This is a genomic window from Rhodanobacter sp. UC4437_H4 (assembly GCF_052978425.1).
Genome location: NZ_CM129673.1, coordinates 2,827,392 through 3,052,822, shown reverse-complemented (window position 1 = coordinate 3,052,822; position 225,431 = coordinate 2,827,392). Strand labels below are relative to the sequence as shown.

Below are 225,431 nucleotides of genomic sequence, written 5' to 3'. Positions count from 1 at the left end.
GCTATGCGGGCGATCACGTGGAACTGTCCGATCGCGGCGACGACTTCGCCTCCACCGTCGGCATCGGCGCGATTCCCTCCACCAAGTTCACCTGGCCGAAGGACACCGAGCATCCCTCCGAGCCGCTGCCGCCGGGCGGCCTGGTGCTCAACGCGGAGAAGGAAGCGCTGTGGCGCAAGTGGGTGGCCTTGTACAAGCAGCACATGCTGCCCAAGGGCGAATACCTGGGCACGCTGTACGACATCGGCTTCGACAAGCCCGAGGCGCACGCCATCGCCAAGGACGGGGCGATGTACTACGCCTTCTACGCCGACGAGTTCAAGGGCAAGGTGGAACTGCGTGGCCTGGGCGCCGGACGCTACAAGGTGCGCGACCTGTTCAACGAAGTCGACCTTGGCGAGGTGGAGGCCACTGCGGCGAACCTGCCGGTGGCGTTCAGGCACTTCGTGCTGCTGCAGGCCACGCCACTGGGGACGCCGGCATGAGCCTGGCCGCCAGTGCGATCGCCGCGCCGCGCCGTCGCCCCTGGCTGGTTTTCGCCGTCGCCACCGTCGCGCTGTGGGGCGTGTGGGGCGCGCTGTCGCCGCTGTCGGCCGAGCACGGTTTTCCCGAAACGCTGGTGTACTGCGTGTGGGCGCTGACCATGATCCCGCCGGCGCTGTACATCCTGTGGCGCAGCGGCTGGACGCTGGAGCATTCACCGCGCGCGATCGGCTACGGCATGGCCATCGGCCTGCTCGGTGCCGGCGGGCAGATGCTGCTGTTCCACACGCTGACCATCGGGCCGGCGTATTTCGTGTTTCCGATCATCTCGCTGTCGCCGGTGGTGACGATCGCCCTGTCCTTTGCGTTCCTGCGCGAGCGCACCGGCTGGAGCGGCGCGCTGGGCATCGTGCTGGCGCTGGTGGCATTGCCGATGCTGGACCTGTCGTTCGGCCGCAGCGCCGGCGGCGGACTGGGCTGGTTCCTGCAGTCGCTGCTGATCATGCTGGCCTGGGGCGTGCAGGCGTACTTCATGCGCCTGGCCAACCACACCGTGCGCGCCGAGAGCATCTTCTTCTACATGATGCTGGGCGGCCTGCTGCTGGCGCCGGTGGCGCTGGCGATGACCGACTGGTCGCAGCCGATCAACACCGGCATCGACGGCCCGTGGATGACCGCGGCGATCCAGTTGCTCAACGCCATCGGCGCGCTGACCCTGGTCTACGCCTTCCGCCACGGCAAGGCGATCGTGGTGGCGCCGCTGACCAATGCCGGTGCCCCGCTGGTGACCGCCGCGCTGGCGCTGGTGTTCGCCAGCATCGTGCCGGGCCCGCTGAAAATGATCGGCCTGGTGCTGGCCCTGATTGCCTCGTTGCTGCTGGCACTCGAACCCGAGGCCGTGGCCGAAGCCGAGGGCGATCCCGACGTTTCCACCCCCTCCCCCGAATGGACTCCGTCCCCATGCACGTCCTCTCCGAGCTCATCGCCCGTCACAAGCAGGGACACGCCGGTGGCGTGACCTCGATCTGTTCGGCGCATCCCGTCGTGATCGAAGCCGGCCTGCGCCACGCGCAACGCACGGGACAGGCATTCGTGCTGTTCGAGGCCACCTGCAACCAGGTCAACCAGGACGGCGGCTACACCGGGATGAAGCCGGCCGATTTCGTCGCCTTCGTGCACGCGATCGCCGACCGCGTCGGCTTCGACCGCGCGCGCATCGCGCTGGGTGGCGATCACCTGGGGCCCAACCCGTGGACGTCGCTGGACGCGGACGCGGCGATGGACAAGGCCGAGGTGATGGTGGCCGCGTACGTGGCCGCCGGCTTCCGCAAGATCCACCTGGACTGCTCGATGGCCTGCCGCGGCGATCCCGAGCCGCTGCCGGAGGCGGAGATCGTGCGCCGTGCGGTACGCCTGTGCCGGGCCGCCGAGGTCGCTCACGCGCAGGCCGGCGGCGAGGCGCCGGTGTACGTGATCGGCACCGAGGTACCGGTGCCCGGCGGTGCCACCGAGGCCATCGAAGGCCTCGCCGTGACCACGCCGCAAGCCGCGCTGGCCACGATCGAGGCGCATCGCCAGGCCTTCGCCGCCGCGGGACTGGACGCCGCATGGCAACGCGTGATCGCCTCCGTGGTGCAACCGGGCGTGGAGTTCGATCACCACGACGTGGTGGATTACGACCCGTCGAAAGCGCGCGAACTGAGCCACGCCATCACCGGTGTGCCGGGCATGGTGTTCGAGGCGCACTCGACCGACTACCAGACCCGCGACGCGCTGGCGGCGCTGGTACGCGATCATTTCGCCATCCTCAAGGTCGGCCCCGGCCTGACCTTCGCCCTGCGCGAGGCGCTGTGGGCGCTGGACGCGATCGAGCAGGAGTGGATCGGGGATGCGCGTCGGGCACGCCTGCGCGAGGTAACCCTGGCGCGCATGCGCGAGCAGCCCGGTTACTGGCGACGCTACTACCACGGCGAGGGCCACGCGCTGACCATCGACCTGCAATACAGCCTCAGCGACCGCATCCGCTATTACTGGCCGGACCCGGTGATCGAGCAGGCCTGCCAGCGCCTGTTCGACAACCTGCGCGCGACCCCGCCGCCGCTGCCGCTGATCAGCCAGTTCCTGCCGCACGCGCTGCGCGCGCTGCGCACCGGCGGCGCGACCAAGGACCCGCTCTCCCTGACCATGGCACACATCAGTGCCGCACTCGACGACTACCACCATGCCTGCCATGACCATGACATCCACTGAGTACCTGGGCGCGTCCGAGTCCGAGCTGACCGCCGCGGGCGCGCTCTGCACCGCACGCGAGATCGAGCAGCAGCCACGGATGCTGCAGCGGACCCACGCGCTGGTGACCGGGCTGCATGCGCAGATCCGGGCGTTTGCCGGCCCGCTGATCGACGACCCTGCCGCGCGGGTGATCCTGACCGGCGCCGGCAGCTCGTCCTATATCGGCCAGTGCGTGGCGCCGCTGCTGGACCGCCGGCTGGCCGCCCGCGTGGACGCGGTGCCGACCACCGACATCGTGTGCGCCCCGCGCTTGTATCTGGAGCCGGAACAGCCACTGCTGCTGGTCTCCTTCGGCCGTTCCGGCAACAGCCCCGAAAGCCTGGCCGCGGTGGAACTCGCCGAGTCCCTGGTGCGCGACGTGCGCCACCTGGCGATCATCTGCAATGCCGACGGTGCGCTGGGCAAGGCGCCGGTTGCCCGTTCGATGACCCTGCTGCTGCCGGCCGAGACGCACGACGCCGGCTTCGCCATGACTTCCAGCTTCAGCTGCATGATGTACGCGGCCATGGCCGCGTTGTTGCCAACCGGCAGCATGGACGCGCGCATCGACGCCATTGCCGATGCCACCGCGCGGGTCATCGCCGGATCGCTGCCGGCACTGAACGAGCTGGCGCGCGGCCAGTACGACCGCGTCGCCTACCTCGGCAGCGGCGTCTTGCAGGGGCTGGCCCGCGAGGCGGCGCTGAAGCTCGGCGAGCTCACCAATGGCGCGGTGGCGACCTGCTTCGAGTCGCCGCTGGGTTTCCGCCACGGGCCCAAGACCTTCGTCACCGAACACGCCCTGGTGATGGTCTTCGTGTCCAACGACCCGCTGACCCACCGCTACGACCTCGACCTGGTGGACGAGCTGCGTCGCGACGGCCGCGCGGCGCGCATCATCGAGGTGAACGCCCAGCCGCGCGCTGCCGCGGGCGCCGACGGCATCACGGTGCCGGCGATGGCCGATGCCGTCGATGCGGATCTGCTGTGGCCATACCTCGCCATCGCGCAGATCCACGCCTTCCTCCGTTCGCGCGCCATCGGCGTGACGCCCGACAATCCCAACCCCGCGGGCCTGGTGAACCGCGTCGTGCAGGGCGTGCGCCTGTACGCTCTGAGCGCATGAATCGGGTGACTTACCTGGGCGTGGACGGCGGCGGAACGAAAACGCGTTTCGCCCTGATCGACGCTGACGGCCGACTGCTCGGCGAAGCGGAGCTCGGCACGACCTACCATCCCCATGTCGGGCTGGACGGCGTGCGTGCCATCCTGGCCGAGGGCGTGACCGCGGTGCTGGGCACCGCCGGCCGGACCCTGGCCGACATCGGCCATGCCTTCTTCGGGCTGCCCGCCTACGGCGAGGACAGCCGCGCCACCGCGCTGTTGCAGGCGTGCCCCGCGGCGATCCTCGGCCACGACCGCTACACCTGCGACAACGACATGGTGTGTGGCTGGGCCGGCTCGCTGGGCTGCGCCGACGGCATCAACATCGTCGCCGGCACCGGTTCGATCGGCTATGGCCAACGCCAGGGCCTCGCGGCCCGCGCCGGCGGCTGGGGCGAGGCGTTCTCCGATGAAGGCTCGGCCTACTGGATCGCCATGCGCGGACTCAACGCCTACTCGCGCATGAGCGACGGGCGCCTGCCCCGCGGCCCGCTGCACGCGATCCTCAACGCGCACTTTCAGCTCGACAACGACCTGGACATCTGCGCCCATGTCTACGGCGGCAACTCCTACGCCCGCGGCGACCTGGCGCAGCTCTCGCGCCAGGTGGCCGAGGCGGCACGGGCCGGCGACGGCGTGGCCGCCACCATCTTCCGCGACGCCGGCCACGAGCTGGCCGGCATCTGCGACGCACTGCGACTGGCCCTGCACTTCGAAGCCGGCGAAACCGTACCGGTGTCCCATTCCGGCGGCGCCTTCAATGCCGACGAACTGCTGCTGGCACCGCTGCGCGAGGCGCTTGCCGCCGCAAGCACGGATTTCGACCTGCGGCCGCCGTTGCACGCGCCCCATTACGGCGCCGCGCTCTACGCGGCCCGGCTCGCCGGCCACCCGGTGCGGGCGGCAACGCGGGCTGCCGTCGCCCCCTGAGCGAGACTGTCCGGTTCGCCGCGGACTTTTGCCGGGACCGCCCTACAAGCCATTCGCCGCCTGCGCCACCGCGCGGAACAACGCGCGGCCCTTGTTCATCGTCTCCTCCCACTCGGCGGCGGGGTCGGAGTCGAACACGATGCCTGCGCCGGCCTGCACGTGCAGGCGGCCGCCGTGGATCACCGCAGTGCGGATCGCGATGGCGGTGTCGGCGTCGCCCCACCAGCCGATCCAGCCGATCGCGCCGCCGTAGATGTTGCGCTTGTGCGGTTCCAGCTCCTGGATGATCTCCAGCGCGCGTACCTTCGGCGCGCCGGAAAGCGTGCCGGCCGGGAAGGTAGCCTTGAGCACGTCCATGTAGCTCAGGCCTTCGCGCACCGTACCCTGCACCTGCGAGACGATGTGCATCACGTGCGAGTAGCGCTCGATCGCGAACGAGTCGCCCACTTCCACGCTGCCGGTCTCGCTGATGCGGCCGAGGTCGTTGCGGCCGAGGTCGATCAGCATCACGTGTTCGGCGCGCTCCTTCGGATCGGCCAGCAACTCCGCTTCCAGCGCGCGGTCCTCTTCCTCCGTGGCGCCGCGCTTGCGCGTGCCGGCGAGCGGGCGCACCACCACCTTGCCGCCCTTCAACCGCGCCAGGATCTCCGGCGAGGAACCCACGATCTGGGTGTCGCCGAGATCGACGAAGTACATGTAGGGCGAGGGATTCATCGCGCGCAGCGCGCGGTACACGTCCACCGGCCGCGCGTTGAAGCGCACGGAAAGGCGCTGTGACGGCACCACCTGGAAGATGTCGCCGGCGCGAATGTATTCCTTCGCGCGCTCGACCATCGCCTCGAACTCGTCCCTGGTGAACGAGGACTTGAAGTCGCTCTCGTCCAGCGCGACCGACTGGGTCAGCTGCGGATACGAGGCACCGCCCTGGCGCAGCCGATGGACCAGCGCATCGAGCCGTCGCTGCGCCTGCGCGTAGGCGTGCGGCTGCGACGGATCGGCGTGCACGATCAGGTACAGCCGGCCCTTGAGGTTGTCGAATACCGCCACCTCCTCGGCCAGCATCAGCAGCACGTCGGGCGTGCCCAGCTCGTCGAGGCGGTCCCACTGCGCCAGCCGCGGCTCGATGTAGCCGATCGTCTCGAAACCGAAGTAGCCGACCAGGCCGCCGGAGAATGCGGGCAGCTGCGGCAACTGCGGCACGTCGTACTGCGCGCGCAGCTTCTCGATCTCCGCCAGCGGATCGTCGAGATGGCGGCGCTCGGTGATCTCGCCGGAATCCTCCACTTCCAGCTCATGCCCGCGCAGGCGGAACACCCGCTTCGCCGGCAGGCCGATGATCGAATAACGCCCCCAGGTGGCGCCGCCCTCGACCGACTCGAACAGGAAGGTGTACGGACCGTCGGCGAGCTTCAGGTACACCGACAGCGGCGTGTCGAGGTCGGAGAACACCTCGCGCACCAGCGGGATGCGCGTGTGACCGCGGGCGGCCAGCGCGTCGAATTCGTTTCGGCTGATGGGGTCGGGAGAGCTCACGGGTCGCGGTTCCGGGTGGTCACGAAGGGGAAACGACCATTGTAGGCCAAGCGCAGGCGCCGCCGCGGCGCGCTTGATACGCTGGTGGCGGCGGTCTACTCTCGACGGTCGGGCTACAGGGGACCGTGCGTGGATCAGTATTGCGTCGTAGTGTGCGGCTTGCGGGCCGGTGCGTCGGACGAGGCGTCGACGTGGGCGCCGGTGGCGGCCGCGCTGAGGATGGAGCACGACGAATTTTCCCGGCGCGTGGTCGCCGCGCTGCCGCGGATCGTGCGCCAGCAACTGGACCGTTCCAGCGCCGAGCGCATCGCGCAGCTGCTGCAGGGCCTGCACGTCGATGCCCGCGCGCTCCCCGGCGACGAACAACTGGCGTACATCGACCGCGACGGCAGCAGCCGCGGGCCGCTGCCGCGGTCGGCGCTGGACGCGTTCATCGCGCCGGGCGAGTCGTATCGGCTGCACGGCAGCCTGGCATGGCAGATCTGGCCGGAGCCGCTGGAGTACGAGTCCTCGCCCCCGCCGGCACAGGCATTCGACGAGGTGATGGCCGCGCCCGTCGACGAAGCCTTCGCCGCGGCGCCCATCGAGCCGCTCGACGATGAACCGCCTGCGCCCGCGGCCGTGAGCGCGTCGCCCGGCCTGCCGCCGCCATTGCCCACCGCGTCGTCGCCCGCGGCCGTCGAGCCGCCGGTGCCTGGCGACGAGCTGGCGACAGACGATGCCCTGATCAATCCGTCGTCGGACGAGCCCGTCGGCGAAGTCGACGTCGCCGCCCCGCCAGCCGAGACCACAAGCCACCCGCCACGACGCTCGCGGCTGGGTCGCATGTTGCTGCTGCTGGCACTCGTCGGCGTGGCCGCGTGGGCTTATCTGAATTGGGGCGCCGATACGCACGTCGACGATTCCCCGCCGGCGGCAGCCGTCGGCCATGCGCAGCCGGCGAACAGCACCACCGCGGCAGCGGCAGCGGCAGCGGCGACTTCGGCCGCGGCAGCGCCCGCCATGGCCGCGTCCACCCCGACGGCAAGCGCCGGTTCGACGCCCGCGGCGGCGACGTCGGTCCCGGCCTCCGGCGGCACGGCGGCCTTGCCTGCGGCGGCCGCGACCACGGCGGCACCGGCAGCGGCATCCAGCGCGGCGCCCGCTGCATCGGCCAGCGCCGTGCCGGCGCATGCGGCCAGCGCGATGGCCACGCCCACCACGCCCGCGGCGGCGGGCTCGTCAGCGCGGGGCTGAAGCTCAGGCGGTTTCGGTCACCGGCTCCACTGCCGGCGCGGCATCCGCCGCCATGTCTGCCGACGCCTCCGCACCACCGGCGAGCGCGAGCAAGGCCTGGTTCTCGCGCATCACCTCGCGCAAGGCCAGCAGCGCACGCACGTTGCGTTCCAGCTCGGCGATCGAGATCGGGAAGAAACCGTCGTCGCGGTCGCTGACCACCCAGCTGCGCGCACGCGCCAGGTCGACCGGGATCTGCGCGGCATGCAACGCCTCGACCACATCCGCGGGACGCAACTCGGCCAGCTCGCACACCAGTCGCCACAGCCAGTTCATGCGTTGCGGATCGGTGGCACGCAACAGCGGCGGGCGGCGATAGGGTTGCCGGCTGAGATTGGGGACATCCATGGCGACATTTCCGCGGGAAGCCGAGATGTCCGGATAGCGGCACACGGCGGCGAAGCTTTAACCGCCCAGCCGCTGCCGCGGCATGCCGCGCAGGGTGAGGGTGAACGCCACGCCGCTGCCGTCGTCGAGATTGCGCGCGCTGACGCTGCCGCCATGGCGCTCGGCGACCAGGCGCACCACGTACAAGCCCAGGCCCAGGTGCGGCGCCTCGCCGGGCACTGCCTTGTCGCGCAGGCTGACCAGCGAATCGAACAAGCGGCCCTGCATCGCCGCGGGCAGCGGCGGGCCCTGGTTGGCCAGCTCGATCTCGGCGCCACCGTCGAGCGCACGCAGGCTCAGCCGCAGCCAGCCCTGCGCGGGGGTGAACGAGAGGGCGTTGTCGAACAGCTTGTCCAGCGCCTGCGCGATCAGTTCCGGCGCGCCGTGCAGCGGCAGCGGCGCATCCGGCAGGCGGCAATCGAGCCGGCGCGTGCCGACCAGCGGGCGGTAGCCGTCGGCGCAGCCGCGCACCACGTCGCACAGGTCGACATCCTCGGGCTCGGCCGCTTCGATCGAGCGCTCCATCCGGCTCGACTCGCTCATCGCCCGCACCAATGCGCCCAGCCGCGCCACCCCGTCGCGGGCGCGTTCCAGGTAGGGCTTGGCCGGCTCCGGCAGCGCGGCGTGCTGCTGCAGCGCGTGTTCCAGGTTGTCCAGCGAGGACTTCACGATCGCCAGCGGCGTGTTCAACTCGTGCGACAGCTTCGAGGCGAGCGTGCGCAGGTAATCGGTGTAGCTGCCCACGGCCACGAACAGCTTCTCGAAGCTGCGGGCGAGATCGCCGATCTCGTCCGGTGCGTCGATCATCGGGAAGCGGTCCGGATTCAATTGGCCGTCCAGACGTCCATCGTTGCGCTGCGCCCGCTCGACGGCATTGCGCAGCCGCGCCAGGCGCAGGCTGAGCCGGGTGGCGAACGCCAGCAGGATGCCGCCGGCCAGCAGCAGCACGACGAAGCTGGTCAGCAGCACGCCGAACAGCGCGCGGTTGGCCAGCAGCGGCACGGTGCGACTGGACTGCTCCAGCAGCAGCACGCCCTCGACCTGGCCGGCCCGCTCGATCGGCACCGCCGCGGCGAGCACCACGCTGCCGCGCTCCTCGCCGTGGCGCCAGCGGCTGACCGCATGGCCGGCGCGCGCCTGCTCCACTTCGCGGGTATCCAGCCGCGGCACGTCCTGTGCCCACAGGTTGGCGTCGTCCAGGCGAGTGGCCAGCAGCGAGCGATAGACCAGCGAGGCAAACCAGCCCGGGTCGCGCTCGGCCGCGCTGCTGCCATGCAGGCGGCCGCTGCGCGCCAGCAGCCAGCCGGCCGGTGACAGCACGCGCGCTTGCACACCCGTCGGCACCAGCTGCGCCAGCTCGCCGGACAGCACCGCCGAGTAGCGGCGCAATGGGCGCGACTCGACGGCCTGCCGATCGCCGCCGCTGCTGGCGTCATAGGCGCCAATACCCAGGCGGCTCGGCGCCGGTTGCCTCGGCAGGCGCAGCTCGACCTGGTAGCCGCTGCCGTCCTCCTGCCAGCTCGCGCCAAGCTGATCGGGCAGGCCGGGCACCGGCGGGTCCAGCGGCAATGCCTGCAGCGGCCCCGGTGCCGCGCTGGCCAGCAGGTAGCGCCGCTGGCCGGCGGCGTTGCCGAGGGCGAGAATCAGATGGTCGGCCAGCAGCGCGTTCGCGTCTTCGGCATCGGCGCGGGTGCGGTGGGTGTCGGCCACCTGCGCATGCAGGTAAAAGCCGTCCGCATCCTCGGCCAGCAACAGCTGTCCGCGTCGCGCGAACGGCTGGCTCCATGGCGTCAGCGGTGCCCAGTCGTCGCCGTAGCCGTCGACGGTGATCGGCGTGGGCGCCTCCTGCACGTACCAGCTCGGGCCGTCGGCCGGCGGCAACGCACGGGTCACCACCAGGCTGCGCGCCACCACCTGCGCCGAGGCCACCAGGGCCTGGGCCTGGCCGTCGCGCAGCAGCGACTCCATCTGGCGCACGTCGAACCAGCCGGCCACCGGCAGCGCCAGCGTGCACAGCGCCACCAGCAGCAGCTTGCGACGCAGGCTCATGCCGCTCCGGTCCGTCGCTCAGCGGGCATCGGCCGGTGCCGTGGCACGCTGGTAGCGCGAGGCCATCACCACCCGCATGAAGTCATCCAGCAGCGCGCGCCGCGTGGGGTCGCCGTCATCGAAGGCCATCGACCAGCTATAGCGGATGCCGCTGGCCTGGCCCGGGTCGCAGAACACCAGCACGTCGTCCACGTGGTCGCTGCCTTCGTAGACGCTGGCCTCGCAGGACATGTGCGGATGGCGCACGGCGAAGCTGGCGGCCTTGCCGGCGGGGTCGAGCTGGAGATAGCGCGTGCGGTCGGCCTGCACCTCGGCGGCCAGGCTGCTCAGCACGCGCGGCCACACGTTCAGCACCATCACCCGCTGCGGCTTGCCGCTCCACTCGCCCTGGTACAGCACCGCGTTGACGCCGATCGCCTGGGCGTAGGTGCAACAGTCGCGCGTCCAGCCCGGCGGCGATGCCACCGCGATCGTCCAGGCCGGCGCGTTGCCGTCGCGGGCGCCGCGGGCCAGCACGTCGTCGGTGCCGGTCGCCCAGGTCAGCGCCGCGCAGAACAACAGTGCCAGCGCCACGCACAGACGCGCGCTCACGGCTTCCACCGGTAGCCCACGCCATGCACCGTCTCGATCGCGTCGAACTCGGGCGCCACCGCCACGAACTTCTTGCGGATGCGCTTGATGTGCGAGGTGATGGTGGCGTCGTCCACCACCAGCTCCGCCTCGCGCATCAGCTGGTCGCGGTTCTTCACGTGGCCGGGGAAGCGCACCAGCGTGTGCACCATCCAGAACTCGGTGACGGTGAGCGGGATTTCCGCGCCGTTCCAGGTGATGCGCATGCGCTCGGACTCCAGCTTCAGCGGGCCGTGCTCGAGCACCGTCTCGCTGGAGGCGGGCGCCTTCAGCGACTCGATCCGGCGGAACAGCGCGGCAATGCGCGCGGCCAGCTGGTGCAGGCTGGTGTCCTTGCTGAGGTAGTCGTCCGCGCCCAGCCGCAAGCCGGAGATCACGTCGAAATCCGAATCGCGCGCGGTGAGGAAGATCAGCGGCAGCGTCGACGATTTCGCGCGCAGTTCGCGGCACAGGTCGAAGCCGCCCTCCGGTTCGTCGCCCAGGCCGATGTCGATGATGACCAGCTCGGGCAACTTCATCGCGAACGCGCTGGACGCTTCCTGGCGCGAACCGTAGCCGCGCGCGTCGTAGCCGAAACGGTTCAGCGCCTCGACGTAGTTGGCGCGGATCAGCGGTTCGTCCTCGACGATGGCAATGCTGCGGCCCATGGCGCACTCCTTGGATGATGGCTGCAGCGTGCTATGCGCGCCGCGCGGGCGCAAGCGGTCGCAGCGCGCTGCCAGCGATTTGCCACAAGCCGCCGGCAAATCGCCCGGCAGCGGCCGGCGCACGCGCCGCGACGGAGGCTTTGATGTGATCCACGCACTCCATCACGAGGTCACTCATGGACACCCGCCGCAACGAACACGACCCCCGCGCCGAACTGCACGGCTTCGAGCCGCTGCGCACCGGCCTGGCGCTGGGCGCCCTGCTGCTGGGCCTGTTGGTCGGCTTCTTCTGAAGGAGGCGCGCCATGTCCCGTCATCTGTCCAGACTCGATCCGTTTGCCGTGGTGGAAGTCGTCCGCGCACCCGGCGCGAAAGGAATCGCGCCGGGTGCGGCCCGGGACGACACCGATCCCGACTGGCAACCGCTGTAACCGTGGTCCTCCCCCTGGTGGTTGCTTGCCCCTCGCTTGCGAGGGGCTTTTTTCGTGCGCGTGCTGCCCGCCCTTTGCCACGACTGGCCCGAACGCCGCCGCCGGCGCGGCTCCCGCGCGACCTTCACGCGTGCGGCAATGCCATCGTGGCTCGGGCCACAGGAGGACACCGACATGCATGCAGCAATACGGCTTTCGCGCACATGGCGTCACTGGTTGATGGTCGGCAGTCTGATGCTGGCCGCCGGACTGGGCCTCGATGCGGTGTGGCTGCACGCCCGGGTCGCGCTGGCGCAATGGCTGAACATGCGCGCGCAGGCTCGATCCAGCCGGCTGCGGCCGCGATCCGCACAGCGAACCTGAACGACACAGTTGGCAAATTGAGCCTCGCCGCGGGAACCAATCGGCAGGTACCGGGTCGGACCTGATGATTGGCGTGCGTTCCTCTTTGCCGTGGAACCTGCCGGTGCGAGGTTTGCGAGCTCCCTGGCGGACTTTCGCGCCGGCACGCGCCAATCCATGGTGTTTTCCCCCTTGCGTCCCCGACGACGTTTATCCCGGTGCCTCCCTCCTGGCGCCGGGATTTTTTCTTTGTGCCGTCTGGCCAGGCGATCGCCTTGCGCATGGCGGCGGGCATCCTCAACCGATCGCCTTGCGCATGGCGGCGGGCACCCTCACCCGATCGCCTTGCGCATGGCGGCGATCTCGGCCGCGTAATCCTTCGCGTGGAAGATCGCCGAGCCGGCCACGAAGGTGTCGGCGCCGGCGGCGGCGATCGCGCCGATGTTGTCGGCGGTGACGCCGCCGTCGACTTCCAGCCGGATCGCACGGCCGCTGGCTTCGATCCGCTCACGCGCCTGGCGCAGCTTCTCCAGCGTGCCAGGGATGAACTTCTGCCCGCCGAAACCGGGGTTCACCGACATGATGAGGATCATGTCCAGCTTGTCCATCACGTAATCGAGATGGTCCAGCGGCGTGGCCGGGTTGAACACCAGCCCGGCCTGGCAGCCGGATTCCCGGATCAGCCCCAGCGTGCGGTCGACATGCTCGCTCGCTTCCGGATGGAAGCTGATCAGGCTGGCGCCGGCCTTGGCGAAATCCGGCACGATGCGATCGACCGGCTTGACCATCAGGTGCACGTCGATCGGCGCCGTGATGCCGTACTTGCGCAACGAGGCGAGCACCATCGGCCCGATCGTGAGGTTCGGCACGTAGTGGTTGTCCATCACGTCGAAATGCACCCAGTCCGCCCCCGCGGCGAGCGCCGCGGCGGTGTCCTCGCCCAGCCGGGCGAAATCGGCGGCGAGGATGGACGGGGCGATGATGGCGCTTTGCTTGCTCATAAGCCGGGAATCGGGAATCGGGAATCGGGAATCGGGAATCGGGAATCGGGAAGATTATGAAGCCTGACGCGGCAAATGCCACCGCAAAGCCGCTTCTGCCATTCCCCATTCCCTATTCCCCATTCCCGGCCCCATCATTTGAATCCCCGTGCTTCCTTGATGCGGTCGTAGGCGGCGTTGATCTCGCTGGCGCGCGACTCGGCGCGCTTGCGCATGTCTTCGGGCAGGTCGCCGAGGCGGTCGGGGTGGTGCTCGGAGATCAGCTTGCGGTAGGCGCGCTTGATGGCGCGCTCGTCGGCGTTGCGGTCGATGCCCAGCACGGCATAGGGATCGGGCCCTTGCGGCGTGCGTTGCGGCGGCACGTAGCCGCCGCCATTGCCGTACTGCTGGCGGCCGCCGCGCGGGCCGCCCGCGCCCTGGTTCCAGGCGTAGCCCTTCATCGCCATCAGCGCCATCAGCTCCATGTCGCTGACGCGCAGCGCGAAGGCGAGCTGGCGCAGGATCGACATCTTCTCCGGCCCCGGGTTGCCCTCGGACAGTACCGTCTCGATCACCACGTCCAGCACCGGGAACGCGTGGTCGCGGCGCAGGCCGACCCAGCTGCGCAGCTCGGCGATGGTGCGGGTGACGTCGAACTCAGGCTGCTTGCCCGCATTGAAGCTGGCCACGGCCTGCGCGCGCTGCTCGGCGGTCAGGCCCATGCGCGTCATCAGCCGCTCGGCCACCGCGATCTCGGCCTCGGACACGCGACCGTCGGACTTGGCCACCGCGCCAAGCAGGGTGAACAGCGGGCCGACGAAACCGCCGGCCTCGGGCGTGGCCTGGCGGCGCTGGCTGTGGCGCAGGTTGTCGAAGATGAAACCGAGCACCGCGCCCACCACCGCGCCCGGCATGTGGCCGACCAGCAGGCCGAAGATGCCGAACCAGATCGTGTAGGTGAAACTCATGGCTGCACCTGCGCCGGCGCGGCCGCCTGCGCGCTGTACCAGCGTGCCAGCGCATCGAGCTCGGCGGCGTTCAGCGGGCCGATCGCCGCGCGCATCACCGGCACGTCGCGGCGGCCGTCGCGGTACTGCTTGAGCGCATCGCGCAGATAATCCAGCCGCTGCCCGGCCAGGTTCGGCACGCCGGGCATGTGCGCCTGCCCGGTCTCGCCGTGGCAGGCCGCGCAGAGGCCGAGCCGGCCGGGCCGGGAGGCAGATTGGGCAAGGCTGGGCGAGGCGGCCAGGCAAAGCGCCGCGATCAGGAATATTCGCATCGGCAACACATGGGGCCAAAGGATGCCAATTCTAGCAGTGCGCCCGATCGGCCCGGCGGCACGCTCCCGGCGCCGTGCCGGCAGTCGCTACAATAGACATTTGCCGCCTCGTGGAACCCGCCGTGCCCACCACCCTGCCCCAATCGAACCTGCCTGGCCTCGAGCTGATCCATCGCGGCAAGGTGCGCGATGTCTACGCGCTGGATGATCAGCGGCTGCTGATGGTGGCCACCGACCGGTTGTCGGCGTTCGACGTGGTGATGCCCAACCCGATCCCGGGCAAGGGCGAGATGCTCACCCAGATCTCCAACTTCTGGTTCGGCAAGACCGCGCACCTGGTACCGAACCACCTGCTCGACGTGCCGCTGGCCGAGGTGCTGCCGCCCGGCACCGACCTCAAGCTGTACGAGAAGCGCGCGGTGGTGGTGCGGCGGCTGAAACCGGTGCCGGTGGAATGCATCGCCCGCGGCTATCTGATCGGCTCGGGCTGGAAGGATTACCAGGCCAGCGGTGCGCTGTGCGGCATCGCGCTGCCGACCGGCCTGAAGCAGGCGCAGCAGTTGCCCGAACCGATCTTCACGCCCTCGACCAAGGCGGCGGTGGGCGACCACGACCAGAACGTCAGCTTTGACGCCGTGGTGGACGCGGTCGGCGCCGACCTCGCCGGGCAGGTGCGCGACGCCACGCTGGCGATCTACCGCTGGGCCGCCGCCTATGCGGCCGAGCGCGGCATCATCATCGCCGACACCAAGTTCGAGTTCGGCACCGATGCGAGCGGCAAGCTCTACGTGATGGACGAGATGCTCACCCCGGATTCCTCCCGCTTCTGGCCGGCCGACGAATACCGCACCGGCATCAGCCCGCCCAGCTACGACAAGCAGTTCGTGCGCGACTGGCTGGAGACGCAGCACTGGAACAAGACCGCACCCGGCCCGGTGATCCCGGACGAGGTGATCGCACGCACCGCGGCCAAGTATGCCGAGGCGCTGCACAAGCTGGCCGGCATCCGGCTCGACTGAGGTTTCATCGAGGGGGAACGCTCATGCGCACCATGCAGGACTGGCTCGACAGTTACAGCAGCGACCACCAGAACCCGACCAACCAGATGTTCCACTGGTTCTGCGTGCCGCCGATCGTGTGGTCGGTGATCGCGCTGCTGTGGGCGGCCCCGGTGCCGTTCACCGCGCTGCGCCCCGGTTCGTGGGCGGTGCTGGTGATGGTGCTGGCGTTCTACTGGTACTGGAAGCGCTCGCACCGGCTCGCGGCGGGCCTGCTGATCGCGTTCGCCGTGCTGGGCCTGTTCACCAACTTCCTGTACTGGCGGCTGGGCGCGCCGGCGCTGGCGTGGTGGGCGGTCGGCGTGTTCGTGGTGGCCTGGATCGGCCAGTTCATCGGCCACAAGTACGAAGGCCGCAAGCCCAGCTTCCTCACCGATCTGTCCTACCTGCTGGTCGGCCCGGCGTGGCTGATGGCCAAGCTCTATCGCAAACTGGGACTCCGCCAGATCACATGAATACCGCACTTGCCGTGACCAGCACCCTGCTCTGGTGGGTGCTCTACAGCAGCATGGCGGCGCTGGTGTTCGCGCTGATCGGCTGGTCGGTGCTGCGCTGGACCGAGCGCTGCGCGGTGGTGTTCAACCGCGTCTACCTCGCCTGCCTGCTGTGGACGATGCTCGGACTGTTGCTGGTGTTCCTGGTGGCCGTCTACGAAGGCGCGGTGCATCCACCCTACGGCGGCCTGCTGCACTCGGGCCTGCTGCGCGTCGCGCTGGTGCTGGACATGCTGCTCGGCGCGGTCCTGCTGTGGCGGCTGGTGCCGCGCATCGACGCCCGCCGCATCCGCCCCGGCAGCGCCTGTATGGCGGTGGCCGCGAGCATGGCGATCGGCTTCGGCGTGGCCACCACGCTGGTGTGATCCTCGACCCATGGCGGAGGCGGCCGGCGCCCCCGCCATGCATCGAGGCTCAGTGCAGGCCGAACAGCGCCGCGCCAAACACCATCGCGAAGATGAAACCGATGATCAGCGCCAGCACGATGCCGATCACCATGTTGACCAGCTCGACCACGCAGGCCTTGCCGAAGCCGATCTGGCTGCCGTCCGCGGCCAGCAACAGGTAGTTCACCACGACGGCACCGACGAGGAAGGTCACGATCAGCGACAGCACGCTGCTGTGCACCACCATGCCGAGGATCAGTGTCACCACGAACACCCCGACATAGGTCAGCACCACGGCACCCAACGCACGCAGGTAGGACGGCATGAAACCGACCACCAGGCGAAAGGACACGGCCAGCACCAGCGCGCCAAGCGCGATGCCCACGACGATCATGATCAGGATGGCGAACAGGCCCATGCCGGCCAAGGCGGCAAACGTAGAAGTACCCATAAAATCCCCTGGATTGCGATGGAAGGAAACCGCCCGGAGGCATCCCCACGCCTGGCCGGACGGCCACCCCAGCCTAACCGATTCCCAGCGCGGCGGCAGCGCCCGGGTCAGTGGAAATCGCGCGAGCGACTGTCCAGCTCGCCCAGCCACGCACTCATGTCGGTGAGCCGCCGGGCGATCAGGTGGGCCACGCCGTCGACGCATTCCCACTGCCCTTCCACCCCGAGCAGGCGCGCCTCCAGATACGCGCGCCGTTGCCGCTCGGCCACCTGGCTCCACACCACCACGTTGATCGCGCCGTGCTCGTCTTCGATGGTGATGAAGGTGACGCCGCTGGCGGTCTGCGGGCGCTGGCGCTGGGTGACCAGGCCGGCGGCGCGCACCGTGCTCTGGTGCGCTTGGCCGCGCAGGCTGCGCGAGTCGGCGAAACGCGCCGCGCGCAGGCGCGGGCGGATCAGTTGCAGCGGGTGCGGGCCGAGGCTGAGTCCGGTGCGCGCATAGTCCGACTGCAGGTTTTCCGCCACCGACGGCACCGGCAGCACGACAGCCTCTTCCGCCGGACTGGCGCGCCCGAACAACGGCAGCTGCGATTCGACCCCGGCCACCGCCCACTTCGCGCGATGGCGATGACCCGCCAGGCCACGCAAGGCGCCCGCCTCGGCCAGCAGTTCCTGCTGGCGGCGGTCGATGCCGGTGCGCTCGCACAGCTCCGTCACGTCGACGAAGGCACGCACGGCGCGCGCCGCCGAAATCCGCACGGCGACGTCTTCGCGAAAACCGCGCACTTGGCGCAGCCCGAGCCGCAGCGCCGGCTGATCGCGTGCGTCGTCCTCCAGCGTGCAGTCCCACTCGCTGTGGCGCACGTCGACCGGCCGCACCGCGATGCCGTGGCGCTGCGCGTCCTGCACGATCTGGCTGGGCCCGTAGAAACCCATCGGCTGCGCGTTGAGCAGGGCGCACGCGAACGCAGCCGGCTCGTGGCATTTCAGCCAGCAGCTGGCGTAGACGATGCCGGCGAAACTGGCCGCGTGGCTCTCGGGAAAACCGTAGCTGCCGAAGCCCTTGATCTGCTCGAACAGTCGCGCGGCGAACTCGGCGGTATAGCCGCGTTCGAGCATGCCGCGGATGATCCGCTCGCGGTGGTGCTCCATGCCGCCGTGGCGTTTCCACGCCGCCATCGCGCGGCGCAGCTGGTCGGCCTCGCCGGCCGTGTAGCCGGCCGCCACGATCGCCAGCTTCATCACCTGCTCCTGGAACAGCGGCACGCCCAGGGTGCGTTCGAACACCGCCTTCAGATCCTCCGACGGATAGTCCACCGGCTCCTCGCCGCGCCGGCGGCGCAGGTACGGATGCACCATGTCGCCCTGGATCGGGCCGGGCCGCACGATCGCCACCTGGATCACCAGGTCGTAGAAATTTTCCGGGCGATGCCGCGGCAGCATCGCCATCTGCGCGCGACTCTCGATCTGGAACACGCCGACGGTGTCGGCACGCTGGATCATCTCGTACGTTTGCGGGTCTTCGGCCGGCAGCGTCGCCAGGCTGTAATCCTGGCCGCGATGCGCGCGCAGCAGGTCCAGGCAACGGCGCACGCAGCTGAGCATGCCCAGCGCCAGGCAATCGACCTTGAGCAGGCGCATGGTGTCGAGGTCGTCCTTGTCCCACTGGATGATGGTGCGATCGGGCATCGCCGCGTTTTCCACCGGCACCAGCTCGGCCAGCGGTGCGTCGCTGATCACGAAGCCGCCGACGTGCTGGGACAGGTGCCGCGGCATGTCGCGCAACTCGGCGGTGAGTTTCAGCACCCGGCGCAGCACCGCGCCCTGTGGATCGAAACCGTGTTCGCGCAGGCGTTCGTCCAGCGATTGCTCACCGCGCCAGCCGAAGATGCCGCTCAGCTGGTCCACCTGGTCCGGCGGCAGGCCCAGCGCCTTGGCCACGTCGCGCACGGCGCTCCTGCCGCGATAGCAGATCACCGTGGCCGCCAGCGCGGCACGCTCGCGACCGTACTTGGCATAGATGTACTGGATCACTTCCTCGCGCCGCTCGTGCTCGAAATCCACGTCGATGTCGGGCGGCTCGTTGCGCTCCTTGCTGATGAAACGCTCCACCAGCAGGTTCATCCGCGCCGGGTCGACCTCGGTGACGCCGAGCGCGAAACACACGGCGGAGTTGGCCGCCGAGCCGCGGCCTTGGCAGAGGATCTTCCGGCTGCGGGCAAAGTGCACGATGTCGTGCACGGTGAGGAAATAGGACTCGTACTTCAGATATTCGATCAGCCCCAGCTCGTGCTCGATCTGCGCCCGGACTTTCTCCGGCACGCCATCCGGCCAGCGCCAGCGCATGCCTTGTTCGGTGAGATGGCGCAGCCAGCTGCTGGCGCTGTGGCCGGCCGGCACCAGTTCGGCGGGGTAGCGGTATTCCAGTTCGTCGAGGCTGAACGCGCAGCGCGCGGCGATGGCGGTGCTTTCGAGCATCAGCGCGGCAGGGTAGATCGCACCCAGTGCCTCGCGCCGGCGCAGGTGACGTTCGCCGTTGCGGAAGATCAGCGCGCCGGCCTCGGCCAGCGGCACGCGATGGCGGATCGCGGTCAGCGTGTTCTGCAGCGCCAGCCGGCGGCGCACATGCATGTGCACGTCGCCGGCGGCGACCAGTGGCAGGCCGAGGCCGTGCCCGAGTTGCCGCAGCTCGCGCAGGCGTTGCGCATCGTCCGGCCCGTGATGCAGTTCCACCGCCAGCCACGCCCGCTCGGCGAAGGTGTCGCGCATCCAGCGACCGTGCGCGACATCGGGCTCGCGCCCGGGCAGCCACAGCGCAAAGGTGCCCGGCACGCCATCGGCGAGATCGGCGCGCTGCAACCGGTACGTGCCCTTGGCCGAGGCGCGGCGGCCGCGGGTGATCAGCCCGCACAGCGCGGTATAGCCGGCTTTCGTTTCGCACAACAGCACCAGCTTCGGCCCATCGTCGAGCTGGAATTCGGCGCCCACGATCAGCTTCATGCCGGTGGCGCGCGAGGCTTCCAGCGCGCGCACGATGCCGGCCAGCGAGCACTCGTCGGTGATCGCCAGCGCCTCGTAGCCGCAGGCCTTCGCGCGCTCGAACAGTTCGCGCGCGCTGGATGCGCCGCGGCCGAACGAGAAGTTCGACAGGCAATGCAGCTCGGCATACGCGTTCATGCGAACCAGCCGTGCAGCATCCAGCCGTCGCGCTCGCCCGGCGTGCAGAACGCCCAGCCGCGCTGGCCTTGCGCGGTCTCCACCACGTAGTAGTCGCGGCACACCTCGCCGCCATCCCACCAGCCGGTTTCCAGCCGCTCGGGGCCGGCCAGGATCTGCGGGGCGGGACCACGCAGGGGAATCGGCCGCTCGAACAGCCAAGTCGGTCGCGGCGAGGGTTCCTGCCAGCCGTCATCGTGGGCCTTCACTTTCTGCGCCAGCTCGGGCCGCGGATCGGTGGTGCTGCCCAGCCGATGCACGGCGCGATCGCCCAGCCGCGCGCGCAGGCGTTCGCGCAACTGTTCGATCGGCAACGCATTGGCGGGGCGTTCGTCGAACAGGTCGCGGCCGGCCGGCACGAACGCAGGCAGGTCGCGCGCGATCAGGCGCATGGCCAGCACCGGCTGCGGCAATTGCACCTGCTCCAGTCGTCCGCGTGCCAGTTCGAACAGCATGCCGGCCTCGCGCTCGGGTGCGAGCAGGCCCACCTTCACCTCGGTGTGTCCCTCGCGATGTTCCAGCTGCAACGTGAAACGCTGCACGCCGCCGTCGCGACCGGCCAGGTAGGCGGACAGGTCGGCCGTCATCCGACGCAGCGGAAACACCAGCGCGCCGATGGCTTCGACTTCATGCGTGAGTTCGATGCGCAGGTCGAAGCGGTCGGGTGGCCGATACGCTTCCAGGCCGGCCGGGGCCGCGCCGGTCAGCCGATCCAGCGCCAGCAGCAACTCCGCACCGAAGCGCCGGCGCAGGCCGTCGCGCGGCAGCGCCAGCAACTGGCCCAGCGTGCGGATGCCCATGCCCGGCAAGGCGTCGGCCGCCGCCGCAGGCAGGCGACTCTGCGACAGCGGGATGCGCTGCAGCGCGTGGCGCAGTTGCTCGTCGGTGAGCACCGCCTGGCCGTCGGCGACACCGGTCAGCACGTGTGCCGCATGCGGCGTGGGCGCGGCGCTGATCCGGTGGCGGAAACCCAGCGCGTCGAGATCGGCGCGCAGCAGGCTTTCCAGCCGCGGCCACGAACCGAACAGGTTCAGGCTGCGGCTGACCTCCAGCACGATCGCGTGCGGCAACAGGCTCACCTCGGCGCTGTAGCGATAGGCCACCGCGGCCAAGAACCGATGCCAGTGGTCGACCCGCTCAGGCTGGTACGGCAGCGCCTCGAATTGCGCCAGCAGCGCCTGCGCCACGCTCAGCCGCTGGCCCACGCGCAGGCCGGCCTCGCGCGCGGCCGCGTTCGCCGCCACGATGCTGCGCGCATGCCCGGTGCCGGCCACCAGCACCAGCGGGCCCGCGTCCGGGCGGCGGCGGAGGACACCGTCCAGTGCCAGCTGCGGCAACAAGATGCAAGCCCACAACATGCGCGGCCACCATCAATGCAGCGCCGCGGTGGGCAGCGGCAGCGGTTGCGCCGGCACCGCGCCGCCCCGGCATTTGCGCACCCATACCCGCGCCTGCGGCCGTGCCTCCAGCTCCAGCCGCAACGCCGCCGGCGAGGCATTGGAGAGATGCCGGCGATCACGGAACGCGAAGGCCAGCGCGCGGCCGCCGTCGGCCGCCACCTGCAGGCGCCGCAGCGCGCGATCGTCCGCCTGCCGCGGCCACGCCAGCACCGCCGCGCAGCTGCCCGAGCGCAGGCATTGCTCCGTCGCCCACAGCACGTCGGCCTCGGTCGCGTTGACGATCTCGACCCGACGCATGTCCACGCCGTGCTGGCGCCAACCGGCCACGCAGGGCAGATACGGCGGCGCCACCAGCACCACCGGCCGCGCACCCTGGCTGAGGCGCGCCAGCGTGGGCAGCACCAGTTGCAGTTCGCCCACGCCATCCAGCGGCAGCAGGATTTCCGACAGCGCCGCCGCCGGCCAGCCGCCGCTGGGCAGTACCGCATCCAGCGCGGCCCAGCCGGTCGGCTGCTCGCCGGCCGGCGGCGGCTCGGCCCGGCCGCGCCAGACCCGGCGCGCATCGAGCAGGTTCGACAGTGGCACCACGGCCGCCATCAGCCGCCCCTCAGCAGGCCGGCGAACAGGCCTTCGATGGCGAAATCCTCGGTGGGGTCGGGATCGATCGGCTGGTAACCGGGGCTGTTCGGCAGCAGCCGGATCACCTCGCCCTGCCAGTACAGCCGCTTGATCGTGAAGCGGTCGCCGCCGACGCGCGCCGCCACCACCTGGCCGTGCCGCGCCACCGGCGTGGCGTGCACGCCGACCAGGTCTTGGTCGAGGATGCCCTCGTCGCGCATCGAGTCGCCGACCACCCGCACCAGATAATCCGGCGTGAGCCGGAACAGCCAGCGCGACACGCGCAGGCTGCGCTCGATCCGCGACTCGGAGAACAGCGGCTCGCCGGCGGCGATGCGGCCGACCAGCGGCAGCTCCAGGGTATCGGCATCCAGCGCGTCGGGCGCCTCCACCAGGCGGATGCCGCGCGAACGGTTCGGTTCGATCGCCAGCCGCCCCTTGGCCTCCAGCGAGCGCACATGCTTGAGCACCGCGCTGACGTGGGGCAGGCCCATCGCCCGGCCGATCTCCTCCAGCGTGGGCGGCTGCCCATCCCGCGCCACGCGGGCGCGGATGAACTCGAGGATGTTGGACTGGCGGCTGGTCAGGTGCAGGCTCATGGTTTCGGCATTTTCACCTCAAAAGGTGAAAATTGAAAGTGCCCGGAAATCATCCCCGCCGACCTCAATTGCGCAGCGGCACCCGCGCGCGGTGGTCCGCGTCGGCGTTGCGGCCGAGCACGTCGGCACGTTGCAGGGCCCGCCGCGCGTGGCGCTCCTCGCCCAGTTGCCGATAGACCCGGGCCAGCCCGAGGTAGAAACGCGGGTCGCCGTGGTACAGCCGGATGGCGCGCCGGTAGTGCTGCACCGCGCCGGCGTAGTCGCCCCGTTTTTCGTCGTCCATGGCCAGCAGGAACTGGAAGTACGGATCCTTCTGCTGCACCTTTTCCAGTCGCTGCTGGAAGCGGGCGCGGCGCGCCTCATCGCCCTGGCTGCGATACAGCGTGACCAGGTTGAACAGCGCGCCTGCATGCGTCGGGTCCAGCGCCAGCGCCTGCAGATAGTTGCGCTCGGCGCCGCGCAGGTCCCCCAGGCGCAGCCGCAACACGCCGGCATTGGCCCGACCGCTGGCATAGCGCGGCGCCAGCTGCAGCGTCATCGCCATGTAGGGGGCGGCGACCTTCGGGTCGTCGTCGGCCAGCAATTCGGCGGCGCGGTTGTTGTAGTAGAGCGCCAGCAGGCGCTGGTCGGGAATCGGCTCGGGCTGGTGCCGCGCCAGCACCTCGTCGCGGGCCACGTCGACGGTGTAGCGCATGCGGCCGATGGCGACTTGCGCATTGACGTGGTTGAAGCGGTAGACCACGTTGTCCTGCACGCGCCAGGCCACGACGTCGTCGATCTCCTGCGCGCGGGCCTCCAGCCCGGCCTCGCGCGCCAGCGCCACGGTGAGCAGGGTGAAGGTGAGGCAGTTGGCCTGGCGCAGCCGGTACGCCTGCGCCACCGTCAAGGTGGCGTCGGCGGCGTAGGTCATGCCCAGGCCGGAAGGATCGAACAGGAACGCCACCAGGCGCTGCAGCCGCTGCCGCTCCGACCCGCCACCGCCGGTGACCTGCTGCTGCAGTTGCGCGCGCAAGGCCGGCGGAATCGCCATGACCTGTTCGGGAGGCGGCATCGGCTCCGGCGGCGGCATGGCCGGGGCGGGCGCGGTGGCCACCGACCACGCCAGGATCGCCGCATGCATCCAGGCCACCATGCCGGAACCCTCCACGCACAAGGCGGGAACGTTTGACGCGGTCAGTCTAGACCTTTTCGCACGCACCGAACGGCGCGGTGAATCAGGCCTTGCGCAGCAGCCGGTACGCGGCGGTCTCCAGTGCGCTCACCCCTTCGGCGGCGAAGCCCGGCTGCTCGGCCAGGATGTCGCGGCGCTCCAGCAACTCCACCACCCAGTCGCGGCCGTAACGCTCGCGCACCTCGGCCTCGGACACGGCAAACGGCGGGCCCTGCTTTTCGTGCGGCGGATAGTCGAGCGTGATCAGCAGGCCGCGGCAGCCGGCAGGCAGCCTTGCGTGCAGTTCGTCCACGTAGCGACGACGCAGCTCCGGCGGCAGCGCGATCAGCGCGGCGCGGTCGTACACCGCCGAGCAATCGGCGAGGAGGTCGGCATCGAGCCCGAACACGTCGCCGCAGATCAGCTCGATGTTGCCGGCCACGTGGCGACGGCCACAGGCCGAGGCGGACACCTGCGGCGTCAGTTCGTGTTCGGCGAAGAACTGCTCCACTGCCAGCGGCGACAGCTCCACGCCCAGCACGCGATGCCCCTGCGCGGCCAGCCAGACCATGTCCAGCGACTTGCCGGCCAGCGGCACCAGCACGCGGGTGTCCGGCGCCAGTGCCAGCGCCGACCAGTGCGCGAGCAGCAACGGCGTGGGTCGATCCTGATGAAAGCCGGTGCGACCCTCGCGCCAGCGCCGATGCCAGAATTCGGGTTCCATGGCCTGTCTCCGGTGAACATGCCCGCGCACGGTAACAGGGTGTGCGTGACGCTTCAGCCGTGCCGGACCAGCCAGCGCAGATAGCCCAGATACAGCACGGTGGCCACCAGCGGCAGCGCATGCCAGGCGTATGCACCGGCGCCGCCACCGCACACTTGCAGGCCCAGCACGATGAGCGCGCTGCACAGGCAGGCACCGGGCAGCACGAAGATCGACAGGTTCAGCACCCGCAACTGGCGCGGGCGCAGCGAACGCCCGCTGGCCATGCCGCCGCCGGAAAATGCCACCAGCATGAACAGCAGATACGCCAGCAGCAGCTGGCCGAACACTCCCAGCAAGGTCCATCCCCACGACATGCCGTTTCCCCCTTGCGCGCCACGCCGGCGAAGTATCGCAGGCCTTCCCCGACAGGTGCTGGCGACCGGAAACCGGCGGCAGCAATCGAGCAACTGAAAGATTGCATATCAGGCGCGGCGCGTGCATCATGCAACCTCAAGGTTGCCATTGAGGATGACCCATGAGTTCGTCGACCGATCGCATCGAACAACACATCCTGCTCCGTGCACCGCTCGAACGGGTGTGGCACGCATTGACCGACGCCCGCGCATTCGGCGCCTGGTTCGGCATGGCGCTGGACGGCCCCTTCGTCGCCGGGCAGCCGATCACCGGCACGATCCAGCCCACCCAGGTCGACGCCGACGTCGCAAAGTTGCAGGCGCCGCATGCCGGCACGCCGTTCACGCTGTACGTCGAGCGCATCGAACCGATGCGCGTGTTCGCCTGGCGCTGGCACCCCTACGCGATCGAGGCGGGGATGGACTACGACAAGGAGCCGACCACCCTGGTCACCTTCGAACTCGAAGCGTTGGCCGAAGGCATCATGCTGCGGCTCACCGAGTCCGGCTTCGACCGGTTGCCGGCCGCGCGCCGCGACGCCGCACTGCGCGCCAACGCCGGTGGCTGGGCCATGCAGATGGGCAACATCGAGAAATATGTCGCCGCGCACTGAACGCTCCCGACGCAAGGCCGCCGCGTTGTCCGCCAGCGCGCCGGTGTTCGCGGCGCTGGGCGATGCCACCCGGCTGCGGCTGGTCGTCGCGCTGTGTGCCGGCGGCGCGCTGTCGATTGCCCAGCTCACCGCGGGTACCACCATCACCCGCCAGGCCGTCACCAAGCATTTGCAGGTGCTTGCCGATGCCGGCCTGGTGCAGGACTTGCGCCAGGGCCGCGAGCGGCTGTGGGAGTTCACGCCGGCGCGGCTGGACGAGGCGCGCCAGGCGCTGGACGCGATCAGCGCGCAGTGGGGCGAGGCGCTGGCGCGGCTACAGCGTTTTGTCGAATCGTGATGGCGGCGGGCTGCCGGGGTGCCGCGGTGGATGCAACGGCGGCGTGATGCGCCGAAGCCGGGGCGCCTATGGCGCGCGACAGCTCGACGGCAGATAGGTGGCCTTGAGCGTGGTGCGGTTGGTGCCGATGGCCGACATGCCCTCCGGTGCCGGCGACTCGCCGCAGGCCCAGGCGATCGGACTGTGCGGGCTGCCCTTGACCACCAGCGGCCGCAGGCTCAGCACCTGGCCTTGCAGGGCGCTGTTGATGTTCTTGTCGCGGAAACGGATATTGATGACGCCGTCGTCGACGGTCACCGCGCCCACGTAGTGGCCGATGATCGACCCCGCCGACGGTACGCCGCTGGCGCGGTTGTCCGCGGGGAAATGGCCGAACTGGCGGTAGTAGTCGACGATCTTCGGCTGCACGAACGAGCCCAGCGAGAACGCCTCGGTGGTCTGCGCGCGAATGACGTAACTCTGGTAAGCCGGGATCGCGATCGCCGCGAGGACGCCGATGATGGCCACGACGATCATCAGTTCGATAAGCGTGAATCCGCGTTTGCGTGTCATCCTCAATGCACTCCCACCATGCTGGCGACCGAAAAAATCGGGATGTAAAGCACCGTGACCATGACGCCGATCAGGATGTAGAACAGCACGCGCGAGGCCAGGATCAGGCGGTCGCGCGACGATTCGAGTTGGGCCTGGGCGGTGGTCCAGTGCAGGCGGCGCTGCCATTCCAGTTCCACGCCGAACGTGCCCAGGCGCTCGGCCTGCGCGAGCTTTTCGCCCAGTTCGCCGGCGAGCGGCGTCCCCGCTGGCCAGCCGGCCACCCGCAGGGCCGGCTCCAGCACCGCCGCATCCGTCACCCCTGCCGCCTTGAGCGCAGCGGCAAACTCCAGGCAGCGCAGCACCTGGTAGGCGGCCGCGCCCTTGCCATCCAGCCAGCCGGCACGGGCGCGCCCCAGCGGTTGCAGCTGCGCCATGCGACGACGCATGCGCAGCCATCGCGTCGCCAGCAGCACCAGCACGATGGCCATCACCAGCAGCGGCGCGAACAGGCGGATGGCGCCGTTCGCGGCGATCCAGTCGGCGGCGCCGTGCACGCCCAGCGTGCGGTCGAGGTGACTGAAGGCCGGCAGCACGTAGGTCGCGTAGATGAGCGCGATCACCAGCGCCAGGCCCAGCAGGAACAGCACGTACGAAAGAAAGGTGCGCACCGGCCGCCACCAGTCCAGCGCGAACAGCCGCGCCTCGGCCAGCGAGTGGATGAACGCGGCTTGCACGCCGGCCGCGCTGCCGCCAAGTTCGTTCGCTGCCGCAGCCAGGCGCGGGCCCAAGCCGGCATCGGCGAAGCGGGCCGGGCCGTCCGCCGCATCGCCGCCACCGAGCAGCGCCACGGCATCCGCGCCCAGCACCTCGCGCAACCGCGCATGCGCCGCCGGCTCGTCCAGGCCGCTGGCGAGCAGATGCGCGTACTGGCGCGTCACGAAATCGCGGGAGTCATCCAGCTTCAAGGCATCCATTCGCAATCACCGGCAAGAGGGCGGGAGGTAGTCCACGGGGAGGGTGGTCCGGTTCGCGGCCGTGGCCTCGACCGTTCCGGACACTGGCGTGGCGTAACCGCACAGGAAGGAAACCGTCGGCTCCTCGGCCGACCCCATCAGCTCGGGGCGGAACGACAGCCGCCCCCGCACACCGCCTGTCGCCACCGCGCCGCTGCGGTTGCCGGCCGGCAGCGACTGGCCCAGCACTACCTGCGCCGTGATGACGCCACCCTCCGCCAGTGAGAGGTTCTCCACGTGCGACCCCGCGCGCGCGTCGCCGAGGATGTTCGGGTCGCCCGCCGAGGGCCATCGACCATGTTCGGCGCGATAGACCCGGGCGTTGACTTGCGGGGCCCACGCCAGCGAGACCGCGTCCAGGGTCTGCGCCATGAGCATCACGCGGCTGCCGAAACCCGTGGCGACCGCCACCACGGCCGCCACGATCGCGCCAGCGGCAATGAGTTCCAGCGCGTCGGGCCCCCGCACTTCACGCGTGCGGCCGATCGCTGTCCGATGCAGTCTTGCTCCCATCGTTCGAGCCTAGCACAGCGTCCTGCGGCGCCGGAACGACTGCCTGGCGGCCCTCCTGCGAAGTGCGCGGTGGAAAGTTGCCGCCGCCACGATCACGCGGGTGGCGGCCCCTCGACGCCATGACGCGGCGATGATCCATCGACGACCGGGCATTCACCCGCCCGGACCTGGCGCAGGACGTCCATCTGGCTCTGGAGCACTCCCATGTCCAAGGGCGACAAATCCTCGTACACCGCCAAGCAGAAGCGCGAAGCATCCCACATCGAGGAAAGCGAAAAGAAAAAGGGCAAGTCGGAGAAGACGGCCGAGCGCATCGCCTGGGCCACCGTGAACAAGCGCGATGGTGGCGGCAAGAAGAAGTCGTGAGGGCAGCGGCTACCGACCCCGGTTCCCCACGCATCTGCCGGCAACGCCCGACCCCGCGCGCACCCCACCGGGCTGCCCCGCTATATTGCGTGGCAGGCACAACGGGGAACAATCGATGTCCGATGGCGATGACGAAGACACAGACGGCGGCGAGTTCGGCATGTCCGTCGGCGAGGACGGCGAGGTCACCTTCGTCGGTCGCCCGCCCTGGGGCACCAAGGCCGCCAAGATCCCGGTCAACTCGAAGGCAAGCAAGGGGCCGGTGGAGGACCGCCGCCACATCCTGCACTGGGGCGAGCAACTGCGGCCGATCCTGGCCTCCGTCATGACGGCCATGTTCCAGCTGCACGGCCGCAGCGGGCCGGCGATCGAGAAGGCGCTGCGCGACCCGCTGAAGGGCCGGGTGCAGCGCATCGTCGGCACCGATGCCCACGCGATCGCCGAGCGGGTGGCGAAGGAGATCAACGGTGCCGTGATCAACCTCGTCGCCGATCGCGCCGACATCAACAAGGCCATCGAACACGTTCGCGCCCGCGTGCGCAACCTGACCCGCCGATTGACCGACGACCCCGCGCTCACCGCCAAGGTCGCGAAGGCCATGCGGGAGCCCTTCCCCAACGACGCGATCATGGACGTCTACCTGGACGAGGCGGCGCAGGAACTGCTGGGCGGGACCAGCGACAGCACCGCGATCAAGTCGCAGGTCCAGGACATCGGCTTCCAGATCGTCGGCCTGGTGCAGTCCTGCCGCGCGCCGTGCGATTTCGTGATGATGCTGCACCACGTGGCCGATTCGGTCACCTTCGACCTGTCGCAGAAAGCGGAGCGCGAACAGACTCGCCGCACGCTGGAATGGCTGCGCCGGATGGAAGCCAACGTGCGCGAACCCGCCGACATCCGCTACGAAGCACTGCTGACGCTGCTGGACTGACCGGCGACTCCCGCGCGGTACGGCGGCGAGGAAAACCGGGGGCATACACCACCCGCCGGTCGGCCGTGAGCGCCCAGGGCACGTAACTCTCCGCCGAAGTTCGCGGCAGCACGCCTTCCGGAAAATTCTGCGGAACGAAGCTGCGCGGGTCGCCAAAGCTGCGGATGAGGAGCACGGACATCGACTTGCTCCAGGACAGGAACCACCAGTGGAGACGAGCGGCACGACGCCCGCGGTGGCGCAGTTGGCCGGAATCAAGGCCGCAGAGACAGGCGACGTTACTCGCCAAGCAGCGTCACAGTCACCTCGCGGGACGCATCACGCCGCCCTGGCTTCGTCTCTCTACGGAAAGTTGCTCCCGACGCATTTCCGATTTAATTAGCCACGCCCCCTTTAATTGAAATTAATTAGGCACGTCCCCTTTAAGGATGCTCTGATCAATTACCTTCGAAATGGCCTTCCAGACGGCCATGCAAAAAAGCGTAACCTGCTACGATGAAAAGGTGGTTTTTGGAGTGATCCGTTGCCTTCGCGGCGCCGATTTGCCTCGAACCGCCTCGTTTCCCGCCTCACGGGCGCACCTCCCCTGCGGATGCCAGCAACGTTCGTCGCGCCATCCACAGATTCGATAGCGCGAACAGCGTCAGTATCTGCGCGGTGTTCTTGAGCAGGCCCTTGAAGCGCACCTTCTGGTAGCCGAACTGCTGCTTCACCACGCGAAACGGGTGCTCCACCTTCGACCGCACCGCCGCCTTCATGTGTTCCGTGTGCTTCACCGCTTCCTTCAGCTCACCCTCGGGCATCGCCTTGACACTGCCGCGTTTGGCGGCGATATGCCACGTGCGACCACGCTTGGGTGCGCGCTTCTGCGCCCCTTGATAGCCAGCGTCGGCGTAGACGGTTTTCTCCTTGCCGTGTAGCAGCTTGCTTACTTCAGTCACGTCACCCACGTTGGCGGGCGTCGTGGTCACCGTGTGTACCAGGCCCGACTCCACGTCTACCCCGATATGCGCCTTCATGCCGAAGTACCACTGCTGGCCCTTCTTGGTCTGATGCATCTCCGGGTCGCGTTGCTTGTCCTTGTTCTTCGTCGACGACGGCGCTTGGATGATGGTGGCATCCACGATGGTCCCCTGGCGCAACAGCAGGCCTTTACCGCTCAGGTGCGCATTGACGGCTTCGAGGATCTTCACCGCCAACCCGTGCTGTTCCAGAAAGCGGCGGAACTTCAGGATCGTCGTCTCGTCCGGAATCGCATCCTCGTTCAGCTCCAGTCCCGCGAACCGGCGCATCGACTCGATCTCGTACAAGGCGTCTTCCATCGCCGGATCGCTCAGCGCATACCACTGCTGCATGAAGTGGATGCGCAGCATCGTTGCGGCGGGCATCGGCGGGCGACCGCGGCGACCGGACGTCGGATAGCTGGGCTCAATCAGCGCCAGTAGCGCCTCCCACGGCACCACCTTGTCCATCTCGCCAAGGAACTTCTCTCGGCGGGTCGGCTTCTTCTTGGCGTCGAAACTCAACGACGCGAACGAACGCTGCTTCATCGGGGATGTGCTTCCTGGGACTCGTCGCTATGATGCCGCAGACGGGGAATAAATCAGAGCATCCTTAATTCGCTAACACTTGAGTTAAGCGGCGCCCAGGTTTTCGCACGTCCGCTTGGACGAATAGTTAGATGAAGCTACGCCAAATGCGCCACACAAAAAACCAAGAACGCACAAACCCACACACAACCGTTGGCGCCAGAAACCACACCCACACTCGGTTTGATGCCTTTGCAAATTGTTGGAGTGAGTTCTGAAACTGAGCCAAAAACAAAGGGGTCAGGTTCATTTACTCCACTCGGATTAATGAACTTGGCCCCTTATTTTTGACCGCTACCCCTCCCAAAATAGCCCTATAGTTCAGGAGGCCATGAACGAAACCAGCTTGTCGTCATTGATAATCTTGCCAATCAAATTGGAGAGTGCCCCATTAATGTATTCGCTATTCTGCCCCGCGGTGGGCACCCAGAACTTTGACTGTTTCGAATCGACGCGATAGAAATTTTCATACGTACGCCCATTCTTCACTACAGTCAGTTGCGCCGCACCGTTGGCTTCCTGATGACCGGTCCAGAAACCTTGGTGTAGTTCAGTCTCTAAGGCACGAACGCGTACAGTGACCACTTCTTCCGAACTATCAGCCGAATCTACCACTTTGAATCCTCGATGAGTAAAGCCCTCGACGAGGTGCTGCTTTACAACCGAAGCGATATCAGAATCACTCGTTATCGTTGCTGCCGAAGCCACTCCGTTTCCCCTATGCCCAAGGTCTTGGGTTGGCCTTTCATCTTTGACAATAATGGTGATCGGCAGTCCACGCCCTTCATTGCTGTCGACGTATTGAACTTGAGGCTGAAGATGCACGGTTTGCGCATGGAACATGCACCCACTCAGTGTAGATGCGGCGATCAGAGAAAGACCGGCCAGTTTATAAATTTTGCTCATGTTTCCCCCTTTTTTGTGGAACCACCGATTACAGCACCCGCAAAGAAGTAGGCCACTTTATCCCCCGCAGGACAATAAGCCAGACCCCTTATCTCAAAAAAACCGTCCAAACCTGAACCGCAAAAACGGGGTCAGGTTCATTTCCGAGAGCTAGAAAGTGAACCTGACCCCGTTATCCGCATTTCCAGCCGTAACGCCCCACTTCAAGAAAAATGCAAAGAACGGATCTGTAACGTGACAAGCTTGCACAGATTGTCAGTGACAGAAGCCAGTTTCTTTTCAAGATCTAATTCTAAGCGCGATACGTAGGTGTGCTGAGGCATCCCGCCAGGAACAAAGACCTTGCTTGCCCTAAAGATCGCCAAAAAATCTTCCTCCGTGAGAAATCGAGTCGTTTCCTAAATACGTGGCCGCTATGCGGCCGATTCCAGGAATCGGTACACCAACAAGCAACGGCCCTGCGTTGTTGTGTATCCAACGCTGAGGTAATCACCCACACTTCGAATACCCGCAATTCAAACAAGTCTGGCAGTTGTCCATCAACACCAGCGCCTTGGTATTGCACTTGTCGCACATCATCGAGCCGGGCGGAAAGGTCAGCGTCTCGGTGCCGGTCGACTCGGCAGTCACGCCCGCATCAGCGTTTTTTTTTGAGTCCAGCGCCTCGTAGGCGGCGCGCTTCTCGGCGATCAGCTTGCGCGTGGCCTCGTCCATTTCCGGATCGTGGATCAGCCCGATGTTCTTCATGTGCTGTTCCACCACCGAGCCGATCTCGGCGACGATGCTGGGCATGTAGACGCCGCCGGCCTTGAAGTAGCCGCCGCGGGGGTCGAATACGGCTTTCAGCTCTTCCACGATGAAGGTGACGTCGCCGCCCTTGCGGAACACGGCGGAGAGGATGCGGGTGAGCGCCACGATCCACTGGAAGTGATCCATGTTCTTCGAGTTGATGAAGATCTCGAAGGGGCGGCGCTGCTCGTACTTGGTGCCGGCGTTGAGCACGATGTCGTTGATGGTGACGTACAGGGCGTGCTCGAACAGCGGCGACTTGACCTTGAAGGTGGAGCCGACCAGGGTTTCCGGCCGCTCGACACTCTCGTGCATCTGGATCACTTCGGCCTGCTTGGGCGCGGCAGGGGTGGCCTGCTTTGCGCTGCCGGCCGCATCGGCAACCTTGTCCTCGGGCTTGACCACGTTGTAACCGGTGATCTTCTTGTCGATCTTGATTGCCATGGGATTCGCTTCTTTGCTGGGGCGCGCCGCAATGGCGGCGACGTGTGACATGAAAAACCATCCGGCCCGGCGCGACGCCGGGCCGGATGGAGGTACGGCTTACTTCTTCTTGCTGGCAGTGGACCTCTTGGCTGCCTTGGGGGCGGCCTTCTTCTTGCTGGCGGACTTCTTTGCCGCCGCCTTCTTCGGGGCCGCCTTGCGGGCGACCGACTTCTTGCCTGCCGCCTTGCGGGCGGGCTTGGCGCGCTTGACGGCGGCTTTCTTGACCGCCTTCTTCGCCACTTTCTTCGCGCTCTTGCGCACAGCCTTCTTCGGGGCCGCCTTCTTCACCGACTTCCTTGCCGCTTTCTTGGCGGCAGCCTTCTTCGGCGCGGCCTTCCTGGCTGCAGCCTTTTTCTTGGGAGCCGCTTTCTTCGCGGCGGCCTTCTTCTTAGGCGCAGCCTTCTTGGTCGCGGCCTTCTTCTTCGGAGCCGCCTTCTTCGCGGCCGCCTTTTTCTTCGGCGCCGCCTTCTTCGGCGCGGCCTTCTTCACTGCGGCCTTGCGGCGTGCCGGGGCCTTCTTCGCCGGGGCCGCGGCGGGTGCGGCCGGCGCTACCTCGGGCAACACGGGCAGCACGACGGCGGGTGCCTCGGCGGCCGCTGGGTTGTTGTTTGACTCAAGCTCGTTGTCGATGGACATAACTGGTGTTCCCCTCCGATGAATGTCAGTACGTGCCGTGGCCCTCGGGAAACTGCGCGCTGTTCAGAACTTGCCGTAGTAACCCTCCTTCAAGGCATCGAAGAGGTTGGCGGCCGAATGCATCTCGCCGTCGTATTCCACCTGCTCATTGCCTTTCAGTTCGACAACACTACCGTCCTCCAGCTCGAAGCGGTAGAGGGTGTTTTCAAGGTCCGATTCCTTGACCAGCACACCCTGGAAAGCGGCGGGGTTGAAGCGGAACGTGGTGCATCCCTTGAGCCCCTGCTTGTAGGCGTAGAAGTAGATGTCCTTGAAGTCTTCGTACGGGTAATCGGTGGGCACATTCGCGGTCTTGGAGATCGACGAATCGATCCATTTCTGCGAGGCGGCCTGGATGTCCACGTGCTGCTTCGGGCCGATGTCGTCGGCGGAGACGAAGTAGTCGGGCAGCTTGTGCGCGGCGTCGTCGGTGAACGGCCTGGCCTCGGCGTTGATCAGCGCGCGGTAGGCGAGCAGCTCGAAGCTGAGCACCTCGACCTTCTCCTTGGATTTCTTGCCTTCGCGGATCACGTTGCGCGAGTAGCTGTGCGCGAAGCTCGGCTCGATGCCGTTGCTGGCGTTGTTGGCCAGGCTGAGCGAGATGGTGCCGGTGGGCGCAATCGAGGTGTGGTGGGTGAAACGCGCGCCGGTCTCGGCGAGTTGCTCGACCAGCTCCGGCGCCACCGTGGCGATGCGCTGCATGTAGCGGCTGTATTTCGCGTGCAGCACGCGGCCGGGGATGGTGTCGCCGATCTTGTAGCCGTCGGCCGCCATTTCCGGGCGCTTGCGCAGCATGTCGCCGGTGACGGTGTAGTCGCGCAGCAGCACCGGCGCGGCGCCCTTCTCTTTCGCCAGCTCCAGCGCCACTTCCCAGCCGGCCAGCGCCATTTCGCGCGAGACGTCCTCGGTGAACGCCACCGCCTCGGCGCTGCCGTAACTCTGCTTGAGCATGGTCACGGTGGAGCCCAGGCCCAGGAAGCCCATGCCGTGGCGGCGCTTGCCCATGATCTCGTTGCGCTGCTGCTCCAGCGGCAGGCCGTTGATCTCGACCACGTTGTCGAGCATGCGGGTGAACACCTTGACCACCTCGCGGTATTCCTCCCAGTCGAAACGCGCCTTGGGCCCGAACGGGTCGCGCACGAACTTGGTCAGGTTGACCGAGCCGAGCAGGCACGAGCCGTAGGGCGGCAACGGCTGTTCGCCGCAGTTGTGCGCGTGCAGGCCGTTGCCGTCGAAGGTGTTGATGCCGGGTACCTGCACGTCGTAGACGTCCTCGACGCCATCGGCCTGCAGCGATTGCACGGTGGCGACAAAGCGCTCGCGGTTGAGGTGACGCTTGTAGCCCGACAAGGCGGCCTTCAGACGCGCGGCCTTGTCGCTGTCGGCAAAGCCGATCAATTCGGCGAAACGCGGCAGCGACTCGCCGGCAATCACCAGCTCGTGCTGGGCCCGGGTGGCATAGGCATGCCTGCCGCCATGACCATCGGGCAACAGGCTTTCACCTGCGACACGGCGGTCGCGATAGATCCGTGACGGTATGCCCAGGCGCAGCAGCATGCGCTGTACCGCTTCCAACCGCGGCAGGTCCGACTGCGCCAGGCACACGGACACGCCCTTGGCCTGGCTGCCCTGCACCGAACCGTCGGCGTCGAAGAAGCCGCGCAGGAAGCCGCGATAGGCCTCGCTCGACGCCTGCTCCAGCGCCGGCGTGATCGCCTTGTCGCCCGGATTCATGCCGAACTCGAACGCAAGGTCACGCAGCGCGGCGGACTTCATGCGGAACTCGCCGCGGCCGGCCACTTCCGACCAGCCGGTGAAATCGGCACGGTGCGGCAGCGTCCGGGCGCAGCGCAGGGCTTCGGCCATCAGCGCACGGGTACCGCCATCCACCGAGCCGTTCATCACGGCGGCCTGCGGCCACACCGACAACACCGCGGCCTCGTGCTTGAGCGTGCCGTCACCGACCAGCAGGCCGAGCAGGTAGCCCTGCTCCCCGGTCAGCGCACCGGGCCACTGCGCGTTGGCGCGGTGATCGTTGAGCAGCACGCGGTCGCCAGGCTGCAGCGCGCCGGCGGCGCACCACTCGGTGTCCACGCTCCAGCGGGTCAGGCGCGACACGCGGCGCACGCGGTGGTCCTCGGTCAGGCGCAGGCGGTGGCCTTCCTCGGTCTGCAGCGCCAGCACCGGCTTGGTCGCGGTGCGGAAGAAACCCTCGGCGCCGGTGGCGTGATCGTTGCCGTCCACGCGGGCCATGAAGCCTCGACCGAGCAGGTCACTGACCTGGCGCGGGCCTTCGGCGGTCTGCACCCAAGTGTCGGCCGTGACGCAGGGGTTGGTCGCGCGGATGTGCTCGCACCACCAGTTGTTGTTCATCTCGTTGACCTTGTCGATCAGGATGAACCCGGGCTCGGCGTAGTCGTACGTCGAGACCATGATCATGTCCCACAGGTGCCGCGCGCGGATGTGACTGTAGATCTTGCAGGCGACCAGGCCGTCTTCGCGGTCGACGTAGTTCTCGTGGGTCGGCCATTCGCGCCAGACGACCTTGCTCGGGTCGTTGACGTCGATCTCGTCCTTCTCCTTGACGTGCACCGGGAATACCAGCGGCCAGTCCTGGTCGTTTTCCACCGCGTCCATGAAGCCGTCGGTGATCAGCAGGCTGAGGTTGAACTGGCGCAGGCGGCCGTCCTCGCGCTTGGCGCGGATGAACTCCTTGGCGTCCGGATGGCTGATGTCGAAGGTGCCCATCTGCGCGCCACGGCGGCCGCCGGCGCTGGAGACGGTGAAGCACATCTTGTCGTAGATGTCCATGAACGACAGCGGGCCGCTGGTGTACGCGCCGGCGCCGGAGACATAGGCGTTGCGCGGACGCAGGGTGCTGAACTCGTAGCCGATGCCGCAACCGGCCTTCAGGGTGAGGCCGGCCTCGTGCACCTTCTCCAGGATGTCGTCCATCGAATCGTGGATGGTGCCCGAAACGGTGCAGTTGATCGTGCTGGTGGCCGGCTTGTGCGCCAGCGCGCCGGCGTTGGAGGTGATGCGGCCGGCGGGGATGGCCCCGCGGCGCAGCGCCCACAGGAAACGCTCGTACCAGTGGCCGCGCAGCTCGTCGGTGGCTTCCACGTCGGACAGCGCGCGCGCCACGCGCTGGTAGGTCTCGTCGATGCTGCCGTCGACCGGCTCGCCGGTCTTGGTCTTCAGGCGATACTTCTTGTCCCAGATGTCCCACGAGGCGGGTTGCAGCGGGATGTCCACGGCAGCATCGCGGCCGGTGGCGGGGTGGTTGGCTGGCGCACGCATTGTGCTCATCGTTTTGCTGACCTCTCGGTGTGGCCTCGCGGCCCCCGTTGATTTTTATTGGGATGTAAGGGTGTCGCTCGCGACGCGACGGCGACGAAGATCACGGGCGGGAACGACCTCCCGGCCTGCCCGCCCCCTGGCTTTCCGACAACAGTGGCTCCTCCCCAAGAACGCCGCGGTTGGCACCAGTGCTAGTCTCGGCATTGGCGCTTCAACACAAGATGTTGTGGTTGTTACCAAGGGAGGAAGTTAACCCTGCCGCTCCGGGAAGTAAAGTCCTGCGAGCGGCATCGGCCGGCGGGAACCCGCACGCCGCCGATCGGTCGAACCAGCGCCGAACTCACCCCCGCCAAGGAGCCCCTCATGTCGCCTCGCCATCCCTCCGTGCCGTCGTGGTTGACCGGCTTGCTGGCCGCGCTGGTGATCGCGTTCGGCACGCTGCCGGGCGCCGGCCGCGCCGCCACCTTGCCGGCGGCGATCGACGGCCAGCCGATGCCGTCGCTGGCGCCGATGCTGACCAGGGTGACGCCGGCGGTGGTGAACATTTCCAGTACCACCCACGTGCCGGTGCGCGATGCGTATTTCGACGACCCGATGGTGCGCCAGTTCTTCGGCCTGCCGCCCACGCCGCGCGAGCGCGTGGAGCAGAGCCTGGGTTCGGGCGTGATCGTGGACGCCGCCAGGGGCTACATCCTGACCAACAACCACGTGGTCGCCGGCGCCGACGACATCAGCGTGACGCTGCAGGACGGGCGCAGCTTCAAGGGCAAGCTGATCGGCACCGACCCGGCCACCGACGTGGCGGTGGTGCAGATCCGGGCCAGCGACCTGCACGCGCTGCCGATGGCCGACTCCTCCACCCTGCGCGTGGGCGACTACGTGGTGGCGGTGGGCGAACCGTTCGGCCTGGGCCAGACGGTGACCGCCGGCATCGTCTCGGCGCTGGGGCGCTCGGGCCTGGGCGATTCGAGCTACCAGAACTTCATCCAGACCGACGCCTCGATCAACCCGGGCAACTCCGGCGGCCCGCTGGTGAACCTGCGCGGCGAGCTGGTCGGCATCAACACGATGATCTTCTCGCCCTCGGGCGGCAACGTGGGCATCGGCTTCGCGATCCCCAGCAACCTCACCGCCGAGGTGATGAAGCAGCTGATCGCGCATGGCAAGGTCGAGCGCGGCAGCCTGGGCCTGCAGGCGCAGGCGATCACCCCGCGCATCGCCCAGGCGCTGGGGCTGAAGGAGAGCAAGGGCGTGGTGGTGACCGGCGTCGGCGACGGTTCGGCCGCCGCGCGCGCCGGGCTGCAGCCGGGCGACGTGCTGACCTCGCTCAACGGCAAGCCGCTGCAGAGCGTGCAGCAGCTGCGCAACACCGAAGGCCTGCTGCCGCTGGGCAGCAGCCTGCAATTGGGCATCGTGCGCGACGGCCAGCCGCGCCAGGTCAATGCGACGCTGAGCGCCGAGAAGCTGGCCAGCCTCGACGGCGGCCAGCTCGACCCGCGCCTGGCCGGCGTGCGTTTCAGCGAGCTGAGCCAGAGCCAGCGCGACCAGGGTTGGTACGGCGCCGCCGTCAGTACGGTGCAGCCGGGCAGCCGCGCCGCCCAGGCGGGACTGCGTGCGGGCGACGTGGTGGTCGGCATCGGCAACCAGCGCCTCACCAGCCTGCGCATGCTGCGCGGGCTGGCCGGTGTGCGCCTGCGCCAGTTGGTGCTGGTGGTGGCCGATGCGGACGGCAGCCACTACGTACTGATCAACTGACGACGCGGCAAAGCGACCGCGCGAAAAACCGGACGTGGGTCGCGTGAACGGCGTGTTCGCGCGCACGCTCTGTGACGCATCGTCACGCAAACGCCAGAAATCGCTTGATATTGTGGGTTCAGGCCGATCCAATATCCTGACGGCTTGTCGAACGCGCCGCGCGTCGGCTGCATATCCGCTTTCGATCACGCACCTTCGTCAAGTCGCCAGACGGGTGGGCCGGCCCGATCGGCCAGCTCACCCGCCCATGTCATGAGTTCATCACGCCGGGGTTTCGCATCATCATGTCCGTACGCTTTGCTCGCCTGTTCTGCCTCGCCCTGATCGGCGCCTGTTTCTCCACCGCGGCAACCGCGGCCACCAAGTCCGGCAGCCTGGTCTGGCGCGGCGACGACGCCACCGCCAACGCGGTGATGAACGAGGTGGGCAAGGCATGGACGAAGACCGGCCACGGCCGCATCGAGCTGCAGCCGTTCAACACCGCCTCGGGCCTCGACGCGGTGAGCAACGGCACCGCCGACCTCGCCGGCAGCGCGCGCCCCTCCGACGGCAGCGCGCAGAACGACCGCCTGACCTTCACCCCGGTGGCGTGGAGCGGCCTGGTGATCATCACCCAGGCATCCAATCCGATCGGCAGCCTCACGCTGAAGCAGGTGCACGACATCTACTACGGCAAGATCCACAACTGGAGCGAAGTCGGCGGCCGCAACGCGCCGATCGACGTCTACGCGGTGGCCAGCCCCGGCGATGGCGTGGAGTACAGCCTGCGCAGCCTGCTGTTCGGCCGCGGCAACCAGCCGGTCGCCGCGCCGCGGCTGTACGTCAACACGCGCAAGCTGGAAGAAGGCATCGCGCTGAACCCGAACGGCCTGGGCGTGGCCATGCTGGCCGGCATCAGTGACAACCCCAAGCTGAAGGCGATCCCGATCAACGGCCGCACGGCGACCACGGCGAACATCGCCAACGGCAGCTACCCGCTGTTCATCCCGCTGTACCTGGTCACCAACCCGCACAGCGCCAAGGCCGAGCAGGCGCAGGATTTCGTGGACTTCCTCAAGACCGAGCCGGCCAAGGCTGCGCTGCGTCGCCACGGCGTGCTGCCCTACGACGACGGCGCGCGGCTGGCGGCGATGGATGCCGAGCGCCGCAGCACGATCCTGGCCGAAGTCGGCGCGCGCGCGCGGTCGCAGGGCACGCCGATCTCGGCGCCCGGCGCCACCTACGCGTCCCGCGCCGCCATCGCGCCCACGTCGGAGCGCACGGTGCAGGCCCGCAACGCGCTGGAAGCGCGCCGCGAGCGCGCGGCGAACGATGCACGGCTGGAGCGCGTCAGCGGCAGCGTCAGCAACGTCGCCGTGACCGGCGTCGAGCGCGCCAGCGGCTCGGCCACCACGGTGAGCCAGGCCAACGGCAAGAATTTCCGCAGCGTCAGCGCCGACGCCACGCAGACCCATTCGACGTACAAGGTGGTGCGCGGCGACACGCTGTCCTCGATCGCCAAGGCACATTCGGTCGAGGTGGCGCAATTGCGCGCGTGGAACCAGCTCAAGAGCGACCACCTGCAACAGGGCCAGGTGTTGCGCGTCAGCAAGCGATAACCGGGTGAGCCGCGCCGCAGAGGCGGGCGCCGGCAGGGTCCAGCGTCCGCTGGCGCTGACGCTGGATCTGGACGACACGCTGTGGCCGGTGCTGCCCGCGCTGGAACGGGCCGACCGGGCCGTCGACGCCTGGCTGCAGCAGCACCATCCGGAGGTTGCGCGTGCGTGGCCGATCACCGCGATGCGGCAACTGCGCGCCAAAGTGGCCGCCGAGCGGTTCGACCTGGCGCACGATTTCACCACCCAGCGCCAGCTGACCCTGCGCCATGTGTTCGAGGCCAGCGGCATCGCCGATGCGCCGGTGGACGCGTTGTGGGAAATCTATTTCGCCGCGCGCAACCAGGTGGAACTGTTCCCCGATTGCCCAAGCGCACTGGAACGCATCGCCGCACGCTGGCCGCTGGCGAGCCTGACCAACGGCAACGCCGACCTGCGCCGCATCGGCATCGAGCGGCATTTCCGCCATCACGTCTGCGCCCGCGACCATGGCGTGGGCAAGCCCGACCGCGCCATCTTCCTTGCCGCAGCCGCGCTGCTCGGCGTCGAACCGGGACAGGTGCTGCACGTGGGCGACGACCCCGCGCTGGACGTGGCCGGCGCCCGCGACGCCGGCTTGCGCACGGCGTGGATCAATCGCCAGGGCGAACCGTGGCCACCCGGCATGGGCCCGCCGCCGGATCTCGACCTGCCCGACCTGGCGGCGCTGGCCGACTGGCTGGAAGCCTCTTCCCGCCGCGACTGACGCCGTTGCGATTGTTCTTCGACGCGGGCATGTCCATCATGGGCCATTTCCCCGCAAGGATTTGCCCATGTCCGCCCTGATCGAACGCCGCCCTGGCCAGCGCCATGGCATCCCCGTCGAGACCACCGACGCCGCGCACCTGGCGGCCAGTCGCCGCCGGCTCGATGCGACGCAGCGGCGCTGGCTCGGCGACAGCGGCTTCGACGCGGCGCCCGGCACGTTCGCTCTGGTGCCCGACGCAGCCGGCAAGCTGGCGCGCGTGCTGGTCGGCGTGGCGCCGGCCGATCCGCTGGCCGCGCTGGCCGGCCTGCCCTGCCACCTGCCCGAAGCCACCTACGAACTGGCCGCCGAAGGCGTGCTCGCCGACACCGCGCTGGCCACGCTGGGCTGGGCGCTGGGCGCCTACCAGTTCACCCGCTACCGCGCAGCCAAACGCGCCCCGGCGCGGCTGATCGTGGCGGCCGAGGAACTGGCCCGGCTGGCCCCGCTGGTGGAGGCCACCTCGCGCGTGCGCGACCTGGTCAACACGCCCACGCAGGACATGGGCCCGGAGCAACTCGGCGAGGCGATAAAGACCCTGGCCAAGGCACACAAGGCGAAGCTGCGCGACTGGGTCGGCGACGAACTGCTCAAGGCGAACTTCCCCACCATCCACGCCGTGGGCCGCGCCAGCCATCGCGCGCCGCGGCTGGTCGAACTGAGCTGGGGCAAGCCCGACCATCCCAGGCTGGTGATCGTCGGCAAGGGCGTGTGCTTCGACACCGGCGGCCTGAACCTCAAGGGCGGCGAAGGCATGCGCTGGATGAAGAAGGACATGGGCGGCGCCGCGCACGCGATCGCGCTGGCCGGGCTGGTGATGCAGGCCAACCTGCCGGTGCGGCTGACCCTGCTGGTGCCGGCGGTGGAGAACGCCGTGGCCGGCAACGCGATGCGCCCGGGCGAGGTGATCACCACCCGCGCCGGCCATACCGTGGAAGTGGACAACACCGACGCCGAGGGCCGGCTGATCCTGTGCGACGCGCTGGCCTACGCCGGCGAACAGCAACCGGCGCTGATCATCGACTTCGCCACCCTCACCGGCGCCGCCCGCGTGGCGCTGGGCCCGGATCTGCCGGCCCTGTTCGCCAACGATGACGCGCTGGCCGACGCGGTGCTGCAGGCCGGCAACGCCGTGGCCGACCCGCTGTGGCGGCTGCCGCTGTGGCGTCCATACCGGCGCATGCTGGACTCCCACCTGGCGGACTTCGCCAACTCCAGCGCCTCGCGCCACGCCGGCGCGATCACCGCCGCGCTCTATCTCGAACGCTTCGTCCCCGACGGCACGCCGTGGCTGCACCTGGATACCTACGCCTGGAACGACGCCGACCGCCCCGGCCGCCCCCGCGGCGGCGAGGCAATGGGCCTGCGCGCGGTGTTCGCGTTCCTGCAGGAGCGTTACGGGCACTGAGCCGCACCCGCCGACCTCGACGCCCGACACCCCCTTCCGCCCGGCGCCGTGTGCAGTGGTGCGAGGAAGCCCCGGGGGAGTAACCTCTCGAACGTTGGGCGTGGTCCGAAACTGGTTGCGACATTGCCTGAGGGGGGACAAGGGGCACCAGTGGACGCGCTCGACATTACAGGGCCGAGCCATCACCACTGGGGAAAGAAACCACATGAAATACGACTTGAATCACCTGTCACTGGCTGTGCGTCTCGCATTGACCGCCGGGATGCTCTCGGTCGCCGGCGGGCTGCAGGCCCAGACGACGACCACCAATCCGCCCACGACGGATCAGGCCACGCCGGCCTCCAAGGACAAAGCCAAGACGCTGAACGCCGTGGTGGTCACCGGCTCGCTGATCCGCCGCGTGGACGTGGAAACCGCCAGCCCGGTGGTGACCATCGACCGCGAGGCCATCACCAACTCCGGCAAGCCCACCCTGGGCTACGTGCTGCAGGACATGCCGGCGATCTCCGGCAACGCCACCAACCCCTCCAACAACAGCAACGGCGGCGGCGTAGCCAGCCCGCTGCTGGAAGCCGGCGGCGGCGCCTCGCGCGTCTCGCTGCGCGGCCTGGGCATCAACCGCACGCTGGTGCTGGTGGACGGCCAGCGCATGGTCAACTCGGACATCAACATGCTGCCGCCGGACATGATCGACCGCGTCGACGTGCTGGCCGAAGGCGCCTCCACCGTGTACGGCTCCGACGCCATCGGCGGCGTGGTCAACTTCATCCTGCGCAAGGATTTCCAGGGCGTCCAGTTCAGCCTGAACGACGGCATCTCCAGCCACGGCGATTCGCAGCGTCGCGGCTTCAACCTGACCGGCGGCATGTCCGGCGACAACTACAGCATCGTCGGCGGCCTCGACTACAACAAGTACGACGCCACGCTGGCCTCGCAACGCGACTTCTCGCGGCAGCAGCTGTACCTGTCCAGCGGCACCATCATCGCCGCCGGCTCCAGCTCGATCCCGACCGGCCGCATCCAGCTGCCGGCCTCGATCGCCAGCCAGTACGGCTGCGCGATCAACTCGTCCGGCACCGCCAACGTGACGCTTGCCACGGGCGACGGCTCGAACCTCGGCGACTACCGGTGCCGGCTCGGTTCGGACACCTACAACTATGCCGCGCTCAACTACATGCAGACCGCGCAGAAGCGCACCAACGGCTTCGTGCTGGGCAGCTACGACCTGACGCCCAACCTCAAGGCCTACGTCAACGCGTTCTACAACCGCACCGAATCCAGCGGCCAGGACGCCCCCTCGCCGGTCGGTACCGGTGACGGCCTGATCATCTCCTCCAGCAACCCGATCAACCCGTTCGGCGTCACCTTCAGCCAGAACGCGGTGCCGGGCGACCCGAACAGCGGCTACAACTTCCAGACCCGCCTGACCGGCGCCGGCACCCGCGTGCACAGCTACAAGACCGACAACGCGCAGATCAACACCGGCCTGCGCGGCAACTTCGGCCAGGACAGCAGCTGGATCTGGGACGCGTCGATCAACTACAGCCACAGCAAGCGCGACCAGCGCGACACCAACGAGGTGGACATCCCCGCCCTGCAGGCGGCGGTCGATGCCGGCGCCAACATCTTCAACCAGGCCGACCCGGCGGTGGGCAAGCTGCTGAGCGCCGGCGTGAAGACGCCGATCTATGTCATGACCAACTCGACCAAGCAGGCGCAGTTCGACGCCAGCGGCGACCTGTGGGACCTGCCCGCCGGCGCCATGCAGCTGTCGGTCGGCGCGCTGTACCGCAAGCAGACGATGAAGTACACGGTGAGCCCGTTCGCGGTGCTCGACCCGGTCACCACCCAGTGCCAGATCCTGCAGGAAGCATGCGGCTCGCCCGCCAGCGGCAGCTACAACGTCAAGGAGATCTACGCGGAAACCCTGATCCCGCTGCTCGCCGATGCGCCCGGGGCGCAGTCACTGAACATCGACCTGGGCGTGCGCTCCTCCAACTACAGCACCAGCGGCAGCACCACCAACGGCAAGGTCGCGATCGAATGGAAGCCGGTGGCCGATCTGCTGGTCCGCGGTACCGTCTCGCAGGTGTTCCGCGCGCCGAACCTCAACGAGCTCTACGACGGCCGCACCCTGGTGCAGCCCACCCTGAACGACCCCTGCGTCAACCTCAGCGCGGCCGATCTGGCCCAGCATGCCGCGGCCTGCCAGTACGTGCCGGTCAACTGGGGCGGCAACTCGCCGGCGCAGGTCAACACGTTCTATTCCGGTGCCGCCACCGTGGGCAACTCGCTGAAGCCGGAAAAGGGCAAATCCATCGACCTCGGCCTGGTCTACTCGCCGGAGTGGCTGCCCGGCTTCTCCACCAGCCTCGACTTCTGGCACATCTACCTGTCCGACACGTTGACCGCGATCACCGGCGACCTGGTGGTCAGTTCGTGCTTCAACAACAGTGCCAGCCCGTACTGCGGGCTGATCCATCGCGAGGACACCACCAGCCGCCAGCCGGGCCAGGTGTTCCTGATCAACACGCCGGTGGTCAACCTTGGCACGCTGAATACGTCGGGTGTCGACTTCACCTTGCGCTACAAGGTGCCCCACTTCAACATGGGCAGCGTGGACCCGGGCGACTTCCAGGTGGGCCTCAACAGCAGCTACACCTCCACCTACAGGAACAACGCCACCCCCGGCGAGCCGGGCGCACAGGCCATCGACTACGCCGGCACCTACAGCCAGCAGTTCGGCAACATCTCGCGGCTGCGCGGCACGGTCACGCTGAACTGGAGCAAGGGCAACTGGAACGCCCAGTGGCAGTCGCGCTACATCAACAGCCTGACCGCGCTCAACACGGATGCGGCCATTCCCGGCGTGAACATTCCGATCGCCTCGGTGACCTACCACTCGATCCAGCTCGGCTACGCGGTGCCGTCGATCCACACCCGCTTCGACGTCGGCGTGGACAACATCGCCGACAAGGCACCGCCGCTGATGTATCAGAACGGTTCCAACTACAACGTGGACGTCTCCACCTACGACGTGCTCGGTCGCTACTACTGGGCCCGCGCCACCGTGAAGTTCTGATGTCCTAGCTCCATCGCAGTCGTTGCAAACCCCCAGGAGGGCCGCGGGCAAACCGCGGCCCTCTTGCATAATGGGCGCCGGACACCACCCCACCGAGGCCGCATGCCCCCGCCCCCGCCCGCCGCCGATCCGCCCAGCACTCCGGCCAGCACGCTGGCCGCCGCCATGGCCAGCGCGTGGAATGCAGGCGACGCAGAGCGCGTCATCGAACTGGCGGCGCAGGCGGCGGATGCCGCCGGCGACGACGAAGGCGTGCTCGTCCTGCTCGGCGTGGCGCAACAGGCCACCGGCCGGCACGCACGGGCGGCCGCCACGTTCAACCGCCTGTGCCAGTTGCGACCGGCCGTCTCGGCCTACTGGAACAACCTCGGCGTGGCCTCTCGCCTGGCCGGCGACCTCGCCGCGTCCGGACAGGCCTTGCGTCAGGCCCGGCAGCTCGCGCCGGGCGATGCGGAGGTGCACTACAACCTCGGCCTGCTGTACACCCAGCAACGCGATTGGCCGGCGGCACGGCAGGCGCTGCTGGAAGCGGCCAGTCTCGCCCCGTCATTCATCGAGGCCCGCCTGCAGGCGGCCTACGCCTGCTACGTCTGCGGCGACAACGCGGCACAGGAGGAAATGCTCGACGGCGCCGGCGAGTGGCCGCCGCAACCCGCCGAACAGGCGCTGATCCTGGCCGCCATGTTGTCGGTGCAGGGCGCTTCCGAGGCGGCCCTGCGCACGCTCGCGCGCGCGCAGTTGCCGCCGACGGAGGCCGCGGCCGCTCCGCTGCGCCTGCGCATCGCCGCCCAGCGCTTGGTGTTGCACGAGCGCAGCAACCAGGTCGAACGCGCGCAGCAGGACCTGCAGCAACTGCCGCTGGCCGCGATCGACGCCCTGCCGCCGGACGCCGTGCAAGCGCGCGCCGACGGCTGGCGCGCGCACGCCGCGATGGCCTCACGCAACGGCGCGCACGCCGAGGCAGCGGCGCTGTACCGGCGCGTGCTGGCGCAGCCGCTCGACGACGAGAGCCGGGCCAGCGTCGGTTTCGGCCTCGCCATCGCCTGCGACCGGCTGGGCCGCCACGCCGAGGCATGGGACGCGTTGCAGGCGGCGCACGCGGCGCAACTGGAGATCGCCCGCCAGGTCGTGCCGGAGCGACTGGCGGCGGACAGCCAGCCGCTGCCGCTGGCGGACTGCGTGGTCGAACCGCACGACTACGCCCGCTGGACCGAGCTGCGCGCCCCCGGCTCCATGGAGAGCCCGGTCTTCGTGGTCGGCTTTCCGCGCTCGGGTACCACCTTGCTGGAACAGATGCTCGACGCCCACCCGGATTTCCGGTCCATGGACGAGCGTGCCTACATCCATGAGCTGATCGAAAGCATGGAACGCGTCGGCCAGCGCTATCCCGCCGATCTCGCCTCACTGAGCCAGGACGATGCCGATGCCCTGCGCCGCAGCTATCGCCGACGGGTCGCGCAGGTGCGCCCCGACCTCGGGCCGCGCCGGCTGGTCGACAAGAACCCGCTGAACATGCAGTGCCTGCCGATGATCATGCGGCTGTTTCCGCAGGCACGGATCATTCTCTGCCTGCGCCATCCCTGCGACGTGTTGCTCAGCTGCAGCATGCAATCGTTCCGCTCGCCGGCGTTCATGGTGCTGTGCTCCTCCCTGCCGCGCCTGGCGCAGGGCTACGCGCGCGCCTTCACCCAATGGCAGCGCGATGTCGAGGTGTTCGCCCCGCAGGTGCTGGAGTGGCGCTACGAATCCGTGGTGGAGCAGTTCGGCGACCAGGCGACACGACTGGCGCGGTTCCTGGACCTGGCCGATGCCTCGCCCCTGCAGCGCTTCGCCGAGCATGCGCGCGAGAAGCACATCAGCACGCCCAGCTACGCGCAGGTCACCCGCGGCGTCTATCGCAAGGCGGTGGGCCGCTGGCGCGACTACCGCGAGCATTTCGAACCGGTGTTGCCCGTGCTGCAACCGTGGCTCGAACGCTTCGGCTACGACGGGTAGGAGACGGCCCGCGGGACAAGCGCCTGCGGGCCGCAGGCTCCCGCACGCACGACGACAGGCAGTGCCGCCTTGTCGTCGTGCGCAGCGGGATACTCAGTGCGCCGGGCTGCTCGCGGACGGCGCGGGGGTGGTTACGCTGGCCAGTGCGTGCGGCGAGAACTTGCCGCCGTAAGGCAGCACTTCGCTGGCCAGTTTCGGGTCGGCCTTGATCATGCCGATCGCGTCGAACAGGATGTGCGCGGTCTCCTGGAGCTGCGGGTCCTTGGCGTTCTTGGCGTCCTTCTCTTCCTTCAGCTCGCTCTTGATGCTGCGCTCGTTCGGGTTGAGGCCGTCGTCCAGCGTGCTGCCCGCCTCCGGCAGGGCCGCGTCGCTGCCGTCGATGGCGACGTGCCGCGCGCGGAAGGCGGCCTGCATCTGCTCCTGCTGCTTGCGTTCGGCTTCGCGGGTGGCCAGGTTCAGCGAGATCGTGGTCATGTCGCGCATTTTCTTGTACTGCGCCAGCTCGTCCAGCATCAGCTTCCACGCCGGCGATTGCGCCGCACGCTGGTCGTGCTGCTTGAGCAGCTGCGGCAGGTAGGCGGAGAGGTTCGCCACCGGCTGGTAGTCGGCCGGCGGAATCTGCGTCCACGGCAGCGCGTTGTCGTAGGTCGATTCGCCGAAGTCCTTCTCGTCGCCGTTCTTCGGGAACTCGATGTCCGGGGTGACGCCCTTGAGCTGGGTGGAACCGCCGTTGATGCGGAAGAACTCCTGGATCGTCATCTTCAGTTCGCCCAGCTGCGGCTTCTCGCTGTCGCCGGAGGCGAACTTGTCCAGGTCCACCAGGGTCTGCACGGTGCCCTTGCCGAAGGTCGGCTCGCCGATGACCAGGCCGCGGTGATAATCCTGGATCGCCGCGGAGAAGATCTCCGAGGCCGAAGCCGTGCCGCGGTTGACCAGCACCGCCAGCGGACCGCTCCAGGCCATGCCTGCATCGTCGTCGCCCTGCACCTGGACTTCGCCGTGCGAGCCGCGCACCTGCACCACCGGGCCCTTGTCGATGAACAGGCCGGTCATCGAATCCGCCTCGGCCAGCGAGCCGCCGCCGTTGTTGCGCAGGTCCACCACGATGCCCTGCACGCCTTCCTGCTTGAGCTCGGCGATCAGCTTGGCCACGTCGCGGGTGGTGCTGCGGTAATCCTTGTCGCCGGCGCTGCGCGCGCCGAAATCGGAGTAGAACGAGGGCAGGTCGATCACGCCGATCTTGCGGGTGACAGCGCCGTCCTTGATCTCGATGACCTTCTTGCTGGCCGCGGCATCCTCCAGGTTGATCTTGTCGCGCACCAGGGTGATCAGCTCGTGCTTGCCGTCCGGGCCGACATCGGCGGGCAGCACTTCCAGCCGCACCACCGTTCCCTTCTTGCCGCGGATCAGCGCGGTGACGTCGTCGATGCGCCAACCGACCACGTCCACCATTGCGCCCTTGTCGCCCTGGCCCACCGCCACGATGCGGTCGCCCGGCTTGAACTTGTGCGACTTCATCGCCGGGCCGCCGGGGATCAGCTTGACGATCATGGTGTAGTCGTCGCGCGACTGCAGCTGCGCGCCGATGCCCTGCAGCGACAGGCTCATCGCGATGTCGAAGTTGGCCGCCGCCTCCGGGCCGAGGTAGTCGGTGTGCGGGTCGGTGGATTCGGCGTAGGCGTTCATGAAGGTCTGGAACGCGTCGGCGCTGTTGATCTGCCGGATGCGGTCGATGTAGCCGCTGTAGCGCTTGTCCAGCGTCTTGCGGATGTCCGCGTCGTCCTTGCCGGCCAGCTTCAGACGCAGCCAGTCGTTCTTGGTGCGCTTGCGCCAAAGGTCCTGCGCGGCGGCCTCGTCCTTCGGCCAGGCGGCGTCCTTGCGGTCGACCTCGTAGCTCTCGTCGCGGCTGAGGTCGAAGCCGTTCTTCAGCAGCTCGCGGGCGTAGCTCATGCGCTGCACGGCGCGCTGCAGGTACAGGTTGAAGATGGCGAACGGCGCGGAGAGGTCGCTGTTCCAGATCGCGTCGTCGAACTTGCTCTTCAGTGGCGCGAACTTGTCCATGTCGGCCTGGGTGAAGAACACCTTGTCGCCGTCGAGCATCTTGAAATATGCCTTGTAGATGCGCGCGGACATCGCGTCATCCAGCGGCTGGGCGTCGTAGTGGAAGCGGGTCAGGAAGCGCGCGGACAGTTGCGCGGCCTGGGCCTGTTCGGCCGTGGGCTCCAGCGGCCAGGTGGCCGCCTTGCGCGGCTGGGGGCCGGCACCCAGGTCGGCCGCTGACTGCGCAAAGGCGCAGCTGGCGGAGAGAACGAACAGCAGGACCAGCGCGGGGCGAAGTTTCATGGGTGCTCTCAGGCGGATTCGGTGACGCCGGCGGCATGCGCCTGCAGGTCGGCGTGGTAGGACGATCGCACCAGCGGGCCGGAGGCGACGTGATGAAAGCCCATGGCTTCGCCGGCTTCGCGCAGCGCGTGGAATTCCTCGGGCGTCCAGTAGCGCAGCACCGGGTGGTGGTGCGGCGTGGGCTGCAGGTACTGGCCGATGGTGATCATCTCCACATCGTGGTCGCGCAGGTCGCGCAGCGTCTGCAGCACCTGCTCGCGGGTCTCGCCCAGGCCGAGCATGATGCCGGACTTGGTCGGCACCTGCGGGTGCTGCGCCTTGAAGCGCTTGAGCAGGTCCAGCGACCACTGGTAATCGGCGCCGGGGCGCACCTCGCGGTACAGATGCGGCACGGTTTCCAGGTTGTGGTTGAACACGTCCGGCGGGAATGCCTTGAGCACCTCCAGCGCCCGTTCCATGCGGCCCTTGCCGCGGAAATCGGGGGTGAGGATCTCGATGCGGATGGCCGGGCTGGCATGGCGCACCGCGCGGATGCAGCTGGCGAAGTGCGCCGCGCCGCCGTCGCGCAGGTCGTCGCGGTCGACCGAGGTGATCACCACGTACTTCAGCCGCATGTCGGCGATGGTCTGCGCCAGGCGCGCCGGCTCCAGTTCATCCGGCGGCTGCGGCCGGCCATGCGCCACGTCGCAGAACGAGCAGCGCCGCGTGCACACCTCGCCGAGAATCATGAAGGTGGCGGTGCCGTGGCTGAAGCATTCGTGGATGTTGGGGCAGGAGGCTTCCTCGCATACGGTCACCAGCGCGTTCTCGCGCAGGCGGGCCTTCAGCTGCTGCACCGCGTTGCCCTGCGGCAGGCGCACGCGGATCCAGTTGGGCTTGCGCAGGGTCGGCACGCTGGTGTCGAAACCGGCGCGGTTCAGCGCGATCTTGTCGCTGCCGAGCTGTTTCTCCACCGTGCCGGTGCCGGCCACGACCTGGATCGGAATGGATTTGGACAAGGGGGCGCTGGTTTCGCTCATGGGAGAGGAGTTCAGACCGCGGCGCGCGCGGGGAGTTCGGGAATCAGGGGGGCAGCGGGCGCGGCGACGAAGCCGAACTGGCGGCAGAACTCGTCGGCCAGCACCGTCTCGACGTCCGCCAGCTGCGACGGACCGCCCAAGTCTACCAGTTGCGTGACCGCCAAACCCTTGTAGCCGCAGGGGTTGATGCGTTCGAACGGCTCCAGGTCCATGGCCACGTTGAAGGCCAGCCCGTGGAAACTGCAGCCGCGACGCACGCGCAGGCCGAGCGCGGCGATCTTGGCCTCGCCCACGTACACGCCGGGGGCGCCTTCGCGGCGCGCCGCCGCCACCTGCCAGTGCGCCAGCGTGTCGATCAGCGCCTGCTCGATCCGCCGCACCAGCTCGCGCACGCCCACGCCGATGCGGCGCAAGTCGATCAGCGGGTAGCCGACGATCTGGCCGGGCCCGTGGTAGGTCACCTGCCCGCCGCGGTCGACCGGGATCACCGGGATGTCGCCCGGCGCCAGCACGTGCTCCATCTTGCCGGCCTGGCCCAGGGTGAACACCGGGTCGTGCTCCAGCAGCCACAGCTCGTCCGGCGTGTCGGCGGTGCGGTTGTCGGTGAACGCGCTCATCGCCTGCCAGGTCGCCGCGTAGGGCTGGCGGCCGAGGCGGCGGATGACCAGGGGCCGGAATTCGGGAGGGGGGGTTCGGGATTCGTGGTTCACGACGAGCTTGTGGCCTTGCAATTCTTCTGGTTCAAGAGCCGCCGAACCCATGCGACGCGGAGGCTCGGGACGCGGCTCTTGCGAATCCCCCATCCCGAATCCCGGCCTCACAACGTATACCGGACATCCGCATCGGCGCGCAGTGCGTGATGCGCTGCTTCGTACTGCTCGCGGTTGTCGCAGCGGAAGGTGACCGTGACCGAGACGAAATTGCCGGCGCCGGAATGGCGGTGACGCACGGTTTCGTGCAGCACGTGCAGACCGGCGCGTTCGAGCAGTTGCGGCACGTGGCGGGGCAGGTCGGCGCTGGCGCTGCCCACGGCGGTGATCTCGAACTCGCCGGGGAACTGGAAGCCCCGGCCTTGCCGCTTCGCCTTGTCGAAGTCGATCGGTTGCATCACTTGGCGCTCGGCGCCTGCTCGGTGTTGCCGGTGTCCTTGTGGAACCAGAGCAGGATGCTGTCCCACAGGCGCGAGAAGAAGCCACCCTGCGGCGCGTCGGCCAGTGCGACCAGCGGCACCGTCTGCAGCGCCTGGCCATCCAGGCTGATGCGCAGGCTGCCGATCTGCTGGCCCTTCTTGAACGGCGCGATCAGGGTCGAGGGGATGTCCATCACCGCCTTGAGCTTGTCGTACTGGCCGGTCTTGACAGTGACCAGCACGTCGCTGGCCACGCCGATCGGCAAGGTGTCCGCCTCGCCCTTCCACAACCGCAGCGTCGCCAGCGGCTTGCTGGTGTCGTACAGCTTGTGCGTCTCGTAGAAGCGGAAGCCGTAGTTGAGCAGGGCCATCGCCGAATCGGCGCGCGCCTTGTTGGAGCTGGCGCCCATCACCACCGCGATCATGCGCTCGTCGCCATGCTTGGCGGACGCCGCCAGGCAGAAGCCCGCGTCGGCGGTGTGCCCGGTCTTGATGCCGTCCACGGCCGGATCGCGCCAGAGCAGCTCGTTGCGGTTCTGCTGCTTGATGCCGTTCCACTCGTACGACTTGATCGCCGAGATGGCGTAGTCGTCGGGGAAGTTGTGGATCAGCGCGCGCGACAGGATCGCGACGTCGCGCGCGGAGCTGTAGTGGTTCTGCACCGGATAGCCGGAGGCGTTGGAGAAGTGCGAGTTGGCCATGCCCAACTGCTTGGCGTAGGCGTTCATCAGGTTGGCGAAGGCATCCTCCGAACCGGCGGTGTGCTCGGCCAGCGCGATTGCCGCGTCGTTGCCGGACTGCACGATCATGCCCTTGAGCAGGTCCATCAGCGGCACCTGGCTGCCCAGCTTGAGGAAACTGGTGGAGCCGTCGGTGCCGGCACCGCCGCCGCGCCACGCATGCTCGCTGATGGTGATCATGTCGCTGTTGTGGATGCGGCCGTTGGCGAGCTCGGCCGACACCACGTAGTCGGTCATCACCTTGGTCAGCGAGGCCGGCGCGCGACGCGCATCGGGATCCTTCGAGGCAAGTATCTGGCCGGTGGCGTAGTCCATCAGCACCCAGCTGGCGCCATCGACGTCCGGCGGCGGCGGCACCGGTGCGGCCGGCATGGCCGGGCGCGGCACGGGCGACGGATGGGGCGGGGTCTGCGCCATCGCGGCGCCGACCAGCAGGACGGCAACGGCGGCAAACGGCATCAGGGTGCGTCGAAGAAAGTTCATCGTGTTTTCGAGTCCGGTTTTTCGAGGATCGGCGTTGCGCGCGCCGAAGTGGCAAGGAAGCCTGCGCAAATCCTGCTCAGTCTACCGCGACCTGCGGCGAGGGCAGACCCATGCGTTCGATCCGGCGACTGACTTCGTCGGCGCGATCCACGCTGTCGAGCGGGCCGACCCGCACGCGGCGCAGGCGCTGGCCATGCGCCACGCCGTCGATCACCTGCACCGTGCCGAGGTCGGCCGCACGCAGGCGCCGGGCCAGGCGGTCGGCATTGGACGCGTCGGCGAACGCACCCACCTGCAGGTAGATTCCCGGGTGCCTGCCTGAGACCGCCTCCGGCGGCGGCAGTTCCTGCGCCGGATGCGCCGGGTCGATGCCGCGCACCTCGACCAGGCCGGTGCCCTTGGGCCAGATGCCGATCTTCACTGCCGCGGCATAGGACAGGTCGATCAGCCGGTTGTCGTGGAACGGTCCGCGGTCGTTGACCCGCACGACCACGCTCTTGCCGTTCTCCAGGTTGGTGACGCGCGCGTAGCTGGGCAGCGGCAGCGTGGTGCTGGCTGCGCTGAACGCGTACATGTCGTAGGTTTCGAGGTTGGAGGTCTTGTAGCCGTGGAACTTGTTGCCGTAGAACGAGGCGATGCCGCGCTCGTCGTAGCCGCGCGCCGTGGACAGCACGCGATAGGTCTTGCCGCGCACGCTGTAGGGCGACTTGTTGCCGTAGCGCGAGCGCGGCTCGGCCTTCGGCACCGGCTCGGACAGCTTGCTGACGTCGATCGGCGGCGGCACGCTGTCGCGGCCGTCGCGGTAGCGGCTCGATTGCGGCCGACTGAGGTCGTCGTGGATGCCACCTTCACCCGCGGGCGATGCCGTGCCGGACACGCCGCGATGGCCCGCGCCGGACGACGGCGACGGCCGGCTGCGCGGCCCGCTGCACGCGGCAAGCAGCGCGCTGGCCGCGAGCACGGCGGCGACCGCGGCGAACCTCACCGCGCCGCGTCCGCCTGCGCCACGCCGGCGGCGATCGCCTGCGCCAGCTGTTCGACGGCCATCGCGTACAACGGGCTGCGGTTGTAGCGGGTGATCACGTAGAAATTCTGGAAGGTGAACCAGTACTCCGGCCCGGCCGGGCCTTCGAGCTGCTGCAGGCTGGCGAGCCGGCCGGGGTCGATCCGCTGCAGCGGCGCGTAGCCCCAGGCCTCGAACTGTTCCAGCGGATGCTTCGGCATGAGCTCGTTGAGGTCGCTCGCGTGCGCCTTGGCATCGGGCTGCGCCCGCGCCGCCACCGGGGCATCGCGCTCCCAGCCGTACCCGTGCAGGTAGTTGGCGACGCTGGCCACGATGTCGTCGGCCGAATCGTGCAGGTCGATGCGACCGTCGTGATCCTCGTCAACCGCGTAGTCGCGGATGCTCGAAGGCATGAACTGGCCCCAGCCCTGCGCGCCGGCATAGGAACCGACCAGCGAGTCCAGCGGACCGGCCAGCTTGCTGGCGGGAAGCTCCAGCAGGGTCTTCAGCTCGTCGCGGAAAAAAGGCGCGCGCGGCGGGTAGTAGAAGGCCAGCGTCACCAGCGCATCGAGCACCTTGTAGCGGCCCACGATGCGGCCGTAATTGGTCTCCACGCCGATGATCGCCACCACGTATTGCGGCGCCACGCCGTACTCGGTCGCGATCCGGTCGAGCAGTGCGCGATGCTGCTGGTAGAACGCGATGCCGCCGTCGATGCGGGCATCGGTGAGGAAGATCGGGCGATAATCCTTCCACGGCTTGGCCTCGGCCGGGCGGCTGATCGCGTCGAGGATCGACTGCTGTTTGGTGGCGCCGTCGAGCAGCGCATTGAGCGCGGCCGGGCTCTGGCCGGTGTCGTGCGCCACCTCCTGCACCAGTTTCGCCTGCCCCGGATGGGCGGCCAGCGCGGTGTCCGTTCCAGCCACCCACGACAGCAGGACCAGCAGGCAACAGCACACACGGGACACGGGATGCACGGACATGCAAGGCCTTCGCAAAGGGAAAATCGAGGTCAGCGAGAGCCTACCATGCAAGCCGCGGCGACTTCGGCCCCACGCATGGCGCGCGCGGGGCGCGATTCAGATGTGGCTCTTGCGATTGGCATGGATCGACATCAGCACGCCGAAACCGGTCAACAGCGACACCGCCGACGTGCCGCCGTAACTGATCATCGGCATCGGCACGCCGACCACCGGCAGCATGCCGGCCACCATGCCGCCGTTGACGAACACGTAGACGAAGAAGCTCATGCCGATCGCGCCGGCGAGCAGGCGCGAATACGTATCGCGCGCCTCCATCGCGATCCACAGGCAGCGGCCGATGATGAACGCGTACAGCGCGATCAGCGCGCACACGCCGACCAGGCCGAACTCCTCGGAGAACACCGCGAAGATGAAATCGGTGGTGTGCTCGGGCAGGAAATCCAGCCGCGACTGCGTGCTGTGCAGCCAGCCTTTGCCGAACACGCCGCCGGAGCCCACCGCGATCTGCGACTGGATGATGTGCCAGCCATTGCCCAGCGGATCGGATTCGGGATTGAGCAGGGTCAGCACGCGATCGCGCTGGTACTGGTGCAGGAAGTGCCAGCCGATCGGGATCATGCCCACCACCGCGCCCACCAGCAATCCGATGCGCCACCACGCCATGCCGGAGAGGAACAGCGCGAACGCGCCGGCCGTGGCCACCAGCACCGCCGTGCCCAGGTCCGGCTGTTCGGCGATCAAGGCGGCAGGAATGGCGATCAGGATGCCGACCACCGCGATGTCCTTCCAGCCCGGCGGCAGCTGCCGCGGGTGGAGGTACCAGGCCACCATCATCGGCGTGGTGAGCTTGAGCAGTTCGGACGGCTGGAAACGCATCACGCCCAGATCCAGCCAGCGCATCGAACCGCGCCCTTCACCGAGGATCGCCACCACCACCAGCAAGGCGACGCTGACGGCGTAGAGGCCCGGCGTCCAGCTGCGCAGCACCGGGGGTGGAATGCGCGAGACCAGCAGCAGCAAGGCGCCGCCCAGCACGAAGCGCGCGGCCTGGCCGCCGACCAGGGCAAAACTTCGGTCGCCCGCGCTGTACAGCGTGGACAGGCCGATCAGGGCCAGCACGAACAGGCCGGCGGCCAGCGGCAGGTCGATCCGGCGCCGGGTCATCACCCGGTGCGCGAAGCGGCGCATGCGCGCGCGCAGCACGCCGATCATGGTTGCACCTCGCTGCTGGCGGACACGGGCACGTCCTCGACGACCGAGCCGGCCGGTGCCGGCGCGGCGGATGGGAGCGGTGCGGCATCCGGCAATCGCTCGGCGCCGGGCAGCACGCCCTGGTGGGTGGCCAGCCACGCATCGAGAATCTTGCGCACGATCGGCCCCGCCGCCGAAGCGCCCCAGGCGCCCTGCTCCAGCACCACGGCTACGGCGATCTGCGGGTGGTCGGCCGGCGCGTAGGCGATGAACCAGGCGCGATGGCGGGTGGCCAGATACGCGGTGTTGCGATTGGTGTCGTACGCGTCGCTGGTGCGCGAGTAGCGCTCGGCGGTGCCACTCTTGCCGGCGATCGCGTAGGGGAAGCCGTCGTTCAGGCCCTTGCCGGTGCCTTCGGTGATCACCGCGCGCATGCCCGCGTTGATCACCGCCCAGTCGCCGCGCTGGCGGATCAACGTGGCGCCCGGCGGATTGGGCAGCGGCTGGCGCTGCGCCTCGCCGACCGTGCTGGTGGCCATGCCCAGCCGCGGCAGGTACGGCACGCCACCGCCGGCCAGGGTCGCCACCGCATGCGCCAGTTGCAGCGGGGTAACCGCCCAGTAACCCTGGCCGATGCCGGCGATCACCGTTTCGCCGGGATACCAGGGCTGCTTGCTGTTGGCCGCCTTCCACTGGCGCGAGGGCAGGATGCCGTCGGATTCGCCGATCAGGTCGATGCCGGTCTCGCGGCCGAAGCCGAAGCGACTCATCCACTGGCTCAGCCGGTCGATGCCCATGTCCAGCGCCAGCTTGTAGAAATACGTGTTGGTCGACTTCTCGATCGCGGTGACCATGTCCACCGTGCCGTCGCCGCCGCGCTTGTCGTCGCGGTAGCAGCGCGTCTGCCCCGGCAGGCAGAACTGACCGTTGGAGAACACCGTGTCCGACGGCTTGCGCAGGCCCAGCTCCAGCCCGCCGAGTGCAAGGAACGGTTTCACCGTCGAGCCCGGCGGATAGACGCCCCGCAGCGCGCGGTTGTACAGCGGCTTGTCCGGGTCGGTGGTCAGCGCGCGGTAGTCGGCCTGGCTGATGCCGTTGACGAACAGGTTGGGATCGAACGTGGGCACGCTGACCATCGCCAGCACCTGGCCGTTGCGCGGATCGATCGCCACCGCCGCGCCGGGACGGCCCTCGAATGCCGCCTCGGCCGCCTTCTGGATGCGCGCGTCGATGCTCAGGTAGAGGCTGCGGCCGGGCGTGGGCGCATGGGTTTCCAGCACGTGCTGGGTGCGGCCATCGGCGTTGACCTCCAGCAATTCGTAGCCGGGCTTGCCGTGCAACACGTCCTCGTAGGAACGCTCCACGCCGCTGCGCCCGACATGGCTGGTGCCCTGGTAGCGATCCGCGTCCAGCCGCTGCAGGTCGTCGGCGTCGATGCGCCCGACGTAGCCGACCACGTGGGCGAACAACGGGCCGAACGGATAATGCCGGGTCAGGTAGGGCACCACGTCGACGTTGGGAAAGCGCCAGCGATTGACCGCGAAACGATCGATCTCGTCTTCGGTCAGGTGCATCTTCAGCGGCACGCTGTCGAAACGCCGGCTCTGCCGCAACTGCTTGTTGAACGCGTCGATGTCGTCCTGGTCCAGCGGCACCACCTGGCCCAGCCGCGCCAGCAGAGCGGGCATGTCCTTGACCTGCTCGGGCACCACTTCCAGCCGGAACGCCGGCACGTTGTCGGCCAGCACCACGCCGTTGCGGTCGTAGATCAGGCCGCGCGCCGGCGGGATCGCGCGCGGCTTGACCCGGTTGTTGGTCGAGCGGGTGGCGAACTCGTCGTGTCGCGCGACCTGCAGCACCACGTAACGCCCGACCAGCCCGCCCAGCCCCAGCAGGATCAGCACGAAACCCACCAGCGCGCGTCGACGGAACAGCGCGGTCTCGTCACGGACGTTCTTGAGCGCGCGGCGACTCTTCATCTCACCGGCTCATGCTTCATTGGATCCGCAGCCGCGCGCGCAGGTCGTCGAGCAACAGGAACAGGAACGGCCACAACGCCGCGCCGACGAAGGGGGAAATCCACCAGCTCGCCGGCGGCAGCGAAGCGCCGGCCAGCATGCGCACCAGCAGCAGCAGGAAGCGATCGTTGAGCAGCAAGGCCAGCACCGCCAGCGCCTGCTGCCACATCGGGAAGAAGCGCAATCGCGAACGGAATCGCACGGTGATGAAGACCAGCGCGCACAGCCGCAGCGCCTGCTCGCCGAGCAGCACGCCGTCGAGCAGGTCCGCAAGCAATCCCACGCCGAAGGCAAGGCCCAGGCTCACCCGGTCTTCCGCTTCCAGCGCCCAGTACAGCAACACCAGCGCCGGCCAATACGGCTTGAACGGCTCCAGCACGCCTGGCAGCGGCACCAGCATCAGCAGCAGCGCCGCGGCCAGCGTGCCGACGAACCACCACTGGCTCAGCCGCGCGCGACTCATCGCGGTACCCCGCCGGCCTGACCCGGGCGCACCGCCGGCGCGGCCACGCTGGCGGAAGCGGCCGGCGCCAGGACCTGCGGCGGACCTGCCGGAACGGGCAGGTCGGGCGGCCCCTTGGGTTCGGCCTGGTCGTGCAGCAGCAGTACATCGGTGCTGCGATCGAGGTCCGCCGCCGGCGTGGCCAGGGCGACCTGGAACATGCCGGTCGGCGCCGGCGCCACGCTGTCGATCCGGCCCACCGGGAACCCCGGCGGAAAACGGCCGCCGATGCCCGAGGTGAGCAGCTTGTCGCCAGCGCGCACGTCAGCCGCCAGCGGCAGGTTGGGCAGGCTCAGCTGGTCGCCGTCGCGCGAACCGTAGGCCACCGTGCGCAAGCCGGTACGCGCGATCGTCACCGGGATCGCATGCGAGGGGTCGGTGATCAGCATCACCACGGCAGTGTGCGGCAGCACGGCCTTCACCTGGCCCATCACGCCGTGGGCATCGATCACCGGCTGTCCGGGCTCGACGCCGTCGCGCGAGCCCATGTTCAAGGTCAGCTCATAACGGTACGCGCCGAGATCCACGCCGATGACCCGCGCCAGTTGCACGTTGAGCTTCAGGCTGTGCTGGGTATCGAGCAGCCGCCGCAGCCGTTCGTTCTGCTCGGCGACCGCGGCCATGCGGTTCAACTTGGCGTTGGCCAGCAGCAGGTCTTCGCGCAGGCGCTGGTTCTGCGAGGTCAGCAGCTGGCGATCGGCAAACGCGACGCCGAGGGTGTGCACCCCGGCCGCAGGCAGGCCGGCCAGCCGATAGACCGGCTCGACCACCGCCGAGGCGGCCGAGCGCAGCTGCCACAGCCAGCCATTGCGCTGGTCAAGCACCATCAGCACCACCGCCAGCGCCAGATAGACGATCAGCCGCAGCGTGCCGGCCGCGTTGCCGGCAAACAGGGGGGAAGAACCTTCGCGTGCGCGCGCCATCGCGGCCCCCGTTGCCGCGCGCTATTCGGGCGAGAAGAAGTCGCTGCCATGCTGATCGATCAGCTCCAGCGCCTTGCCGCCGCCGCGCGCCACGCAGGTCAGCGGGTCGTCGGCCACCTGCACGTGCAGGCCGGTTTCCTCGGAGATCAGCCGGTCCAGGTCGCGCAGCAGCGCGCCGCCGCCGGTGAGCACGATGCCGCGCTCGGCGACGTCGGAGCACAGTTCCGGCGGAGTCTGTTCCAGCGCCGACTTAACCGCCGCCACGATGCCGGCCAGCGGCTCGTGCAGCGCCTCGAGGATTTCGTTGGAGTTGATCGTGAACATGCGCGGCACGCCCTCGGCAAGGTTGCGCCCGGAGATCTCGATCTCCTTGACGTCGTCCTGCGGGAACGCGCAGCCGATCTGCAGCTTGATCCGCTCGGCGGTGGATTCGCCGATCAGGGTGCCGTGGTTGCGGCGCACGTAGTTGATGATCGCCTCGTCGAAACGATCGCCGCCGACGCGGGCGGACTGCGAGTAGACGATGCCGTTGAGCGAGATCACCGCCACCTCGGAGGTGCCGCCGCCGATGTCCAGCACCATCGCGCCGCGCGCCTCGTGCACCGGAATGCCGGCGCCGATCGCCGCAGCCATCGGCTCTTCGATCAGGAACACGTCGCGGGCACCGGCGCCTTCGGCCGATTCCTTGATGGCGCGGCGCTCGACCTGGGTCGAGCCGCACGGCACGCACACCAGCACGCGCGGGCTCGGCCGCAGGAAGCGCGACTTGTGCACCTGCTTGATGAAGTGCTGCAGCATCGCCTCGGTCATGGTGAAGTCGGCGATCACGCCGTCCTTCATCGGGCGCACCGTGGCGATGTTGCCCGGCGTGCGGCCCAGCATGCGCTTGGCGTCGCCACCCACCGCCGCGATCGTGCGCGGACCACCGGGGCCGCGGTCCTGGCGAATCGCCACCACCGAAGGCTCGTTCAACACGATGCCCTGACCACGCACGTAGATCAGCGTGTTGGCCGTGCCGAGGTCGATGGAGATGTCGTTGGAAAAGATGCCGCGGAACTTCTTGAACATGGGTCCGCCGTGGGTCGGCCAGGCTAAACAGACAAGCTCGCCAGTCTAGTCAGGCCCACCGTTCCACGCAAGGAAAAACACGTTAAGAAACCCTTGTGCAACACGGCCATAAGCGATTTTCCTGTGCCGTGGACTGAACTGCGAAGCAGGTCGCGAAGTCGCCAGCGCGGACGGATGGCGGTACGATGGCGGCCTTTGGCTGCAGGGACCGATTCTGCCCGTCCGGGCACGCGCCCGCAGCCTCCCATCTCAAATCGGGGTTTTCTCGCATCATGCCTGCCGTCATCTGCGGATCGCTCGCCTACGACACCATCATGGTGTTCCAGGATCAGTTCAAGAACCACATCCTGCCCGACCAGATGCACATCCTGAACGTGTCGTTCCTGGTGCCGGCCATGCGGCGCGAGTTCGGCGGCTGCGCCGGCAACATCGCCTACAACCTCAAGCTGCTGGGCGGCGACCCGCTGCCGGTGGCGGCGGTGGGCCAGGATTTCGCGCCCTACCGGCAGCACATGCAGGACTGCGGCATCCGGCTCGATGGCGTGCGCGTGTTCGAGGAGCAGTTCACCCCGCAGTGCTTCATCACCACGGACCTGGACAACAACCAGATCACCGCCTTCCACCCCGGCGCGATGTCCAGTGCGCAGGAGAACCACGTCCGCGACATCCCGCAGATCGACTTCGCGATCGTGGCGCCCGATGGCCGCGAGGCGATGCTGCAACACGTCGACGAATTCGCCGCGCGCGGCGTGCCGTTCATCTTCGATCCCGGCCAGGCGATGCCGTTGTTCAACGGCGACGAGTTCCGCTCGATGATCGCCAAATCGACTTACGTGATCGTCAACGACTACGAATCCCAGTTGCTGCAGACTCGCACCGGCTGGAGTGCGGCGGAGATCGCCAGCCATGTCACCGCCTACATCGTGACCCAGGGTCCACGCGGTTCGGTGATCCACGTGGGCGAGGAGAGCCACCACATTCCGCCGGCGCGCGAGCGCGTCATCGTCGATCCGACCGGCTGCGGCGACGCCTACCGGGCCGGCCTGATGTTCGGCATCATGCATGGCAAGGACTGGCCCACCACCGGCCGGATCGCCTCGCTGATGGGTGCGCTGAAGGTCGAGCACCCCGGCACCCAGAACCAGCGTTTCAACTACGCCGAGTTTGCCGCGGAGTTCGCCGACCAGTTCGGATACGCACTGGACTGAGTGGAAGTCAGCTCGCGGGAAAGCCCATCGTGGCCTGCACCGCCGCTTGCCAGCCGCTGTAGAGGCGCTCGCGACGGGATGCCTCCATCGCGGGATCGAAGCGGCGATCCTGCTGCCACAACCGCGCGATCTGCTCGCGGCTGTCCCAGACGCCGACCGCCAGGCCGGCCAGATAGGCGGCGCCCAGCGCGGTGGTTTCGGTAATCCGGGGCCGCAGCAGCGGCACGCCGAGCATGTCGCTCTGGAACTGGGCCAGGAAATCGTTGCCGATGGCGCCGCCGTCGGCGCGCAACTCCTTCAGCGCGATGCCGGCGTCGGCCTCCATCGCGGCCAGCACGTCGCGCGTCTGGTAGGCCATCGACTCCAGCGCCGCGCGTATCAGGTGCTCGCGGCTCGTGCCGCGCGACAGGCCGAAGATGGCGCCACGCACGTCGGCGTGCCAGTACGGTGCCCCCAGCCCGGCGAAGGCGGGCACCAGATACACACCTTCGGTGGAATCCACGCTGTCGGCGCAGGCTTGCGATTGCTCGGCCCGGTCCAGCAGGTGCAGGCCGTCGCGCAACCATTGCACCACCGAACCGGCCACGAAGATGCTTCCTTCGAGCGCGTACTCCACCTTGTCGCCCAGCTTCCAGGCCAGCGTGGTCAGCAGGCCATGCTGCGACGGCACCGCGGAGTGGCCGGTGTTCATCAGCATGAAGCAGCCGGTGCCATAGGTATTCTTGGCCATGCCCGGCTCGAAGCATGCCTGGCCGAACAGGGCGGCCTGCTGGTCGCCTGCGATGCCGCAGATCGGCACGTCGCGACCGAAAAAATACTTCGGCTCGATGCGCCCGTAGATCTCGCTGCAGCCGCGCACCTGCGGCAGCATCGAGGCGGGCACGCCGAACAGGGCCAACAGGTCGTCGTCCCAGCATTGCCGATGGATGTCGTACAGCAGCGTGCGCGAGGCATTGGTCACGTCGGTGACGTGGGTGCGACCGCCGGTGAGGTTCCACACCAGCCAGCTGTCGATCGTGCCGAACAGCAGTTCACCGCGCTGCGCCCGTTCGCGCACCCCGCTGACGTGCTCGAACAGCCATTTCAGCTTGGTCGCGGAAAAATAGGCGTCCAGCAGCAGACCGGTGCGCTCGCGCACCAGCGCGTCGACGGCCTCGCTGCGCATGGACTCGCACAGTTTCGCCGAATGCCTCGACTGCCACACCAGCGCGTTGTACACCGGCTCGCCGGTAGCACGATCCCAGACCACGGTGGTTTCGCGCTGGTTGGTGATGCCGATACCGGCCACCGCCGACGCCTCGATCCCGGCCTTGTGCATCGCTTCCGTCAGGGTGACCTGGACGCTGGTGAGAATGTCGCGCGGGCGATGCTCGACCCAGCCTGAGCGCGGAAAGATCTGCTCGAACTCGCGCTGTGCCGAAGACACCACGCAACCTTGCGCGTCGAAGACCATCGCGCGTGAACTGGTGGTGCCCTGGTCGATGGCGACGACGAAGTGTGCTTTCCCGCTCATGCCGATTGTGCCTCTGCTCTCTCCGCGGTTGCACCCACCAGCATCGGAACCATCCGCGCCACGTAAGCGTGCACCCGGTGGTGTTCCACCGGACTCAGGCGCAACCCGAGCTTGGTACGGCGCCACAGCACGTCGTCGCCGCTGCGCGCCCATTCCGCGCGGATGAGATAATCCAGTTCGAGCTGGTAGAGGTCGGCGCCGAAGTGCTCACCCAGATCGCCCATGGCGCACGCTTCGCCGAGCAGGGTTTCGGTGCAGGTGCCGTAGTGCCGGAACCAGCGATGCGCGAGCGAGGAAGGCAGCCAGGGCCAACGCTGCGACCAGGCCGCGAGCAGCCGTTCGGCATCGGCAAAATCGCCGCCTGGCAAGGGATCGCCTTGGGCAGTCCATGCCGACCGCTCGGGCCACAAGACCTCAGCCAATTGATCCACCGCTTCCTCGGCAAGTCGCCGGTAGGTGGTGATCTTGCCGCCGAAGACATTCAGCAGCGGGGCGCCCTGTTCGTGGTCCAGCGTGATGCGATAGTCCCGGCTGACCGTGCTGGCGTTGCCATCCTCATCCAGCAGCGGCCGCACGCCGCTGTAACTCCACACGACATCCTTCGGCTGCACCGGCGTGCGGAAGTAGCGATTGACGGCGTCGCACAGGTAGCGAACCTCGCCAGCGTCGATCACGACGTTCGCGGGGTCGGCGGCATAGTCGAGATCGGTGGTGCCCACCAGGGTGTAGTCGTCCTCGTAGGGGATCGCGAACACGATGCGTCGATCGGGCTGCTGGAAGATGTAAGCGTGGTCGTGTTCGAACAGCCGCGGCAGCACGATGTGGCTGCCCTTCACCAGCCGCACGCGTGGATGCCGATCGCGGCCCAGCACGTCACCCAGGAAGCGCCCGGCCCACGGGCCGCACGCATTGACCAGCACCTTCGCACGGCAGCTGTCCATCAGCCCGTCGGGGCCAAGCAGCTGAGCCTGCCACACGCCATCCTCGACGTGCGCGGAGACGCAGCGCGTGCGCACCCGGACATCGGCCCCGAGCCGGTGCGCATCCATCGCGTTGAGCACGACCAGGCGCGCGTCCTGCACCCAGCCATCGGAGTACACGAAACCGCGTGTGTACGTGTTTTTCAACGGCGCGCCGCTGACATGGCTGCGCAGATCCACCGCGCGCGAATCGGCCAGCGTCCGATGGCCGGCACCCAGGCTGTCATACAGCAACAGGCCGAGCCGGATCATCCAGGCCGGGCGCAGGTGCGATTCGTGCGGCAGGACAAACAACAGCGGCCAGGCAATGTGCGGTGCCAGCCGCATGACCACCTCGCGCTCGGCCAGCGCCTTCGCCACCAGCCGGAATTCGTGCTGTTCCAGGTAACGCAAGCCGCCATGGATCAGCTTGGTGCTTGCACTGGAGGTGTGCCCGGCCAGGTCGTCCTGCTCGCAAAGCGTCACCGAAAGTCCGCGGCCTGCCGCATCACGTGCCATTCCCGCCCCATTGATGCCGCCACCGACTATCAGGATGTTCGTGTCATGCCCCGCCATCATCGCCCTCGCCTGCGCCGAGCCGGCAACCCCACGACACGCTAACACGCCGCCCCTGCAACCAGTCGGCCCGTGTCATGGAACGGCCTTCCCGGCACAGCTTTGCTCCTGTTTTGCCAGGAACGTAGCGGGTTGATCGCGGGATGGGCGGCGCTTGCCACCCGAGCGCAGGTCCACCTCGAGAACGAACTCCCTGGCGGTGACCTGTTGCAGGTTGCGGGCGGCGGTGGCGGCGGCAGAAAAGAAAAACCCCCACCGTTGCCGGTGAGGGTGTTTCGGGATAAAGCCCCTGGCGGTGACCTACTCTTGCATGGCAAAGCCACACTACCATCGGCGCATGCGCGTTTCACTTCTGAGTTCGGGATGGGATCAGGTGGGACCACGCCGCTATGGCCGCCAGGGAAGGGGTGGGAGCAGCGCGCGTGCGCCAGCTCCACGTTTCTGAAGAGGCGGCCCTGACGGACGGCTCTTCCGCGAAAGATCCCTCGAGGTGTTGAAGAGTCCGCCATGGATGGCGGGGTGTTGACTCTTCTTTCCGTGAGAGGGATCTCACGTGAGATAAATCGTAAACGAGTGACAAGCGTCGAGGTGAAATTCAACCGTTTCGAGACAGTGCTCGAGGCGGCTCCTTTGAAGAGTCCGGCCAGGGATGGCCGGTGGCTCCGCAGAGGGACCTGCGTCAAACAAAGCCACTTGGGGTTATATGGTCAAGCCGCACGGCTCATTAGTACAGGTAAGCTCAACGCATTGCTGCGCTTCCACATCCTGCCTATCAACCACCTGGTCTTGATGGTGCCTTCAGGAGAGTCAAGCTCTCGGGAGATCTCATCTTGGGGCGTGCTTCCCGCTTAGATGCTTTCAGCGGTTATCACTTCCGTTCATAGCTACCGGGCAATGCCATTGGCATGACAACCCGAACACCAGCGGAACGTCCACTCCGGTCCTCTCGTACTAGGAGCAGCCCCCCTCAAATCTCCAACGCCCACGACAGATAGGGACCGAACTGTCTCACGACGTTCTGAACCCAGCTCGCGTACCACTTTAAATGGCGAACAGCCATACCCTTGGGACCGGCTACAGCCCCAGGATGTGATGAGCCGACATCGAGGTGCCAAACACCGCCGTCGATATGAACTCTTGGGCGGTATCAGCCTGTTATCCCCGGAGTACCTTTTATCCGTTGAGCGATGGCCCTTCCATACAGAACCACCGGATCACTAAGACCTACTTTCGTACCTGCTTGATCCGTCGATCTCGCAGTCAAGCACGCTTATGCCTTTGCACACAGTGCGCGATGTCCGACCGCGCTGAGCGTACCTTCGTGCTCCTCCGTTACTCTTTGGGAGGAGACCGCCCCAGTCAAACTACCCACCATACACGGTCCCTGATCCGGATTACGGATCGAGGTTAGAACGTCAAGCACTTCAGGGTGGTATTTCAAGGATGGCTCCACCAGAACTGGCGTCCTGGTTTCAAAGCCTCCCACCTATCCTACACAGAAGAACTCAACGTTCAGTGTAAAGCTATAGTAAAGGTTCACGGGGTCTTTCCGTCTTGCCGCGGGAACGCTGCATCTTCACAGCGAATTCAATTTCACTGAGTCTCGGGTGGAGACAGCGCCGCTGTCGTTACGCCATTCGTGCAGGTCGGAACTTACCCGACAAGGAATTTCGCTACCTTAGGACCGTTATAGTTACGGCCGCCGTTTACTGGGGCTTCGATCAAGAGCTTCGCCTTGCGGCTGACCCCATCAATTAACCTTCCAGCACCGGGCAGGCGTCACACCCTATACGTCCACTTTCGTGTTTGCAGAGTGCTGTGTTTTTGATAAACAGTCGCAGCGGCCAGGTTACTGCGACCCATCGGTGCTCAGCTACGCATGTAGCCACACTGATGGGCGCACCTTCTCCCGAAGTTACGGTGCCATTTTGCCTAGTTCCTTCACCCGAGTTCTCTCAAGCGCCTTGGGATTCTCACCCTGCCTACCAGTGTCGGTTTACGGTACGGTTCTTCTACAGCTGAAGCTTAGTGGCTTTTCCTGGAAGCGTAGTATCAGTCACTTCGCCCAAAAGGGCTCGTCATAAGTGCTCGGCATAAAGGATCCCGGATTTGCCAAAGATCCATGCCTACCTCCTTTCCCCGGGACAACCAACGCCCGGTAGACCTAACTTTCTCCGTCCCCACATCGCACTGTAGAAAAGTGCGGGAATATTAACCCGCTTCCCATCGACTACGCATTTCTGCCTCGCCTTAGGGGCCGACTCACCCTGCGCCGATGAACGTTGCGCGAGGAAACCTTGGGCTTTCGGCGGGGGGGCTTTTCACCCCCCTTATCGTTACTCATGTCAGCATTCGCACTTCCGATACCTCCAGCAGACTTTACAATCCACCTTCACAGGCTTACGGAACGCTCCTCTACCGCGCACATTGCTGTGCACCCCGAGCTTCGGTGTCTAGCTTAGCCCCGTTAAATCTTCCGCGCAGACCGACTCGACCAGTGAGCTATTACGCTTTCTTTAAAGGATGGCTGCTTCTAAGCCAACCTCCTGGCTGTCTATGCCTTTCCACATCGTTTTCCACTTAGCTAGAACTTGGGGACCTTAGCTGCGGGTCTGGGTTGTTTCCCTTTTCACGACGGACGTTAGCACCCGCCGTGTGTCTCCCGGATAGTCTGTCCTGGTATTCGGAGTTTGCCATGGTTTGCTAAGTCGCGATGACCCGCTAGCCATAACAGTGCTCTACCCCCAGGAAGATTCGTCCGAGGCGCTACCTAAATAGCTTTCGAGGAGAACCAGCTATCTCCGAGTTTGTTTAGCCTTTCACTCCTATCCTCAGCTCATCCCCATCTATTGCAACAGATGTGGGTTCGGTCCTCCAGTGCGTGTTACCGCACCTTCAACCTGGCCAAGGATAGATCACTCGGTTTCGGGTCTACTGCCTGAGACTATGCGCCCTATTCAGACTCGATTTCTCTTCGCCTCCCCTATACGGTTAAGCTTGCCACAGACAGTAAGTCGCTGACCCATTATACAAAAGGTACGCAGTCACCCTTGCGGGCTTCCACTGCTTGTACGTATACGGTTTCAGGGTCTATTTCACTCCCCTCTCCGGGGTTCTTTTCGCCTTTCCCTCACGGTACTAGTTCGCTATCGGTCAGTCAGGAGTATTTAGCCTTGGAGGATGGTCCCCCCATGTTCAGACAAGGTTTCACGTGCCCCGCCTTACTCAATTTCATATCAAGTGCCCTTTCGTCGACTGGGCTATCACCATCTATGGCCGGCCTTTCCATGCCGTTTGACTAAAACACAAGATACTTTTGGGCTAGTCCGCGTTCGCTCGTCGCTACTGACGGAATCTCGGTTGATTTCTTTTCCTCCGGGTACTTAGATATTTCAGTTCCCCGGGTTCGCCTTGCATGACTATGTATTCATCATGCAATACCGCTTGCGCGGTGGGTTTCCCCATTCGGACATTGCCGGATCAAAGCTTGTTGCCAGCTCCCCGACACTTTTCGCAGGCTGCCACGTCCTTCATCGCCTCTGACTGCCAAGGCATCCACCGTATACGCTTAGTCGCTTGACCATATAACCCCAAGTCGCCTCGGGGCACGCCCCCTCCTCAGGGGCAGCCAAGTTACTTCGTTTCGTGCCTTAACACTTGCCTCGGTTCGGTTCGAACCAAGACGCTTGTCACTCGTTTACGTGTTTTCAAAGAACATCGTGCCGGCCTCAATGCCGGTCGATTTCAAATCTTTTGTGTGCTGATATTTTACGCAGCGACATCCTGGTGGAGCCTATCGGGATCGAACCGATGACCCCCTGCTTGCAAAGCAGGTGCTCTCCCAGCTGAGCTAAGGCCCCGTCGAAGGGATATCCGGATTGTTCCGAACCTCGGAACAATGGTGGGTCTGGGTGGACTCGAACCACCGGCCTCACCCTTATCAGGGGTGCGCTCTAACCACCTGAGCTACAGACCCAGAGATCGAGCCCCAGAACCTACACCAGCCTCTCTCGAACTTCCGTTCGGAGCAGCTTTTGTTGAAGAGTCCGGCCACGGATGGCCGGTCTTGATGTTCGCTCTTCGCAAAAGGGACTTTGCGTAAAATACAGGTGTCTTGTGTGGACGTCTTGCACCGATTGGTGCGACGTGTCGTTCTCGAAAGGAGGTGATCCAGCCGCACCTTCCGATACGGCTACCTTGTTACGACTTCACCCCAGTCATGAACCACTCCGTGGGCGTCGTCCTCCTTGCGGTTAGACTAACGCCTTCTGGAGCAACCCACTCCCATGGTGTGACGGGCGGTGTGTACAAGGCCCGGGAACGTATTCACCGCGGCATAGCTGATCCGCGATTACTAGCGATTCCGACTTCATGGAGTCGAGTTGCAGACTCCAATCCGGACTGGGATCGGCTTTCTGGGATTGGCTCCACCTCGCGGTATTGCAACCCTCTGTACCGACCATTGTAGTACGTGTGTAGCCCTGGCCGTAAGGGCCATGAGGACTTGACGTCATCCCCACCTTCCTCCGGTTTGTCACCGGCAGTCTCCTTAGAGTTCCCGACATTACTCGCTGGCAACTAAGGACAAGGGTTGCGCTCGTTGCGGGACTTAACCCAACATCTCACGACACGAGCTGACGACAGCCATGCAGCACCTGTGTTCCGATTCCCGAAGGCACTCCCGCATCTCTGCAGGATTCCGGACATGTCAAGGCCAGGTAAGGTTCTTCGCGTTGCATCGAATTAAACCACATACTCCACCGCTTGTGCGGGCCCCCGTCAATTCCTTTGAGTTTCAGTCTTGCGACCGTACTCCCCAGGCGGCGAACTTAACGCGTTAGCTTCGACACTGATCTCCGAGTTGAGACCAACATCCAGTTCGCATCGTTTAGGGCGTGGACTACCAGGGTATCTAATCCTGTTTGCTCCCCACGCTTTCGTGCTTCAGCGTCAGTGTTGTCCCAGATGGCCGCCTTCGCCACTGATGTTCCTCCCGATCTCTACGCATTTCACCGCTACACCGGGAATTCCACCATCCTCTGACACACTCTAGCTCGCCAGTATCCATCGCCATTCCCAGGTTGAGCCCGGGGATTTCACGACAGACTTAACGAACCGCCTACGCACCCTTTACGCCCAGTAATTCCGATTAACGCTTGCACCCTTCGTATTACCGCGGCTGCTGGCACGAAGTTAGCCGGTGCTTATTCCTCAGGTACCGTCAGACTGCACACGTATTAAGCATGCAGATTTCGCTCCTGATAAAAGTGCTTTACAACCCGAAGGCCTTCTTCACACACGCGGCATTGCTGGATCAGGCTTGCGCCCATTGTCCAATATTCCCCACTGCTGCCTCCCGTAGGAGTCTGGGCCGTGTCTCAGTCCCAGTGTGGCTGATCATCCTCTCAGACCAGCTAGCGATCGTCGCCTTGGTGGGCCATTACCCCGCCAACTAGCTAATCGCACATCGGTTCGTCCTGCCGCGCGAGGCCTAAAAGGTCCCCCGCTTTCTCCCGTAGGACGTATGCGGTATTAGTCCCGGTTTCCCGAGGTTATCCCCCACGTCAGGGTAGATCCCGATGCATTACTCACCCGTCCGCCACTCGCCACCCAAGGAGCAAGCTCCTCTGTGCTGCCGTTCGACTTGCATGTGTTAGGCATGCCGCCAGCGTTCAATCTGAGCCAGGATCAAACTCTTCACTTAAGTTTTCGATGACCGAAGCCATCTATCTTTCCGAAGCGTATGTTCCCAACCAATCAAAACTCATTACTGACTTTTTACTTGGTGGGACGCTTGCATTGCTTGGACAGGTCACGACCCATCAACGCAAGACGTCCACACAATTCACCTGCGCACACTGTCAAAGATCTTCGCTGCCCGACCGCCTTTCGGTGATCGCCCCGTGACCTTTCGTCCCGGGTGAGCCGCCCATTCTACATCGCTTTCCGAGACCGTCAACACCCTCGATGGAAAAATTTCGACGGTGTTTTGTTGCGGAATCTTCGCCGACAGGGCCTGTCGTCGAAGGGGCGAGCATGATAGCGCCCCGCGGCGTTCGTGGGAAGGGTCTGCGTACAGTTTCTTCCAGGCAATGGAGCGCCGAGGGCCGTGGAACGGCCTCGCCGCACCATCGCGCAGAGGGTTGGCCTGCATCAGGATCCCGCAGCGCCACGCGAAAACAGCGGCCGCGCCGGACAGGTCTCCTGCGACAGCGCCACGGCGCGCGTGGGCGGAGTCGCGAGCGCCGGTTCAGGCAGCAAGCCGACTCGATAGGGGATGAAATCTTCCGGGCGCATGCGTTCGAACGCGTCCCAGTCATCTTCGAAGGGAATGAACCGCAGCATGGGATGCTCCTGATCCGGCGCGCACCATCCGTGCGCGAGTTCATCAGAGCAGTCGGCGCGGCCAGTTCGCCGGCAGGGTCTGGCCGTTTGCGGGCGCAACGCTGCGCTTAGTCGATCTCGATCATCTCGAAGTCGTCCTTGGTCGTGCCGCAATCCGGGCAGGTCCAGGTCTCGGGTACGTCTTCCCAGCGCGTGCCTGCCGGGATGCCCTCGTCGGGGACGCCCTGCGATTCATCGTAGATGTAGCCGCATACGACGCACATCCATTTGCGCGTGGCAGCGGCACCGGGGGAACTCTGGCTCATGGTCGGGCTTCTTCGGATGACTGGGAATAGGACATTCTCGCAACTCGACCGACAATGCGAAAGCACGACAATGATCCGGCCATCTTCACGCCACTCGGAAATCCGCCCATGAAACACCCCACTACGCTCGCACAACGTGGCCTGTACGCGATCACCAACGGACCGCGCCCCGACCTGCTCGACGTGGTGGCACAGGCGCTGGCCGGCGGCGCACGGCTGCTGCAATATCTGGACGAGGAGCCCGGCGATGTGCGCCGCCACGCCGAGGCCACGGCGATCGCGCAATTGTGCCGGCGGCATGCTGTGCCGCTGATCATCCACGAGGACGCGGCGCTGGCGCAGGCCGTCGGTGCCGATGGCGTGCATCTGGCGCACTCGGTCGACACAATCCGCACGGCCCGCGAACGCCTTGGCCCAACCGCCATCATCGGCGTCGCCTGTCGCGACTCGCTCGCCGACGCGCGCAGCGCGGCACAGGCCGGCGCCAGTTACGTATCGTTCGGTGCGATGTATCCGTCGCCGACCAAGCCGCAGGCAACGATCGCCCCGGTGGATCTGCTGAGGCAAAGCGCCGCGCTGGGCGTGGCACGGGTGGCGATCGGCGGCATCACGCCGGACAATGCTGCCTTGCTGATCGAGGCCGGCGCCGATTACGTGGCTTCGATTTCCTCCCTGTTCGCTGCGCCCGACGTGCGCGACGCGGCTCAGCGTTTCGCCCGGCTGTTTCCCTCGCCCAATCCTTGAGAATCCGATGACGACCAACCACGAACTGTTCCAGCGCGCCCTTCCGTTGTTGCCCGGCGGCGTGAATTCGCCGGTGCGCGCATTCAAGTCGGTCGGCGGCGAACCGTTCTTTACCGCCCGCGCCGATGGCGCGTATCTGTGGGATGTCGAAGGGACGCGCTACATCGACTATGTCGGCTCGTGGGGCCCGATGATCGTCGGCCACAACCATCCCGCCGTGCGCGAGGCGGTGGAACGCGCGGTGCGTGACGGCCTTTCCTTCGGCACGCCGTGCGCAGCCGAAGTGGTGATGGCCGAAACGATCACGCGGTTGATCCCGTCGATCGAGATGGTGCGCATGGTCAATTCCGGCACCGAGGCGACCATGTCGGCGATCCGGCTCGCCCGCGGCGCCACCGGCCGCAGCAAGATCGTGAAGTTCGAGGGCTGCTACCACGGCCACGGCGACAGCTTCCTGGTCAAGGCCGGCTCCGGTGCGCTGACCTTCGGCGTGCCGACCTCGCCGGGCGTGCCGAAGGCAAATGCGGATCTCACGCTCACCCTGCCGTACAACGACCTCGCTGCCGCGCAGGCGCTGTTCGCCGAACTGGGCGACGAGATCGCCGGGCTGATCATCGAGCCGGTTGCCGGCAACATGAACTGCATCCCGCCGGTGGACGGCTATCTGCAAGGCCTGCGCGAACTGTGCACACGACATGGTGCCGTGCTGATCTTCGACGAGGTGATGACCGGTTTCCGGGTGGCGCTGGGCGGCGCGCAGGCGCATTACGGCGTCACGCCGGACCTGACCACGTTCGGCAAGATCATCGGCGGCGGCATGCCGGTCGGCGCCTACGGCGGCCGCAGGGACCTGATGGAGCAGATTGCTCCGTCGGGCCCGATCTACCAGGCCGGCACGCTCAGCGGCAATCCGGTGGCGATGGCCGCGGGCCTGGCGATGCTGGAGCTGATCCAGGCGCCCGGCTTCCATGATCGTCTGGCCGCGCGCACGCGTCTGCTCTGCGACGGCCTGCAATCGGTCGCCGACGGCGAGGGCGTGGCGTTCAGCACGAACCGCGTGGGCGGCATGTTCGGCCTGTTCTTCAGCGCCGGGCGAGTGAACAGCTACGCGCAGGCCACGGCCGCCGACGTTACGCTGTTCAATCGCTTTTTCCACGGCATGCTGAAGCGCGGCGTGTATCTGGCGCCTTCCGCTTTCGAGGCGGGGTTCATGTCCAGCGCACACAGCGACCAGGACATCGCCGATACCCTGGAGGCTGCACGCGGCGCCCTGCGCGACGCGCGCGGCTGATTCACCAGCTGCCGGTGTTGGGCATGGACGCCCACGGTTCGCGCGGCGGCAAGTGGCCTTCCTGCAGCAGTTCGACGGAAACCAGGTCGGGCGAACGCACGAACGCCATGTGGCCGTCGCGCGGCGGGCGATGGATGGTGTAACCCATGTCCAGCAACCGCTGGCAGGTGGCGTAGATGTCCTCCACCCGGAAGGCGAGGTGGCCGAAGTTGCGCGCGCTGCCGTAATCCTCGGTGGAACCCCAGTTGTACGTCAGCTCGATTTCCGCCTCGGGGCTGTCCGGCGCAGCCAGGAATACCAGGGTGAACTGGCCCTGGGCGTTTTCCATGCGGCGCACTTCACGCAGACCCAGACCTTCGCAGTAGAAGCGCAGCGAGGCATCGATGTCGCGCACGCGCACCATGGTGTGCAGATATTTCATGGTCCACTCCTGTCTGTCGCGGGTTTCCCGCCTGCGACGAAATCGTTCAACGCGTGGTGCAGGCGGGAAAGGCCTTCGGCCAGTTCCTCGTCGGTGATGGACAACGGCGGCACGAAGCGCAGCACGTCCGCGCCGGCCTGCAACAGCAGCAAGCCGCGAGCCGCGGCGTGGTCGAGGATGTCGCCGGCCCTGCCCTTGTAAGCATCCGCCAGCACGGCACCGATCATCAGGCCACGCCCGCGCACTTCGTCGAACAGTGCCAGTTGCTGGTTGATCCGGGCCAGGCCCGCGCGCAAATCGTTGGCCTGGCGCTCGACGTTGGCAAGGATCGCCGGCGAGGCCAGCTTGGCCAGCGCCACGCGCGCCACCGCGGCGGCCATCGGATTGCCGCCGAAGGTGGTGCCGTGCGACCCGTACTGCATCGTGTCGGCCACTTTCGGTCCCGCCAGCATGGCGCCGATGGGGAAACCGCAGCCCAGGGCCTTGGCCAGGGTGATGATGTCCGGCTTGACCTGGCCGTGCGCGAACAGCTCGCCGGTGCGGCCCATGCCGCACTGGATTTCGTCCAGCACGAGCAAGGCGTCGTGCTCGTCGCACAGCTCGCGCACGCGTTCGAGGAAACCCGGCGCCGCCGGCACCACACCGCCTTCGCCCTGGATGGGCTCCAGCATCACGGCGGCAATGCCGCCGGCCTCGAAGGCCAGTTCCAGCGCTGCCGTGTCGTTGTAGTCGAGGTAGCGAAAGCCGGCAGGCAACGGCTCGTATCCGGCCTGGTATTTCGGCTGCGCCGTCGCGGTCACCGTGGCCAGCGTGCGACCGTGGAAGGAACCCTTGAAGGTGACGATGATGCGTCGCTCCACCGGGCGCCCCTGCGCAGCCGCCCAGCGGCGCACCAGCTTGATCGCCGCCTCGTTCGCCTCCGCACCGGAGTTGCACAGGAATACGCGCTCGGCGAAACCCGAAGCCACGACCAGTTCCTCGGCCAGGCGCAGCGGCGGCTCGGTGTAGAACACGTTGCTGGCGTGCCACAGCTTGTGCGCCTGAGTGGCCAGCGCAGCGAGCAGATCCGGGTCCTGGTGTCCCAGCGAGTTCACCGCGATGCCGGCGCCGAAGTCGATGTAGTCGCGGCCCTGCGTGTCCCACACGCGCGACCCGCGACCGTGATCGAGCACCAGCTCGCGCGGCTTGTAGACCGGCAGCCAGTAACGCTTGCCGAGGTCCAGCAGTTCCTGTTCGGGCGAGCTCATGAGCGCTCCAGGAACAGGTCCGGCAACAGCTCGGCGCCGGGCTCGACGGCGTACTGGTCGAAATCGGTCACGCCGGTTTCGCGCAGCACTTCGTCGTCGATCGCGAAATGGCCGGTGTAGTCGCGGGCCGGCCGGGTCAGGATGGCGTGGGCGGCATCGGCCACGATCTCCGGACGGCGGCACTGCCCGGCGGTGACGCCGTCGATCATCGCAATCGCGGCGGTGGCGATTACCGTGCGCGGCCACAGCGCGTTGACCGCGATGCCGAGCGGGGCGAACTCGGCGCTCATGCCCAGCACGCACAGGCTCATGCCCATCTTGGCGATGGTGTAGGCGACATGCGGGGCGAACCATTTCGGATCGAGGCTGGGCGGCGGCGACAGCATCAGCACATGCGGGTTGGTCGCTTTCTTCAGGTACGGCAGGCAGGCCTGGGTGACCAGGAAGGTGCCGCGGGTGTTGACCTGGTGCATCAGGTCGAAGCGCTTCATCGGCGTGCCTTCGGTGCCGGCCAGCCAGATCGCGCTGGCGTTGTTGACCACGATGTCGATGCCGCCGAAATGCTCCGCCGCCCGCGCCGCCGCGGCGACCACCTCGGCCTCCTCGCGGATGTCCACCTGCAGCGCCAGCGCACGACCGCCCGCCGCTTCGATGTCGGCCGCAGCGGTGTGGATGGTGCCGGGCAGCTTGGGATTGGGCACCGCGCTCTTGGCCGCGATCACGATGTTGGCGCCGTCGCGTGCGGCCCGGCGCGCAATCGCCAGGCCGATGCCGCGCGAGGCGCCGGTGATGAACAAGGTCTTGCCAGCGAGCGAACTCATGCGAATCGACTCCATGGGATGAACGTCCAGTGTAGCCGGGCCGCTCACGCCTTCTGGAAGCGCGGCAGGATGTCGCGCAGCTCGGCCAGGCGCTGCAACGGATCGGTCAACTCCAGCATGCGCTGTTGTTCGCCGGTGTCCAGCGGCAGCAGCTCGGCCAGGCGAAAACCCAGCCAACTGGCATCTTCGTAGTCGCTGCGCGCGGCATGCCGCCAATGCGGCGCCATCGTCTCGATCAGTCGTTCGAGGATGCTCTGCAGCAGGGCGAACTCCACCGGCACCTCCTGCACCGGCTCGCCGGGCCAGCGTTCGGCGTTGCCGCGCAACTGGCCATCGGCGCGCGCGCGGCTGCGCGAAACGCGAAAGCGCGCACCCCCTTCGGCCACGATGCCGAGCAGGCCGTTCTCGTCGCGCTGGAAATCGCTGATGCGCGCCAACGTGCCGATCGCCGCCGGCACGGCCGGCTCGCCAGTCTCGCGCCCGGCCAGGATCAGGCACACGCCGAACGGGCTGCCGTCACGGCAGCATTCGCGCACCAGATCCAGATAACGCGGCTCGAAGATGCGCAGGTGCAGCCGCCCACCGGGAAACAGCACGGAGGAGAGCGGGAACAGCGGGATGTCGAGCAGCTCGGATTTGACGGCCATCGGCCGAGTGTACCCAGTGCCCACCACGCCGGTCTGCGCGCAGCGTCAGGCGCCGCGCAAACGTTCGACGAAGCGCCGCGGCGCAGCCTCGAAACCGCCGTTGGACATGAACACCACCTGGTCGCCCGGCCGCACCTGCCGACCCAACTCGGCGATCAGCGCGTCGACGGTCGGCACCGCGGCGCCGCGGCCGCCGAGGGCTGCCGTCACCGCACCGGCGTCCCACGGCAACTCGGCACGCTGGAGGATCAACACGCCATCGGCGTCGGCCAGCGACGGCGCCAGCGCCTCCGCATGCGCGCCCTGCCGCATCGAGTTGGAACGCGGCTCCAGCGCCACCAGAATGCGCGCGTCGCCGACCTTCGCGCGCAGCCCGGCCAGGGTGGTGGCGATCGCGGTGGGGTGATGGGCAAAGTCGTCGTACACGCGCACGCCATTCACTTCGCCGACCAGTTCCATCCGTCGCTTCACGCTCTCGAAGTTGGCGAACGCCGGCAGCAGCGCACGCGGATCGGCGCCGGCGGCCGTCGCCGCGGCCAGCGCGGCCAGCGCGTTCATCACGCTGTGCTGGCCCAGCAGCGGCCAGCGCACCTCGCCGAGCCGCTCGCCGCCGCGGTGCACCGCGAACGCCGAGCCGTCCGCCTCGATCAGCGTGGCCTGCCAGTCGCCGCGGCCGATGCCGAAGGTTTCCACCGGCGTCCAGCAGCCCATCGTCAGCACCTCGGCGAGGCGCTCGTCGTGCGCATTGACGATCAGCCGGCCGTTGCCCGGCACGGTGCGCACCAGGTGATGGAACTGGCGCTGGATCGCGGCCACGTCGGGGAAGATGTCCGCGTGGTCGTACTCGAGGTTGTTGAGGATGGCGATGCGCGGGCGGTAGTGCACGAACTTCGAGCGCTTGTCGAAGAACGCGGTGTCGTACTCGTCCGCTTCAATCACAAATGGCGCCGCCACCGGCGGCACGACACTCCCTTCTCCCGCCGGCGACCCTTGGGGAGTCCCCTCGCGGGTGAGAAGGTGGCGCGCAGCGCCGGATGAGGGTCCGGGGCTTGCGTGTCCCGATGTGCTCCCCAGCCTCGCCGACACCCCGAAATTCCCCGGCACGCCGCCGACCAGAAACCCCGGCGCCATCCCCGCACTCTCCAGCAAATGCGCCAGCAGGCTGGTGGTGGTGGTCTTGCCGTGGGTGCCGGCCACCGCCAGCACGTCGCGCTCGGCCAGCACCGTCTCGCCCAGCCACTGCGGGCCGGAGACGTAGCGCAGGCGCGCATCGAGCAGGTACTCGACGGCCGGATTGCCGCGCGTCATCGCATTGCCGACCACCACCAGGTCGGGCCTGGCGTGATCGGGCCCGGGCTGCAGGTGTTCGGCGGCGTAGCCGCTCATCAGGCCGATGCCGAGCGCCTCCAGCTGGGTGCTCATCGGCGGATAGACGTTCGCGTCGGAACCTTCGACCGTGTGGCCCAGTTCGCGCGCGAGCGCGGCGACGCCGCCCATGAAGGTGCCGCAGATGCCGAGGATGTGCAGACGCATGCCGAGCGACTCCGTGAAATCCGCTCCGCCGGAGCGGGAAGCGCTCAGCCGTTCGCGGCGGCAGCTTCGTTCTGCAGCGCGCGCTCGATCCGCGCGGTGACCTCGGCCAGCTCGCCGACGCCGTCCACCACCTGCAGCTTGCCGCGGCCGGCGTAGAAATCCGCCACCGGCGCGGTCTGCTCGGCATAGATGGCCAGGCGCTTGCGCACGGTGTCCGGGTTGTCGTCGGCGCGGCCCTCCGCCTTGAAGCGGATTTCGCAGCGGCCGATGATCGCCTGGTTCGGCACCTCCAGCTTCACCACCGCGTCCAGCGGCTGGCCGAGCTTGGCCAGCAGGTGGTCGAGCGCGTCGGCCTGGGCCAGGTTGCGCGGGTAGCCGTCGAGGATGAAGCCGGCCTTCGCGTCGGCCTGGGCCAGGCGCTCTTCCAGCATGCCGAGCAGGATGTCGTCGGAGACCAGCTGGCCGGCGTCCATCACCGCCTTGGCCTTGAGCCCCATCGCGGTGCCCGCGGCGACGGCGGCGCGCAGCATGTCGCCGGTCGAGATATGCGGAACGCCCAGCGCCGTTTTCAGCCGGGCCGCCTGCGTACCTTTGCCCGAACCGGGCGCGCCAAGTAGGACGAGTCGCATAATGCTCCACGAGTTCGGCGGGTCGCCGCACGCTGCAGCAGCCCGCCCGATGCACGAAATTGCCGTCAAATTAGCCGCTGCACCGGGTGCCGTCAAACAGCGACCTTCGTCGCATCCGGCCAAGTATTTGTTGCATAAAAAGATTTGCCGGCACCGTTGCCACGCTTCCACTGCCCTATCGAGGATCCCATGAGCCCGAGCCGCCGTTCCCCCGCCGTCACCGGCAACCTGCTGTACGCCCAGTCCGGCGGCGTCACCGCGGTGATCAACGCCACCGCCGCCGGCGTGATCGAGGCCGCCCGCGGCAAGGGCGTGAAGGTGTACGCCGCGCGCAACGGCATCCTTGGCGCGCTGCGCGAGGAGCTGATCGACACTTCGAAGGAATCGGCCGCCGCGATCGCCGCGCTGCGCCACACCCCCGGCGGCGCGTTCGGTTCGTGCCGCTACAAGCTGAAATCGCTGGAGGACAACCGCGGCGAATACGAGCGGCTGATCGAGGTGTTCCGCGCCCACGACATCCGCTGGTTCCTCTACAACGGCGGCAACGATTCGGCCGACACCGCGCTGAAACTCTCGCAGATCGGCAAGACGCTCGGCTACGACATCCGCTGCATCGGCGTGCCGAAGACGGTGGACAACGACCTCGCCGTCACCGACTGCTGCCCGGGCTTCGGCTCGGTGGCGAAGTACACCGCGATCTCCACGCTGGAGGCCAGCCTCGACGTGGCCTCGATGGCCGAGACCTCGACCAAGGTGTTCATCCTCGAGGTGATGGGCCGCCACGCCGGCTGGATCGCCGCCGCGGCGGGCCTCGCCGGCGACGATGCGGACGCGGCACCTCACCTCATCCTGTTCCCCGAGAACGCGTTCGACGAGGCGGCGTTCCTGGCGAAAGTGAAGGCCACGGTAGAGCGCGTGGGCTGGTGCACCGTGGTCGCCTCCGAAGGCGTGCGCAACGCGGCCGGCCAGTTCCTCGCCGAGGCCGGCACGCGCGACGCGTTCGGCCACAGCCAGCTCGGCGGCGTGGCGCCGGTGCTGGCCGCGCTGGTGAAGGAAAATCTCGGCTACAAATACCACTGGGCGCTGCCGGACTACCTGCAGCGCTCGGCGCGGCATGCCGCCTCGCAGGTCGACGCCGAGCAGGCGTACGCCGTGGGCAAGGCCGCGGTCGACTACGCGTTGGCCGGGATGAACGCGGTGATGCCGGTGATCGTGCGCACGTCCGACGCGCCGTACCGCTGGAAGATCGCGCCCGCGCCGCTGGCGAAGATCGCCAACCGCGAGAAGAAGATGCCGAAGAACTTCATCAGCCGCGACGGCTTCGGCATCACCGCCGCCGCCCGCCGCTACCTCGCCCCGCTGATCCGCGGCGAGGCGCCGTTGCCCTACGGCAAGGATGGCCTGCCGCGCTACGTGCGGCTGAAGAACACGGCGGTGACGAAGAAGCTGGCGGCATTCGGGCGCTGAACTCCACGGCTTCCGTGACCGGCGTCACCGTGCTGAGCGCCACCTGAAAACCGGGGCGCCCGCATAGGCTTGCGTTCAGCCGCAGCTTCTTACGCTCCATCCTGCCCGGGTCGATCGCCGTGCCGTTGCGGCCACGACCCTCCACGGGAGGAGACTTGAGATGAAACTCATCCACCGCCTGCTCATCGCCCTCGCCCTGCTCGGCACCGGCAGCATCGCGCTGGCCGCTCCCGGCCCCGGTCCGGGCGACCACGGCCGATACGACCACGACCGGGGTCACGACCGTGGCCACGACCGCCGCCATGACGACCGCCGCTGGCACGACGACCGCCGCCACGGCGACTGGCGCCGGCATGATGACCGCCGCTATGGCTACGGACACCGCGATTACCGCTACGCCGGCCCGCGCTATTACCCGGTGCGCCACCATCGCTGGGAACGCGGCCACCGCTACTACGGTCCGACCTACGTCGTGCGCGATTACCGCTACTACCGCCTGCGCCCGCCGCCGCGCGGCTACCACTGGGTGCGCGCGGACAACGACTACCTGCTGGTCGCGATCGCCACCGGCATCATCCTGGACTACGCCCTGCGCTGAGTCCGCACCAGGCTGACCGATCCGGGGGCCGCGCATCCGTGCACGGCCCTTTTCGCTGATGGACGGCGCTGCGCCGCACAACGGCCTGCGCCGTCGCCTCTGCCTATACTCCCCGGGACCGCCCGTTCCGGACGGCCACTTACAACCCATGGGGAGGCTCCGATGCTGCAGCAGTATGGCTGGTGGATCGTCGTTGCGTGTGCGGTGGTGGCGGTTCTGTATGGCGCGCTGTCCGCGCGCTGGATCCTGGCGAAATCGCCGGGCAACGAACGGATGCAGGAGATCGCCGCGGCCATCCAGGAAGGCGCACGCGCCTACCTCAACCGCCAGTACACCACCATCGGCCTGGTCGGCGTGGTGTTGCTGCTGCTGATCGGTTTCTTCCTCAACTGGCCGACCGCGATCGGCTTCCTGCTCGGCGCGATCCTGTCCGGGGCGGCCGGCTACATCGGCATGAACGTCTCGGTGCGCGCCAACGTGCGCACCGCCGAGGCGGCGCGCAGCGGACTCGGTGCGGCGATGGACGTGGCGTTCCGCGGCGGCGCGATCACCGGCATGCTGGTGGTTGGCCTGGCCCTGCTCGGCGTGGCCGGCTACTGGCTGGTGCTCGGCCACTTCGGCGTCACCGGCGAGACCGCGCTGCACGCGCTGGTCGGACTGGCCTTCGGCAGCTCGCTGATCTCGATCTTCGCGCGCCTGGGTGGCGGCATCTTCACCAAGGGCGCGGACGTCGGCGCCGACCTGGTCGGCAAGGTGGAGGCCGGCATCCCCGAGGACGACCCGCGCAACCCGGCGGTGATCGCCGACAACGTGGGCGACAACGTGGGCGACTGCGCCGGCATGGCGGCCGACCTGTTCGAGACCTACGCGGTGACGGTGATCGCCACCATGCTGCTGGCCGGTCTCACCTTCGCCGACAACCTCGCTGCCGTGCTGTACCCGCTGCTGCTCGGCGGCGTGTCGATCATCGCCTCGATCATCGCCACCTTCTTCGTCCGGGTGAAGGCCGGTGGCTCGATCATGGGCGCGCTGTACAAGGGCGTGATCGTGTCGGCGGTGCTCTCGGCGGTCGCGTTCTGGTTCGTCACCGGCAGCCTGCTGCCGCAGGGCCTGGCCGCCGGCGACGGCAGCGTCATTTCCAGCCACGCGTTGTTCCACTGCGCGCTGATCGGGCTGGTGCTGACCGGCCTGATCGTGTGGATCACCGAGTACTACACCGGCACGCAGTACAAGCCGGTGCAGCACATCGCGGCGGCCTCGACCACCGGCCACGGCACCAACATCATCGCCGGCCTCGGCGTGTCGATGAAAGCGACCGCGATGCCGGTGATCGTGATCTGCGCGGCGATCTGGGGTGCCTACAGCCAGGGTGGCCTGTACGGCATCGCGATCGCCGCCACCGCCATGCTGTCGATGGCCGGCATGATCGTGGCGCTGGATGCCTACGGCCCGATCACCGACAACGCCGGCGGCATCGCCGAGATGGCCGACCTGCCGCCGGAAGTGCGCGGCGTCACCGACCCGCTGGACGCGGTGGGCAACACCACCAAGGCGGTGACCAAGGGCTATGCGATCGGCTCGGCCGCGCTGGCCGCGCTGGTGCTGTTCGCCGACTACACGCACAACCTCGACGTCGCCGCCCAGGCCAAGGCATTGGCCGCGGGCACGGCGTATTCCCCGCTGACCTTCGACCTGTCCGACCACATGGTGATCATCGGCCTGCTGATCGGCGGCCTGATCCCCTACCTGTTCGGCGCGATGGCGATGGAGGCCGTCGGCCGCGCCGCCGGCGCGGTGGTGGAGGAAGTGCGCCGCCAGTTCCGCGACATCCCCGGCATCATGCAGGGCACCGGCAAGCCGGAGTACTCGCGCGCGGTGGACATGCTGACCAAGTCGGCGATCCGCGAGATGATCGTGCCGTCGCTGCTGCCGGTGGCGGTGCCGATCGTGGTCGGCCTGCTGCTGGGGCCGAAGGCGCTCGGCGGCGTGCTGATCGGCACCATCGTCACCGGCCTGTTCGTGGCCATCTCGATGACCACCGGCGGCGGCGCCTGGGACAACGCCAAGAAGTACATCGAGGACGGCCACCACGGCGGCAAGGGCTCCGAGGCGCACAAGGCCGCGGTCACCGGCGACACCGTGGGCGACCCGTACAAGGACACCGCCGGCCCGGCGGTGAACCCGCTGATCAAGATCATCAACATCGTGGCGCTGCTGATGATCCCGCTGCTGTAACCGAAGCCATCCCATCCGGCTCGACGAAAATCCCGCTGCGGCGGGATTTTCGTTCGCCGCCACCGGCGCCCGACGGCCAGCGGCCGCATGGGATCCGCTCGATCGCCGGCAATTCCGCGCTCGCCCCCAAAGGAGAAACCTCATGCGACTGGTCTGGCTCACCCTGGCACTCGGCGTCACACTGGCGGGCATGAATCCTGCCGACGCCAGCGATACCCCAACCGCGAAAACCCCTGCCGACCAGGCCGCCACCGACGATCCCTGGCTGTGGCTCGAAGACATCCACGGCACCCGCTCGATGGAATGGGTGAAACAGGAGAACGCGCGTACGCAGGCGCGCTTCGCCAGCGACGCCAGCTTCGACAAGACACGCGACGCGATCCTGCAGGTACTCGACTCGGACGCACGCATTCCCTACGTCAACCGCATGGGCGGCGAGCTGTACAACTTCTGGCGCGACAAGACCCATCCGCGCGGCGTCTGGCGCCGCACCACCCTGGCCGAATACCGCAAGGCCGAGCCGAAATGGGAGGTGCTGCTGGACATCGACGCGCTGAACAAGGCCGAGGGCAAGCGCTGGGTGTTCAAGGGCGTGCAATGCCTCAAGCCGGCGTTCGAACGCTGCCTGGTGTCGCTGTCGCCCGACGGCGGCGACGCGGTGGCGGTGCGCGAGTTCAGCATCCCGAAGAAGGCCTTCGTGAAGGGCGGCTTCGAGCTGCCGGTGGCCAAGAGCGATGTCGGCTGGATCGACGAGGACACCATTTACGTGGGCACCGACTTCGGCCCCGGTTCGATGACCGCCTCCAGCTATCCGCGCATCGTCAAGGAGTGGAAGCGCGGCACGCCGCTGTCGGCCGCCGCGACCGTGCACGAGGGCAAGCACGACGACCTCGCGGTCAGTGCGTTCCACGACCGCACGCCGGGTTACGAGCGCGACTTCGTGTCGGTGGCCAAGGATTTCTTCCACAGCGAGCTGTTCCTGCGCCACGGCGGCAAACTGACACGCCTCGACGTGCCCACCGACGCCGATGCCAACGCCCACCGCGAATGGCTGCTGGTGCAGACGCGCTCACCATGGACGGTCGGCGGCGCCACCTATCCCTCAGGAGCGCTGCTGGCCATCCGCTTCGACGACTTCATCGCCGGCAAGCGCGAGTTCACCGTGCTGTTCAAGCCCGACCAGCACACCGCGCTGTCCAGCTACGCCTGGACCCGCAACCACCTGATCCTCGACGTGCTGGATGACGTCAAGAGTCGGCTGGAAGTGCTCACTCCGCCGCGGATGGCGGGCGCCGACGACGGCTGGCATCCCGAGGTGCTGCCGGGTGCACCGGCGCTCAGCACGGTCAGCGTGGTCGACACCGACCCCGACCACAGCGACGAGTACTGGCTCGACGTGGCCGGCTTCCTCACCCCCGCATCGCTCGAACGCGGCGTGCTGGGCAGCACGCCGGCGGAAACGATCAAGCAGGAGCCGGCGTTCTTCGACGCGTCGAAGTTCACCGTCAGCCAGCACTTCGTGACCTCGAAGGACGGTACCCGCGTACCGTATTTCGAGATCGCGCCCAAGGGCATCAAGCTGGATGGCGCCAACCGCACCCTGCTGTACGGCTATGGCGGCTTCGAAGTGTCGATGCTGCCGCACTACAGCGGCAGCATCGGCCGCGCCTGGCTCGATCGCGGCGGCGTCTACGTGGTAGCCAACATCCGCGGCGGCGGCGAGTACGGCCCGCGCTGGCACAAGGCGGCGCTGAAGGCGAACCGCCCGCGCGCGTACGAGGATTTCGCCGCCGTCGCGCAGGACCTGATCAAGCGCGGCGTCACCTCGCCCGGGCACCTGGGCGCCGAAGGCGGCAGCAACGGTGGCCTGCTGATGGGCAACATGCTCACCATGTATCCGCAGTTGTTCGGCGCGATCGCCTGCGAAGTGCCGCTGCTGGACATGAAGCGCTATTCGCACCTCTCCGCCGGCGCGTCGTGGATGGCCGAATACGGCAACCCGGACACCGCCGACTGGAACTTCATCAAGACCTTCTCGCCGTACCAGAACGTGAAAAAAGACGGCCACTATCCGCCGGTGCTGTTCTACACCGCCACCAGCGACGACCGCGTGGGTCCGGTGCAGGCGCGCAAGATGGCCGCGAAGATGCAGGCGCAAGGCCACCCCGACGTGTGGTTCTACGAGAACCTCGAAGGCGGCCACGGCGCCGGCGCGGACAACCAGCAGTCCGCCCACATGCACGCGATGGCCTACGACTTCCTGTGGGATCAGCTGAAGTAGCGGTGACCGCCGCACGCTCGCGCGGGCGTGCGGCGAAACTGGTCGCTGAAGTATGCTGACACGCCGATCGCAAGCCTTTCCGCCATGCCGTCACGCACCGCCATCAGCCATGAATTGCGCGAGTGGATCCTCGCCACCACACGGGCCGGCCACGGCGTGCCGGACGTGCTCAAGCTGATGAAGGACAACGGCTACGACCCGCGCCAGAGCCGCAGCATCGTCGCCGAAGTGCTGAAGCTGCCGCTGGCCGCGCTCAACGCCGGCACCACTTCGCCCGCACCGCGCGGCCTGCGCACCAGACACCCGGAGGCGCCGGCGGTCTGCGTCGACGGCCACGCCATAGGCGTGTCGCTGAGCGTCGACGAACCGCCGCTGCGCGTGCTGGAAAACATCCTGGACGACGCCGAATGCGCCGAACTGATCGAGCTGGCGCGGCCGCAGCTGGCGCGCGCGCTGACCGTCGACGACGACGGCAAACAGCAGGTGGACCAGCGCCGCACCAGCGAAGGCATGTTCTTTTCTATCGGCGAACGGCCGCTGATCGCGCGCATCGAGCAGCGCCTGGCCGGCCTGCTCGGCCTGCCGGTCAACCACGGCGAAGGGCTGCAGATCCTGCATTACCGCCCGGGCCAGGAGTACGAGCCGCATTTCGACTGGTTCGACCCCGCCTTGCCCGGCTACGACGCCATCACCCGTTCCGGTGGCCAGCGCATCGCCAGCGTGGTGATGTACCTCAACACGCCCGAACTGGGCGGCGGCACCGCCTTCCCCGAGCTGGGCCTGACCGTCACCGCGCGCCGCGGTTCGGCCGTCTATTTCGCCTACGAAGGCGGCGACCCCCGCTCGCTGCACGCCGGCCTGCCGGTGATCTGCGGTGAAAAATGGATCGCCACCAAGTGGCTGCGCGAGCGGCCCTACCGCCAGGGCGGTCGCGGCTGACAAGCGGTGCTGCGATGCAGCAGCGTTTGGCGTATCCTAGCGGACTGTTTTTCCCCCGCTTGAGGATTCCCATGGGTCTGCATCTTGTCCCCGCCGGTCGCGACGTGCCAAACGAAATCAACGTCATCATCGAGATCCCCAAGGACGCCGAGCCGGTCAAGTACGAGGTGGACAAGGAATCGGGCGCGATCTTCGTCGACCGCATCCTGTCCACGCCGATGCGCTACCCGTGCAACTACGGCTACGTGCCGGGCACCCTGGGCGGCGACGGCGACCCGCTGGACGCGGTGGTGATCCTGCCGTTGTCACTGGCCGTGGGCTCGGTGATCCGCTGCCACCCGGTCGGCATGCTGCAGATGACCGACGAGGCCGGCGCCGACGAGAAGCTGGTGGTGATTCCCTCGCCCAAGGTGTTCCCGGGCTACGCCCACATCAACGACATGAAGGGCGTCTCGCCGCACTGGCTGCAGCGCATCGGCCACTTCTTCGAACATTACAAGGATCTGGAGCAGGGCAAGTGGGTCAAGGTCGAGGGCTGGGTCGGTGCCGAAGAGGCCAAGGCCGAAATCCTGGCCGGCATCGCCCGCTACAAGGCCGAGCACGGCTCCAAGGCCTGAGCCCGAAGGCGATGCAATGCAAGAGCCCCGCCCGTGCGGGGCTCTTGCGTTGGGGCCGCATCAGCCGCGCTTGAGCAACTCGCGCAGGTCGATCAGCGCCGCATTGGCGCGCGACACGTAGTTCGCCATCACCAGAGAATGGTTGGCGAAGAAACCGAACGGCGAACCGTTCAGCACCATCGGACTGTGCAGCGGGCGCTGCGCCTCCTCCAGCTCGCGGATCACCTGTTCCAGGCTCACGTCGGCGTGCTTGGAGCGCAGGATCGGGCCGAAATCGCGCTGGATCGCCTTGAGCTGTTCCAGCAGCGTCCAGGTGTAGCCGCGTGCTTCGTAGAAGTTGTCGTCGATCTGCGTCCACGGGGTCTTGACCAGCCGGCCGCCGCCGGGCGCGGCCACGGTGGATGCGCTGACCGGATCGGAGGCGTCCACGTCGCCGATGCGGATCTGGCCCACGCTGGCGGACAGCCGCTGCGACAACGAGCCCAGCCGCGACGACACCAGCTGCAGGTAATCGGCCAGGTTGTCGGCGCGCGCGTAGAAGTGCGCATTGCTGTCGTCGGCATCGCCGAGCCGCGCCAGATAGCCGTCCAGATACTTGATCGCCTTGCGGTACTGACTCTCCGAGCTGGGCAGCAGCCAGCGGTCGTTCGGGCTGTTGAGCAGCGGGTCGGCCCCGGCCAGGTCCTTGTCCTCGGTCGACTGCGTCTGCGAGCGGCTGAAGTCGTTGCGCAGCGCGCGCACCAGGTCGCGCGAGGCGGTCAGCGAGCCGAATTCCCAGTTGGGGATGTTGTCCAGCAGTACGCCCGGCGGCAGCTTGTCGTTGCTGAGGTAGCCGCCGCGCTTGTCGAGCAGGGTGCGCACCGAGGCGATCAGGGTGACCGTGGTGGTGGCGCCGGTACTCACCGGCCGCTTCAATTCCTGCATCCGGGCCTGGGTGGCCGCCACCGGATCGAACAGCGCCGGCTCGGTATCCCACCACCACATCGACGCCGCGATCAGCAGCACCAGCACGGCGACCACGGCCAGGATCGCCCGGCGCAGGCCGCGGCGCGGCGCGGGGGAAGTGTCAGGGGTCAACATCGGACGGCTCCTGCGGAGGTGGCGAGCGGAGTCCGCAGCTTACAACGCGACCACCCCGGCGCTGTCGGGCGCATCTCGCTCGCGGCGGCGAGGTTCCGCCGCACAGGCTTTGCCGCGAGGCCGTGCCATCGCCGTATGCTTGCCATCGCCCGACGGCGCATCGCGCAGCGCGTTCGCTCACCGATGTTTACCCGCCGCCCCGGAGACATCCACATGAAAGCCGTCGCCCTCACCCGCTACCTGCCGATCGACGATCCGCAATCGCTGTTCGACGTGGAACTGCCCACACCCGCGCCGGGCGGGCGCGACCTGCTGGTGCGCGTCGAGGCCGTGTCGGTGAATCCGGTCGATACCAAGCTGCGCGCACCGAAGCCACACGTGGAAGCACAACCGAAAGTGCTGGGCTACGACGCCGCCGGCACGGTGGAAGCCGTTGGCAGCGCGGTGGCAGGTTTCAAGCCGGGCGATCGCGTGTATTACGCGGGCGACGTCACCCGCCCGGGCAGCAATGCGCAGTTCCAGTTGGTGGACGCGCAGTTGGCCGCGGCGATGCCGCACAGCCTGGATTTCGCCGACGCCGCAGCGCTGCCGCTGGTGGCGATCACCGCGTGGGAGTTGCTGTTCCAGCGCATGCCGTTCGACAGCGAGCACGGCGGCGAGGGCCAGTCGTTGCTGGTCATTGGCGGCGCCGGCGGCGTCGGCTCGATCGCGATCCAGCTGGCGCGGCGCGCGGGGTTCACCGTGATCGCCACCGCCTCGCGTGCCGACAGTACCGACTGGTGCCGCGCGATGGGCGCGCAGCACGTGGTGAACCATCGACAGCCGCTGGCGCCACAACTCGCCGCGCTGGGTTTCGCGACCGTCGACGCCGCACTCAATCTCGCCGACACGGATGCCTACTGGGACGAACTCGGCGCGCTGCTGGCGCCGCAAGGCCACGTCGGCCTGATCGTGGAACCGCATGGCGCGCTGCGCATCGGCGATCCGTACAAGGCCAAATGCATCGGCATCCACTGGGAGTTCATGTTCGCCCGCGCGCGCTTCCACACGGCGGACATGGCCGAGCAGGGGCGCATTCTCGCCCGCGTGGCAGAGCGGGTGGATGCCGGCGAGTTGAGGGGCATCCGGCGCGAGACGCTGAACCCGATCAACGCGGCGAATCTGCGCGAGGCACATCGCCGGCTGGAATCGGGCAGCAGCATCGGCAAGCTGGTGCTGGCCGGCTGGTAGGCCGCCCGATCGACGGTGCCATCAGCGGCGCTTGCGGACCACCGCTTTCCCGCCGCTGGCCCTGGTCGAGGGTGCCGGCTTGGCAGGCTCGCCCTTCTTGCCGAGCTGCTCCAGCAAGGTGTTCATGTCCTCGGCGTGCTCTTCCTCCATCGCCAGGATGCTTTCCAGCACACGGCGGGTGGTGGGGTCGGCGGTGCCCACGTAGTCGATCATCTCGCGGTAGCTGTCGATGGCGATGCGCTCGGCGACCAGGTCCTCCTTGATCATGTCGACGATGTCCTCGCCTTCGACGTAGTCGGAGTGGCTGCGCGTGAGCAGGCCCTCGGGCGACAGGTTCGGTTTGCCGTCGAGCTGGGTGATGCGCTCGGCGAGCAGGTCGGCGTGTCCCTGTTCCTCGTTGGCGTGCTGCAGGAACTCTTCCTTGATCGCCTGCGAGTGGATGCCCGAGGCCATGTAGTAGTGGTACTTGTAGCGCAGCACGCAGACGATCTCGGTGGCCAGGGCGTGATTGAGCAGGGTCACCACGGTGGCGCGGTCGGCCTTGTAGCCGGCGGTCATCGCGCCCTTGTCGATGTCCTGGCGGGCGCGTTTGCGGATGTTCTCGATGTCGCTGACGAACGGCTTGGTCTTGGCCATGGCTTGCTCCTGCGGACGGGTGGCGCCGGCTGCGATGAGCTTTCCGGCGCACGGATATCGGCAGAGCATGGGCACCGGCCCGAGAAAGCCGGGTGAAGAACTTGGCGTGGTCAGCGCGGCAGGAAGGCGCGCAGGAAGGTGTCCACGCCCGCGCGCGCGGTCGTCTCGATTTCCTGCAGGTAGCTTTCCGGGCAATTCGTGCAGCCGAACATCTGCCGCATCATCAGGTTGCCCTTGATCAGGGTGAGGAACTGCATGCTGGCCCGGCGCACGTCGTCGATGTCGAGCTTGCCGGCGTCAACCGCCTGCTGCAGCAGGCGTTCCATCAGGCCATGGGTGCGCGTGGCGCCTTCTTCCCAGATCAGCTTGCCGTAGCGCGGGTTGCCCTGGCGGCAGTCGCTGAGGATGGCGCGGAAGGTGCCCACGGTTTCGGCGTTGCAGTCCAGGTGGGCATGGGTCAGCGCCACCCGCAGCAAGGTCTCGCGGATGTCCGCCTGCGGGTCGAAGCGGTAGGTTTCCTCCGGCAGCAGGTCCTGGATGCGCGAGCGGATGACTTCGCGGAACAGGTTGTCCTTGTCGCCGAAATGGCTGTAGACGGTGAGTTTGGACACGCCGGCGTCGGCGGCGATGGCATCCATGCTGGTGCCACTGAAAGCGTTGCTGATGAACAACGCCTTGGCCGCTGCCAGGATGGCCGCACGCTTCTCCATGTCCTTCGGGCGACCGGGTCCCTGGGCTCTGATGGGCGCGCTGGTACTCATGTCCTCCACCTTCAAATACAAATGATCAGCCTTTAGTATACGCTTCGGTTTATTTATTTGCCACGCGGCGGCAATCCGGCCATGGGCGGCGGTCGATCCGATGCGCACGGCGGGGTGACGGACGTCACGCAGCGCCGATGACTTCCGGCACTTCGTGCACCGTGGCGCAGCCGTCAGGCTAGGTGCCAAGCGGCGCCGCCATTGTCGCGGCAGGTGGCAGAGCTTATCCTTCCGGGTTCTTCCGGGACAGCGCAGGCATGCACAGATGGCGATGAATTTCGAACAGGCACGCACGAACATGGTGGAGAACCAGGTGCGTCCGTGGGAGGTACTCGACGGCCGCGTGCTCGACGTCATCAGCCGCGTGCGCCGCGAGGATTTCGTCGCCGCCGAACACCGGCAGCTGGCCTTCGCCGATCTGTGCCTGCCGCTGGGCCATGGCGAGGTGATGATGAAGCCGGTGGTCGAGGGCCGCGTGTTGCAGGCGCTGGACGTGCAGGCCACCGACCGCGTGCTGGAAATCGGCACCGGCTCGGGCTATCTCAGCGCGTGCCTCGCCACCCTGTCGGCACAACTGGTCAGCGTGGACATCCATGCCGATTTCACCGCCGCCGCGAGCGAGCGGCTGCGTCACGCCGGCATCGGCAATGCCAGCCTGGTCACCGGCGAGGCGGTGCGCGCGTGGCAGCCGGATGGCTTGTTCGACGTGCTGGTGGTCACCGGCGCCGTGGCGGAAGTTCCGTCGCGCTGGCGCGCGTGGCTCAAGCCCGGTGGCCGCGCGTTCGTGGTGAGCGGACAGTCGCCGGTGCAGCGCGCCAACCTGCTGGTTCTCGAAGCGACCGGCGAACTGCGCGCGCAAGGCCTGTTCGAGACCGACCTGCCGTATCTGGTGCATGCCGAGCCGGCGCCGCGATTCGTTCTGTAGACCCCCTCCCCGACGTCCCCGATCGACACGAGGCATTCCATGCAATTGAAGCTGCTCACCCTGGCCCTGGCGCTGGCCGCCGTCTCGCTGCCCAGCCATGGCGAGGATCTGCTCGATGCCTATCGCGACGCGCGCGCCAATGACCCGGTACTGGCCCAGGCCGACGCGACGCGGCTGGCCACCGGCGAAGGCGTGCCGCAGGCGCGTGCCGGGCTGCTGCCGCAGATCGACGGTTCGCTCACCCTGCAACAGGCCAACGGCGGCCAGGGCAGCAACAGCCTGGACTTCGGTACCGGCGCCAACAGCTTCCTGTGCAGCGGCATCGCCGCCGGCAGCGGCAACTACACCTGTACCGGCCCGCTGGCGTCCAACGGCACCGCCTCCGACGGCGGCCACCTGCGCACGCGCAGCCTCAATGCCACGCTGACCCAGACCGTTTTCGACTTCAGCAAGTACGCCAACCTCAAGGCCGCGCACTCCGCCAAGGATGCGCAGGACGCGACCTACCAGGCCGCAGCGCAGGACCTGCTGGTGCGCGTCACCGCGGCGTACTTCACCGTGCTCAACGACGAGGATCAGCTGACCTTCGCCAAGGCCAACGAGGACGCGTTCAAGCGCCAGTACGACCAGGCCGACCAGCAGTACAAGGTGGGTCTGTCGGCGATCACCAACGTGTACCAGGCCAAGGCCTATTACGAGAACGCCAAGACCCAGACCATCGCGGCGCAGAACACGCTCGACAACGACCGCGAAGCCTTGCGCGTCATCACCGGCAAGCCGGTGGGCGAACTCAAGAAGCTGCGCGACGACCTACCGATGGACGCGCCCGCGCCGAGCGATCCGCAGGCCTGGGTGAAGCAGGCGCTGGAGAACAACCCGACCTTGCAGGCGCAGCAGGACAACGTGCGGACCGCCGAGCACAACATCACCGCGGCACGCTCGGGCCACCTGCCCACGATCAGCGCCAGCGTGAACTACGGCAAGAGCAGCAGTTGGTACCAGGACCCCGCCCGCATCGGTTCGGAGCGGCCGGCCTCGACCACCATCGGGCTGACCCTGAACGTGCCGATCTTTTCCGGCGGTTACACCCAGTCGCGCGTGCGCCAGTCGATCTACCAGCGCGATGCCGCCAACGACGCACTGGAACTGCAGCGCCGCCAGGTGATCCAGAACACGCTCAACTACTACCGCTCGGTGCTCGCCGGCATTTCGCAGGTGGAGTCGGGCAAGGCCTCGGTGGAGTCCGGCCAGAAGGCGCTGGAAGCCACCCGTGCGGGCTTCGAGGTCGGCACGCAGACCTTCACCGACGTGCTGCTGGCGATCCAGACCCTGACCCAGTCCGAAAGCGCCTATTCGCAGGCGCGCCACCAGTTCATCCTGAACAAGCTGCTGTTGCAGCAGGCCGCCGGCACGGCCGACTTCAAGGACATCCAGGGCATCAACGCTCTGCTGCAGTGAGGCGCTGACCGCCTACTCCTGCAGCAGCGCGTCGACCAGCTGCATGACGCGCCGCACTGCCCCGCGCTCGCGCTCGAATACCTGTCGCGCCGCCTCGCCCATCTGTCCGCGGCGCGGCGCGTCGAGCAGCAGCCGCAGCACGTGCGGGCCGAGTTGCTCGGCGGCAGCCACGCGCTCGGCGCCGCCGTCCTCGATCAGGCTGCGGATGATCTCTTCCGAATTGAAGGTGTGCGGCCCCACCAGCACCGGCACCGAGAGCGCCGCCGGCTCCAGCACGTTGTGGCCGCCGACCGGCACCAGGCTGCCGCCGATGAAGGCCAGGTCCGAAGCCGCGAAGAACGGGATCAATTGCCCCATGGCGTCGATCACGAAGACCTGATGCGCGGTCGCCGGCACGCCTTCCAGGCTGCGCGTGGCGACCGTGAAACCGAGGCTGCGCACGGTGTGCTCCACCAGCCGGAAACGCTCGGGGTGGCGCGGCGCCAGCAGCAGCAGCGCATCGGGCAGGCGCTGCAGCACTTTCAGATGCGCCTCCAGCACCGCCAGTTCCTCGCCGTCGTGCGTGCTGGCCGCCATCCACACCGGCCGCCGGGGCCCCCAGTGCGCGCGCATCGCGGCGCCGGCCGCCACCGCGCCGTCCGGGATCGGCACGTCGAACTTCATGTTGCCGCTGACCAGCACCGACTGCGGATCGGCGCCCAGGAGGCGATAGCGCGCGGCATCGGTGCGCGACTGTGCGGCGATCACGCTCACGCAGCGCAGCGCCGAAGCGATCAGCGGACGCAGCGGCTTGTAGCCGCGCATCGAGCGCTCGGACAATCGTGCATTGACGACCATCAGCGGGATGCCGCGGCGGCGGCAGGCGAAGTAGAGGTTGGGCCAGATCTCGGTTTCCACGATCACCGCCAGACGCGGCCGCACGCGCTTCATGAAGCGGCGCACCGCGAACGGCAGGTCGTAGGGCAAGTACACGTGGAACACGCTGTCGCCGAACAGCTGCTGCACGCGCGCGGCGCCGGTGGGGGTGACCGTGCTGACCACCAGCGGCGCGTGGGCGTAGCTGCGCTGCAGTGCCTTGACCAGCGGCTCGGCGGCGTTGACCTCGCCCACCGATACCGCGTGAATCCACAGGCTGCCGCTGAAGCCGGGCGCGTCGAACGAGCCGAAGCGCTCCAGCCAGCGCCGGTGGTGGTGCGGCGGCGAGCGCAAGCCCCGCACCAGCAGGCGCAGCACCAGCACCGGCGTGACCAGGAACATCGCGAGGGTGTACAGGAAGCGCAACGGCCGATCCTTGCAATCAACGCGCGAGTATAGCGACAGCGCCTGAAGCAGGTTCGCGCGCGGATGGCCCGGTACAATGCCGACGATGCCCGGCATGCCCCGCCCCGAATTCACCCGATCGCTGCTCGCTCCCCGCCACTGGCCGGCATGGCTGGGGGTGGCGGCGGTGTGGCTGATCGCGCATCTGCCACAGGCGACACTGCCGTGGCTGGGGCGCCGACTCGGCGCGCTGGTGGCGCGCATTCCGTCGGCGCGACGGCGCATCGCGGCCGCCAACATCGCGCTGTGTTTCCCCGCGCTCGATCCCGCGCAGCGCGCGACACTGGTCGACGCCAACCTGCGCGACATCGGCATGATGCTGGTGGAGTTCGCGCTCGGCTGGCTGGGCAGCGACCGGCGCATGGCCGCGCTGCCGACCGCCATCGAAGGGCTGGAACACCTGGAGGCGGCGCGCGCGCGCGGCAAGGGCGTGCTGCTGGTCGGCGGCCACTTCTCGCACCTGGAGCTGTGCGCGCGGCTGGTGTCGCAGCGCATCCGCATTGCCGGCATGTACCGGCGCATGGATTCGACCGTGTTCGAATGGGTGGTGCTGCGCGCGCGGCTGCGCTACGCCGCGGCGATGTTCGACAAGGACGACATCCGCGGCACGGTGAAGTACCTGCGCGCCGGCGGCACGCTGTGGTACGCGCCGGACCAGGACATGCGCAGCAAGGACACCGTGTTCGTGCCGTTCTTCGGCGTGCCGGCGGCGACCATCACCGCCACCCACCACCTGGCGCGGCTGTCCGGCGCGGTGGTCATCCCGTTCTTCCACCGCCGCCTGCCCGACGGGTCGGGTTACGTCCTGCGCCTGGGTGCGCCGCTGGAGGATTTCCCCGGCGCGGACGTGCTGGAGGACACCGCCCGCGTCAACGCCTGCATCGAGCAGATGGTGCGCGAGGCGCCGGAGCAGTACCTGTGGGTGCACAAGCGCTTCAAGACCCGCCCTCCGGGCGCCGCCGCCATCTACTGATCCGTTCGGCAGCCGGATGCCCGGCGGCGCTCGACCAGGTACAGCCGCATGCCTGCGTCCCGAGCGGCGATCGAGCTGGCCGGATCAGTCCCGCGGCCGCCGTTGCTCGTACAGCTTGGCGTACTTCAGGAACGCGTAGAACGCGTGGATGCGCGCGGCGATGAAGCCGGCCCAGCCGGAGCGCCAGTGTCCACGCAGCACGTAATAACGAAGAAACGCCACCGTCGGATACGCCACCATGCGCAAGCGCAGCCAGCTCACCCGTCGCCCGGCCAGATCGGCCTGTTGCAGGCTGGAGTAGCGGTTCGCCTTGACCACGCGGCCGGCGATGTCGGGCTCGCCATGGTGATCGATGACCGCGTCGAGCACGCCCACCGGGCCGTCCACCTGCACTTCCTCGTGCACCTCGTGGCCGCTCATGCGCGCACGCTGCCGGTCGAACAGGCGCACGTAGTGGTTGAGCCGGCCGCGCCGCGACTGCCAGCGCCAGAACTGCCACTCGCGCCGCCACAACTGGTAACCCGCATGGGCCGGCTCGCACAGCGCCTGCTGCAGGCATGCAGCGGCATCCGCATCCAGCGATTCATCCGAGTCCAGCAGGAGCACCCAGCGATGGCTGGCGAGGTCGATCGCCGCCTGCTTCTGGGCGCTGTAGCCGGCGAACGGCTGCGCGTGGATGCGCGCGCCGTAGTGCGCGGCGATCGCCGTGGTGGCATCGCTCGAGCCCGAGTCCAGCACCACGATCTCGTCGGCCCAGCTCACCCCGCGCAGGCAGGCGTCGAGCGTGTCGGCGCTGTTGAACGTGGTCACCACCACCGACAGCGGCTCACGCCCCATCGGGCGTCCCCTGAGGGGGTTCTGCGTTTAGGAGTCCGGCACGGATGCCGGGCTCTTCGTTGCCGGCAGGGATGCCGGCAACGAACAAACTGGCGCACCACAGCCCGAGCAGCCAGGCGAACAGCAGCCCCCACCAGGCCGAGTAGAACGCCAGGTGCGAGTTCAGCGGAAACAGCATCACGCCCAGCGCCAGGCTGGCGGGGAACGCGCGTGCGCGCGCCGCCGCGCCCACCCGCCGCCATGCCCGCCACGCCAGACCCGCCGCGGCCAGCCACAGCGCCAGCCCGAGCAGGCCGGTATTGGTGAGGATCTCCAGCAGCAGCTGGTGCGGATGGCAGGCGCCTTCGCCGACGCCGCACGCTTCGGCCGACACCACGAAGTGGTCGTCGGCCGGCGCGAACTGCGGATAGGCGTAGCGGAATCCGCGCACGCCCACGCCGTTGACCGGATGCGCCGCGGTCATCGCCACGCCGACCTGCCAGATATCGAGCCGGCCGCTGAGCGCGGTGTCCACCGACTGATCGGTACCCTGCAACACCAGCAGGCTGCGCGCCATCCGGTCATGGAAGCGCGCCGAGGTATTCCATGCCACCACGCCAGCCAGTGCCAGCAGCAGCGCCGCCGCCCCGCACCACAACGAGAAGCGCCACAGCGTGCGCGCCTCCTGCCAGGCGAAACCCGCCAGCACCAGCACGTAGCACAGCCACGCCGAGCGCGAGCCGGCCAGCAGCACCGGGCCGAGCACCAGCACCGCGGCCAGCACCAACCCCGGCCGCCCCCAGCGCTGCCGCGCCGCCCACAATGCGAACGGCGAGAGCACCGCCAGGCTCGGGCCCAGTTTCAGGTTGTCGGCGCCGAAAATGCCCGAGACCCGAAAAGCTTCGGGATGGCCGCCCAGACTCCAGCCGGTGAACGCCTGCACCCACGCATCCGCACACCACAGCGCCAGCACCGCGGCGACCGCCGTGTACAAAGCGTGCAGTTTGGCCTCGCGACGGATCGCGAAGCACGCGTACAGGCCCAGCGGAACGTAACGCAGCGTGGCGGCCACCGTGCTCCAGCTCTTGCCGGGACGAATCGCGTCCAGCGCGGAAAACAACGCCGCCGCCACATACGCTCCCAGCAGCCACAGCAGCAGCTGCGCGCCGGGGTGCTGGCGCAGTGCGGCCGGGTCGCGTGCAAACAGCATGATCACGCCGAGCAGGCACAGCAGCGTGCCCAGCTCCGAACTGCGGCCGAACGGCAGCAACGCAATCACCAGCCAGAACGGCAGCAAGGGGGAACGCAGCGCGGCCTTGAGTGAACTGCCGAAGGTCGTCATGGGTGGGCCAGGCGGGAACCAGCCCGCATTGTAGGCGCGCCGCGACGCCTGGCGCGTCAGCCCTGCGGCTGGCTCACTTCGTCGTACAACGCCAGCGTGGATTGCTGCATGTCGCTTAGCCGGTAGCTCTGCAGCGGCGAGATCGGAGGCGCCACCCGCAGCAATTCGGCCGCGCGTTCGACCAGCCGCTCGCGATCGCCCAGCGGCACGCGGCCGGCAGGGTACAGCTCGGCCAGCAATTCGCCGACGCCGCCATGGGCGTAGCCGAGCACCGGCCGGCACAGCGACAGCGCCTCGATCACCGTGCGCCCGAAGGTCTCGGGCTTGTTCGACAACTGCAGCACCAGCGCCGACAGCGCGTAGATGTCGCGGATGTCATCGCGCGGCGGCGACAGCACCACCTGCGAGGTCACCCCGCGCAAGCGGATCAGCTCCTGCAGCTCGGCCACGTAGGCCTCGCGGCCCGGCTCGACCACGCCCAGCAGCAGCAGCCGCGCCTCGATGCCGCGACGCTTGAGGTCGGCCAGCAATTCGATCGCGTCGTGGTGGCCCTTCAACCGCGTGCCGCGCGCCGGCATGGTCAGCAGCGGGGCGCCGGCGAGCGCGGGGAACTCCGCGAAGAAGGCCTTGTGCCACGCATCGTCCGGCCGGTGCCCGTAGGGAAACGCCTCCTGGTCGATGCCGCGCGGGATCACCCGCACCCGGCCCGGCTCCAGCCAGCGATAGTGGCTGAGCACGTAGTCGCGCAAGGTCTGCGACACCACGATGACGCGCTCGCCGCGCAGCAGGATCGAGCTGTAGCGGCCGGGCGAATTGAAGCCATGCACAGTGGTGACGAAATGCGGCCGCGGGGAAACGCCGCGCAGCGCCCACCAGCCCACCCACGCCGGCAGCCGCGAGCGTGCATGCACGATGTCCGGCTTCAGCTCGCGCAGCAGGCGTCGCAGCGCGCCGATGCGGCCCAGCGTGCTCAGCGACTTGCGCCCCAGGTCGAGGGTGACGTGCTCGCTGCCCTCGGCCTGCAGCTGCTCGACCAGCCGTCCGCCGGCGGAAACCACCACCGAGCGATGGCCGGCCCGCACCAGCGCGCGCGCGATCTCCAGCGCCGAGCGCTCCGCGCCGCCGGAATGCAGCGCGGGGATCAGCTGGACCACGGTCAGCAGCTTGGCGGGCACGGCGATGCTGGGCATGAGCTCAGGGCTGGCGGCTTTCATGGCAAAAAAGAAGCAAAAAAAATGCCATGGCGAACCGCCGATCGGGTCGCGGGATCAGTCGCGCAGCACGTAATGCGCGCCACAGTAGGCGCAGGTTGATTCCCCGCCATCGTCGACGATCGGCAGATAAACCTTCGGGTGGGAGTTCCACAGCACCATGCCCGGCATCGGGCACGACAGCGGGAGGTCCCGCCGCGTCACTTCGTAACGATTTTCGGCATTTGCCGGCACCAGGGGCACCGTCGCGACAGCGGGGGAAGACATCAGCGGACTCCGGACTGGACAGCAGGCTGCAAATGGTAGCAGGCTGGCGTTTGCTGCCGGGGCGCTTATCCGCCACGGCGCGGCCGGAAGGGGTTTCCGCCGCGCGACGGCAGCAAGCGGTGCGACGCACCAAAGGGGAAATCAACGACGTCCCGGCGCCCCGCGCCGGATTCGGGCATCTGATCGGGAGCAGACCATGGATTCCGCAAAGCTCATCGCGCGCGCAAAGAACATCCTGACCACACCCAGGACCGAGTGGCCGGTGGCGGCAGCCGAACCGGCCACGGTCAACGGCCTGTACACGGGCTACATCGCCATCATCGCGGCCTTGCCGGTGATCGCGCAGTTCATCAAGAGCAGTCTGATCGGCACCAGTTTCCTGGGCGTCACCGTGCGCGCGGGCATCGGCGCGGGCATCGGCCGGATGATCCTGGGCTACATCCTGTCGCTGGTGCTGGTCTACGTGATGGCGCTGATCATCAACGCGCTGGCCGGCACCTTCGGCGCCAGGCCGAACCTGATCCAGGCGCTGAAGACGGTGGCCTACGCGTGGACCGCGTGGTGGATCGCCGGCATCGGCGTGATCGTGCCATGGCTTGGCCTGCTGATCCTGCTCGCTGGCGGCATCTACAGCATCTACCTGCTGTACCTGGGCCTGCCGCACACCATGCAGTGCCCGGCGGAAAAGGCCGGCGGCTACACCGCCGTGAGCGTGATCATCGCGATCGTGCTGGGCTGGATCGTCAGCCTGATCCTGGGCCTGATCTTCGTCGGCGCGCTGGGCGGCGCGGCGATGGGCAGCATGCACGTGACCGGCAGCAACGGCGACACCGTCACCATCGACGGCAACAGCGCGCTGGGCAAGCTGGCGGCGATGGGCCAGCGCGCCGAACAGGCAAGCAAGGAGCTGGAAGCGGCGCAGAAATCCGGCGACAGCGCCGCGCAATCGGCCGCGATGGGCAAGATGATGGGCGCGATGTCCGGCAGCAACGGGCCGGTAGAGGCGCTGGCGCCGGATCAGATCAAGGCGTTCCTGCCTGCTGCCGTGGGCAACCTCAAGCGCACCGCCATCTCCGCTGAACGCAACGGCGCGATGGGCATGCAGGTGTCCGAGGCGAGTGCCGAATACAGCGGCGACGACAACCAGCACATCACCCTGGAAGTGACCGACACCGGTGGCGCCAAGGGCTTCATCGCGATGGCCAGCGCGATGGCGCCGGAGGAGGAGAAGGAAACCGAAACCGGCTACGAGAAGACCTACAGCGACAATGGCAACCTCATCCACGAGGAGTGGGACCACCAGTCCAAGTCCGGCGAGTACAGCGTGATCGTCGGCAAGCGCTTCACGGTCAAGGCGAACGGCAACGCCGACAGCATCGACGAGCTGAAGGCGGCGGTGGGCAGCGTCGACCTGGGCAAGCTGGAGTCGATGAAGGACAGCGGCGTGAAATCCGAATAACCAGCGGTCGCCGGCACAAAAAAACCGCGCCGATGACGGCGCGGTTTTTTTGTGCGAGTGCGCCAGACCGGCGCGACGATCACTTCGCCGCGACTTCCTTCGGCACCGAACCTTCGGTGGTGATGCGCACGTGCACCTCGTCGCTGACGTTGGGCACGTAGGCGCCCACGCCGAACTCCGAGCGCTTCAGCGTGGCGGTGGCGTCGAAACCGATCGACTGCGCCTTGCCCATCGGATGCGGGCCCACCCGGTTCAGCGTGGCGTCGAGCACCACCGGCCGGGTCACGCCATGCACGGTGAGGGCACCGGTGACCCTGAACTTGTTGTCGCCCAGCGGCTCGACCTTGCTGCTCTTGAAGGTCACCACCGGATACTTGGCCGCATCGAAGAAATCGGCCTTCTTAAGATGCTCGTCCAGCGCCGCCACGTGGGTATCCAGCCGCGCCAGCGGCAGGGTCACTTCGACGCTGGACTGCGCCGGATGCTGCTCGTCGAACACGATCGTGCCCTCGCCCAGACCGAGGTCGGCGGTGGGGTTGGAGTAGCCGAAGTGGTTCCAGCTGAACAGCACCATCGTGTGGTTGGGGTCGAGCTGGTAGGTCACCGGCGCCGCCTGCGCGGAAACCGCCGCACTCAGCAGACCGGCGAGAAAGAGATATTTCAGTGGGGACATGCGAAGACTCCATGGGGCAAGGACGAAAGGCTGTTTCGGGCTGTCGCACGGTATCCTTCGCGAGAGCCGCACCGGCACGCTGGCCAGAAATTCCAGTGTACAGACCGGGCGCCGGCGGTCGACGCCCGGCGGAGAAACGCATCGTGTTGATTCGGGAAACAATCCTGCGGCGAACCCGGCCATGCTGACGCTGCACGGCGAGTGCTGGGTGATCACCGATTCGGCCGCCGGCAACCAGCGCCAGGCGCTGGCGCTGGCCGAGCATCTGCAACTGCCGCGCCGCCATTTGCTGCTGGAGCCGCGCGCGCCATGGTCATGGCTGGCGCCGCGCCTGATCGCGGGCGGACGCCTCGCCCTGCCGGCCAGCCAGCGGGCGTGGTTTGCGCCGCCCTGGCCGGCAGTCGCAATCGGCTGTGGCCGCGCGGCCGCGTTGTTCACCCGTATGCTGCGGCCGCTCGGCGAGGGCCGTTGCCACACCGTGCAGATCCTCGACCCGCGCATCGAGCCGACGCAGTGGGACACCGTGGTGGTGCCGCGCCACGATGAGCTGCACGGCGCCAACGTGCTGACCACGCTGGGCTCGCTCAACACCGTCGACGACGAATGGCTGGCCGATGGTCGCGACGCCTGCCCGCAGTTCGAGGCCTTGCCGCGGCCCCGCGTGGGCGTGCTGCTGGGCGGGCCGCGCCGCGGCATTGCACTGGACGCCGACTACGCCAGCGCGCTGATCCGGCAGCTGCTGGCGCGCCAGCGCGCCGAAGGCGGCAGCCTGCTGGTGCTCGGCTCGCGGCGCACGCCGGCGGCACTGATCGAAACGCTGCGGCCGCTGCTGGCCGAGGTGCCGGGCCTGCTCTGGGCTGGCCGCGACGACGGCCGCAACCCCTACCCCGGCGTGCTCGGCTGGGCCGACCGGCTGGTGGTCACGCCCGATTCGGTGAACATGTTGTCCGAAGCCTGCGCCGTCGGCTGCCCGGTGCTCACCTTCATCCGCGCACCGCTGCCGCCGAAGATCGCGCGCTTCCACCAGACCCTGCGCGATGCCGGCCTGCTGCACGACCTCGACGCTCCGGGCACCGCCGCGCAACGCCCGCTGCGCGAAACCGCACGCGTGGCCGCGCTGGTGCGCGAGCGCATCGAGGCGACCCGGGGCGGGTTGCGTGGCGGAAATACCGGCGGATTCCCGCTTTCGCGGGAATGACGGCGCGGGGTGCTCGAGCGCGGCGGGCAGGGCTTCGCCCGAATCGCCGGCGCAATGATCGAAGGCGCCCGCTCAGTTCGTCGGACGCACCCATTTCAGCTGGCCGGCGGCCAGCAGCGCGTCCAGTTGCGGTGCCAGCGGATCGCGCAGGATTGCCGCCGGCAACGGCGCGGCGGCCAGCAGGCCGACGCACTGGTCGCGGCCGAGGTACTTGGCGCGATACAGCGCCAGGTCGGCCAGCTCCACCGCCGCATCGAAGGTTGCCGCGTCGCTGTGGGCGGCCAGCGGATGCATGCTGAAACCGATCGAGCAGGTCAGCCGCAGCACGCCGCCGCGACCATCCGCGAATGCCTTGGCGGCAATGTCGTGGCGCAGGCGCTGAGCGATGCGCAGCACGTCGGCCTGGTCGACGTCGCGCAGCAACAGCAGGAACTCCTCGCCGCCCCAGCGCACGGTGATGTCGCTGTCGCGGCGCAACTCGGCGAGCCTGCCGCCCAGCTCGCGCAGCACCGCATCGCCCACTGCATGGCCGCGGGCGTCGTTGATGTGCTTGAAGTGGTCGATGTCGATCTGTATCACGCCGACGCTGCTGCCTTCGGCCAGCAGCGCGGGCAGTTGCGCCAGCAGGTAGCGCCGGTTGTGCAGCGCGGTCAGCGTGTCGGTATGGCTCTCCTCGGCCAGCGCGAGATTGGTGACGCGCAGGCGCTCCAGCGCGCGCGACAACTCGCCGGTACGGCGTTCGACCTGTTCCTCCAGCCACGCGTTGCGGCGGCGCTGCCGGCGCATGCTCCAGCGCGTCAGCACGAACAGCAGCACGACCAGCGCGGCCGCGGCGGCGAGCCGCACCAGCAGGTTTTCGTACCAGTACGGGGCGACTTCGACGGCAATCGCGGCCTCGGGCCCGTAGCCGGCGGCACCCGGCAGCGTGGCGGCGACGCGAAAGCGGTAGTTGCCCGCCGGCAGGTGGGTGTAGAACGCCTCGCGGCGCACGCCCGCGTGCTGCCAATCCTTGTCGTAGCCGTCCAGCCGGTAGCGGAAGTGCAAGGTCCCCACCTGCAGGTAGGGCGCGGTGTAGTGCACGGTCAGGTCGCGGCTGCCCTGGTCGAGGGTGAACGCGCCGCCCGTGTATTGCCGGTCGTCATGCTCGACCGACACCACTGCCGCACGCGGCGCCGAAGGCCGCTCGCCGAGTGCGCGCGTGTTCACGCCGAGGATGCCGTCGGTGGTGGCGTACCAGATGACGTCGCCGACGATGGCGCTGCGCGCGCGGGCGCCGCCATTGCAGCAATGCAGGTTGCTCACCGTGGTGGAACGCTGCTCGCCGGCCAGCTGCTGCGGCGAGACCGTGCGCGGCGGCGAGCCGGGCAGCGGCAGTTGCGAGAGCGGCAGGCGCCAGGCGCCTTCCGTCGAGCTGGCGTAGAGCTGCCCGTCGAGCAGGTCGAACGTCCACACGTTGTCGCTGGGCAAGCCTTCGCTCTGGCCGGTCATGCGCAGGCGGCCGTCTGCCATCAGGCCAATGCCGGCGTCGCTGGTGGCCACCGCGAGCAAGTCCGGCTTGAGCAGCGCCAGCCGCGTCACGAAGTGGCTGCGCAGGGGCTCGGCCCACGCCGGCCGTGTCCAGTGACCGTCGCGCCACTCGCGCACGCCGTCGCGGGTGCCGACGTACCAGCGCCCCGGCGCCAGCGGCAGCACCGAGCGGATGATGGCCTCGGCGGCGGTAGCCTGCGGATCGAGCCGGCTCAACGCGCCCTGCCGCCAGCGATAAAGCCCGGCGGAAGTGCCAAACAGGAAATCGTCGTCGCCGAGCTCGTGGATGTCGTTGATCTGCAGGTTGCGCAGGCCTTGCAGCGCGGACGGGGTGACGTCCACCCCGCGGTCGAACACCGCGATGCCGCCGCGCGTGCCCACCCACAAGCGCTGGCGACGGTCGTAGTACAGCTCGTAGGCAGACGGGTTGGGCAGCGCGCTGCCGGGAATCAGCGTGCGCACCTGCTTGCCGTCGAAGACCTCCACGTCGGAATTGGTGCCGAACACGATCGAGCCGTCGGGCGCGCGCAGCACGCTCCACACCAGCGGGTCGCGCACGCCGTCGTCCAGCGACAGACGCCGGGTCCAGCCATTCCAGATGCGGTACAGGCCCCGCGTGTAGGTGCCCAGCCACAGGTTGCCGTCGCGGTCCTCCAGCATGCGGTGCACCCACGGCCGGCGCTGGACATCGATCTCTTCGCGCTCCAGTTCGCCGCTCGGCAGACGGCGATACAGCGCTTTGGCGGTGGCGATCCAGAGCGAACCGACGCGGTCGGTGAGCAGGCTCTCGATCGGCGCCGCATCGATCCCGTCGCCCAGTCCCGCCGCGACCCACTGCCCATCCACGATCCGCATCAAGCCGGCCGACGTGCCCAGCCACAACTGGCCGCCCTGCAGCGCCAGATGATTGACCACCACGTGCCGCCATGCCGCCGGCCCGGCCGCGATGCAGCTTTCCGTGGCCGGTGCGGCGCTGTCGGCGCGGCGGCAGACGCGGCCGATGCCGCCGATCCAGAGATGGCCGTCGCCACGCAGCAGGCTGAAGGCCGGCCCGCCGCTGCCGCCGGTCGACACCATCCGGCCTTCGTGCAGCCGCTGCACGCCGTCGGCGGTGGCCAGCAGCGGCGTGCCGTCACCGGCGTCGATGATCGCGTTGACCGCAGCCCCGCCCAGCGCCTTGAACTGCCCGTCGCGCTGCTCGATCAGGCCGCGCGCGCCGCCGAACCATACGCCGCCGTGCGGGTCGGCCCATGCAGCGTTGAGCATGCTGGTATCCACGCCGGTGCTGGCACGGTCGTAGCGCACGAAGCGGGCGCCGTCGAAACGCGCCACGGCCGTTTGCGTGTTGACCCACAGGAATCCGGCGCGATCCTCGGCCATTCCCAGCACGGTGATTTGCGGCAGGCCCTGTTCCACGCCCCAGTGGTCGAGCACAAAGGAATGGAACGGCTGCTGCGGGTCCATCGCCCGCGCGGGCGACATGACAACCAGCCAGCCGGTCGACATCAGCAGGAGTGCAAGCAGCACTCGCGGTCCCACTCCCCCTGTCACGCGTCCCCTCATCCCGCCCCTGCCGCCAGCCCGTGGCCATGGTCGATCTTGCCTGCCGGGATGGGTCCAGACAAGCGCCATGCGTTGACGGCACTCTTCACGTCCGTGAAGCGAAGGGCTCTCCGCGAACACTCCCCGGATCGCGCGCAAGAAGCATGCGCGCGATTCCTCTCAACCCTGCGGCGGCGGCTCCGCGTCGGTGGCGAAGGCGAAGCCCAGCGCGTCGGTGACCCCACGCACGCCGGCGCGCAACTGCTCCAGCGCGGCGTCGCGCGGCGCGATGCGCGAGCGCAGGTCGAGCGTGCAGGCCAGCGCGCGTTGCAGCAGGCCAGCGTGCGCGGCCGCCAGGGTCGCCGCCTGATCGTCGTCGAGCACGCCGGCGACGCGGCAGGCCTCGATCAACCCGGCGTTGGCGGTGACGCCGAGCAGCGCCGGCTGCCGCGCCGCGTGCGCCAGCACCAGTCCCTGCAGCGCGAACTCGATGTCGAGCAGGCCGCCGAGGCCCTGCTTCAGGTCGAACTGCTGCTCGTCGGAACGGTCACGCTCGGCGCGCCAGCGCTGACGCATGCTGGCCACTTCCGCGCGCACGGCGGCCGGGTCGCGCGGCACGGCGAGGACGTCGCGGCGTACTGTCGCCAGCTCGGCGTTGAGCGCCGCGTCGCCAGCCACCGGCCGCGCGCGCAACAGCGCCTGGTGCTCCCATGTCCACGCACGGCTTCGCTGGTAGGCCACGAACGCATCGAGGCTGCTTACCAGCAGGCCCTTGGAACCATCCGGACGCAGCCGCGTGTCCACCTCGTACAGACGGCCGGCGCGGGTCAGCACGGTCAGCCAGTTCATCACCCGCTGGGCCAGCCGCTGGTACCAGCGATAGCCTTCCAGCGGACGCTCGCCGTCGCTCATCGCCTGCGCGCGCTGGCCGTCGAACACGAACACCAGGTCCAGGTCCGAGGCGAAGCCGAGTTCCTCGCCGCCGAGACTGCCGTAACCGAGCACGGCGAAGCCCGACCCCACGCCCGGCAGGCGGCCATGCCGCGCCACCAGATCGCGCTCGGCCAGCGCCAGCACCGCGCCCACCACCGACTCCGCCAGCGCGGCCAGCCGGCGTGCGGTGGCTTCGGCGTCGACGCGACCGTCGTTGAAGGCCAGCCCCAACCGGAACGCGGTGGACGAACGGAACTCGGTGATCCGCTCCAACTCGGTCTCCGCGTCGCGCTCATCCAGCGTGCCGAGCACGCGGGTGATCTCGGCGGCGATGTCGGCGCGGCGCAGCGGCAGCTGGTCGATGCGCGGATCGAGCACGTCGTCCAGCAGCAGCGGCTGGGCGATCACCCGTTCGGCGAGAAAGGCGCTGTCGGCGAACAGCCGCACCAGCCGGCGCCGCGCCGCGGGCTGCTCGTCCAGCAGCGCGAGATAGGCCGAGCGCCGCGCCACCGCCTGCATCAGCCGGCACAGCCGCAGCAGCGCGGGCACCGGCGCCGGAGTGTTGCGCGCGGCGCCGAGCAGCTGCGGCAGCAAGCGGTCGAGCCGCTCGCGCGAACGCGGCGACATCGCGCGCACCGAGGCGGCTTGCGGCAACTTCAGCAAGGCGTCGGCCAGTTCCGCCGCGGGCGCGAAACCGGAAGCCTCCAGCGTGGCCGCATCCAGCGTTTCGTCGCAGGCGCGCTCCCACAGCCGCACGTCGGCGACCGGTGCGGCGGCGACCTGGCCATGCGCAGGCATCAGCACGGCGGCGAACTCCTCGCTGACGATCGCGCGATGGGTCGCCAGCGCCGCGCGCAAGGTTTCCCAGTCGGGGTAGTCGAGGCTGAGCGCGATGCGTTCGCGGCTCAGTGCATCGTCGGGGATGTCGTGGGTTTGCGTGTCGCGCAGCATCTGCACGCGGTTTTCGGCCCGACGCAGCAGCGCGTAGGCCTCGCGCAAGCGCCGCGCGCGCTGCGCGCCGATGTGGCCACGCGCCTCGCAGGCGGCCAGCGCGCCGAGCAGGCCGTGCACGCGCAGGGAAGGTTCGCGTCCGCCGCGGATCAGCTGCACCAGCTGCACGATGAACTCGATCTCGCGGATGCCGCCGGGGCCGAGCTTGAGGTTGTCGGCCAGATCCTTGCGCGCCACCTCGGCGTCGATCAGCGCCTTCATCTCGCGCAGCCCGGCGAACGCGGTGTAGTCGAGATACTTGCGGTAGACGAACGGGCGCAGCATCTCCTGCAGTTGCTTGCCGTCGGCGCGGTCGCCGGCCACCGCGCGCGCCTTGATCCACGCGTAGCGCTCCCAGTCGCGCCCCTCGCTCTGGTAGTACTGCTCCATCGCGGCGAACGACAGCGCCAGCCGGCCGGCCTTGCCGAACGGGCGCAGGCGCATGTCGACGCGCGCGCAGATGCCGTCCATGGTCGGTTCGCCGAGCAGGCGCACCAGCTGGCGGCCGAGCCGCACGAAGTATTCGCTGTTGTCCAGCGGCCGCGCGCCGTCGCTCTGGCCGCCGTGCGGGTAGGCAAACAGCAGGTCGATGTCGGAGGAGAAGTTGAGCTCGCTGCCGCCGAGCTTGCCGAAGCCCACCACCAGCAGGTGCTGCAACACGCCTTGCGCATCGCGGCTGTGGCCGTAGCGCGCGGCCATTGCCGCGGTGGCCCACGCCAGCGCCTTGCCCAGCAGCGCCTCGTACAGGACGCTGGTGGCGGACAGGGTTTCCGGCAACTCGTCCAGCCCGTTGACGTCGCGGAACACCAGCCGCAACGCCTCGGCATGGCGAAAGCGGCGCAGCGCGGCCATGCAGCCGGCTTCGTCCTCCGGCAGTGGCAGCGCGTCGATGCGGGCTCCGGCGTCGGCGCCGGAGCGCAGGCGATCCAGCCCCTGCGGGGCGAGCAGCTGCGGCTGGCGACACCAGGTATCGAACGCGAAATCGCTGGCCAGCAAGGTGCGACGGATGCGTTCAGCGACGCCGGCATCGTCATGCAGGTGCACGCCGGCGGCGCGGCAACGGCGCTCCAGCTCGCGGTAGCGATCATCGATCAGCGCGCGCAGCGCGGCGGATTCGGGCGGGTTCATCGGCCCATTGTGCCGCAGCGCGGCGGCGACGCCGCGCATCGCCGTGCACGGCCGACCCGTTCGTGCGTTGCGCATGCCTGCGGCAGGCCCGACACTTGTCGTTTTGCGCGCCACCCGCCGTTCATCGAGTCCTGTTTACATTCTGGAGACCACCCATGACGACCCCGGCAGTCGCCACATGCCCCTGACCTCTCCCGACATCCGCAGCGCCCGGTATCCGCTGGGCGCGCGCATCGCGCTGGTGCTGGCACTGGCGCTGGCGTTCGTGCTGCTGACTGGGCTGGTCGACGGCGGCGTGGGGGTGACCACGGCGCAGTTGCTCAAGCAGCCGCGGTTCCCGCTGGCCAATGCGCTGCCCGGCCTGCTGCTGGCCGGCGCGCTGCTGGCGTGGACCCGCCGTGCCTGGCTGTCGTTCGGCCTGGCGTTCACGCTGCAAGGGCTGGTCTACGGCGTCAACGTGCTGAAGGTGGCCAACCTCGGCACGCCGCTGCTGCCGGACGATTTCCGCATGATCGGCCAATTGCGCAAGGGCGGCATGCACCTGCTGGCCGGCTACCTGCCGCACAGCCCGTGGCCGTACCTCGCGTTGCTGGCGGCGCTGGCGCTGGTGGTGCTGGCGTGGCGTTACGAGCCGCCGGTGGTACCGCGGCATACCGGCGGCAAGCGCCTCGCCGCCTGCGGCCTGCTGGCCGCGGCGTTCGTCAGCATGCTGGTGGGCCTGTCCGCCTGGGGCAGGATCTACAACGCGCGCGTGCTGTGGCTGGAGCCGTGGTCGGCCCGGGTCACCACCAACCATTCGGGCCTGATCAGCTCGCTGATGCTGTTCCACCTGCAATACGGCGGTGGCCACCACAAGCCCGACCGCGCCGCGGCCGAGCAGCTGATTGCGCAATCCGCGCCGGCGTTGCAACAGGTGTTGCGGCAGCCGGCGGCAACCGGTGAGCTGCCCGACATCGTGGTGGTGCAGAGCGAATCGTTCTTCGACCCGTCGATCATGCACGGCTACGAGCACAGCAACTTCGCGCCCAACCTGCGCCGGCTCGCGCGGCACGGCAGCAGCGGCAAACTGCACGTGCCCACCTTCGGCGGCGGCACCATCCGCACCGAGTTCGAGTTCCTCACCGGCCTGTCGCTGCGCTACTTCGACAACCTGCAGTTCCCCTATCTGCAGATGAGCCACAAGTCGCTGCCCAGCCTGGTGCGCACGCTGGCGTCGCACGGCTACAGCACGCTTGCGCTGCATGGCAACGACCCGGCGTTCTGGAACCGCACCACCGCGTTCCAGGCAATCGGCTTCGACCGGTTCGTGTCGCAATCCTCGTTTCCGCCCGGCGCGCCGAATGACGGCAAGTACATGGCCGACAGCGCGATGACCGACGAGATCATGACCCAGCTCAAGGACAGCGGCCCGCCGCAGTTCATCTTCGCCATCAGCATCGAGGCGCACGGCCCCTACGACATCGAGCCCGCGCACGTCGCCGAACGCGACGCGATCCCGGTGCCCGACGGCATCACCGGCCGCGACAAGCTGGAGCTGCAGACCTACCTCTACCACCTCAAACATGCCGACGCCGAACTCGGCCGGCTGGTGAAGCTGCTCGCCAAACGCGACCGGCCCAGCGTGGTGCTGTTCTACGGCGACCACCTGCCCGCCCTCAGCAACAGCTACCACATCACCGGTTTCGTCGACGGCAGCGACATGCTGAGCCAGGCCGGCGTGTGGCTGCTGGTCGACCCGAAACGGCCGTCCAAACCGCTGCAGGCCGACACCGCCTCCTGGCTGCTGCCGGGCAAACTGCTGGCCCACCTCGGCATCCACGACGACCCCTACTTCGCACTGACCGAACTGGTCGGCCCGCAGATCGCCGCCCTCACCGCCGCCCCCGGCGCCCCGCCGCGCCCGCAGAGCGACGAGCAGCGGCAACTTGACAAGGCCATGGCCGGCGTCGACCAGCTGCGCATGGGCGGCAAGCTGGATTCGATGCTGGCCAAGGCGCTGGACGCCACCGCCGCGATGACGCAAATGGTCCACGCCACCGCGACGCCTCCGGCGGTCGAGGAACAGCCCGCAACGGCGCATTGATCCGGCATGCGGTGACGGCGTCGGCGCAAAGTGCCAGGATGCACGTTCGCCGCCATGGAAGCCGCCATGCCCGCCACCGACCCGCATCCGCCCGCATCATTTCCCGGCAGCGGCAACTGGAGCCACGCCCAGCTCAAGCTCGCCTTCGCCTTCTACTGCCAGACGCCGTTCGGCAAGCTGCACAGCCGGAACCCCGCGATCGTGGAACTGGCCCAGCTGATCGGGCGTACGCCGAGCGCGTTGGCGATGAAGCTGGTCAACTTCGCCAGCCTCGATCCTTCGATTACAGGCACGGGTCGCAAGGGGTTGAGCGGCGCTTCATCCCGGGACCGGGAGATCTGGGAGGCGTTCCACGCCGATTGGGAAGGCCTTGCCGTCGAGTGCGAACAACTGCGCGAGCAACTGCAGCACGAGCACGGCCTGAAGGCCACGGCAGTGCGCGCGGTGCGCGACGACCCGGCGCTCGCCGACTACACCGGCGAAATGCGCCAAGCCATCGTGCTACAGCGCATCAAGCAAGACTTCTTCCGCCGCGCCGTGCTGGCCAGCTATCGCGGACGCTGCTGTATCTCCGGCGTCAGCGACGCGCGCCTGCTGGTCGCCAGCCACATCGTGCCGTGGCGCGAGGACAAGGCCAATCGCCTGAACCCAAGCAACGGACTATGTCTTTCGGCGATCCACGACAAGGCTTTCGACCAGCATCTGTTCACGCTCAGCGACGAGCATCGCATCGTGCTGTCCGACCAGCTCAAGGCAAGCAAGGATGCCTTCATCCACGAGGTGTTCTGGCCCACCGAAGGTCAGCCCATCGAACTGCCCGAGCGCTTCGCGCCCAGCCATGACTTTCTTGCACGACACCGCGAAGCCACCTTCGCAACGATGGGCGATCCGCAATGAGCACCAAGGCACGCAGCGTGTTTGTGTACATGTATCGGGATGCCGCGAACTACAAGGCAGGTGGTCAGCTCCTGCTCGAGGGCGAGTGTTCCGAGGCTGCGGAAACCACCATCCGCGAGTGCTGCGATTCGTGGAATCACTTCGTCGCCGAGCAGGTCGACGTGCCGGTTCTGTACGCCGAGCTGTATCAGTTCAGCAACGGCCCCACCGTCGATGACATCGCCTTTCACGAATTTGAACGTCTGCGTGCGGCAACGGCGGAAGATGTAGCTTCGACCCAATCATGGGGAACGCTCGACGACCTCATCGCCCGCTTTCGGGCCGTGGAGTATTGGGATTGCACGTTGTCACCGCACTGCCAGTGAGCGCTCCTGCATCACTCGCGTAGCCAAAACGTGTTTCCCGCCAATCGCGCCCGGGTTTGCCACTCACGCCGCCCGCACCGCGAGCTCGATCCGGTAGCCCACTGCGTTGAGGGCCGCCTCGACTTGTTCCAGCTTGGAGCGGTGGCGCAGGTCGAGCAGGCGGTCAACTTGCGGCATGTGCACGCCGAGCAACCGCGCGAGTCGGCCTTGCGCATGCTGGTGACTACCCTTGCCCGACTCGAAACTCACGCCTTGACGCCTGAGCCATCGCTGGAACTCGCTGTATTTCATCGACCCATCCTTGTTCCGTCCACCGGCCAGCACAGCAACATTTCTGTTGCATGCAAAAGCAAACCATTTGCGAGGAATCGGTCCACCGGCAAACGGAGGCTTTCGCGTTGCGTGCCCTTCGACTTCGCCGCTGCGCGGCTACGCTCAGGGTGATCGGGTCGGGGCGGCTGTGCGCAGGGCAAGCGGATTGAATCGACTGTGCTCAGCGAGGACGGCTTGGGCGGGTGACTTGCATGCGCAAAGAAAAACCCCGCCGAAGCGGGGTTTTTCGTATTGTCGCCGGATTTCCGGTGCGTTGAGCGGCAGCCCTGCCGCTCGAACGCACCGAGTTGATCCGTCGCCGCGTCGCGGCGGGGGACAACTCAGAAATCCATACCGCCCATGCCGCCCATGCCACCGCCCATGCCGCCGGCGCCGTGGCTGTGCTCTTCCTTCTTCGGCAGCTCGGCGACGATCGCCTCGGTGGTGATCGCCAGGCCGGCGACCGACGCGGCGTGCTGCAGGGCCGAGCGGGTGACCTTGGTCGGGTCCAGGATGCCCATCGCCACCATGTCACCGAACTCGCCGGTGGCCGCGTTGTAGCCGAAGTTGCCCTTGCCTTCCTTGACCTTGTTGAGGATCACGGACGGCTCTTCGCCGGCATTGGCGACGATCGCGCGCAGCGGTGCTTCCAGCGCGCGGCGGGTGATCGCGATGCCCAGGTCCTGGTCGGCGTTGTCGCCCTTCAGGCCCTCGACCGCTTTCAGCGCGCGGATCAGCGCCACGCCGCCGCCGGGGACCACGCCCTCTTCCACCGCAGCGCGGGTGGCGTGCAGGGCGTCTTCGACGCGGGCCTTCTTTTCCTTCATCTCGATCTCGGTGCCGGCACCGACCTTGATCACGGCAACACCGCCGGCCAGCTTGGCCACGCGCTCCTGCAGCTTCTCGCGGTCGTAGTCGGAGGAGGTCTCCTCGATCTGCGCCTTGATCTGGCCGATGCGCGACTGGATCTTCTCCGCGTCGCCGGCACCGTCGATGATCGTGGTGTTTTCCTTGGTGATCACCACGCGCTTGGCGCGGCCGAGGTCGTTGATGGTGGTCTTCTCCAGCGACAGGCCCACTTCCTCGGACACGACCTGGCCGTTCGTCAGCACGGCGATGTCTTCCAGGATGGCCTTGCGACGGTCACCGAAGCCCGGCGCCTTGACGGCGGCGACCTTGACGATGCCGCGGATGGTGTTGACCACCAGCGTGGCCAGCGCCTCGCCCTCGACTTCCTCGGCGACGATCACCAGCGGCTTGCCGGCCTTGGCGACGGCTTCCAGCACGGGCAGCAGCTCGCGCACGTTGGAGATCTTCTTGTCGTGGATGAGGATGTACGGGTCATCCATCTCGACCTGCTGCGAGGTCTGGTTGTTGATGAAGTACGGGCTCAGGTAGCCGCGGTCGAACTGCATGCCCTCGACCACGTCCAGCTCGTTGTCCAGGCCGGAACCTTCCTCGACCGTGATCACGCCTTCCTTGCCGACCTTCTTCATCGCGTTGGCGATGATGTCGCCGATGTCGGTGTCGGAGTTGGCCGAAATCGTGCCGACCTGGGCGATTTCCTTGTCGTTGGCGGTGGGGTTGGAGAACTTCTTCAGCTCGCCGACGGCGGCGGTCACCGCCTTGTCGATGCCGCGCTTGAGGTCCATCGGGTTGATGCCGGCGGCCACGGCCTTGAGGCCTTCCTGGATGAACGCCTGCGCCAGCACGGTGGCGGTGGTGGTGCCGTCACCGGCCACGTCGGAGGTCTTGGAAGCGGCTTCCTTGACGATCTGCGCGCCGAGGTTCTCGTACTTGTCGGCCAGCTCGATCTCCTTGGCGACGGACACGCCGTCCTTGGTGATCGTGGGCGCGCCGAAGCTCTTCTCGAGCACCACGTTGCGACCCTTCGGGCCGAGGGTGACCTTGACCGCATTGGCCAGGGTGTTCACGCCCTTGAGCAGGCGGGCGCGGGCGTCTTCGCCGAAACGGACTTCTTTGGCTGCCATGATTTTTTTGCCTCAAAAAAATTGAATAAGAATGGGAAACGTCACGAAAGAGCTGCAAGAAGGAGCCGCAGGCGACTGGCGTGCGCGCTTTTGACTTTCGTCGCGCTCAACCGGCCATCGGCCCCGAGCCCATCACCCCTCGATCACCGCCACGATGTCGTCTTCCTTCAGGAACACGAGCTCTTCGCCGTCGATCTTGATTTCCTGGCCGGCATACTTGCCGAACAGCACCGTGTCGCCTTCCTTCAGCGACATCGGGCGAACCTTGCCGTCGGCCATGATCAGGCCGGTGCCGGCGGCGACGACCTTGCCGCGGGTGGGCTTCTCGGTGGCGCTGTCGGGGATGACGATGCCGCCGGCGGAAACGCGCTCTTCTTCGAGACGCTTGACGATGACGCGGTCATGCAACGGACGCAGTTTGCTCATGGAAGGACTCCGATGTCGTTTGAGGTGGAACAAGGCTTTCAAGACCCCGATCCGGCGATCTTGTTAGCACTCGTGGTAGATGAGTGCCAATTCTAGCGACACAAACTGCCGCTGCAAGACGTTCGGACCGGGAACGTACAGCTAATTGGGTGGATGGGTGCAGGTTTCAAGGGGCGGGCGTCGAGCCCGAGGCAGGGGTGCGCGCGGCGGCTGCGCCGGTTAGGCTGGCCGGCATGCCTGACACCGTCCTGCTCTGCTATTGCACCTGCCCGGACCGCGACAGCGCCGGGCGCATCGCCCGGGCGCTGGTCGACGAGCGGCTGGCCGCCTGCGTCAGCGGGATCGCTGCGGTGCGTTCCACCTACCGCTGGCAGGAAGCGGTGCACACCGACACCGAGGAACTGCTGCTGATCAAGACCACCGCCGCCCGCCTGCCGGCGCTGGAACGTCGCGTGCTGGAACTGCATCCTTACGAGGTGCCGGAGTTGATCGCGGTGCCGGTGGCCGATGGCCATGCCGCCTACCTCGACTGGGTGCGCGAGCACAGCCGGGACTGAAGTCCGGCGCGACCAAATGAAGCACGCCGCGGCGCAGCGAACCGGCTGCGCCATAATGAACCGCTGCCCGCGCGCGGGCCCCATGTTTTCCGGAGTCATGATGCGATCGTTGTCCGCCGGCCCGATGTTTGCCCGCCTCCTGCTGGGCGTGGGCCTGCTGCTGGCCGCCCTGCCCGCGCTGGCGCAGGACACCGACGCTCTGCTGCCGGTGACCGAGGCCTACCAGCTCAGCACCGACGCCGGCACTCCCGGCGTGCTCAAGCTGCACTGGAAGGTCGCGCCGGACTACTACCTCTATCGCGGCCGCATGAAGTTCAAGGCCGGCGACGGCGTCACCCTGGGCCAGGCGCAACTGCCCGAGGGCAGGAAATACCACGATGAATACCTGGGCGACGTGGAGACCTACCACCACGACATCGACGCCAGCATTCCCTACACCGTCGCCACAGGTACCACGCGGCTGAAGCTCAGCGTGCAGTACCAGGGCTGCCACGAGGTCGACCCGAAGATCTGCTACCCGCCGCATACCGAACAACTGGACCTGGCGCTGCCGACCGCCACCGCACCGACCGCACCCGCGGGCTCGCTGGGCGCGGCCCTGGACCAGCTCGGCCGCGGCGGACAGAGCGCCGCCACCGGCGTGACGCGGGCGCCGCTGCCGCCCGAGCAGGCGTTCCGCTTCGAGGCACTGGCGCAGAGCCCGCAGCAACTGCTGCTGCGCTGGACCATGCCGGCGGGCTATTACCTGTATCGCGACCACACCACGCTCAAGCTGAGGAAGGCCGACGGCGCGCGGTTGGGGACGCCCGCGTGGCCGGCCGGCGTGCGGCATCAGGACCCGCAGTTCGGCGAGGTCACGGTGTACTTCGACCAGGTCGAAGTGCCGGTGGCGCTCGAAGGCGTACCCGCCAGGTCCGGACCGCTGACGCTGGAGGCGACCTTCCAGGGTTGTCAGGACGGCGGCCTGTGCTACCCGTTGATGACGCGCACGGTGCAACTCGACCCGGGCAGCGGCACGGTCGCCACCGGCATGCCGACCAGCGCCGCCAGGGAGCTGCCGCCGGCCACCAACGGCGGCCCGCTGCGCACCAGCCTGTTCGCCGCACTGGCGTTGGCGCTGGGCGGCGGGCTGATCCTCAACCTGATGCCGTGCGTGTTGCCGGTATTGTCGATCAAGGCGGTCGGCGTGCTGGAGAGCGGCGAAAACCCCGCCACGCGGCGCAGCCATGCCTTGTTCTATACCGCCGGCGTGCTGTGCAGTTTCGCCGCGCTGGGGTTGGGCATCCTCGCCCTGCGCAGCGCCGGTCACGCACTGGGCTGGGGTACGCAGCTGCAGCAGCCGGTGGTGGTCGGCGTGCTGGCCTGCGTGATGCTGGCGGTGGGCCTGTCGATGTCCGGCGTGGTGCAGTTCGGCGCCTCGCTGGGCAATACCGGCGCCGGGCTGGCGCGGCGCGCCGGTCCGGCCGGCGACTTCTTCACCGGCGTGCTGGCGGTGGTGGTGGCCAGCCCCTGCACCGCGCCCTTCATGGGCGGCGCGCTGGCCTATGCGTTCACCGCGCCGATGCTGTCGGCGCTGCTGGTGTTCCTGATGCTGGGCATCGGCCTGGCGTTGCCGTTCCTGGCCATCGGCTTCGTGCCCGCGGTGGCGCGATGGTTGCCGAAGCCCGGGCGCTGGATGGAAACGCTGAAGCAGGTGCTGGCCTTCCCGATGTACCTCACCGCCGCCTGGCTGGTCTGGGTGCTGGCCAACCAGCGCGGCGCCGACGCGGTGGGCCTGGTGCTGGTGGCGATGGTGCTGCTGGCGATGACCTTGTGGTGGTTCGAGCGCAGCCGTTCGCGCGGCGTGGTCAGCAAGCTGGCGGTGGCCGTGCTGGCGGTCGCCACGCTGGTGCCGATGAGCCTGCTCAGCCAGGTGCCGCCGCCAACCGCAGCCCGCATGGCCGACGGCGTGGTGCCCTATTCCGCGGAGAAGCTGGCCGCGCTGCGCGAAGCGGGCACGCCGGTGTTCGTGGACATGACCGCCGACTGGTGCGTGACCTGCAAGGCCAACGAGCACACGGTGCTCGACACCGCACGCTTCCGCGACCTGCTGCAGCGCACCGGCGCGGTCTACATGAAGGGCGACTGGACCGACGTGAACCCGGCGATCAGCGCCTTCCTGGCCGAGTACCACTCGCCGGGCGTGCCGCTGTACGTGGTGTTCCCGAAGGATGGCGGTCCCGGCCGGCAGCTGTCGACCGTGCTGACCGCCTCGATGGTCGAACGGGCGTTGACCGACGCGGCGCGCTGATGCTCGACCGCACCTCCGGCCTGATCCTGCTGCTGGCCGCGCTGGCCGCCCTGCTCGGCGGCGGGCTGGCCCAATACCGACACCATCGCGCGACAGCCTCCGTTCCGGTCGCCGCGCCGGCCGTGTCGGCGATGGTCGGCAAGCCGCTGCCGGCGCTGACGCTGGCGGATCTGGACGGGCGCATGCACGCGCTGACGGCGTACCGCGGGCGCCGCCTGCTCATCAATTTCTGGGCCAGCTGGTGCGACCCGTGTCTGCAGGAAATGCCCGCGCTCGACGAAGCCCAACGCAAGTTCGCCGATAATGGGGTGATCGTGCTGGGAATCGCCATGGATCAGCCCGACCACGTTCGTGCTTTTCTGGCCAGGCAGCCGGTGAGTTACCCGATCTTGCTGGGCAATCTGGAGACACCGAGCACATCCCTGCAATTGGGCGATGAGGCTGAAATCTTGCCATTCAGCGTGCTGATCGGTGCCGATGGACACATTATCGCGACTCACGCCGGCATTCTTTCGCCGCAGCTGCTGACCCAGTGGTTGGCGCCGCAGCAAGGTGCTCCCTGAGTTCGGCCAAACATACGCCAGCGCAGGGCAATCCCTGCGGGTTCTCCGTTGAACATCGCCGATCTGCCGCGAACTGGACAACATCGCCCGACGCGCGCACACTGCGCCGGGTTCCGGGGCCTCCGGACGCAAGCTGGGTGGTTTCGTGGCGAAGATCCTGGTCCTGCACGGACCCAACCTCAACCTGCTGGGTGCACGCGAGCCGCAGATCTACGGCCGCGAAACGCTGGCCGGGATCAACCAGAGCCTGGCCGATCGGGCGCAGGCGGCCGGCCACGAATTGCAGTGGTTCCAGTCCAATGCCGAGCATGAGCTGATTGCGCGCGTGCACCAGGCGCGCGACGACCGCACCGCCCTGATCCTGTGCAATGCCGGCGCCTTCACCCATACCAGCATCGCGCTGCGCGACGCGTTTGCGGCGGTGGCCATCCCGTTCATCGAAGTGCACCTGTCCAACGTGTTCGCGCGCGAGCCGTTCCGCCACCACTCGTATCTGTCGGATCTGGCGCTCGGCGTGATCTGCGGCTTCGGCAGCGCCAGCTACGCACTGGCGCTGGACGCGGCGATCCAGCGGCTGCAGGCGCCGCCTGCCGCCGACGCCTGACCGGCGGCACCCTCTTTCCCCTTCCAGCCGCCTCCACGGCGGCATGACTGACCAAAGGCTGATCCGATGGATTTGCGCAAAATCAAGAAGCTGATCGACTTGCTCGAGGAATCCAACCTCGCCGAACTGGAGATCAAGGAGGGCGAGGAAGTCGTGCGTCTGTCGCGCGTGCCCAAGGGCGCCGCACCGGTCGCGGCCGCCGCCCCGGTGGCCGCCGCCGCGCCTGCCGTGGCAGCCGCCCCGGTGGCCGCTGCGCCCGCCGCCGCTTCCGAAGCGCCGCCCGCCGACGCCCTGCCGGCCGGCCACGTGGTCAAGGCGCCGATGGTCGGCACCTTCTACGCCTCCGCCTCGCCCGGCGCCCCCGCCTTCGTCAAGGTCGGCCAGCAGGTCAAGGCCGGCGACACCCTGGGCGTGATCGAGGCGATGAAGATGTTCAACCAGATCGAAGCCGAAGTCGCCGGCACCGTACAGGCCATCCTGATCGAGAACGGCCAGCCCGTGGAATTCGACGAACCGATGTTCGTGATTGCCTGAAAAGCAGGGAATAGGGAATCGTGAATAGGGAATTGTCAAAGCGGCCGCACGAAGACTTGTCGGTCTGGAAGCGAGCAATGTCGCTGGTGGAGCAAGTCTATGCCTGCTCTTCGGCATTCCCCGACAGCGAACGCTTCGGGCTGACCGCCCAGCTCAGGCGCGCTGCCGTCAGCGTCCCGTCTAACATCGCCGAGGGCGCCGCTCGTCGCTCGACTCCCGAATACCTGCGCTTTTTGTCGATCGCTCGTGGATCGCTATCAGAGCTGGACACTCAGCTGCAGATCGCCGCACGGCTTGGTTACGGGACTATTCCGGTTGACACCAAGATTTCCATAGATGAGGTGTTTGCCATGCTGACTGGTCTGATGAACACACTGCGAACAAGAGAGGCGATTCGATGATCTCCCTATTCCCTATTCCCCATTCCCTATTCCCTTTCACATTCCCATGCTAGAAAAAGTCGTCATCGCCAATCGCGGCGAAATCGCCCTGCGCGTGCTGCGCGCGTGCCACAGCCTTGGCATCAAGACGGTCGCGGTGCACTCCACCGTGGACCGCAACCTGAAACACGTCGGCCTGGCCGACGAGGCGATCTGCATCGGCCCGGGGCCGTCGGCGGACAGCTACCTCAACATCCCGCGCATCATCGCCGCGGCGGAGATCACCGACGCCCAGGCCATCCATCCGGGCTACGGCTTCCTCTCCGAGCGCGCCGACTTCGCCGAGCAGGTGGAGCAGTCCGGCTTCATCTTCATCGGACCGACCGCCGACGTGATCCGCCTGATGGGCGACAAGGTCGAGGCGATCCGCGCGATGAAGGCGGCCGGCGTGCCCTGCGTGCCCGGCTCCGGTGGTCCGCTGACCGAGGATGTCGACGCCAGCATCAAGATCGCGCGCGAGATCGGCTACCCGGTGATCATCAAGGCCGCCGGCGGCGGCGGCGGCCGCGGCATGCGCGTGGTGCGCACCGAGGCGCACCTGGGCAACTCCATCGTGATGACCAAGCAGGAGGCCAAGGCGGCCTTCGGCAACGATCAGGTCTACATGGAGAAGTTCCTGGAGAACCCGCGCCACGTGGAGATCCAGGTGCTGGCCGATGGCCAGGGCCACGCCATCTATCTCGGCGAACGCGACTGCTCGATGCAGCGCCGCCACCAGAAGGTGGTCGAGGAAGCGCCGGCGCCGGGCATCACGCCCGAGCTGCGCGCGCAGATCGGCAAGGTCTGCGTCGACGCCTGCCTGCGCATCGGCTACCGCGGCGCCGGCACGTTCGAGTTCCTGTTCGAGAACGGCCGCTTCTACTTCATCGAGATGAACACCCGCATCCAGGTCGAGCACCCGGTGACCGAATTCATCACCGGCGTGGACCTGGTGCGCGAGCAGCTGCTGATCGCCGGCGGCCAGCCGTTGTCGATCCGGCAGGAAGACGTGCACATCACCGGCCACGCCATCGAGTGCCGCATCAACGCCGAGGACCCGGACACCTTCATGCCCAGCCCCGGCACGGTGAAGCGCTTCGAGGCGCCGGGCGGCCCCGGCGTGCGCGTGGACACCCACCTCTACGACGGCTACAGGATCCCGCCGAACTACGATTCGATGATCGGCAAGCTGATCGTCCACGGCCCGGATCGCAAGACCGCCATCGCGCGCATGCAGCTGGCGCTGGCCGAAACGGTCATCGAAGGCGTCAAGTGCAACATCCCGCTGCAGCAGCGGATCATGGCCGACGTCGGCTTCCAGCACGGCAGCCAGAATATCCATTACCTGGAAAAGCGCATGGCCGAACAGAAGGAAAAGGCTGCCGCCGGTGCGGCAGAGAAGTGAGTGAAGAGGAGTTGAGGAGTGAGAGAAGGCCGGCGCGCCCGTGCTTCTCTCCACCTTTGACACACTCGCCAAGCCTCGCCCTTCTCTCGTTCCTCACTCCTCTTCACCCACTCCTCGCCTCATGCCCTTCCTCGAACTCTCCCTGATCATCCGCACCGAACAGCAGCCGCGCGTGGAAGAGGCGCTGGAGGATCTGGGCGCGTTGTCGATCACCCTGCGCGATGCCGACGCCGAGACGCCGGACGAGCAGGCGATCTTCGAGCCGGGCGTGGGCGAGTTGCCGCTGTGGCCGACGATCACGCTGGATGCGCTGTTCGACGAGCACGCCGACCGGCGCGGCATTGCCGCGGCACTGGGCGACCTGTTGCCATGGCTGGAACCGGATCAGCTGAGCTTCCGCGACGTCGCCGACCAGGACTGGGAGCGCGCGTGGATGGACCAGTTCAAGCCGATGGCGTTCGGCCACCGATTGTGGATCTATCCGTGGAACATCGAGCCGCCCGTCGATGACGGCAACATCGGCCGCTCCGATGCCTCCACGCGCGTCGTCGTGCGGCTCGACCCGGGCCTCGCCTTCGGCAGCGGCACCCACCCAACCACCGCGCTGTGCCTGGAATGGCTGGACGGGCTCGACCTGCACGGCAGGACGATCACCGATTACGGCTGCGGCTCCGGCATCCTGGCCATCGCTGCGCTGAAGCTCGGCGCCGCTGCCGCAATCGGCATCGACAACGATCCGCAGGCACTCACGGCCTCGGCCGACAACGCCGCGCGCAACGGCGTGGCCGATCGCCTGACGCTGTTCCTGCCGGAAGATCACCCCGACGGCGCCACCGACGTGTTCGTCGCCAATATCCTCGCCGGGCCGCTCGATACGCTGGCGCCGACCTTCGCGGCCGCGGCAAAACCCGGCGCGCCATTCGCGATCTCCGGCATCCTCGCCGGCCAGCAGGACGAGTTGCTGGCGCGCTACGCGGAATGGTTCGAGGACTTGCGCGCAGACCTTCGCGACGACTGGGTGCGCATCAGCGGGCGGCGTCGCCGCTGACGCCGCCGCTGCATCCGCATGCTCCGGACAGCCTGTTAAGCTTGGGCGATACCGGTTGAAGCGGCGACGCATGTATACCCAATGCCCCGAATGCCTGTCCGTGTTTTCGCTGGATGCACAGACACTGGCGAAGGCTCACGGTCACGTGGTGTGCGGGCATTGCAACGCCAGCTTCGGCAGCCTGGCCACGCTCACCGAGCAATTGCCGCCCGAGCCGTTCGTCGAACTGGCCGTCAACGAGCCCGCGCTGGAACCGCCGCTGCTGGACCTGGTGGTCTATCGGCCGCAACCCGAGCCGGTGGTGGTGGCGACCGAACAGCCGGCCAGCGCGCCGCCCGAGGATTTTTCGCAACTGGTGTTCACGCCGCGCTTCGCCCGCCAGTCGCGCGGCCGCGCGGGCAAGCGCACGCGCGGGAAAGCCCATCGCCTGCGCGCCGCCTCGGGCGAGCGCAACTGGCCGTGGATACTTGCCTGCGGCGTGCTGACACTGCTGTTGCTCGCGCAACTGGGGTGGGCCAAGCGCGACGCCCTGATCCGCGATCCCACCGTAGGCGGCTGGTTGCGCAGCAGTTGTGCCGTGCTGCACTGCCGGCTGCCGCTGGTGGCCGCGCCGGCACGCCTGCGCCTGCTCGCCAGCAACGTGCAGGCGCACCCCAGCGTGCCGAACGCGCTGATGATCAGCGCCAGCGTGCGCAACGACGCCAGCTTCGCGCAACCCTATCCGGTGGTGACGGTGACGCTGTCCGACGCGCAAGGCCAGCGACTGGCCATGCGCCGGCTGCAGCCGACGGAGTACCTCGACGACCCTGCGACCTTGCGTCGCGGCCTGGCGCCCGGTGCCGTGGCGGTGTTGCTGCTGGAGGTCAAGGACCCCGGCGACCAGGCCGTCGCGTTCGAGTTCGGCTTCGAGTGAAGCGTGCCGCGCCCCATGGGCAACGACGCCTCGGCTGAACGGATCAGGGTCTCCCGCGCTTGTCGAGGGACTTAAAATCGACCGCGCACAAGGGTAGACTCAAGCGCTCGCACCGAGTGCCCGCCGGCACTCGATCCATGCTGCGAATGCACCAACCGACACCAGAGAACGCAGCGGCCCTCGCAGCCGCCGCACCGCATGCGAGGGAAAGTATCCGTGAATGCCGCCAGACTGCCTGCCGCCGAGGCTGCCGTATCGACCTCGTCGCAAGCTGCGCTTGCGCACGGCTCCGGCAGCGCACTGAGTGAGTGCGTCAGCCGCACGGTGCGACGCTATCTGGCCGACATCGGCGACACCGAATGTGCCGAGGGCCTGCACGCGCTGGTGCTGCACGAAGTCGAAGTGCCGCTGCTGCGCGAGGTGCTGGCCTTCCACGGCGGCAACCAGAGCCGCGCCGCCGTGGCGCTGGGCATCAATCGCGCCACGCTGCGCAAGAAGCTGGCGGCGCACGGGTTGCTTTGAGGCCGCTGACGCGGGATGGGGGATTGGCAACAGCCCAGATCACCGCCCGGCCCGCCACTGCAACCACGAATTTTCCATCCCTGATCCCGGAGCCATCATGTCCGTCCCTGCCGTCGTTCCCGTTCGCCGCGCGCTGCTCAGCGTTTCCGACAAGACGGGGTTGGTCGAGTTGGCGCGGCGGCTGGCGGCGAAGGGGGTGGAACTGCTTTCCACCGGCGGCTCGGCGCGCACGCTGCGCGAGGCGGGCATCGCGGTTACCGAGGTCAGCGACATCACCGGCTTCCCCGAGATCATGGACGGCCGCGTGAAGACGCTGCACCCGAAGGTGCACGGCGCACTGCTCGGCCGGCGCGGCACCGACGACGCGGTGATGGCCGAACTCGGCATCGCGCCGATCGACCTGCTGGTGCTGAACCTCTACCCGTTCGAGGCCACGGTGGCGAAGCCCGACTGCACGCTGGAGCAGGCGATCGAGAACATCGACATCGGCGGTCCGGCGATGCTGCGCTCGGCGGCGAAGAACTGGAACGACGTGGCCGTGCTGACCTCGCCCGCGCAGTACGACGCGGCGCTGGAGGAGATCGAGGCGCAAGGCGGCCTGACTCGCGCGACGCGCTTCAAGCTGGCGGTGGCCGCGTTCAATGACGTGTCCAGCTATGACGGCGCGATCAGCGATTATCTGTCCGCGCTGCAACTCAACGACGCCCAGGACGCCATCGCCGGCCACGACATGTTCCCCGGCCAGGTCAACGGCCGCTTCGTCAAACTGATGGACCTGCGCTACGGCGAGAACCCGCACCAGAGCGCCGCGTTCTACCGCGACCTGTATCCGGCGCCGGGCACGCTGGCCACCTTCCGCCAGCTGCAGGGCAAGGAGTTGTCGTTCAACAACATCGCCGACGCCGACGCCGCGTGGGAATGCGTGCGCAGCTTCGTCAAGCCGGCCTGCGTGATCGTCAAGCACGCCAACCCCTGCGGCGTGGCGGTGAGCCTGGACGGCATCGGCAAGGCGTATGACCTGGCCTTCCAGACCGATCCCACCTCGGCCTTCGGCGGCATCATCGCGTTCAACCGCGAAGTCGACGGCGCTACCGCGAAGGCGATCGTCGAGCGCCAGTTCGTCGAGGTGGTGCTGGCGCCGGCTTACGCGGATGACGCGCTGAAGGCATTCCACAAGAAAGGCAACGTGCGCGTGCTGGTGATCCCGCTGCCGACGCACGGCGAACTGCGTGATGCCCACCCCGGCATGCACTCCAAGCGCGTCGGTTCGGGCCTGCTGCTGCAGAGCGCCGACACCGGCATGATCACCGCGGCGGACCTGAAAGTGGTCACCCGCAAGGCGCCCACCGAAGCGCAGATCCACGACCTCATCTTCGCCTGGAAGGTGGCCAAGTTCGTCAAGTCCAACGCCATCGTCTATGCGAAGAATCGCCAGACCATCGGCGTCGGTGCCGGCCAGATGAGCCGCGTCTACAGTGCGAAGATCGCCGGCATCAAGGCCGCCGACGAGAAGCTCGAAGTGCGCGGCTCGGTGATGGCCAGCGACGCGTTCTTCCCGTTCCGCGACGGCATCGACGCGGCGGCCGAGGCGGGCATCGCCGCGGTGATCCAGCCCGGCGGCTCGATGCGCGATGGCGAAGTGATCGCCGCCGCCGACGAACACGACATCGCGATGGTGTTCACCGGCATGCGCCATTTCCGCCACTGAGCGCACGCCCCGCGGGAGCCCGCTCGCGGGCGATGCTTTTCCCGGGGATTCGCAAAGGCAGGAGCATAGCCCGCGAGCGGGCTCCTGCACGTCGCGTAGTAATGTCACGCCGCAGCATCGGATATCCCGCTGCGGAGGCTGCCATGCGCTACGAACTGTATTACTGGAGCGGCATCCAGGGCCGCGGTGAATTCGTGCGGTTGGCGCTGGAGGATGCCGGCGCCGATTACGTCGACGTGGCGCGCGAGGAAGGCGACGATGCGATCGTGCGCTACCTCGACGGCGCGCACGAAGGCGCGTTGCCGTTCGCGCCGCCGTTTCTCAAGGCCGGTCGGCTGGTGATCGCGCAGACCGCGAACATCCTGCAATACCTGGGCCCGCCACTGTCGCTGCTGCCGCAAGGCACCAGCGTGCGGCGCTACGCCCACCAGCTGCAATTGACCATCGCCGACCTCGTGGCAGAAGTGCACGACGCGCACCACCCCATCGCCAGCGGCCTTTACTACGAAGACCAGCGCGAGGAAGCCCGCCGCAGGGCCGGCGACCTGCGCACGCAGCGGCTGCCGAAGTTTCTCCACTACTTCGAGCAGGTGCTGGAGCGCGGCGGTGGCCGCCACGCCCTGCGCCGGCACTCCTGCGTCGACCTGTCGCTGTTCCAGCTGATGAGCGGCCTGAACTATGCGTTTCCCCGCACGATGCAACGCCTGCACGCCGGCCTGCCGTTGCTGCACGCGCTGCACGCCAACGTGACCCAGCGCCCGCGTATCGCGGCCTACCTGGCGTCCACGCGGCGCGTACCGTTCAATGAAAGCGGCATCTTCCGCCACTACCCGGAGCTGGACGACCCGGCCTGAGCGGCCGCGCCGTCATCGAGGTTCAGCGACTGCTGCTGGAAGCCGGCGCGCCGGTGTCGTCGGACGACTCGGCCGGCGGGCGGCTCTTGCCCCATTCCAGCACCTTGTACAGCGCGGGCGTGGCGCGTCGCTGGCCGTGTTCGTCCACCAGCCGGCCCTGCGGGTCGACCATGTAGGTCTGCTGCAGGCCGTGCCTGGGCGTGACCACCACCATGTAGACGCGACCGTTGCGGCTGTATTCCTGCACCGTGTTTTCGCCCTGCTGACGGATCTGCACTTCGGGCTCGTCGGCGGGACGGCCCATGCGGCTGTCGCCGCTCTTCATCGCCGGCAGGGTGAGCGGACGCAGATCGGGTTTCGGCGCGCTCGCGGGCGGTGCCGCGGACGTGGCCGGCGGCGGGTTTGCCTGCACGCCGGGATCGTTCATGCCGGGCGGCGGCAAGGCCGGACCGGGGGCAGCCGTCTGGGCGTGCACTGCCGCGGCGAACAGCGCGGTCGACAGCAAGGTGGCGACAACAACCGGCACGGCAGGGATTTTCATGGTGGCAACCTCGATGGGGAGGGCAGCATAGCAGCGCACCCGCGGCGCTTCCGTGAAACGCGACATTTCGCCGTGCATGCGAGAATCGCGCCCATGCCCAAGCTCATCCTCATCGACGGTTCGTCCTATCTCTACCGCGCGTTCCACGCGTTGCCGCCGCTTTCCAACGCGCGCGGCGAGCCCACCGGTGCGCTGTTCGGCGTGGTCAACATGCTGCGCGCCACGCTGAAGGCAAAGCCCGATTACCTGGCCTTCGTCAGCGACGCGCCCGGGCCGACCTTCCGCGATGCGTTGTACGACCAGTACAAGGCGAACCGGCCGCCGATGCCGGACGACCTGCGCGCGCAGGTTGCGCCGATGCTGGCCATCGTCGCTGCGCTGGGCTTTCCGATCCTGCGCGTGGACGGCGTCGAGGCCGACGACGTGATCGGCACGCTGGCGGTGCAGGCGCGCGCGCTCGGCATCGAGGTGGAAGTGTCCACCAGCGACAAGGACATGGCGCAGCTGGTCGGACCGCAGGTCACCCTGGTCAACACCATGACCGGCACGGTGATGGACGATGCCGGCGTGATGGCCAAGTTCGGCGTGCGGCCGGACCAGATCATCGACTTTCTCACGCTCACCGGCGACGCCATCGACAACATTCCCGGCGTGCCCAAGTGCGGGCCCAAGACCGCCGCCAAATGGCTGGCCGAGTTCGATTCGCTGGATGGCGTGATGGCCAATGCCGACAAGGTCGGCGGCAAGATCGGCGAGAGCCTGCGCGCCACGCTGCCGCAACTGCCGCTGTCGCGCGAACTGGTGACGATCAAGACCGACGTGGCACTGGAGTTCGGCCCCACCGACCTGGCGCAGCGCGAGCCCAATGTCGAACAGTTGCGCGAGCTGTACACGCGCTACGAGTTCAAGGCGGCGTTGAAGGAGCTGGATGGAGCGGCGGAACCTGCAGGAGCGCACCCCGTGCGCGAAGCTCCTCCGGCGCGGGACGAAGGGCATCGCGCACAGGGTGCGCTCCTGCAAGGGCCGGGCGAATACGAACTGGTCATCACCCGGCCGGCCTTCGATGCGTGGCTGGAAAAGCTTCGCAGCGCCGAACTGATCGCCTTCGATACGGAAACCACCAGCATCGACGCGATGCGTGCGGACATCGTCGGCATCAGTTTCGCGGTGGAGCCGGGCAAGGCCTGCTACATCCCGCTCGGCCACGACTATCCGGGCGCGCCGCCGCAGCTCGATCGTGGCGAGGTGCTGCGCGCGCTCAAGCCGATCTTCGAGGATGCCGCGCGGCCCAAGCTCGGCCAGCACGCGAAGTACGACATCAACATCCTGTCGCATTACGGCATCACGGTGCAGGGCGTGAAGCACGATTCGATGCTTGAATCCTACGTGTGGAACGCCACCGCCACACGCCACGACATGGATTCGCTGGCGAAGAAATACCTCGGCTACGAGACCGTGAAATACGAGCAAGTCGCCGGCAAGGGGGCCAAGCAGATTTCCTTCTCGCAGGTGGACCTGGACACTGCCTGCCGCTACGCCGCCGAGGATGCCGACATCACCCTGCGCCTGCACCATGCGCTATGGCCCAGGCTGCAGGGCGTGCCCTCGCTGCAACGCGTGTACGAGGAGATCGAGATTCCGCTGGTGCCGGTGCTGGCCGGGATGGAGCGCCGCGGCGTCCTGATCGACGGCGACGCGCTGCGCGCGCAGAGCCAGCAGCTGGGCAAGCGCATGCTCGAGCTGCAGCAGCAATCGCACGCGCTGGCCGGGCGCGAGTTCAATCTCGATTCACCCAGGCAGCTGCAGGCGGTGCTGTTCGACGAACTGGGCCTGGAAGCGAAACTGAAGACGCCCACCGGCCAGCCCTCGACCAACGAGGAAGCGCTGGAGGCGATTGCCGAGACGCACGAACTGCCGCGGTTGATCCTGGACTACCGCGGCCTGGCCAAGCTGCGCAGCACCTACACCGACAAGCTGTCCGGCATCGTCAACCCGCGCACCGGCCGCGTGCACACCAGCTACCACCAGGGCTCGGTGGCGACCGGGCGGATCTCCTCCTCCGACCCCAACCTGCAGAACATCCCGGTGCGCACCGAGGAAGGCCGGCGCATCCGCCAGGCCTTCATCGCGCCGCCGGGGTGGAAGGTGATGGCGGCGGACTACTCGCAGATCGAACTGCGCATCATGGCCCACCTGTCCGGCGACGAAGGCCTGCTGCGCGCGTTCCACTCCGGTGGCGACGTGCATCGCGCCACCGCGGCCGAAGTGTTCGGCGTGGCGCCGGAAGACATCACCACCAACCAGCGCCGCGCGGCCAAGGCGATCAATTTCGGCCTGATGTACGGCATGAGCGCGTTCGGCCTGGCCCGCCAGCTCGGCGTGGACCGCGGCGAGGCCAGCGACTACATGGGCCGCTATTTCTCGCGCTACCCCGGCGTGCGCGCTTTCATGGAAGCCACCCGCGAGCGGGCCCACCGCGACGGCTACGTGGAGACCCTGTTCGGCCGCCGGCTGTACCTGGAAAACCTCACCGCACGCAACGCCGGCCTGCGCCAGGGCGCCGAACGCGCCGCGGTGAACGCGCCGATGCAGGGCACCGCGGCGGACATCATCAAGCGCGCGATGATCACCGTGGCGGCGTGGCTGGCCGAACGCGACGACGCCCACATGCTGATGCAGGTGCACGACGAACTGGTGTTCGAGGTGCGCGCCGACGCCGTCGAGGAGGTCCGCCGCGCGGTGTCGGAGCGGATGTCCGGCGCGGCGGAACTGTCCGTGCCGCTGCTGGTCGATGTCGGCGTGGGCGCCAACTGGGACGAGGCACACTGACGCCGGCCGGAGGTTAATTTTCCATGAGAATGAATCGCAGTTGAATTTCTGCGCGAGCCTTGCAACTTTCCCGGCGCGGCCGCATCCAATCCTTCGGATGCACGCAACGGCATCCGCGGCCAGCCCACCTCCCTGGGCGGCCACAGTCGCGAACCTCTCCCCTGGGTTTTCGCGTCTGCCCCGGCCCCGAAGGTTCCCCCTAACCTTCGGGGCCTTTTTTTGCCTCGCCGGCGTGTACATTCCGTGCACGAACGATTGCGGCATACTCGATCCACCATCATCACGGGGAATACCATGCGTGCAGGCTTGATCGTCATTGGCATCATTCTCGTCGCCGCGGGCATCTGGGTGGTCGCCGGACATGCCTTCTACCAGGACACCGACACGCTGGTGCAGGTCGGCTCGGCCAAGCTCACCGCCACGCACGACAAGGGCGTGCCGCAGTGGATCGGCATCGTCGGTATCGTCGGCGGCGGCCTGCTCGCCCTCGGCGGCTTCATGCAGAAGCGCTGAAGCGCATCGACCCGCCAACGAAAACCGCCGCGCTTCGCGGCGGTTTTCGTTGGCGGCCACTACAATGGGCGAGATGGATGTCTCGTACCTGATCGATCCGCTGAACGAAGCCCAGCGCGAAGCCGTCTGCGCCCCACCCGGGCACTACCTCGTGCTGGCCGGCGCCGGCTCCGGCAAGACCCGCGTGCTGACCCACCGCATCGGCTGGCTGATGCAGGCCGAAGGCGTGCCGCCGTGGGCAATCCTCGCCGTCACCTTCACCAACAAGGCCGCCGGCGAAATGCGCGCGCGGCTGGCCTCGCTGATCCCCGGTGGCACCCAGGGGCTGACCGTGGGCACCTTCCATGGCATCGCCCACCGCCTGCTGCGCCGGCACTGGCGCGAGGCGGGCCTCCCCGAGACGTTCCAGATCCTGGATTCCGACGACCAGCAGCGGCTGGTCAAGCGCGTGGTGGCCGGGCTGGGGCTGGACGAGGCGAAGTTCCCGCCGCGCCAGGCCTGCTGGCAGATCAACCAGTGGAAGGACGAGGGCAAGCGGCCGGACAGCATCGAGCATCGCGACCACCCGGTAACGCGCGCTTTCGTCAACATCTACACGGCCTATGAGGAAGCCTGTCGTCGCGCCGGCCTGGTGGACTTCGCCGAACTGCTGCTGCGCGCGCACGAACTGTGGCTGAAAAACCCCGCCGTGCTGGAGCACTACCAGCAACGCTGGCGCCATCTGCTGATCGACGAGTTCCAGGACACCAACACGCTGCAGTATGCGTGGGTGCGCGTCCTGTCGGGTGCGAACCAAGGAATCGGGAATAGGGAATCGGGAATAGGGAGAGCTGACGGCGCCGCGGCGACCGGGGATGCTCCTATTCCCTATTCCCCATTCCCTATTCCCGCGAAAACCGGTCAGGTTTTCGCAGTAGGCGACGACGACCAGTCCATCTACGGCTGGCGCGGTGCCAAGGTCGAGAACATGCAGCAGTTCCTGCGCGATTTTCCCGGTGCGCGCACGATCAAGCTGGAACAGAACTACCGCTCCACCTCGACCATCCTGCAGGCGGCCAACCACATCATCCAGCGCAACGGCAGCCGCCTCGGCAAGCAGCTGTGGACGGCCGGCGAGGACGGCGAGCGCATCGCGCTGTATGCCGCCTACAACGAGCAGGACGAGGCGCGCTTCGTGGTCGAGCGCATCCGCGAGTACATCGACGAGCACGGCAGTGCGCAGGATTGCGCGATCCTCTATCGCTCCAACGCACAGTCGCGCAACTTCGAGGAGCAGCTCGTCCAGCGCCGCATCGGCTATCGCGTCTACGGCGGCCAGCGCTTCTTCGACCGCGCCGAAGTGAAGGACGCGCTGGCCTACCTGCGCCTCAGCGCCAACCGCCACGACGATGCCGCGTTCGAGCGCGCGGTGAACACCCCGCCGCGCGGCATCGGCGAGCGCACGCTCGACGTGCTGCGCCGGCGCGCGCGGCGCGACAACGTCTCGATGTGGGAAGCGGCGCTGATCGAACTGGGCAGCGGCAACGAGCTGGCCGGCCGCGCGAAGAATGCGGTGAAGGCATTCCTGGCCTTGATCGACCAGATGGCGCACGACTTTCAGGGTACGAGATCACCGGAAGGCGCCGCTCCGCCCGTACCCCCACCCCCGGCCCCTCTCCCGGAGGGAGAGGGGAACCATTCCCTGTCCCTGGCCGAACAGATCGACCACGCCATCACCCACACCGGCCTGCGCGACTATTACGAGAAGGACAGCCGCGGCAACGCCGAGGCGCGGGTGGAGAACCTGGACGAGCTGATCAATGTGGCCAGCCGCTTCGAGCGCTCGGCGGAGGATATCGACGCGGGCCTGAGCGAGCTCAACGCGTTCCTCTCCAACGCCGCGCTGGAGGCCGGCGAAAGCCAGGGTGCCGAAGGCGAGGACTGCGTGCAGCTGATGACCCTGCATTCGGCCAAGGGGCTGGAGTTCCCGGTGGTGTTCCTGGTCGGCATGGAAGAAGGCCTGTTCCCCAGCCAGCGCTCGGTGAACGACGAGGGCCGGCTGGAGGAAGAGCGCCGGCTCGCCTACGTCGGCATCACCCGTGCGCGCCAGCGGCTGATCGTCAGCCACGCCGAGTCGCGCCGCATGCACGGTGCCGAGATGCTGACCCGCCCGTCGCGCTTCCTCGCCGAAATGCCGGCCGAACTGATCGACGAAGTGCGCCCGCGCGTGCACGTGACCCGGCCGCTGTACACCGGTCGCGCGCGCGAGACGTCGCCCTCCCTGGACGAGTCGCTGCCGGTGAAACTCGGCCAGCGCGTGAGCCATCCCAGCTTCGGCGAAGGCGTGGTGCTCAGCGCCGAGGGCAGCGGCGCGCACACCCGCCTGCAGGTCAACTTCGAAGATGTGGGCAGCAAGTGGCTGGTGGCGGCCTACGCCAATCTCACCGCGCTGTAACCGCGTACGGGGCAGGAGCCGCAAGGCAAGCCGCGCGATGCAATTGCCGCGGCGGCATGCCACTATCTGCAGCGGGGCCGCGTCCGCGAGCATTCACGGGGGATACTCGGATGGCCGCCCGCAGCCAGGGAAATCCATGTCCAGTTCGCAAGGCGTGAGCCGCCGAATCGGCGGCAAGGGAAGGAACTTCGCGCGGTGGGCGCTGTGCATCGGCATCGGTTGGGGCGGCTTCACCGGCAGCCACGCCGCGACGCTCGATCCGGCCATGCTGCCCCGCATCGAAGCGGCCACGTTCGAGGTCGTGCAGGCCAAGCCCGTCGACGATCCGCTGAGTTACGAGAAGCCGTTGCCGCTGGACCTGCTGCCGTTCCAGGAACGCACCGACAAGTACCACTCGATCGGCACGGCGTTCGCGATCGGCCCCAACCGCTATGTCACCGCCGGCCACGTGCTGCTGGCCGGCGCGGGCAGCCTGTGGGGCGCACCTGAATTGCGCGATTCGCAAGGCCATGTCTACGCCATCGACAAGATCGAGCAGTACTCGCTGCGCAAGGACTTCGTGGTGTTCTCGCTGGCCTCGCCGCCGTCGGTCAAGCCGCTGCCGGTGGACACCCGACCGGCACTGAACCAGGTCGTGTATGCGGTGGGCAACGCGCTGGGCACCGGCATCGTGATCCGCGACGGCCTGTACACCTCCAACACGCCGGAACAGCAGGACGGCAGCTGGAACTGGATGCGCTTTTCCGCCGCCGCCTCACCGGGCAACAGCGGCGGCCCGCTGCTGGACAGGAACGGCAAGCTCATCGGCGTGGTGCTGGCGAAATCGGCGAACGAGAACCTCAACTACGCGCTGCCGATCAGCGAGGTGCTGAACGCCCCGGCGCACCAGGCGATCATCGACTCGCGCCTGGTCTATCAGCTGGACATCTTCCAGGCCGTCGAGAACGGCACGTTCAAGGCGCAGTTCGCGCTGCCGCTGGGCCTGGACGCGTTCTACCGCGCCTTCCTCGATCGCGCGAACGCCAACGCCGACACAATGCTGAAAACCCTGCTCGCCAGGGAATCCGCCAACCTGTTTCCCGATGGCCCGGGCTCGCTGCGCCTGCTGCACCAGCGCACCAAACTCAACGCGTTCCCGTCGTTGATCATGCGCGGTGCGGAAGGCGAATGGAGCCGCGTGGGCGAGGCTTCCAGTCATTACACGCTGAGCGGCAACGGCTACGTGGACGCCGGCGCGATCGGTCGCAACGGCCTGTTTCATCTGCGCCGCCCCGACGGTTTCGACGCGGAAACCTATTACCGCGATGCACGTGCGCGCATGGACCTGCTGGCGCAGACCGGCATGTTCCGGCGCGCGGTGGCCGGCGAGAACATCAAGATCACCTCCTTCGGCAAGCCCGTGCAGGAATCGGTGCACGAGGATCGCTGGGGCCGGCCGTGGCATGTGTCGGTATGGGCGTTGCCATATGCCAACGCGCTGGGCGTGGTGTATTCGCTGCCGGTGCCTGACGGCAGCGTGATGCTGACCCGGATGACGTCGCCGGCAAGCCTGCACGACACCCGGCTGGACATGGACCAGCTCAGCGGCTTCATCCACGCGACCTACGAGGGCACGCTTGCGCAGTGGACCGGCTACCTGAAGAACGCGAAGCTGAAACCGGCCGTCTTCAAGGACATCCGCATCGACTTCGACTACGGCCACCGCTTCAGTTATGCGTCGCCGCGGGTGGCTTTCTCCTACGGCCCCGAGGTGCAGGAGATCACCCCCGACAACATGCTGTGGCTTGGCTTCCGCTTCTTTCTTTCCGACGGCAAGCCGGTATGGGACGTGGGCATCGTCAATGTGTGGAAGGACTCCACCTCCGACAACCAGGAAAACGTCGACATCCAGCGCTACATGGCACCGCCACCGAACCTGGACAAGGACATGAGCAGCCGCTGGCAGCAACTGGTGCAGCGCCAGTTTCCGTTCAACGCGGTGGCGCGCCCCGAGAACGGCCTGATGAAGATCGACGCCGTGGCCGCGCCAGCGCCGGGCGAGGGCAAACCGTCGGTGCTGTACACCGCTTTCTACGGCGTCGCCGGCACTTCTTCGCAGGCCCGCATGAAACACCAGCTCGACCTGCTGATGAAGAACCTGCGCATCAAGGAACGCTGAGGCTGCCCGCGCGCGTCGCGCGGGTCAGCGCCTGGCCGGGGCCGGTTCGCGCAGCAGCTCCATGACCGCATCGGCCACCGCCTGCGGCTGATCCATCTCGATGTCGTGCGAGCTGTCGGCCACCTGGCGCAGCGTGCCGCGGGTGGAGCTGGCCGTGATGCGCTGCTGCGTCGCCTCGCGCGCGGCCTCCAGCGGCTTGCGCATGGCTTCCGGCGCATCCGCGTAGGTGCCCGAAGCCTGCAGCACCAGCAGCGGCATGTCGCCGTGCGATTCGCTTGCCGGCACCGGCGCGGCGAACACCGACGCGTTCTGCGCCAGCTCCGAGCGCAAGGTATGCCAGAACGCCGGACGCAGCTTGCGCGCACGGTCGGCGGCCGCCACCGCCGCGCTCTGCCACGGCAGCGGTCCGCCGACGCACTGCGCCAGCGCCGGCGGCGGCTGGCCCAGCACGCCACGCTCGGCGCCCAGCTCGCAGCTGGCGATGAAGGCGTCGCGCTGCGTCGTCAGCGCGGCTTCGTCCTTCGTCCAGGATGCCGGCAGGAAACGCGCCTGGTCCTGTGCCGGCGGATCGACCAGCACCATCCCGGCAACGTCGTCCGGATGCTCGCTGGCATAGCGGCGCACGATGTTGCTGCCCAGCGAATGACCCACCAGCAGCAGCGGTGTGTGCAGGCCGGCGGCGCGGATCAGCGCATGCAGGTCGGCGACGTCGGCGGCAAGATCGCGCGGCAACGGGCCCTCGTCGCTGAAGCCGTAGCCGGCGCGGTCATAGGCACACACGCGCGCATGCGTTTCCAGCAACGGCTGCACGCGGAACCAGCTCTGCGAATCGGCATGCGCCCCGGCCTCCAGCAATACGGTCACCGGCCCGCTGCCGCTGCAGCGCAGGTTGAGGCTGCGCCCGTGATCGATGGCGATGCGCTGGCCGGGCCTGGCGTAGCTGTCCGGCGTGGTCGCTGGCGCCGGCGGAGCCGCCGTCGCGGCGGCTGCAATGAACAGTCCGCTGCAGGCCAGGCCAAGAAGTCCCGCGTGTCGATGTTTCATGTGCTGATCCGGTTCGAGATCAGGCATGGGACCGGGGCGACGAAAGGAAGTTCGCGTGTGGAAATCGGGAGGCCGGGGACGACCTGAGCGGGCCACTGGCCGAGGTTCAGCTGCGCAACCTCGGCACGCCGTGCTGGTCGCGCTCCTCCACCGCAATGACGGTGGTGTCGATGGCGCCGCCGGTGCGGCTGCGGGTGTCGCGCACGGCTTCGCCGCGGGTCATCGCCAGTGCGTTGCGATAACAGCGCTGCGCTTCGGCGGCGTCGCCCTGACCGGCGAACGTGTCGCCGAGGGCTTCCCACGCGCCGGCGACGGGCTCCAGCGCCAGCGAGCGTTCGAGGTATTGGCGGGCCTTGCCCCACAGTTTCAGGCGCACGCACATGCGGCCCAGGGCGAGCAGCAGGTGGGCGTCGTTCGGGTGGACGTCGAGCCAGGCTTCGGCGCGGCGCAGGCGCGATTCGAGATCGTCGCCGGCAAGCAGGCCCCAGGTCTCGATCAGGCGCGGCGACCATTCACGGCGCAGTGCCGACTCCAGTTCGTCCATCGCCGGCAGCATCAGTCCGAAGAACGCGGCGCGGCGCGCATAGGCGTCGACCACGGTCGGCGGGCGGCGCTGCGCTTTCGGCAACTGCGACCACAGCGTGTTCAGCGCGGCGCCGTCCGGCGCGGCCTGCAAGGTATCGGCCAGGATCTGCGTTTCCAGTGCCGCGTACGCGCGACTGCCGAGCGCGCCGCTCTTCTGCAGCGGCTCCAGCGCGGTGCGCGCGCGGCGCAGATCGCCGCTTTCGCGAGCCGCCTGCGCCAGCTCGCGCCAACCGCCGGGAGTGAGCGTGCCCTTGTCCGCTTCCGGCGCCAGCAGCGCCAGCGCTTCGGCCGGCTTGCCCTCGCGCCGCAGCAGGCGGGCGCGCAACACGCGGGCCGCCTGCGGAACGTATTGCGAAGCCCGATCGAGCGACTCCAGCGCGCGGGCGGACTCGCCGCGGCGCGATGCGGCTTCGGCGGCGGCGAGCAGGGCCGGGCCGCGCAGGCTTTCCAGCCGCGAGGCGCGATTGAGGTCGCGCTCGGCGTCGCCGTGGCGGCCTTCGATCAGTGCCACCAGACCTTCGCCCAGGCGCTGCTGGCTGAGCCGGCGATGGCGCCGCGAGAGTGCGCCGAACGGCCAGCGCAGCAGGCTCCACGCCAGGCTGAGCACGGCCCACGCGAGCAGCCACAGCACCACCGCGGCAATCACCGTGGTCTCGACGCGCCAGCCGCGCATGCGCAGCAGGACGTAGCCCGGGTCTTCGGCCACCCAGTGCCAGCCGAACGCGGCCACGGCCGCCACGATGACCAGCAGCAACAGCCAGCGCCACAGCCTCATGGCTGCACTCCACCCCGGCGTGCCGCCGGAACGGCAGGCTTCGCCGCGGACTGGGCCGGCGCGGGCGCAAGCGCGTGCACCGCGCGCAGGTTGCGCAACTCGCGCAAGGCCGCACCCAGTTCCACCGCGCTGTCGGCAGGTCGTTGCTCCTGCAGCTTCTTCAGCGCGGCGCGGGCTTGCTGCACCGAATTCGCGTCGCCATCGAACTGGCTCGTCAGGCTGGCCTGCACCCGCTGCAATGCCGCGGCATAGGCGATGCCGTCGTGGGCGAGCAGATCGGCCTGCGCCTGCGCCAGGTCGAGCGCGGCCAGCTCGCGCGCGAAGCGGGCATCAGCCACCGCCAGCGGCGCACCGTTGTCGCGACGCACGCTGACCACGCTGCCGAGCGCGCGGCGGATGCGCGACCAGACGTCGGTGGCCTGCGCGGCGGCGGGGGTGTCGAGTGGCTTCAGCGGCAGTTCGCCGATCGTGCCGCGCAGCGCCTGCAACTGCTGCAGCAGCCCGGCCTGGTCGGTCGGCTGGCTCTTCAGCAGGGCTTCGCGCTCGGCCTGGATATCCTGGCGCACGCCACTGAAGGCGCCGTCATTGACCGCCGCCAGGGTCTGGTCGGCCAGCTCGTAGGCGGCAGCGGCCGCTGGTGCGTCGTGGAACAGGCGATAGCGCTCGGCGCCCATGCGCAGCAGCGAGTCGGTTTCGTCCAGCAGCATGGCGTCGTGGCCGGAGAGGCTCTTCTCCGCCAGCTTGGCCACGGCATCTTCCAGGTTGCGGATGCGCTCGCTCTGGCCCAGCAATTCTTCGCGCAGCGACCGGTTGACTGCCGCCGCGTCGTCCACGCGCTGATCGAGGCTGGCACGCTGGTCGGCCAGCGCACCCACGCGTGATTCGATGCCCTCTGCGCGCTGCTGCAAGGCCGCCACGCCCTGGCGGTCGGCGTTGCTGCCGCGCTGCTGTTGCCATTGCTGCCAGCCGACCCATGCGGCGGCGGCCAGCGCCAGCAGCGACAGGATCAGGGCGAATGCCAAGGTGCCGCCACCACGTGACTGCGGCGCGCGGCCGGCGGGCGCCGGGCGCGAGCGCGGCGGGTCGACGATCACCGGATCGGGCTGCACGTCCCGCGACGAGGCCGGGGTCCTGGCTGCCGCGGCGAGCGGCTCGGTGGGTTCATCTGGCTGGCTCATGGCTCGCATGCTAGCAGGCCATACGCCTGCGTTCGTAGCGCCTGCGCGTGAAGAGCGCCTCAACGCGCGGCAGCGGCCAGCATGTCGTCGGCCAGCGCCGAGGCCGCCTGCACGACGCGACGAAACCCGGCCGCACGCGCGGCCGCGGCCAGCCGTTCGCTGCTCACCACGGCGGTGGCGGCACACAGGCGCTGCCGCGCCGGCGGGGGCAGCAAGCTGCAGAGGTTGTGCAGCGCCTCCTGGCTGGACAGCAGCACGCGCGCCGAACGCGGCAGTACCTGCAGCGCCGCGGTGTGGCGGCGATCGAGCCGCGGCGGCACGCGACGATAGACCTGCACTTCGCGCAGGCATGCACCGCGTGCGGCGAGTTCGCGACGCAGCACGCCGCGGCCACCCGGCGCGCCGATCAGCGCCACGCGGCGATCGCGCAATGCCTGCAATGCCGGATGCGCGAGCAGGCCTTCGCTGTCCTGCTGGTCAGGACACAGCGGCTGCTTCACCCCATGCCGGCGCAGCGCACGCGCAGTGCCCTGCCCCACCGCCAGCACGGTCGACCGCGTGCGCAGCGCAACGAGCGCCGCTGCGTGATGCACGGCCGCGGGGCTGGTGAAGATCACCAGTTCGTCGGCGAGCGCCTCGCGCAGCTGCGCACGCACGGCCGCCGGATCGTCCGCTGCGCGCAGCGCCAGGCCGGGCAGCGACAACGGCACGCCACCGAGCGCGCGCACGCGACGCGACAAGGCCGCAGCGGTGCCCACCGGGCGGGTGATGACGAGCACCCGGGCGCGCAAGGCGCCGACTCTCGTCAGTGCCTGCGGGTGCGTTCGCGTGTCGGGTCGATGGTCCGGCATGGCTGCAGTGTAGCGGCGGCCCTACACTGTGGAGTTTTCCCCCACCTCATCGAGCCACGTGGATACCCTTTCCGACAACGATGACGCGCAGCGCCTGATCCGGTTCATCCGCGACGAAATCCCGCTGGCCCGCGCAATGGACCTGCGATTGCAGCACCACGACGCCGACATGCTGAGTCTGTGCGCGCCGTTGCCGCCGAACGTCAACGACAAGGGCTGCGCGTTCGGCGGCAGCCTGGTCAGCCTGATGACGCTGAGCGGCTGGGCACTGGTTGAACTGGCGCTGCGCCGGCGCGGCATCGACTGCGACGTGTTCGTCGCCGAATCCGGCGTGCGCTACCTCGCGCCGCTGTGGCAGGACTTCTGCAGCGAGGCGCGGCTCGCGCCCGACGCACGGTGGGACACCTTCTTCGACACGCTGGCCGCGCGCGGACGCGCCCGCATCGCGGTCGAATGCATCGTTCCCGGCACCGACGGCCAGCCCGCGGCCACACTGGCGGCGCGTTTCGTGGCCAAGCGGCGCGAGCCGACCCTGCCGGCTTGAATGAGGCAGAATGGCCCGGCCACCGCCAAGGAGAACCACCCATGCGCCGTATCCCGCAGCTCCTGCTGGTGTTGTCGCTCCTGCTGCTGGCCGCCTGCGCCACGCAGGAACGCAGCCGCTCGCTGACCACCACCTTGTCGGCCTATGCCGGCACGCTGCGCTGGGGCGATTTCGCCAGCGCCGCGCAATTCATCGACCCGAAGATCCGTGCCGAACACCCGCTGAGCGAACTGGACCGCGCGCGCTACAAGCAGGTGCGCGTCACCGAGTACGACGACGGCAGCGGCCCGGTGCCGCTCGGCCCGACCGAGGTGCAGCAGACGGTGCGGATCAGCGTGGTCAACATCCACACCCAGGCCGAGCGCAGCGTGATCGACCGCCAGACCTGGCGTTACGACGAGCAGACCAGGCATTGGTGGCTGACCAGCGGGCTGCCGGACATCACCCGCGAATGAGCGCAGGCGCCGGCTGCCGCACGCAACCCGTATAATCGCGGGTTTACCCGAACCGGCGCCGCGCGGCGCGCCGATGGACTGACGATGAACGATTTCCTGCACCAGCTGCCTGCCTTTGTCGGCAACCATGTCGCCCTGTCGGTGCTGTTCGTGATCCTGCTGGTGGCCTTGCTGGTCATCCAGGCGCGGATCATGTTCAGCAAGATCAAGGAACTGAGCCCGGCCGCGCTCACCGGCCTGATCAACCGCGAGAATCCGCTGCTGATCGACCTGTCCGCGCTGGCGGACTTCGAGAAGATGCACGTGCCCGGTGCGAAGCACGTGGCGATGAGCCAGTTCGACCCGGAAAAGAAGGATCTCGCCGCCGCGAAGTCCCTGCCGGTCGTGCTGATGGACAAGGACGGTCGCGGCAATGCGGCCAAGGCCGCGCAGCGCCTGCTCAAGGCCGGCTTCGAGCACGTGCACACCCTCGGCGGCGGCGTGCTGGCCTGGCACGCGGCGCAGCTGCCGGTGGCCAAAGGCAACAAGTAGCAGGAGCAAGTGGAGAGGAGTGAGAAGTGAGAGAAAGCGGGGTTGTCCTCTCTTTTCTCACTCCTCTTCACCCGCTTCTAGCCATCATGGATGCCGGCGCGGCTGGCGATGATCTGCGCCAGCACGTCGGGCGCGTATTCGAACGAGTCGTAGTAGAGCCGATCCTCCGGCAGGCCGGCGGCGAGGAAGCTCGGGTGCGCAGCGTCGATCATCGCCGGCGGGCCGCTCATGTAGAGGTCGTGACCCGACAGGTCGGGCCAGTCGGCCAGCACTGCCTCATGCACGAGGCCCGTGTGCAGGCCGTCGGCGCGCGCGGCGTCGGACACCACCGGATGGAAGTCGAGGCCGGGCACCTCGCGCGCCCACTGCGCGGCCAGCTCGCGCAGGTACAACTCGTCGGCGCTGCGTGCGCCCCAGTAGAGTCGGATCGGGCGGCGCGTGCCCAGCGCGATGAAGTGCTCGATGATCGCCTTGACCGGCGCGAAGCCGGTACCGCCGGCCATGAAGATCATCGGCCGTTCGGAATCCTCGCGCGGCACGAAGGTACCCAGCGGCCCCTCCACGCGCAGGCGGTCGCCGACCTGCAGGGCATCGTTGACCCATGAAGTGAAGCCACCGCCGGCGACGTGACGAACGTGCAGTTCGAGGCTGCCGTCCGGCTGCGGCCGGTTGGCGATCGAGAACGGCCGATGCCGGCCGTCTTCAAGCACCACGTCCAAATACTGGCCGGGCAGCCGGCGCAGGCGCCGTTCGCCGCGTTCGGGGCGCAGGCGCACGCCGATCACGTCGGGGGCCAGGCGCCACTTGTCGACCACTTCCACCCCCAGCTGGCGCCGCACGATGTCCTCCACCGAGGGCACTTCGCGCGCTTCCAGCAGCAGGTCGGTGACCGGCACGGCCTGGCACAAGAGCACCGCGTGATGGGCCACCGCATCGGCGCTCAGCGCCAGCGGCGGGTTGCGCGGGTATTCGCAGCGCCCCTGCAGCACGGTGGCCTTGCAACTGCCGCAGACGCCGGCGCGGCAGGAATACGGCAACGCCACGCCCGCGCGCTGCGCCGCTTCCAGCACGGTCTCGCCGATGGCCACGGGGAACTGCCGGCCGGAGGATTTCAGGGTAACGATGGGCACCGGCAGCATTGTCGCCGTGAACGCGACAGACAACAATGCGGGCTCGCCGCACGGGAATCGACGATGAGCCTCTGGAAACAATCCACCGACCTGGCCCGCCTCAACAGCTGGAGCGCCAACACGATGATGGAGACGCTGGGCATCCGCATCACCGCGGTCGGCGACGACTGGCTGCAAGGCACCATGCCGGTCGACGCGCGCACCCACCAGCCCTACGGCCTGCTGCACGGCGGCGCCTCGGTGGCGCTGGCCGAGACCCTGGGCAGCACCGCGGCGATGCTTACCCTGGACCCGGACCAGGAGCTGGCGGTGGGCCTGGACATCAACGCCAACCACATCCGCGGCGTGCGCTCGGGCACCGTCACCGGCACCGCCAGGATGCTGCACATCGGCCGCACCACCCAGGTGTGGGAGATCCGCATCGAGGACGAGGACGGCGCGCTGGTGTGCATCTCGCGCATCACCATGGCGGTGATCGCCGCGCGTGGCATGGGCACCAGATAATGCGACCTGCTCTCGATGACTCTCATTGGAGCATCGTCATTCCCGCGAGAGCGGGAGGCGTTTTTTCAACAGACGAATGTCTGGTCATCCGCTGTCTTTTACCTCGTGAACCCATGGATTCCCGCTTTCGCGGGAATGACGACCGGTGCGCACCGGTGAGATCGGCACTCCCGCCGACATGACCGCCGACGCGCCCTACGCCAGCCTCACCCCCGACCTGGTGCTCGATGCCGTGAGCGCCTGCGGGTTGTGGCCGGACGGACGCCTGCTGGCGCTGAACAGTTACGAGAACCGGGTCTGGCAGGTGGGCCTGGAAGACTCGCCGCCGGTGATCGCGAAGTTCTACCGGCCCGGCCGCTGGAACGATGCGGCGATCATCGAGGAGCACACGTTCGCGCAGGAGCTGGCCGAGGCCGAATTGCCGGTGGTCGCGCCGCAGGCATTCGACGGCCGCACCCTGCTGCTGCACGGCGGCTTCCGTTACGCGCTGACGCCGCGCCGTGGCGGCCGCGCCCCCGAACTGGAAGCCGTCGACCAGCTGCAGTGGCTGGGCCGGTTGATCGCGCGCATGCACGTGGTCGGCGCGCGTGCGCCGTTCGTCCACCGCGGTCGGCTCGATCGCGACACCATGGTGCAGCAGCCGCTGTGCGCGGTGCTCGACTCGTCGCTGCTGCCGACGTCGCTGCAGGGGAACTACCGCGCGGCAGCGACTCGCCTGGATGCCGCCATCGCCGCGCGCCTGGAGGCGGTCGGTCCGGTGCGCCAGCTGCGCCTGCACGGCGACTGCCACCCCGGCAACGTGCTGTGGACCGACGCCGGACCGCATTTCGTCGACCTCGACGACGCCCGCACCGGCCCGGCGGTGCAGGACTTGTGGATGCTGGCCAACGACGAGCGCGCGATGGATGCCGTGCTCGAAGGCTACCGCCAGTTCCGCGATTTCGACGACGGCGAACTGGCGCTGATCCCGGCACTGCGCGCGATGCGCCAGCTGCACTACGCCGGCTGGATCGCCGCACGCTGGCACGATCCGGCGTTTCCTGCCGCGTTCCCCTTCGTCGCCGAATCGCGCTGGTGGGACCAGCACGTCGCCGACCTGCATGAACTGGCCGACGAGCTCGGCGCCCCCTCGTAGGCGCCCGCTCGCGGGCGATGCGGTTCCCGGATTCGGGATGCAGCAGGAACATCGCCCGCGAGCGGGCTCCTACAATCCACCGACTTGCTTTCAGGAGTTTCTTGCATGCGCACCACCTTGTTCCGCCTGATCGGCGTCCTCGAAATCGCCGGCGGCCTGTACGGCGTGGCGGCGATGCTGCGGCGGCTGTTGCCGTTCGGCGCGCATGACGGCGTGATCGCCCTGATCGGCCTGGTGCTGTACGGTTTCGTGCTCGCCGCCGGCGTCCAGCTGGTGGCCGGCACCGAGCATGGCGTGCGGCTGTCGCGCTGGGCGCAGTTGCTGCAATTGCCGCTGATCGCCCTGCCGGTGTTCAGCTACGGCCTGCACTGCGGCGCCTTCATCAACGTGTTTGCCACCCTGCAGGCCGCGCCGCGGCTGGGACTGGACTGGCACCTCGGCAGCCAGGGTTTCGTGCTCGCGGTCGCCGGCCCGTCGGTGTCGCGCCTGGGCATCAACCTGCTCGCCCTGCTCTCCTGGCTGGTGCTGCGCCTGCGCTGACGCACGGGAGTAGGGCGGGCACCGCCCGCCGGTCTTTCCCCCAAAGCGGCGGGCAGTGCCCGCCCTACGCTCCGAAGAGGGACCCGGCCAGCCGCTATCATGCGCGGATGAATACGCCCGCAGCGCTTCCCGTCATCCGCCTGAAATCCGATCGTGCTCCCGGTCACCCATGGGTGTGGTCGGCGCAGCTGCACAAGCCCGAGGCAAAGCTGCCGCCGGGCAGCGTGGTCGAGGTGCAGGATGCGAAGGGACGCTTCGTCGGCCGCGCATTCTGGAACGGCCATGCGCGCATCGCGCTGCGGCTGCTGGACACGCATCCCGACGCCAGCATCGACGCCGACTGGATCGCCGCACGCATCGCCCGCGCGGTGCAGTTGCGCCGCGACTGGCTGCAACTCGACCAGGTCAGCGATGCCTGGCGCGTGGTGCACAGCGAAGGCGACGACCTTTCCGGCCTGATCGTCGATCGCTACGCCAACGTCATCGTCATCGAATACTTCGCTGCCGGCATGTGGCGTTTTCGCGAAGCGATCCACGCCGCCCTGCTCACCCACTTCCCCGGCGCGCAGCTGTACTGGTTCGCCGAGTCGCACGTGCAGAAGCAGGAGTCGTTCGACTGTCGCAGCCCCGAGGTGCCGGCGCCGTTCGAGGTGCACGAACACGGCCTGCGCTTCCACGCCGCGCCGGGGCTCGGCCACAAGACCGGCTTCTTCGCCGACCAGCGCGACAACCGCAAGCGCTTCGCCGAGCTGGCGAAAGGCCGCCGCGTGCTCGACCTGTGCTGCAACGCCGGCGGCTTCGCCGTGCACGCGATGGCCTGCGGTGCGCGCGAGGCGGTCGGCGTGGATCTGGACGCGGGCATCCTGGAAGTCGCCCGCACGAATGCGGAAGCGAACCAGGTCGCGGTGACGTTCGAGCAATCCGACATCTTCGACTGGGTGCGCGCCGCCGTCGCGCGCGGCGAGAAGTACGACGCGGTGATCCTCGACCCGGCCAAGCTCACCCGCGACCGCAGCAAGGTGATGGACGCGCTGAAGAAGTACTTCGCGATGAACCGCATGGCGCTGGACATCATCCCGTCCGGCGGCCTGCTGCTGACCTGCTCGTGCACCGGCCTGGTCGGCGAAGGCGAGTTCCTGGAGATGCTGCGCCGGGTGGCGCTCAACGCCGGCCGCACGATCCAGGTGCTGGAAGTGCGCGGCGCCGGCGCCGACCACCCGTTCCGCACCGACGTGCCGGAAGGGCGCTACCTGAAGGCGGTGTTCTGCCGGGTGGATTGAAACAGCCCGAGCTGCGTAGGGCGGGCACTGCCCGCCAGCTCTTCCGCGGCATACCGATGGCGGGCTTTGCCCGCCCTACATTTCGCTTCGCCTCCGCGGGAGCGGCATCGGTCAGGCCTTTTGCGGCAACCGGCCACGCAGCGAGGCGGCGTCGAACGGGCCCGGCTCGGCGATCAGCGCACGCGCGGCATCGACCTGGTCCCAGGTGTTCCACAGCAGCACGCCGCGCACGCGGCCGCCGTCGAGGTAGTACACCACGCCCTCGCGGTTGGGCTCGCGCCAGTCCTCGACCACCTCCAGCCGCGTATCGAGCAGGCCCACGGCTTCGTAGCCCAGGTCGAACAGGTCGGAGTAGAAGAACGGCTGGGTGACGTACTCATCCGCGATCCCGGCCATCGCGCGGCCGGCGAGCCGGCCCATGCCGACGGCGGCGTCCTCGTGCTCCACGCGCATCCGGCGATCCAGGCTCACGCTGTGGAAATTGGCCACGTCGCCGGCGGCCCAGATGTCCGGATCGCTGGTGCGCAGCTGCGCATCGACCAGGATGCCGTTGTCCACCGCCAGCCCCGCCTGTTCGGCCAGCGCGACGTTCGGCGTCACGCCGATGCCGGCCACGGCGGCCTCCACGCGCAGCAACGTGCCGTCGGACAGGCTCAGCTCCACGCCGCCATCCGTGGGATTGCTGCCGGTGACCTGCGCGCCGGGTCGCACGTCCACGCCATGGCGCGCAAAGTAGTCGGTGATGAAACGCGCCAGTCCCTCGGGATAACGTCCTGCCCCCAGCAGCTCGCCGGGAAACAGCAGGCTGACCTTGCAACCCAGCGCGGCCAGCGAGGCAGCCAGTTCGCAGCCGATGAAGCCGCCGCCGATCACCGCGATGTACGCGCCGGGCTGCGCGAAACCGTGCAGCGCCTGGTAATCCGCCAGCGTGCGGTAATGGATCAGCCGCTTGCCGCCCTCGAACGGCAGCTGCCGCGGCGTGGCACCGGTGGCCAGCAGCAGGCGGCGATAGCGGTAGGTGTCGCCGCGGTCGTCGCGCGCGACGCGGGTGGCGCGGTCGAGCGATTCGATCCGCCGGCCGAGATGCAGGGTGGCGCCGCTGGCCGCGGTGGCCAGGTCGACGTCGGCGGGCGACTTGTCGCCCTTCCACAGCCCCTTGCTGAGCGGCGGGCGCTGGTACGGCGCAGAGGTCTCGTCGCCGACCAGGCCGACGTCGGCCGCCGGATCGACCTCGCGGATCGCCTTGGCGGCCGCATCGGCGGCCATGCCTGCGCCGATGATCAGGTAATCGTGGACATGTTCCATGACCTTCTCCTTGAACAAGCACTCCGCCCATCATGCACCACGCCCGCCATTCCAGCGTGAAACGCCGGCGCAGGCCATGAGACGGCTCGACGTACACTGGATGCATCGAACCCGGGAAACGTTCCATGCCACTCAACGAGATCCTGCAGATCGTCCTCGTCATCCTGCTTGTGCTGGTGCTGCTGTTGCAGCTCGTCACGGTACTGCGCGGCCGCGACGGCGCGGGCGTGAGCGCCAAACTGGATGCGCTGAAGGACGACAGTGCCCGGGTCGAGCGCACCCTGCGCGAGGAGCAACGCGCCGGTCGGGAGGAGTTGCAACAGGGTTTCGACCGTTTCCGCGGCCATGTGGGGGAGCAGCTCGGCGGCATGTCGCAGCAGCAGGCCGAGCGCATCGAGGGCTTCGGCCAGCGCCTGGCTGCGCTCACCGACGGCACCAGCCAGGGTCTGCAGACCCTGGCGCAGCAACTCGCGGAGGACGCGCGCAAGAGCCGCGCGGAGACCACGCTCGCGCTCAACCGCTTCGGCGAACAGCAGCAGCAGCGCCTCGCCGCACTCAGCGCCGAACACGAGAAGCGCATGGGCGAGGTGCGCGCCACGCTGGAGGCCAAGCTCGGCGCGATCCAGCAGGACAACGCGGCCAAGCTGGAGCAGATGCGCGCCACCGTGGACGAGAAGCTGCACGCCACGCTGGAAAATCGCCTCGGCGAATCGTTCAAGCTGGTCTCCGAACGACTGGAGGCCGTGCAGCGCGGCCTTGGCGAGATGCAGGGCCTGGCCGTCGGCGTGGGCGACCTCAAGCGCGTGCTGGGCAACGTGAAGACCCGCGGCGTGCTGGGCGAGACCCAGCTCGGCGCGCTGCTCGAACAGCTGCTGACGCCCGACCAGTACGCGGTCAACGTGGCCGTCGCACCCAACTCCGACGCGCGGGTGGAGTACGCCATCCACATGCCCAACGGCGTCGATGGCGCCGCGCTGTGGTTGCCGATCGACGCGAAGTTTCCGCTCGAGGACTACCAGCGCCTGCAGGAAGCCCACGAGAACGCCAATGCCGCGGCCGCCGCCGATGCCGCCAACGCGCTGGAACGGCGCGTGCGCGAGGAGGCCAAGCGCATCCGCAGCAAATACGTGGTGCCGCCGCATACGGTGGATTTCGCCATCCTGTTCCTGCCGACCGAAGGCCTGTTCGCCGAAGTGCTGCGGCGGCCGGGCCTGTTCGAGTCGCTGCAGCGCGAACACCACATCACCGTGGCCGGACCGACCACGCTGGCGGCGATCCTGACCAGCCTCAAGGCCGGTTTCCGCACGCTGGCGATCGAGAAGCGCAGCAGCGAGGTTTGGCAGCTGCTGGGTGCGGTCAAGACCGAGTTCGGCAAGTTCGGTGCCGTGCTGGACAAGGTCAAGAAGAATCTGGACCAGGCCAGCAACCAGATCGATGCGACCGGCGTGCGCACGCGCGCGATCGAACGCAGGCTGCGCGGCGTCGAAACACTGCCCGGCGAAGTCAGCCAGCAACTTCTCGATACCGCCCCCGCCACGGAGGACGGCGACGAACCGACGGCCGACTGAACCTCAGCGTCGCCAGCGGAACACGTCCTCCACCCCCACGCCGAACGCATGGGCAATACGGAAGGCCAGCTCCAGCGACGGCGCGTATTTGCCGCCTTCCAGCGCGATCACCGTCTGCCGCGTGATCCCGCAGGCATCGGCCAGCGCCTGCTGGGTCATTTCGCCATGCTCGAAGCGCAGCTTGCGGATGCTGTTGTCGATCGGCGTGCCGCTCATGCGCTGCGCCGGTCGTGCCAGTAGGCCATGCCGGTAGCCAGGTATTCCAGCAGGCACGACGCCATCAGGCCGACGATCAGCACGTTGGCGACCGCCATCGGCCGGGCCCAGGCGAGGCGTTCCAGCGGCGAGAACGCGAACATCACGGCCAGGCCGATCACGAACACCGACAAGCCGACCCGCGCCCAACCGCAGGCGCGCGCCTCGATCTGGCGATCGCGCTCGTCCTGTTCCACCGTGTCGCGCCAGCGATGCCGCAGCAACTGCATCACCACCAGCCAGCCGACCACCAGCATGCCGATGTGCCGGCCGATCGCCGAGGCCTCCGGCGCCATCGACCCATCCGCAGCCACCATCTGCGAACCGCGCAGGAGGTAGTAGGCGCCGATGGCCGCGGTGAAGACCAGGCCGATCCAGGCCCGCTGCTCGCCCGGCGACACCGGTGCCGCCGACTCGTCCCGGGCCGCCATCGCGGCGGATTCCTGGAGCGTGGCCCAGAGCAGGTACCAGACCAGCCAGGCGCCACCAAGCACGGCCAGCCCGCCGGGCCAGCCCAGATCCACGTCGGGCAGCACGAACAGCACGTAGAACGCCGCCACGGACAGCGGAACCAGGACGAAGTAGCGCAGGTTGCGCGACATGGTGTCATCTCCATCGGATGTTATGTACGCTATACATTACATCATGTCTTGTCAGGCGGACAATGGCCTCCCCGCGCGGGAACCCCGGCGACACAGACGTCATCAGGGTGGGAACGTTAAACTGGCAAATCAGCCATCCCGAGGCCCCCGCATGAACGAAGAGCATCATTCCCAGGAAGTCAGTCAGCAGCAGGCCGAGGACGCGGTGCGTATCCTGCTGCGCTGGGCCGGCGACGACCCCACGCGGGAGGGCCTGCTGGACACGCCCAAGCGGGTGACCAAGGCCTACCGGGACTGGTTCTCGGGCTACGAATCGGACCCGGCGGAGTTCCTGCGGCGCACCTTCGAGGAAGTGGCCGGCTACGACCAGATGGTGGTGCTGCGCGACATCCAGTTCGAGAGCCATTGCGAGCACCACCTGGCGCCGATCATCGGCCGCGCCCACGTCGGCTACATGCCGACCAACCGCGTGGTCGGCATCAGCAAGCTGGCCCGCGTGGTCGACGGCTTCGCACGCCGCCTGCAGGTGCAGGAGAAACTGACCGCGCAGATCGCCCATTGCATCCAGGAAACCCTGCAGCCCAGCGGCGTGGCGGTGGTGATCGACGCCAGCCACCAGTGCATGACCACCCGCGGCGTGCACAAGCGCGGCGTGTCGATGGTGACCAGCCAGATGCTGGGCAGCTTCCGCGACGATGTGCGCACGCGCAACGAGTTCCTGCAGTTCATCGGCATCCACGGCAGCGCCCGCTGAACATGCGCCCCTGCTGGTGCGCCGTGCCGCTGCTGTGGCTGGCAGCCCTTGCGCACGCGCAGGATTCACGCGTCGCCTACCTGGGGTTCTTCGATCGCGACGGCGACGGCAAGGTCAGCGTCGCCGAATACGTCCAGTACATGAGCCGCGGCTTCGCGCAGATGGATGCCAACGGCGACGGCGTGCTGGAAACCGACGAGTTGCCGGGCCGCCGCGGCGAGCCGATTTCGCTCCCGGCATTCCAGGACAACCTGCGCCGCCAGTTCCATCGGCTGGACCGCAACCATGACGGCAGCCTGGATGCGCGCGAGTTGACCGCGCCGCCGCGCTAGGTCGGCCGGCGCCCCCGACCCTGCCCGGCGACATCCACGCCAGGCAGGAAGATCGACTCGATCGGCCGCCCGAACAGGCGCGCAATCCGGAACGCCAGCGGCAGGCCGGGATCGTACTTGCCGGTCTCGATCGCGTTCACCGTTTGCCGCGACACGGCCAGGCGCTCGGCCAGCTCGGCCTGCGACCATGCCTGTTCGCCGCGCAACTCGCGCAGGCAGTTGTTCATCGGCGGGACTCCGATGTCGATCGGCCCTGCTGCGGGGCGGGCTTGTTGCCCGGCATTTTTCGCAAAGAGGCGAGGCGCCTGCTCACGACGAAGCGGGCCGTCGGATCAACCGCGAGAAAAGGCAAGGCGGATGCCGGCGTGACCGGTTTACGGGCTGTTCGCAGCCGCGGGCGCAACGGCGAGAGAGGGATTCGCCGCTGGCGAAAGGGGTTCACGGCGGGCTCCGGACGCGCGGGCAATCTTCCCGCCGCGAAGCTATCGGGCCGGCCCAGTAGTGTCAAGTTTACTTGACCAAAGCTAAGCAATCAGACGAGGTGCGGTTGCTCAAGCTTCATATATCAGTACAATTTGTGACGCAGTTCGCACTTTATGTGACGCAATCTGTAGGGGAACGCCGACAAACGCTGCCAATTTTTTGCCCCACGGCAGAAAAACCACATGGCAGGTCGTGGCGGCGAGGGGGAATCCGGACGATCAGGATGATTGGCATGCCGGTTGCTTTAGCCACCGCAAGCCACGGTAGATCGTGGTCTGCATTTCATCCGGGGGGAATGAATTTAGCCAGAACCCGCCGGTTTACCAGATGCCTTGCCGCCAACGGGCCTTTCCTCGTGCGGCGATGCCGAGATCCCGAAACCATCCATCCAACGAGGAACACCATGAACAAGACTCTGCTTTCCACCGCACTGGTCGCCGTGATCGCCGCCACCGCCTTCGCGCCGACCGCCCAGGCAGCCAACACCGGCACCATCACCATCTCCGGCAAGGTTCTGTCCGACACCTGCACCGTCGCCGTCAATGGCGGCGCCACCGTGGCGCTGCCCACCGTGATGACCGCCAGCCTGGGCACCGTGGGCGCCACCGCCGGCACCACGCCGTTTACCGTTGCGCTGACCGGCTGCGACACCAACACCACCACCGCCGCGATGAGCTTCAGCGGCAGCAACATCGACGCCGGCACCGGCAACCTGAAGAACACCGTCGTCGGCGGCTCCAACGTGCAGATCCAGTTGCTCAATGGCGCCTCCCTGATCAACGCATCCAGCGGCGCCAATGCTCCGGTGATCAACGTCACCAGCGGCAGCGGCAGCGTGGCCATGAACGCCCGCTACGTCGCCGCCAGCGCCGCGGCCACCGCCGGCCTGGTCGCCTCGACCGTCAACTTCACCCTGAGCTACCAGTAAGCGCGACATCGGCGCGCCGCAGTCGCCATGGCGGCTGCAGCGCGCCGTTTTTTTGCCAGCCGCCACTACCGCTCCACCGTCCCGGGAATCCTCCGATGAAGAACCTGCTCGCCCTTGGCGCCATGCTGATCGCCCTGACGGCTGTCAGTGGCGCGGCCGACGCCAGCGTCGTGATCGGCGGCACCCGCGTGGTGTTCCCGGCCGCCAGTGGCGAAGTCACCGTGCGCCTGAACAACAACGGCCAGCAACCAGCCCTGGTCGAAGCCTGGATCGACGCCGGCAATCCCGATTCCACCCCCGATACCGCGCGCGTGCCGTTCCTGATCACGCCGCCGCTGTTCCGCATGAACGCCGGCAAGGGCCAGAGCCTGCGCATCGTCTACACCGGCCAGCCGCTGCCGACGGATCGCGAGTCGCTGTTCTGGCTGAACGTGCTCGAGATCCCGCCCAAACCCGGCACCGTCAATGGCGAGACGCAGAACACCTTGCAGTTCGCCGTGCGGTCGCGGCTGAAGCTGTTCTTCCGCCCGGCCGGCCTGGTCGGCAACCCGCTGACCGCCGCCTCGCAGATCACCTGGTCGGTGGCCAGCGACGGCCATGCGCTGGTGGCGCACAACCCGACGCCTTACCACGTCACGTTCAGCAAGGTGTCGCTGAGTGCCGGCAAGGCGGCGTTGGCGACCGACGCGGGCATGGTCGCGCCGCTGTCGACCTTGCGCCTGCCGCTTGCCGAAGGCGCACCGGCCCCTGCCGCCGGCACCGCCGTCGCGTTCACCACGATCAACGACTTCGGCGCCGCCGACGCCAACCAGGGCACGATCACGCCGTGAAGCGCGCACGCGCCCGCGCATCGACGCCCTGCGCGCGCGCAGTCGCCAGCCGTCGGCTGGCGTTGTCGATCCTGCTGGCGCTGGCCACCGCCGCCGGTGCCGCCCACGCTGCCGCGGCCAACGCCGACGCCGGCGCCGCGGCCGACGCGGCGGATGCCAACTTCGACCGCAGCATGCTCGCCGGCGCGGGCCAGAACACCACCGACCTGTCGCGCTTCGAACGCGGCAATTTCGTGCCTGCCGGAAACTACAGCGTCGACATCTACCTCAACGACGCGCCGGTCGGCCGCCGCGACGTGCGCCTGGCCGCGCCCTCGCCCGACGCCAGCGCCACGCCCTGCGTGACCCCGGCGCTGCTGGACACCCTGGGCCTGCACCCGGCCGATCTCTCCGACGCGCTGCTTGCGGAAATGGCCGACCCTGCCGCCTGCGTCGACATCACGCGCGTGATCCCGGGCGCCAGCCTCGGCTTCGACCTCGGCGACCTGCGACTGGACGCCAGCGTGCCGCAGGCGTTCCTGGGCCGCGTGGCGCGCGGTTATGTCGACCCGCAATACTGGGATGAGGGCGTGACCGCGGGCCTGCTCAACTACAACTTGAACAGCTACCGCACCGGCGCCGGCGGCCTGCACCAGACCTCGACCTACCTGGGCCTGGATGCCGGCATCAACCTCGGCGCCTGGCGGGTCCGCCACGACTCGACGCTGGACTGGCAATCGGGCACGGCCGGCGCTGGTTCCTCGCACCACTGGCAGAACATCGCCACCTACGCCCAACGCGACCTGACCGCACTGCGCGCGCAGCTGACCGTGGGCGACTCCTGGACCAGCGGGGAGATCTTCGACAGCTTCGGCCTGCGCGGCGTGCAGATCGCCACCGACGACCGCATGCAACCGCAGTCGCTGCGCGGCTACGCACCCACCGTGCGCGGCGTGGCCGACAGCAACGCCAAGGTGGTGGTGCGCCAGAACGGCATGCTGATCTACCAGACCACGGTCGCGCCCGGCCCGTTCGTGATCGACGACCTCTATGCGACCGGCTACGGCGGCGATCTCGAAGTCAGCGTGACCGAAGCCAGCGGCCGCGTGCACAGCTTCTCGGTGCCCTACGCCTCGGTGCCGCAGCTGCTGCGCCCCGGCGTCAACCGCTTCAGCATCGCGGCGGGGCAGATGCGCGAGCAGACCATCGAGGACGAGCCGAACGTGGTGCAGGCCACCCTGCAGCACGGCTTCACCAACCTGCTCACCGGCTATGCCGGCGTGGTGGGCTCGGAAGGTTACGGCGCCATGCTGCTGGGCAGCGCGCTCAACACCCGCTACGGCGCGTTCGCGATGGACATCACCGGCGCGCGCACGCGCATCCCCGGCCTCGACACCATGTCCGGCCAGAGCGTACGGCTGAGCTACAGCAAGATCATGGCGCCCACCGGCACCTCGCTGTCGGTGGCGGCCTATCGCTATTCCACCAGCGGCTACCTGACTTTGCGCGATGCGGCGCGCGCGCGCGACTACGCGCAACGCGGCCTGCCGGTGTTCGCCAGCGGCCCGGCCCGGCCGATCCTGATCAACGGCGTGCCGGTGGCCGGCCTGCTCACCCCGCAGCAGCAGGCGGCGCTGGCCGGCATCAACTACACCGGCGCGCTGGACACCGTGGGCGTCGATCGCCAGCGCAACAATTTCAGCATCAACCTCAGCCAGCGCCTGGGCGCGACCGGCGGCTCGCTGTACGTCACCGGTTCGGCGCGCGACTACTGGAACCGCGGTGGCACCGACACCCAATTCCAGGTCGGCTACAACAACTCGGTGGGCCGGCTGAACTACAACGTCTCGGCCAGCCGCGAGCGCAACCTGTTCGGGCGCAGCGAAAACCGCTTCATGCTCAACCTCACGATCCCGCTGGGCAACGGCGCGCATGCGCCGATCCTCACCGGCGCGCTGAGCCGCACCGGCAGCGACGCCACGCAGGAGCAGGCCACCGTCAGCGGCACCGCCGGCAGCAACGACCAGTTCAACTACGGCGTCACCGCCACCCACGACAACGGTCGCGACAGCGGCTCGGTGGGCACCAGCGGCAGCGTCAACGCCGGCTATCGCGGCAGCCACGTGCAGGTCAACGTCGGCGTCGGCGCGGGCAGCGGCTATTCGCAGGCCTCGTTCAACCTGGCCGGCGGCATCGTCGCGCATCCCGGCGGCGTCACCTTCGGCCAGCCGCTGGGCGACACCGTGGGCCTCGTCGAGGCACGGGACGCCGCCGGCGCGCGGGTCATCAACGCCGCGGGCGTGAGGATCGGGCACAACGGCTATGCGCTGATCCCGTACCTCACCCCGTACCAGCTCAACCGCATCGACATCGACCCCACCGGCCTGTCGCTGGACGTGCAGTTGGACAACACCAGCGCGCAGATCGCGCCGCGCGCCGGCGCGGTGGTGCTGATCAAGTTCAAGAGCGAAAGCGGCCGCTTCGTGCTGATCCAGACCCGCCTGGCCGACGGCAACACGCTGCCGTTCGGTGCCGAAGTGGATGACGCGCGCGGCACGCTGGTGGGCGTGGTCGGCCAGGCCGGGCAGATCATGGCGCGATTGCCGAACGACAGCGGCTCGCTGCGGGTGAACTGGCAAACGGATGATGGCGCATCGCAGTCGTGCACCCTCCCCTATGACCTCGCAAAGTCGAACGGCACGGCTGCGGGAATCCGGCGGATCGAGGCCACCTGCGTCGCACCCGACCTTCGAGCAAAGCTTGCAGAGGCCCGCCCATGAGCAACGGTCCCATCACCTCCATCCCGCGGGCATTCCGATTGCCGAACCGGTGGCTCCTGCTGCTGGCTTGCACCCTGCTGGCAGCAACGCCCGTCGCGCATGCCGGCTGCTCCTTCAGCCGTGGCGACTCAACAGGCACGTATTCCGTTGGCGTCCCGGCGACCATCGTCAACGATCCCGGCATCCCGGTGGGCGCCACGCTCTACACCTCCGGCCTGACCGGAATCAGCCAACCGGTGAGTTTCAAGTGCAACGGCAACCAGAACTACTGGGGCCTGACGAACCGTGCCGGCGCGACTCCCGCTGCCGGGCAATACCTGTTCCCGATCGGCACCACCGGCATCAGCTTCCGGATCACCCAGACTTCGGGCAGTTACCCCGGACTCATCGGCCCCTGGCCGTTCCAGAGCCTGGACGGCAGCTCCACCTGGACTGAAGCGGACCCCGTCACGGTCGAGCTGGTGAAGACCGGCAATATCGCCGACGGCACGGTGGTGTCCGGCGCGCTCGCCGACTTTCAGGCCGGCACCGTCAGCAACAACATTGTCGACGCATCCATCGTGCTGGCCGGATCGCTGACTTTCGTGGCCCCGGCCTGCAGCGTGCCGTCAAGCCTGACCGTGCCGCTGCCGACGGTCACCACCAGCGCTCTCGCCGGCGGGACCGGCGTGACCACGGGTGACAAGCCTTTCGCGATCCCGCTGACCTGCTCGGCAAACGCCAAGCTGGCGATCACGCTGGACTCGACCAACCCGGTCAACCGACCCAACGGCGTGTTGTCGAACAGCGGGACGGCAACGGGAGTCGGTATCCAGATCGTCTGGAACGGCGCGCCGGGAACCAGCGGCAATCCGGTCGCGCTGGGCACGGCCGTCACCTTCAACGCGGCCAGTGGTGCGTCGCAAATCCCGCTGGTCGCACGCTACTACCGGACCACGGGAGCGCTTGCATCGGGGTCGGTCACGGCGACAGCCACCTATACGTTGACCTACCCCTGAAGGACGCGCGACAACGCCGGATGGCGGGCCCGACCCCTCCTCACTCGTAGGTGTGCACGACAAGCTTCGCGGCGGTTGCGCCATGCTGATTGCGGGTGAAATAGGTCAGCAGGCGATCGCCGGCGACACGCGTCGCATCCAGATCCAGCACCACGCGCGAATACGGCCGCCCTGGATCGGTCGCGGTCTGGCCGCAGGCGAGTCGCAGCGGCGCGCGGGCGTCGACGGCCGGGGCGGCGATGCTGGCGGCAAGGTAGTGGGCCGGCACGGTACAGGTCGGTTCGACCACCGCGCCGGAAAACGAGATGCGCCCACTGGCGGCCTTGGCCACCGAGAAGGCGCCCAGCAGAGCCAGCGCCATCCATGCGCCTCCGACCACGTTGCTGCTCCACGAACTCCTCATGCCCTGCACCTCTTGCGCAAACCCGCCTGTGACGGGGCGACTCAAGTGGCTTTTCGGCAGCGCTTGTGCGGGCTTTAGCGGCGGAGCCGGCGCGCATCGCAAACTGTGATGTGTGTCACGTTTCAGCCGGGCAAGAACGCCATGCCGCTTCCATGTCCGCCTGCATACCGCCCCGCGCGTGATGCGCGCGTGGAAGAGGCGTGAACCGGGAAGGTCGGCGACGTCAGCGCGAGGAGATGTACTTCTCGCGGCGGATCTGTTTCACCGGCAGGCCGAACTCCTGCAGGGCGGCGTAGGCGGCATCGACCATGTTGGGGTTGCCGCAGAGGTAGGCGATGTCGCGTTCGGCGCTGGGCCCGAGTTCGGCCAGCACGTGCTGCACGTGGCCGGCGCGATCGCCGGGGCGCGGCACGGCGCGGGCCTCGCGGCTGAGGCAGCCGTGGAACAGGAAGCCGGGGTGGCGCTGCGCGAACGCCTCGAACTCCTCGCCGTAGAGCAGTTCGGTTTCGTTGCGGGCGCCGTACAGCAGCACCACTTCGCGATTGCCGCCCGCCAGCAGTTTCTCGATCTGCGGCAGCATCGCGCGGTACGGGGTGACCCCGGTGCCGGTGGCCAGCAGCAGGTAGCGCGGGCGGGTGTCGGCCTCCTGCAGGCAGAAGCGGCCGTACGGGCCACTGGCGTCGATCACGCCGCCGACCGGCAGCTCGCCGAGCAGCTTCGTCGCGGCGCCGCCTTCGACGTAGCTCACCGCGATCTCGATGTGCGGCACGGGCGAGGAGCCGTCGCCCACGCTGCCCACCGAATAACTGCGCTTGGTCGGCGTGCCGTCGTCGTAGTGGAAATGCACCTGCAGGAACTGGCCCGGCTGGAACGCCAGCGGTTGCCCGTCGACACGCTCGAACACCAGGTGGCGCACCGTCGGTGCGAGCATGCGGGCGTCGACGAGACGGAGCTGGAAGGATTCGGCCATGGTTTTCCCGAAACAGTGTGTGCGTCGGGCGGGCCCGGACGGTGATGGTCAGCCCCGTATAATAAGCGGCTTGTCCCCCTTGGCGCAGCCCATGTCCTTCACCCAAAACGATTCGCCCCCCGCGCTGGTCGTCGACAACCTGCGCAAGGTCTACCGCAACGGCGTGGAAGCGCTCAAGGGCGTCAGCCTCACCGTGCAGCAGGGCGACTTTTTCGCCCTGCTCGGCCCCAATGGCGCGGGCAAGTCGACCCTGATCGGCATCCTCTCCTCGCTGGTCAACGCCAGCAGCGGCGATGCATTGGTGTTCGGCCGTTCGGTCATGCGCGAGCGCAGTGCGGCGATGCAGCTGATCGGGCTGGTGCCGCAGGAGATCAACTTCAACCAGTTCGAGAAGCCGTTCGACATCTGCGTCAACGAGGCTGGCTTCTACGGTATCCCGCGCAAGCCCGCCGCCGAACGCGCCGAGAAATACCTCAAGGAGCTGCGCCTGTGGGACAAGGCGTTCCACCAGGCGCGCGAGATGTCCGGCGGCATGAAGCGCCGCCTGATGATCGCCCGCGCGATGATGAACGAGCCCAAGCTGCTGATCCTGGACGAGCCCACCGCCGGCGTGGACATCGAGATCCGCCGTTCGATGTGGCACTTCGTCAGCGCCATCAACGCGGCCGGCACCACGGTGATCCTGACCACGCATTACCTGGAGGAAGCCGAGTCGCTGTGCCGCAACATCGCGATCATCGACCACGGCACCATCATCGAGAACACCAGCATGAAGCGCCTGCTGGCGACGCTGGACGTGGAGACTTTCGTGCTCGACCTGGCCGAACCGCCGGGCGAGCTGCCGACCGTGGCCGGCATCGCTCTGCGCCGCATCGACGAGCGCACCCTGGAGGCCGAGATGGCCCGCAAGCAGGATCTCAACACGCTGTTCAGCGCACTCACCCACCACGGCATCACGGTGCATTCGATGCGCACCAAGACCAATCGGCTGGAGGAACTGTTCGTGCGGCTGGTCGAACAAGGCCGCACCCCGGAGCGGGAGAAGGCGGCATGAGCAGTTCCACCAACCTGGTCGCGCTGTACACCGTCGCGCGGCGCGAAATCGTGCGCATCCTGCGCATCTGGACCCAGACGCTGATCCCGCCCGTCATCACGATGACGCTGTACTTCATCATCTTCGGCAAGCTGATCGGCAGCCGCATCGGCACGGTCGACGGCTTCCCGTACATGCAATACATCGTGCCCGGCCTGGTGATGATGTCGATTATCAACAACAGCTACATGAACATCTCCAGCTCGTTCTACGGCGCGAAGTTCCAGCGCTCGGTGGAGGAGATGCTGGTGGCCCCGATGGCCAACTGGGCGATCCTCTGCGGTTACGTGATCGGCGCGGTCGCACGCGCCCTGGTGGTCGGCGCGCTGGTGCTGGTGGTCGCGCTGTTCTTCACGTCGCTGCACGTGGCGCACCCGCTGACCGCGCTGGCCGCGGTGCTGCTGGGTGCGGTGATCTTCGCTCTGGCCGGGTTCATCAACGCGGTGTTCGCCAGCAAGTTCGACGACATCGCCCTGGTGCCCACCTTCGTGATCACGCCGCTGACCTACCTGGGCGGTGTGTTCTACTCGATCAACATGCTGGGCGAGCCGTGGCGCGCCATTTCCCACGCCAATCCGATCCTGTACATGGTCAACGCGTTCCGCTACGGCGTGCTCGGCATCAGCGACGTATCGGTGGGCTGGGCCTTCGCGGTGATGCTGGGGTTCATCGCCGGGCTGTCGATCGCGGCGCTGCAACTGCTCAGGCGCGGCGTGGGGCTGAGGAGCTGAGAATCGGGAATAGGGAATCGAGAATAGGTAAAAGCTGCAGAACGTGAGCCACGCGCCTCGCCCAATGCCCGAAAACCATACGAAATCCGATCAGAGCGACCTCACCCAACCTCACCGATTCCCGATTCCCGATTCCCCATTCCCGATTCCCGGCCTTATGCGCGTAAACAAGTACATCAGCGAAGCCGGCCTGTGTTCGCGCCGCGAAGCCGACGAGTGGCTGCTCGCCGGGCGCGTCAGCATCAACGGCGAGGTGGTCGGCACCGGCGCCAAGGCACTGGACGGCGACGAGGTGCGCGTGGATGGCGAGATCGTCCGGGCGCGCGGGCTGGCCGCCACGCCGGCGGCGAAGAAGGCGGTCTACATCGCGCTGAACAAGCCGGTCGGCATCACCTGCACCACCGACCAGAGCGTGGCCGGCAACATCGTGGATTTCGTCGACCACCCGCAGCGGATCTTCCCGATCGGCCGGCTGGACAAGGATTCCGAAGGGTTGATCCTGCTCACCAGCAATGGCGACATCGTCAACGAGATCCTGCGCGCGGAAAACCACCACGAGAAGGAATACCTGGTCGGCGTGAACAAGGCGGTCACCGACGAGTTCATCGCCGGCATGAGCAAGGGCGTGCGCATCCACGGTCAGCTGACCCAGCGCTGCCGCGTGCGCCGGATCGCGAAGTTCGGCTTCGCCATCGTGCTGACCCAGGGCCTGAACCGGCAGATCCGCCTGATGGCGGCGGCGTTCGGCTATCGCGTGACCCAATTGCGCCGCGTGCGCATCGACAACGTGAAGCTGGCCCACCTGAAACCCGGCCAGTGGCGCAACCTCACCGACGCGGAGCTGAAGGGCTTGCTGCCCGGGCGCACGCAATGGTGAGCGCGTAACCGCTTTGTAGGGCGGGCACTGCCCGCCGGCTTTTCGACGTACCAAGACCAGGAGCGGCGGGCGGTGCCCGCCCTACGGCAGCTCAGGCAGCCGGCAGCGTCTGCAGGTCCCAGCGCGGGCGCACCTGCACGGTTTCGTCCTGCTGCTGGCCGCTGGCCAGCCGGATCGCGCCGGCCAGGGCGATCATCGCGCCGTTGTCGGTGCAGAACTGCAGGCGGGGGAAGTACGTGCGGAAGCCGTCCTTCTCGCCTGCCGCCGCCAGATCCGCACGCAGCCTGCGGTTGGCGCCCACCCCGCCGGCGATCACCAGCCGGCGGGTGCCGGTGGCCTCCAGTGCGCGGCGGCACTTGATCAGCAGCGTCTCCACGATCGCCTCCTCGAAGGCGCGGGCCACGTCGGCGCGGGTCTGCTCGCTCTGGTCCGATTTCTGCCAGGCCAGCAGCACCTGGGTCTTCAGGCCGGAGAAGCTGAAATCCAGCCCGGGCCGGTCGGTCATCGGCCGCGAGAAGCGGAACACCCCCGGCCGGCCCTGTTCGGCCAGTTTCGCCAGCGCCGGTCCGCCCGGGTAGGGCAGGCCCATCAGCTTGGCGGTCTTGTCGAAGGCCTCGCCGGCGGCGTCGTCCAGGGTGTCGCCCAAGATGGTGTACTGGCCGATCGCCTTGACCTCGACCAGCAGCGAATGGCCGCCGGACACCAGCAAGGCCACGAACGGCGGCTGCGGCGGGTCCTGCTCCAGCAGCGGGGCCAGCAGGTGGCCTTCCATGTGGTGGACGGCGACGGCCGGCACGTCCAGCGCCCAGGCCAGCGCGCGGCCCACCGACGCCCCCACCAGCAGCGCGCCGACCAGGCCGGGACCGGCCGTGTAGGCCACCCCGCCGAGGTCGCGCACGCCCAGTCCGGCCTGCGCCAGCGCCTCGCGGATCAGCGGCAGCAGCTTGCGCACGTGGTCGCGGCTGGCCAGCTCGGGCACCACGCCGCCGTAATCGGCGTGCAACTTGATCTGGCTGTACAGGGTATGGGCCAGCAGGCCCGCCCCCGGGGCATCCGGCTGCCAGCGCAGGATGGCTACGCCGGTCTCGTCGCAGGAGCTCTCGATGCCCAGCACCGGCCGGTGGGCCGGCTTTGAAAAATCTTTGTTATCCACGGTATAATTCGCGGCTCACCACTTTCCACTGTCCCGCACAGGCGGGCAGATTACCACCTGGAGTTTCCATGCCCAACGTAAAAGTTCGCGAGAACGAGCCGTTCGAGATCGCACTGCGTCGTTTCAAGCGTACCTGCGAGAAGGCCGGCGTGCTGGCCGAGACGCGCAAGCGCGAGTTCTACGAGAAGCCGACCCAGGAGCGCAAGCGCAAGCGCGCTGCCGCCGTCAAGCGCCACCTGCGTCGCCTCTCGCGCGACGTTTCGCGCAAGGTCCGCCTGTACTGAGCGCCCTCCCCGCCGCGCGTCGGCGGGTCGAGCGGCAACAGTCATGCGGCAGGCGCGGGTTCTCGCTGCCGCCGCAAGCATCCGGATAGGCCATGGCCGGCGTTGTTCCCAGGGACAACGCCGGCTTTGCCGTTTCCGACGAATCCGGATTCCACCCAACGAGGCATCGCCATGACGCTCAAGCAGCAGCTCACCGAGGACATGAAGACCGCCATGCGCGGCGGCGACAAGCCGCGGCTGGGCGTGATCCGGCTGATGCTCGCGGCGATCAAGCAGCGCGAGGTGGATGAGCGCATCGAGCTGGACGATGGCCAGGTGCTCGCCGTACTGGAAAAGATGATGAAGCAGCGCAAGGACTCGGTCAGCCAGTACGTCGCTGCCCAGCGCGAAGACCTGGCCGAGGTGGAGCGCGCCGAGATGGCCGTCATCGAAACCTACCTGCCCGCCAAGCTGGGCGAAGCCGAGATCGACGCGCTGATCGCCGCCGCGATCGCCGACACCGGCGCCAGCTCGCCGCGGGACATGGGCAAGGTGGTGGCCGCGGTGAAGGACAAGGCCGCCGGCCGCGCCGACATGGGCGTGGTGTCCGCACGCATCAAGGCCCGCCTGGCCGGCTGACGCGCCGCCCGGTCGGCGATGCGCCGCCTTCACGCCGATCCCGCTACAACCTCCGGAAACCCCATCGCCTTCCGGAGGACCGCATGCTGAAGTGGGCCATCATCTTCGCCATCATTTCGCTGATCACCGGCTGGCTCGGCTTCGGCGGCGTATCCGGCGCCACCGCGACCATCGCCAAGGTGCTGTTCGCGTGCTTCGTGATCCTGTTCCTGCTCGCGGTGCTGGCCCTGGTCGGCGTGATCAGCCTGTTCTAGCCGGCCCGACCACGCGCCGGCGCCAGGTCGCCTCGCGGTATGCCACCGGTCGGCGCCAGTGCGCCTCCCCGGCGGCGACCGACTAGACTAGGCGGTCTATGCGCGGCCTGATCCCCGACAGCTTCATCGATGAACTGCTCGCCCGCGTCGACATCGTCGACGTGATCGAGCGGCGCGTGCCGTTGAAGAAGGCCGGCCGCGAGTGGACCGCCTGCTGCCCGTTCCACAACGAGCGCACGCCGTCGTTCTACGTCAGCCCGGCCAAGCAGTTCTTCCACTGCTTCGGCTGCGGCGTGCACGGCAGCGCGATCAAGTTCCTGATGGACTACGACCGGCTGGAGTTCCCCGACGCGGTGGAGGAACTGGCGCAGTCCGTGGGCCTCACCGTACCGCGCGAAGGCGGCCGCGACGAGCGCCCGCGCGAGGACAAGACCGATCTCTACGCCCTGCTCGACGCCAGCGCCAGCTGGTACCAGCAGCAGCTGCCGGGCAGCGTCGAGGCGAAGGCGTATTGCACGAAGCGTGGCCTTGACGCCGATACCATCGCGCGCTTCCGCCTCGGCTGGGCGCCGGCCGGCTACGACGGCGTGAGCAAGGCGCTGGGCAGCAGCCCGCGCCGCATGGAACTGCTCGAGGAGGCCGGCATGGTTTCCACCGGCGAACGCGGCAGCAAGTACGACCGCTTCCGCGAACGGCTGATGTTCCCGATCCTCGACCGGCGCGGGCGCGTGATCGCCTTCGGCGGGAGGGTGCTCAGCTCGGAGCAATCCCCCAAGTACCTCAATTCGCCGGAGACCACGCTGTTCCACAAGGGCCGCGAGCTGTTCGCGCTGTGGCAGGTGAAGCAGGCCAACACGAACCTGACCCGCATCGTGGTGGTCGAGGGCTACATGGACGTGATCGCGCTGCACCAGGCCGGCCTGCCGATCGCGGTGGCCACGCTGGGCACGGCGACCACGCCCGAGCACACCGAATTGCTGTTCCGCGCCGCGCCCGACGTGGTGTTCTGCTTCGATGGCGACCGCGCCGGCCGCGCCGCGGCGTGGAAGGCGCTGGAATCCGCGCTGCCGCGGCTGCGCGACGGCCGCCAGGCGTATTTCCTGTTTCTGCCCGACGGCGAGGACCCCGATTCGCTGGTGCGCAAGGAAGGCAAGGCCGGCTTCGAACGGCGCATCAAGGAAGCGATGCCGCTGTCGGACTATTTCTTCAACGAGCTGTCGCGCGATGTCGACATGGCCAGCCTCGACGGGCGCGCGCGGCTCGCCGAGCGCGCGCGGCCGCTGATCGCGAAGCTGCCTGACGGCGCCTTCCGCGACCTGATGGCGCAGGAGCTGGAAAAACGCAGCGGCGCCCGCGCGATGCTGCAGGCCGACCCCGCCGCCCATCGCGCGGTGCAGCGTCCGATGGCGGTGCAGCGCAGCCTGGTGCGCAGCGCCATCTCGCTGCTGCTGACTCAGCCGGGGATGGCCGACCGGGTGGAGAAACCCTACCGCTTCCTGCGCCTGGACAAGCCCGGCGTGGAGCTCCTGGCCGAACTGCTCGACCTGGCGCGCGCGCGTCCCGGCATCAACCCGGCGATGCTGGTGGAGCATTTCGCCGAGCGGCCGGAATACCCGGCGCTGCAGAAACTGATGGCCGCCACCGTGGTGGGCGAAGCGGAGGCGCAGGCCGCCGAGTTCTTCGACGCCCTGCGGCGGATGGAGGAAGAATCCGTCCGCCAGCGCCGCGACGCGCTCACCGCCAAGAGCCGCGAAGGCGCGCTGGACAGCGCCGAAAAGGCCGAGCTGCGCGAACTGCTGGCCGCCCGCGTGGCCCCGCCGACGGCGCCGGCATGAACGCCGCCGCGCTGCCGGAGGCCGCACGCGCCGTGCGGCATGCTGTCCCGGCGCGCCGCAAGGGCGCCACGGCTGTGGGATCATGCACGGCTGCGACCGGAGCGCGGCGGCAGAAGGCACGAAAACACTGATGGATCTGCTGCAGCAGCTGGTCACGATCTTTGCCGAGAACGGCTACCTGGCGGTCTTCATCGCGCTGATGATCTGCGGCGCCGGCTTGCCGCTGCCGGAAGACATCACCCTGGTTGCCGGCGGCGTGATCGCCGGTCTGGGCTATGCCAACGTGCACGCGATGGTCGCGCTGGCGATGTTCGGCGTGCTGCTGGGCGACTGCGCGATCTTCCTGCTCGGCTACCGCCACGGCGCGCGCATCCTGCAATGGCGCTTCGTGGCGCGCATCCTCACCCCGGCGCGCTACGCCAAGGTGCAGGAGAAGTTCCACCGCTACGGCAACCGCGTGCTGTTCATCGCGCGCTTCCTGCCCGGCATGCGCACCACGATCTATCTCACCGCCGGCATGACCCACCGGGTCTCGTTCCTGCGCTTCCTGCTGCTCGACGGCAGCGCCGCGCTGATCAGCGTGCCGTTCTGGGTCTACCTGGGCTTCGTCGGCGCGGACAACCACCAGTGGTTGCTGACGTGGATGCATCGCGGCCAGGCCAGCCTGTGGGTGCTGCTGGGCATCCTGCTGCTAGTGCTGCTGGTCTCCTGGTGGCGGCACCGCCGCCGCGCCCGCTGCACGCTGGACTGAACCGCCTGCATGGTCAGGAGCGTGGGCGGTAGAAATCTTCCGGGCTGCAAAAGCGCCTGCGTGGTCCATATTCCCGCCGCTTCTTGGCCCATAGAACCACTATGGGCCAGCGAATCGTCATGAATCTGTTCTCACGCAGCCACTTTTTCGCCTCGAAAGTTTCTACCGCCCACGCTCCTGGGCGTCGCGCGGTTCCCGACAACTTCACGCTGGCCCTGCTCGGCACGGTGCTGCTGGCCTCGCTGCTGCCCTGCGAAGGCGAGGTCGCGCGCGTGTTCGACCTCGTCACCGATGCGGCCATCGCGCTGCTGTTCTTCCTGCACGGCGCCAAGCTGCCGCGCCAAGCGATCGTGCAGGGCATGACGCACTGGCGGTTGCACCTGACCGTGCTGGCCAGCACCTTCGTGCTGTTTCCGTTGCTCGGCCTGGCGCTGCGCCCGCTCGGCGACGCCGTGCTGACGCCAGAGCTGAGCCTGGGCCTGCTGTTCGTGTGCCTGCTGCCGTCGACCGTGCAATCGTCGATCGCGTTCACCTCGATCGCCGGCGGCAACGTGCCGGCCGCGGTGGTCAGCGCGTCGACGTCCAACCTCCTCGGCATCGTGCTGACCCCGTTGCTGGCGGGATTGCTGCTGGAAAGCCACGGCAGCGGCGTCTCCTGGCATGGCGTACTGGACATCGTGCTGCTGCTGTTGCTGCCGTTCGCGCTCGGCCACTTCGCCCGACGCTGGATCGGCACTTTCGTGGACCGCCACAAGCCGCTGCTTGGCTTCACCGACCAGGCCACCATCCTGCTGGTGGTCTACACCGCCTTCAGCGCTGCGGTGGTCGAAGGCCTGTGGCACGACACGCCGCCGTCTTCCCTGCTCGCCATCCTGGCCGCCTGCGCGCTGCTGCTGGCGGTGGTGATGCCGACCGTCACCTGGGCCGCGCGCCGGCTGGGCTTTTCGCGCGAGGACGAGATCACCATCGTGTTCTGCGGCTCCAAGAAGAGCATGGCCAGCGGCATCCCGATGGCGAAGATCCTCTTCGCCGGCCAGGCCGGCGGCCTCGGCGCGCTGGTGCTGCCGCTGATGGTCTTCCATCAATTGCAGTTGATGGTGTGCGCGGTGGTGGCGCGGCGTTACGCGGCGCGGGGCGTGCATTCGATGGTCGGGGATGATCGCGAGGCGGACTGATGGTTGGGGCAGTCGCGAGGACCGCATGGACGACCAGCCCCTGCAGGGGACGACAGCGGCGGCTGACGAGTTCCGCTCCCCTGCACATTTCGGGCGAATTTCGAAGTTGCACGAATCCGTCGTTTCCTCAGAGTGATGGCGATTTCACTTCCTTTGTCTGATCCACCCTCGCAGGCCTCTGCGCGCGGTACCGCTTCGACAGCGCGACCCGCAGCGCCCAGAAGACAAGCAGGCCGATCACCAGAAGCTCCGGCAGTTGGAGCAGGAACGAGCCCTGCAAGGTCTCCGGGAAGAGGTCCTGTTGCCCGGTGAAAAACGAGCTGGCCGCGATATAGAGCGCCACGGACATTCGCCAGAGGTGCTGCAGGATTCGGGATCGGCGTTTCAGGCCGCCACGCGCGAGCGTCCATGCATCGCTGACGGCACCGAAGGCGGCGATCCCGGAAAACACGAAGTAGATCGCCGCGGGAACGACGAACGTGCCGTCGAGCACGTCTGCGCGGCCGCTCCGGGCCTCGATGCCAAGATGCAGGCCATAGGCGGCAACCGAAACCCCGACGGCCAGTACAAGCCATTCCAGGATGCCGGCCTCGCCGTCGGCGCGCCGGGCGGCGAGCCGGCCCGAACTGACCAGATAGGCCGTCAGTGCCGCCGCCAATACCGAGACACGCACGCCCGCCAGGACGGCGATATATCCACCCATGACCGCCATCACCAGCATCGAGGCAAAGAGGACGCGACCCGCCATGCGATGGGGCAGACTGCCCTTCGCCGCGATCATGGCCGCGGCTCCGGACAACAGACCCAGGGCTCCGCCAACGATATGCACCATCAACTGCCACGTCATGTCCCACCCCTCTCCCGTGCCGGATTTCGCGAGCGAAACGTTGACCGCGGGAAGGCGCGAAAGCGAGCCGTTTGCGATGGACGACGGCCTGGGCGGGTCGGCTGACGATCGTCGCGGACGAACGGCGGCGATGGGCTGCGCAGCCGGGTCGCACAGTGCGAATCCGCCCGCACCCTACTTTATAGTTGGTCCATGGCGACCACGGCTCCCGCGCTAGAACCACGAGGTCTGCACCCCCGCCTGCTGGGCTGGCGACGCGTGCGGCTCGTACTGATGACGAGCCTGGTGCTGAGCGTTCTCCTGCTGCCGAGTTGGGAGGGTCCGTGGGTCGTGCTGTTTGTCCGCATGATGTTCCTGGGCCTGTTCCAGCTGATGGTCTTCGGACTGTTCGAGCGCTGGCCCAGGCGCCTGCCGCGCTGGATGGCGCGCTGGGTGCTGCAGGTCGCAGGCGTGGCGATTGCGGTGCCGTTCGCCGTGGCGATCGCCTATTCGCTGACCACGTTTGGCGACGCAGTGCCCTGGCCGCGCAATGCAGACCGGCTGTCCGGCTTCGCGATGATCACCGGGCTGGGCCTCCTGCTGACGCCATGGATCGCCATGACGGCGTTGTACCGGCACATCAACGGCCACGCGCAGCGCCAGGCGCTGGCCTTCGAGCTGGAACGCAGCGAGTACGAGCGCAATGCCGCGCAAACCCGTCTGCGGCTGTTGCAGGCGCAGGTCGAGCCGCATTTCCTGTTCAACACGCTGGCCAACGTGCGCGAGCTGGTCGATTCCGGCTCGCCGCAGGCCTCCGCGGTGCTCGGCAGCCTGATCGCGTACCTGCGTGCGGCGGTCCCGCGCCTGCACGAGCCGATGACCACACTTGCACAGGAAATCGAGCTGGTGCGCGCGTATCTGGAAGTGATGCACATGCGCATGCCCGACCGCCTGCAGTTCACGCTGCACGCCGATGAAGCGGCCCTGGCATCGCATCTTCCGGCGATGACGTTGCTGACTCTGGTCGAGAACGCCGTACGGCATGGCATCGACCCGAGCGAGGAAGGCGGCCGGATCGATGTGCGCGTGCGCGTAAGGGACGGGCGCTGCCGCGCTGAAGTCATCGACACCGGCGTCGGCCTGGGGCGGGCCGGCGATGGGCTGGGCACCGGACTTTCGAACCTGCGCGAGCGCCTGCAGCTGGCTTTCGGCGGCGATACGCAGTTGCGGTTGCTGCCGCTCGAACCGAAGGGCGTCTGCGCCGAACTCGAGTTTCCTGCGCGGGAGAGGCCGGCATGAGCAGTTCGCGCCCCACTGCATTGATCGCCGATGACGAGCCACTGTTGCGCAAGCAGCTGATGCGGCTGCTTGCGCAGGCCTGGCCCGAACTGCATGTTGTCGCCCAGGCGCGCAATGGCCGCGAGGCGGTCGAGCAGTTCGAGGCGCTGCGGCCCGACATCTGCTTTCTCGATGTGCATATGCCGGCCCTGTCCGGCGTGGAGGTGGCGCGCTTCATCGATCGCCGTGCACATCTCGTCTTCGTCACCGCGTTCGACCAGTACGCTGTGCAGGGCTTCGAACAGGGTGCGCTTGACTACCTGGTGAAGCCGGTGGAATTGACGCGCCTGAGCGACACGGTGGCGCGTCTGCAGGAACGATTGCGCGCCGCGCAACCGGTACCCGACACCCGCACGCTTCTGGAGCAACTGGAAGCGCACCTTTGCAAGAAGGCGGCACTGACGCCGCTGCGCTGGATCCGCGTTTCGGTCGGGCAGGCGCTGCGCCTGGTTTCGGTCGACCAGATCGACTTCCTGCGCTCTGACGAGAAGTACACCCTGGTTGCATGGCGCGGCGACGACGGCAAGACAGCCGGGGGATTGATCCGGACGCCGCTGAAGGAACTGGTGGCGCAACTGGATGCTGCGCATTTCGTGCAGGTGCACCGTTCCGTGGTGGTGAATCTCCGCGCGATCAGCCATGTCTTGCGTGGCGAAAACGAGACCGCGGACATCCACCTGAAGGGCCGCGCGGAGGTGCTGCCCGTGAGCCGCACGTATCTGCACCTGTTCCGCCAGATGTGACCCGCGCCGATCGGCGCAATCACCCGGTGTGCGGAATCAGATGACGCGGATGGCGATCAGAGCCAACGCCCGTACCTGCGGATGTAGATGACCTTCACCAGCTGGGTCAGCACGCAGTAGCTGGCCAGGGTCAGCGCCAGCCAGGCGAAGTACATCGGTGGCAGCGGCACCATGCCGATCTTGCCGCCGAGCGTGCTGAACGGGATCAGCATGCCGAGCACGATGATCGCGAGGGTCAAGCCGAGCACCGGCGCGGAGGCCACGCTCTGCAGGAACGGGATGCGCCGGGTGCGGATCATGTGCACGATCAGGGTCTGCGAGAGCAGGCCCTCGATGAACCAGCCGGACTGGAACAGCGACTGGTGCGCCGGCGAGTTGGCGCCGAAGTAGTGCCACATCAGCCAGAACGTGGTGATGTCGAAGATCGAACTGACCGGGCCGATCCACGCCATGAAACGGCCGATGTCGCCGGCATCCCACTTGCGCGGCTTGCTCAGGTATTCCTCGTCCATGCGATCGAACGGGATCGACAGCTGCGAGATGTCGTACAAGAGGTTCTGCACCAGGATCTGCAACGGCAGCATCGGCAGGAACGGCAGGAACGCACTGGCTACCAGCACGCTGAACACGTTGCCGAAGTTCGAGCTGGCGGTCATCTTGATGTACTTCATGATGTTGCCGAAGGTGACGCGGCCTTCGAGCACGCCCTCCTCCAGCACCATCAGGTTCTTCTCCAGCAGGATGATGTCGGCCGACTCCTTGGCGATGTCGGTGGCGGTGTCGACCGAGATGCCGACGTCGGCATCGTGCAGCGCCGGCGCGTCGTTGATGCCGTCGCCGAGGAAGCCCACCGTGTGGCCGAGCCGCTGCAGCGAGCGCACCACGCGCGCCTTCTGCAGCGGCGACATCTTGGCGAACACGGTGACGCGCGCGACCAGCGCATCGAGCGCAGCGTCATCGAGCGATTCGATGTCGCGGCCCTGCACCGATTCGCCGACGTCGAGCCCGACCTCGCGGCAGATCTTGCGGGTCACCGCCTCGTTGTCGCCGGTGATCACCTTTACCGCCACGCCGTGCTGGTGCAGCGCGCGGATCGCCGTGGCGGCGGAGTCCTTCGGCGGGTCGAGGAAGGCCAGGCAGCCGACCGCCACCAGTCCTTCCTCGTCGGCCACGCCATAGGCATGCGCCTGCGCCGGTTGTCGCCGCACGGCCACCACCAGCACGCGCAGGCCGTCCTCGTTGAGGCTGTGCGTCATCGCCTTGATCGCGCAGCGGCGTTCCCCGGTCATCGGCTCGATCACGCCGCCGGTCTGCGCCCAGGCACAGATCGACAACATCTCCTCGACCGCGCCCTTGCAGATCAGCAGGTGCTCGCCCGCACCGTCGGCCAGCACCACCGACATGCGCCGGCGCTGAAAGTCGAACGGGATCTCGTCGACCACGCGATAGCGCGTCGCCGCCGCCTCCAGGTCGCGATGCGCCAGCACCGCCTTGTCGAGCAGGTTCTTCAGGCCGGTCTGGAACCGGCTGTTGAGGTAGCCGTATTCCAGCGCCTGGTCGGAGGCTTCGCCGTCGAGGTCGAGATGGCGCTCCAGCACGATCCGGTCCAGCGTCAACGTGCCGGTCTTGTCGGTGCACAGCACGTCCATCGCGCCGAAGTTCTGGATCGCGTTGAGCCGCTTGACCACCACCTTGCGCCGCGACATCGCCAGCGCGCCCTTGGACAGGTTGGCGGTGACGATCAGCGGCAGCATCTCCGGGGTCAGCCCCACCGCGATCGACAGCGCGAACAGGAACGCCTCGCCCCAGTCGTGCTTGTCCAGCCCGTTGATCACGAACACCACCGGCACCATCACCGCCATGAAGCGGATCAGCAGCCAGCTCACCGAGCGGATGCCGCGATCGAAACTGGTCTGCACGCGCGCACCGGCCATGCTGTGCGCCAGCGAGCCGAGATAGCTGCGCGCCCCGGTGGCCAGCACCACCGCGCTGGCCGTGCCGCTGACCACGTTGGTGCCCATGTAGCAGACGCTGGCCAGTTCCAGCGGGTCGTCGACGACGCCGGGCACCGTCGCCGCGGGCGCCGCCTTTTCCACCGGCACCGACTCGCCGGTGAGGATCGCCTGGCTGATGAACAGGTCCTTGGCGCCGAGCAGGCGCAGGTCCGCCGGCACCATGTCGCCGGCGGCCAGCTGCACGATGTCGCCCACCACCAGTTCGCGCACCGGCACCTCGATCTGCTCGCTGTGGCCGTCCGAGGCGCGGCGCCGCACGGTGGCGGTGTTGCGCACCATCGCCTTGAGCTGCTCGGCGGCGCGCGAGGAGCGGTACTCCTGGGTGAAACTCAGCAACACGCTGATGCCCACCATCACCGCGATGATGAGCGGCCCGGTGAGATCGTTACCGTCGGTGGCGAGCTGCACGCCGGCGAGCACCAGCAGCACCACGATGAACGGGTTGCGGAACGCGCGCAGCAACTGCAGCGACCAGTGCGGCGGTTTCTCGCGCGAGACCTCGTTCAGGCCGTCACGCTGCAGGCACGCGCGGATCTGTACGGCGTCGAGCCCGCCGGGGTTGCTCTGCAACGCGTCCAGCAGCGCCTCGGGGCTGCGAAACGCATGCCCGAGCGTGGCCGCAAGGGCGGGCGGCGGCGCACCGGCGGCACCGCGGCCGCGCGTCGGGAATGGCTTGCTCATCGGGTGCGTCCGGGTAACGCGTGGCCGGGAAAGACGCGCGTGGCGTCAGCGAATGCGCAGGGCGCGGACGGACTGCCCGGGGCAGCGTCCGCAGCGGTGGATCATCGGTGCGCGCGGCCCAGCCGCCGGCGACGCGGCGAGCGCAGGAACGAGGCCGGCTCGCGTCGTCCGTTGCGCGAGGGTTCCAGGGTTTGCGGCGAAGGGCTCGCCGACCCGGCCAACGGGGCCGGCACGGTCACGCTGAAATCACGCGGCAACGCCGCCGGCTGGGACGCCACGGCACGGACGCCGGCAAACGGCCAGCGGAAGAAATCGTGAAGGAGCTTCATCGGCTCATCTCCTGGTAACGACGCCGTCGGCGTCCTCAGGAGTGGGCCGGACTTTCCCTAGTGGAAAGCACCAGCCGACCGCAGGCGGTCGCCGCAGGCGTTCAACTTGTTGTTGTGCGGCGCCGGCACCCGAAGCGAGCGGATGTCGACGTTGCGACTAGGGTAAACGTCCATATGCCTTGGTTTGTCAGGACTGGAAGCCGTGCGGCGCAGCGCGCCGCAGGGCGCGCGCATTGTCGTGCCGCAGTGCAAAACTGTCAATCGCCGGGCCGCGCGTGACCTCGGAAAATGGATAGAAAACCTTCATGCCACCGGCGCGGGAAACGAACGCCACGACGGCGCGCGCTGCCCGATCCCACTATGCTTGCCCCCGACTCCCGGCACCGCTTGCGGCACCAAAGATGGTCCGCGGCCTCGATTGCGTCGGGAGCCGATGGACGCAGGGAGACATTCTTGACAGCGCAAGACAGATCCAGCCGACTCTCGCCCGAATGCGACGGACACGACGCGCTGCTGCGCAGCGCACGCTGGCTGGAAGTGGGCGATGATGACCCACGAGTGCCCCCGGCCTTCGTGATCGAGTTCTCTTCCGCGGCGTTCGCCCTGCCTGCCTTCGAGCAGCATGGCGTGCCGCTTCCGGCTGCACTGCAGAGGGCCGTGCCCAAACGGCAGGCCGAGTTTCTGGCGGGCCGGATCGCGGCCCGCCACGCGATCGAGCGCCTCGGCGTCGTTGCGTCGATTCCTGGCATCGGATCATCGAGGGAACCACGGTGGCAGGCGGGCGTGACGGGAAGCATCACGCACACGCGCGACCTCGCTGGCGCAATCGCCGTCGAGGCGTCGGCCGTGAGGGGCATCGGCATCGACTTCGAGGAGGTCATCGAGGCCGCCGCCCGCGACGCGGTGCGGGAACTCGCCTTCACGCCGGGCGAACTCGCCTTGCTGGAGAAGCAGCACGGTCACTTGTCCGACGACATGCTCCTCACGATCGCGTTCTCCGCCAAGGAGAGCCTTTTCAAGGGCGCGCACGCGGCAGCGGGCCGCTACTTCGATTTCAGCGCCGCGCGGGTTTCCGCCTTGGACACAGATGCCCGCCGCCTGACCCTGACGCTGGCGGAAACGCTCTGCCCCGACCTGCCGGAAGGCAGCTGCCACCCCGTCTGCTTCAGGATGCTCCGCCCCGACACGGTCGCGACCAGCTTCGTCTGGTGAAGGCGGCGACACCGCGCTCGCCTTCCGTCGCCGCCGACAACTCATCCGAAAATCCCCCGCCGAAGCCCCCCAACGACGCGCGCACAGCCCGCGCCACCGTTCAACCGATCTGCTGCAGCATCGCCCCATGCTGCAGCAGCGGGTCGACCAGCCAGTGGTCGAGCAGCAGGAAGGCGAACAAGGCCATCAGGTACACGATGGAGTACTTGAATACTTTCATCGGGTACAGCTCGTCGGGCGGGTTGAGCAGGCGGATCGCGTAGTAGAGGAAGCCCGCGTCGAGCACGATCGCACCAGCCAGGTAGAGCAACCCGCTCATGCCGGTGATCGCCGGCAGCAGGGTCACCAGCACCAGCAGGATGGTGTAGAACAGCACCTGCCAGCGGGTGTAGACCACGCCGTGGGTGACCGGCAGCATCGGCACGCCGGCGCGCGCGTAATCCTCGCGGCGGAAAATCGCCAGCGCCCAGAAGTGCGGCGGCGTCCACACGAAGATGATCAGGCACAGCTGCAGCGCGAATGCGTGCAACTCGCCGGTGACCGCGGTCCAGCCCAGCACCGGCGGGATCGCGCCGGCGAGGCCGCCGATCACGATGTTCTGCGGCGTGGCGCGCTTCAGGTAGCGGGTGTAGACCAGCGCGTAGCCGATCAATCCGCCGAAGGTCAGCAGTGCGGTCAGCGTGTTGACCAGCAGCGCCAGCACCAGCATCGAGGCGATGCCCAGCAGTACCGCGAACGCCAGCGCCTGGTGCGCGGTGAGTTTGCCGGTGGCCAGCGGGCGGCGGGCGGTGCGCACCATCAGTTTGTCGATCCGCTCGTCGATCAGGTGGTTGAACGCCGCCGCCGAACCGGACGCCATCCAGATGCCCAGCGTGCCGAACACCAGCCCGCGCCACGGCGGCAGGCCGGGCACGGCGAGGAACATGCCGATCACGGCGCAGAACACCAGCAAGGCGACGACGCGCGGCTTGGTCAGCTGCAGATATTCGCGGATCAACTCCATCTCGCTCACGACTCCTCTGATATCGGCACGGCCGCCTGCGTGCGCGCCAACGTGGCCAGCAGGGCAAACAACAGCAAGGCCGCCACGCCATTGTGCGCGGTGGCCACCGGCAGCGGCAGGCCGAAATACACGTTGCTGATGCCCAGCGTCACCTGGGCCAGCAGGATCAGCGCGATCGCCAGCGCGTGCGCCCGCAAACCCCGGCGCGCCGCTTTGAACGCCAGCCAGCCGAGGTAGCAGAACACCACCAGCGCGCCGATCCGGTGCGCGATCTGGATCGCGCTGCGCGCGGCCATGTCCAGCACGCCGCCTTCGTAGTTGACGCCGATGCCGCGCCACAGGATGAAGCCTTCGCGGAAATCCGTCGGCGGCGCCCACTGGCCCAGGCACTGCGGGAACGAGCCCGGGCCGTAGCCGCAGGCCAGCGCCGCGTAGTTGGACGAGGTCCAGCCGCCCAGCGCGATCTGGCACGCCAGCAGCACCACGCCCGCCACCACCAGGCTGCGCAGCGCGGCCAGGCGCTGGTCCGGCGCGGCGACGCCGGCGAAACGCAGCGCCACGTACGAGAGCAGGCCGAAGGTGAGCATGCCGCCGAGCAGGTGGCTGGTGACCACCACCGGTTTCAGCAGCAAGGTGACCGTCCACATGCCGAGCATCGCCTGGAACACGATCACCGCGAACACCAGCACGCTGATCCGCCGCGCGCCGCCACCACCGAGTCGCCACGCGCCGAACAGCGGCGCGGCGATCGCCACGCCCGCCAGCACCGACGAGAACACATGCTCGCCGCGCATGTACATGGTCACGCCGATCGCCGCGCATATCGCGCCGACCACCACCATCGCGCGCACGCGCCGGTCCCGCCACGCGGCGGCCAGCGCCAGCACCAGCACCATCACGCCCAGCGTGCCGGCGAGGAAGCGATGCACCTGCTCGCGCCAAGCCTTGTGCGCCTCGTACGGACGGTCCGGGAACGCCGCGTCGGCGTGCGCCACCGCCTGCGCGTGCTGCGGCCAGGTGACCTGGCCGTAGCAGGTGGGCCAGTCCGGACAGGACAGCCCGGCGTTGGACAGCCGCACGAAGGCGCCGAACATCACCAGGCCGAAGGCGAACAGCGCCGCCAGCAGCGACAAGCCGCGCAGAAACTTCCGCTGACGCGCCGACATCACTTGATCACCTTGCGCATGTCGCGCAGCAGGCCGGCGGCATCGAAGCCGGGCGGATAGAACGACAGCGCGGTGCCGTTGGATTCCACCAGCAGCGCGCCGACGCTGTCGGGCGTGGCGGGTCGATAGCCGTCGAGCTTGCCGTCGACATCGCGGCCGGTTTGCCAGTACGTCGACATCGCCTCGCGTGCCGCCGCATCGGCAGGCGGCGTGCCCAGGTAGAGCAGGCGCAGGCGATCCTGCTTGTGGTTCAGCATCACCCGCGCCTTGGCCATGGCGGTGAGCGTGGCCAGGCATTGCGTGGCGCAATCCGGGCCGGCCAGCGCCACCAGGGTCATCCGCGGCTCGCTGTCGCGCCAGGCGTAATCGCCGCCATCGGCCAGCACGACGCGCAGGTGCTCGTCGAGGAAATTGCGCTGCGGCACGATCGGCTGGCCGTTGCCCTTGGTGCCCGGCTGCCAGCCGGCAAAGGTGAGCACGCCGGCGGCGATCATGGGCGCCAGGAACACCAGTGCGATCAGCAACAGGTGGATGCGGCTCTTGCGCGTGCGGTTGGGGTCAGCGGTGTTCATCGTGGACATTCATCACAGGACATCGGTGGGGTCATCATCGCCCGCGCGGAGGGCGCTTGCGATGCAGCACCAGCAGGATCACCACCGCGGCGACGGCGAAGGCAAACCACTGGAACGCATAGGCGCGGTGTCGCGCCGGCGGCATCGAGAGGTCGAGCGTGTGCTGGCGCACGTAGATCGAGGAGGCGTCCGCATCCAGCGCCAGCACGCGCGGGTACAAGGGCCGGCCGAGGTCGGCGGCCACCTGGCCCATCGCCAGGTAGATGCTCTGCTTCGGCCAGCGGGTCTGCCGCGCCAGCGCATTGCCGCCCATCTCGAAACCGGTCGGCGGCGGCGGCACGTACAAGCCGCGCAGCTCGACCGGCGTGGCCGGCAACGGCGGCAGTTGCGGCGCCTTGCCGTTGCCGCTGCCGGGCAGGAAACCCAGGTCGACCAGCAGCAGCGGCGCGTGCCCGGCCAGTTCGAACGGCGCAAACACCTCCACGCCGCCGCGCTCGTCATGCTTGGGGTTGTCCAGCAGGTAGAGCCGGTCGGCAAGGTAACGGCCGTGCACCTGCACGCGCGGAAAGCTGCCCGCCGGCGGCGTGGCGGCCACCATGGCGAAGTCCTGCGATGGCGCGGTTTCCGCTGCGGCATAGCGCCGCAGCAGCGATTCCTTGAAGTCGGCGCGATGCAGTTGCCACACGCCCAGGCGCAGGAACAGCAAGGCGCCGGCCGCCGTCAGCAGCAACGCCCACCACGACGGACGGCGAAAGCCGTTCACGCGGTGCGGCTGCCGCGGGTGGCTATACTGCCGCTGTCGAAATCGCTCGGACCGATCACGTGGAAACCATCTACAAAGTCGCGCTGGTGGTGGTACTGCTGGTGGTGATCTTCAATCTCGGCCAGGCGCTGTTCTTCATGATGAAGGACAAGGACGACGACCGACGAACGGTGTGGGCGCTGACCCGCCGCATCGGCCTGTCGCTGGTGCTGATCGGCATGGTCGTGCTGGGCATCTGGATGGGCTGGCTGCACCCGCACGGCGTCAGCCCGTAATTGTAGCGGTTGTGCCGCCCCGGCGTTGCCGCGGCGCGCGCCACGTCGATCAGGCTTGCCCGCCGACCCGGTAATAGTCGCGATACCAGCGCACGAAATTCGCCACGCCCTCCTCCACGCCCACCCGCGGCCGGTAGCCGACCGAGGCGATCAGGTCGGAGATGTCGGCCTCGGTGTCCGGCACGTCGCCGGCCTGCAGCGGCAGCATCTCCATCTGCGCCTTGCGACCCAGGCACTGTTCGAGCACCTCGATGTAGCGCAGCAGCTCCACCGGCTGCTCGTTGCCGATGTTGTAGATGCGGTACGGCGCCACCCCGCTGCTGGCCGGGTCGGGTGCGTTGCCGTCCCAGCCGCGGTCCTTGCCGGGGATCTTGTCCAGCGTGCGCACGACGCCCTCGACGATGTCGTCGACGTAGGTGAAGCTGCGCTTGTGGTGGCCGTGGTTGAACACCTTGATCGGCTCGCCCGCCAGGATCGCGCGGGTGAACAGGAACAACGCCATGTCCGGCCGGCCCCACGGCCCGTAGACGGTGAAGAAGCGCAGCCCCGTGCACGGCAGGCCGTACAGGTGCGCGTAGCTGTGCGCCATCATCTCGTTGGCCTTCTTCGAGGCCGCGTACAGCGTCAGCGGATGCTCGGTCGACTGGTGCTCGGAGAACGGCATGCTGGTGTCGGCGCCATACACCGAACTGGTCGAGGCATAGACCAGGTGCTCGACGTCGTGATGGCGGCAGCCCTCGATGACGTGCAGGAAACCGGTGACGTTGGTCGACACGTAGATGTGCGGGTTCTGCGCCGCGTAGCGCACGCCGGCCTGCGCGGCCAGGTTGATCACCCGCTGCGGCCGGTGCCGCGCGAACACCGCCTCGATCGCCGCGCGATCGGCAAGGTCGACCGGTTCGTGGCGGTAGCCCGGGCGATCGGCGAAGCGCGCCAGCCGCGCCTTCTTCAGCTCCACGTCGTAGTAGTCGCTGAGGTTGTCGATGCCGATCACCTCGTCGCCGCGCTCGAGCAGGTGCATGGCGACGTGGGAACCGATGAAGCCGGCGGTGCCGGTGACGAGGACTTTCATGCGGAAGCAGCCTGCGGCGGTGAAAACCCGCCCATGATACGCAGTCGCAAGGTGCAGCGCAGGTCTACAACCGGCCGTCGACCTCGGCGCGCGGCAGCACGTACTTGACGTCGTACAGCACGCTGGACGGCTTGCCGAACGCACGGATGCCGGCGCTGCCCAGCGCGGCGAACTGTCGATGGCCCACCGCCACGATGATCGCGTCGTAGGCGCCCGCGGCGGGAGCGTCGACCAGCTCCAGGCCGTATTCGTGCCTGGCCTCCGCCGCGTCGACCCATGGATCGAACACGTCCACCTCGGTGTTGTAGCAGCGCAGCGCGTGCACGATGTCCACCACGCGGGTGTTGCGCAGGTCCGGGCAGTTCTCCTTGAACGCCAGCCCCAGCACCAGGATGCGCGCGTGCACCGGATTGATGCTCTTGCGCACCATCAGCCGCACCACCTGGCCGGCGATGTACTCGCCCATGCTGTCGTTGGTGCGCCGGCCGGCCAGGATCACGTCCGGGTGATGGCCCACTTCCTGCGCCTTGTGGGTGAGGTAATACGGATCGACGCTGATGCAGTGGCCGCCGACCAGACCCGGCCGGAACGGCAGGAAGTTCCACTTGGTGCCGGCCGCCTCGAGCACTTCCAGGGTGTCGATGCCCAGCGTGTTGAACAGCTTGGCGAGGTCGTTGACCAGCGCGATGTTGAGGTCGCGCTGGGTGTTCTCGATCACCTTGGCGGCCTCGGCCACCTTGATGCAGCTGGCCTGGTGAGTGCCGGCGGTGATGATCGAGCCGTACAGCCGGTTGACGAAGTCGGCTACCTCGGGGGTGGAGCCGGAGGTGACCTTGAGGATGCTGGTGACCCGGTGCTGCTTGTCGCCCGGGTTGATCCGCTCCGGGCTGTAGCCGGCGAAGAAGTCGCGGTTGAAGACCAGCCCCGAGACGCGCTCCAGGATCGGGATGCAGACCTCCTCGGTGCAGCCGGGGTAGACGGTGGATTCGTACACCACGATGTCGCCACGCTCCAGCACCTGACCCAGGCTTTCGCTGGCCTTGACCAGCGGGGTCAGGTCGGGGCGCTTGGCCGCGTCGATCGGGGTGGGCACGGTGACGATGTAGACGTTGCACCCGCGGATGCCCTCCAGCTCGGCGCTGAAGCGCAGGCGGGTGGCCGCCGCCAGCTCGGCCGCATCGACCTCCAGCGTGTGGTCGTGGCCGGCGCGCAGCTCGTCCACCCGTGCGGCGCGGATGTCGAATCCGACCGTGTCGTAGCGCCGGCCGAACTCCACCGCCAACGGCAGGCCGACATAGCCCAGCCCGACGATGGCGACCCTGGTGTTTTCCAGCTGCTGCATAGGTAACTGTCCCGTGATTTCCTTGATGGGGCGCGGCGCGAAGCGGGCCGACGGCCGGTCCGGCGCAGTCCGCGCGCCGTGTCCGCATATCCGGTTGTCGACGTTCCTGCCGTGATATTCTGCACATTCTGAAAGACAATCAGGAGGATTGCCATGAAATCGTTGTGCCAACTGCTCATGCTCGGCCTGTTGCTCGTGCTTGCCGGCTGTGCCACCGGTCCCGGCTCGACGCAGGCACCTTCGGTGAACCCCGAAGCCCAGGCGGTCGCCGTCTACCATATCGGTGTGGACGATCAATTGCAGGTGTCGGTGTGGCACAACCCCGACCTGAGCGTCAGCGTACCCGTGCGCCCGGACGGCATGATCACGGTGCCGCTGATCGGCGACGTGCAGGCCGGCGGCCGCACGCCCGAACAGGTCGCCGCGGAGATCAAGGAAAAGCTCCAGGCCTACGTGCGCGACCCGCAGGTGGCGGTGATCCTCACCTCGCTGCGCAGCCATGAATACCTTTCGCGCGTGCGCGTGACCGGCGCGGTGCGCACGCCGGTGTCGATCCCCTACCGCCAGGGCATGACCGTGCTCGACGCGGTGCTCGCCGCCGGCGGCACCACCGAATTCGCCGCGCCCGACCGCACCGAGCTGTACCGCAAATCGGGCGACGCCACGCAGTCGTACGCGATCCGGCTGGACAGCATCCTGCAGAAGGGCAACCTGACGACCAACTACCCGGTGCAGCCGGGTGACGTCATCACCGTGCCGCAGCGGGCGTTCTGAGCTGCCGGCACAGGCACGCGAGTCGACCCGTCCATGAACGAAGAACCCAATCCCCTGCTGGCACTGCTCCCGGTGCTGTGGACCGAGGCCAAGCGACGACGCGTGTCGCTGGCGGTCATCTTTGCCTCGATCGCGATGCTGGCGCTGATCGCCGGCATCAACTGGCCGCAGCGCTACGACGCCTCGGTCACCATCCTGGCGCAGAAGAGCAGCATCATCACGCCGCTGATGGAAGGCGCCGCCGCCGCCACCGGCAACACCAACCGCGCCGGCATCGCCAAGGCGGTGATCTTCAGCCGCAAGGTCATGGACCAGGTGCTGGTGGCCGGCGGCTGGATGGCGCACAAACCCTCCCCGGTCGACCAGGACAAGCTGATCCAGGAGATCAAGGCGCGCACCCTGGTCACGATCTCGCGCGACAACCTCATCACCATCAGCTACCACGACAGCGACGCGCGGCGCGCCTTCGACGTGACGCGCACGTTCGGCCAGCTGTTCATCAGCGAAAGCGTGGCCTCGAAGATGAAGGAGAGCCGCGACGCCTTCGACTTCATCGACAGCCAGGTCGAGGCCTACCGCAAGAAACTGACCGACGCGGAGAACAAGCTCAAGGACTACCGCAACGCCAACGCCGACGCGCGCCCGGGCAGCGAGGCCGACACCAACGCCAGCATCAGCCAGTTGCGCAACCAGATCGAGACGGCGCAGATGGACCTGATGGAGAAGCGCTCGCAGGCCGGCTCGCTGGAGCGCCAGCTCTCCGGCGAGTCGGAGGTCAACGCGGTGCAGACCTCCAACGGCATCTACGAAAGCCAGCTCGCCGAACTGCAGTCGAAACTGGACAAGCTGCGCCTGACCTACACCGACGAATATCCCGACGTGGTGCGTACCCGCCACCAGATCGAGGACCTGCGCCGCCTGCTGGCCAGCGCCGACCAGCAATCGGCCAAGGCGCCGCGGGCGATCGGCGACACCGGCACCAACGGCAGCGCCGTGCAGTTCAACCCGCTCTACCAGCAGATGCGCAGCCAGCTCGCCACCTTGCGCTCGGACATCGCCGCCACCACCGCGCGGCTGGGCGCGGCGCAGGCGCGGCTCGACTCCGAGCTTGACCGCAGCAAGCGCATCGCCAACTCCGAGGCGGTCACCGCCGAGCTGACCCGCGACTACACGGTCAACCGCGACGTCTACCAGGACCTGCTCAAGCGCCGCGAAAGCGCGCGGGTGTCGATGAACCTCGACTCCGACCAGGATGGCGCCTCGTTCGTGGTGCAGAACCCCGCGGTGATGCCGCTGGTGCCCTCGGGACTGCGCTTCATGCACTTCGGCATCGCCGGCATCCTCGCCGGCCTGGCGGTCCCGTTCGGCGTGCTGTTCGGCTTCGCCCGCTTCGATCCGCGCGTGCGCTCGGCGGAGCAACTGGAACAGGCGACCGGCCTGCCGGTACTGGCGACCGTTCCATTTTACCCGACACCGGGCGACCATCAGCGCGAGCGGCGGCGCAACCTGGCGCTGGTGGCGATCGTGCTGTGCGTGGTGCTGGCCTATGCGCTGCTGTTCTGGTTGAAGCTGAAGGGACTGGCATGAACGCTCGGGACGATGACAAGTCGGTAATCAACCTGCTCTCGCGCGAGCCCGAGGCCCGCGAACGGGCCGCGGCCGCCGGCGACGAGACCAAGGCTGCGCCGGGCCATTCGATCGCGCTGATGTCGGAAACCGGTGCACTGGTGCCGCGGCAGCTGGAGGAGCGCCGGCTGATCCACCGCGACGAGTCGGTGCGAACGCAGTCCGATGCCTTCCGCGAGATCCGCACGCGCCTGCTGTGGCTCGGCGGCGAGCGCAACTTCGTGACCATGGTGGTGCCGGTCAGCCCCAAGTCGGGCGGCAGCTTCGTGGCGCGCAACCTGGCCCTCGCGTTCGCCTTCGACGAAGCCAAGACCAGCCTGCTGATCGACTGCAACCTGCGCTACCCGACCCAGCACGAGGCGCTGGGGGTGTCGCGCGGCAGCGAGGGCCTGATCAACTTCCTCGAACAGCCGTCGATCGGCATCAAGTCGATCATCTACCCGACCGGCATCCCGCGCCTGCGCCTGATCCCGGCCGGTTCCACGCGCGAGAACAGCGGCGAGTATTTCTCCTCGTTCCGCATGCGCGCGGTGGTCGATTCGCTGCGTTGCCGCTACCCGGACCGCTACCTGTTCCTGGACGGGCCGGCGATCAAGGGCTCGCCCGACGCGCGCATCCTCTCCGAGCTGGCCGACCAGGTGGTGGTGGTGGCCGGCTACGGCCGCGACACGCCGGCGGCGATCAGCCAGGCGGTGGCCAGTTTCGATGCGAACAAGGTGGCCGGAGTGGTGTTCAACCACGCACCGTGAGGCCGTCCGGCGGGGCGTTGCGACACTCCGCCCGACCGCACGGTTCCGCGCGGATCTGCCAGACTCGCAGCGCCAGGGGCAAGCCATCGGATGCGGTTTCCGCAGGTTCAGGGCTCGACGATCATGGACAAGACAAGGGGGCACGCACACATGTCGACATATCGCACCCGCAATTGCGTACTGGGGTCGATGCTGGTCATTGCCTCGACCGGCGCATCGGCGGCGCAGTTCGACTACGGCTGGCGCGTCGGCGTGGGCCACAGCGACAACATCGGCCTGACCGAAACCGACCCGATCAGCCAGAACATGCTGATCCCGGGCTTCGACTTCAGCTATCAGCAGGAAGGCTCCACCTTCCAGGCCGACGTGGTCGGCAACCTGGAGTACCGCGACTACCTGGCGCACGCCTTCGATAACCAGACGCTGGCCCAGCTCGCCGGCCAGGCGAACTGGACGGTGCTGCCCGAGCGACTGGATTTCACCGTGCGCGACGTGGCCAGCGTGCAGCCGCTGTCGACCTTCTCCAGCAATGCGCCAGACAACCAGCAGCAGACCAACGTGCTGACGCTGGGCCCGACCCTGCGTTTCCGGCTCAACCCGACCGTGCGCGGCCAGGCCGAACTGCGCTACATCGACAGCCGCGCGTCCAAGACCAACGAGTTCGATTCCTCGCGCGGCCTGCTGGCCTTGCGCCTGTTCAAGGATCTCAGCCCCACCGCATCGCTGTCGGCCAACGCGGAAACCGAGCGGGTGACCTTCGACCACGCCGACGCCGGTCCGGCCTACAACCGCACCCAGCTGTTCGTCAGTTCGGTCAGCCGCCTCAGCCAGTTCGACGTCAATGCCTCGGTGGGCTGGTCACGGCTCTCGTTCGACCAGGCGCAGTCGATCAACACGCCGCTGGCGCGGCTGAGTGTGGCCTGGCGCATGACCCCCAACAGCACCCTGCTGCTGCGCGGTGCGCGCCAGTACGGCGACGCGGCGGAAGACCTGATCAACCAGCTCGACCAGAACCCCGGCGAATCGGCGCCGGCACCGTCGAACATCAACACCGGTGCCACCGTGATCAGCTCGCAGGTCTATACCGAGCGGCGCTACGAGGTGGTCTACACCTACGTCGGCACGCGCTGGAACCTGCGCATCGCGCCGCTGTACCGCAACTTCGATTACGTCAACGACCCCACCGACAGCCAGCGCGGCCGCGGCGGCACCCTCGGCCTCGACTACCGACTGCACCCGCGCACCACGCTGTCGCTGTTCGGCAACACCGAGTCGATGGAATACAACACGATGGCGCGCACCGACCGCACCACCAACTTCGGCCTGATCCTTGCCACCCAGCGCACCGAGCACTGGAGCTGGAACGCGTCGTTCACCCGTCGCGTGCGTCACAGCGACACCGTCGGCGCCAGCTACCATGCCAACGAGATCTATCTCGGCGTGGCCTACCGGAGGTGACGGATGCGCGTCGAACCGGCACAACCGTGCCAATTCGGTAGCGGGGAGAGTCTGTTCGGTCTCTATCATCCGGTCGCCGGGCCGGCGCGCACGGCCATGCTGCTGTGCCCGCCGCTGGGCCAGGACATGATCCGCAGCCATCGCGTGTACCGCCAGCTCGCCGATGCACTGGCGCTGCAAGGCGTCGCCGCGCTGCGCTTCGACTATTTCGGCACCGGCGACTCGGCCGGCCCCAGCGATACCTGCGACTGGACCCGCTGCGTGGCCGACACGGTTGCCGCGGCGGCTGAACTGCGTGCACGCTCCGGCTGCAGCCGGGTGATCGGCTTCGGCGCACGACTGGGCGGCGCCATCGCGCTGGAAGCGGCCGCGGCCGGCCGCCTGGCGGAACTCCTGCTGTGGGACCCGCTGCTGGACGGCCACGAATCCGTGACCCGGCTGGACGCGGCGCAGGAGGCCCTGCGCGCGGACCCGATGCGCTTCCCCGCGCCGCGCAGCCGCGAGGACGCGGCCGATCAATGGCTGGGCTTTCCGGTCGGCGCCGACCTGCGCCGGCAGCTCGACGGCTGGCGCGCGACGCCGGCGACGATTCCCGTGCGCGTGTTCGCATCGCAGCCCGCCGCCACGCATGCGGACTGGCCCGCGCAGCTCGGCGCCGGCAGCGCGGTCGTCGCGCTGTCGTCCACGGCCAGTTGGGATGTGCTGGATCGGCTGGAGCACGCCATCCTCGCCCCCGACCTGATCCGCGCCGTCGGCGACCACCTGCGAGCGGCGGCATGAGCACGGAACGCGCCTTCCGCTTCGGCCGCGCGCAGCACCTGGTCGGCGTGGCCGGGCTGCCCGATGCGGCGACACCTGCCGCGCCGGTCGGCGTGATCGTGCTGAATGCCGGCATGGTGCATCGGGTCGGGCCGTTCCGGCTGCACGTGGAACTCACCCGGCGGCTGAACGCCGACGGCTATCCCACCCTGCGCTTCGACCTTTCCTCGCTCGGCGACAGCAGCGCCGCCGACGAAGCGGGCTCGCAAGCGCAGCAGGTGAAGGCGGACGTCGCCGACGCGATGAGCCTGCTCGCCAGTCACGCCGGCTGCAGCCGCTTCGTGCTGCTCGGCCTGTGTTCCGGCGCGCAGAACGCGCACGGCGTGGCGCTCGACGAGCCGCGCGTGGCCGGCGCCGTCTTCCTCGATGGCTACGCCTACCGCACGCTGGGCTTTCGCCTGCGCCACTACCTGCCGCGGCTGTGGAGCGGCTCGCGCTGGCAACGCTTCATCAGCCGCAGCCTGCAGGCGCGCGCCAGCCAGGGCGACGACGTCTTCGCGGTACGTTTCCCGCCGCGCGAGCAGGTGCAACGGGAACTGGCCACCATGCTCGACCGCGGTCTCAGGCTGCACTTCATCTACAGCGGGGGGGTGACCCGCTACTTCAACCATCCGCGCCAGTTCCGCGAGTGCTTCGGGCGCCTGGCCGACCGCCCGCAGATCAGCGCGCGCCTGTTCGCCGGCAGCGACCACACCTACGCCCTGCAGGTGGATCGCCAGCGCCTTCTGGACGACATCGCGACGTGGTTGCGGGACAATTTTCCGATTTCCGGCGGGAGCAATCCATGAGCACGATCCTGGTCACCGGCGGCGCCGGCTACATCGGCAGCCACGTGGTGCAGCAGCTGAGCGAACGCGGCGAGCGGGTGGTGGTGCTGGACAACCTCGTCAGCGGCTTCGCCGACGCCGTGCGCGGCGCCGAGCTGGTGGTGGGCAACGTGGGCGATCAGCCGCTGGTGTCACGCGTGCTGGCCGAGCACAAGGTGGATGCGGTGATGCATTTCGCCGCGCACACGGTAGTGCCCGAATCGGTGCGCGACCCGCTGAAGTACTACGGCAACAACACCTGCAACACGCGCAACCTGCTCGCCTGCTGCGTCGAGGCCGGCGTGGACCGTTTCATCTTTTCCTCGACCGCGGCGGTGTACGGCACGCCGGCCAGCGGCGTGGCCGACGAGGACACGCCGCTGCAGCCGATCAATCCGTACGGCAGCTCCAAGCTGATGTCCGAGATGATGCTGCGCGATCTGGGCACCGCCGGCGCGATGCGCTACGTGATCCTGCGCTACTTCAACGTCGCCGGCTGCGACCCGCTCGGCCGCATCGGGCAATCCACGCCCAACGCCACCCTGCTGCTCAAGGTCGCCTGCGAGCATGCGGTGGGCAAGCGCCCGGGCCTGGCCATCTTCGGCACCGACTACGACACTCCCGACGGCACCGGCATCCGCGACTACATCCATGTCGAGGACCTGGCCGCGGCGCACCTGCGCGCGCTCGACCACCTGCGCACGGGCGGCGAGTCGCTGACGCTGAACTGCGGCTACGGCCACGGCTACAGCGTGCGAGAGGTGATCGAGACGGTGCGCCGGGTCAGCGGCGCGACCCTGCAGGTGACCGAGCAGCCGCGCCGCGCGGGCGATCCGCCGATGCTGATCGCCCGCGCCGACCGCCTGCGCCAGCGCCTGGGCTGGGCGCCGCGCCACGACGACCTGGAGTTCATCGTGCGCACCGCGCTCGCGTGGGAACGCCAGCTGGCGGCACGGGACGCGGCCCGGTGACACGCGCAGCGCGCGGCTTCGTCCGGCGGCTGGGCGCACTGTTCGCCGGCCTCGGCCTGCTGCTCGCGACCGCGCACGCGCAAGGCGCCAGCGCGCCGCCACCGATCGCCAGGCTGGCGCCGACCGGCATCGGCGCGCAGTGGCAGACGATCACCCTGCATCGCCACGGCGCCGTCGGCGATCGGGTGGCGGTGACTGTCGGCATCCCGTTCCCGCCCGGCATGCTGGACGACGCGCGACGGGTGCGCATCGAGGACGCGCGCGGCCAGCCCGTGCCGGCGCATGTCGAGGCCACGTTGCGCTGGCATTTCGACGGCGGCGGCATCCGCGCCGTGCGCGCGCAGTTCCACGCCACGCTGGCCGGCGACAGCGCGCAGCTGCGTTTCGCCCTCGCGCCGGTCGGCGCCACCGCGACCGCCGCGCCGGGCTGGGCCTACGCCGACGAGCTGGTGGACGGTGCCGACGGCGTGCGCGTGCCGGGCGTATTGGCCACGCTCAGCCCGCAATGGATGACCGCTTCCCTGATCGCCGGCCCGCAAGTGCCGGCGGTACCCCCCGGCGCCTACGACCGCTACTTCGAAACCCAGTTCGCCTGGGCGCGCAAACTTCCGCGCAGCGACGGCTCGGCGTGGCTGTTCGATCGCCCCACCGCGCTGTTCCAGCAGTACGTGCGCACCGGCCGCGTCGATTACCTCGCCGCCGCGGTCCAGAGCTACCACTTCTACATGGCGCACATCCGCCGCTTCGGCGCACCGGGCTGGCCGCTGTGCGGCGGCGGTTTCAAGCTGGGCGAGGTGAACCCCTGCGACCCGAAGTACGTCTACATCCAGCCGACCCTGCTCGCGCTCGGCCTCACCGGCGACGACAGCCAGGACGACACGGCACTGGTCGAACGCATGGTGGGAGCGTGGGATACCGGCGGCTGGACCATTCCCGCCGGCCCCTACACCGGGCTCACCCAGAAGTTCTTCACCGAACGGCAGGCCGGGTTGGGCCTGCTGCAGATCGTCAGCGCGTGGGAACTCACCGGCAAGCGCGAATACCTGCAAGACATCGGCGATCGCGTGGGCTGGCTGTACCAGCACCAGCAGCACAATCCCGACGGCCGGGGCAATGACGGCTCCTGGCGCAGCAGCTGGGACATGCACGAAGGCAACCCGTACGACGCGGCCACCGACGTGCCGGGCAGCTCGCCGTGGATGACGCAGAACATCATCGACGGCCTGTGGCATGCCTGGCTGGCCACCGGGGACGCGCGCATCCCGCCGATGATCACCGCGTTCGGCCGCTACCTCGAGCGCTACGGCTGGATCGACGCCAAAACCGTGGCCACGGTCGGCAAGGACTGGCGCGACCCGTGCAGCGGACCTAGCGGCCAGATCAGCTGGTACTGGTCGTCGGCCCACGTCGACCGGGCCAGGCTGGTCGCCATCGAGAACTCCGACGGCTGGTACAGCGATTCGCACAACGTGGAGCTGACCCTGCCGGTGGCCGCCGCCCGCTATTTCAGCACCGACCCGCAGCTGCAGCATGCGCTGGACCGGCGCATGCATGCGCTGGCGTCGTCGTACGCCGTCGCCTGCGCGCGCAACGCCAGCACCGCGCGACGCTTCAACTGGAACCACCGCGGCACCGGCGTGGTGCAGTGGCTGATGCGCCAGGACGCGGGCAGCGGCGCCGCCCCGGCGCGCCCCTGACGCGCGTCGGTCAGGGCGATCGGCGCGGTCGCCTGCGCTTGGCGAAGGCGTGCCACACGTAGCGCAGCATGCACAGCGAGGCGCGCAGCAAGCCGAGCTTCTCGACCTGGCGATAGATCGTCCACTGCCAGCGCGCCGCGCGCAGCTTGTTGGCCGACAGCGACGACTCGCGCACCAGATACCAGGCCAGCGGTTCGGCGCTGTCCGCGCGCACCGCCGCGCCGGCGCGGCGAACCTGCTCCAGCCAGAACGCATAGTCCTCGTGGCCGATCCGACGAAACGGCACGTCGCCCAGCTCGCGCGCGTACAGGCCGGTGAGGTTGCCGATGAAATTGCTGGCCAGCATGTCGCGATGCTCCAGCCGCGCGGGCGGGTCCACCCGGCTGAGCACCCGGCCGTCTTCCGCCACCCGCCAGTACGCCGCGTAGCTGATGCGCTCGCCACTGGCGCGCAGGCTGGCCAGTTGCCGCTCCAGCTTGGCCGGGTGCCACCAGTCGTCGGCGTCGAGGAAGGCGACATAGTTGCCGCGGGCGACAGCCAGCGCGGCGTTGCGTGCAGCGGCCACGCCGCCGTTCGCCGGCTGGCGCTGCACGCGCACGCGCGCGTCGGCCTGCGCAAAGCCCTGCAGGATCGCCAGCGAATCGTCGTGCGAACCATCGTCCACCGCGACCAGCTCCAGGTTGCGATGGCTCTGCGCCAGCACCGACTCCACCGCCCGCGGCAACCACGCCGCGGCGTTGTACACCGGCATCACCACGCTGACCAGATCGCCGCCCAGCGCGGGCGTCGGGACAGCGGTCGTCGTCGGCGCGGCCGTCACGCGAACAGCTGCGGCAAGGTCACGAGGGAGCGGAACCAGTCGGTGTCCAGCTCCGTCTCCACCGCCACGCGAGGGATGTCGTAGGCGTCCCAGCGATCGTAGCGGGCGTGCCCGCCGTAGTAGCTGAAGGCATGCTCCACGCCCGCTTCGCGCAGGCAGTCGCGGGTGATCTGGTCGAACGCGCCCCGGTTGCCGACCGGATAGCTGAAGCAGCGCATCGGCGCACCCAGTTCCTCGGCGAGCCGGCGCGCGCAACCCTGGATCTCGTCGCGCTGACCCTGCGCCGACATGCGCGACAACACCGGGTGATGCACCGTGTGCCCGCCGATGGTCATGCCCGCTGCCTGCATATCGCGCAGCATGTCCCAGTCCATCCACAGCGCATCGCCGGCGCGGGTATCGGCACGGCCGGTGCCTGCGGCGTCCGCCACGGCATCGAGATACGCGACCGTGTCCTGCGCCGGCATCTCCTTGTACCTGCGCAGCAGCCGACGCACCGCCGCTTCCCGTTCCGGCTCGTCGAAGTGGATCGGCGCATCGAACCACGCCGGCAACTGCAGCGCTTCGCGCCGGCTGGTGCGCGCCATCCAGGCGATCTCGTCCCACCACGGCAGGCTGGGCGCGTCAATGAAACCGGTAGCGACGAAGAAGGTGGCGGTCACGCCTTCGCCACGCAGGATCGGCAACGCCGTCTCGTAGTTGTCGCGGTAGCCGTCGTCGAACGTGATCATGGCGTAGCGGCCGCGCCGGGCGGCGAGTACCCGCGGCAGGTCGGCCGGGCCGATGATCTCCAGCTGTGCCTTGCAGAAACGGACCTGCTCGGCAAACGCCTCCGCGCTGGCGCTCCAAAGGCCGCGATCGAACGGCGTACCCAGCGCATCACCGATGCGATGGTAGTTGAGCGCGAGCACGCCGGACCAGCGCACGGTCCGGTGCAGCAACCGGCGCAAACCGCTGCGGCAGAGCAGGTGTGACGCGATGGCCTTTTTCATTGGAGCACCCCGCGCTCAGCCCGGCGAAACCAGCTTGATGAAGCGGCGGATTGCGCGTACGCACAGCTGACGCAGGCGGTCGAGCAGTGCGCGCGCCGTATGCCTGCGGCACGTCGCGCAAAACAGCTGGCGTTGTTCAGTGGCCAGCGATTTCTTGTACGTGCTGACGCCCCGCAGGAAATCGTAGTGGGAGATGCCGCCCTGTGCCAGCTGCCGCATCAGCAGCAGGTTCGCCGCGGTACCCGAGCTGCGGACCACACCGGGATCCAGCGGCGCCACGCCAAACTGGTACAGGTCGAACTTGCGCCCGGTCACGAAACCGTAGAGCACGGCAAAGATCCTTCCCTGGTGCGAGAACCGCGCCAGCACCACGCGCCCGCTTGCCGTCCACCGCCTCACCAGGCCGCGATGGAACTCGGTGAAACGTGGCGCCGAGAAGCAACCCGGTTCACCGGCCGCCACCCAGCGCTCCTGGTGGACGCGCACGAGATCGTCGAAATGACGGTCGGCCGTGGCGGCATCGGCCAGCTCCGCCACGATGCCGGCACGCTCGGTGTCGCGCAGGTACTGGCGGGCGTGCTTGCGCGTCTTGGGCGACAGGCTGTCCAGGTAAGCCTCGAAGCCGTCGCCAAGCCAGGCGATCGGGCAGGCCCCGCGCGACGACAGTTGCAGGCGGGCGTGGCGAGGGAAGTCGCTGCGCCAGCGCAACAGGGCCGCATGTTCGGAGAGATCGAGCAGCTCCAGGGTATCCCAGGCCATGGCGTCGATCGCCCGCCACGCGGCTTGCGCACAGGCCCGGTCCTCGCCGGGCAGGTGCAGCAGGTCCAGATAGTCGGCGCAGACCTCCTCGAACTCCTCTTCCCCGGTGGAGAGGAAGCGCAGGCAGCGCACCCCGAGCCAGCCGCCGCGACCCACGTCGAGGTACAGCGGCAGCGCGCCGACCAGGCGCGACCCCCGCCACAACGTGATGATGCGCAGACCGCCCTGGCCATATACGGGGCCGTAAACGTCCCACCAATGGCGCAACCAGGCAAAGTCCAGCGGGGTCGAGGCCGTGGGGCTGGCCTGGTGCAGTGCATCCCAGGCCGCGCGGATCGCGTCCCAGGCGGCGACGTCCCCGATGATGCGCAGCGTCGGTGCCGGGCCGTGCGAATCGTCAGTCACCGCGGGCTCCGGTGTACCCGGCGCCACCGGGGGCAGGGTCATGGCGAGGCAACCGTGCGCTGGCGCAGATGCCGGCGATGCGCCCGGAGCCAGCCGCGCAGCACCGCCGGCAGGTAGCAGCACACGAACAGCTCCCAGGCACGCCGCTGCCACCAGCGATGGCGGATGCTCGCAAACAGGTGGGATCGCGCCGCCGCCATGTCATTCGCCTCGAACTGCAGCTCCCCGATCCACTCGTGGGCATCGGCCAGGGCGCCTTCGATCATCCGCCGGGGCAGGTGGATCTCGCTGCGCGCGGACTCGATGAAGGGAGTGATCGTGCGCAGGAAATTGGTGGCGGTATGGATGCGGTATTCGGAACGGGTCAGGCGGTCGGGCATGCCGCGCTGGTACTGGATGGTGGGCAGGTCGAGGAAACCTACCGGCCCGTGGCGGCAGGTACGCAGGTGGAAATCGAAGTCTTCGCCGGAATAGCGCAGGGTCTCGTCGAAGGCCACCACCTTTTCCAGCCGCTCGCGGCGGATCAGCACGGTGGAGGTGTGCACCAGGTTGCCCATGATCATCTGCGAAAAGATCATGCCCATGCGCAAGGATGCCGCGCCGACCACCGCCTCCATCGACGGCGCGACCGAACGCAGCGGCACGCTCTGCGGAAACAGCCGATCCTGGGGAAACAGTGCGTAGGTGCTGTACATGCTGCGGATGTACGCGTGGTTGAACACGCGCCCGTTCGGGTCGATCGCCTCCATGTCGGTCCAGACCATGCCGAGCTCGGGAAACTGCCGCAGGCAGCGCAGCTGCAGCTCGAGCTTCCACGGTTGCCAGACGTCGTCCGAGTCGAGCAACGCCAGGAACTCGCCGCGTGCAAGCCGGATGCCGTGGTTGCGCGCCGCTGCGACCCCCGCGTTCGCCTGCGCGATGTAGTGGACGCGACGCTCGGTGCCATAGCGCCGGCGCACGAGTTCGGGCGTCTCGTCGGTGGAGCCGTCATCGACGAGCAGGATCTCGAGTTCGGCATGCGTCTGCGCGAGCACGCTGTCCAGCGTGCGCGCCAGGCAATAGGCCCGGTTGAAAGTGGGGATGACTACGCTGACCAGTGCCATGGGTACCCGACCGCTCCTGCATCCAGTGACCACTTGAAGCTTCGACTCGCCGCCACCCCACGCTTGCCGCGCGGATCACGCAGCCGCGGCGCGCTGTCTGCCTGATCCGTCCGGCTGCCCGAGGCGTCGCAGCTTCCGCGGCCGCACTCCTGGCGCCGGAAGTAGCGTCATTGTATGCGTTTTCCGCATCGCCAGACATGGCGTTTCACGCTTTCCCCGGGCGGATCGGAAGGCCTGCCGGGCGCCCGGCAGGCGGCCTTCACGGACCCGCTCAGGCGGCGGGTTTGCGCGCGATGAAGTCGATCGAGGTGATGCACAGGCGTTCGGCCGGGATCGACGCGAACTGCGGGGCGATGTTCAGTTCCGCCAGCTCGCGCAGGCGCCTGGCGGGGGGCGAGCTCACCCGGGTCACGATGGCGAAACCGGCCGCCTCGGCCTGCTCGACAAAGACGTCGGCGCGCAGCCGGTTTTGGTACAGGAACGCATTGTTCCAGCGCTGCCACTGCGCATCGGTGTATTGCAGGTAATTGAGCTGGGTGATGCGGGAGTCGACATAGGCGTAGTGATCACCGCAGTTGACCGAGTGGAACATGATCCCGCCGGGGCGCAGGATGCGCCTGGCCTCGCGGAAGATGCCGCCGATGGCTTCCGGCGCCACATGCTCCAGCACGCTGTTGGAGAACACGCAGTCGATCCGGTCCGGCGGCAGCCCGGTGCGGGCAGCGTCCGCCGGCGCCCGATAGTCCACCACGCCCGCGGTGGCCACGGCCAGATCGGCTGACCTCTCCAGTGCGCCGGCCAGCTGCTGCTGGCGCTGCCGGACCTCGGCCACGGGGACGCCGGCCACCTCGGCGATCAGGGCGACATGCCGCTCCAGGCCCCGGGCGCAGGCGCGCACCAGATCCCGGCGCTGGTGCCGGTTGAGGTCGACGGTGACGACGCGCCGCGCGCCCGCCAGGAAACAGCACAACGGAAAAGTCGGATACCAGCCGCTGCCGATCTCGAACAGCCGCGCGCCCGCCATCGGCACACCGACTTCGCGCAGCTGGTTGGCCATCAGCCGCCAGTCGTCGATCTTGATGTCGAACTCGCGATCGAAGTCGCGCAGCCCGCCGAACCGCCGCTGCAGCTGGTAGTGGACCGCGGCGCCGCCCGGCATCACGCCGAGCACCTTCTGCAGCATTCCCTTCGTGCGCCAGTCCATCTGTTTCCTCCTTCGAGGACGGAGATGATGCCGGGACCACGCCGCGGTGATCCGCGCGAGCGCGGCGCCGCTACGCCCCGGCAAGCCGATGCGGTGGCGGCGGCAGCAGGAAATCGCGGAACGCATGCGGGTCGCCGCGATGCCCGGCCTCGGCAGCCTTGATGATGTTGTAGGTCTCGCGCGCCGTCACGTAGTGCAGCACGTAGCGCTTGCCGTCGTTGTAGGTGCGCTCCAGGTGCTGGTGCATGCGCTGCGCGGCGTCGCCGAGCAGGGTGTCCATGTCGCGCTCCTGGGTGCCGTGCGTGTGGACCTTGACGAACACCCACTCCGGCCGCCCCTCGACGTGGATGCCGGTTTTCACCCACGCGTCGACCCGCTCGGGCGTGGGCGGGCAGCCGCGGCGCACGTCCGCGTTCTCGATCCGCGGCAGCACGCCGAACTTGCGCTCGCGCCAGTTCAGCCCCAGCGGCCCCTGCACGATCATCAGGTCGCCGCTGGGCGTGCCGCCCACGCGCACCGGGACGCCGCTGTCGTGCGACTTGGGCCGCAGCGGGTCGTCGGTGGCGTAGTAGATCGCGTTGCTGGTTTTCGTCTGCGTGTCGCTGGGCGCCGACGGCAGGGTGAAGTCGGCGTAGCAGCCGAGTTCGCGCAGCAGGATCAGCTCGTTGTTGATGCCGCACCAGCGGCCGTCGGCGCGCGAGTTGTCCAGGCTCCAGTTGCCGTGGATGAAGGCGAAACGCAGCTGGCCGCTGGCCGGGTCGCGTGGCAGCGCGCCGTGGCGCTCGTGCAGCAGCGCGTTGAAGCGCTCGATGGTCTGGCGGAAGTTCGCCTCGTTGTCGTTGTCGTGGTGCAGGTGGATCTCGATCTCGCCGTAGCCCTCGGCGCACAGCGCGGCGATCTTGTCCAGGTGTTCTTCCAGGTATTCCTCTTCCGGATAGAAGAACGTGTGCTGCGGCATCCGCCCGTCGGCGTCGCGGTGCATCGCGGCGAGGGCGCGGTAGTCACGGCACCAGCGGTCGACGCGCGCGCGCTGGGTGGCCAGGTCGACCTTGCCCCAGGCCGGCTCGAAATGGTCGACGAAGCAGAACATCACGTGGATCGGCCCGTCGACCGCCGGCGGACGCCGGCGGCGCAGGTAGCCGCCCAGCCAGTACTGCATGTTGCGCGCGCGGATCGCCACGGTGACGGCGATCGCGCACAGCGCCAGCAAACCCGCGATCAGCCAAGCGACGATCATGCGTGCACTCCTTCAGCCGTTGCGCCCAGGTCGGCGCCGGTGGGCAGCGGGCGGAACTCGAAACCCTCGGAACGCCACTGCGGCAGCAGCGTCTCCAGCATGCGGGTGCAGCAGTCGCTGTCGTCGTGCATCAGCAGCACGTCGCCCGGCCGCGGCGGTTGCGCGCGCATCGCCGCCACCAGTTCTGCCGGCGGCCGGTGCTGGTAGTCGAGGCTGTCGTAGGACCAGTACAGCAGGCGTCGCCGCTCGCGCGCGAGGCGCAGCGTGAGCGCCAGCGAGAACGCGCCGCTGGGCGGGCGCACGCCGTGGTGGCGCACGCCATCGAACGCCTGCAGCACCCGGTCGGTGCGGTCGATCTCGTCCATCATCCCGGCCAGCGACAGCCGGTTGAAATCCGGATGGCTCCAGGAGTGGTTGCCCAGCCGGTGCCCCTCGTCCAGCATGCGCCGTACCAGCTGCGGGTGGCGCTCGGCCTTGCTGCCGATCAGGAAGAACGTGGCGCGCACCTGGTGCTGCCGCAGCAGGTCGAGCAGGGCCGGCGTGTATTGCGGGTCGGGGCCGTCATCGAAGCTGAGGTACAGCTCGCGGGCGCCGCCGGGAGGCATGGCGGTGAGTACCACCGCAGCGGGCAGGCAACGCAGCAACCGCATGCGCTTCAACCAGCCGATCATGGCGACCATCCGTCGCTGCCGCGCACGCTGTGCCGGCACCGGCAGAAATCCTTGCTTGCAGGCATAATCCACCCTTGTCGTCGATGGCGTGCGCAGGGGCTGCTGCCGCCATCCGAATCCGACGCACAGGATATCTTCATTCGGCACTAAGCCGGGCGATTTTCGCATGTCCGCCGTCCTTCGGGCGGCCGCGCGGGGATTACGGCGCCGGCCCACACACCCACGTTTGCGATCCGCGGAGAGACGCGTGCTGCAGGGATATGGCCTGATCTACTTCGGCAACGACTGGTACGCGGAAAACCGTACCAGCAGCCATCACGTGGCCGAACGCCTGGCCCATGCCGCACCGCTGCTGTACGTCGACTCGCCCGGCATGCGCGCGCCGCAGGCCAGCGGGCGCGACCTGCGCCGCGCCTGGCGCAAGCTGCGCGCGGCCCTGCGCGCGCCGGTGCCGGTGCGCCCCAACCTGTGGCATTGCACCGTGCCGCAATTGCCGTTTCGGCGGGTGCCGGGGGTCGACTGGCTGAACCGCGTGTTCGGCCGCTGGGCGGTGCGCCGCGCCATGCGCGTGCTGGGCGACGTCACGCCGATCTCCTGGTTCGCGGTGCCGCACCCGGGTTTCCTGGCGCAGCAACTGGGCGAGCGCCTGTGCGTGTACTACTGCATCGACGACTACGCGGCGCACCCGGGCGTGGACAGCGAACTGATCGCCGCACGCGACCTCGATCTGACCCGCCGTGCCGACCTCGTCTTCGTCGCCCCGCCGGCGCTGCTGGAGGCCAAGCGCGCCATCAACCCAGCCACCCGCTTCTCGCCCCATGGCGTCGACACGGCCCTGTTCGGCCAGGCGCGCGACCCCGCCACGGCGGTGCCGGCCGCGGCGCGGGAGCTCGTCCACCCGGTGGTGGGCTATTTCGGCTCCCTTCACGAATGGATCGACCTGGAACTGATCGAATGGCTGGCGCGCGAGCGCCCGCAGTGGAGCTTCCTGCTGGTCGGCCACGCCGCCGTGGACGTGTCGCGCCTGCGCGCGCTGGACAACGTGCGGCTGGTCGGCGCGCAGCCGTACCGCGAGCTGCCGCGCTGGGCCAAGGCATTCGACGTGGCGATCATCCCGTACCGGCACAACCGCCAGGTCGCGAACGCCAATCCGCTGAAGGTGCGCGAGTACCTGGCCACCGGCAAGCCGGTGGTCAGCGTGAGCCAGCCGGAGATCGACAAGTTCGCGCGCTGGGTCGAGATCGCGGCGGACCGGGACGGCTTCCTGCACGGTCTGGATCGGGCGCTGCGGGACGACACGCCGGCGGCAGCCGACGCGCGCGTGGCCGCGGTGGCCGGACAAACGTGGGACAACCGCGTGGACGAGGTGTTGCGCGAAGTATCATCGGCGCTTGCACGCAAGCAGGCATGAATCAGTGGAAACGACAGGGGACAGGATGAACGCGGGAATCGAAGGGAAGCTGCGCATCGCCATCGTGGGTGCCGGCTACGTGGCGCGCCACCACATCGCCGCGCTGCGCCGGCTCGAGTTCGTCGAGATCGTGGGCATCTGCGACATCGACACCAAGGCCGCGCAGGCGCTGGCCACCAGCTTCGGGATCGAGTTCGTCACCGGCGACTTCACCCGGCTCGCCGAGCGCCACCCGCATGCGGTGTACGTGCTCACGCCGCCGTCCAGCCACGCGCCGCTGACCCTGCAGGCGCTGGACATGGGCTGCCACGTGTTCGTGGAGAAGCCGATGGCCGACTCCGTCGCCGAGTGCGATGCGATGATCGCCAAGGCGCGCGACAAGGGCCTGTTGCTGTCGGTCGACCATTCCGACCATTTCGATCCGGTGGTGATGCAGGCGCAGGCCTGGGTCAAGGCCGGGCGCATCGGCGAGGTGCTGAGCTTCGACGTGCTGCGCAGCTCGGACTATCCGCCGTACGCGGGCGGCCCGCTGCCGGGCATGGTCAAGCAGGGCTCGTATCCGTTCCGCGACCTCGGCGTGCACGGCCTGTACGTGCTCGAATCCTTCCTCGGCCCGATCGGCGAGCTGGACGTGCGCTATCGCTCCAGCGGCCGCAGCACCAACCTGAAGTTCGACGAATGGGATGCCCGCGCACAATGCGCGGACGGCGTCGGCCGGCTGCTGCTGTCGTGGAACATCCGCCCGATGCAGAACCGCATCATCGTGCAGGGCACGCGCGGCATCATCGAGGCCGACCGTTTCCTGCAGATCTGCCGGATCAAGCGCGTGCTGCCCGGCCCGAAGTTCATCGGCATCGTGCTCACCGCCTTCACCAACGCCCTGCGCGACGTGGTGCGCGTGCCGTGGAACGTGCTGCGCTTCGCCACCGGCCGGCTGCGCCCCTCGCCCGGCATCCAGCACGGCGCGCAGGCATTTGCGCAGGCGCTGCATGAGGGCACCACGCCGCCGATCAGCGCGGAGGAAGGCCGCCGCCATGTCGCGCTGATGGAAACGGTGTGCGCGCAGGCGGATCGCGAACGGCGCGACGAACTGGCCGCGCGCATCGTGCCGCTGGCGCCGGTCGACGCGCTGGTGACGGGCGCCGCCGGTTTCCTCGGCCGCGCGCTGGTCGCCGCGCTGCGTGCAGGCGGGCAATCGGTGCGCGTGCTGGTGCGCCGGGCCGACCCGGCCGCCGAGAGCGCCGGCATCCAGGTGGTGGTGGGCGATCTGGGCGATCCGGCGATCGTCGACCATGCCGTGCAGGGCGCGCGCGTGGTCTACCACGTCGGCGCGGCGATGCGCGGCGGCCCCGGCGACTTCGAGGCGGGCACCGTGTGGGGCACCCGCAATGTGGTCGACGCCTGCGCCAGGCATGCGGTGGAGCGGCTGGTCTACGTCAGCTCGCTCAGCGTGCTCGACCACGCCGGCCGCGATCCGGCGGTGGCCGTCACCGAAAACTCGGCGTTCGAGCCCTGGCCCGACCGCCGCGGCGCCTATACCCAGACCAAGCTCACCGCCGAAGGAATCGTCAGCGACGCGATCCGCGAGCGCGCGCTGCCGGCGGTGATCGTGCGCCCGGGCCAGATCGTGGGGCCGGGGGCCGAGCGCGTGACCCCGAACGGCACGCTGGCGCTGGCCGGGCGCTGGATCGCGGTCGGCCCGGCGCAGCAGACTCTGCCGCTGGTCTACGTCGACGATGTCGTCGACGCGCTGCTGCTGGCCGCGCAGGCACCCGCCGCGACGGGCCGGATCTTCAACGTGGTCGACCCGCAGATCGTCACCCAGGGCGATTACCTGGCCAGGGTGAAGGGCAAGCTGGGCGACGAGCTGAAGCTGCTGCGCGTGCCCACCGGCGTGTTCATGGCGCTGGCTGCCGGTGTGGAACTGCTCGGCAAGCTGCTTCACCGCAGCGTGCCGCTGACCCGCTACCGGGTCCGCTCGCTGCGCCCGCTGGCCAACTTCGACATCAGTGCGGCACGCAGCGGACTGGGCTGGGAACCGCGCATCGGCTTGCAGAAGGGTTTCGAGCGGATGTTCGCGACGAACGCGCAAACAGACAACGCGCCAGCGACAAAAGCCGACGACGCCTGACCGACCCGCCCCGCGGGTCACGAGTGACCGGCAGCGACCTCGCACAACACCCGCTCCAGCCGGTCGACGTTGTCGTCCCAGCGAAAGCCCCGCGCGTGTTCGACGATGCGCTCGCCCTGCCATGCCCGGCCGGTGGCTTCCAGCAAGGCGGCGGACAACGCTGCCGGATCACGCACCGGCACCAGCATGCCGGCAAACTCCGGCAGCACTTCGGGGATGCCGCCGACCCGGCTGGCCACCACCGGGATGCCGCAGGACATCGCCTCCAGCACCACATTCGGCACCCCTTCGTTGTGGCTGGGCAGGCACAGCAGGTCAGCGGCGCGGAACCAGTCGCCCAGTTGCGCATGCGGCACGGCACCGACCAGGCTGACGCGTTCGGCGCAGCCCAGGGCGGCGGCCCGCGCGAGCAGTTCGTCGCGGCAGGCGCCGGCGCCGGCGTAGACCAGGGCCGCCTGCGGCCGCTGCGCCAGCACGGCGGGAAACGCCTCCAGCAAGTCCAGACAACCCTTCGTCGATTTCAGATTGCCGACGTAGAGCAGCAACGGCTGCTCGGCGCCCAGGCCCAGACGTTGTCGCGCCGCCTCGCGCGAACCGGGCGAGAACCGCTGCGCATCGACGCCGTTGTAGATCGTGTGCACCCGCGTCGGGTCCGCGCCCAGCGCCACCGCCTTGTCGGCCAGTGCCTGGCTCACCGCCACCACTGCGCCCGCACGGCGCAACGCCGCGCCGATCTGCGGCCGGCGCAACGCACCCTCGGCCATCACGTTCAGGTCGCTGCCGTGCACCTTGACCACGTAGGGAACGCCCAGCCGGCGCGCCAGCCAGCCCGAGGCCACCGCGTCGGGATAGGCCCAGCTGGCCAGGATCGCGTCGTACTTCTCCGCGCGCAGGCGCCGGCCGTGCTGCAGCCAAAGCGAAGCGAACCAGCACCCGGCATGCAGCGAGCGCAGTCCCGGCGGAAACACGAAAGTGAAGTGGTCACGACGCAGGCCGGGCACGTCGACCGTGCCGCGCACGCCGCCCAGCCGCTCGCGAAAATCCACCGCGGTCAGCACGTGCACCTCGTGGCGCTGGCCCAGGCGCTCGAACTGCTGCCGGTTGAACGCGCCGCGCAGCGGGTCCCACGGCGTGGGAAACAGGTTGGTGGTGATCAGCAGTTTCATGCGCCGGCCGGCTCCCGCTCGCCGCGATAGAGCGATTCGTAGCGCGCGGCCATGCGCTCCAGCGAGCCTTCCGCCTCGACCCATGCGCGCCCGTGCGCGCCGAGTTCCTGCGCGGTCGCGGGCGCCTCCAGCAGCGCGATCATCGCCGCGGCCAGCGCCTCCGCGTCGGCGGCCGGCACCAGCTTGCCATTCACGCCCTCGCGCACAATCTCGCCGTTGCCGCCCACCGCGGTGGCGACGATGGGCAGGGCGCTGGCGCAGGCTTCCAGCAAGGCCATCGAATAACCCTCGCTGAGCGAGGACAGCGCGAACAGGTCGAGCCCGGGGAGCAGTTCGCGCACGTCGCTGCGATCGCCGAGAAAGCGCACGCTCCCGCCCGGCATCGTCGCAGCGGCAAGCTGCTCCAGCTCGGCGCGCAGTTCGCCGTCGCCGATCAGCAGCAGCACGACATCGGCCACGCGCTGGCGCACCACGGCGAAGGCGCGGATCAGGTTGGCCTGATCCTTGGTCCAGTTGAGCCGGCCCACGCTGCCGATCAGCCGCGCCTGCGGCGGCAGCGCCAGCCTCTCGCGCAGGCGCGCACGATGGTCGGAAGAAGCGGACAGAAACTGTTCCACGCGGATGCCGTTCGGCACCACGCAGGCCTTGCCCGGCGGCACGATGCCGCGGCGCACGGCGTCGTCGCGCGCGGCCGCGCACACCAGCGCCACCGCATCGGTGCGCGCCAGCGCGCGTCGATACAGGCCCTCGCGCCGGCGCGAGTTGCGGTTGGCGCCCATGCCGTGGCGCGTGTTGACGACACGGCCGATGCCCAGCCCGGTGCTGGCCCAGACCGCGTGGTAGTGCGCCACCGCGTTGTGGGTGTGCAGCACTTCGGTGGCGGGTGTCGCCAGGGCGCGGCGCAGGCGCAGCAGGGCGCGCAGATCCGGCCCGCGGCGCTTGCCGCAGGCGTGCACGGGAATGCCCTGGGCGTCCAGCTCGTGCGCCAGCGCGCCGGCTTCGAACAGGCAGACCACGCGGCAGCGGTGACCCTGCCGCTGCTGCATGGTCACCAGGTCGATGACCATGCGTTCCAGGCCGCCGCGGTTGAGGTTCTCGACGACGTGGACGATGTTCATGCCGCGGGCGCGGCCGGCAGTTCGGAGATGCACACGCGCCACTTGCCGCTGGGCGTGAGCGGGATGTCGTCGACGAAATGGACGTTCAATTGCAGGCTGTCGCCGACCACCTTGGCCAGCTCGCGGCGGATGTAGGCGAGCGAGGCTTCGTCGAAGCCGGGACCACGCACCAGCGACAGTTCGAGCTGGTCGAGCCGGCGCTGCACCACCTGGAAGCGCACCAGCCCCGGCACGTCCTTGAGCATGTGCGGGAAGAACTCGCCGGGCAGCAGGTGGCCGGCCGGGGTGCGGATCGCGTCGAGCAGGCGGCCATCCACGCGCTGCAGCAGCGGCAAGCCGCGACCGCAACTGCAGACGTGGTCGCTCGCGGTGGCGACGTCTCCGTTGAGGTAGCGCACGAACGGCATGCCGTAGTTGAACAGGTCGGTGATCACCACCTCGCCCGGTTCGGTGACGGGCGCACCGGGGTGCCGCTGCAACTCCACCACCAGGTGATCGGCGTTGACGTGCAGGCCTTCGCGACGCTCGCATTCGGAGGCTATCAGCATGAACTCGCGGCAGCCGTAGGTGTTGTACGCCGGGCAGCCGAATGCACGCTCGATGATCTCGCGCTGGAACTCGTGCAGCGACTCCGCGGCGCCGATGATGCTCCGCGGCGCGGCCACGCGGCGACCGGTGTCGAGCAGCCATTGCGCCAGCCGCACCAGCGGGCCGACGTAGCCGACGATGACCTGCGGGCGGTAGTCGTCGATCGCGTCGGCGTAGCCGGCCATGTTGGCCTCGGTCATGCCGAAGCTGTTGAGCACGCGCCGGGCGAACGCCGCGTTGTACACGCGATCCTTGAACTGCTGGACGCGGTTCGGCGTGCCCACGGCCCCGCCCCACACGAACAAGGTGCGCCGGCCCATGCGCGAGCCGGCCCAGTCGTAGCCGCGCCACATCACTGCGGTGCGCCGCTCGTAGCTCTCGCGGGTGTAGCCGAAACGCAGCGGGTCACCAGTGGAGCCGCCGGTGGCCTTGGTCAGCACGCGGTCGTGCCAGCCCTCGGCCTGCAACGCGTCGAAGTGCTGGCGGATGTCGGCCTTGGTCAGCACCGGCAGCTGCGCGTAGTCATCCAGGTTGCGGATGTCGGCGACGGCGATGCCGGCCTCGCGCCAGCGCTGCCGGTAATACGGAACCTTCTGCTCGCAGTGCTCCAGCAACCGCTTCAGGCGTTGCCACTGCAGCGCGGCGATCTGCTCCGGCGCCAGCCACTGGTCGCGCTGGTAGTCGGCCAGGTAGGCCAGCGTGTGCCGCCGCCGCAGGCCGCTCTCCCACAGCGGGTAGAGCACGCGGGAAAACGCCTTCTCGTACCACGATGTCTTCATGGATCCCCCCAGGCGCGCGCACCGGCCCACGCCAGCAGACGGCCGAGCGGACGCGGTCGACCGGCGGCGTAGCGCTGGTGCAGGCTCTGCAATTGGGCAATGTCGGCGCGACTCCAGCACTGCAACAACAGGGTCAGCAGCGCGTAGGACGCGGTCAGCACGAACGCGCCCAGCAGCAGGGTCGGGATCGGCCCCAGCTGCGCCGCGTGGACCAGCGAGGCGAGCCCGGCGGCCAGCGCCGCGGCCAGCACGATGCGCAGCAGCCGCAGCCACTCCAACTGCACGCCGCTGATGCGGATGCCGATGGTCAGGTAGGAGGCGGCGATGACGAACAACAGGATCACGATGGCCGCCACCGAACCGTACAGACCGAACCGCGCGATCAGCACGTAATCAAGCAGCATCTTCAGCACGCCAAGAATGATGGTGAGGATCAGCACCACGTTCTGCCGATCCGCACTGACCAGCAGGCTGGTGGCGCCCTGGGTCACCGTGCCCATGGCGCAGGCGAACAGGCACCAGCCGAACACCGGCGCCGCGGCGGCATAGGTCGCGCCATACAGCAGGCCGATCACCGCGCCGGCGAAGGTGCCGCCGAAGGCCACCACCGGCGCCGCCAGCAGGGCGAGATAGCTGGTCACGGCGACGAAGCGCCGGCCGCCGGCCTCGCGCCCCTGGCTCTGCGCCTTGGCCATCATCGGCAGCAGTACCGCCCCGAACACGCCCGGCACCAGCAGCATGATCCCGGTCGCCAGCTGGTAGGCGACCTTGAAATAGCCCGCCGAAGCGGCGCTGTCGAACAGGTTGAGGAACAGGATCTCCACGTCGCTGGCGATCAGGAAGCCCAGGATGATGGTGACCGAGACGATGCGCAGGTGCCGGCGCACCCGCTGCTGCAACACCTCGGGCACCGCCCCCGCGCCGGCATGCCGCGCCAGCAGGCGCCGCGCCTGGTGGCGCGAGGTGAGCAGGAACACCGCGCCGGAGATCAGGTAGACCACCAGGAACCAGAAGATCGACGCCCCCATCAGCATCGCCGCCGCCACCATCAGTAGGTTCAGCGGCGCGGAGATCAGGCTGACCTTGGCGGTGGCGTCGAACGCCTCGAAACCCTTGGCGACGGCGATGTTGAACATGTACGGCGCGCGCAACGCCACGGCGGCGGCAAGCATGACGAACTCGGTCACGCGCAGGTCGGCGGCGAAACGTGCGCCGAACAGCAGGTACAGCGCCAGCGCCAGCGCCATCACCGCGAGCAGGTGCCACATCTGCATGCGGCGCAGGTAACGCACCACCGGCACGATCAGCTCGTGCTGGTCGGCGCCGCGCAGCTCGGCGACGAACTTGATCACGCCGGTAGTGATGCCCGAGTTGGTCGCCACCACGCCGATCGCGGCAAACCAGATGAACAGGCCGTAGATGCCGTAATGCTGCGGTCCCAGCTGGCGCGCGATCAGGATCGCCGCCAGCATCCCCAGCGAGTACTCGACGTAGATGCCGATCGAGGAAAACAGGGTGTTGCGCAAGGCGCCGCTGCGAATGCTCATGAGCCGATCAGCAAGATGGTGGTGATGACGTACAACGCCACGATGGTGGCCACCGACACGGCCAGCCAGCGCATCCAGTGATCGGTCAGGCGCAGCAGCGGCACGCCCGGCCAGCGCTGGCGCGCGCCCATGTAATGGCCCACCACCAGCGCGACCAGCAGGTACATCACCACGGTGTAGCTGCGGCTGAGGAAGAACGCCGCGGAGAACAGCCCGTACAGCGACAACAGCAGGGTGAACGCGATCGCCCGCTCGCCCTGCCACGTGCCGGCCTGCGCCGACTCGACGGCCGTTTCGGGCTGGTGGCGCATCACGGTCATCATCATCCAGAAGCCGTAGGTGGTGAATGCCAGCCACAGGGTGTAGCCCAGAAACCCGGTTTCGGCCAGCACCAGTACCCAGGAGTTGTGCGCGGTGAGCTGATTGTAGTCGGTGAAGTTGCCGGGGCCGACGCCGAGCAGCGGGTTGGAGAAGAACATGTGCATGCCCTCGTACCAGGCATCCACCCGACCAAACGCCGATGACTCGTCCGGGTCCAGCTCCTGCATGCGCGAGGACAGCAGGCGCATCACCAGCAAACCCAGCACGCCCAGCACGCCGGCGGTGAACATGCCGCGGCGTCGCCACACGAAGATGCCGCCGACCACCAGCACCGCGAGCATGGCGCCGCGCGAATTGGTCAGGTAGATGCCGTACAGCAGCAGGCCCGCGGCGGCCAGCCACCAGATCCGGCGCAGGAAACCGCCCCCGCTGCTGAGGAAGAACGCCATCGGCAGCGTGGCGGCAAACAGCAGGCCCACGTCGTTGGGGTCGTTGAAGATGCCCACGTAGCGCACGCGCCCGTCCTCACCCAGCGGTACGCCGGTCCAGCCCATGCCGGTGTTCGCCTGCACGATGCTGTGCTGGGCCAGCACGCAGGCGCACAGCACGAACACCGCCATCGCGATGGTCACCCGGCGCTGCGTGGTGCAGGCGGAGGCGAAGACGAAGAACGCGATCACGATGGGGCCGAAACTCTCCAGCAGCGCAAGCGCGCCGCCGAACCAGTGGTTGGCGACCATCGACACCATGCCTACCAGCAGGAACACCGGCAACAGCAGGAACTGCGGCGCGTCGAAATTCTTGCCGGCACGGATCATCCACGCCGCGAAAGCCAGCAGCAGCACCACCGGCAACAGCGGAATGCCCTCCAGCGCGGGCAAGAAATCCTGTGGCCGGACGATGGTGAGCGCGAGGTAGAGAAGGCTTAATGTGAACATGCGGCGTGATCAGGATCGAGCGCGTGACTCGGGGTGAAGAAACGACTGAGCCAGGCCATCACGATCGGTGCCGCGCCCCATGGACGGATGCACGCGTGCATTCGCTCGCCAACCCGCCCCGCACCGTCGGCGGGGCTGACACGATGGTAGCAGTCGCCGCGGGCGACAGGCTGGCACGGTGCACGTTCCGCGCACGCCCCTCGTCGAGCCCGCACCTCAGCCCCCTCCGAGGCGCTTGCGCAGACGCGACCACAGGGAACCTTCCGCCGGTCGCGGCGAACCCGCGCCGGCTTCGGGCAGCTCGGCGGCCAGCGATGCCAGCGTGCCGGTGACCACGTTCAGCAGGCGCAGGCTCACGCCGGTCTCCTTGCGCACCCGGCTGGCGAACTCCACCGCCAGCATCGAGTGCCCGCCGAGGTCGAGGAAGTTGTCGTTGCGGCGAATCTCCTCGACGCCGATCAGCTCGCGCCAGAGGCCGGCGAGATACAGTTCGCGCGCATCGCTCATCGCGTCGGTCGCGGGCCCGGCCTGCCGGCCGGGACGCTGCTGCGCCACGACCGCCGCGGCGACGGGCTCGGGCAGTTGCTTGCGATCGATCTTGCCGTTGGGCGTCTTCGGCAGCTGCGCCAGGGTCTCGATGTGCTGCGGCAGCATGTAGCCGGGCAGGCGCTGGCGCAGGTGCTCGCGCAGCTCGCGGGCACCCGCCTCGACGTCGCCGTCCATCACCACGTACAGCACCATGCGCAGGTCGTTGTCGCCGAAGCGGCGCACCCCCGCCACGGATTCGTGCACCGCCGGGTGGCTGTCGGCGGCGGCCTCGATGTCGCCCAGCTCGATGCGGAAACCGCGAAGCTTGACCTGGTGGTCGACGCGCCCGTGGAAATGCAGCACGCCATGGCGCCAGGCACCCAGGTCGCCGCTGCGATACATGCGCGCGGTGCCGCCGACGAAGGGATCGTCGACGAAGCGCTCGGCGGTCAGCTCGGGCTGGAACAGGTAGCCGGCGGCCACGCCATCGCCGCCGATCCAGATCTCGCCGATGACGCCCGGCGGCAATGGCCTACCCTGCGCGTCCAGCACGTAGATCCGCGTGTTGGCGATCGGCTTGCCCAGCGGGGCCGTATCGAGATCCGGGCGGATTCGCGCCACGCTGGACCAGATCGTGGTCTCGGTGGGGCCGTACAGATTCCAGAGCTCGCGGCAGCGCCCCGCCATGTTGCGCGCCAGTGCCGACGGCAGCGCTTCGCCGCCGACGAACAGGCGCAGCTGATCCAGCGCGCGATCCCGCCCGGCATCCTGCAACAGGCGCAGCACCGAGGGGGTCACCTGCAGCACGTTGCAGCCGCTGCGCTCGATCAGGTCCCACATCCGGTTCGGATCGTGCTGCTCCTCGTCGGTGGCGATCACCACGCGCCCGCCCACGGTCAGCGGCAGGTACAGCTCCAGCCCGGCAATGTCGAACGACAGCGTGGTGGCCGCGCACACGGTGTCGTCCCGGGTGAAACCCGGCTCGCGCGCCATCGCCAGCAGGAAGTTGACCAGGTTGCGGTGAAGCACGGCGACACCCTTGGGCTTGCCGGTGGAGCCGGAGGTGTACAGCACGTAGGCGGTGTCGTCGCCGTGCACCGGCGGCAAGTTGCCCTCGCCCGCCGGCTGCGCGGCCAGTGCGTCGACGTCGAGCAGTTCGCGACCTTCGGCGACCGCCGCCGGCAGCAGTGCCGCGTCGGTGACCAGCACATGGCGCAGCTGCGCATGCTCGGCCATGTAGTGCAGGCGATCCGGCGGGAAGGTGGGGTCCAGCGGCACGTAGGCGGCGCCACTGCGCAACACGCCGAGCACCGCCACCAGCATCGACAGGCTGCGCGGCACGCAGATGCCCACGCGGTCGCCGCGACCGAGGCCGTGACGACCCAGCGCCAGCGCGAGGTTGCGGCTGGCCTGGTCGAGCCACGCATAGTCGACGCGCTCGCCACCGCACTCGGCAGCGATGCGTTGCGGCGCGGCGCGCATCTGCGCCTCGATCAGCGCGGGCAGGCCCAGCGTGCGGTCGTAGTCCACCGCGGTCGCATTCCACTCCACGAGCACTTGCGTTCGTTCCGCCGCGTCCATCAGCTCGATGTCGCCCAGCGCGCGCTGCGGCGAGGCCACCGCCTGCGCCAGGATCTGCCGCAGGTAATCGATCCAGCGCGCCACGCTGGCGGCGTCGAAGATGTCGGTGTTGTAGGTGAGGCCGCCGGAAAGTCCCTGCGCGTGCTCGATGAACCACAGCCCGACGTCGTCGGCCGCGCCGTGCTGGAATACCGGGATGTTCTGGTGTTCCAGCTCGCCCCAGCGGCCCGGGCGCAGGCGCACGTCCTGGAACGAGAACATCGCCTGGCTCAGCGGCGGGCGGCTGTCGTCGCGGCGCAGGTCGAGGTCGATCACCAGTTGCTCGAACGGCACGTCGGCGCAGGCAAACGCATCGAGCACCACGCCACGCACCGCCTGCAGCGCGTCCAGGAACGAGGCGCCGTCTTCCAGCTGCACGCGCAGCGGCAGCGCGTTGACGAAGAAGCCCATCACCCGTTCCAGCTCGGGCGTGTCGCGACCGCGCACGGGCGTGTTCACGATCACCTCGCCCTGCCCGCTGAGCCGATGCAGCAGCACGCACCAGGCGGTCAGCAACACCATGAACAGCGTGCCCTGGCCCTGCTGGCCGAGCTGGCGCATGCCCGCCGCCTGGTCCGCCGGCAGATGGATCCACTCGGTGGCACCGGCGCCGCTCATGCGCGGCGGACGCGGGCGATCGACCGGCAACGCCAGCGGCTCCAGCGTGCCGGCCAGGCGCTTGCGCCAATGCGCCAGCTGGCGCTTCAGCTCGTCGCCACGCATCCATTGCGCATGCCACGCGGCGAAATCGGCGTACTCGACCGCCAGCGGCGGCAATGCAGGTTCCCGGCCGGCGGCACGCGCGGCGTACAGCGCCGACATCTCCTCGTACAGCAGGTCGAACGACCAGCCATCCCAGATCACGTGATGCGGCATGAAGAAGAACACGTGTTCGTCCGCAGCGAGCCGGAACAGCCGCACCCGGAACAGCGGCGGCGTGCCCAGGTCGAACGGCTCGGCGATCAGCTCCTCCAGCCGCCGGGCCAGCACGGCCTCGCGCCCGGCCGCGTCCACGCCGGAAAGATCCTCCAGCGGCAACGCGATCTCGAGCTCGGCATGGATGCGCTGGACCGCGGTCTTGTCGTCCAGCTCGATCGCCGTGCGCAAGGTCGGCTGGCGCCGCACCATGTCGCGCAGCGCCTGTTCGAAGGCCGCCACGTTCATCGGCCCGCGCAGGCGATGCGCGGACGGCGCGTGGTAGACCACCTGGCCGGGATTGAGCTGCTCCAGGTACCAGACGCGTTGCTGCATCAGCGAGAGCGGCGCGGTGCCGCGATCGGCGAGCCGCGGGATCGACGGCGGCGCCGGGCGGGCCTGGGCCGGATCGGCGCCCAGCGCGCGGATCGCCGCCGCCATCGCGGCCACGCTGGGGGCGTCGAACGCGGCACGCAACGACAGGGTCAACCCCAGTTCGCGATTGAGCCGGGCGATCCAGCGCGAGGCCAGCAGCGAATGGCCGCCCAGGTCGAAGAAGTTGTCGTCCACGCCCGGCGCGTCCACGCCGAGCGTCGCGGCCATCGCTGCGGCCACGCGCTGTTCGAGTTCATCGCGTGGCGCCTGCTGTTCGCGTGCTCCGCTGCCCGCCGCCGTGTCGGGTGCCGGCAATCGCGTGCGATCGACCTTGCCGTTGGGCGACAGCGGGATTGCCGCCAGCATCACGTAATGCGCCGGCACCATGTACTCGGGCAGGCTCGCGCGCAGGTGCGCGGACAGCGCCGCCGGATCGGCGCTGGCGCCAGCCGCGCCGGCAATGTACGCAACCAGGCGCATGTCGCCGGGGCGATCCTCGCGCGCCAGCACCACCGCCTGCGCCACCGCCGGGTGCGTGGCGAGGCGGTGTTCGATCTCGCCCAGCTCGATGCGGAAACCGCGCAGCTTCACCTGGAAATCGTTGCGGCCGAGGTATTCGATGTTGCCGTCCGCGCGCCAGCGACCGAGGTCGCCGGTCTTGTACATGCGCGCGTCGGCGTCATGGGCGAACGGATCTGGCACGAAGCGCTCGGCGGTCAGCGTCTCGCGGTTGAGGTAACCGCGACCGACCTGTACGCCGCCGATGAAGATCTCGCCGGCCACGCCCACCGGCACCGGCTGGCCGTAGCCATCGAGGATGTAGATGCGCGTGTTCGCCACCGGGCGGCCGATCGGAATGCTCGATGCGTCATCACCGGCTACGCACGCCCACGCGGTGACATCCACCGCCGCCTCGGTCGGGCCGTACAGGTTGTGCAGGCCGACGTCGGGCAACTGGCGGAAGAACGCCGCGGCCAGCGTCGCCGGCAGCGCCTCGCCGCTGCAGATCACCTGCTTGAGGCCGGCGCACGCCGCGGTATCGCCGTGGTCGAGGAAGGCATGCAGCATCGAAGGCACGAAATGGATCGTGCTGACCTGCTCGCGCCGGATGGTGTCGGCCAGGTAGGCCGGATCGCGATGGCCGCCGGGACGCGCCATCACCAGCCGCGCGCCGCTCATCAGCGGCAGGAAGAACTCCCACACCGAGACGTCGAAACTGCACGGCGTCTTCTGCAGCACCACGTCGCGTGCATCGACGGCGAACATCTCCTGCATCCAGCGCAGCCGGTTGACCACGCCGCGATGCTCGTTCATCGCACCCTTCGGCAGGCCGGTGGAGCCGGAGGTGTAGATCACGTAGGCGAGGTGGCGGTCGTGCAGGCCGTTTGCCGCCGCGAGCGGGTTGGACGCCTCGCACTCGGCCCATGCCGGCGCGGCCTGGTCCAGCGCCAACGGCGGCACGGCCGGCGCCAGCGGCGCCAACCGCGGCGCCAGCGCCTGCTGGGTCAGCAGCATTGCCGGCGCGCAGTCCTGCAGCATCCAGGCCAGGCGCTCGGGTGGATATTCCGGGTCGAGCGGCACGTACGCCGCGCCGGCCTTCAATATGGCCAGCAGGCCGACCACCAGCTCCAGCGAGCGCTCGGCGCAGATCGCCACGCGCTGGTCGGGGCGCACGCCGGACGCGCGCAGGTGATGGGCGAGCCGATTGGCCCGCTCGTTCAACCCGGCGTAGCTCAGCGTTGCGCCTTCATGGCTGACGGCAATCGCCTGCGGCGTGCGCGCCACCTGCGCCTCGATCAGTTCATGGATGCACTGCCCGGCCGGATAGTCGACGTGGGTGGCATTGAACTTCTCCAGCACCTTGCGCTGCTCGATGTCGGCCAGCAGCGGCAGCCGACCGAACGCCGTGTCGTCGTCGGCGGCCATCGCCTGCAGCAGGGTCTGGTAGTGCCCCAGCCACTGGCGGATCGTGGCACCGTCGAACAACTCGCGGTTGTACTGGCATTCCAGGCGCAGCTCGCCATGGCTTTGCACCGCGTTGATCGCCAGCTCGAAGTTCTCGTAGCGGCGCGGATTGCTGGCGAATTCCAGCTGCAGGCCGGGGAACGCCGAGTCCTCGTGGTCCAGCGCCTGGTCGATGTTGAACATCACGCTGACCAGCGGCAGGCGCGAAGGGTCGCGGCCGATGCGCAGCTTGCGCAGCAGGCTGCCGAAGGTGAGGCGCTGGTGTTCCAGCGCGTCGAGCAAGGTGGTTTGCGCCTGCTCGATGGCCAGCGCGGCGGGCCGGTCCAGGTCCGGCTCGAACAGCAGCGGCAAGGTGTTGACGCAGTGGCCGACCAGGGCGTCGTGGCCGTCGATCGCCTGCCCGGCGGTGGGGATGCCGATCACCACCCGCGACTGGTGTGCCAGCCGGATCAGCAAGGCGGCGAAACTGCCCAGCAAGGTGGCGAACAGGCTGGCGCCCTGGCGCGCGCCGAGGCGGCGGATCGCCGCGACCAGTTCCGCATCCAGCGTCCAGTCCTCGCGAGCGGAGCCGAAGCTGCGGCGGGCCGGGCGCGGGCGATCGGTGGGCAGGTCGAGCACCGGGATCTCGCCGGCGAAGCGCGCCAGCCAGTACTGCTCGTCCTGCGCGTATGCGGCATCCGGCTGGCAGGCCTGGGCCAGCGCGTAGTCGGCGAACGCTTCGGCCGGCGGCAGCGCCTCCACCGCGTGGCCGAGCCGCTGCGCGTACAGCGTGCCCAGCTCGCGCACCAGCACCCACCACGACCAGCCGTCGCAGACGATGTGATGGGCGGTGAGGATGAGCACGTGCTCGTCGTGCGCCAGGCGGAGCAACTCGCCGCGCAGCAGGTGATCGCGGCCCAGCGCGAACGGGGTTTCCACCACCGCGGCGCGACGCTCGGCCACGGCCTGCTCGCGCCGCGCCGGATCGGCGGCCGACAGGTCGAGCAACGGCAGCTCGAAGCTCACCTGCTCGCGTATGCACAGGGCTTCGCCATCCGGGCCGAAGCTGGCGCGCAGCGCATCGTGCCGATCCAGCAGCGACTGCAACGCCGCGTGCAGCGCGGCCGCATCGAGCACGCCGCGCAAGTGCAGCGAGACCGATTCGTTGTAGGCCAGCGAAGCCTCGGCGCCGAGCTGGTCGGCCAGCCAGATTTCGCGCTGCGGCTCGGTGCTGGGCACCACGCGCGACAGCGTGCCGTCGGCGAAGGGGTCGTAGTCGACGGCGAGCGCCGCGTCCCTGGCTGGGGTTCCGATGCTCATCGCGATCAACTTGCCTTGGTGTAGCTGCCCGGTTGCCCGGGAACCTGCACGAACCACGCCGGACGCCCGTCCGGTTCGCGGCCGATGCGCGCGCCGGGCAGCGGCGGCTGGCGCGCGTCCATCACGGTGCGGGCAGTGGCGGTGCGCCGCGGCAGGAAGTCGGCCTCCTGCAGTTCGATCACCGAATCCTTCCAGGCCTGCGTGATCTGCCGGAAATCCGCCTCGCTGTGCGCGGAGGTGAAGAAGCAGGGGAAGTTGTCCAGGATGTGCACGCCGCGGCTGCGCATCATCGCGAACAGCAGATCCTGCAAGGGATGCTCTTCCAGGAACTGGGTCCTCCAGAACGACGCGAAGTGCTTGACCGCGATCGGCGCGCCGACTTCGTCGCAGAACGCGTTGAGCTCGGCGGCCATCGCCGTGGTGCGCGCGTTGAGCCGCTCCTGCAGGCCGGCGCCCTGCTCCTTGATGTGTTCGAGCACCGCCTGCGCCGCCGCCAGCGCCAGCGGGTGGCGCACGAAGGTGCCGGCGAAATAGGTCACGCCCACGGTCGGCACCGAGTCGTCGCCGAACTGCCAGCTGCCGCCGTCGAGCGCATCCATGAACTCGCGCTTGCCGGCGATTACGCCGATCGGATAACCGCCGCCGACCACCTTGCCGTAGGTGGCAAGGTCCGCCTGGATGCCGAACAGCGCCTGGGTGCCGCCGGGATGGGCGCGGAAGCCGGTGACGATCTCGTCGAAGATGCACAGCGTGCCGGACGCGGCGGTGATCTTGCGCACCTCGCGCAGGAAATCGACCGGCTGGAAGTCGGGCCGCCGGCTCTGCACCGGCTCGATCAGCACGGCGGCCAGCTCGTGCGCGCGCGCGCGGATGATCTCCAGCGATTCCGGCGTGCCGTAGTCCAGCACGATCACGTTCTCCGCCGTGTTGCGCATGATCCCGGGCGCGGCCGGCACCGCACGCAGCTTCTTCGTGCCGCGCACGATCACCTCGTCGATGATGCCGTGGTAGGAGCCGCTGAACAGCACCACGGTGCTGCGCCCGGTGACCGTGCGCGCGACCCGCAGCGCACCCAGCACGGCTTCCGAACCGGTGTTGCACAGGGCGGCGCGGTCGTGTCCGGTGACCTCGCACACCAGTCGCGCCACGTCGCCGGCGAGCGGATGCTGCGGGCCGATCTCGTAGCCGAGGTCGAGCTGGCGGCGGATGGCCTCCAGCACGAAATCCGGCTGCCAGCCGAACAGGCTCATGCCGAAGCCGTTCAGCGCATCCACGTATTCGTTGCCGTCCAGGTCCCACAGGCGCGAGCCCTTGGAGCGCTCGACCACCAGCGGGTAGACGATCTCCTTGGTCAGCGGGCGGAAGCCGTTCACCACGCGCGGGTCGGCCATGTGCGGGCGCTGCGCCTCGGTGTACTGCTTGGACTTGCGCGACCGCGCGACGTAGCGCTCGATGAAACGATCGAGCCGCTCGCGCTGGTGGCGGGACAGTTCCAGCTGGCCGTTGTCGATGCGCGCGATCGCGCCGAACGCCTTCTTGACGTCGTAGCGGGTGTGCGCCAGCGCCGCTTCCTCGTCGCGATCCGCGCTGGTCGACACGGGTGCTGCCGCCGGTGGCGTCGCCACGCTGGCCGGTGGTGCTGCTTGCTGTGCGGGCGCGACGGGTGCGGCGGCGCTCGCCGTTCCCCCGAGCAAGGCCAGCTGCTGTGCCATCAGTTGCATCTGCTGGTCGATCACGTGACGCACGTAGTCGTTGCCGCCCGCTCCCGCCGTCGGCAGCGCCGGCACGGCAAGCGTTGGCGCGGCGAGCGTCGGCGCAGCCACGGGGGCGGCGACCGGCGCGGCAACTGGCGCCGCCGTCGGCGCGTCCGGCGGCATCTGCTCGTCCAGCAACGCCGCCAGCCGGTCCAGGCTGGCGTGGTCGACCATCAACTGGCGGAACGTCACCTTGACCGGGAACACGCGCGACAGGTGCAGCGCGACCTGGGTCAGCATCAGGCTGTCCAGCCCGAGCTCGATGAAGTTGCTGGTGCTGTCGGCGTCGTCCAGTTCGATCCCGGTGATGTCCTCGAACACCGCCTTGAGCTGGTTCACCAGCCGGGGGCGGCGATCGGCGGGCATGGCGACTTGCGGCATGGGGGCTTCCTCGGCCGCGGGCGCGGCGGCGACGGGTGTCGGTTCAGCGAACGATGGCGCGGGCGCCGTGGCGGGTGCGGCATCCAGCCAGCAGCGCTGGCGTTCGAACGGATAGGTGGGCAGGCGCACGCGGCGGCGGCGCGCGCGATGGTCGAGTCGTGCCGGATCAAGCGCCACGCCGCGGCACCAGAGTTGGCCCGCGGCCTGCAGCAGCGCCGTGCGCTCCACGTCCGCCGCATCGGCCAGGCTGGGCACGGCGACGATGCGTTCGCGCGCGGTACCGAGTTGCTGTCGGGCGAGCGTGGTCAGCGTGTGGCGCGGCCCCACTTCCAGCAGCACGCGCGATGGCGCGTCGAGCACCCGCGCCAGCGCGCCGGAGAAGCGCACCGGCACGCGCAGGTGCTGCGTCCAGTAATCGATCGAGCCGGCCTGCGCGGGGTCGAGCCAGTCGCCCAGCGCGGTCGACACCAGGGGCAGCTGCGGGCGGCCCAGTTCGACGGCGGCAAGCGCCTCGCGGAACGGTGCCAGCACCGGCTCCATCATCGCCGAATGGAAGGCGTGCGAGGTCTGCAGCAGGCGCGCGGCGATGCCGTCCGCTTCGAGCGCCGCCCGGAAAGCCTCGACCGTCTCGGCCGGCCCGGCCACCACGCAGGCGCCAGGCGCGTTCTCCGCTGCCAGCGCCAGATCCGCCGGCAGGCGTGCCTGCAATGCATCCAGCGGCAGCCGCACCGACAGCATCGCGCCCGGTGGCTGCGCCTGCATCAGCTCGCCGCGCCGCGCCACCAGCGCGATCGCGTCGCGCAGGCTGAACACGCCGGCCAGCGTGGCTGCCACGAACTCGCCCACGCTGTGGCCGATCATCGCTGCCGGCACGAGGCCCAGGCTCATCCACCACTGCGCCAGCGCGTATTCGATGGCGAACGTCGCCGGCTGCATCACCGCCGTGGGCAGCAGCGCGGCCGGGTCGTCGGCGAACACGCACGCGGCGAGATCGAAACCGCCCTGCTCGCGCAAGGCGCTGGCGCAGGCGTCGAAGGCATCGCGGAACACCGGCTCGCTGGCATGCAGCGCGCGACCCATGCCGGCGTACTGGGCGCCCTGGCCCGGGAACAGGAAGACCACGTCGCTCGCCCGCGCCGGCGTGCTGCGCGTCGCCGCCGCGGCGATTTCCGCGCTGGCCAGCTGCGCGCTGGCGCTGGTGGCGGACTCGGTGACCACGGCCAGCCGATGGGCGAAGGCCTTGCGTCCGACCGCCAGCGTCCACGCCACGTCGGCAAGCTCGACTTCCGGAGAGTCCGCCAGGTGTGTGCCCAGCCGCGTGGCCGCCGTACCCAGTGCAGTGGCCGTGCGCGCCGACAGCAAAAGCAGTTGCGGCCCGGCGGTCGCCTCGCTCGGCGTCGGTGCGGGTGCTTCCTCCAGCACCACGTGCGCATTGGTGCCGCCCACGCCGAACGAACTCACGCCCGCGCGGCGCGGTACGCCGGGCGCGCTGGTCCAGTCGTGCAGGCGATCGTTGACCACGAACGGCGAGCGGGCGAAGTCGATCGCCGGGTTGGCCGCGGCGTAATGCAGGCTCGGCGGAATCCGCCGCTCGGCCAGCGCCAGCGCAGTCTTGATCACGCCGGTCGCACCGGCGGCGATCACCAGGTGGCCGACGTTGCTCTTGACCGAACCGAGGCGGCAGAAGCCGGTATCCGGCGTATCGCGCCGGAACGCCTTGACCAGGCCCTCCACCTCGATCGGATCGCCGATCGGCGTGGCCGTGCCGTGCGCTTCCACGTAGGAGATGCTGCGCGCGTCGACGCCGGCGTTGCGCTGCGCCATCGCGACCACCGCGGCCTGGCCCTCGCTGCTGGGCGCCATGAAGCTGGCCTTGGTGCCGCCGTCGTTGTTGATCGCGCCACCGCGGATCACCGCGATGACCGGGTCGCCATCGGCCTGCGCGTCGGCCAGCCGCTTCAACAGCACCACCGCCGCACCGTCGCTGAACACCGTGCCCCGCGCCTCGGCGTCGAAGCTTCGCGTGTGACCGTCCGGCGACAGCATCGCGCCGTCCTGGAACAGGTAGCCGCTGCGCGGCGGACAGGTGATCGAGGCACCGCCGGCCAGCGCCATCTCGCACTGGCCGCTGCGCAGGCTCTCCATCGCCTGGCAGATCGCCACCAGCGAGGTGGAACAGGCGGTGTGCACGCTCACCGCGGGACCGGTGAGGTCCAGCTTGTGTGCCACCCGCGGCGCGATGAAATCCTTCTCGTTGTCCAGCATCACCTGGAACGCGCCGAGCTTCCCGACCTGGTCGGGATGCGCGCTGACGTGGTGCTGGAAATAGGTCGCGTTGTACATGCCGGCGAACACGCCGACCGGGCCGTCCTGCGCGCCGGGTGCATGGCCGGCGCGTTCCAGGCACTCCCAGCACAGCTCCAGGAACAGCCGCTGCTGCGGGTCCATCAACTCCGCCTCGCGCGGGCTGATGCCGAAGAACGCGGCGTCGAACAGCTCCACGCCGTCGATCACGCCGCGCGCGGGCACGTAGGCCGGATCGTCGCGCAGGCTCGCCGGGATCGACGGGTCGAGCTCGCCCGGCGCGAAGCGGGTGATCGACTCGCGCCCCTCGCACAGGTTCTGCCAGAAGCTCTCGATGTCCGCGGCGCCGGGGAAGCGGCCGCTCATGCCGATGATCGCGATCGGCTCGGCACCGGCTTGCGCGCCGGCGGCACGCGGGCGGGCGAGGCGCGCCGGTTCGATGCCGTCGGCGCCGGCGTGATCGCGGTGGCGGGCCAGCGCCAGCGGCGTGGGATCGCGGAAGAAGGTCAGCACGTCCAGCGCGGCATCGCCGTCGCGGCGCAAGCGATCGATCAGCCGCACCGCCAGCAGCGAGCTGCCGCCCAGCTCGAAGAAGTTGTCGTGGCGGCCCACCTTGTCCAGCGCGAGGCTGGTGGCGAAGGCGGCGCACAGGCGCGTCTCGGCTTCGCCCACCGGGGCTTCGTAGGTCGTGGCCAGTTCCGGCCGTGCGCTGCCCGGCGCCGGCAGTGCGGCGCGGTCGAGCTTGCCGTTGGTGGTGACCGGCAGCGCGTCCAGCACCACCCACGCGGCCGGCAGCATGAACTCCGGCAGTTCGGCAGCCAAGCCGCGGCGCAGCGCCGGCTGGTCGGGGCGGGTGGCGGCGGGGACCACGTAGGCGACCAGGCGCTTGCCCAGCGGCGGGTCATCGCGCAGCACGACGGCGCAGGCGCGCACGCCGGGCTGGCGCAGCAGCGCTGCCTCGATCTCGCCGGTCTCGATGCGGTAGCCGCGGATCTTGACCTGGCCGTCGCGCCGGCCGACGAACTCCAGCACGCCGTCGTCGCGCCAGCGCACCAGGTCGCCGGTGCGATACAGGCGACCATCGGCTGCGCCGAACGGATCGGCCACGAAACGCTCGGCGGTCAGCTGCGCCCGTCCGAGGTAACCGCGCGCCACGCCGTCGCCACCCACGTGCAGCTCGCCGACCACGCCCGTCGGCACCAGCTCGCCGGCGCGATTGAGCACGTACACGCGGGTGTCGGCGATCGGCCGGCCGATCGGCACCGAGCGCGCGTCGGCCGGCAGGTCCCGCGGGATCGGCCAGGTGCAGGTGAACGTGGTGCACTCGGTCGGGCCGTAGCCGTTGATGATCTCCACGCCGGGCAAGGCCGCCAGCGCGCGGCGCACATGGTCGACCGACAGCGCCTCGCCACCGATCAGCAGCTGGCGCAACCCCTCCAGCCGACGCGGCGCCTCGTCGACCACGGCGTTGAACAGCGACGAGGTCAGCCACGCCGTGCCGACCCCTTCGCCGGCAATGGTTGCGGCCAGGCCGGCAGCGGTGGGGATCGTTTCGGGATGGACCACCACGCGACCGCCGTTCAGCAGCGCGCCCCAGATTTCCAGGGTCGACGCATCGAAGCCCAGCGGCGCGGCGTGCAACATGCGGGTGTCGGCGTCCAGCCGCACGTAATCCACGCCGCACACCAGCCGGATGATCGAACGATGGGCGATCGCTACGCCCTTGGGGGTGCCGGTGGAGCCGGAGGTGTACATCACGTAGGCGAGCGCATCGCCGTCGACCACGGGCAGCGGCGCGTCGTGCGGCACGGGTGCGGACTCGACGACATCCAGCGCAAGGCACGCCACTCCATCGGGCAACGGCAGCGTAGCCGCGACCGATGCGACCAGCACCATCCGCGCACCCGCATCGGCCAGCGCAAACGCCAACCGCTCCGGCGGGTGGCTGCGATCGAGCGGCAGGTAGGCCGCGCCGGCCTTGAGCACGCCGAGGATTGCCACCAGCGCCCCCGCCGAACGCTCCAGCGCGACGCCGACGATGTCGCCCGGCACGACGCCGGCATCGAGCAGATGCCGGGCCAAGGTGCTGGACCGCTCATCGAGTCGGGCATAGCTCAGGGCGTGCCCGCCCTCAACCACCGCCGGTGCATCCGCATGCGCGGCGGCGGTGCGGGAGAACAGCGCGGACACGCTGTCGCCGCGGTGTCGCGGCACCGCGGTGTCATTCCACTGCACCAGCAAGCGCTGGCGTTCGGCCGGAGCGAGGAGATCCGGCTCGGCGTCAGCTTCGTCGAGCAGGCCCGCCCAGGCGCGCTGCACGCAACCGGCCAGCAGCTCCACGCTCGCTGCCGTCAGCGGGCTGCGCCAGCGCAGTTCGAGGGCGATCGCGTCGCTGAAATCGAGGCGCCAGGTGGAGAGCGCGGCGGCGGCGTCCGGCAACGCTGCCTCCTGCAGCACCATCCACGCCACCGTGACCGGGGCGGCCGACCCGCGCGCTGCGGACAGCACGCCCTCCAGCCATGCCTTGCGTGGCGCGTCGCGGGGCACCGGCACGGTCAGCTGGCGGGTGCATCCGGCCTGGTGCAGCGTTGCCACGGCGGACTCGGCGCCGGTCAGCTGCGCCTCGACCCGCGCCAACGCGGCCAGCAGGGTCAGCGCCGCGCGCTCGGGATCGGCCGCGTGCAGCGCCGCCACGCAAGTGGCCAATGCGCCGTCGAGCGGCACGCGGCGGCTTTGCCAGGTTTCGTCATCGGCAGGCGCGATGCCCGGCAGCACGTCCAGCAACGACATGCCGTCGTCAATTGACACTGGATTGGATGCCGCGCCCACCACCCCTCCTGGTCGGGCGGCGATGACCGCCACGACACGCGCCGATCTCCCTCGGGCAGGATGCGCGCGATTCGCGAGGCACCGCGGATCGGCCGGCATCTGCCCAGCGAAGCCGCCTGGGAGCACCCGCTCATCGCGTCGTCTGCCAAACCAGCCTCTGGACGACAAGATTAGCGCAGAACCGCGTCGAACTGTGCAATGGGGCACGCCATTCAGACTGACTGCGTGCTACGCGGATGGACTATGGCGCGGCGGACTGGAACGCGAACAGCCACAGGATCGCCCGCTGGCGCGGGCTGCCGCTCCAGCTCACCCGGTAGGTACCGGCACGGTCGACCTGGCGGTAAGCCACCGCGCACTGCACGCCGCTTATCGGCGGCAGTTGCAGATAGCTGTCGATCACGGTGAAACCGTTGTCCGGCACGGCGCTCATCCGGCGTACATTGCCGTCACCCCACCACACCGCGATCAACGTGGCCGGCCCGGTCGTGGTGACCTCGCCGCTGGTCACGCTGAAGCGGTCGGCCGGATCGGAGAGCATGCCCTCCACCGTACGCTTGAGCTTGCCCGCGATGCGCTGGACCAGATTGGGCGCGGGGTAATTCTGGGCGAAATCCTGCAGCACGCCGGCATGGCGGATTTCCACGAAGGGGATGGTGATCTCGCGCTCCGGCTCACCCGGCTTGTCGATGCTGACCGTATGGTGCCGGCCGCCCGGGCCGGCCAGCGACACGTAGGCCTTCACGTCGAAACGGCCCTGGTAGCCGTCGTAGACGGCGGTCGGACCCACCTGGGTCCAGTGCCGCCCATAACTGTCGGTCGGCGCCGCCGCGTTGCTGGCGAAGCCGCCATTGAGCACCAGCAACGCACTGCCCGCCGGCGCGGTGTCGAGCGGCGCGGTCACGGCGGGGCTGCGGCCGCGATGATCGGCCTGCGCCAGCAAGGTGTGGGCGCCGAGCGTAGGCGGCGCGGGAGGAGCTGGCCGGTCGACGCCGGCTGCGGTCAGCGGAATGCAGGCCAGCATGAGCACGCGCCAGGCCCGGCGACCGCCGCGTCGCCGGCCGGACATCACGAGTCGCCAACCTTGGCGTACGGTGCGGCGTCCGAATCGACGGACGCGCCGGCCAGTCGCCGCGCCAGCCGCTTGCTGCCGATGTAGAGCCCGCCGGCCGCCAGCGTGGCGGCGTCGAACAACGGGAAGCGATCCACCGCCGGCGGCACCCAGCCCAGCCGGCGCAGCATGTCGTGGGTGCGATGCAGGAGGGAGTTGCGCCGGGTCGCGCGGGTGTAATAGGTGAAGCTCATGGTGATCGACGGGCCATCGCCGTTCTCGACCATGTGCGGACTGGTCGAGGGCATGTACGCGCCCATCCCGGGTTCCAGCTCGAACACCTGCGCACGCTCGCGATACTCCTCGCGCCACTGCAGCAGCTCGCGCGAATGGGTGCGATGGAAGCGATCGCGCGCATGCTCGCTGACCACCTGCGTGTCGCGATGGTCCCAGACGTAGATCCGCTTGCGGCCGTGCACCTGCAGGATGAAGTTGTGTTCCTTGTCCATGTGGAACGGCGTCACCGCCCCGGGCGAAGTGAGGAAGATCCAGCCGGCGCGATAGCACATGCCCGGGTCGACCGCCTCCACCTGCGGCCGGACCGAGTCGAGTACCTCGTCGACGACGGCGCGGTACTGCGGATCGGATTGCACGTTGAGCAGCGAAGTCCACGCCGCGGCATGCTCGATGTCGCTCAGCGTCGCCTCGACACCCTTGGCGTTGGGATGCAACCGGGGTGCTTCGTTGAACGACGTGCCCGCAGTGGCATCGCCGCTGTGCGAGCGCACGCGGCCACGCGCTTCCAGCCGCTTGCCCAGCTCGACCAGGGCCGGCAACTGCAGCGCGGGGTGCGTCGCCAGATGATGCCGCACGCCCTGTATCCGCCAGGGATCGAACTGATCCCAGGCGACTTCCAGCCACTTGGACGATGGACCCGACATGCCCCCTCCCGCGACCCGCCGGCCGCAAGCTGCGCCACGGAATCGAAGCGGCAGTGTGCCCCGCGCCCCGGCGCCCCGCAAGCTCAGTCGCGACGGAAGCAGAAGCCGTGGTAGCGGTCGACCGAGCAGGCCGGCTCGAACGGAATGCGCATGTGGCGCTCGGTCGTCGACCAGTGGTCGACCACGCTGTAGCCGGCTTTTGTGAACTCGTCGACGAAGGCGCCCACCGCGGAAACCCGGTACGGGCAATTGGCGATGCCGACCCGGCGCCGGGTGACGCGCTGCAGGGTCACGAAGCTGCGCTCGGGGTGCAGCGGCGTCACGTTGACCAATACGTGGCGCGGCGGCGCGCGCAATGGTTGCAGCAACTGCGGCAGCGAGTAGTCGAGGTACTGCAGCACGCCGCTGCAGAGCAGCACGTCGCAACCGTCGGCGTCCTGCGGAGAGTCGGTGAAGCCGAGCTTGCCGGCGCCATCCTCGCGCTCGGCCAGCGCGCGCCCGGCCGCGACCACGGCGGGCACGTCGTGCACCAGCCAGCGCAGGTCATCGGGATACGGCAGGTGGTGGCGGAAACCGAAATAGCTGGTGCCCACGTTGCCGCCCAGGTCGAACAATTTCCGCGCGTCGCCGGCAAACAGTCGCGAGAGCCAGAACAGCACCGGGTAATCCACGATCTGCACACGCTCCAGCCGGTCGGCGTAGAGCTCGCCCGACTGCGGCTGGTCGTAGCTGGTCGGCAACGATGCCGGTGCCCCGGCACGCGCCGCCTCGACACTGGCAAACACGCCGCCGTAGGCATTGCCGGGCAACACGTCGCGGGCAAACAGGTGGCGATAGACCGGCCGCGCGAGCAGACGCACCCCCGGCAATTCCGCCACGCCCAACGCCACACCCCGCAAGCTTGCAGTCAGGCCCCTGGCCATCGTCGCCTCCCGCCGTTTTCGGTGCGTCACGCTAGCACGAGGCAGCGAGGGTGCGCCGCGGCCGCGGCGTCCAGCAGGTATAGTTCCGCACGGCAGCCGGTGCACGGATGGTGCGCGGCACATGGCCCGGCTTGCGGCATTCAAGGGGAAGCACGACGTGGCGCGCGAGACCGATTTTCTCGACCTCTACCGCTTGCTCGGTCTCGAACCGGGTTGTGGCCTGGACGAATTCAAGCACGCGTACCGGCGCCGGGTGTCGGTGCTGCACCCGGACCGTCGCGACGAGGATTCGCGCGGCGTCGCCGCGCAGCGGCTGCAGCAGCTCACCGCGATGTACGGCATGGCGATGGAGTTCCACCGCACGCATGGCCGCCTGCCCGGCGCCGCGGGCGTGCGGCCGTCCCAGCCGCCGAGGGGCGAAGCCGGGTCGGCCGCGGCGACGCAGCGGGTACTCGCGACACGGCGGCGTTCCCGTCGCTGGTTGTTGCTGCCGGCCGCTGCCATTGCGGCGTGGTGGCTGTGGCCGGGCGAACCGCCCGCGCCGCCCGCGGCCCCGCCCGCCGAAACCGTGCAGCCGCCGACGCATCGCGCCACGGCGACAGCGCCGGCGGAACGGCCGGCGTGGGGCCTGGGCATGGATGCCGCCAGCGTGCGCAGCATCGAAGGCGAACCCACGCTGATGGCCAGCGACCAGCGCTGGGAGTACGGCCCATCATGGGTGCGCTTCGAGAACGGCAAGGTGGTCGACTGGTACAGCTCACCGCTGTACCCGCTGCATGTGGCCGCGCACAGCAGCCCGCCGCAGGGCCAGTGAACGCGCGACACGCCGCACTCGCCCTGATCGACCGCGACCACCGCCCGGAGGTGCGTCTGCCGCGACCGGTGCGAACGCCGGTCGCGGTCCGGTTCAACCGCCGGGCTTGTACGGTGCCGGAAAGCCGGGAACCGGCAGCGCGCTGATCGGCACCGGGACGTAAACCGGCGTCGGCGGTGGCGGCGGGTTGCCCTGCACCGTGCCGTCGGTCGTCACGTAGAAGCTGAGTACACCCTTGTGGCTGCTCATGGTGGTGCCGCCCACGCTGATGTTGACGTTGCGCAACCCGGCGTTGGCCGAGGTGGTCACCGTGTAGCCGGTGTCCGGGAGCAGGTCGGTGACCACGTGGTAGGCCGACAACGGCTGCACTCCGTAGACGAGGTTGCCGCTGAGCGCGGTGCCGGGGGCGCCGCTGCTGCTCACCACCACGGCGTTGCCGTCGCTGGCGAGCAGTTCCACGCCGACGATGCCGCCCTGGCCCACCGTCACCGGGCTGGTCGTGGCGACCTTGGCGGCGGTGCCGGACAGGTCGAACACGGTCAGCCATCGCTGGCTGGCGCTGGTGTCGGGCGGGCGCACCTGCACCTGCCACGCCTTGATCGGGTTGTCGCCCGGATACATGCCGACCGTCGTGGTCTTGTTGCCGGTCGGCAGCACGGTGGTCATCGCGCCCACGTACTGGCCGTTGTAGCTGACGTCGAAGCGGTGCTGTCCCGCCGGCGCGCTGCCCGCGGCCGGGTTGGCCGGGAAATGCCAGGCCAGGTACTGGTCGTAGCCAGTGCTGCCTTCGGTGGTGCGGTCGTAGACGACGAAACGGTTCGGACGCAGGTAGACGACTTGCCGCGACCATGCCGACACCGCCGGCCCGGCGGAGAAGGTGCGATACATGTCCTCCAGGTGGGTAGCCAGCATGTAGACGTAGCCGTTGCCGTCCTCGTAGGCCGACACCGCGGTGCGCACGCCATCGTCCTCGGTGGTATTGGCCTCCTGGCCGAAACGCTGCGCCACCGAGCTGCCGCTCATGCTGCGCACGTAGAAGATGTTGTACAGCTGCCGGTTGCCGCTGTACTGGGTACCGTCGAGGTCGCCGTAGTTGTCGTTGAAGATCTTCGTCTCGTCGGCGTTGCCGCCAGGCTCGTGCACCAGCCAGCCGCCGGCATTGACCAGCAGCGGCGAGCCGCCGCGCACCAGCGCGAGGCTGCCCTGGTCGAAGAACTCGTGCCCGGCGGCGGGGTTGTTGGTGTAGGGGCCGGCGCGGAACGACATCCAGCTGGCGGCGGTGGTCCAGTCCGAGCGTGCCGCGACGGCGTTCATGCCCGGCGCGAAATAGGACAGCGGCAAGGTGCTCAGCGCCGCCTTCGGCGCATTCGGATCGATCGCCAGGAACTGCAGCCAGGCCGGCGCATCACTGTACCCGCCGGTGGCCTGGTCGACCGCCGCGAGGTACTGGTTGAACACCGCGACCTTGGGCGATTGCCAGTAGCTCAACGCACCGATGATCTGCTGGAACATGCCGACCGGGGTCGTGCCCGGCGGCGGCGAGGAGGGATCGCCGTTGGAGTGGTTGTCGTCACGGTCGTCGAAGTAGACCAGCGACGGCCAGGTGAAATGCATCGAGTAGTCGGCACTGTCCACCGGGAAGGTATACGGCGCGCTGGCATGCAGCAGGTCCTGCCCGGTGGCGGTCTTCACTTCGCGCGCGGGCAAGCTCATGTTGAGGATGCTCAGCGGCGCGTAGTTGCCGTAACCCTCCGGCCAGCCGCCACCGAGCATGTGCAGGCGATAGTACGGCTGCACCCGCGCGCCGAACTGGTTGCCCAGCCAGTCGGTCCACTGCGCCGGCGCGCTGGGATTTTCGCCGTAGGTGGCCAGCGAGATCACCGCCTTGGCGTGGAAGTAACCGGCGTAGTAGTTGCCGATGGGATTGCCATCGTAGGCAAACGAAGCACACCCGCCGGACTTTTCCCACGCGGCGATCCACGCGTTCGCGGTGGTGTAGATTTGCGTGCGCTGGGACGC

Annotated in this window: 194 protein-coding genes, 2 tRNA genes and 3 rRNA genes (2 of these 199 cut by a window edge); 94 read left to right on the top strand and 105 right to left on the bottom strand. The window is 68.5% G+C overall.

Features of this window, described 5'->3' with window-relative positions:
- The 5 genes in view from ACVCL3_RS13830 to ACVCL3_RS13810 are tightly spaced (each overlapping or abutting the next) and all read left to right on the top strand, a layout consistent with a single transcriptional unit that may run on beyond the window.
- On the top strand, nt 1-485 hold the 3' portion of the coding sequence (locus ACVCL3_RS13830; RefSeq protein WP_447099691.1) for a glycoside hydrolase family 36 protein. 1,633 nt of this gene lie to the left of the window's left edge; only the last 485 of its 2,118 coding nucleotides appear in the window; its start codon lies beyond the left edge, outside the window; it ends in the stop codon at nt 483-485.
- A complete protein-coding gene (locus ACVCL3_RS13825) occupies nt 482-1,501 on the top strand; it encodes an EamA family transporter (RefSeq protein WP_447098060.1) in 1,020 nt (339 codons plus the stop codon). Before ACVCL3_RS13830 ends, ACVCL3_RS13825 begins: the two co-directional genes overlap by 4 nt.
- Nucleotides 1,444-2,733 (top strand): D-tagatose-bisphosphate aldolase, class II, non-catalytic subunit, encoded by a 1,290-nt coding sequence (locus ACVCL3_RS13820; protein ID WP_447099690.1) that lies wholly within the window; start codon nt 1,444-1,446, stop codon nt 2,731-2,733. The genes ACVCL3_RS13825 and ACVCL3_RS13820 overlap by 58 nt, the downstream gene beginning before the upstream one ends.
- Nucleotides 2,705-3,880, top strand: coding sequence for an SIS domain-containing protein (locus tag ACVCL3_RS13815; protein WP_447107236.1), 1,176 nt, complete (start codon nt 2,705-2,707; stop codon nt 3,878-3,880). The genes ACVCL3_RS13820 and ACVCL3_RS13815 overlap by 29 nt, the downstream gene beginning before the upstream one ends.
- On the top strand, nt 3,877-4,848 hold the full coding sequence (locus ACVCL3_RS13810; RefSeq protein ID WP_447099688.1) for an N-acetylglucosamine kinase: 972 nt from the start codon (nt 3,877-3,879) through the stop codon (nt 4,846-4,848). Before ACVCL3_RS13815 ends, ACVCL3_RS13810 begins: the two co-directional genes overlap by 4 nt.
- 42 nt (nt 4,849-4,890) lie before the next feature.
- Here the strand turns inward: ACVCL3_RS13810 and trpE are convergent, their stop codons facing one another.
- Nucleotides 4,891-6,381, bottom strand: coding sequence for an anthranilate synthase component I (trpE, locus tag ACVCL3_RS13805; protein ID WP_447099687.1), 1,491 nt, complete (start codon nt 6,379-6,381; stop codon nt 4,891-4,893).
- A gap of 219 nt (nt 6,382-6,600) precedes the next feature.
- Here trpE and ACVCL3_RS13800 point away from each other — a divergent pair, with 219 nt between their 5' ends.
- Entirely contained in the window at nt 6,601-7,617 is a 1,017-nt protein-coding gene (locus tag ACVCL3_RS13800) for a hypothetical protein (protein ID WP_447099686.1), read from the top strand.
- A gap of 3 nt (nt 7,618-7,620) precedes the next feature.
- Here ACVCL3_RS13800 and ACVCL3_RS13795 read toward each other — a convergent pair whose 3' ends face one another.
- The 4 genes from ACVCL3_RS13795 to pdsR are packed head-to-tail and all read right to left on the bottom strand — an operon-like array spanning nt 7,621 to nt 11,369.
- Entirely contained in the window at nt 7,621-8,004 is a 384-nt protein-coding gene (locus ACVCL3_RS13795; protein WP_447098055.1) for a hypothetical protein, read from the bottom strand.
- Between the two features lie 57 nt (nt 8,005-8,061).
- Entirely contained in the window at nt 8,062-10,092 is a 2,031-nt protein-coding gene (locus tag ACVCL3_RS13790; protein ID WP_447099685.1) for an ATP-binding protein, read from the bottom strand.
- A gap of 18 nt (nt 10,093-10,110) precedes the next feature.
- Nucleotides 10,111-10,692 carry a hypothetical protein gene (locus ACVCL3_RS13785; RefSeq protein WP_447099684.1) on the bottom strand — a complete coding sequence of 194 codons (582 nt, stop codon included), beginning with the start codon at nt 10,690-10,692 and terminating at the stop codon, nt 10,111-10,113.
- Entirely contained in the window at nt 10,680-11,369 is a 690-nt protein-coding gene (gene pdsR / locus ACVCL3_RS13780) for a proteobacterial dedicated sortase system response regulator (protein ID WP_447098052.1), read from the bottom strand. The genes ACVCL3_RS13785 and pdsR overlap by 13 nt, the downstream gene beginning before the upstream one ends.
- A 305-nt stretch (nt 11,370-11,674) precedes the next feature.
- Here pdsR and ACVCL3_RS13775 point away from each other — a divergent pair, with 305 nt between their 5' ends.
- Both ACVCL3_RS13775 and ACVCL3_RS13770 read left to right on the top strand, forming a co-directional pair.
- The gene (locus tag ACVCL3_RS13775; protein WP_447098051.1) at nt 11,675-11,800 is read left to right on the top strand and encodes a hypothetical protein; all 126 of its coding nucleotides are present in this window, start codon (nt 11,675-11,677) and stop codon (nt 11,798-11,800) included.
- Between the two features lie 54 nt (nt 11,801-11,854).
- Nucleotides 11,855-12,163 (top strand): hypothetical protein, encoded by a 309-nt coding sequence (locus ACVCL3_RS13770; protein WP_447099683.1) that lies wholly within the window; start codon nt 11,855-11,857, stop codon nt 12,161-12,163.
- 311 nt (nt 12,164-12,474) lie between these two features.
- On the opposite strand, the gene rpe is transcribed toward ACVCL3_RS13770, so the two are convergent.
- The 3 genes from rpe to ACVCL3_RS13755 all read right to left on the bottom strand — a co-directional run bounded on the left by rpe (nt 12,475) and on the right by ACVCL3_RS13755 (nt 14,401).
- The gene (rpe, locus tag ACVCL3_RS13765) at nt 12,475-13,143 is read right to left on the bottom strand and encodes a ribulose-phosphate 3-epimerase (protein ID WP_447098049.1); all 669 of its coding nucleotides are present in this window, start codon (nt 13,141-13,143) and stop codon (nt 12,475-12,477) included.
- Between the two features lie 134 nt (nt 13,144-13,277).
- Nucleotides 13,278-14,090 carry a co-chaperone DjlA gene (djlA, locus tag ACVCL3_RS13760; RefSeq protein WP_395120200.1) on the bottom strand — a complete coding sequence of 271 codons (813 nt, stop codon included), beginning with the start codon at nt 14,088-14,090 and terminating at the stop codon, nt 13,278-13,280.
- Nucleotides 14,087-14,401, bottom strand: a complete 315-nt coding sequence (locus ACVCL3_RS13755; RefSeq protein ID WP_447099682.1) for a c-type cytochrome — start codon at nt 14,399-14,401, stop codon at nt 14,087-14,089. Before ACVCL3_RS13755 ends, djlA begins: the two co-directional genes overlap by 4 nt.
- Nucleotides 14,402-14,523: 122 nt before the next feature.
- On the opposite strand from ACVCL3_RS13755, the gene ACVCL3_RS13750 reads away from it, so the two are divergent.
- Genes ACVCL3_RS13750 through ACVCL3_RS13740 form a run of 3 tightly spaced genes read left to right on the top strand, consistent with a single transcriptional unit; the run spans nt 14,524 to nt 16,318 of the window.
- On the top strand, nt 14,524-15,420 hold the full coding sequence (locus tag ACVCL3_RS13750) for a phosphoribosylaminoimidazolesuccinocarboxamide synthase (RefSeq protein ID WP_395120202.1): 897 nt from the start codon (nt 14,524-14,526) through the stop codon (nt 15,418-15,420).
- Between the two features lie 23 nt (nt 15,421-15,443).
- Nucleotides 15,444-15,914, top strand: coding sequence for an Mpo1 family 2-hydroxy fatty acid dioxygenase (locus tag ACVCL3_RS13745; protein ID WP_395120203.1), 471 nt, complete (start codon nt 15,444-15,446; stop codon nt 15,912-15,914).
- The gene (locus tag ACVCL3_RS13740) at nt 15,911-16,318 is read left to right on the top strand and encodes a hypothetical protein (protein WP_395120204.1); all 408 of its coding nucleotides are present in this window, start codon (nt 15,911-15,913) and stop codon (nt 16,316-16,318) included. Before ACVCL3_RS13745 ends, ACVCL3_RS13740 begins: the two co-directional genes overlap by 4 nt.
- Nucleotides 16,319-16,367: 49 nt before the next feature.
- On the opposite strand, the gene ACVCL3_RS13735 is transcribed toward ACVCL3_RS13740, so the two are convergent.
- The 8 genes from ACVCL3_RS13735 to ACVCL3_RS13700 all read right to left on the bottom strand — a co-directional run bounded on the left by ACVCL3_RS13735 (nt 16,368) and on the right by ACVCL3_RS13700 (nt 24,852).
- Complete coding sequence (locus ACVCL3_RS13735) at nt 16,368-16,790, bottom strand: hypothetical protein (RefSeq protein WP_447098046.1); 423 nt, start codon at nt 16,788-16,790, stop codon at nt 16,368-16,370.
- A 107-nt stretch (nt 16,791-16,897) separates the two neighbouring features.
- On the bottom strand, nt 16,898-19,966 hold the full coding sequence (locus ACVCL3_RS13730) for an error-prone DNA polymerase (protein ID WP_447099681.1): 3,069 nt from the start codon (nt 19,964-19,966) through the stop codon (nt 16,898-16,900).
- A complete protein-coding gene (locus tag ACVCL3_RS13725) occupies nt 19,963-21,363 on the bottom strand; it encodes a Y-family DNA polymerase (protein ID WP_447099680.1) in 1,401 nt (466 codons plus the stop codon). Before ACVCL3_RS13725 ends, ACVCL3_RS13730 begins: the two co-directional genes overlap by 4 nt.
- A 12-nt stretch (nt 21,364-21,375) precedes the next feature.
- Nucleotides 21,376-22,002, bottom strand: coding sequence for a translesion DNA synthesis-associated protein ImuA (gene imuA / locus ACVCL3_RS13720; RefSeq protein WP_447098043.1), 627 nt, complete (start codon nt 22,000-22,002; stop codon nt 21,376-21,378).
- Complete coding sequence (gene lexA, locus ACVCL3_RS13715; protein WP_447099679.1) at nt 22,002-22,622, bottom strand: transcriptional repressor LexA; 621 nt, start codon at nt 22,620-22,622, stop codon at nt 22,002-22,004. The genes imuA and lexA overlap by 1 nt, the downstream gene beginning before the upstream one ends.
- 64 nt (nt 22,623-22,686) lie before the next feature.
- Complete coding sequence (locus ACVCL3_RS13710; protein WP_395120210.1) at nt 22,687-23,754, bottom strand: tetratricopeptide repeat protein; 1,068 nt, start codon at nt 23,752-23,754, stop codon at nt 22,687-22,689.
- A gap of 82 nt (nt 23,755-23,836) precedes the next feature.
- Nucleotides 23,837-24,496 carry a thiopurine S-methyltransferase gene (locus tag ACVCL3_RS13705; RefSeq protein WP_447099678.1) on the bottom strand — a complete coding sequence of 220 codons (660 nt, stop codon included), beginning with the start codon at nt 24,494-24,496 and terminating at the stop codon, nt 23,837-23,839.
- A 53-nt stretch (nt 24,497-24,549) separates the two neighbouring features.
- Entirely contained in the window at nt 24,550-24,852 is a 303-nt protein-coding gene (locus ACVCL3_RS13700; protein ID WP_447099677.1) for a hypothetical protein, read from the bottom strand.
- Nucleotides 24,853-25,013: 161 nt separating this feature from the next.
- Between ACVCL3_RS13700 and ACVCL3_RS13695 the strand changes: the two genes are divergently transcribed.
- On the top strand, nt 25,014-25,505 hold the full coding sequence (locus ACVCL3_RS13695; protein WP_447098039.1) for an SRPBCC family protein: 492 nt from the start codon (nt 25,014-25,016) through the stop codon (nt 25,503-25,505).
- On the top strand, nt 25,489-25,842 hold the full coding sequence (locus tag ACVCL3_RS13690) for an ArsR/SmtB family transcription factor (RefSeq protein WP_447099676.1): 354 nt from the start codon (nt 25,489-25,491) through the stop codon (nt 25,840-25,842). Before ACVCL3_RS13695 ends, ACVCL3_RS13690 begins: the two co-directional genes overlap by 17 nt.
- Nucleotides 25,843-25,908: 66 nt before the next feature.
- Here the strand turns inward: ACVCL3_RS13690 and ACVCL3_RS13685 are convergent, their stop codons facing one another.
- From ACVCL3_RS13685 to ACVCL3_RS13675, 3 genes are read right to left on the bottom strand one after another with little or no spacing between them, the layout of a single operon-like run.
- Entirely contained in the window at nt 25,909-26,394 is a 486-nt protein-coding gene (locus ACVCL3_RS13685; protein ID WP_447099675.1) for a pilin, read from the bottom strand.
- 2 nt (nt 26,395-26,396) lie between these two features.
- Nucleotides 26,397-27,350, bottom strand: coding sequence for a hypothetical protein (locus ACVCL3_RS13680; protein WP_447099674.1), 954 nt, complete (start codon nt 27,348-27,350; stop codon nt 26,397-26,399).
- A gap of 6 nt (nt 27,351-27,356) precedes the next feature.
- Nucleotides 27,357-27,902 carry a hypothetical protein gene (locus ACVCL3_RS13675; RefSeq protein WP_395120217.1) on the bottom strand — a complete coding sequence of 182 codons (546 nt, stop codon included), beginning with the start codon at nt 27,900-27,902 and terminating at the stop codon, nt 27,357-27,359.
- A gap of 204 nt (nt 27,903-28,106) precedes the next feature.
- Here ACVCL3_RS13675 and ACVCL3_RS13670 point away from each other — a divergent pair, with 204 nt between their 5' ends.
- Both ACVCL3_RS13670 and ACVCL3_RS13665 read left to right on the top strand, forming a co-directional pair.
- Nucleotides 28,107-28,268: a hypothetical protein gene (locus ACVCL3_RS13670; protein ID WP_447098036.1), complete on the top strand. Its 162-nt coding sequence runs from the start codon at nt 28,107-28,109 to the stop codon at nt 28,266-28,268.
- 115 nt (nt 28,269-28,383) lie between these two features.
- Nucleotides 28,384-29,199: a hypothetical protein gene (locus ACVCL3_RS13665; protein ID WP_447099673.1), complete on the top strand. Its 816-nt coding sequence runs from the start codon at nt 28,384-28,386 to the stop codon at nt 29,197-29,199.
- 569 nt (nt 29,200-29,768) lie between these two features.
- Here ACVCL3_RS13665 and ACVCL3_RS13660 read toward each other — a convergent pair.
- The 5 genes from ACVCL3_RS13660 to ACVCL3_RS13640 all read right to left on the bottom strand — a co-directional run bounded on the left by ACVCL3_RS13660 (nt 29,769) and on the right by ACVCL3_RS13640 (nt 36,953).
- Nucleotides 29,769-30,749: an IS5 family transposase gene (locus ACVCL3_RS13660; RefSeq protein WP_447099672.1), complete on the bottom strand. Its 981-nt coding sequence runs from the start codon at nt 30,747-30,749 to the stop codon at nt 29,769-29,771.
- A 360-nt stretch (nt 30,750-31,109) separates the two neighbouring features.
- The gene (locus tag ACVCL3_RS13655; protein ID WP_447099671.1) at nt 31,110-31,694 is read right to left on the bottom strand and encodes a YajG family lipoprotein; all 585 of its coding nucleotides are present in this window, start codon (nt 31,692-31,694) and stop codon (nt 31,110-31,112) included.
- Nucleotides 31,695-32,183: 489 nt separating this feature from the next.
- The gene (locus tag ACVCL3_RS13650; protein ID WP_447099670.1) at nt 32,184-32,927 is read right to left on the bottom strand and encodes a TSCPD domain-containing protein; all 744 of its coding nucleotides are present in this window, start codon (nt 32,925-32,927) and stop codon (nt 32,184-32,186) included.
- A gap of 99 nt (nt 32,928-33,026) precedes the next feature.
- A complete protein-coding gene (locus ACVCL3_RS13645) occupies nt 33,027-33,605 on the bottom strand; it encodes a hypothetical protein (RefSeq protein ID WP_447099669.1) in 579 nt (192 codons plus the stop codon).
- 63 nt (nt 33,606-33,668) lie between these two features.
- Nucleotides 33,669-36,953, bottom strand: a complete 3,285-nt coding sequence (locus ACVCL3_RS13640) for an LAGLIDADG family homing endonuclease (protein ID WP_447099668.1) — start codon at nt 36,951-36,953, stop codon at nt 33,669-33,671.
- Nucleotides 36,954-37,307: 354 nt separating this feature from the next.
- On the opposite strand from ACVCL3_RS13640, the gene ACVCL3_RS13635 reads away from it, so the two are divergent.
- The 6 genes from ACVCL3_RS13635 to ACVCL3_RS13610 all read left to right on the top strand — a co-directional run bounded on the left by ACVCL3_RS13635 (nt 37,308) and on the right by ACVCL3_RS13610 (nt 47,563).
- On the top strand, nt 37,308-38,699 hold the full coding sequence (locus tag ACVCL3_RS13635; protein ID WP_395120236.1) for a Do family serine endopeptidase: 1,392 nt from the start codon (nt 37,308-37,310) through the stop codon (nt 38,697-38,699).
- Nucleotides 38,700-38,983: 284 nt separating this feature from the next.
- The gene (locus tag ACVCL3_RS13630; protein WP_447099667.1) at nt 38,984-40,297 is read left to right on the top strand and encodes a LysM peptidoglycan-binding domain-containing protein; all 1,314 of its coding nucleotides are present in this window, start codon (nt 38,984-38,986) and stop codon (nt 40,295-40,297) included.
- A 4-nt stretch (nt 40,298-40,301) separates the two neighbouring features.
- On the top strand, nt 40,302-41,039 hold the full coding sequence (locus ACVCL3_RS13625) for an HAD family hydrolase (RefSeq protein WP_447099666.1): 738 nt from the start codon (nt 40,302-40,304) through the stop codon (nt 41,037-41,039).
- Between the two features lie 67 nt (nt 41,040-41,106).
- Nucleotides 41,107-42,486 carry a leucyl aminopeptidase family protein gene (locus tag ACVCL3_RS13620; RefSeq protein WP_395120238.1) on the top strand — a complete coding sequence of 460 codons (1,380 nt, stop codon included), beginning with the start codon at nt 41,107-41,109 and terminating at the stop codon, nt 42,484-42,486.
- A 205-nt stretch (nt 42,487-42,691) separates the two neighbouring features.
- The gene (locus ACVCL3_RS13615; RefSeq protein WP_447098027.1) at nt 42,692-45,568 is read left to right on the top strand and encodes a TonB-dependent receptor plug domain-containing protein; all 2,877 of its coding nucleotides are present in this window, start codon (nt 42,692-42,694) and stop codon (nt 45,566-45,568) included.
- Nucleotides 45,569-45,670: 102 nt separating this feature from the next.
- Entirely contained in the window at nt 45,671-47,563 is a 1,893-nt protein-coding gene (locus tag ACVCL3_RS13610; protein ID WP_447099665.1) for a sulfotransferase, read from the top strand.
- Nucleotides 47,564-47,656: 93 nt separating this feature from the next.
- On the opposite strand, the gene ACVCL3_RS13605 is transcribed toward ACVCL3_RS13610, so the two are convergent.
- The 12 genes from ACVCL3_RS13605 to ACVCL3_RS13550 form a co-directional block, all read right to left on the bottom strand.
- Nucleotides 47,657-49,906, bottom strand: coding sequence for a carboxy terminal-processing peptidase (locus ACVCL3_RS13605; protein WP_395120241.1), 2,250 nt, complete (start codon nt 49,904-49,906; stop codon nt 47,657-47,659).
- An 8-nt stretch (nt 49,907-49,914) separates the two neighbouring features.
- Nucleotides 49,915-50,925: a lipoyl synthase gene (gene lipA / locus ACVCL3_RS13600; RefSeq protein WP_395120242.1), complete on the bottom strand. Its 1,011-nt coding sequence runs from the start codon at nt 50,923-50,925 to the stop codon at nt 49,915-49,917.
- An 11-nt stretch (nt 50,926-50,936) separates the two neighbouring features.
- Nucleotides 50,937-51,542, bottom strand: coding sequence for a lipoyl(octanoyl) transferase LipB (gene lipB / locus ACVCL3_RS13595; protein WP_447099589.1), 606 nt, complete (start codon nt 51,540-51,542; stop codon nt 50,937-50,939).
- Nucleotides 51,543-51,742: 200 nt separating this feature from the next.
- Nucleotides 51,743-52,033: a YbeD family protein gene (locus ACVCL3_RS13590; protein ID WP_395120244.1), complete on the bottom strand. Its 291-nt coding sequence runs from the start codon at nt 52,031-52,033 to the stop codon at nt 51,743-51,745.
- On the bottom strand, nt 52,033-53,277 hold the full coding sequence (locus tag ACVCL3_RS13585; RefSeq protein WP_447099663.1) for a D-alanyl-D-alanine carboxypeptidase family protein: 1,245 nt from the start codon (nt 53,275-53,277) through the stop codon (nt 52,033-52,035). The genes ACVCL3_RS13590 and ACVCL3_RS13585 overlap by 1 nt, the downstream gene beginning before the upstream one ends.
- 76 nt (nt 53,278-53,353) lie before the next feature.
- Complete coding sequence (locus ACVCL3_RS13580; RefSeq protein ID WP_447099662.1) at nt 53,354-54,262, bottom strand: septal ring lytic transglycosylase RlpA family protein; 909 nt, start codon at nt 54,260-54,262, stop codon at nt 53,354-53,356.
- Nucleotides 54,259-55,263: a lytic murein transglycosylase B gene (gene mltB, locus ACVCL3_RS13575; protein ID WP_395120247.1), complete on the bottom strand. Its 1,005-nt coding sequence runs from the start codon at nt 55,261-55,263 to the stop codon at nt 54,259-54,261. The genes ACVCL3_RS13580 and mltB overlap by 4 nt, the downstream gene beginning before the upstream one ends.
- A 96-nt stretch (nt 55,264-55,359) precedes the next feature.
- Complete coding sequence (gene rodA / locus ACVCL3_RS13570) at nt 55,360-56,475, bottom strand: rod shape-determining protein RodA (protein ID WP_447099661.1); 1,116 nt, start codon at nt 56,473-56,475, stop codon at nt 55,360-55,362.
- Nucleotides 56,472-58,433, bottom strand: coding sequence for a penicillin-binding protein 2 (gene mrdA / locus ACVCL3_RS13565; RefSeq protein ID WP_395120249.1), 1,962 nt, complete (start codon nt 58,431-58,433; stop codon nt 56,472-56,474). The genes rodA and mrdA overlap by 4 nt, the downstream gene beginning before the upstream one ends.
- A 16-nt stretch (nt 58,434-58,449) precedes the next feature.
- The gene (mreD, locus tag ACVCL3_RS13560; RefSeq protein ID WP_395120250.1) at nt 58,450-58,935 is read right to left on the bottom strand and encodes a rod shape-determining protein MreD; all 486 of its coding nucleotides are present in this window, start codon (nt 58,933-58,935) and stop codon (nt 58,450-58,452) included.
- A complete protein-coding gene (mreC, locus tag ACVCL3_RS13555; RefSeq protein ID WP_447099660.1) occupies nt 58,932-59,897 on the bottom strand; it encodes a rod shape-determining protein MreC in 966 nt (321 codons plus the stop codon). Before mreC ends, mreD begins: the two co-directional genes overlap by 4 nt.
- A gap of 21 nt (nt 59,898-59,918) precedes the next feature.
- Nucleotides 59,919-60,965 carry a rod shape-determining protein gene (locus ACVCL3_RS13550; RefSeq protein WP_395120252.1) on the bottom strand — a complete coding sequence of 349 codons (1,047 nt, stop codon included), beginning with the start codon at nt 60,963-60,965 and terminating at the stop codon, nt 59,919-59,921.
- 272 nt (nt 60,966-61,237) lie between these two features.
- Here ACVCL3_RS13550 and ACVCL3_RS13545 point away from each other — a divergent pair, with 272 nt between their 5' ends.
- The gene (locus ACVCL3_RS13545) at nt 61,238-62,173 is read left to right on the top strand and encodes a carbohydrate kinase family protein (RefSeq protein ID WP_395120254.1); all 936 of its coding nucleotides are present in this window, start codon (nt 61,238-61,240) and stop codon (nt 62,171-62,173) included.
- Between the two features lie 7 nt (nt 62,174-62,180).
- On the opposite strand, the gene glpK is transcribed toward ACVCL3_RS13545, so the two are convergent.
- The 7 genes from glpK to ACVCL3_RS13510 all read right to left on the bottom strand — a co-directional run bounded on the left by glpK (nt 62,181) and on the right by ACVCL3_RS13510 (nt 70,925).
- The gene (gene glpK / locus ACVCL3_RS13540; protein WP_447098021.1) at nt 62,181-63,686 is read right to left on the bottom strand and encodes a glycerol kinase GlpK; all 1,506 of its coding nucleotides are present in this window, start codon (nt 63,684-63,686) and stop codon (nt 62,181-62,183) included.
- Nucleotides 63,683-65,221, bottom strand: coding sequence for a glycerol-3-phosphate dehydrogenase (gene glpD / locus ACVCL3_RS13535; RefSeq protein WP_447101532.1), 1,539 nt, complete (start codon nt 65,219-65,221; stop codon nt 63,683-63,685). The genes glpK and glpD overlap by 4 nt, the downstream gene beginning before the upstream one ends.
- Before the next feature lie 287 nt (nt 65,222-65,508).
- Nucleotides 65,509-65,622: ribosomal RNA gene (gene rrf, locus ACVCL3_RS13530) — 5S ribosomal RNA — on the bottom strand.
- A 302-nt stretch (nt 65,623-65,924) separates the two neighbouring features.
- Nucleotides 65,925-68,803, bottom strand: a 23S ribosomal RNA gene (locus ACVCL3_RS13525).
- Between the two features lie 202 nt (nt 68,804-69,005).
- Nucleotides 69,006-69,081: transfer RNA gene (locus ACVCL3_RS13520), tRNA-Ala, on the bottom strand.
- A gap of 39 nt (nt 69,082-69,120) precedes the next feature.
- Nucleotides 69,121-69,197, bottom strand: a tRNA-Ile gene (locus ACVCL3_RS13515).
- A 182-nt stretch (nt 69,198-69,379) separates the two neighbouring features.
- Nucleotides 69,380-70,925, bottom strand: a 16S ribosomal RNA gene (locus ACVCL3_RS13510).
- Together the 16S, 23S and 5S rRNA genes with 2 tRNA genes alongside form the textbook arrangement of a ribosomal RNA operon.
- 8 nt (nt 70,926-70,933) lie before the next feature.
- On the opposite strand from ACVCL3_RS13510, the gene ACVCL3_RS13505 reads away from it, so the two are divergent.
- On the top strand, nt 70,934-71,128 hold the full coding sequence (locus ACVCL3_RS13505; protein ID WP_395120256.1) for a hypothetical protein: 195 nt from the start codon (nt 70,934-70,936) through the stop codon (nt 71,126-71,128).
- A 246-nt stretch (nt 71,129-71,374) separates the two neighbouring features.
- Here ACVCL3_RS13505 and ACVCL3_RS13500 read toward each other — a convergent pair whose 3' ends face one another.
- Both ACVCL3_RS13500 and ACVCL3_RS13495 read right to left on the bottom strand, forming a co-directional pair.
- Nucleotides 71,375-71,566 (bottom strand): hypothetical protein, encoded by a 192-nt coding sequence (locus ACVCL3_RS13500; protein WP_447099659.1) that lies wholly within the window; start codon nt 71,564-71,566, stop codon nt 71,375-71,377.
- Between the two features lie 107 nt (nt 71,567-71,673).
- Entirely contained in the window at nt 71,674-71,871 is a 198-nt protein-coding gene (locus tag ACVCL3_RS13495) for a rubredoxin (RefSeq protein ID WP_395120258.1), read from the bottom strand.
- Between the two features lie 108 nt (nt 71,872-71,979).
- On the opposite strand from ACVCL3_RS13495, the gene thiE reads away from it, so the two are divergent.
- Both thiE and hemL read left to right on the top strand, forming a co-directional pair.
- Complete coding sequence (gene thiE, locus ACVCL3_RS13490; protein WP_447098019.1) at nt 71,980-72,615, top strand: thiamine phosphate synthase; 636 nt, start codon at nt 71,980-71,982, stop codon at nt 72,613-72,615.
- Nucleotides 72,616-72,622: 7 nt separating this feature from the next.
- The gene (gene hemL, locus ACVCL3_RS13485) at nt 72,623-73,906 is read left to right on the top strand and encodes a glutamate-1-semialdehyde 2,1-aminomutase (protein ID WP_447099658.1); all 1,284 of its coding nucleotides are present in this window, start codon (nt 72,623-72,625) and stop codon (nt 73,904-73,906) included.
- A gap of 1 nt (nt 73,907) precedes the next feature.
- Here hemL and ACVCL3_RS13480 read toward each other — a convergent pair whose 3' ends face one another.
- Genes ACVCL3_RS13480 through ACVCL3_RS13455 form a run of 6 tightly spaced genes read right to left on the bottom strand, consistent with a single transcriptional unit; the run spans nt 73,908 to nt 79,204 of the window.
- The gene (locus tag ACVCL3_RS13480) at nt 73,908-74,327 is read right to left on the bottom strand and encodes a VOC family protein (protein WP_447098017.1); all 420 of its coding nucleotides are present in this window, start codon (nt 74,325-74,327) and stop codon (nt 73,908-73,910) included.
- Complete coding sequence (locus ACVCL3_RS13475; protein WP_447099657.1) at nt 74,324-75,574, bottom strand: acetylornithine/succinylornithine family transaminase; 1,251 nt, start codon at nt 75,572-75,574, stop codon at nt 74,324-74,326. The genes ACVCL3_RS13480 and ACVCL3_RS13475 overlap by 4 nt, the downstream gene beginning before the upstream one ends.
- On the bottom strand, nt 75,571-76,395 hold the full coding sequence (locus ACVCL3_RS13470; protein WP_447098015.1) for an SDR family oxidoreductase: 825 nt from the start codon (nt 76,393-76,395) through the stop codon (nt 75,571-75,573). The genes ACVCL3_RS13475 and ACVCL3_RS13470 overlap by 4 nt, the downstream gene beginning before the upstream one ends.
- A gap of 44 nt (nt 76,396-76,439) precedes the next feature.
- Complete coding sequence (locus ACVCL3_RS13465; RefSeq protein ID WP_395120264.1) at nt 76,440-77,042, bottom strand: LON peptidase substrate-binding domain-containing protein; 603 nt, start codon at nt 77,040-77,042, stop codon at nt 76,440-76,442.
- A 45-nt stretch (nt 77,043-77,087) separates the two neighbouring features.
- Nucleotides 77,088-78,575 carry a UDP-N-acetylmuramate:L-alanyl-gamma-D-glutamyl-meso-diaminopimelate ligase gene (mpl, locus tag ACVCL3_RS13460; RefSeq protein WP_447099656.1) on the bottom strand — a complete coding sequence of 496 codons (1,488 nt, stop codon included), beginning with the start codon at nt 78,573-78,575 and terminating at the stop codon, nt 77,088-77,090.
- 44 nt (nt 78,576-78,619) lie between these two features.
- Nucleotides 78,620-79,204 carry an adenylate kinase gene (locus ACVCL3_RS13455; protein ID WP_027484899.1) on the bottom strand — a complete coding sequence of 195 codons (585 nt, stop codon included), beginning with the start codon at nt 79,202-79,204 and terminating at the stop codon, nt 78,620-78,622.
- Nucleotides 79,205-79,393: 189 nt separating this feature from the next.
- Between ACVCL3_RS13455 and ACVCL3_RS13450 the strand changes: the two genes are divergently transcribed.
- The 6 genes from ACVCL3_RS13450 (at nt 79,394) to ppa (ending at nt 87,341) form a co-directional block, all read left to right on the top strand.
- The gene (locus ACVCL3_RS13450; protein WP_447099655.1) at nt 79,394-80,671 is read left to right on the top strand and encodes a 6-phosphofructokinase; all 1,278 of its coding nucleotides are present in this window, start codon (nt 79,394-79,396) and stop codon (nt 80,669-80,671) included.
- Nucleotides 80,672-80,831: 160 nt separating this feature from the next.
- Nucleotides 80,832-81,269: an RcnB family protein gene (locus ACVCL3_RS13445; RefSeq protein WP_447099654.1), complete on the top strand. Its 438-nt coding sequence runs from the start codon at nt 80,832-80,834 to the stop codon at nt 81,267-81,269.
- A 162-nt stretch (nt 81,270-81,431) separates the two neighbouring features.
- Nucleotides 81,432-83,504, top strand: coding sequence for a sodium-translocating pyrophosphatase (locus ACVCL3_RS13440; RefSeq protein ID WP_136257809.1), 2,073 nt, complete (start codon nt 81,432-81,434; stop codon nt 83,502-83,504).
- A 190-nt stretch (nt 83,505-83,694) separates the two neighbouring features.
- The gene (locus ACVCL3_RS13435; protein WP_447101531.1) at nt 83,695-85,785 is read left to right on the top strand and encodes a prolyl oligopeptidase family serine peptidase; all 2,091 of its coding nucleotides are present in this window, start codon (nt 83,695-83,697) and stop codon (nt 85,783-85,785) included.
- An 84-nt stretch (nt 85,786-85,869) separates the two neighbouring features.
- A complete protein-coding gene (locus ACVCL3_RS13430) occupies nt 85,870-86,724 on the top strand; it encodes a 2OG-Fe(II) oxygenase (RefSeq protein WP_447099653.1) in 855 nt (284 codons plus the stop codon).
- 71 nt (nt 86,725-86,795) lie between these two features.
- Nucleotides 86,796-87,341 carry an inorganic diphosphatase gene (gene ppa / locus ACVCL3_RS13425; RefSeq protein ID WP_395120270.1) on the top strand — a complete coding sequence of 182 codons (546 nt, stop codon included), beginning with the start codon at nt 86,796-86,798 and terminating at the stop codon, nt 87,339-87,341.
- 60 nt (nt 87,342-87,401) lie between these two features.
- Here the strand turns inward: ppa and ACVCL3_RS13420 are convergent, their stop codons facing one another.
- Nucleotides 87,402-88,421, bottom strand: coding sequence for a DUF2333 family protein (locus ACVCL3_RS13420; RefSeq protein WP_447099652.1), 1,020 nt, complete (start codon nt 88,419-88,421; stop codon nt 87,402-87,404).
- A gap of 213 nt (nt 88,422-88,634) precedes the next feature.
- Between ACVCL3_RS13420 and ACVCL3_RS13415 the strand changes: the two genes are divergently transcribed.
- Nucleotides 88,635-89,651, top strand: a complete 1,017-nt coding sequence (locus tag ACVCL3_RS13415; RefSeq protein ID WP_447099651.1) for a zinc-binding alcohol dehydrogenase family protein — start codon at nt 88,635-88,637, stop codon at nt 89,649-89,651.
- Nucleotides 89,652-89,672: 21 nt separating this feature from the next.
- On the opposite strand, the gene ACVCL3_RS13410 is transcribed toward ACVCL3_RS13415, so the two are convergent.
- Both ACVCL3_RS13410 and ACVCL3_RS13405 read right to left on the bottom strand, forming a co-directional pair.
- Complete coding sequence (locus ACVCL3_RS13410) at nt 89,673-90,287, bottom strand: ferritin-like domain-containing protein (RefSeq protein ID WP_395120273.1); 615 nt, start codon at nt 90,285-90,287, stop codon at nt 89,673-89,675.
- Nucleotides 90,288-90,397: 110 nt separating this feature from the next.
- Nucleotides 90,398-90,997, bottom strand: coding sequence for a TetR/AcrR family transcriptional regulator (locus tag ACVCL3_RS13405; RefSeq protein WP_395136006.1), 600 nt, complete (start codon nt 90,995-90,997; stop codon nt 90,398-90,400).
- 316 nt (nt 90,998-91,313) lie between these two features.
- Between ACVCL3_RS13405 and ACVCL3_RS13400 the strand changes: the two genes are divergently transcribed.
- Nucleotides 91,314-91,973 carry a protein-L-isoaspartate O-methyltransferase family protein gene (locus ACVCL3_RS13400; protein ID WP_395120275.1) on the top strand — a complete coding sequence of 220 codons (660 nt, stop codon included), beginning with the start codon at nt 91,314-91,316 and terminating at the stop codon, nt 91,971-91,973.
- A 39-nt stretch (nt 91,974-92,012) separates the two neighbouring features.
- The gene (locus tag ACVCL3_RS13395; protein WP_395120276.1) at nt 92,013-93,431 is read left to right on the top strand and encodes a TolC family outer membrane protein; all 1,419 of its coding nucleotides are present in this window, start codon (nt 92,013-92,015) and stop codon (nt 93,429-93,431) included.
- A gap of 12 nt (nt 93,432-93,443) precedes the next feature.
- On the opposite strand, the gene waaA is transcribed toward ACVCL3_RS13395, so the two are convergent.
- A complete protein-coding gene (waaA, locus tag ACVCL3_RS13390; RefSeq protein ID WP_447107258.1) occupies nt 93,444-94,688 on the bottom strand; it encodes a lipid IV(A) 3-deoxy-D-manno-octulosonic acid transferase in 1,245 nt (414 codons plus the stop codon).
- A 118-nt stretch (nt 94,689-94,806) separates the two neighbouring features.
- On the opposite strand from waaA, the gene lpxL reads away from it, so the two are divergent.
- Complete coding sequence (gene lpxL / locus ACVCL3_RS13385) at nt 94,807-95,724, top strand: LpxL/LpxP family Kdo(2)-lipid IV(A) lauroyl/palmitoleoyl acyltransferase (RefSeq protein WP_447099649.1); 918 nt, start codon at nt 94,807-94,809, stop codon at nt 95,722-95,724.
- Nucleotides 95,725-95,808: 84 nt separating this feature from the next.
- Here the strand turns inward: lpxL and ACVCL3_RS13380 are convergent, their stop codons facing one another.
- From ACVCL3_RS13380 to ACVCL3_RS13365, 4 genes are all read right to left on the bottom strand, one after another.
- On the bottom strand, nt 95,809-96,561 hold the full coding sequence (locus tag ACVCL3_RS13380; RefSeq protein WP_447098004.1) for a glycosyltransferase family 2 protein: 753 nt from the start codon (nt 96,559-96,561) through the stop codon (nt 95,809-95,811).
- The gene (locus tag ACVCL3_RS13375; protein ID WP_447099648.1) at nt 96,551-97,882 is read right to left on the bottom strand and encodes an O-antigen ligase family protein; all 1,332 of its coding nucleotides are present in this window, start codon (nt 97,880-97,882) and stop codon (nt 96,551-96,553) included. The genes ACVCL3_RS13380 and ACVCL3_RS13375 overlap by 11 nt, the downstream gene beginning before the upstream one ends.
- Nucleotides 97,883-97,938: 56 nt before the next feature.
- Complete coding sequence (locus ACVCL3_RS13370; protein WP_447099647.1) at nt 97,939-99,072, bottom strand: glycosyltransferase; 1,134 nt, start codon at nt 99,070-99,072, stop codon at nt 97,939-97,941.
- 78 nt (nt 99,073-99,150) lie between these two features.
- The gene (locus tag ACVCL3_RS13365; RefSeq protein ID WP_136257792.1) at nt 99,151-99,360 is read right to left on the bottom strand and encodes a zinc-finger domain-containing protein; all 210 of its coding nucleotides are present in this window, start codon (nt 99,358-99,360) and stop codon (nt 99,151-99,153) included.
- 196 nt (nt 99,361-99,556) lie between these two features.
- On the opposite strand from ACVCL3_RS13365, the gene ACVCL3_RS13360 reads away from it, so the two are divergent.
- Complete coding sequence (locus ACVCL3_RS13360) at nt 99,557-100,819, top strand: YIP1 family protein (protein ID WP_447099646.1); 1,263 nt, start codon at nt 99,557-99,559, stop codon at nt 100,817-100,819.
- Nucleotides 100,820-100,898: 79 nt separating this feature from the next.
- On the opposite strand, the gene ACVCL3_RS13355 is transcribed toward ACVCL3_RS13360, so the two are convergent.
- Nucleotides 100,899-101,492 carry a YceI family protein gene (locus ACVCL3_RS13355; protein ID WP_447099645.1) on the bottom strand — a complete coding sequence of 198 codons (594 nt, stop codon included), beginning with the start codon at nt 101,490-101,492 and terminating at the stop codon, nt 100,899-100,901.
- A 181-nt stretch (nt 101,493-101,673) separates the two neighbouring features.
- Between ACVCL3_RS13355 and ACVCL3_RS13350 the strand changes: the two genes are divergently transcribed.
- Nucleotides 101,674-102,690 carry a mitochondrial fission ELM1 family protein gene (locus tag ACVCL3_RS13350; protein WP_447099644.1) on the top strand — a complete coding sequence of 339 codons (1,017 nt, stop codon included), beginning with the start codon at nt 101,674-101,676 and terminating at the stop codon, nt 102,688-102,690.
- Nucleotides 102,691-102,762: 72 nt separating this feature from the next.
- On the opposite strand, the gene ACVCL3_RS13345 is transcribed toward ACVCL3_RS13350, so the two are convergent.
- Together ACVCL3_RS13345 and glnE are read right to left on the bottom strand one after the other, a co-directional pair.
- Entirely contained in the window at nt 102,763-105,744 is a 2,982-nt protein-coding gene (locus tag ACVCL3_RS13345) for a diguanylate cyclase (RefSeq protein ID WP_447099643.1), read from the bottom strand.
- A gap of 195 nt (nt 105,745-105,939) precedes the next feature.
- A complete protein-coding gene (glnE, locus tag ACVCL3_RS13340) occupies nt 105,940-108,810 on the bottom strand; it encodes a bifunctional [glutamate--ammonia ligase]-adenylyl-L-tyrosine phosphorylase/[glutamate--ammonia-ligase] adenylyltransferase (RefSeq protein ID WP_447099642.1) in 2,871 nt (956 codons plus the stop codon).
- Between the two features lie 178 nt (nt 108,811-108,988).
- Between glnE and ACVCL3_RS13335 the strand changes: the two genes are divergently transcribed.
- The 3 genes from ACVCL3_RS13335 (at nt 108,989) to ACVCL3_RS13325 (ending at nt 112,155) form a co-directional block, all read left to right on the top strand.
- Complete coding sequence (locus ACVCL3_RS13335) at nt 108,989-110,893, top strand: LTA synthase family protein (RefSeq protein WP_447099641.1); 1,905 nt, start codon at nt 108,989-108,991, stop codon at nt 110,891-110,893.
- Between the two features lie 66 nt (nt 110,894-110,959).
- Complete coding sequence (locus ACVCL3_RS13330; RefSeq protein WP_447099640.1) at nt 110,960-111,790, top strand: HNH endonuclease; 831 nt, start codon at nt 110,960-110,962, stop codon at nt 111,788-111,790.
- Complete coding sequence (locus tag ACVCL3_RS13325) at nt 111,787-112,155, top strand: hypothetical protein (protein ID WP_447099639.1); 369 nt, start codon at nt 111,787-111,789, stop codon at nt 112,153-112,155. The genes ACVCL3_RS13330 and ACVCL3_RS13325 overlap by 4 nt, the downstream gene beginning before the upstream one ends.
- Nucleotides 112,156-112,218: 63 nt before the next feature.
- Here ACVCL3_RS13325 and ACVCL3_RS13320 read toward each other — a convergent pair whose 3' ends face one another.
- The 3 genes from ACVCL3_RS13320 to ACVCL3_RS13310 form a co-directional block, all read right to left on the bottom strand.
- Nucleotides 112,219-112,446, bottom strand: coding sequence for a hypothetical protein (locus tag ACVCL3_RS13320; protein WP_447099638.1), 228 nt, complete (start codon nt 112,444-112,446; stop codon nt 112,219-112,221).
- A 362-nt stretch (nt 112,447-112,808) separates the two neighbouring features.
- On the bottom strand, nt 112,809-114,458 hold the full coding sequence (groL, locus tag ACVCL3_RS13315) for a chaperonin GroEL (protein WP_395120291.1): 1,650 nt from the start codon (nt 114,456-114,458) through the stop codon (nt 112,809-112,811).
- A gap of 132 nt (nt 114,459-114,590) precedes the next feature.
- Nucleotides 114,591-114,884 carry a co-chaperone GroES gene (locus ACVCL3_RS13310; RefSeq protein WP_395120292.1) on the bottom strand — a complete coding sequence of 98 codons (294 nt, stop codon included), beginning with the start codon at nt 114,882-114,884 and terminating at the stop codon, nt 114,591-114,593.
- 233 nt (nt 114,885-115,117) lie between these two features.
- Here ACVCL3_RS13310 and cutA point away from each other — a divergent pair, with 233 nt between their 5' ends.
- The 12 genes from cutA (at nt 115,118) to ACVCL3_RS13250 (ending at nt 126,301) form a co-directional block, all read left to right on the top strand.
- Nucleotides 115,118-115,441 (top strand): divalent-cation tolerance protein CutA, encoded by a 324-nt coding sequence (gene cutA / locus ACVCL3_RS13305; RefSeq protein ID WP_447097990.1) that lies wholly within the window; start codon nt 115,118-115,120, stop codon nt 115,439-115,441.
- 100 nt (nt 115,442-115,541) lie between these two features.
- Nucleotides 115,542-117,731: a protein-disulfide reductase DsbD family protein gene (locus tag ACVCL3_RS13300; protein WP_447099637.1), complete on the top strand. Its 2,190-nt coding sequence runs from the start codon at nt 115,542-115,544 to the stop codon at nt 117,729-117,731.
- Nucleotides 117,731-118,294: a TlpA family protein disulfide reductase gene (locus tag ACVCL3_RS13295; RefSeq protein ID WP_447099636.1), complete on the top strand. Its 564-nt coding sequence runs from the start codon at nt 117,731-117,733 to the stop codon at nt 118,292-118,294. The genes ACVCL3_RS13300 and ACVCL3_RS13295 overlap by 1 nt, the downstream gene beginning before the upstream one ends.
- A 145-nt stretch (nt 118,295-118,439) precedes the next feature.
- Complete coding sequence (aroQ, locus tag ACVCL3_RS13290; RefSeq protein ID WP_395120295.1) at nt 118,440-118,898, top strand: type II 3-dehydroquinate dehydratase; 459 nt, start codon at nt 118,440-118,442, stop codon at nt 118,896-118,898.
- 66 nt (nt 118,899-118,964) lie between these two features.
- Nucleotides 118,965-119,432 carry an acetyl-CoA carboxylase biotin carboxyl carrier protein gene (gene accB / locus ACVCL3_RS13285; protein ID WP_447099635.1) on the top strand — a complete coding sequence of 156 codons (468 nt, stop codon included), beginning with the start codon at nt 118,965-118,967 and terminating at the stop codon, nt 119,430-119,432.
- A 77-nt stretch (nt 119,433-119,509) separates the two neighbouring features.
- Nucleotides 119,510-119,833 (top strand): four helix bundle protein, encoded by a 324-nt coding sequence (locus ACVCL3_RS13280; protein WP_447099634.1) that lies wholly within the window; start codon nt 119,510-119,512, stop codon nt 119,831-119,833.
- A gap of 46 nt (nt 119,834-119,879) precedes the next feature.
- Nucleotides 119,880-121,256, top strand: a complete 1,377-nt coding sequence (gene accC, locus ACVCL3_RS13275; protein WP_395120297.1) for an acetyl-CoA carboxylase biotin carboxylase subunit — start codon at nt 119,880-119,882, stop codon at nt 121,254-121,256.
- Between the two features lie 121 nt (nt 121,257-121,377).
- A complete protein-coding gene (gene prmA / locus ACVCL3_RS13270; protein WP_447099633.1) occupies nt 121,378-122,304 on the top strand; it encodes a 50S ribosomal protein L11 methyltransferase in 927 nt (308 codons plus the stop codon).
- 70 nt (nt 122,305-122,374) lie between these two features.
- Entirely contained in the window at nt 122,375-123,217 is an 843-nt protein-coding gene (locus ACVCL3_RS13265; RefSeq protein ID WP_395120299.1) for a zinc-ribbon and DUF3426 domain-containing protein, read from the top strand.
- A 216-nt stretch (nt 123,218-123,433) separates the two neighbouring features.
- A complete protein-coding gene (locus tag ACVCL3_RS13260; protein WP_395120301.1) occupies nt 123,434-123,739 on the top strand; it encodes a helix-turn-helix domain-containing protein in 306 nt (101 codons plus the stop codon).
- A gap of 97 nt (nt 123,740-123,836) precedes the next feature.
- A complete protein-coding gene (gene purH / locus ACVCL3_RS13255) occupies nt 123,837-125,447 on the top strand; it encodes a bifunctional phosphoribosylaminoimidazolecarboxamide formyltransferase/IMP cyclohydrolase (RefSeq protein ID WP_447099632.1) in 1,611 nt (536 codons plus the stop codon).
- 143 nt (nt 125,448-125,590) lie between these two features.
- The gene (locus ACVCL3_RS13250) at nt 125,591-126,301 is read left to right on the top strand and encodes a glutathione S-transferase (protein ID WP_395120303.1); all 711 of its coding nucleotides are present in this window, start codon (nt 125,591-125,593) and stop codon (nt 126,299-126,301) included.
- A gap of 22 nt (nt 126,302-126,323) precedes the next feature.
- On the opposite strand, the gene ACVCL3_RS13245 is transcribed toward ACVCL3_RS13250, so the two are convergent.
- Nucleotides 126,324-126,842, bottom strand: a complete 519-nt coding sequence (locus tag ACVCL3_RS13245; protein ID WP_447097983.1) for a DUF2782 domain-containing protein — start codon at nt 126,840-126,842, stop codon at nt 126,324-126,326.
- Between the two features lie 93 nt (nt 126,843-126,935).
- Here ACVCL3_RS13245 and polA point away from each other — a divergent pair, with 93 nt between their 5' ends.
- The 4 genes from polA (at nt 126,936) to ACVCL3_RS13225 (ending at nt 134,776) form a co-directional block, all read left to right on the top strand.
- Nucleotides 126,936-129,671, top strand: coding sequence for a DNA polymerase I (gene polA / locus ACVCL3_RS13240; RefSeq protein WP_447099631.1), 2,736 nt, complete (start codon nt 126,936-126,938; stop codon nt 129,669-129,671).
- 294 nt (nt 129,672-129,965) lie between these two features.
- A complete protein-coding gene (locus ACVCL3_RS13235) occupies nt 129,966-130,184 on the top strand; it encodes a hypothetical protein (RefSeq protein WP_447099630.1) in 219 nt (72 codons plus the stop codon).
- 73 nt (nt 130,185-130,257) lie between these two features.
- Complete coding sequence (locus tag ACVCL3_RS13230) at nt 130,258-132,618, top strand: 3'-5' exonuclease (RefSeq protein ID WP_447099629.1); 2,361 nt, start codon at nt 130,258-130,260, stop codon at nt 132,616-132,618.
- A gap of 136 nt (nt 132,619-132,754) precedes the next feature.
- On the top strand, nt 132,755-134,776 hold the full coding sequence (locus ACVCL3_RS13225; RefSeq protein WP_447099628.1) for a trypsin-like peptidase domain-containing protein: 2,022 nt from the start codon (nt 132,755-132,757) through the stop codon (nt 134,774-134,776).
- A 24-nt stretch (nt 134,777-134,800) separates the two neighbouring features.
- Here ACVCL3_RS13225 and ACVCL3_RS13220 read toward each other — a convergent pair whose 3' ends face one another.
- From ACVCL3_RS13220 to ACVCL3_RS13205, 4 genes are all read right to left on the bottom strand, one after another.
- The gene (locus ACVCL3_RS13220; RefSeq protein ID WP_447099627.1) at nt 134,801-135,820 is read right to left on the bottom strand and encodes an alpha/beta fold hydrolase; all 1,020 of its coding nucleotides are present in this window, start codon (nt 135,818-135,820) and stop codon (nt 134,801-134,803) included.
- A gap of 106 nt (nt 135,821-135,926) precedes the next feature.
- Nucleotides 135,927-137,180 (bottom strand): heme biosynthesis HemY N-terminal domain-containing protein, encoded by a 1,254-nt coding sequence (locus ACVCL3_RS13215; RefSeq protein ID WP_447099626.1) that lies wholly within the window; start codon nt 137,178-137,180, stop codon nt 135,927-135,929.
- Entirely contained in the window at nt 137,177-138,358 is a 1,182-nt protein-coding gene (locus ACVCL3_RS13210) for a uroporphyrinogen-III C-methyltransferase (protein WP_447097977.1), read from the bottom strand. The genes ACVCL3_RS13215 and ACVCL3_RS13210 overlap by 4 nt, the downstream gene beginning before the upstream one ends.
- Nucleotides 138,359-138,417: 59 nt before the next feature.
- The gene (locus tag ACVCL3_RS13205; protein ID WP_447097976.1) at nt 138,418-139,209 is read right to left on the bottom strand and encodes a uroporphyrinogen-III synthase; all 792 of its coding nucleotides are present in this window, start codon (nt 139,207-139,209) and stop codon (nt 138,418-138,420) included.
- A gap of 58 nt (nt 139,210-139,267) precedes the next feature.
- On the opposite strand from ACVCL3_RS13205, the gene ACVCL3_RS13200 reads away from it, so the two are divergent.
- The 3 genes from ACVCL3_RS13200 (at nt 139,268) to ACVCL3_RS13190 (ending at nt 140,739) form a co-directional block, all read left to right on the top strand.
- Nucleotides 139,268-139,753 (top strand): YiiD C-terminal domain-containing protein, encoded by a 486-nt coding sequence (locus ACVCL3_RS13200; RefSeq protein ID WP_395120313.1) that lies wholly within the window; start codon nt 139,268-139,270, stop codon nt 139,751-139,753.
- Nucleotides 139,754-139,794: 41 nt separating this feature from the next.
- Entirely contained in the window at nt 139,795-140,208 is a 414-nt protein-coding gene (locus ACVCL3_RS13195) for a hypothetical protein (protein ID WP_395120314.1), read from the top strand.
- 84 nt (nt 140,209-140,292) lie between these two features.
- Nucleotides 140,293-140,739: a rhodanese-like domain-containing protein gene (locus tag ACVCL3_RS13190; RefSeq protein WP_447097974.1), complete on the top strand. Its 447-nt coding sequence runs from the start codon at nt 140,293-140,295 to the stop codon at nt 140,737-140,739.
- Between the two features lie 77 nt (nt 140,740-140,816).
- Here ACVCL3_RS13190 and ACVCL3_RS13185 read toward each other — a convergent pair whose 3' ends face one another.
- The gene (locus ACVCL3_RS13185) at nt 140,817-141,878 is read right to left on the bottom strand and encodes a 2Fe-2S iron-sulfur cluster-binding protein (RefSeq protein WP_447101530.1); all 1,062 of its coding nucleotides are present in this window, start codon (nt 141,876-141,878) and stop codon (nt 140,817-140,819) included.
- Nucleotides 141,879-141,932: 54 nt separating this feature from the next.
- Between ACVCL3_RS13185 and ACVCL3_RS13180 the strand changes: the two genes are divergently transcribed.
- The 4 genes from ACVCL3_RS13180 (at nt 141,933) to ACVCL3_RS13165 (ending at nt 145,328) form a co-directional block, all read left to right on the top strand.
- Complete coding sequence (locus tag ACVCL3_RS13180) at nt 141,933-142,373, top strand: hotdog fold thioesterase (RefSeq protein ID WP_447099625.1); 441 nt, start codon at nt 141,933-141,935, stop codon at nt 142,371-142,373.
- Nucleotides 142,374-142,551: 178 nt separating this feature from the next.
- On the top strand, nt 142,552-143,508 hold the full coding sequence (locus tag ACVCL3_RS13175) for a serine/threonine protein kinase (RefSeq protein WP_447101529.1): 957 nt from the start codon (nt 142,552-142,554) through the stop codon (nt 143,506-143,508).
- Between the two features lie 105 nt (nt 143,509-143,613).
- The gene (locus tag ACVCL3_RS13170; RefSeq protein WP_447099624.1) at nt 143,614-144,048 is read left to right on the top strand and encodes a hypothetical protein; all 435 of its coding nucleotides are present in this window, start codon (nt 143,614-143,616) and stop codon (nt 144,046-144,048) included.
- Between the two features lie 107 nt (nt 144,049-144,155).
- Nucleotides 144,156-145,328: a class I SAM-dependent rRNA methyltransferase gene (locus ACVCL3_RS13165; RefSeq protein WP_447099623.1), complete on the top strand. Its 1,173-nt coding sequence runs from the start codon at nt 144,156-144,158 to the stop codon at nt 145,326-145,328.
- Nucleotides 145,329-145,439: 111 nt separating this feature from the next.
- Here ACVCL3_RS13165 and ACVCL3_RS13160 read toward each other — a convergent pair whose 3' ends face one another.
- Nucleotides 145,440-146,633: an NAD(P)/FAD-dependent oxidoreductase gene (locus ACVCL3_RS13160; RefSeq protein ID WP_447099622.1), complete on the bottom strand. Its 1,194-nt coding sequence runs from the start codon at nt 146,631-146,633 to the stop codon at nt 145,440-145,442.
- A 125-nt stretch (nt 146,634-146,758) separates the two neighbouring features.
- Here ACVCL3_RS13160 and rmuC point away from each other — a divergent pair, with 125 nt between their 5' ends.
- Nucleotides 146,759-148,201 carry a DNA recombination protein RmuC gene (gene rmuC, locus ACVCL3_RS13155; protein ID WP_447097970.1) on the top strand — a complete coding sequence of 481 codons (1,443 nt, stop codon included), beginning with the start codon at nt 146,759-146,761 and terminating at the stop codon, nt 148,199-148,201.
- A 3-nt stretch (nt 148,202-148,204) separates the two neighbouring features.
- On the opposite strand, the gene ACVCL3_RS13150 is transcribed toward rmuC, so the two are convergent.
- Complete coding sequence (locus ACVCL3_RS13150) at nt 148,205-148,417, bottom strand: helix-turn-helix transcriptional regulator (protein ID WP_395120321.1); 213 nt, start codon at nt 148,415-148,417, stop codon at nt 148,205-148,207.
- Complete coding sequence (locus tag ACVCL3_RS13145) at nt 148,414-149,058, bottom strand: hypothetical protein (RefSeq protein WP_447097969.1); 645 nt, start codon at nt 149,056-149,058, stop codon at nt 148,414-148,416. The genes ACVCL3_RS13150 and ACVCL3_RS13145 overlap by 4 nt, the downstream gene beginning before the upstream one ends.
- A 151-nt stretch (nt 149,059-149,209) precedes the next feature.
- Between ACVCL3_RS13145 and folE the strand changes: the two genes are divergently transcribed.
- Both folE and ACVCL3_RS13135 read left to right on the top strand, forming a co-directional pair.
- Nucleotides 149,210-149,812: a GTP cyclohydrolase I FolE gene (gene folE, locus ACVCL3_RS13140; protein ID WP_395120323.1), complete on the top strand. Its 603-nt coding sequence runs from the start codon at nt 149,210-149,212 to the stop codon at nt 149,810-149,812.
- Between the two features lie 2 nt (nt 149,813-149,814).
- On the top strand, nt 149,815-150,144 hold the full coding sequence (locus tag ACVCL3_RS13135; protein ID WP_395120324.1) for an EF-hand domain-containing protein: 330 nt from the start codon (nt 149,815-149,817) through the stop codon (nt 150,142-150,144).
- Here the strand turns inward: ACVCL3_RS13135 and ACVCL3_RS13130 are convergent.
- Entirely contained in the window at nt 150,141-150,371 is a 231-nt protein-coding gene (locus ACVCL3_RS13130; RefSeq protein WP_395120325.1) for a helix-turn-helix transcriptional regulator, read from the bottom strand. The two genes, ACVCL3_RS13135 and ACVCL3_RS13130, sit on opposite strands and share 4 nt — an antisense overlap.
- A 659-nt stretch (nt 150,372-151,030) precedes the next feature.
- On the opposite strand from ACVCL3_RS13130, the gene ACVCL3_RS13125 reads away from it, so the two are divergent.
- From ACVCL3_RS13125 to ACVCL3_RS13110, 4 genes are all read left to right on the top strand, one after another.
- Nucleotides 151,031-151,555: a fimbrial protein gene (locus ACVCL3_RS13125; protein WP_395120326.1), complete on the top strand. Its 525-nt coding sequence runs from the start codon at nt 151,031-151,033 to the stop codon at nt 151,553-151,555.
- 95 nt (nt 151,556-151,650) lie between these two features.
- On the top strand, nt 151,651-152,385 hold the full coding sequence (locus ACVCL3_RS13120) for a fimbrial biogenesis chaperone (protein ID WP_447099621.1): 735 nt from the start codon (nt 151,651-151,653) through the stop codon (nt 152,383-152,385).
- Nucleotides 152,382-155,144: a fimbria/pilus outer membrane usher protein gene (locus tag ACVCL3_RS13115; protein WP_447099620.1), complete on the top strand. Its 2,763-nt coding sequence runs from the start codon at nt 152,382-152,384 to the stop codon at nt 155,142-155,144. Before ACVCL3_RS13120 ends, ACVCL3_RS13115 begins: the two co-directional genes overlap by 4 nt.
- On the top strand, nt 155,141-156,142 hold the full coding sequence (locus tag ACVCL3_RS13110; RefSeq protein ID WP_447097964.1) for a fimbrial protein: 1,002 nt from the start codon (nt 155,141-155,143) through the stop codon (nt 156,140-156,142). Before ACVCL3_RS13115 ends, ACVCL3_RS13110 begins: the two co-directional genes overlap by 4 nt.
- Before the next feature lie 40 nt (nt 156,143-156,182).
- Here the strand turns inward: ACVCL3_RS13110 and ACVCL3_RS13105 are convergent, their stop codons facing one another.
- Complete coding sequence (locus ACVCL3_RS13105) at nt 156,183-156,545, bottom strand: hypothetical protein (RefSeq protein WP_395120330.1); 363 nt, start codon at nt 156,543-156,545, stop codon at nt 156,183-156,185.
- 223 nt (nt 156,546-156,768) lie between these two features.
- Nucleotides 156,769-157,515 (bottom strand): ferredoxin--NADP reductase, encoded by a 747-nt coding sequence (locus ACVCL3_RS13100; protein ID WP_447099619.1) that lies wholly within the window; start codon nt 157,513-157,515, stop codon nt 156,769-156,771.
- Between the two features lie 91 nt (nt 157,516-157,606).
- Between ACVCL3_RS13100 and ACVCL3_RS13095 the strand changes: the two genes are divergently transcribed.
- The 3 genes from ACVCL3_RS13095 (at nt 157,607) to ACVCL3_RS13085 (ending at nt 160,216) form a co-directional block, all read left to right on the top strand.
- On the top strand, nt 157,607-158,569 hold the full coding sequence (locus ACVCL3_RS13095; protein WP_395120332.1) for an ABC transporter ATP-binding protein: 963 nt from the start codon (nt 157,607-157,609) through the stop codon (nt 158,567-158,569).
- Complete coding sequence (locus tag ACVCL3_RS13090) at nt 158,566-159,339, top strand: ABC transporter permease (protein WP_395120333.1); 774 nt, start codon at nt 158,566-158,568, stop codon at nt 159,337-159,339. Before ACVCL3_RS13095 ends, ACVCL3_RS13090 begins: the two co-directional genes overlap by 4 nt.
- Nucleotides 159,340-159,496: 157 nt before the next feature.
- Nucleotides 159,497-160,216 carry a pseudouridine synthase gene (locus ACVCL3_RS13085; RefSeq protein WP_447099618.1) on the top strand — a complete coding sequence of 240 codons (720 nt, stop codon included), beginning with the start codon at nt 159,497-159,499 and terminating at the stop codon, nt 160,214-160,216.
- 91 nt (nt 160,217-160,307) lie between these two features.
- On the opposite strand, the gene tsaD is transcribed toward ACVCL3_RS13085, so the two are convergent.
- Nucleotides 160,308-161,369, bottom strand: coding sequence for a tRNA (adenosine(37)-N6)-threonylcarbamoyltransferase complex transferase subunit TsaD (tsaD, locus tag ACVCL3_RS13080; RefSeq protein WP_447099617.1), 1,062 nt, complete (start codon nt 161,367-161,369; stop codon nt 160,308-160,310).
- A 68-nt stretch (nt 161,370-161,437) separates the two neighbouring features.
- Between tsaD and rpsU the strand changes: the two genes are divergently transcribed.
- The 6 genes from rpsU to ACVCL3_RS13050 all read left to right on the top strand — a co-directional run bounded on the left by rpsU (nt 161,438) and on the right by ACVCL3_RS13050 (nt 166,286).
- Nucleotides 161,438-161,653, top strand: a complete 216-nt coding sequence (gene rpsU, locus ACVCL3_RS13075; RefSeq protein WP_007081639.1) for a 30S ribosomal protein S21 — start codon at nt 161,438-161,440, stop codon at nt 161,651-161,653.
- Nucleotides 161,654-161,824: 171 nt separating this feature from the next.
- Complete coding sequence (locus ACVCL3_RS13070) at nt 161,825-162,271, top strand: GatB/YqeY domain-containing protein (protein WP_395120336.1); 447 nt, start codon at nt 161,825-161,827, stop codon at nt 162,269-162,271.
- Nucleotides 162,272-162,354: 83 nt separating this feature from the next.
- A complete protein-coding gene (locus ACVCL3_RS13065) occupies nt 162,355-162,525 on the top strand; it encodes a DUF1328 domain-containing protein (RefSeq protein WP_136257740.1) in 171 nt (56 codons plus the stop codon).
- A gap of 98 nt (nt 162,526-162,623) precedes the next feature.
- A complete protein-coding gene (gene dnaG, locus ACVCL3_RS13060; RefSeq protein ID WP_447097960.1) occupies nt 162,624-164,360 on the top strand; it encodes a DNA primase in 1,737 nt (578 codons plus the stop codon).
- A gap of 130 nt (nt 164,361-164,490) precedes the next feature.
- Nucleotides 164,491-165,111, top strand: a complete 621-nt coding sequence (locus tag ACVCL3_RS13055; protein ID WP_447097959.1) for a DedA family protein — start codon at nt 164,491-164,493, stop codon at nt 165,109-165,111.
- Between the two features lie 119 nt (nt 165,112-165,230).
- Nucleotides 165,231-166,286 carry a bile acid:sodium symporter family protein gene (locus ACVCL3_RS13050; protein WP_447099616.1) on the top strand — a complete coding sequence of 352 codons (1,056 nt, stop codon included), beginning with the start codon at nt 165,231-165,233 and terminating at the stop codon, nt 166,284-166,286.
- Nucleotides 166,287-166,413: 127 nt separating this feature from the next.
- Here the strand turns inward: ACVCL3_RS13050 and ACVCL3_RS13045 are convergent, their stop codons facing one another.
- Nucleotides 166,414-167,133 (bottom strand): hypothetical protein, encoded by a 720-nt coding sequence (locus ACVCL3_RS13045; RefSeq protein WP_447099615.1) that lies wholly within the window; start codon nt 167,131-167,133, stop codon nt 166,414-166,416.
- A gap of 273 nt (nt 167,134-167,406) precedes the next feature.
- Between ACVCL3_RS13045 and ACVCL3_RS13040 the strand changes: the two genes are divergently transcribed.
- Nucleotides 167,407-168,411 carry a sensor histidine kinase gene (locus tag ACVCL3_RS13040; RefSeq protein ID WP_447107235.1) on the top strand — a complete coding sequence of 335 codons (1,005 nt, stop codon included), beginning with the start codon at nt 167,407-167,409 and terminating at the stop codon, nt 168,409-168,411.
- Between the two features lie 44 nt (nt 168,412-168,455).
- Nucleotides 168,456-169,193 (top strand): LytR/AlgR family response regulator transcription factor, encoded by a 738-nt coding sequence (locus ACVCL3_RS13035; protein ID WP_447107234.1) that lies wholly within the window; start codon nt 168,456-168,458, stop codon nt 169,191-169,193.
- A 56-nt stretch (nt 169,194-169,249) separates the two neighbouring features.
- Here the strand turns inward: ACVCL3_RS13035 and mgtA are convergent, their stop codons facing one another.
- Both mgtA and ACVCL3_RS13025 read right to left on the bottom strand, forming a co-directional pair.
- A complete protein-coding gene (gene mgtA, locus ACVCL3_RS13030; protein ID WP_447099612.1) occupies nt 169,250-171,889 on the bottom strand; it encodes a magnesium-translocating P-type ATPase in 2,640 nt (879 codons plus the stop codon).
- A 101-nt stretch (nt 171,890-171,990) separates the two neighbouring features.
- Nucleotides 171,991-172,218 (bottom strand): hypothetical protein, encoded by a 228-nt coding sequence (locus tag ACVCL3_RS13025; RefSeq protein ID WP_395120344.1) that lies wholly within the window; start codon nt 172,216-172,218, stop codon nt 171,991-171,993.
- A gap of 453 nt (nt 172,219-172,671) precedes the next feature.
- On the opposite strand from ACVCL3_RS13025, the gene ACVCL3_RS13020 reads away from it, so the two are divergent.
- The gene (locus tag ACVCL3_RS13020) at nt 172,672-173,430 is read left to right on the top strand and encodes a 4'-phosphopantetheinyl transferase family protein (protein WP_447099611.1); all 759 of its coding nucleotides are present in this window, start codon (nt 172,672-172,674) and stop codon (nt 173,428-173,430) included.
- A gap of 100 nt (nt 173,431-173,530) precedes the next feature.
- On the opposite strand, the gene cyoE is transcribed toward ACVCL3_RS13020, so the two are convergent.
- Genes cyoE through ACVCL3_RS13000 form a run of 4 tightly spaced genes read right to left on the bottom strand, consistent with a single transcriptional unit; the run spans nt 173,531 to nt 176,934 of the window.
- The gene (gene cyoE, locus ACVCL3_RS13015) at nt 173,531-174,433 is read right to left on the bottom strand and encodes a heme o synthase (protein ID WP_395121264.1); all 903 of its coding nucleotides are present in this window, start codon (nt 174,431-174,433) and stop codon (nt 173,531-173,533) included.
- Nucleotides 174,434-174,438: 5 nt separating this feature from the next.
- Nucleotides 174,439-175,599, bottom strand: a complete 1,161-nt coding sequence (locus ACVCL3_RS13010; protein WP_395120347.1) for a COX15/CtaA family protein — start codon at nt 175,597-175,599, stop codon at nt 174,439-174,441.
- On the bottom strand, nt 175,599-176,171 hold the full coding sequence (locus tag ACVCL3_RS13005; protein ID WP_447097951.1) for a hypothetical protein: 573 nt from the start codon (nt 176,169-176,171) through the stop codon (nt 175,599-175,601). Before ACVCL3_RS13005 ends, ACVCL3_RS13010 begins: the two co-directional genes overlap by 1 nt.
- 34 nt (nt 176,172-176,205) lie before the next feature.
- On the bottom strand, nt 176,206-176,934 hold the full coding sequence (locus ACVCL3_RS13000; protein WP_395120349.1) for an SURF1 family protein: 729 nt from the start codon (nt 176,932-176,934) through the stop codon (nt 176,206-176,208).
- A gap of 59 nt (nt 176,935-176,993) precedes the next feature.
- Here ACVCL3_RS13000 and ACVCL3_RS12995 point away from each other — a divergent pair, with 59 nt between their 5' ends.
- A complete protein-coding gene (locus ACVCL3_RS12995) occupies nt 176,994-177,209 on the top strand; it encodes a twin transmembrane helix small protein (protein WP_395120350.1) in 216 nt (71 codons plus the stop codon).
- A gap of 49 nt (nt 177,210-177,258) precedes the next feature.
- On the opposite strand, the gene ACVCL3_RS12990 is transcribed toward ACVCL3_RS12995, so the two are convergent.
- Together ACVCL3_RS12990 and tviB are read right to left on the bottom strand one after the other, a co-directional pair.
- The gene (locus ACVCL3_RS12990; protein WP_395120351.1) at nt 177,259-178,281 is read right to left on the bottom strand and encodes an NAD-dependent epimerase; all 1,023 of its coding nucleotides are present in this window, start codon (nt 178,279-178,281) and stop codon (nt 177,259-177,261) included.
- Nucleotides 178,282-178,345: 64 nt separating this feature from the next.
- Complete coding sequence (tviB, locus tag ACVCL3_RS12985) at nt 178,346-179,623, bottom strand: Vi polysaccharide biosynthesis UDP-N-acetylglucosamine C-6 dehydrogenase TviB (RefSeq protein ID WP_447099610.1); 1,278 nt, start codon at nt 179,621-179,623, stop codon at nt 178,346-178,348.
- A 153-nt stretch (nt 179,624-179,776) separates the two neighbouring features.
- Here tviB and ACVCL3_RS12980 point away from each other — a divergent pair, with 153 nt between their 5' ends.
- From ACVCL3_RS12980 to ACVCL3_RS12945, 8 genes are all read left to right on the top strand, one after another.
- Nucleotides 179,777-180,397, top strand: a complete 621-nt coding sequence (locus tag ACVCL3_RS12980; protein WP_395120353.1) for an XrtA/PEP-CTERM system exopolysaccharide export protein — start codon at nt 179,777-179,779, stop codon at nt 180,395-180,397.
- A 33-nt stretch (nt 180,398-180,430) separates the two neighbouring features.
- Entirely contained in the window at nt 180,431-181,984 is a 1,554-nt protein-coding gene (locus ACVCL3_RS12975) for an XrtA system polysaccharide chain length determinant (RefSeq protein ID WP_395120354.1), read from the top strand.
- Complete coding sequence (locus ACVCL3_RS12970) at nt 181,981-182,772, top strand: polysaccharide biosynthesis protein (RefSeq protein ID WP_447099609.1); 792 nt, start codon at nt 181,981-181,983, stop codon at nt 182,770-182,772. The genes ACVCL3_RS12975 and ACVCL3_RS12970 overlap by 4 nt, the downstream gene beginning before the upstream one ends.
- Nucleotides 182,773-182,922: 150 nt before the next feature.
- The gene (locus ACVCL3_RS12965; RefSeq protein WP_447099608.1) at nt 182,923-184,230 is read left to right on the top strand and encodes a hypothetical protein; all 1,308 of its coding nucleotides are present in this window, start codon (nt 182,923-182,925) and stop codon (nt 184,228-184,230) included.
- A gap of 3 nt (nt 184,231-184,233) precedes the next feature.
- Complete coding sequence (locus ACVCL3_RS12960; RefSeq protein WP_447099607.1) at nt 184,234-185,010, top strand: serine aminopeptidase domain-containing protein; 777 nt, start codon at nt 184,234-184,236, stop codon at nt 185,008-185,010.
- On the top strand, nt 185,007-185,837 hold the full coding sequence (locus tag ACVCL3_RS12955; protein ID WP_447099606.1) for an alpha/beta fold hydrolase: 831 nt from the start codon (nt 185,007-185,009) through the stop codon (nt 185,835-185,837). Before ACVCL3_RS12960 ends, ACVCL3_RS12955 begins: the two co-directional genes overlap by 4 nt.
- Complete coding sequence (galE, locus tag ACVCL3_RS12950) at nt 185,834-186,826, top strand: UDP-glucose 4-epimerase GalE (RefSeq protein WP_447101506.1); 993 nt, start codon at nt 185,834-185,836, stop codon at nt 186,824-186,826. The genes ACVCL3_RS12955 and galE overlap by 4 nt, the downstream gene beginning before the upstream one ends.
- Nucleotides 186,823-188,523, top strand: coding sequence for a hypothetical protein (locus ACVCL3_RS12945; protein WP_447101505.1), 1,701 nt, complete (start codon nt 186,823-186,825; stop codon nt 188,521-188,523). The genes galE and ACVCL3_RS12945 overlap by 4 nt, the downstream gene beginning before the upstream one ends.
- 10 nt (nt 188,524-188,533) lie before the next feature.
- Here ACVCL3_RS12945 and ACVCL3_RS12940 read toward each other — a convergent pair whose 3' ends face one another.
- From ACVCL3_RS12940 to ACVCL3_RS12910, 7 genes are all read right to left on the bottom strand, one after another.
- Complete coding sequence (locus ACVCL3_RS12940) at nt 188,534-189,343, bottom strand: glycosyltransferase family 2 protein (RefSeq protein WP_395120362.1); 810 nt, start codon at nt 189,341-189,343, stop codon at nt 188,534-188,536.
- Nucleotides 189,340-190,335, bottom strand: coding sequence for a polysaccharide deacetylase family protein (locus tag ACVCL3_RS12935; RefSeq protein WP_447097940.1), 996 nt, complete (start codon nt 190,333-190,335; stop codon nt 189,340-189,342). The genes ACVCL3_RS12940 and ACVCL3_RS12935 overlap by 4 nt, the downstream gene beginning before the upstream one ends.
- 15 nt (nt 190,336-190,350) lie before the next feature.
- The gene (locus ACVCL3_RS12930) at nt 190,351-191,499 is read right to left on the bottom strand and encodes a GNAT family N-acetyltransferase (RefSeq protein WP_447107233.1); all 1,149 of its coding nucleotides are present in this window, start codon (nt 191,497-191,499) and stop codon (nt 190,351-190,353) included.
- Between the two features lie 38 nt (nt 191,500-191,537).
- Nucleotides 191,538-192,602 carry a glycosyltransferase family 2 protein gene (locus ACVCL3_RS12925; protein WP_447097938.1) on the bottom strand — a complete coding sequence of 355 codons (1,065 nt, stop codon included), beginning with the start codon at nt 192,600-192,602 and terminating at the stop codon, nt 191,538-191,540.
- Nucleotides 192,603-192,873: 271 nt separating this feature from the next.
- Nucleotides 192,874-193,806: a methyltransferase domain-containing protein gene (locus ACVCL3_RS12920; protein ID WP_447101503.1), complete on the bottom strand. Its 933-nt coding sequence runs from the start codon at nt 193,804-193,806 to the stop codon at nt 192,874-192,876.
- A gap of 70 nt (nt 193,807-193,876) precedes the next feature.
- Nucleotides 193,877-195,043 carry a hypothetical protein gene (locus ACVCL3_RS12915; RefSeq protein ID WP_447101502.1) on the bottom strand — a complete coding sequence of 389 codons (1,167 nt, stop codon included), beginning with the start codon at nt 195,041-195,043 and terminating at the stop codon, nt 193,877-193,879.
- A complete protein-coding gene (locus tag ACVCL3_RS12910; protein WP_395120368.1) occupies nt 195,040-195,714 on the bottom strand; it encodes a polysaccharide deacetylase family protein in 675 nt (224 codons plus the stop codon). Before ACVCL3_RS12910 ends, ACVCL3_RS12915 begins: the two co-directional genes overlap by 4 nt.
- Nucleotides 195,715-195,961: 247 nt before the next feature.
- Between ACVCL3_RS12910 and ACVCL3_RS12905 the strand changes: the two genes are divergently transcribed.
- Together ACVCL3_RS12905 and ACVCL3_RS12900 are read left to right on the top strand one after the other, a co-directional pair.
- Nucleotides 195,962-197,125: a glycosyltransferase gene (locus ACVCL3_RS12905; RefSeq protein ID WP_447101501.1), complete on the top strand. Its 1,164-nt coding sequence runs from the start codon at nt 195,962-195,964 to the stop codon at nt 197,123-197,125.
- A gap of 25 nt (nt 197,126-197,150) precedes the next feature.
- Complete coding sequence (locus ACVCL3_RS12900; RefSeq protein WP_447101500.1) at nt 197,151-199,256, top strand: NAD-dependent epimerase/dehydratase family protein; 2,106 nt, start codon at nt 197,151-197,153, stop codon at nt 199,254-199,256.
- A 17-nt stretch (nt 199,257-199,273) separates the two neighbouring features.
- On the opposite strand, the gene ACVCL3_RS12895 is transcribed toward ACVCL3_RS12900, so the two are convergent.
- From ACVCL3_RS12895 to ACVCL3_RS12850, 10 genes are all read right to left on the bottom strand, one after another.
- Entirely contained in the window at nt 199,274-200,422 is a 1,149-nt protein-coding gene (locus ACVCL3_RS12895; protein WP_447101499.1) for a glycosyltransferase, read from the bottom strand.
- Complete coding sequence (locus ACVCL3_RS12890) at nt 200,419-201,540, bottom strand: glycosyltransferase (RefSeq protein WP_447101498.1); 1,122 nt, start codon at nt 201,538-201,540, stop codon at nt 200,419-200,421. Before ACVCL3_RS12890 ends, ACVCL3_RS12895 begins: the two co-directional genes overlap by 4 nt.
- Nucleotides 201,537-202,907, bottom strand: coding sequence for a phenylacetate--CoA ligase family protein (locus ACVCL3_RS12885; RefSeq protein ID WP_447101497.1), 1,371 nt, complete (start codon nt 202,905-202,907; stop codon nt 201,537-201,539). Before ACVCL3_RS12885 ends, ACVCL3_RS12890 begins: the two co-directional genes overlap by 4 nt.
- Nucleotides 202,904-204,454 (bottom strand): oligosaccharide flippase family protein, encoded by a 1,551-nt coding sequence (locus ACVCL3_RS12880; RefSeq protein ID WP_447097929.1) that lies wholly within the window; start codon nt 204,452-204,454, stop codon nt 202,904-202,906. The genes ACVCL3_RS12885 and ACVCL3_RS12880 overlap by 4 nt, the downstream gene beginning before the upstream one ends.
- Complete coding sequence (locus tag ACVCL3_RS12875) at nt 204,451-205,713, bottom strand: O-antigen ligase family protein (RefSeq protein ID WP_447097928.1); 1,263 nt, start codon at nt 205,711-205,713, stop codon at nt 204,451-204,453. The genes ACVCL3_RS12880 and ACVCL3_RS12875 overlap by 4 nt, the downstream gene beginning before the upstream one ends.
- Before the next feature lie 216 nt (nt 205,714-205,929).
- Complete coding sequence (locus ACVCL3_RS12870) at nt 205,930-212,415, bottom strand: amino acid adenylation domain-containing protein (RefSeq protein ID WP_447101496.1); 6,486 nt, start codon at nt 212,413-212,415, stop codon at nt 205,930-205,932.
- Nucleotides 212,416-212,420: 5 nt separating this feature from the next.
- On the bottom strand, nt 212,421-219,644 hold the full coding sequence (locus tag ACVCL3_RS12865; RefSeq protein ID WP_447101495.1) for a hybrid non-ribosomal peptide synthetase/type I polyketide synthase: 7,224 nt from the start codon (nt 219,642-219,644) through the stop codon (nt 212,421-212,423).
- A 280-nt stretch (nt 219,645-219,924) separates the two neighbouring features.
- A complete protein-coding gene (locus tag ACVCL3_RS12860) occupies nt 219,925-220,707 on the bottom strand; it encodes a hypothetical protein (protein ID WP_447097925.1) in 783 nt (260 codons plus the stop codon).
- A gap of 44 nt (nt 220,708-220,751) precedes the next feature.
- Nucleotides 220,752-221,675, bottom strand: coding sequence for a cupin-like domain-containing protein (locus tag ACVCL3_RS12855; RefSeq protein ID WP_447101494.1), 924 nt, complete (start codon nt 221,673-221,675; stop codon nt 220,752-220,754).
- A gap of 83 nt (nt 221,676-221,758) precedes the next feature.
- The gene (locus ACVCL3_RS12850; RefSeq protein WP_447107232.1) at nt 221,759-222,553 is read right to left on the bottom strand and encodes a TIGR04325 family methyltransferase; all 795 of its coding nucleotides are present in this window, start codon (nt 222,551-222,553) and stop codon (nt 221,759-221,761) included.
- A gap of 166 nt (nt 222,554-222,719) precedes the next feature.
- Here ACVCL3_RS12850 and ACVCL3_RS12845 point away from each other — a divergent pair, with 166 nt between their 5' ends.
- Nucleotides 222,720-223,412 (top strand): J domain-containing protein, encoded by a 693-nt coding sequence (locus ACVCL3_RS12845; RefSeq protein ID WP_395120382.1) that lies wholly within the window; start codon nt 222,720-222,722, stop codon nt 223,410-223,412.
- A gap of 93 nt (nt 223,413-223,505) precedes the next feature.
- On the opposite strand, the gene ACVCL3_RS12840 is transcribed toward ACVCL3_RS12845, so the two are convergent.
- Nucleotides 223,506-225,431, bottom strand: the 3' portion of a protein-coding gene (locus ACVCL3_RS12840) for a hypothetical protein (RefSeq protein WP_447101492.1). 1,050 nt of this gene lie beyond the right edge of the window; 1,926 of the gene's 2,976 nt are visible here — the last part of the coding sequence; its start codon lies off the right edge, out of view; it ends in the stop codon at nt 223,506-223,508.

What these genes read in the sequence shown, in the direction of transcription:
- ACVCL3_RS12885 (WP_447101497.1), bottom strand. Translation starts at nt 202,907, where the DNA reads ATGAAGACATCGTGGTACGAGAAGGCGTTTTCCCGCGTGCTCTACCCG.
- ACVCL3_RS13145 (WP_447097969.1), bottom strand. Translation starts at nt 149,058, where the DNA reads ATGTCGCGCAACCTGCGCTACTTCGTCCTGGTTCCGCTGTCCGTGGCG.
- ACVCL3_RS13725 (WP_447099680.1), bottom strand. Translation starts at nt 21,363, where the DNA reads ATGTTGTGGGCTTGCATCTTGTTGCCGCAGCTGGCACTGGACGGTGTC.
- mltB (WP_395120247.1), bottom strand. Translation starts at nt 55,263, where the DNA reads ATGTCCGTGCATCCCGTGTCCCGTGTGTGCTGTTGCCTGCTGGTCCTG.
- ACVCL3_RS13120 (WP_447099621.1), top strand. Translation starts at nt 151,651, where the DNA reads ATGAAGAACCTGCTCGCCCTTGGCGCCATGCTGATCGCCCTGACGGCT.
- accB (WP_447099635.1), top strand. Translation starts at nt 118,965, where the DNA reads ATGGATTTGCGCAAAATCAAGAAGCTGATCGACTTGCTCGAGGAATCC.
- dnaG (WP_447097960.1), top strand. Translation starts at nt 162,624, where the DNA reads ATGCGCGGCCTGATCCCCGACAGCTTCATCGATGAACTGCTCGCCCGC.
- ACVCL3_RS12925 (WP_447097938.1), bottom strand. Translation starts at nt 192,602, where the DNA reads ATGGCACTGGTCAGCGTAGTCATCCCCACTTTCAACCGGGCCTATTGC.
- ACVCL3_RS13045 (WP_447099615.1), bottom strand. Translation starts at nt 167,133, where the DNA reads ATGACGTGGCAGTTGATGGTGCATATCGTTGGCGGAGCCCTGGGTCTG.
- ACVCL3_RS13410 (WP_395120273.1), bottom strand. Translation starts at nt 90,287, where the DNA reads ATGGCCAAGACCAAGCCGTTCGTCAGCGACATCGAGAACATCCGCAAA.
- ACVCL3_RS12965 (WP_447099608.1), top strand. Translation starts at nt 182,923, where the DNA reads ATGTCGACATATCGCACCCGCAATTGCGTACTGGGGTCGATGCTGGTC.
- ACVCL3_RS13180 (WP_447099625.1), top strand. Translation starts at nt 141,933, where the DNA reads ATGAGCCTCTGGAAACAATCCACCGACCTGGCCCGCCTCAACAGCTGG.
- thiE (WP_447098019.1), top strand. Translation starts at nt 71,980, where the DNA reads ATGAAACACCCCACTACGCTCGCACAACGTGGCCTGTACGCGATCACC.
- ACVCL3_RS13585 (WP_447099663.1), bottom strand. Translation starts at nt 53,277, where the DNA reads ATGAACTTTCTTCGACGCACCCTGATGCCGTTTGCCGCCGTTGCCGTC.
- ACVCL3_RS13210 (WP_447097977.1), bottom strand. Translation starts at nt 138,358, where the DNA reads ATGAGCCAGCCAGATGAACCCACCGAGCCGCTCGCCGCGGCAGCCAGG.
- glpD (WP_447101532.1), bottom strand. Translation starts at nt 65,221, where the DNA reads ATGGCGGGGCATGACACGAACATCCTGATAGTCGGTGGCGGCATCAAT.
- ACVCL3_RS13405 (WP_395136006.1), bottom strand. Translation starts at nt 90,997, where the DNA reads ATGGAGAAGCGTGCGGCCATCCTGGCAGCGGCCAAGGCGTTGTTCATC.
- ACVCL3_RS13150 (WP_395120321.1), bottom strand. Translation starts at nt 148,417, where the DNA reads ATGAGCGGCACGCCGATCGACAACAGCATCCGCAAGCTGCGCTTCGAG.
- ACVCL3_RS13795 (WP_447098055.1), bottom strand. Translation starts at nt 8,004, where the DNA reads ATGGATGTCCCCAATCTCAGCCGGCAACCCTATCGCCGCCCGCCGCTG.
- ACVCL3_RS13070 (WP_395120336.1), top strand. Translation starts at nt 161,825, where the DNA reads ATGACGCTCAAGCAGCAGCTCACCGAGGACATGAAGACCGCCATGCGC.
- ppa (WP_395120270.1), top strand. Translation starts at nt 86,796, where the DNA reads ATGGGTCTGCATCTTGTCCCCGCCGGTCGCGACGTGCCAAACGAAATC.
- ACVCL3_RS13745 (WP_395120203.1), top strand. Translation starts at nt 15,444, where the DNA reads ATGCGCACCATGCAGGACTGGCTCGACAGTTACAGCAGCGACCACCAG.
- ACVCL3_RS13455 (WP_027484899.1), bottom strand. Translation starts at nt 79,204, where the DNA reads ATGCGACTCGTCCTACTTGGCGCGCCCGGTTCGGGCAAAGGTACGCAG.
- ACVCL3_RS13775 (WP_447098051.1), top strand. Translation starts at nt 11,675, where the DNA reads ATGTCCCGTCATCTGTCCAGACTCGATCCGTTTGCCGTGGTGGAAGTC.
- ACVCL3_RS13190 (WP_447097974.1), top strand. Translation starts at nt 140,293, where the DNA reads ATGAACGATTTCCTGCACCAGCTGCCTGCCTTTGTCGGCAACCATGTC.
- ACVCL3_RS13480 (WP_447098017.1), bottom strand. Translation starts at nt 74,327, where the DNA reads ATGAAATATCTGCACACCATGGTGCGCGTGCGCGACATCGATGCCTCG.
- ACVCL3_RS13220 (WP_447099627.1), bottom strand. Translation starts at nt 135,820, where the DNA reads ATGAAACATCGACACGCGGGACTTCTTGGCCTGGCCTGCAGCGGACTG.
- ACVCL3_RS13660 (WP_447099672.1), bottom strand. Translation starts at nt 30,749, where the DNA reads ATGAAGCAGCGTTCGTTCGCGTCGTTGAGTTTCGACGCCAAGAAGAAG.
- ACVCL3_RS13110 (WP_447097964.1), top strand. Translation starts at nt 155,141, where the DNA reads ATGAGCAACGGTCCCATCACCTCCATCCCGCGGGCATTCCGATTGCCG.
- ACVCL3_RS13505 (WP_395120256.1), top strand. Translation starts at nt 70,934, where the DNA reads ATGACCGAAGCCATCTATCTTTCCGAAGCGTATGTTCCCAACCAATCA.
- ACVCL3_RS13630 (WP_447099667.1), top strand. Translation starts at nt 38,984, where the DNA reads ATGTCCGTACGCTTTGCTCGCCTGTTCTGCCTCGCCCTGATCGGCGCC.
- ACVCL3_RS13375 (WP_447099648.1), bottom strand. Translation starts at nt 97,882, where the DNA reads ATGACGACCTTCGGCAGTTCACTCAAGGCCGCGCTGCGTTCCCCCTTG.
- ACVCL3_RS13165 (WP_447099623.1), top strand. Translation starts at nt 144,156, where the DNA reads ATGAATACGCCCGCAGCGCTTCCCGTCATCCGCCTGAAATCCGATCGT.
- ACVCL3_RS13395 (WP_395120276.1), top strand. Translation starts at nt 92,013, where the DNA reads ATGCAATTGAAGCTGCTCACCCTGGCCCTGGCGCTGGCCGCCGTCTCG.
- ACVCL3_RS12960 (WP_447099607.1), top strand. Translation starts at nt 184,234, where the DNA reads ATGCGCGTCGAACCGGCACAACCGTGCCAATTCGGTAGCGGGGAGAGT.
- ACVCL3_RS13430 (WP_447099653.1), top strand. Translation starts at nt 85,870, where the DNA reads ATGCCGTCACGCACCGCCATCAGCCATGAATTGCGCGAGTGGATCCTC.
- ACVCL3_RS13230 (WP_447099629.1), top strand. Translation starts at nt 130,258, where the DNA reads ATGGATGTCTCGTACCTGATCGATCCGCTGAACGAAGCCCAGCGCGAA.
- ACVCL3_RS12900 (WP_447101500.1), top strand. Translation starts at nt 197,151, where the DNA reads ATGAACGCGGGAATCGAAGGGAAGCTGCGCATCGCCATCGTGGGTGCC.
- hemL (WP_447099658.1), top strand. Translation starts at nt 72,623, where the DNA reads ATGACGACCAACCACGAACTGTTCCAGCGCGCCCTTCCGTTGTTGCCC.
- ACVCL3_RS13635 (WP_395120236.1), top strand. Translation starts at nt 37,308, where the DNA reads ATGTCGCCTCGCCATCCCTCCGTGCCGTCGTGGTTGACCGGCTTGCTG.
- ACVCL3_RS13790 (WP_447099685.1), bottom strand. Translation starts at nt 10,092, where the DNA reads ATGAGCCTGCGTCGCAAGCTGCTGCTGGTGGCGCTGTGCACGCTGGCG.
- ACVCL3_RS12895 (WP_447101499.1), bottom strand. Translation starts at nt 200,422, where the DNA reads ATGAAACTGCTGATCACCACCAACCTGTTTCCCACGCCGTGGGACCCG.
- ACVCL3_RS13005 (WP_447097951.1), bottom strand. Translation starts at nt 176,171, where the DNA reads ATGAACACCGCTGACCCCAACCGCACGCGCAAGAGCCGCATCCACCTG.
- ACVCL3_RS13095 (WP_395120332.1), top strand. Translation starts at nt 157,607, where the DNA reads ATGTCCTTCACCCAAAACGATTCGCCCCCCGCGCTGGTCGTCGACAAC.
- ACVCL3_RS13755 (WP_447099682.1), bottom strand. Translation starts at nt 14,401, where the DNA reads ATGCGAATATTCCTGATCGCGGCGCTTTGCCTGGCCGCCTCGCCCAGC.
- ACVCL3_RS13820 (WP_447099690.1), top strand. Translation starts at nt 1,444, where the DNA reads ATGCACGTCCTCTCCGAGCTCATCGCCCGTCACAAGCAGGGACACGCC.
- ACVCL3_RS13050 (WP_447099616.1), top strand. Translation starts at nt 165,231, where the DNA reads ATGAATCTGTTCTCACGCAGCCACTTTTTCGCCTCGAAAGTTTCTACC.
- ACVCL3_RS13135 (WP_395120324.1), top strand. Translation starts at nt 149,815, where the DNA reads ATGCGCCCCTGCTGGTGCGCCGTGCCGCTGCTGTGGCTGGCAGCCCTT.
- ACVCL3_RS13815 (WP_447107236.1), top strand. Translation starts at nt 2,705, where the DNA reads ATGCCTGCCATGACCATGACATCCACTGAGTACCTGGGCGCGTCCGAG.
- ACVCL3_RS13065 (WP_136257740.1), top strand. Translation starts at nt 162,355, where the DNA reads ATGCTGAAGTGGGCCATCATCTTCGCCATCATTTCGCTGATCACCGGC.
- ACVCL3_RS13125 (WP_395120326.1), top strand. Translation starts at nt 151,031, where the DNA reads ATGAACAAGACTCTGCTTTCCACCGCACTGGTCGCCGTGATCGCCGCC.
- ACVCL3_RS13130 (WP_395120325.1), bottom strand. Translation starts at nt 150,371, where the DNA reads ATGAACAACTGCCTGCGCGAGTTGCGCGGCGAACAGGCATGGTCGCAG.
- ACVCL3_RS13355 (WP_447099645.1), bottom strand. Translation starts at nt 101,492, where the DNA reads ATGTCCCCACTGAAATATCTCTTTCTCGCCGGTCTGCTGAGTGCGGCG.
- ACVCL3_RS13680 (WP_447099674.1), bottom strand. Translation starts at nt 27,350, where the DNA reads ATGGATGCCTTGAAGCTGGATGACTCCCGCGATTTCGTGACGCGCCAG.
- ACVCL3_RS13550 (WP_395120252.1), bottom strand. Translation starts at nt 60,965, where the DNA reads ATGTTCAAGAAGTTCCGCGGCATCTTTTCCAACGACATCTCCATCGAC.
- ACVCL3_RS12920 (WP_447101503.1), bottom strand. Translation starts at nt 193,806, where the DNA reads ATGGACTGGCGCACGAAGGGAATGCTGCAGAAGGTGCTCGGCGTGATG.
- ACVCL3_RS13055 (WP_447097959.1), top strand. Translation starts at nt 164,491, where the DNA reads ATGGATCTGCTGCAGCAGCTGGTCACGATCTTTGCCGAGAACGGCTAC.
- galE (WP_447101506.1), top strand. Translation starts at nt 185,834, where the DNA reads ATGAGCACGATCCTGGTCACCGGCGGCGCCGGCTACATCGGCAGCCAC.
- polA (WP_447099631.1), top strand. Translation starts at nt 126,936, where the DNA reads ATGCCCAAGCTCATCCTCATCGACGGTTCGTCCTATCTCTACCGCGCG.
- purH (WP_447099632.1), top strand. Translation starts at nt 123,837, where the DNA reads ATGTCCGTCCCTGCCGTCGTTCCCGTTCGCCGCGCGCTGCTCAGCGTT.
- ACVCL3_RS13195 (WP_395120314.1), top strand. Translation starts at nt 139,795, where the DNA reads ATGCGCCGTATCCCGCAGCTCCTGCTGGTGTTGTCGCTCCTGCTGCTG.
- folE (WP_395120323.1), top strand. Translation starts at nt 149,210, where the DNA reads ATGAACGAAGAGCATCATTCCCAGGAAGTCAGTCAGCAGCAGGCCGAG.
- ACVCL3_RS12955 (WP_447099606.1), top strand. Translation starts at nt 185,007, where the DNA reads ATGAGCACGGAACGCGCCTTCCGCTTCGGCCGCGCGCAGCACCTGGTC.
- ACVCL3_RS13235 (WP_447099630.1), top strand. Translation starts at nt 129,966, where the DNA reads ATGCGTGCAGGCTTGATCGTCATTGGCATCATTCTCGTCGCCGCGGGC.
- ACVCL3_RS12890 (WP_447101498.1), bottom strand. Translation starts at nt 201,540, where the DNA reads ATGAACATCGTCCACGTCGTCGAGAACCTCAACCGCGGCGGCCTGGAA.
- ACVCL3_RS12990 (WP_395120351.1), bottom strand. Translation starts at nt 178,281, where the DNA reads ATGAAAGTCCTCGTCACCGGCACCGCCGGCTTCATCGGTTCCCACGTC.
- ACVCL3_RS12855 (WP_447101494.1), bottom strand. Translation starts at nt 221,675, where the DNA reads ATGTCGGGTCCATCGTCCAAGTGGCTGGAAGTCGCCTGGGATCAGTTC.
- ACVCL3_RS13465 (WP_395120264.1), bottom strand. Translation starts at nt 77,042, where the DNA reads ATGGCCGTCAAATCCGAGCTGCTCGACATCCCGCTGTTCCCGCTCTCC.
- ACVCL3_RS12980 (WP_395120353.1), top strand. Translation starts at nt 179,777, where the DNA reads ATGAAATCGTTGTGCCAACTGCTCATGCTCGGCCTGTTGCTCGTGCTT.
- ACVCL3_RS13495 (WP_395120258.1), bottom strand. Translation starts at nt 71,871, where the DNA reads ATGAGCCAGAGTTCCCCCGGTGCCGCTGCCACGCGCAAATGGATGTGC.
- ACVCL3_RS13085 (WP_447099618.1), top strand. Translation starts at nt 159,497, where the DNA reads ATGCGCGTAAACAAGTACATCAGCGAAGCCGGCCTGTGTTCGCGCCGC.
- ACVCL3_RS13225 (WP_447099628.1), top strand. Translation starts at nt 132,755, where the DNA reads ATGTCCAGTTCGCAAGGCGTGAGCCGCCGAATCGGCGGCAAGGGAAGG.
- ACVCL3_RS13800 (WP_447099686.1), top strand. Translation starts at nt 6,601, where the DNA reads ATGGAGCACGACGAATTTTCCCGGCGCGTGGTCGCCGCGCTGCCGCGG.
- groL (WP_395120291.1), bottom strand. Translation starts at nt 114,458, where the DNA reads ATGGCAGCCAAAGAAGTCCGTTTCGGCGAAGACGCCCGCGCCCGCCTG.
- ACVCL3_RS13640 (WP_447099668.1), bottom strand. Translation starts at nt 36,953, where the DNA reads ATGAGCACAATGCGTGCGCCAGCCAACCACCCCGCCACCGGCCGCGAT.
- ACVCL3_RS13710 (WP_395120210.1), bottom strand. Translation starts at nt 23,754, where the DNA reads ATGGTGGCCTGGATGCATGCGGCGATCCTGGCGTGGTCGGTGGCCACC.
- tviB (WP_447099610.1), bottom strand. Translation starts at nt 179,623, where the DNA reads ATGCAGCAGCTGGAAAACACCAGGGTCGCCATCGTCGGGCTGGGCTAT.
- ACVCL3_RS13735 (WP_447098046.1), bottom strand. Translation starts at nt 16,790, where the DNA reads ATGGGTACTTCTACGTTTGCCGCCTTGGCCGGCATGGGCCTGTTCGCC.
- mreC (WP_447099660.1), bottom strand. Translation starts at nt 59,897, where the DNA reads ATGGCGCGCGCACGCGAAGGTTCTTCCCCCCTGTTTGCCGGCAACGCG.
- prmA (WP_447099633.1), top strand. Translation starts at nt 121,378, where the DNA reads ATGCCCTTCCTCGAACTCTCCCTGATCATCCGCACCGAACAGCAGCCG.
- lexA (WP_447099679.1), bottom strand. Translation starts at nt 22,622, where the DNA reads ATGAGCCTGCACCTGACCAGCCGCCAGTCCAACATCCTCGAGTTCATC.
- ACVCL3_RS12880 (WP_447097929.1), bottom strand. Translation starts at nt 204,454, where the DNA reads ATGAGCATTCGCAGCGGCGCCTTGCGCAACACCCTGTTTTCCTCGATC.
- ACVCL3_RS13645 (WP_447099669.1), bottom strand. Translation starts at nt 33,605, where the DNA reads ATGTCCATCGACAACGAGCTTGAGTCAAACAACAACCCAGCGGCCGCC.
- ACVCL3_RS13440 (WP_136257809.1), top strand. Translation starts at nt 81,432, where the DNA reads ATGCTGCAGCAGTATGGCTGGTGGATCGTCGTTGCGTGTGCGGTGGTG.
- ACVCL3_RS13100 (WP_447099619.1), bottom strand. Translation starts at nt 157,515, where the DNA reads ATGGCCGAATCCTTCCAGCTCCGTCTCGTCGACGCCCGCATGCTCGCA.
- ACVCL3_RS13025 (WP_395120344.1), bottom strand. Translation starts at nt 172,218, where the DNA reads ATGAAGCTCCTTCACGATTTCTTCCGCTGGCCGTTTGCCGGCGTCCGT.
- ACVCL3_RS13500 (WP_447099659.1), bottom strand. Translation starts at nt 71,566, where the DNA reads ATGCTGCGGTTCATTCCCTTCGAAGATGACTGGGACGCGTTCGAACGC.
- djlA (WP_395120200.1), bottom strand. Translation starts at nt 14,090, where the DNA reads ATGAGTTTCACCTACACGATCTGGTTCGGCATCTTCGGCCTGCTGGTC.
- ACVCL3_RS13675 (WP_395120217.1), bottom strand. Translation starts at nt 27,902, where the DNA reads ATGGGAGCAAGACTGCATCGGACAGCGATCGGCCGCACGCGTGAAGTG.
- cutA (WP_447097990.1), top strand. Translation starts at nt 115,118, where the DNA reads ATGCCTGACACCGTCCTGCTCTGCTATTGCACCTGCCCGGACCGCGAC.
- ACVCL3_RS13160 (WP_447099622.1), bottom strand. Translation starts at nt 146,633, where the DNA reads ATGGAACATGTCCACGATTACCTGATCATCGGCGCAGGCATGGCCGCC.
- glnE (WP_447099642.1), bottom strand. Translation starts at nt 108,810, where the DNA reads ATGAACCCGCCCGAATCCGCCGCGCTGCGCGCGCTGATCGATGATCGC.
- ACVCL3_RS13295 (WP_447099636.1), top strand. Translation starts at nt 117,731, where the DNA reads ATGCTCGACCGCACCTCCGGCCTGATCCTGCTGCTGGCCGCGCTGGCC.
- ACVCL3_RS13175 (WP_447101529.1), top strand. Translation starts at nt 142,552, where the DNA reads ATGACCGCCGACGCGCCCTACGCCAGCCTCACCCCCGACCTGGTGCTC.
- ACVCL3_RS13695 (WP_447098039.1), top strand. Translation starts at nt 25,014, where the DNA reads ATGAGTTCGTCGACCGATCGCATCGAACAACACATCCTGCTCCGTGCA.
- ACVCL3_RS13365 (WP_136257792.1), bottom strand. Translation starts at nt 99,360, where the DNA reads ATGTCTTCCCCCGCTGTCGCGACGGTGCCCCTGGTGCCGGCAAATGCC.
- ACVCL3_RS12845 (WP_395120382.1), top strand. Translation starts at nt 222,720, where the DNA reads ATGGCCCGGCTTGCGGCATTCAAGGGGAAGCACGACGTGGCGCGCGAG.
- mrdA (WP_395120249.1), bottom strand. Translation starts at nt 58,433, where the DNA reads ATGAAGAGTCGCCGCGCGCTCAAGAACGTCCGTGACGAGACCGCGCTG.
- ACVCL3_RS13670 (WP_447098036.1), top strand. Translation starts at nt 28,107, where the DNA reads ATGTCCAAGGGCGACAAATCCTCGTACACCGCCAAGCAGAAGCGCGAA.
- ACVCL3_RS13090 (WP_395120333.1), top strand. Translation starts at nt 158,566, where the DNA reads ATGAGCAGTTCCACCAACCTGGTCGCGCTGTACACCGTCGCGCGGCGC.
- ACVCL3_RS12935 (WP_447097940.1), bottom strand. Translation starts at nt 190,335, where the DNA reads ATGAAAAAGGCCATCGCGTCACACCTGCTCTGCCGCAGCGGTTTGCGC.
- ACVCL3_RS13105 (WP_395120330.1), bottom strand. Translation starts at nt 156,545, where the DNA reads ATGAGGAGTTCGTGGAGCAGCAACGTGGTCGGAGGCGCATGGATGGCG.
- ACVCL3_RS13185 (WP_447101530.1), bottom strand. Translation starts at nt 141,878, where the DNA reads ATGCTGCCGGTGCCCATCGTTACCCTGAAATCCTCCGGCCGGCAGTTC.
- mpl (WP_447099656.1), bottom strand. Translation starts at nt 78,575, where the DNA reads ATGCGTCTGCACATCCTCGGCATCTGCGGCACCTTCATGGGCGGCGTC.
- ACVCL3_RS13380 (WP_447098004.1), bottom strand. Translation starts at nt 96,561, where the DNA reads ATGGGGCGTGAGCCGCTGTCGGTGGTGGTGACCACGTTCAACAGCGCC.
- lipB (WP_447099589.1), bottom strand. Translation starts at nt 51,542, where the DNA reads ATGAGCGCGTTCACCGACAACCGCACCGCCGACACGCCGGACGAGCTG.
- ACVCL3_RS13700 (WP_447099677.1), bottom strand. Translation starts at nt 24,852, where the DNA reads ATGTCGTGGGGATGGACCTTGCTGGGAGTGTTCGGCCAGCTGCTGCTG.
- ACVCL3_RS12870 (WP_447101496.1), bottom strand. Translation starts at nt 212,415, where the DNA reads ATGAGCATCGGAACCCCAGCCAGGGACGCGGCGCTCGCCGTCGACTAC.
- ACVCL3_RS13040 (WP_447107235.1), top strand. Translation starts at nt 167,407, where the DNA reads ATGACGAGCCTGGTGCTGAGCGTTCTCCTGCTGCCGAGTTGGGAGGGT.
- ACVCL3_RS13360 (WP_447099646.1), top strand. Translation starts at nt 99,557, where the DNA reads ATGGATTCCGCAAAGCTCATCGCGCGCGCAAAGAACATCCTGACCACA.
- ACVCL3_RS13740 (WP_395120204.1), top strand. Translation starts at nt 15,911, where the DNA reads ATGAATACCGCACTTGCCGTGACCAGCACCCTGCTCTGGTGGGTGCTC.
- ACVCL3_RS13665 (WP_447099673.1), top strand. Translation starts at nt 28,384, where the DNA reads ATGTCCGATGGCGATGACGAAGACACAGACGGCGGCGAGTTCGGCATG.
- lipA (WP_395120242.1), bottom strand. Translation starts at nt 50,925, where the DNA reads ATGAGCGAAACCAGCGCCCCCTTGTCCAAATCCATTCCGATCCAGGTC.
- ACVCL3_RS13445 (WP_447099654.1), top strand. Translation starts at nt 80,832, where the DNA reads ATGAAACTCATCCACCGCCTGCTCATCGCCCTCGCCCTGCTCGGCACC.
- ACVCL3_RS13615 (WP_447098027.1), top strand. Translation starts at nt 42,692, where the DNA reads ATGAAATACGACTTGAATCACCTGTCACTGGCTGTGCGTCTCGCATTG.
- rpsU (WP_007081639.1), top strand. Translation starts at nt 161,438, where the DNA reads ATGCCCAACGTAAAAGTTCGCGAGAACGAGCCGTTCGAGATCGCACTG.
- ACVCL3_RS13320 (WP_447099638.1), bottom strand. Translation starts at nt 112,446, where the DNA reads ATGAAATACAGCGAGTTCCAGCGATGGCTCAGGCGTCAAGGCGTGAGT.
- ACVCL3_RS13280 (WP_447099634.1), top strand. Translation starts at nt 119,510, where the DNA reads ATGTCGCTGGTGGAGCAAGTCTATGCCTGCTCTTCGGCATTCCCCGAC.
- imuA (WP_447098043.1), bottom strand. Translation starts at nt 22,002, where the DNA reads ATGGCGGCCGTGGTGCCACTGTCGAACCTGCTCGATGCGCGCCGGGTC.
- ACVCL3_RS13300 (WP_447099637.1), top strand. Translation starts at nt 115,542, where the DNA reads ATGCGATCGTTGTCCGCCGGCCCGATGTTTGCCCGCCTCCTGCTGGGC.
- ACVCL3_RS13205 (WP_447097976.1), bottom strand. Translation starts at nt 139,209, where the DNA reads ATGCCGGACCATCGACCCGACACGCGAACGCACCCGCAGGCACTGACG.
- ACVCL3_RS13370 (WP_447099647.1), bottom strand. Translation starts at nt 99,072, where the DNA reads ATGCCCAGCATCGCCGTGCCCGCCAAGCTGCTGACCGTGGTCCAGCTG.
- ACVCL3_RS13825 (WP_447098060.1), top strand. Translation starts at nt 482, where the DNA reads ATGAGCCTGGCCGCCAGTGCGATCGCCGCGCCGCGCCGTCGCCCCTGG.
- mreD (WP_395120250.1), bottom strand. Translation starts at nt 58,935, where the DNA reads ATGAGTCGCGCGCGGCTGAGCCAGTGGTGGTTCGTCGGCACGCTGGCC.
- ACVCL3_RS12910 (WP_395120368.1), bottom strand. Translation starts at nt 195,714, where the DNA reads ATGATCGGCTGGTTGAAGCGCATGCGGTTGCTGCGTTGCCTGCCCGCT.
- ACVCL3_RS13610 (WP_447099665.1), top strand. Translation starts at nt 45,671, where the DNA reads ATGCCCCCGCCCCCGCCCGCCGCCGATCCGCCCAGCACTCCGGCCAGC.
- ACVCL3_RS13400 (WP_395120275.1), top strand. Translation starts at nt 91,314, where the DNA reads ATGGCGATGAATTTCGAACAGGCACGCACGAACATGGTGGAGAACCAG.
- ACVCL3_RS13250 (WP_395120303.1), top strand. Translation starts at nt 125,591, where the DNA reads ATGCGCTACGAACTGTATTACTGGAGCGGCATCCAGGGCCGCGGTGAA.
- ACVCL3_RS13335 (WP_447099641.1), top strand. Translation starts at nt 108,989, where the DNA reads ATGCCCCTGACCTCTCCCGACATCCGCAGCGCCCGGTATCCGCTGGGC.
- rpe (WP_447098049.1), bottom strand. Translation starts at nt 13,143, where the DNA reads ATGAGCAAGCAAAGCGCCATCATCGCCCCGTCCATCCTCGCCGCCGAT.
- ACVCL3_RS12915 (WP_447101502.1), bottom strand. Translation starts at nt 195,043, where the DNA reads ATGATCGTCGCTTGGCTGATCGCGGGTTTGCTGGCGCTGTGCGCGATC.
- ACVCL3_RS13545 (WP_395120254.1), top strand. Translation starts at nt 61,238, where the DNA reads ATGCCTGCCGTCATCTGCGGATCGCTCGCCTACGACACCATCATGGTG.
- ACVCL3_RS13705 (WP_447099678.1), bottom strand. Translation starts at nt 24,496, where the DNA reads ATGGAACCCGAATTCTGGCATCGGCGCTGGCGCGAGGGTCGCACCGGC.
- ACVCL3_RS13010 (WP_395120347.1), bottom strand. Translation starts at nt 175,599, where the DNA reads ATGTCGGCGCGTCAGCGGAAGTTTCTGCGCGGCTTGTCGCTGCTGGCG.
- ACVCL3_RS12860 (WP_447097925.1), bottom strand. Translation starts at nt 220,707, where the DNA reads ATGCTGGCCTGCATTCCGCTGACCGCAGCCGGCGTCGACCGGCCAGCT.
- accC (WP_395120297.1), top strand. Translation starts at nt 119,880, where the DNA reads ATGCTAGAAAAAGTCGTCATCGCCAATCGCGGCGAAATCGCCCTGCGC.
- ACVCL3_RS13450 (WP_447099655.1), top strand. Translation starts at nt 79,394, where the DNA reads ATGAGCCCGAGCCGCCGTTCCCCCGCCGTCACCGGCAACCTGCTGTAC.
- ACVCL3_RS13420 (WP_447099652.1), bottom strand. Translation starts at nt 88,421, where the DNA reads ATGTTGACCCCTGACACTTCCCCCGCGCCGCGCCGCGGCCTGCGCCGG.
- cyoE (WP_395121264.1), bottom strand. Translation starts at nt 174,433, where the DNA reads ATGGAGTTGATCCGCGAATATCTGCAGCTGACCAAGCCGCGCGTCGTC.
- lpxL (WP_447099649.1), top strand. Translation starts at nt 94,807, where the DNA reads ATGCCCCGCCCCGAATTCACCCGATCGCTGCTCGCTCCCCGCCACTGG.
- ACVCL3_RS13685 (WP_447099675.1), bottom strand. Translation starts at nt 26,394, where the DNA reads ATGACACGCAAACGCGGATTCACGCTTATCGAACTGATGATCGTCGTG.
- ACVCL3_RS12970 (WP_447099609.1), top strand. Translation starts at nt 181,981, where the DNA reads ATGAACGCTCGGGACGATGACAAGTCGGTAATCAACCTGCTCTCGCGC.
- ACVCL3_RS13215 (WP_447099626.1), bottom strand. Translation starts at nt 137,180, where the DNA reads ATGAGGCTGTGGCGCTGGCTGTTGCTGCTGGTCATCGTGGCGGCCGTG.
- glpK (WP_447098021.1), bottom strand. Translation starts at nt 63,686, where the DNA reads ATGAGCGGGAAAGCACACTTCGTCGTCGCCATCGACCAGGGCACCACC.
- ACVCL3_RS13435 (WP_447101531.1), top strand. Translation starts at nt 83,695, where the DNA reads ATGAATCCTGCCGACGCCAGCGATACCCCAACCGCGAAAACCCCTGCC.
- ACVCL3_RS13330 (WP_447099640.1), top strand. Translation starts at nt 110,960, where the DNA reads ATGCCCGCCACCGACCCGCATCCGCCCGCATCATTTCCCGGCAGCGGC.
- pdsR (WP_447098052.1), bottom strand. Translation starts at nt 11,369, where the DNA reads ATGGGCCGCAGCATTGCCATCGTCGAGGACGAACCGCTGATCCGCGCC.
- ACVCL3_RS13310 (WP_395120292.1), bottom strand. Translation starts at nt 114,884, where the DNA reads ATGAGCAAACTGCGTCCGTTGCATGACCGCGTCATCGTCAAGCGTCTC.
- waaA (WP_447107258.1), bottom strand. Translation starts at nt 94,688, where the DNA reads ATGTTCCTGGTCACGCCGGTGCTGGTGCTGCGCCTGCTGGTGCGGGGC.
- ACVCL3_RS13810 (WP_447099688.1), top strand. Translation starts at nt 3,877, where the DNA reads ATGAATCGGGTGACTTACCTGGGCGTGGACGGCGGCGGAACGAAAACG.
- ACVCL3_RS13605 (WP_395120241.1), bottom strand. Translation starts at nt 49,906, where the DNA reads ATGAAACTTCGCCCCGCGCTGGTCCTGCTGTTCGTTCTCTCCGCCAGC.
- rmuC (WP_447097970.1), top strand. Translation starts at nt 146,759, where the DNA reads ATGCCACTCAACGAGATCCTGCAGATCGTCCTCGTCATCCTGCTTGTG.
- ACVCL3_RS13655 (WP_447099671.1), bottom strand. Translation starts at nt 31,694, where the DNA reads ATGAGCAAAATTTATAAACTGGCCGGTCTTTCTCTGATCGCCGCATCT.
- ACVCL3_RS13170 (WP_447099624.1), top strand. Translation starts at nt 143,614, where the DNA reads ATGCGCACCACCTTGTTCCGCCTGATCGGCGTCCTCGAAATCGCCGGC.
- ACVCL3_RS12875 (WP_447097928.1), bottom strand. Translation starts at nt 205,713, where the DNA reads ATGTTCACATTAAGCCTTCTCTACCTCGCGCTCACCATCGTCCGGCCA.
- ACVCL3_RS13415 (WP_447099651.1), top strand. Translation starts at nt 88,635, where the DNA reads ATGAAAGCCGTCGCCCTCACCCGCTACCTGCCGATCGACGATCCGCAA.
- rodA (WP_447099661.1), bottom strand. Translation starts at nt 56,475, where the DNA reads ATGATCGGCGTGCTGCGCGCGCGCATGCGCCGCTTCGCGCACCGGGTG.
- ACVCL3_RS13265 (WP_395120299.1), top strand. Translation starts at nt 122,375, where the DNA reads ATGTATACCCAATGCCCCGAATGCCTGTCCGTGTTTTCGCTGGATGCA.
- ACVCL3_RS12975 (WP_395120354.1), top strand. Translation starts at nt 180,431, where the DNA reads ATGAACGAAGAACCCAATCCCCTGCTGGCACTGCTCCCGGTGCTGTGG.
- ACVCL3_RS13475 (WP_447099657.1), bottom strand. Translation starts at nt 75,574, where the DNA reads ATGAGCTCGCCCGAACAGGAACTGCTGGACCTCGGCAAGCGTTACTGG.
- ACVCL3_RS13620 (WP_395120238.1), top strand. Translation starts at nt 41,107, where the DNA reads ATGTCCGCCCTGATCGAACGCCGCCCTGGCCAGCGCCATGGCATCCCC.
- ACVCL3_RS13590 (WP_395120244.1), bottom strand. Translation starts at nt 52,033, where the DNA reads ATGCAACCGATCGACTTCGACAAGGCGAAGCGGCAAGGCCGGGGCTTC.
- ACVCL3_RS13245 (WP_447097983.1), bottom strand. Translation starts at nt 126,842, where the DNA reads ATGAAAATCCCTGCCGTGCCGGTTGTTGTCGCCACCTTGCTGTCGACC.
- ACVCL3_RS12865 (WP_447101495.1), bottom strand. Translation starts at nt 219,644, where the DNA reads ATGTCGTTGCTGGACGTGCTGCCGGGCATCGCGCCTGCCGATGACGAA.
- ACVCL3_RS13325 (WP_447099639.1), top strand. Translation starts at nt 111,787, where the DNA reads ATGAGCACCAAGGCACGCAGCGTGTTTGTGTACATGTATCGGGATGCC.
- ACVCL3_RS13690 (WP_447099676.1), top strand. Translation starts at nt 25,489, where the DNA reads ATGTCGCCGCGCACTGAACGCTCCCGACGCAAGGCCGCCGCGTTGTCC.
- ACVCL3_RS13470 (WP_447098015.1), bottom strand. Translation starts at nt 76,395, where the DNA reads ATGAGTTCGCTCGCTGGCAAGACCTTGTTCATCACCGGCGCCTCGCGC.
- ACVCL3_RS13350 (WP_447099644.1), top strand. Translation starts at nt 101,674, where the DNA reads ATGCTGACGCTGCACGGCGAGTGCTGGGTGATCACCGATTCGGCCGCC.
- mgtA (WP_447099612.1), bottom strand. Translation starts at nt 171,889, where the DNA reads ATGAGCAAGCCATTCCCGACGCGCGGCCGCGGTGCCGCCGGTGCGCCG.
- ACVCL3_RS13650 (WP_447099670.1), bottom strand. Translation starts at nt 32,927, where the DNA reads ATGGCAATCAAGATCGACAAGAAGATCACCGGTTACAACGTGGTCAAG.
- ACVCL3_RS13730 (WP_447099681.1), bottom strand. Translation starts at nt 19,966, where the DNA reads ATGAACGCGTATGCCGAGCTGCATTGCCTGTCGAACTTCTCGTTCGGC.